Source organism: Ruegeria sp. Alg231-54 (assembly GCF_900143525.1).
Classification (GTDB): Bacteria; Pseudomonadota; Alphaproteobacteria; order Rhodobacterales; family Rhodobacteraceae; genus Ruegeria.
On the sequence record NZ_FREZ01000002.1, the window covers coordinates 115077 to 343948 of the forward strand.

Here is a 228872-nt window from a genome sequence, read left to right on the forward strand (position 1 = left end):
TATGACAGCGAACCCATGCCGGTCAGAATGGCGCTGACGCCAGCGGTTTCGTCGGCCGTCAAGGCGGCGCGTGCTTCGCCACCTTCGGCCCATTGCGCGGCCATCCATTCCAGATCGCTGACCAGCAGATCAGTCGCAGCGCTCAGGTATTGTGCACGGCGGTCGCAATTGCTGTTGGTGCAGTCGTCACCCTGAACGTAATCGGTATACGGACGGTCGCCTGCGCCCGCGCCATGGCCGTTCAGATCCTGGCCCCACAGCAGGAATTCGATTGCGTGGTAGCCTGTGGCAACGTTTGCCTCGATCCCGTCGGCTTCGTGCAGGGTTTCGCCCAGCAATTCCGGGGTGATTTCGCTGGCGTCGATGGTTTTGCCCGACAGCTCAAAGCTGGGGTTGGCGATGACATTCAGCGCGGCGAACTCGTTCTCGTCAGTCGGACCGCCATAGGCTGCGTCCACATAGTCGATCAGCCCTTCGTCCAGCGGCCATGCGTTTACCTTGCCTTCCCATTCGTCAACGATCGCGTTGCCGAAACGGTAAACCTCGGTCTGCTGGTAAGGAACACGTGCGGCCACCCAAGCGGCGCGTGCTTCGGTGAGTGTGGCGTCAGACGGATCATCGATCAGCGCGTTTACGGCGGCCTGCAGCGACTTTGCCGCGATCAGGCTGTCTTCATATTTGGCTTCGGCGATGTTTGCGTAGGTGGTCAGAACGTCGATCTTCGCGGGGGCGTCCGCAAACGCTGCAGTTGCGATCCCAAGGGTCAATACGCTGGTGGCGGCAAAAAATTTGGTCATGGAGGTGACACTTTCCTGTCAAAAAAACTCACTAGCGCCGCCTCAGCGACGCGCATGCGCCAAAAACTGAGTTAATTAGTAAGTTAAGTCAACCTGAGTCTTATTGTCAGAAATAAATGTCGCACCCTTTCCCCATAATTAGCGGGGTAGATGGACCGAAGCCGCGATTGCACGGGGTTTTAATCACATTAGAATGAACTATGTGATTCCTCGTTGGATGGTGCTTTGTTTATGAAATGTGCAGCCATTGCTTTGATGCTGACACCGGCGATTGTTCTATCTCAGGTGCAAGGCCCTGCCCATGAACATGGTACGGGATATGTGGATATCACCTTTTCTGATCAGGCATTTACTTTGTCCCTCAACGTGCCTTCTGCAGACATCATCGGTTTTGAAGGCCGGGCCGAAACCGATGACGATCGCGCGCAGGTGGCGGTTGCGGTCTCAGACCTGTCCAAACCTCTGGGCGTGTTCGTGCTGCCGGAAGAGGCCGGATGCGTTACCGCGTCGGCCAATGTCACCCTTACGGGTGAGGGGTTGGGGCAGGACAATACCAACGAGTCTGCTGATCAAGATCAACATAGCGACTTTCTGGCCGACTACCTGATTCAGTGCCAGGATATTACAGCGCTGGCTAACATTCGGTTTGCGTATTTCGAACGGTTCGAAAATGCCCAGAAGCTGGTCTTGCGGGTGACCCGATCCGGTGAGACCCGGACGTATGAGGTAACTAGGAGCCAGCCGGATCTGGCAATGTGAAACTCTATAACGCGGGCCATAAGCGTCGACCCATGCCCGTTTCGCGATGTCGACCAACGGCTTGTAGATGGACCAGATCAGCAAAAATCCATCGCTGCAGGGGCGCCTGAAATACTCAGCGCAACCGTTCAGCCGCAACCCCGGAATAGGGCGGTATCTGCGTGAAGCCAAAACTCTCGAGCCAAAAGGTTGCAGTCGCGGCATCCACAGTGCCGTCGTTGTACGAAAAACAGTTTGGAATAGTCCCGTCGCCAATCTGCGACCTCGGTGGCGATATCTGCGCCAGCCGATCCAGAGATGATCATTTCCGCTATCCCACTTTGTTTCCACCCTCCGAGGCATGGAATAGATGGCGGATTGAAGGCGCTGAATGCCTATTATTTTGTTGCTCATTTGCAAATTGAGCATAAGCGTGCAGGAATCAGTGTTTTCTTGCATAGGTTTTGCAAAAATACCTTTTTAAAACAACATTTTAATGAGCAGCAAGTTTGATGAAACACTATACCGCTCGCCGGGCCATGAAAGTCGAGCGAATTCTGCACTACCTTCGGATGTATCGCAAAATCGCGACGAGCATCCTGATGAGCCTCAGGTCCCAGCCGGCAGAAGCTCCCAACGCTGGACGTACAAGAGATGAATGGGATCAGGAACTGAGACGGCTCGGAGCTAGCCTGGGCCTGACCGAGGGCTTCAAAACCGCTTTATTGCCCATGGTCGCCCCTTAAATCAGGGCAGGTAGCCTTTTTGTCGCTCAACCCTAGCAGGGTTCTAGAAAGGGCAGAGATGCGTGTGGTGTCAGATGAGCGCGGAAACTCGTATGAAGTTGAGCGCGAAACAACGAAATCGCCGCTCACAGATCAGTTCCTGAAGCTCTGCGCTTTGATTGGTGTTGCACCACATGAAGTAATCACCGGTGTCGTCGCTCCGTTTCGGAGCGGCGCATGGGGTGATCTCAGCACCGGTCAGAAGCGACGTTCTCTGGATGCCGGGTTGGAATTTTGGCGAGAACCATTGGCCCGCAAAAAGGTGCACTTGGTGCTGACGTGTTCGACAGAAGCAACGAAGGTGGCCGCAGCTCTTTTAAAGGCTTCGCCGGATTGTGAAACGCTCGCAGGTTGGGGAAACATCAAACTTCGTCGGTTTCGGTCGCCGGATGGCTGGATTGTTGTCGGGCTCCCACATCTTTCACGATTTAGGCTAGTTGGAAGACCTGTGTCAGAGGCCGCGATTTTGCGGTTACTGGTCAACCTGTGATTTCTGATCCTTAACGGACAGTTGAAAAGCTAAATTCTGTAAAGTGGCGTTTCAGTTAGCTGCTTTTTGATCGGGGTTGTAACGAAACTGTTTGACTTGCTTTCCGCAAGCCATCTTCATACTTAAAAGCTCACTGGCCTTGGGTTCGTTGGGAAGCAGTACTAACAACGAACAAGAATCACCCGGCGTAGCCGGGCTCTACTCAGTACGAAGCACGGGAAGGCCCTGTGTTCACAGAGTGGAGACCGCAATAGCAAATTCAGCCGATTCAGAATTCAAAAAATCACTCCTCAAACCAACCCGGAATAACCTGACGCGTCAGCAACAGTTACAGAAACTGCTGTCCCGTAAGTCTGGTGCCACGATTGTGCAGATTCAGAATACCTTTGGCTGGATCTACAGACACTTCCAGAGCTACCAAACTCGTACCGTCGGAATCGCGAACTGAGACTGCGGCCGGAAATTGACCATTGTTGCGCTCACGTTCGGGTCTCAGCTCAAAGCGCCAAAATCCAAGCGGCTGAAAACACGCCACAAAATGCGGACAATTATTCAGCATATGATTTAAGGGAAAATCATGGCTGGGGTGGTAGGATTCGAACCTACGGTACACTGTACCAAAAACAGTTGCCTTACCACTTGGCTACACCCCAACGATGAGGCGCTGTCTACGATTGTTGATCGGTGGGTTCAAGACCTTTCAGGCAAAAAAATGAGTGCGGATTGAAAAAAATCTGAAGGCGCTAATCGAAGATCTGAGGGTGGCTTGTTTTCTTGGGAAAGGTGTTCAATCCTGCTGTATCTGGTCGTTTGCCAGGGCTGCTGAGTGTACGCGGAATGGGTCGCCCATAGAGCCTGAACTTGCGGTGCGGTTTTTGAAATCTAATGTTTCGCGATGGGCTGGATGCGCGCATTGGTGGCAGGGCGTTCGGGTTGGAAACTCTGAAAGGGAAGAGAATGAAGTTTCTACGTACGCCAGGTACCCGGTTTGACGGGCTCTCAGATTATCCGTTTGCACCGAATTACGCGCAGGTGGATGACACCGAAGGCGGCCAGTTGCGGATGCATTATGTGGATGAAGGGCCAGCCGTGACCGATCCGGTACTGATGATGCATGGCGAGCCAAGCTGGTCCTACCTTTACCGTCATATGATTGTGGGATTCGTCGCGCAGGGACATCGCGCGGTTGCACCAGACCTGATTGGGTTCGGGCGATCCGACAAGCCAACCGAACGAAGCGACTACACTTATGAGCGGCACGTGGCTTGGATGGGTGAGTGGCTGCGCAAGGTAAACCTGCGCAACATCACTCTGGTTTGCCAGGACTGGGGCGGGCTGATCGGGCTGCGGTTATGGGCAGAGATGCCCGACAGGTTCGCGCGTATCGTCATTGCCAATACAGCACTGCCGACCGGCGATCAGCCAATGGGCGCTGCGTTTGAGAACTGGCGCAGGTTCAGCCAGGAGGTCCCGGTTTTTCCGGCTGGGGGAATCCTGAAAGGCGGAACTGTATCGCCCCTGTCCGAAGACGTTATCGCGGCCTATGATGCGCCTTTTCCAGATGAAAGTTACAAGGCCGGGGCGCGGCAGTTTCCCATGCTAGTGCCAGCGACGCCTGATGATCCGTCCTCGGGTCCGAACCGGCAGGCTTGGGAGGTGATCCGAGGGCTTCAGACACCTGTCCTCACTGCTTTCGGGGCCGATGATCTGGTCATGGCGGGGATTGATGTGGTGTTCCAGAAACTGTGCCCGGGGGCCGCAGGGCAGCCTCATGTTATCTTGCCGAATGCGGGGCATTTCTTGCAAGAAGACGTTGGTCCGGAACTGGTCAAGCTGACCTGCGATTTCATCGCGCGCACACCCCGATCCGACTAGGTTATTCTCGGATTTCGGCTGGGTCGACGCCCCAAAGGTTCGTTTTCTGTGCCCAGCCGCGATACCCGCCCGCAGAAATCTGACACCAATCCAACGAACAGCTGCCAAGGCGCGCCACGACGCCGGTTTCAAATTGGGCGCTGACCGGGGCCTTTGGGTCCGGACTGGTGTACACGGGCAGTAGTTCGGCATCGACTAACACCGTTCGAACACCGGACAACAGAGCATAGTGCACCCATCCCCCGGCGCCGTCGCGGTCCTGAACCCTGCGCCAGTTTCCGTATTCTGCCGTTATCTGCAGTGGCATGCCGCGCCGTTTGAAAACCCAATCGATTCGGTGAGTTAGTGATGGGCCTCGGCGCACATTGCCCTCGGCGGCTTTCATCGAGACAAACCGTGGAAGGGGCAGGTTGGTAACTTGGCCACGCTTGTCCTGCGCGCTGGCGGGCAGGGTGCCAAGCACGGTTAGGAAAACAGCGAATGCCGCCGAAACAAGGCGTTTTACGGGTAGAAAACCACTCACTTACTGTCTGCTCTTGTGCCTGTTGATCTTGCTTCGAAAAAAGGTCGACTCAATGCCTATGGGGTTCTTGTGCCCCGCCTTATCCTGCGCCACGATGACATGGCGCGCGAAGGTTTGCAAAGCAGTGGGAGTGCAGAGGTGTCAAGAGAACGTCTGAGTGTTGTCGTTACGCGACGGTTGCCCGAGGCGGTTGAAACCCGGTTAAGCGAATTGTTCGATGTGCAGTTGCGCGACGATGACAGCCCGATGACCCGCGAAGAGCTGGTGAAGGCCGTGAAAACCGCCGATGTTCTGGTGCCAACCGTGACCGATACGATCGACGGTGGCCTTTTGGGGCAAGCGGGTGAAAACCTGCGCTTGATCGCGAATTACGGGGCAGGGGTCGACAATATCGATGTCTCGACCGCGCGTCAGAGGGGCATTCTGGTGTCGAACACCCCGGGGGTTCTGACCGACGATACCGCTGATATGACCATGGCGCTGATTCTCGCTGTGACCCGCCGAATTCCCGAGGGTCTGTCTGTTATGCAAAAGGGCGATTGGACCGGGTGGGCGCCAAATGCCTTGTTGGGCGGGCGTATCGGCGGGCGACGTTTGGGCATTTTGGGCATGGGACGTATCGGCCAGGCCGTGGCGCGCCGTGCCAGCGCTTTTGGGATGCAGGTGCACTACCATAACCGCCGCAGACTTCGCCCCGAAACCGAGCAAGAGATGGAGGCGACCTATTGGGAAAGCCTCGATCAGATGGTGGCGCGAATGGATGTGATTTCGGTCCATTGCCCGTCGACACCGTCTACCTTCCATTTGATGAATGCACGACGGCTGAAATTGATGAAGCCGACAGCCGTTATCGTGAATACCTCAAGGGGTGAGGTGATCGACGAAAACGCTCTGACACGCCGGATACGCTCAGGCGAAATCGCCGGCGCGGGCCTGGATGTCTATGAGCATGGGACGGATGTGAACCCAAGATTGCGACAGTTACCAAACGTTGTTCTGCTGCCCCACATGGGGTCGGCCACGTTAGAGGGCCGGATCGAAATGGGCGAGAAAGTTATTATAAATATCAAGACTTTCGAAGACGGTCACCGCCCGCCGGATCAGGTGGTCCCCGCAATGCTTTGATCAGGTGTTTCCCGCGTTTTGATGCGGGCGGTGCCAATTTACACACGCATATTTTCAGGAGGATACGATGAAACGAAGTCTGATTTCGGGAGTGTTGCTGTCGGCGGTGGTGCTGGTAGGACCATTGACTGCTCAGGAGACGGCAGATGCCGTTGCGCCCGAAGGCGCGTCCGAGGGGCAGGTGCAAGGCCTGACCGAAGAGGTGATCGCTGCGCTTGAGGCCAAGATGGCAGGGCAGCCGGTCACATCTGAAAACTGGATGGTCACTGCTGCGAATCCATTGGCGGTTGAAGCAGGCGCAAAGGTTTTGCGCGCTGGCGGGTCGGCGGCTGATGCAATGGTCGCCGTTCAGGTTGTGCTGGGGCTGGTCGAACCGCAATCGTCGGGCCTTGGTGGCGGTGCATTTTTGGTTTGGTATGACGCTGCATCGGGCAAGCTGACCACACTGGACGGGCGTGAAACGGCCCCGCTTGAGGCGAACCACAGGCTGTTCCATGACGAAAACGGCGAACCGCTGAAGTTCTTTGATGCGGTTGTCGGCGGATTGTCGGTGGGCACACCCGGGACACCGGCCTTGCTGGAAGAGGCGCACCGGCGCTGGGGCCGCAGTCCCTGGCCAAGCCTGTTTGCCGATGGCATCGCGTTGGCGAACGACGGCTTCCTGGTATCTCCGCGCCTTGCTGGCCTGGTCGAAAAGGATGCCGAACGCCTGTCGCGCTTTCCTGCAACCGCGGAATATTTCTTGCCCGACGGTAAGCCACTTGAGCAGGGGCAACGCTTGACCAACCCGGCCTATGCCGAAACTCTGCGTATTTTGGCCGACGAAGGCTCGGCTGGCTTTTATGGTGGTGAAGTTGCCGCTGGCATCGTCAGCACCGTACGCAACGCCGAAGGCAACCCGGGCGTTCTGTCGGGAATTGATCTGGCGCTGTATCAGGTGATCGAGCGTGAACCAGTGTGCGCAACCTATCGCGCCTATGAGGTCTGCGGCATGGGCCCGCCATCGTCAGGCGCGCTGACCGTTGGTCAGATTCTGGGCATGCTGGACGGCTATGATCTGGCTGCAATGGGCCCCGAAGACACCAATGCATGGCGCCTGATCGGTGATGCCTCTCGTCTGGCTTTCGCAGATCGCGGTCGCTATATGGCCGATCATGATTTTGTTCCCATGCCCACACAGGGCTTGGTTGATCCATCTTATCTGTCCGACCGTGGCGCTCTGTTAGGCGGAGAAGCCGCCCTGACAGAGGTCGCACCGGGTAACCCCGAGTTTGATCATGCGTCGAATTGGGCCGACGATGTCTCGATCGAGTTACCCTCAACCTCGCATATCTCGATCGTTGATCAGTACGGAAACGTCCTGTCGATGACGACGACGATTGAGAACGGGTTCGGTTCACGACTGATGACAAACGGGTTTCTGCTAAACAACGAATTGACGGACTTCTCGTTTAAAACGCACAGTGACGGTGTTCCAATTGCCAACCGGTTGGAGCCTGGCAAACGCCCACGTTCGTCGATGAGCCCTACAATTGTGATGCAGGACGGCGCGCCTGTTCTGGCCATCGGATCGCCGGGCGGTAGCCGTATCATCGGCTATGTTGCCAAGTCGATCATCGCCTGGGCGGATTGGGACATGGATGTGCAGCAAGCTCTTTCACTGCCGCATCTCGTCAATCGTTTTGGCACTTATGACGTCGAAGTGGGAACCGCCGCCGAAGGGTTTTCGGATCCGCTGATCGAGCTGGGTTTTGAAGTGAACCCGCGCGACCTGACATCGGGCCTGCATGCGATTGAGATCGGGGATGTGCTGGTCGGCGGTGCCGACCCACGTCGTGAGGGAATTGCGCTGGGCGAATAGCCCGGCGTTTCAAAGGGGAAGACCATGGTGCAGGCAGTTGCTTTGCCGCGAAATGAAGTGGGGATCGAGGCAGCTGTCGGCATCCTGAAACAAAAGTTTGGTGACCGGTTGCAAACCGGTCAGGCAATCCGCGAAAAACATGGTCACACGACCACCTGGATCGAAAACCAATCCCCGGATGCTGTGGTTTTTCCGCATTCCACGGAAGAGGTCTCCGAGATCGTCAAAACCTGCGCCACGCACAAGGTACCGGTGATTGCATTTGGTACGGGTACATCGTTGGAGGGTCACGTGAACGCCCCTGCTGGTGGTATCTCGGTTGACCTGACCCAGATGAATAAGGTGCTGGCTGTGAACCCGGGTGATCTGGATTGCGTCGTACAGCCGGGTGTGACGCGCGAAGACCTGAATACCCATTTGCGGGATCAGGGCCTGTTCTTTCCGATCGACCCCGGCGCGAATGCCTCGTTGGGTGGAATGGCGGCGACGCGGGCGTCCGGGACCAACGCGGTTCGCTATGGCACGATGAAGGACAATGTCCTTAGTCTTGAGGTGGTCATGCCGGATGGGCAGATCATCCGAACCGGGCACCGGGCCAAGAAATCCTCGGCGGGTTACGACCTGACCCGACTGCTGATCGGGGCCGAAGGGACGCTGGGAATCATCACCGAACTTACCCTGCGCCTGCAGGGCATCCCCGAGGCGATCACCTCGGCCCGTTGTTCATTTCCGTCTGTGGATGCGGCCTGTCAGGCTGTCATGATGACGATCCAATATGGTGTTCCGGTGGCGCGGATTGAGCTGCTGGATGAAATGTCGGTCCAGGCCGCTAATGCCTATTCCGGGCTGAGCCTGCCGGAAACGCCATTGCTCTTGCTCGAGTTCCACGGATCGGAAAACGGTGCGGTCGAACAGTCCGAAACCTTCAACCAGATCGCGGAAGAGTTCGGTGGCACCGATTTTGCGGCGACCTCAACGACTGAAGAACGCAATAAACTCTGGCAAGCCCGGCATGATATGTACTGGGCTTCCTTGCAACTGCGTCCGGGCGCGCGGGGAATTTCCACGGATGTCTGCGTCCCGATCTCGCGTTTGGCAGAGTGCGTCACAGCGACTCAGGACAAAGCGCGTGAGCTAGGACTTATGGCCCCCGTGGTTGGGCATGTCGGGGATGGCAACTTTCATTCCTTGCTGCTGATCGACATGGAAAACGCGGACGAAGTCAGCAAAGCTGACCAATTCGTCGGTTGGCTGAATGATCTGGCTATTTCGATGGAAGGCACGTGCACGGGCGAACATGGGATCGGACAGGGCAAACAGCCCTACCTGGTCAAAGAGCTTGGACCAGCGGTCACGTATATGACTGCCATCAAGAAGGCACTGGACCCCGATAACATCATGAACCCCGGAAAGATCCTGTCGAACACGTAGAAACGGCGCATCCTTGGGAATTCCGCCTCAAAGCCACAAGGGTGCCCAATTCTGCGGCTATCAATTGCGAAAACAAGCAGTAATTGAATTTGAGGTCATAATGGGAGCATTGAGGTTTCTTGGCTTTGCACTGATCGTTGCAATCGTCATGGCCGGTCTTGATTATTATCAGCAAGATAAGAAGACCGAAGACAAATTGACGGCCAGTGGATACGTAGAAGTGTTTAAACAGCGGTTCGCCAGATTTAGCGAACAAAAGAACGCACAAGAGTTAGAGCGCGAGCGACAGAAGCGTTGGCGCGCCGGCGGCAAATCTTATCTGCCTGAAACAAACAAAGAATGGGTGCGTCGGGCTATTGTCGATCGTGATTTCACACTAGATGCACGTGAAGGCGTGTTGCAGGACAATATCAGAGAAGCAGCTCGACCGTTGGCGAAAAAAGTGGCCGTACAAAAAACCGAGCAACTGGCATCCAAGATGGACCGCAGCAGTTGGGTCTATGAAAACGGTGAACATACGATCTGGGTGCAGATGCTGCTCAAGAAAGACGCCAAGTCCAACACGCTAGCAGGCAACATCGCCCAGTCCATTGACGCTATAGACTTCGGCAGAAGCGACTATGTGCCGTTCGGAGTCATAGGGGGCGTCGCATACTTCCAGTTCGTGCAGAACGATTACAATGTCCCGACAGTAAGCGATCGGGCGTTCTGGTCGATTATAACGGCCAGCAAAACAGATCTGAGAACACCGGCTAACTTTGAGATTTACAAGGCGACACTTGGTTTAGGTCAGGAAATTCAGCTGAAAGCTTATTCCGATGCACCACCTGAGAAAATCCATTCGTTCTTTAGCGATCTGGACTATGATCGCTTCAACGCTTTGCTGAGCAAGCCTGTGCCGGGGATTGGCAATGCCTCAAAAGTAAACCCCGAGACCGAAGTTGAGTTGGCTGTGAAAATGGCAGAGGTTCGGTCGGAATTCATGAAGCTTCGGGGCGAATTGGCGCAACTGAGGCTCGAAAATGTCGACGGGATGGCTCTGATCGCAAACACCATGGCGGCACAGTATGGGCTGGCGGGGGACACGTTCGACCTGACAGCAAATAAGATCGAATCTGCGGATGATTTGGTTCAGGTCGCATATCGCAAGGGGCTTAGCGATCTGCTGGAGGGGCAAATTGAAGAAGCCAATCCGGGTGGCAACGTTTTCGGTCGGCTATTTGCGAATTTTCAAGGCGGCGAAGAAACTCCCAAATCAGAAGCCGCCAGCCCTGCTGGTTTTTGGGCGGGCCTGAGATCGTATTTCCAAAGTACAGGCTCCGCAGAGGCATCTGATGTTCGTATCAACAAAGGGTCCGCTGGAGTGGTCAGTAAATGCGCCACAAAAGACGCCTTCAAAAAATGTTCGTTGACAGGCGGCTAACGCATACCGGTCAGATGTGAAAAACGACCTCCAATAGATTGGGGGTCGTTTTTTTTATATCACTGGTCGGATGAATGTCGCGCCGGGGCATTCAAATGCGCCATATGGTGTCAACTGAATTCAAGGGGAGACGCCCGGTAATGAAAACCCAAGTCAAAGCACTGGTTGTTGGCGGCGGTGCCGTCGGCACTTCGATTGCATATCACCTGGCCAAGGCAGGCTGGGACGATGTGATGCTAGTCGAACGGGATGAGCTGACCTCAGGGTCCACATGGCACGCAGCGGGGCTGTTGCCGCTGTTCAACATGTCCTATGCGACGACACACATCCACAAGTACTCGGTCGACTTCTACAAGCAGCTTGAGGAAGAAACTGGTTTGAACGCAGGCTTTGCCGTTGTTGGCAATCTGCGCATGGCACAGACACAAGAGCGCATGGATGAATACATGCTCTATGCGTCCACGGCCGAAACCTGTGATGTCGCATATGAATGGCTGACCCCGGACCAGATCAAGGAACGCTGGCCGCTGATCGAAACTTCGGACCTGAAGGGTGCGATCTATCACACCGAAGACGGCTACATTAACCCCGCCGATGTAACGCAGGCGATGGCCAAGGGCGCCCGTCAGCGCGGTGTCGACATCGTGCGCAAAATGCAGGCCGATGCCTTCCATTGGAACGGCACTCACTGGGAAGTCACCTGCACCAAAATGGTCGAGAAGGGCGGTAACCTCATCCCGTCGGATGAGCAGGTGGTTATCACCGCCGAGCATGTCGTGACCGCATCGGGCAACCACGCGCAGCGCACGGCCAAGATGCTGGGCATCAAGATGCCCGCGATCCCGGTCGAGCATACCTTTATCGTCATGGACAAAGACCCTGAGCTGGTCAAATGGCGTGAAGCGGGCAACCCCGAACACCCAGTTGTCCGTGATGCCGACAACGAATCTTATGCACGCGAGGAACGCGGCGGATGGATTCTTGGCATCTATGAACATGGCGCGCCGGCGCAGTTCGAACATGGTGTACCGGACAGCTTCCGTGCTGATCTGTTCCCGCTCGATCTCGACCGGATTGCAGACCAGTATATGGCAATGGCCGAGCGCGTGCCGTCCTGTGCCGAATCCGGCTTGAAAGACGATTTCAACGGCCCGATCTGCTACACGCCCGACGGCAACCCGCTGGTTGGTCCGGCTCCGGGTCTGCGCAACATGTGGCTGGCCGAGGGGTTCTCGTTCGGTATCACCGCCGCAGGCGGCACCGGCTATTATCTGGCGCAGATGATGGTCGACGGCGAAGCCGAGATCGACATGGCTTCGCTGGACCCCAAACGTTACTCGTCGAACTGGATGACCACCGAGTTTGCGGCACGCAAGAATGAAGAGTGCTATGAGCACGTCTATATCCTGCACCACCCCGATGAAGAACGTGCTGCCTGCCGCCCGCTGCGGACTGTTCCGGCCTATGACCGTCAGAAAGCGCGTGGCGCACAGTTTGGCTGGGTTAACGGCTGGGAGCGCCCGAACTACTTTGGTCCGCTGGATGCACCCGAAAACTTCGACCATGATGCCCGCTCGTTCCGCCGCGGTGGCTGGTGGCAGCATGCCGTTGACGAAGCAAAGGCGATCCGCGAAGGCGTTGGCCTGATCGACGCATCGGCCTTCACAAAGCATGTCGTCAAAGGCCCCGGTGCGACCCAGTTCCTGGATTGGTTCACCTGCAACAAGCTGCCCAAGGTCGGTCGTATCAACCTGACCTACGCGCTGACCTCGCACGGTACCACCCGCACCGAATACACCATCGTCCGTAACGGCGAGAACAACTACTACATCGTCTCTGCCGGTGCCTGGACCGAGTACGACGCCGATTACCTGCGCAAGGCGGCCGAGGACAAGATGGAGGAGTTCGGTTACATCGAGATCCAGGACGTGACCACTCAGTGGGGCGTTTTTGCCATCGCCGGACCCAAATCGCGGGACGTTCTGAAAGAGGTCATCAAAGACGCCGATCCGGAAACCGCACTGTCCAACAAGCGCTTCCCATGGCTGTCGGCCCGTCAGATCGAACTGGGTATGTGCCCGGTCAACGCGATCCGCGTGGCCTATACCGGTGAGCTAGGTTGGGAACTTCACCACCCGATTGAGATGCAGAACTACCTGTTCGACCTGCTGGAAAAAGCTGGTGAGAAACACGGTATGAAGCTGGTCGGTGCCCGCGCCCAGAATTGGCTGCGTCAGGAGAAATCCTATCGCGCCTTCGGCACCGAGCTGGGCCGCGACGCGACCCCGCTGGAAGCCGACCTGCCGCGCTTTGTCGACCTGTCCAAAGACTTCTATGGCAAGGCCAAGCTGGAAGAGACTGGCGTGCGCGTGAAATGCTGCACCCTGCTGATCGACGGACCGGAGGATGCCGATCCTTGGGGCCGTGAAGTGCTGTATACGCCGGAAGGTGAACGCGTCGGTCGTCTGACCTCGGGCGGTTATTCGGTCGCCTTCGAGAAATCCATCGGCATGGGCTATGTGAAACCCGATCTGGCGGTCGAAGGCACCAAGCTGAAGGTCAAGCTTCAGGACAAATTGTGGGATGCGGTCGTCACCTGCGACAGCCCCTACGATCCGAAAAACGAAACCATCCGCAAGGACGGCTGATCAAGCAAAGGCCCCGGAGATTTCCGGGGCCTTTTTTTTAAGCAGATAGCTCGTCAAAGCATTCCAACGCCTTAGCGGCATACATCATCGATGGTCCTCCGCCCATTTGAATGGCCATGGCCAGAACGTCTGACACTTCTTGGCGGCTTGCTCCGGCTTTGATCAGAGCTTCGGTGTGAAGCGTTATGCAAGGCTCGCATCGGGCCGCGATGGACATCCCCAACGCGACCAGCTCTTTGGTTTTGTAATCCAGCGAACCGCCTTCTTTGACGGTTTTTCCCAGCGCACCGAAGGCACGGGCGGTATCAGGGATTGCAGCGTTGAGGTTGCGCAGATTGTTGCGCGTATCCGACAGCTTGTCTTGCCAGTTCATTTGTGGGCTTCCTATAAACATATCACCTTGTGAATATGTTTATTGAAGCTGCCTGACTTTGATCTTGATCAGACTGCAGGTCTTTCAGCGACAAATGCCAGGTTGTTTGCCGGCATTTCAACAGCACCGATTAAACTCAGTTGAACTCGACGCAGCAGGCCCAGAATGTCGGCGTCATCCTTGTATCCGATGTCCGGGTCTTGTTGGCTCAACGCAGCATGAAAGTTCTGGTCTCCGGCACTGGTCAACTGGCCGGAGCGCATGAATGGCCCGTAGAGGATTAGCCGACCGCCCGGGTTCAGAGCCAGCGCGGCCTCGGTCACCAAGGCTTCCACCTCCGACCAACTGATCAGATGCAGCAAGTTGATCAAGAGGATCAGGTCATTTGCCCCGTGAACGGTATGCCAACCGGGTTGGACCGCATCGAGTTCTATCGCAGGGGCTATGTTTTCTAAGCCTTCGGCATATGCGTCGATTGAAGCGCGTCGTTCAGGTTCAACCTCACTGGGTTGCCAATCCAGACCGGGCAGTCGATTTGCAAAAGCCACGACGTGCTGCCCTGTACCACTGGCCAGTTCCAGCGCGCGACCAGACACAGGGGCGAACTGAGCCAGCAAATCACACAGCGCGTCGGCATTCCTGCTGGCCGCTGGAGCGACCAATTTTTGCCCATCGGATACCGTCGCCACGCTGGCATTTGCGGGAAGTTTGCGTTTCGTCATCCACGTAACCTTTCTGGCCTCAGGGCGGAAACGCTCGCCGCCTCCAAATCTGAACGAGCACCAGTCGTCAAATCTGCCACCAGCTGTGAGGCCGCCGGTGCCGTTTGAAAGCCATAACCGCCTTGCGCTGCCGACCAGATAAACGTGGGTTCGGCAGGGTCGGGGCCTAAGACCAGCGCACCATCCGGCGCAAAGCTGCGAAGCCCAGCCCAGTTCGCCTCGACCCTTGTGACCGGCTCGGTCACCATTGCTTCGTACCGCGCCAGACCCTCGGCCAACACCATGTCGTCCGCATAGGCATCATGGGGAAAGGTCGGATCAGCCTCGCAAGGGGAAACGATCAGCTTTCCGGCATCCGGTTTCGCATACCAGCCTTCGCCAGCGCCCAACATCAAAGGCCAACCGGTCACGTCATGACCGGCAGGGGCGGGAATACGGGCCACTGATCGTCGGCGCGGTTCTATGCCGATCGGTGTAACGCCGGCCATCATGGCGATCTCATCCACCCACGCGCCTGCGGCATTCACAAGGGCTCGGGCCTCGAAACTTTCTGCCGCTTCGACAAACCAGTGCCCAGCTTTGGTGATGCTTTTGACCTTTTGGCGGGTCAGAATCAAGCCACCGTTGGCCCGGATTACACGTGCGAAATCTTGCATCATCCGGTCGGTATCAATGTCAAAAGCAACGCTGCTGGCGGCGGCAAATCCAACGGTCTGAGGGTTCAGTATCGGAACCCGCGAAATGGCCTTCTCAACCGAGATTTCTGACAGGTGAAGGTCAGCCTGATCCTGAAAAAACTCATCTCGTTGATCATGCCCGGCGATCAGCATCAACCCGCGTGGCGACAGATAGCCGTTCGATCTCAGATAAGCTTCGCTCGCTGCATTCAGGGTCTTCACGGAAGGCGGTCCATAGCCCTTTTCAAACAACGCCGCGGACCGGCCAGAGGTGTGATATCCCAGCGCGTCTTCGCCTTCGAGCACGACGACATGTCCATGTTCAGACAGGCGTGCGCCCGCGCTTAATCCGGCGATGCCGCCACCGATGACCAGGAAATCGATCATGTCAGAAACTCTGCCCGGGGATCACGCCAAAACGGGTGAATTTGAGATCTACTTTTATTCATGCGCAGAGCTTCGCACGCGTAACACTATTGGAAAAGAGGCGTAATTTCCGCAATGTAAACTTGAACCAAAGAAGGTGTCCTGTTTTTAGTGCAGCCATCATCGGAATCGGAGAGAAACGTGACATCGGCAGAATTACATCCAATGGCCACGGGGCATATCCCCTCATACGTCACGCAGGCAGATGGCAGTGACTTTTTGCTGACCTTCATGTTTGTTTTTACCGTTTTGGTGATCGTCCTGATCGGGGTTGGCTATTTCACACTGCACTCCATCCCGGAAAAAATCGCGCATGAATCTAACCACCCCCAGTTTCAGCTTGTGGGGATATTGGCGCTGTTGGCTCTGTTTACCCACAATGGTCTGTTCTGGGTGGCGGCCATTCTGGTAGCGGGGTTCCAGTTCCCGGATGTCGCCGCCCCCTTGCGCGCCATTGCCGACGCGATCCGATCCTTGGGCAATCAAGACAACGATGTTCCTGCCCCCGCGGCCCCATCGCAACCTACCGAGCAGCAGGAGCAGTAAGAGATGCTTGAGACACTGATGTGCGCGCTGGTCACCGTGTTGCCGGATTACCTGTTCCGTCGTTACGTACAGTGCAAACGCATAGGCCATGAAATCACACTGTTCACCATGTGGTATGAACTGCGCTGGGGCCTGACCACCTGTGCCATTCTTGCGCTGACGGTGATCACCACGCTGTTCTATTTCCACCCTGCCAGTAAAACGGCGGCGTCCTATTTCCGAACGGTGACAATTCTGCCTCAACTCGGCGGTCGCGTGTCCGAAATTTACGTCACCAACAATCAGCAGGTCACTGCCGGCCAGCCGATTTTCCGGATCGAGGATTTCACCCAAACCGCACAGGTTGAGGCCGCGCATGCGCAGATCGCGCAGGTTCAGGCATCGCTGAAAGTGGCGGAAACCGATCTGGCCGAGGCCGACGCAGGCATCGCAGGCGCGCGCGCTGCATTGGATCAATCGCTTGAGGATTTGGAGCGTAACACCACCCTGCGGGACGAAGGCTCCAGCGCCGTGCGATTGGCCGAAATCGACCGGTTGGAAAACCTTGTTGCCGAGCGTGAGGCGCAGCTGACCGCGTCCCAATCCCGCCGGGCCGCAGTTGTGCAACAGATCGAGGAACTGATCCCCGCCCAACTGGCTAGCGCCAACGCCCAGTTGGACGCCGCGCTGACCGAGCTGGACAAAACAGTTGTAAGCGCAGGTGTGACCGGTCGGGTTGAACAATTTGGTCTTCAGGTGGGCGACTATGTCGGCCCCTTGCTGCGGCCTGCGGGCATTCTGGTTCCGTCAAGTTCAGGCCATAACCGGTTCCAGGCCGCCTTCAACCAGATGGCCGCTCAGGTCATCAAGCCGGGCATGATCGGAGAGCTGGGCTGCATGACCAAACCCTTCACCGTCATCCCGATGGTTGTGGTTGAGGTGCAGGATGTTATCCCGTCAGGTCAGATACGCCCTTCGGATGAGCTGCGCGATGTTCAGGCCAACAAGGTGCCCGGCTCGATTCTGGTCTATTTGGAGCCTTTGTACCATGGTATGGCGGACGACATCCCTCCAGGCAGCAATTGCCTGGCGAATGTCTACACCGACAACCACGAACGGCTGGAACATGAAGACCTGGGTTTCTGGCACGCCGCCGCCTTGCATGTGATTGACACCATCGGTGTTGTCCACGCGGCGGGCTTGCGCCTGCGTCTGATCCTGATGCCGGTAAATACGCTGGTGCTGACGGGGCATTGATCTCAACAGGTTCATCTCATCACGTTTGACGAGATGAACCTGTGATCCAAAGGGCTGGCCTGATCGTGGTAGGCGATAGAAAAGTCGTTGCCTGCCGTTCCTGTCTGACGAGGTACGTGAATGGTATGGTTGTGCAACAAAACCGCCATCCGCTCTTGTTCAAAGCGGCGGTGTATAATCTTCTCGCATTGGCATAAGCGTTGTTTTGACAACGCAGCCGATCTCCCCAGACCGGTCGTTTGATCGTGCCGATCCAAATTGATTTCAAACCGAGGCCTCGCTGCGACAAAGCTCAACAAACGGTACGCGGACAAAACTTCCGCTCCTAGTTTTGAATGCAATGGCCGCTCACGCAAACCGAAAGCAGAACGTACTTGTTCGCCGATTGAGCGGGATCCAGACATTCGTAGTGCAGACAACACCGGGACGAAAAAATCGCTGATCGCATCAGCGCATTCGGTAGTGATTCAGTCATAGGTAGCAGTCTAATCACTTCAACTTTTGGAACACTACGTGCAAGCTTGGACTCTCCATAGGCCCATACAGGAGCGTCGCCCTCTGGTACCCATGCGTCCCATGCGACGTTCATCTTAGCATTTCTCGCGTCTGTTCTGCCACTGTAGGTGCGCCGACGTCTGGCCGCATAGATAGGCCACACCATTGCGTTTGACGATTTTGCTCATGAGCTGGCCGGTTTCAATACGAGTGATGGTCTTGTCTTGTATCTTCTCTTTGTCGAAATTTGCTGTGATGCTGGCTGGTCTGGTTACCCGAAGCCAAAAAAGGTCTTTCGAGTTTTAATAGAGACACAGATGGCTCATCGCTAGGGTTTCAGGAGTTTCGTTTGGGCACCAAAGATGGAGGCAAGCAAGTTTCTGAAACGTATAAGAACTGCGAACGCTTCAAGTTGGGTTGTCGATCAAATCACTTTGATATCCAAAGAGTGCGGGCAATCCACCCGTGTGTAACAATACGATTTTTTCGCCTGGCTTGATCTTCCCACTTTCGACCAGGTTCAGCAAACCAGCGAACGTTTTTGCAGAATAAACAGGGTCGAGGAAAATCCCTTCCGTCCGGGCCATCTTTTCCAATGCAGCGCGCGTTATTGCATTCACTTTGCCATAACCCGGCGGCAAGGCCTCATCAAAAACATCGATCTTGTCCTGTAGAAGTCCTGCGTTGATATCCAGCAAGTCCGCAAGTTTCCGCAAAACGACCTTCATTCGGGCCTGCTGCTTTTCACGATCTCTGCGCACACAAATCCCATACACCGAGGCAGTGCTTTCTTCCAACGCCAGACCGGTCAGCAGTCCGCCATGTGTGGCACCGCTACCCGAGGGGACGACGACCGCGTCGAAATCCGGCATCTGCTGATACAATTCCTGTCCGGCCACGACATAGCCCAAGGCACCCAAGGGCGGATGGCCCAGCCCCAGATGAATAACGTACGGTTTGTGACCTTTGGCTTTCAATTCAACTGCGCGCGCATGCAGCGCTGCGTCCGCTCCGGTTTCGTCTTCTCCTTCAGGGTAACTCATATGCTCGGCACCCAGGATTTGTGCCAGCAACACGTTCCCGGACGAATAGTACTCCGCCCCCATGTCAGGGACACGCTCTTCCAACTGAAGCACGGATTGCATGCCCAGTTTGGCTGCCGCAGCGGCCGCAGACCGAACGAAATTGGATTGGACAGCGCCGGTGATCAGAATGGTATCAGCACCTTGTTGACGCGCATCTCCGAAATAGAATTCAAGCTGCCGTGTTTTGTTGCCACCAAAACTAAGCCCAGTCAGATCATCACGTTTCAGCCAGAGATCGATACCCAGTTCTGCCGACAAGTTGTCCAGACGCTCCAAAGGAGTTGGGCCGGACATGAGTTGGGCGCGTGGAAATCTGTGCAGATTATCGTTTCGTGTCATTGTGTAACCTTCAAGACCAAGCCAATAAATGCGCGCGATAGAACAAAACACAGCAGGCAATCAGGGATACCACGCGGATCACTGTTATGACCACCGACTGTGGTAAGTAAGGGCCTGCCGCACGACCAAGTAGGCTGCCGATCAGAGTTATGGCAACGAACCCCAGTATTTGCGGTTCATATGAGATTGCCTGCGCGTTGGACAAGCTGTGCAACAAAAATGCGATGCCATATGCCACCAGCGCTATCGGTTGAACCAACTTTGCCACCTCTTTGGCGGAACGACCCTTTGCTATCAAACCGAACACCATTAGCGGGCCCGGTGTCGCCGCCCAAACAGTCGCAAGCCCAGACAGTCCTGTAACGACTGAAAACCCAGTGTTGCCAATGGATCCCCGCAAGGGGAGCAAGGTTGTAATCAACCCGATCAGCAATAGACAGGCCGTCAGGGCAAGAACAAATGCTTCGCTCAAAAAGGGATACACAACAAGGCCGGCGGCAACTCCGACACAGCATCCAATGACCGCGGTTCGGATTAGTTGACGGTTGTTTTTTAGAACATGCCGGTCTGTCGCTACCACTGATACAAATGTGTTTAGCAAAAGCAAAACGGGAACCGCTGTTGACGTGCCAAGCAAAATCATCATGGGCGGTCCCGCGATGATGCTGAACCCGATACCAACACCGACTTGCAGCATTGCGCCAAGGCAGATGGCAATCATCAGGATGGACAAGTCAACGGACACCCAAAACTCCTATGGACCAAAGCAATGTCGCAAGGCCTCAGATATCCTGAGTTCTTGGCCAGGGTCCATTCTATTTCTCTTTCATTGACTGTTTTGGCACGGTCAGCGCTGCCACGGCATCAGTCCCGAGTATTGCGCCCGGGCCGTCACAGCGTGCGCCATTTGCGCCAGTGTGGTCAGGTCAAAAACAGGAAGCCGCAGTTCTTCCTGAAGCCGCGATGCGTAAGGCGGCAGGTCCGTGCATTCCAAAACCAACGACCGAATGCCCGGAGCTTCAAGAACCAGAGTACGGGCCGCATCCATGACCTCGGTCTCGATCAGGTCCGTGTCCATCCGGGTCCGTGTGTTCCGCAAGATCACTTCGGCGAATTCTGTGGTATCTTCCAATCCCTTCACGGCCACAGGAACACCTGATGCACCGACACCTTCGAAATGCCGGGGCGTCAATGCGGATCCATCCGCGGTTAGCACGCCCACTGGCGCGTTGGCACCGGTCATTTGAAAGGCCAGCGGCACTTGGATCAGGCTGGAGGCAAAGACAGGCACTGAAACCGCAGCTGACAATTCTTTTTGAAACAAGGCTAGAAAGCCGCAACTGCCTGTGATGGCTCGCACGCCTTCAGCCTCAAGCCGCTTGGCGCCTTCGATGAACGGTGCCAGTAACTCGGGCGAAGGGTTGTTTAGCAAGGTCGGGACAGTCACACCGTCGATCATCTCATACAGAACAGGAAATGGTAGACTGGAAGGGTTCTTGATATGGCCCGGTGGTTTTGGAAAATAGCTTTCAAGGCACAAGACACCTATTGACGCCCCGCAGATGTTCTGACCACCGTTGTAGATTGGCATAGTCATCGGATCCTTCTGATTTGAAACTTTAAAACCGGGCCAGAGAAAACGGGGCCAGATCGATGTTTGGGCTGCGACCAGACACAATATCGGCGACAAGTTCACCGGTCTTTGGGGCCATCATCAGCCCATAGTGAGAATGCCCGAACGCGGTATAGAGCCCTTCCCGCCCGTTAACTGGTCCGATCGCCGGCAAACTGTCCGGAAAGGACGGGCGTCGACCCATCCAAAATTGTGCCTCGCCTGTATCGAGGCCTGGCAGCATGGCCTTGGCTTGTTCGGTCAGGATTTTTTTCTTGCGAGGATCAGCGGGCGCGTCGACGCTACCAAATTCAGCCGTGCCAGCGACTCTCAAACCGTCCTGCATTGAACTTGCGACCACCTTTGCGTCTACATCCATGACCGAATTGTTCAATTGGGCCGAGGGCTTAGGGAATTCGACGTGGTAACCCCGCTCGGCCACAAGCGGCACAGGCATCCCCAGTGGTTTCAGCAGGTCGGCGGACCACACACCGGCCGCGAGGATGATGCTGGCGGCACGCAACGTGCCCTGCGAGGTTGTAATCTGCCAACCACCATCTTCAGCCGGTGTCAGTTTGGTGACTTCGGTTTGAACTATTTCGGCGCCTTGCGAGCGCGCTTTTTCTGCCAGAATTGCCCCCACACGTCCTGGTGAGGTTACGCGTGCCTGACCTTTGATCACGATCGCGGCTTTGAATTCCTCTGACAGTGCAGGTTCCAGGCCGCGCAACTCGGCACCATCGACAAACTCCAGATCGCCTCCTTTTTCCTGGCGGATCAGATATCCAAGCCCATTCAGATCAGCCTGCTTCCGGTGGCGAAAAGCGTGAATATAGTAGCTGTCAGTGATCAGGTTTTCGTGCCCGGTGCCTTGAAGATGACGCCGATACAGGTCGATAGAAGGGCGGCACAAAAGCTCCATCGCGTCCGAGATTTCGCGCACTGACTTTTCACCGGAGTTTCCCAAAAACCGCAGCCCCCAGGGGATCATTTTGGCCCAATAGCCAGGCTTGACCGAAAGCGCGCTTTTTGGGTCCAGCAGCATCCGGGGCAGTGATTTCCATATACCCGGCATCGCTTGAGGAATGATTGACCACGGTGAGACGACACCTGCATTGCCAAACGATGTTTCCTGACCTGGTTCACCACGGTCAATCAATCGAACCGGAATGCCGCGTTCCTGTAACGACAAAGCGCAACAAATGCCGACGATCCCTGCGCCGATGATAGTCACTTGTTCTGTCATCGATTCAGGCCGGTGAGTGACTGCGATTGCGGGCGATTAGTTGGGTGACAATGACCGGCGAGGCCACAGCCATCGCGATCAGATCTGCCGTCAGACTAGGCGCAACAAAGATAATCCCCGCGATGGCCAACAGAATGCGCGATGCGATATTCAGCGGACTCAACCAATACCCAACCACAGCCGCCGACAGCGCAATAACCCCGGCGATGCAACTGGTCGCGGTATAGGTGAATTCCCATAGGTTGAACCCGGTTGACGACACGAACAGCAGGACCGGCGCATAGACAAAGGCCATGGGCGCGATCACTTTGCCCAATCCAAGGGTGAAAGCAGAAAGGCCAGTTCGGAACGGGTTTGAGTTCGCAATGGCTGCCGCGGCATAGGCTGAAGTACAGACCGGTGGTGTAATCTCGGACACCACACCATAGTAGAGCACGAAAAGGTGGCTGGCGATGGGTGGAACACCCAGCTGCGCCAGCGCAGGCTGCGCCACTGACACCAGCATGATATACAGCGCGGTGGTCGGAATGCCCGCGCCCATCAGGATACAGACGACGGCGATGAACACCAGTGAGATGAACAATTGTAAGTCTTCCATCGCAAAGAACTGGAAGCTGCCGAACGAGATCATGTTGTACAGATCCGATGCCAGGTTGCCTGCGCCCTGTGTAACCATGAAACCGATGCGGAACCCGATGCCAGTGGTGTTGATCACGCCTACCACGATACCGACCGCAGCAGCGGCGGCGCCCACGGCCAGCGAGTATTTAACACCCAATTCTACCGCCTGCAGCATCTCGGGCACTTCGATGCGTTTTTGAGGGTTCAATGTTGCGACGACCGTCAATCCGCACAGGATTGTTGTCATGGTCAGGTCAAAGCCGCCGTCTGAGAACTTCCACAGTACAAAGCTGAGGAACGCTGCCGCGTAGATCAGCGTCGGAGGTTGCCTCAAGCGCGACATGCCCGCGATTACCGCAAGTGATATGCCGCAGAAGGCCGACATGAAGGGCGTGTAACCCGTGAACAGAACCACTAGCAGGCCGATCAGGGGCACTATGTTGGCCCAGCCTTCGGCCCAGACGGCTTTGAGCTGCGGCAGTTGCTCTTTGGTCAGACCTTTGAGATTTAGCTTGCGTGCCATCAGGTGCACGACAGCAAAGACGCCAACATAGTGCAGGAGTGCTGGGAAAATCGCAGCAATAACGATGGTGGTGTAGGGAACCTCAAGAAACTCTGCCATGATAAAGGCAGCGGCACCCATGATCGGCGGAGTGATCTGACCACCCGCCGAGGAAGCAGCCTCGACCCCACCCGCAAAATGGCCGGGGTATCCAAGGCGCTTCATGTTGGGAATTGTCAGCGCGCCGGTTGATACGGTGTTGGCCACCGAAGAGCCCGAGATCGTGCCGAAGAAGGCCGAGGATACCACCGACACTTTTGCCGGACCGCCGGTATAGCGGCCCGCCAAAATGGTGGCGTTATCGATGAAAAGTTGCCCCAACCCGGTGCGTTGCGCGATCACGCCAAACAGCACAAAGTGGAAAACGATTGTCGAGACGACCCAAAGCGTGACGCCATAGATGCCCTCCTGCGGGAAATACATCGACGATACGAAGGTTTTAAAGTTCACGCCGGGGTGTTGTAGCAAACCGGGGAAATAGGGGCCTAACAGCGCATACGAGATAAACACACAGATAATCAGTGGCAGCACCCAGCCTAAAGTGCGGCGCGCGATATCGAGCACCAGCAGGATTATTATGACGCCCAGTACTACGTCATAGCTATTTGGGTTACCCATGCGGAACGTCTGTTCCTCAATTCCCAGAAACGGAATGCCACGCCAGGCAACACCAACATACAAAGCTGCAATGATCCCAAGGGCCATGAAGACCAGATCGTAAAGAGGGATGTTGCCGATGCGGAACCGGCTGACCCTGAGCGCATAAAGGCTTTTGGCCCCGATAATCGGGATTGTCGCGTAGACCAGAATGAACAGCAGAGCCAGATAGATGCCCATGTGCCAGTGATCGGCCGGCAGGCCAAAACCGGCCGTAAAGAACTCATAAAATGCAAAGATCAGGGCCACAACGCGCAGGACCTTGCCGGTTGTCGGCGTAACCTGCCGGACAGCGGCACCCTCGTCGAACTGTTCTTCGATAGCCGCTAGTTCTTCGGCTGTGAGTTCGTGGTCATCAAGATTCTGAGTCGTGGACATGATGGCCCCCTGATTTCGCGCATTTCGGGTGTGCGGTGCCCCGAATAAGGGCACCGGACGATGAGTTGAGATGAGAACAGGTTACTGAAGAAGTCCGGCTTCTTTGTAGAACTTCTCAGCACCCGGATGCAGCGGAACGCCCAGTGCTTCGACACCATCCAGAGCGGTATCAGGGGTGATCTGCTTGCCCTTAGCATGACCGTTATCCAGCAGCTTGCGGGTGTTGTCGTTCCACATCGCCTTGGTCAGCTCATAGACCAGGTCGTCAGACAGGTCCGACGACACAACCAGCATCGCGCTGACCGCAGGGGTCTTGGTCTCGCCGTCGATGCCTTCATACACGCCACCTGGAATGGCTGAGGGGATATAGGCCGGAATGATCTCGTTGATCTTGCCCAGATCTTCGTCCGAGAAGGAATGTAGGTTCATACCTTTGGTCGAAGACAGCTGCACCATCGCAGCAACCGGCCAGCCTGCGGCATAGAAATAGGCGTCAAGCTGACCATCGGCCAGACGTTCGGCGCTCTGACTATTGTTCAGCTCGGCCTCATCCATGTTGTCACGGTTGACGCCCCAAGCATCCAGCATCTGCAAAACGGCAACCTGCGTGCCGGAACCAGCCTGCGCAATACCAACGCGCTTGCCTTCCAGATCACTCAGATCGTTAATCGTCGTGCCGGCCGGAAGCACCAGGTGCAGGTCTTCGGGGAACAGATTGGCGACGATGCGCAGTTTGGGATGAGGTTTGCCTTCGAACTTACCTTCACCCAGATACATCGAACGGGTGACGTCGGCTGCAGCCAGCCCGGCCTCAAGTTCTCCGTTCTGCACGGCGGCATTGTTGAAGACCGAAGCGGTGGTGGATTGCGCGATCGCGATCAGGCCCGGAACACCGCACTGGCCGCCTTCTTCACACGGGCGGGATCCCGGAGGGGCGGAGATTCCGTTTGCGATGGTGCCACCGATGGGGAAGTAAGTGCCGCCAGCGCCACCAGTGCCAATACGGAAGAACGTGGGGTCCTGCGCCAGCGCGGGGGCTGCCAGCGCGCCCGCCAATGCAAGACCAGTCAAGCATTTCACAAATTTCATTATCATCTCCCTTGTTGGAATTTCGGTTTTGGTTTTCCCAAACTTCGATCCCGCAAGCGTAGAGACAAACTGCATAAATACAAATTTGTTATATTTCACTAAACTAAAGTTTTGCTTATGTTTAAGATTATGAACCTGACTCAGCTAACCGTATTTCGTGAGGTGATGGAGACCGGCTCCATCTCTCAAACCGCCAAGAAACTAAATCGCACGCAGCCCGCGATTAGCCTTGCGTTGAAAAACCTTGAAAAGACACTGGGTCTAACGCTGTTCGAACGTAAGGGAAGACGATTGGTGCCAGTCCCCGAGGCGCACTACCTCTTAGCCGAAACTACGGGTATTTTGGACCGCTTGGCGACAATCTCCAGCACAATGGAAGGACTCATCAAAGGGCATGCCGGAAGCTTGAATATTGCAACTATGCCGGGTCCATCTGCCTTTTTGTTCCCACGTTTCATAAGCCAATCAGTTGGTGAAAACCCCGATATTCGCATCACGCTTTCGACACGCAGTTCACCGCAGATTATGGAGCTTGCGGGGACGCAAAATATCGACTTCGGCTTTGCAGACTTTGAGCATTCAGCCGGCAAAGAACCCCAGTATTCCGCTGAACTTATCCGGGCTGATTGCTTCTGTGCTATTGACTGTGAACATCCTCTTGCGTCGCGCAAGATCCTGACACTGTCGGATCTTGACGGAACGCCAATGGGCGGCCTGCATCCTTCACACCCGTTCCAACGGAAAGTCCGGCAGGAGTTTGAGGACGTTGCCGCGGAGTACAATCAGACTGTTACCTGCCAGTATTTTCTACCTCTTATCCCCTTTGTCAGTTCGGGGCAGTGTTGCAGCATCGTTGACCCGCTGACTGTTGCGACCGAAAAAGAGCTTAATCTATCCAATGGAAAGCTTGTGTTTTTACCTTTCGAAAAACCGTTAAGGTATGAATACGCTCTCCTCGAACCCGATCACAGACCACCATCCCAATTGGCTATACAGATCAAAGCAGGTTGGAAAGCCGAAGTCTTGAGGAAGTTGGAGGCGGTGACGGCAAACCCTCGCGCCACATCGATTGAAGACGCGCGAGGCGAACAGAGTTGATCATCATTGAACTTACGTTCTGAAAACGAATGTTGGTCAATGACTGCTGTGAGACCGAAAACCGACTGTCATGCATGCCGCAGCATTCGCTACTAATGGGATGTACCGGCTGCTTCACTTGGCAGGTTTGGCTTTTCCTATTTTTGCAAACAGGAGAAGCAGTAATAAAATGTAGGCTCCCAAAAGACATCGACGTGCTGTCGTTGATATTGATATTGGCAAGGAAGCTTTGCATCTGGTCGGCCTTGATCACTCTCGAAGGCACATTTTGCGCAAGCAGATCAAGCGCCTGGCTTTAAAGTCCATTTTTTGATAAGTTACCGCGATGAGCGGGCACTTTGTCAGCCGCTTACTGTGTAGGCTTGGGTGCGAGCCTCGGATCATCCCCGCGATTTACGTCAAGCCGTTCAACGAGGGACAAGAGAACGACTACAACGATGCTGACGCAATTGCACAGGCGGCAAAGCGACCGAACCTGCGCGCGGTCACTGAGAAGAGGCAGGACCAAATGGATTTGCAGGCGTTGCACCGGGTTCGGTCCAGACTGGTGGCACGCCGTACCGCGACGAAACCTCGTCACGCATACGCTCAATTTCAATGGGGTTTTTTGGCGATTGGCTTTGGGTCGATGAGCGGATCAAAGCATTCTCATAGTAGATTGAGAAAGTTAACCGATCAGAAGAAAACAGCGCCAACATCATGACCATTCCGGGGATCGGCCCACTCAACTCAACCGCCATCGTTGCAGCCATTGGTAAGGGCGAGGTGTTCGACCGAGGCCGGGATTTTGCTGCTTGGGTCGGCCTTGTGCGACGCCAGGTTAGCAACGGAGGGCGGACTTTCCTTGGCCGGATCAGCAAGCGTGGAAACAGCTACCTGCGGATGCTATTAGTGCAAGCCGCCAATGTCATTTGCATGCGCTCACGTCGCTGGGACGCCTTGGGACTTGGCACATGGCTGTGGGGCGCTGTGGGCCGCATAATGCATGACAAGACCGCCGTTGCATTGGCCAACAAACTGGCCCGCATCACCTGGAGCGTTCTGCGCTACGGATAGAAGTATGCGGTCGAGAGAGACGAAGCTTTGGACGCAATCTGAAGCGTCCGAAGTCCCAAAGGAGTTCGCGAAGAAAAAAAGGATGGAACGGAGAAAATTAGCCACCAGACTCTGAGAGCCTAAATGGTCATCACCGATCTGGTTAGTAATGAAACCACGGCGCGTGCATAACCCACCAAGGCCACGTTCCGCGAGGCGACAAACAGGCCGGATACATAAAGCGGCTTTCCCAAGCCACGCCAAAATCTCAGTTACAAACAGCAGCCGGTACAATGGGCTCTATACGGTCATTCGATAGTGTAGAGATCGCTCTCCATTTTACGGTATCATGCAGTTGTTCGCGGCCCCATCCTGCCGATTTTGCTTTGTGCAACATGTTGGGGAAGGAATGCCGACCGTGTGGAGAAAGTGAGATATCGGGATCTGATAGGATGGACATCCATTGATCTCTCATCTGATAGGTCTTGGCGATGGAAGACTTTAGAGCCCAAAGCCTGAAGATCAATTAACCTGACCATAACCGTCGAGACCTGCCTGATCCAGAACGGCCCTGAAAGCCAAAGAAAATATTTCTATTCAGCCTTTTGGCTTCCAACCGGCTCGTTTCATAGCGTCACCAAGTTCTACACCGTATTTTGGATTTTCGAACAATCTTTGAAACAATAAATCAACGCGACTGTCGGGCCACTCACGCGAGAGTTTTTCCGAAAGGGATTTAGCTTTGCTTTCGTTCCCTAACATCTGATGTGCCGCCATCAAGTAAGCAACAGAAACAGGGCCGACAGGTCCGCCTTTTTCAGTCACCTGTTTAAAGGCAGAAACTGCGCCTTCGAAATCCTTCAGATGGAATTTTGCAGACCCCATGGCGTTCTGAAACACATAACCCCGGTCCAGAACGACTTCCGACAGGGTCTCTTCACTGATTTCTACAACTTGTTCGAACGAACCCGAATAGAGCAGGATCAACGACACGAATTCTAACACATGTACGTCGTTGGGTGCCAACCGCTGTGCTCTGTAAGAAAACTTCACAGCTTCTGGCCAGTTTCCTTTGGTAAACTCAACCCAGGCCTTTGCGGATTGGCTCCACCCCGATTCAGGTGCCAAGTCAATCGCTCTGCTGGCCTGCGTGTCAGCATAACGCAACATGTCACGGGACAGATCGGTATCTGAAGTTAACAAAGAAATAGTTGATGCAACCTGCGCGGCCCCTGCGTGACCTCCAAAATAGCTGTCGTCGCTTTCGATTGCTGCTTTGAATATTGTCAGGGCCGCGTTCAGTCTCGCGAGTTCCAGCGCCGGAAAGATCAGATCGCGACCCGAATTGGCCAAGTTTACAGCTTGAAGCCGCATGGGCGAAGCATCGAAAATGGCACCGCGCTCATCGCGGCTCAGGCCGTCGATTGGCAAACTGGCCGGAACCTTTTCCTTCGTTGACACCAAGACGAATACGGTCGCAAAGCAGACAAGTACGAAAATCCCCGCAATCACAATGAAAGGGCGAGGCCAAGTACGCGACTTGTTTTGGCGCTCACGTAACTCGGTCTTAGACCTCCCGAGCGGCTTGATCGATATCTGCGGTGCATACCCGCCCTTCGGCAAATCGAACACGGTGCCCTCGTCACGGCCATCTTCGGCGTAGTATTCGGCCAGTTTGCGACGCAAGCGACCAGCGTCCACCCGCACCACGTTTTCGCGCCGCGCCATTTCTGCCACCGTCCCACCATAGACATCCATGGCGATGGTCTTGGCGCGAATTTCATCGGCCCGGCCGTTGAGAGATTCTTCGACCACATAGACAAGAAAGTCCTGCAATCGCTGAGAGCCCGCGAAAGTCGAGGATCTGACAAGCCGCTGAAGTGCGGCCCGCACATCCTTAGTGTCAGGCGCAACGCCCTCATTCAGAGGAGGTGACTTGTCTCTGAATACTTCCATATTTTCAGCGAGTTACATCCATGAGTACACCGTATTATGCCCCGATATACCTATTGTTAAAAGTGAATTCGTCCAACACTCCGGTATATCTTCTGATCCATCGAGCGAGACATCGAAATTGAAAGGCCTCGAACTTGATACGCTGTTTCCCGACCACCAGGCCGCAATTGCGGACTTACGGCGCGTGGACCCTGTGTTCGATGAGATCTGCCAAGACTACCAGCTTCTTAGCGATGAGTGTCTCTCGATGAGTGCCGAGCCAGGAAGCCAGTCGTACCAGTTTGAATGCGACATCCGCGAAACCCTAGATGGTCTTCGGGATGAAATCGCCCAATGGCTGCGGCGCGCAGGAAAGAAATAATTCGAAAATGGGGAAGGGATACCGATGAGATCTATATGGAAACATGCCTCGGCCATGGTGCTGATGGCAGGTGCGAGCTTTGCTCAGGATGCGCCTATCATTCATGATGGCGAGTTCCAGTTTCTCCGCGCACAATTTGGCGAACAATGGGACGCTCAGGATACGGAGATCGAAGCGAAGCTTTCCGATATCCGTGGCGCCAATGGCGGCAAGCCACCTAATATTCTTTACATTCTGATCGACGATGTCAGTTTCGGTCAGATGGGCAACCGGACGATGAACTACGTCACCGGTTTCGACACGCCCAACATCAACGATTTTGCCACAGAAGGCATGTCCTTGATGAGAATGTATACCGAGCCGTCCTGCACGCCGACACGAACGGCGATGTTGACCGGTCGTCATCCGGTGCGCGCGGGTGTGGAGGAAGTAAAGGTTGCTTTGGTCGGTGAAGGCCTGGCTTCCGAAGAGGTAACGATTGCCGAAATCCTGAAGGAAGAAGGGTACAACACCGCCCATGTCGGGAAATGGCATCAGGGCGATATTGAACAATCCTACCCGCACAATCAGGGATTTGACTGGGCGGCCTTTCCCTTGCATCAGCAGGTTCAGCTTAGCTTGATGACACGGGATGCGATGGTTGCCAACAACATGCTTGGCTTCCATGCGTCGGGTCAGTCTAACCAATTCCAGTTGGACGAGCGGTTCAAACCTTACGGACTGGTAACGGGTGTCGAAGGTGAAGCGGGCGGCCTTGCTCGCGAAGTCGACATAGCGCCGGGCGAAGAATGGACACAGGCGAAATACGAAGAAATGAACCTGCGCTATCAGCGTCAGGCATTGGAGCAGTTGGAGCAGCTGGCTTCGCAGGACGACCCGTTTTTCATGCAATACTGGCCGCTTTATCCGTTGAACTTTGCCTATCCTGATGAAGCCGTTTCCCGCAATGGCGGCTTCCATGCCGACAAGTTGCAGATTTTGGACGGCTGGATCGGCGAAGTTCTGGCCAAGCTCGATGAAACCGGCAAGTCAGATAGTACCGTCGTCATGATCATGGCTGACAATGGCCTGATGTATCACTACGAGGGGACATCAGGTCTGAACCAGCTGATTTACCGCGGCGGCAAAACCCAGCACCTGGAAGGTGGCGTGCGTACAGATGCATTTATCCGGTGGCCCGGAGTAATCGAGCCGGGAAGCGCAGCTGGCGATATCGTGCATGTCTCGGATCTGTTCACTACCTTTGCCCGGATTGCAGGTGCGACCGACCGTATTCCACGCGACCGTGTGATTGACGGGATTGACCAGACCGCGCTGCTGCTTGAGGGCGAAGGCAACTCGCGCCGCGACTACGTCTATGTGTACGAGGGGCCTGTTTTGCGCTCAGTGGTCAAACAGGAGTTTAAGATGCACCTGCCTGCCCCCGGCCAGCCGGGCGCAGCGGCACCTGTTTTCAATGTCTACCGTGACCCACGCGAAGAACATCCCCTGGTTGGGTATTCTCTTTGGTCAGGAGCGTCGTTCCAGGACATGGTCAAGCGCCATCAGAAAACCATTGCCAAACACCCGCATTTGCCACTTGGAAAAGGTGTTCCTTATGAAGGTATCGAGAACCTTCGCCCGGAAAGCGAACTGACCAGAGAAGTCTTTTCAAGCTGGCAATAACAAATTTGGTACGGTGGTAGCAAAGCCACCGTCCCACCAATCGCACGAATTCTTTTCAGGTACACGATGGAACGCCATTTAATTATTCATTCAATCCTGACGCCCTCGTTGCTGATGGCGGGTATCGCTGCCGGAGCGGAGGAAAACGCGTCAAACCCACTGGCCGCGGTCAACAACACGGACATTCGCTATCAGTATTTTGATCTGGAAGGTGGAGCAGACCGTCAGGATGCTTTCATAGATGGCGCATATATGTTGCGCCCCGATCTGAAGCTGAAATATGAGCTCCACTACAATTCGACAAATGTAGTTGGCGCGCGGTTCAACGGGTTTGAAAAAACCAGCTTTAAACTGATCTATTTCCCGTCACAGAAACCCCTGAATGACACCTGGACAGTCAAATCCGCGCTTGGGTTGGAATGGATACTTGATTTTGGCGACCCCGATGAAGGTATCGGTACCGGGTCCGATCAGATCGCCCCGTTTGGTGGCTTTGCCTTTGCCAACACAAACACCGGGCTGACGCTGATCCCTTTGGTCCAGCATTTCGCGTCCTACAATGGGCCGACCGATGTCAGCCAAACCGCTATGCGCTTGATTGCGCTTCAGCCGTTCGGTGATGGGTATTGGGCCAAAGCAGATATTAAAGCGCCTTATGATTGGGGAAACGACGCCTGACCCGCGACCGTCGAGCTTCAGATTGGCAAAAATTTCAGTCCCGGTATTGCCCTCTATGCAGACGTGCTGATCGGGATCGGAGCAGATCGTCCTTATGACCAGGGAGCCGGAATCGGTCTCAGATTTAACTACTAAGATTCACGAACCCCAAGGACACAGCTGCGTCTCACCACATAATTATCGGCGCGATTGCGCTTGCGACGGGCCTTCTAACGCTGCCGGCACTTGCCCGTGCTCAATCACTGCCTGCGGCGGGCCAGGACGAAACCGGTTGGCGTCATGGTGCCGCGTTCTTTTTATTCACACCCTTACGAACCACAGTGACATCTACCGTGTCTGGTCAATCCACTGATCTGGATCACGGTGACGAGCTGGATTTCACGGCCGCCGGTCGGTACGAAGCATAGAATGGGGACTTTGGAGTAATCGTCTACGCGAACTACGTTGGCATCGATCAGGTTACCTCGCTGCATGGCCCATTGGGTGCCGATCTCAATGTCGATGTGCGCCAAAATGGTTTGGTGTTTTGGCTGCTTATCGCATTGTGGATTCTGTATACGGTGCCGATGATCAGCACTATACGATCGATCTTCAGGGTGGCGATAGATACAGCTCCATTCGTCAGGAAATCGATGCGACCACACAGGGTCCGGGAAGTCCGCCTGTTTTCGGTGGCGATCAGAAATGGATCGAACCCGTAATCGGCGCGCGCGGTATGTGGCGTCTGAATGAACAATGGACCGGGATTGCTTCTTTAGAGTTTGGCGGTTTCGGCTTCCGGTGGAAGTGACCTTCAGATCGGCGCGAATATCGGATTCGATCACCAACCCTGGGAGAAAACGGCACTCGCATTTGGAATCCGCTATTTCAGCGTCGATTACAGCGACACACTAAGTTCCGGTGAATTCGCATATGACGTCGACCAACATGGCCCATACTTTGGCATTAAATACTTCTTCTAGGTGTATGGGTGCTGCTCGTCAGCCCACCAAAGGTAGGTCGGCTGTTCGGTGATCACGACTGAAAAAAAGCATCATCCAGCCAGAACATTGGCCAAGCGTTCAACCAACGCTCGTTGTACAACTGCAAACCTCGGCGTGTTTGCTATCTCGTCCAACGTCGCGACCCAGAGCGGAACCTCGAATTCGGGGATCACGTCATGCGACCTGTGAAGTCGAGGATCCGCGTCGCCAAAAAATGAAGGCAAGATCGATTTGCCGACTCCCGAAGCGGCCATCTGCTGTAGCACCAAAAAGCTATCTGCACCGTTGGTCATTTCGTCGGCACTCACATTTTCTGCCAGCCATTTAGCAGGGAGTGAACTGCTTAACGCCCCATCAAGCCTCATCCACTTGCGATTGGGGGAACCATCGTCAAAGACTCCGAATGACAGCGTTCCTGCCTGTTGCCCAATTAACCCTTCACCCAGCTTTACCGATGGGCGCACAGCAATGTCCGCAGTCAGCCGGGATAGATCATGGTGGCTGTTTCCGCTCAACAAAGTCAGTTTCAAGCCTGGGTAAAGATGTGAGATCTCGTTTAGTATTGTTGGAAGAACAATCTGACAAAGACTATCTGTGGATGTAATGCGTACGTGGCCCACAGGGGATCGATTTGCACCGACAATGGCCCGCTCCACCGAAAGCACTGCGTCTTCAACACTTTCCATAGCAGATAAAATCACACTGGCCTCAGGGAGAACGGCATACCCCGATGGGCCTTTCTGAAAAACCATGCAGCCATTTTGCTCTTCGAATGCAGCAACTCTGCGAAGGACCGTGGCATGCGTGACACCCAATGCCGCGGCAGCGGCATTCAATGAACCGTGTTTACTAACGGCAAGTGCGTAGCGAATGTTATCCCAATTCTCGTTGTTCATATTTTAACAAGTGACGACGAATAACAAACAATTACAATAAATTTCGTTCAAGCTTACATTCGGCTTATTGAACAGGGAGACACATCATGATGAAGAAGTTCTCAATTCTCGCGGCAGGTCTATTGTCAGTTGCCGCAATTGGCGCTGCCATCGCCCATGAAAGCGAAAACCCGGCTGTGAAAGCTCGGACCTCAATCATGCAGCTCTATGCATTCAATCTTGGTACTCTTGGCGGCATGGCCAAAGGAGAGACAGAATACGATGCGGAGGCGGCAACACGGGCCGCGAATAACCTGGTCGTTCTGACGCAGATTGATCAATCCGCAATGTGGCCGGCTGGATCAGATAATGTATCCGACCCTTCCACACGTGCTCTGCCCGCAATCTGGGAAAACTTCCCGGACGTAGCTGCTAAGGGGCAGGCCATGGCTGACGCCGCTGTTGCGATGCAGGCTGCGGCAGGGCAAGATGTTGAAGCCTTGAAGGGGGCAATGGGTAATCTGGGTGGAGCTTGCTCGGCATGTCACAAAGCTTACAGAGCACCGAAAGACTGACTGGTAGATAGCTGTGCGGCGGCTTTTCCTCTTCGCTGCTGTCTCTGCATTTTCGGTCGGATTGGCTGGGTTGGTTCTGACCCGGCCAAAAAGCGTCGACCAGGCTATTCTGCATGGGGTCTCTTCTGATCTTACGAGAGGTGAGATCGTTTTCTACGCAGCTGGATGTGCCTCTTGCCACTCTGCTCCGGATGCCGTTGGAGAAGAAAAGCTTATTCTCGGTGGCGGTCGTCGGTTCGAGACGGACTTCGGCACCTTCATTGCCCCAAATGTATCCAGTGATACGGCAGCCGGTATTGGTTCATGGTCAACGTTGGAATTGGCCAATGCCCTGATCCATGGAACCGGACCCAAAGGGCAACACTATTACCCGGTGTTTCCCTATACGACCTACGCCAACATGACCGCAGAGGATGTGGTATCGCTCCATGCATTTCTCGGCACGCTTCCTGCGGTCGCCACTGAAAGCAAAGCGCATGAGGTTGGTTTCCCCTTTAGCGTTCGGCGGGGGTTGGGTGGGTGGAAGCTGTTGTTCATGGCGCCGGGTTGGGTGGTAGAAGGCGATTTGACCGACCAACAAATCCGAGGCCGATACCTGGTGGAAGCGCTTGGGCATTGTGCTGAATGTCATACGCCGCGAAATGGCTTAGGTGGTTTGAAACGCGATCTTTGGCTGACAGGTGCGCCAAATCCTAATGGAAAAGGGCGCATACCAGGCCTGACATCTGGCCAGCTTGATTGGTCTGAGGCCGACATTGCAGAGTATTTGAAATCTGGTTTCACACCGGATTATGACAGTGCAGGTGGCGAGATGGTTGAGGTAATCGAGAATACATCTCGGCTCACAGATGACGACCGTTTGGCAATTGCGGCCTATCTCAAAGTCGTTCCCGCAAAATCTACTGAGCTTCCATCAGAGTAACAGCTGTTTGGCGCGTGATGTCAAATTGTTGAATGATCGTCGTGCATGCCGCTGGATTATGTGGCCATTTCTGCGGTGTAGTCCACCTGCGCTCCGTCGCTCCACATTAATAGCCCGTTATAATCGCCTCGAGGCATTTGACGCCTGGGATGCCGCTACTCGTGCCGATTGAAATCTAAGCAGCAGCGTTCCTTGGAGTTGCGATGCCTTGGTCGAAGCCGGACACATAATCCGTCCACTGCCCGGCAGGGCATTGCGCAGCAATGTCCCGAGAGGGATCAGCCAGAGCCGTCCTTTCTTCAGTTGTTCCACTGGCACTTTCAGCCCCTCTCGTTGCCAATGACGTTCAATCCGTCCGTCGCTGACAGACCATCCAGCCTCTCTCAGCAGCGCAGCGATCCTGCGATAGACTTATCGGCCGTATTGACGGGTCATCGCGATCATGTCGGTCACCAGTCGCTCTTCGTCTGCGCGACCTTGTGGGACGCGTCGTTGCGTGGACCGATGTTGCCCCGGCACGCGGCAGGCGCGTCCCTCGGAAACGTTCGGCTGGTTGCGTACATGGTTAGTACAAGTACGACGGCGACGGGGCTCAGTAGGCCTTCGCGTTCAGGCCTGCAAATCATCCACTGGATGATTTACTTTTCGGCCTTCATCCATTGTGGCTTTCATAAGGATCAGTTTGCCCAACGTCAGATCAGAAGCTGCACGTCGCAATCGTTCGTTCTCTTTCTGAAGCCGCTTTAGTTCTTTCAACTGATCTACGCCGATCCGCCGTACTTCTTGCGCCAGCGATAGTAGGATTGTTCGACAACGCCGATCTGCCTGATCGCGTCAAGACGGGATATGTCTTGCCCCATCAAAACTTCTACTTGCTGTAACTTCGAGACAATATTTTCTGGCTTCGGTCTCCTGTTTGCATTTTTGATCCTCCGTTTCCCAAACGTAGCGGTGGACCAGTTCAATTAGGAGAGGCGCAATCCAGACCCCATGACGATCACTTCGATGCCATTCTTAAACTCTGAAAACCCGTGATCTTCGTCTTTGGTGAGTTGCTCTTCCAGCCAATCCAACCTGTGATCTGGCCGTGCAATAGGCCCATTATGATCAATGGCGTGCGAGGCATGAATGGCCGGTAGCCAAAGCAAAGTTGCGGATGGGCTTTTTACGGGTCGTCAGATGGGATCAAACCTGCCCGGTTCAGTTGCCAAGCGTTTTTCGCAACGCATAGCGATCGCTAGATCACTCAGGTCAAAATTTTCTGATTGAGTTCTTTCGTATTCGCGATGCGGTTAACTCAGCCAATGGTATGCCACACGGTCGTACCGGGGTGACCCCGTGTGGCATTGCTTTAGGCAATCAGGTTCTGATCAATCACTTCGAACGCAAATTCGTCGACTGTAAACATGGTGGCATCTAATGCTGACAGCTCAACTGCGTCAAAGGTCGTACGCCCAAGCGATCCTGAGAAATCGCCATCGTCAACATCCGCCACCATGGTGCCGACAAGAACACCGTCATCGTAGAAGGCAACCTCGACGTCACCGCTGCCGTGACTGTCGCCAAAGCTAAAGATGAATTCCACCGCTTCCAGGTCCGTGTCTTCCAGCGCAATTCTGAGGCTTTCGTCACCGTCAACCGATGCAGCATCGCGGCCAAACAACGAGTCGTCGAATGAGAGCACGCCAATCGCGCCATGTTTGATCGCAACCAGCTCGAAATTGGTTGGATCGATCGCATCCACTTTGATACCAACATCCGAAAACGTGAGGCTGTTGCGCACCGGGCCAAGCCTGTCGACATCCAGAACTTCACCATCGATGCTTTCAAAGGCCTTGGTTTTGAACCAGCGGCCCGCTTCGAACTCAACGGCCAAACTCTGGGTTTCTGGAATGAACAGGCTTGCCACCATGGGATCGTGATCCGACGCGCGCCCGCTGGTTGCGGCGAATTCCGAATTGACGTGGACGATGTCAACCAGTGCGCCCGAATGCAGATCCTCGGACACGAGAATATGGTCCAACGACTGGCTGTTGCCCTGAAACTCAAAGCTATAACGTTCGTCTTCCGGAATATCGTTTGTCAGATTGACGAGGTCGGTATTGGCCTCAAGGTCAGCTACGGGTGAGACAAATTCAAACTCGTTGAAGTCACCCAACACAACAGCATTGGCGCCATCACCCAGCCCGTTGACGAAATCCTGAACGGCCTGGCTCTGGGCCTGGCGCTCATCCAGACTGCCGTTCACATCAACGTCTTCTTGGCGAGCGGCAAAGTCCTGTTCGGTTCCCAGAATGGGCGCGGAACCACCTTTTGATGAAAAGTGGTTATTGACCACCGTGACGGTTTCACCGTTGAAGACAAAATCAGCGACCAATGGCAAACGTGCGCCCTCAAATGCCTCGCCTTCACCTTGCCCACTGATGGTCTGCACGGATCCTTCCACTAACGAGACACGATCAGGATTGTAGAGGAAGGCGGTTCGGATGTTGCCGCCGGGCTGACCCCCGGATGTTCCGTCCCCGATAAAGGTGTTGTCGATCACCTCATAAGCCGGACCACCTGCCGCCAGGATAGCCGCGGCCAGTTCCGCCAGGGTTTCGGACGCCGAGACTGTTCCGTCATCGTCCGAGCCCGAATTGTCCTGCACCTCTTGCAGACCAATGATGTCTGGGCTGTTGAGGTTATTGGTGATCTGCTCGGCAATGGCGGCAAACCGACCGTCGGCAACGTCCTGGTCGCCGTCGCCATCATTGGGGTCGAGGTTAAGAACATTGTATGTGGCAATTGTCAGCTCGTTGCTTGAACCGGCGAGTGTGGTCGTTTCCTGTTCCAACCCGGCTGACTGGATATTCGGTGTAAAATCCTCGGTCGGCAGGATTTCGTAGTTTCCGAAACTATAGCCCACCACACCCGTGACGTCGCCAAGGTGATTGCCGACATTCACTGTGGGAAAGTCGAAATCGAAAATCCCACTGTCTTCGTCGATCTGGATTTTCTCAGGATTGAAGTCGTCTGGTGAGATATTGAGCGTTCCGCGCTCTGAAAGACCGGTTGCGCCACTGCCCTGATCGGCAACCGCAAAGATTTCACCGAACCGGCTGGTTCCGCTGACGGCTTGCAAATCCGTGGCGGTCACGCGCATCCCTTCCAAGCTTTCGAAGAAGTCGATGCCATCCTGGGTTGGATCGAATGAGGCAAACGCATCATCGTCGATACTTTGATTGGGTACCGCCCGATCACCCGGATCATTGCCAATCAGAACCGCTTCGGGCAGCGCATTGCCCGATGACTGCACCTCAAGGTCAAAAACATTGGTCAGTTGGGTGGTTGGCAGGTTGCCACTGCCTGTGCCGCCGGGAAAGAACTCGGCAACGGTTCCGCCCACGGAAATGGCGTCACCCACAGTGACTGTCGGGCTTGATCCGGTGAACACGAAAATCGCGTCCGAGGTCGCATCATCCCCGTCGCCTTCAGAGTCCTGCAGATAGAACCCGTTGGAATCCACTGCAGTAACGATGCCGCTGGTTGAAACCATATCGCCTAGAACGCTCGATGGACCGGCAGGCAAGTTCGCGAAGAACTCGGCAACCGTTTGTCCATCTGCCAAAACAAATTCCGACACATGGCCTGCACCTTGGATTTCATAGATTGACACGATTTCAATGTCGCTTGCCGAGATGGATACCTCGACAACAGGGGCCAGAATACCGTCGAAGGCGGGATCGTCCGAGGTGACAGTGTGCTGAATGTCCACGACCTCGGCCCCTTCGGGCAGATCGTCGTCAACGGCGGTGACTGCGACTTGTTGAGGCTGGTCAAAATTGTTCGCGTCAAACACCAGTTCAGTTGGCACGACGTCAAGATCAGACCCTGCGGCTATGGTGATCGTGACCGGCTGTTCGGGCGCGACGGACAACGTGACTTCATATGTATCCGCCATGCCCCCTTCATCGGCAGCAAGATCCAGATCATTGACGATGACCGTTGGCGAGGGCGCGGCATCCGTGACGGTGAACCCGGCAGGTTCGACATCGTCAATCCTGGTATTGCTGGTTGTCCAGTTGGCAGGGTCATTGATGGCGGTCTGCAGATCGGCCTTTGTACCGGTAAGCGGGCCGGAATAAACACCGTTATCGGTTTCGGTGAGGGCAATTGCGCTGGTGCCGACGGTCAACCCTGAGGGCAGTGCAGACGTATTCGACGATGTTGCGTCAGGTTCATATCCGTCCCCATTGAAATGAACCGAGGCAACAAAACTGGGCGTGTCGTCATCACCTTGATACGCGTGGATCTGATCGCCGCTGGCCGAAAAGTTTGGCCCGGTAAATGCGGGGTTTATCACTGTACCCGCAGCGATGTTCGCGGGTGCCGTCCAGACGAATATTCCCTCGCTGCTGCGAAACCCGCCGGCTGCGAACCAACCGTTATCAGTGAATTTAATCTCGGTTCCGGCTTCGATGCCTGTCAAAGCAACAAATGTGAACTCGTCGGGATTGTCTGAATTGAACCCGGTAAACGCAATATCACCCGCAGCCAATGTAGTAACCATGTGAGCCTCGCTTTTTGATCTGGTGAATGGATGGCGTGTCGATATGCGACTCGCCTCAATACAACCTAAGGTAGCTTAACCTGACGATGTTAGTTAATTGGTTGTACGGAGCAGGCCTAATACGGCGGAGCTTTGCCGTTTGAAAGCACGGCATCGTTTAGAGTGTATGCTTGGCTGCCGGACCTTTCGCCATCTGAAGCCGGGCATTTCCGCATTTTCGTAGCGTTCGGCTGGTATCGTCATGTGGTTTTACCGACAAATCTGGTGGGATACTTCCGCTGCCGACAAAATCTGATCTGGGTATAATCGTAGCGGGACGAACTAAGCCCTCGTCTAGCAGATTTGTTCAAACTGATGCATCGGTTCAGAGCCGACCTCGGATGCTGCGCAATACTTGCCCCCAGCGGGCCGAAACTCCCGAAAGGGAGAGGGGAAATACTGATTTTTGCTCACACAGCAATTGCTGTTGGAGCATCCACCCGCATATGCGGCAGGCTCTTAGCAGCGTCAAAGCGTGTGTCGCCAGACCGGTCATTCAAAGCGGAGGGGAACCCCGCATCTTAGACAGCGTTTTTACTATAGCCGGGATCGATGGTCAGTAGCGGACAAAGATGTAACCCATATCGTAACATTTACGTTTGTGGCGTGTAAGCAATGAACCGTAGCTTCTCATATGTCTAGTTTCACAGAAATCTCTATTTGCTATTCTTAGATGCGTCGGTTGATCTAAAGACGATGAAAATCGAGATACCGGCATCGACGCATCTTCAGGAACACGGATATCCTGCGTTCAAAATCCTCAGCGCTGTTCGGGTAGGCAAGCAAATGGGCCTGTCCGCAGAATATCTGCTGAATGGCACAGAGTTGGACGAAGCTGCACTTGCGGACACCCGAACGAAAGCTTCGGTGGGTCAGGTGGCGACGGTTTATGCCCGGTTGGTTGAGCAAGGCCACGGTACCGAAACAGCCTTTGAGCCTGGAAGAGCTTTGACGCCTTTTCAATACGGCGCCTTTGGGGTCGCCATTGTTACGGCAACTTGTATGGCCGAGGAGTTTGATCCCGTCTTTCTCTATCCAGAGCTTGAGTCCACGGTGGTACAAATGCGGCTGGAATCTCATGGTGATATGACTCGCCATGTCTTTAGGGACAACGTGCAGGCAACGGGGTTGAATCGCTTTCTCGTCGAGATACAGACGGCTATGGCTGTATCGTTCATGAAAAAGATCAATGGATCAGCATTTCCCATAAAAGAAATTTGGTTCACCTACGACGCCTCGGACGAACAAGAGCGCTATGACGAGATCTTTGGCTGCACACTCCGATTTGGGCAGCCCTACAATGCATGCCTATCTGAAACGTGGATGCTGAAACAGTCGTTTGTCGAAGCGAATGCCTTGACCAATGTCGATATGAACGATTTGTGACGTCGACAGACGATATTTCAAAAGTCGATTGGGTGCTCGGGGATCGCGGTTACGACGCCGGCTGGTTTCGGGATGCCCTGAAAAACAGAGGGATACGCGCGTGCATCCCCGGTCGAAAACAACGTAAGACGCCGGTAATATACGACAAACGAAGATCCAAACGACGAAGCCGCATCGAGATCATGTTTGGCAGGCTCAAGGGTTGGAGGCGTGTAGCAACCCACTATGACCGATGCCCCAAGGTATTCCTCTCTGCCGTCGCACGCAGAAATGAAATTGAATTCACAGGATGGGCTTGGGGCGGTCATCCAAAAAGGCCCGCATGTACATGCGGGCCTTGTCGATTTTTCTAAAGCTTCGTCTCAGAAGATCACAGCTTACTGCGGGATTTCGCCTTCCAAACCTTTAACGTAGAAGTTCATACCCGCCAGTGTGCCGTCATCGGCGGTTTCGCCTTCAGCCAGCCAGTCGCTGCCGTCTTGCTTTTTGATCGGGCCTGTGAAGGGGTGGTATTCACCCGCTGCCATGGCCGCTTTCATCGCCAGTGCTTCCTCTTTGATGTCGGCCGGAACGGCGTCCGAGATCTCACCGATCTCAACCATGCCTTCCTTGATACCGTCCCAGGTGTTCACGGTTTCCCACGACCCATCCATGACCGCTTGAGTACGTGCGATGTAGTAGGGCGCCCAGTTGTCGATGATCGAGGATACGCGCGGCTTGGGGGCATATTCGCTCATGTCCGAGGCCTGACCGAAAGTGATCACGTTGCCTGCCTCTTGTGCGGCCGCCTGCGGCGCGGTCGAGTCGGTGTGCTGCAGGATCACGTCCGCACCTTGTTCGATCAGAACGGTTGCGGCATCTGCCTCTTTCGCCGGGTCGAACCAAGTGTAGGCCCAGATGATCTTGAACTCTACATCCGGGTTCACTTTTTTGGCGTGGATGTAGGCCGAGTTGATGCCGCGGATCACTTCAGGGATTGGGTAGGAGCCAATGTATCCGATGATGTTCGACTCGGTCATTTTACCCGCGATGTGTCCCTGAACGGCGCGGCCTTCGTAGAATCGGGCCGAATAGACGGACACGTTCGGTGCGGTCTTATAGCCGGTCGCGTGCTCGAACTTCACGTTCGGGAATTTCTTGGCCACGTTGATGGTCGGGTCCATGTACCCGAACGAAGTGGTAAAGATCAGATCTGCACCTTCCAGTGCCATCTGCGTCATCACACGTTCCGCGTCCGGGCCTTCGGGAACGGATTCAACAAACACGGTCTCGACCTTGTCGCCGAATTCTTTCTCAACCGCCAGACGGCCTTTGTCGTGTTCATAGGTCCAGCCGCCGTCGCCCACCGGACCGACATAGACAAAGCCTACTTTTGTTTTGTCCTGTGCGACCGCGCCGGTCGCCAGACCCAGCACCATCGCGGCACTGGCAAGAAGTGAAGTGAATTTCATGTGGTTACTCCCCAAGTTGGTTCAATTGGCCCCGTCTAGTGCGAGGCGTGGAAGGTCCGGCCCAGTGAGGCAGGTGCGCTGCTCTTGTCGGCCGAAAGGATCACAAGCACAAGGATCGTGATGATGTAGGGCGACATTGCCAGATACTCGACTGGGATGGCAACGCCTGCGGCCTGCAGATTAAGCTGCAACACCGTGATTCCGCCAAACAAATAAGCACCCAGCAATGCACGCCATGGTTTCCAGCTGGCAAAGACCACCAGCGCAAGAGCGATCCAGCCAACACCGGCGGTCATGCCCTCGGTCCACTGCGGAACGCGGATAAGGCTGATATAGGCTCCACCGAGGCCCGCACAGGCGCCACCAAACAGGATCGCCAGAATGCGGATCTTGATGACCTTGTAGCCCAGGGCGTGTGCGGCGTCGTGGTTTTCACCCACTGCGCGCAGGATCAGACCGACGCGTGTGTATTTCAGCGTGGCCCAGACGGCTGCAACCAGCGCGATGCCCAGATACAGGATCGGATCATGCTGGAACAGGATGGGGCCAATCACAGGAATATCGCTGAGCAACGGGATATGGATATCTCCCATGCTGGGCGGTTTGACACCTACATAGCTTTGACCCATCAGCGCGCTGAAGCCTAGGCCGAACAGGGTAAGTGCAAGACCACTGGCCACCTGGTTCGCCAGCGCAAACTGTGTCAGCAGGACGAACAGCAGGGACAGAACCGCGCCACCAATGGCTGCTGCAATGAACCCCAGCCAGGGTGATCCTGTTTCGACAGATATCGCAAATCCGCTGATTGCGCCGACGATCATCATGCCCTCTACGCCAAGGTTCAGAACACCTGCTTTTTCGACGACAAGCTCTCCGATCGCCGCCAGCAGCAGGGGGGTTGCGGCCACCATAAGCGAGGCGACCAGAAGTACGGGATTGATTTCACCTAGGTCCATGGGTCACGCCACCTCATTACGGGCCGCACGGATGCGGTAGTTGGTCAAAAGATCGAAAGCCAGCAGGAAGAACAGGAGCATGCCCTGAAAGACCTGAATGGCAGCCGCAGGCAGGCCCAACTGGGATTGCGCGATTTCGCCGCCAATATAGGTCAACGCCATCAAGCCACCTGCCAGCAGGATACCCACCGGATGCAGACGGCCCAGAAAGGCCACGATGATCGCGGTAAAGCCGTAGCCCACGTTAAAGTCGATGCTGACCTGACCTGATGGGCCTGCGACCTCGAACATCCCCGCCAACCCGGCCAGGGCACCGGACATGCCCAGACAGAACAGGATCAGACGTGCCGGGTTTACACCCGCGAACTTCGCCGCCCGAGGCGCTTCACCCGTCAGGCGAATGTGGAAGCCCAGCATGTGACGGTTCAGCAGGACATAGGCAAAGATCACAGCGATCAGCGCGGTCACCACACCCCAGTGCATACCCGATCCGGCGATCAACTCAGCGTTATGCGCGCTTTCATAGGATTGCAGGTTGCGCGATCCGGGAAAGCCGAACCCTTCGGGGTTTTTAAGCAGGCCAAGCGAAACCGAAGCCAGCATCTGCTCGGCCACGTAGACCAGCATCAGTGACACGAGGATTTCGTTGGTGCCAAAACGCACCTTTAGGAAGGCCGGGATTGCCGCCCAAAGCCAACCGCCAAATGCGCCGGCGATCACCATGATCGGGAAAACGTAGAACGCATCCAGCGGATAGAAGGCCAGACCTGCTCCGGCACCAAAGATAGCGCCCATGATGTATTGCCCCTCGGCCCCGATATTCCAGATACCTGCACGGAAACCTAAGGACAGGCCAATGGCGATCAGAACCAGCGGCGCGCCTTTAACCAGCAATTGTGGACGGTAGTAGAAAGCGAACTCGCCAAACAGCGGCTCCCAGAAAATGGTGCCAATGGCTTGGATCGGGTTCTTGCCCAGAATGGCGAACAGGATGCCGCCGAAAACCATGGTTGCCAGCACGGCCACCAAAGGGGTCGCGTAAGACCACGCTTTGGACGGCTGCGGCCGTTTCTCCAACACAATCATCTGCTCATTCCCCCAGTTTCTTCATCTTTTTGTAAATTTTCCCGCCGAAGGCGGTCCGACGGATTAAACATGGGCCACCTCCATGCCATGCGCGCCGCCCATCATCAGGCCGATTTCGTCGACCGTCAGACCCGTGGTCGTACGCGGAGCGCTGAGCCGCCCTTCATTGAGCGCTGCAAAGCTGTCCGATATCTCCATCAGCTCATCCAGATCTTGCGATATGCAGATGACTGCGGTGCCTTTGGCGGCCAAATCCAGAATGGCCTGACGGATCGAGGCCGCGGCGGCCGCATCCACGCCCCATGTCGGTTGGTTCACAACCAGAACGTCCGGGTTTTGCAGGACTTCGCGCCCAATGACGAATTTCTGTAGGTTGCCCCCTGACAGAGATCGTGCTGCGTTTTCTGGCCCCGGTGTGCGGACGTCAAAGGCACTGATGATCTTTTCGGCAAAACTCTTGGTTTCTGCCCATTTGAGGAACCCGTTGTTCTCAAGTCCTTCCCGGACCGATCCAGTCAGCAAAGCGTTTTCGGTCAGGCTCATGTCAGGGGCGGCCGCATGTCCCAACCGCTCTTCCGGAGCGGTCAGAACGCCCAGCTTGCGGCGCGCGGTCGGCCCCAGTTTTCCGATCGGCTGGCCGTTGAACTTAATCGCGTCGGGTGCTGTGGTGATCTCGCCCGACAGAACGCCCAACAATTCGTCCTGGCCGTTGCCCGCGACACCGCCGACGCCCAGAACTTCGCCCTTACGGACGGTCATGTGGACATTCTTCAATGCGGTACCGAACTCGGATGGTGATGGAACTGACAAACCGCTGACATCCAGGGCGACCTCACCGAACTCACGCCCCGAACGCTCAGGTGTTTGCAGGGTCGAACCCACCATCATCTCGGCCATATCCCGCGCGGAGGTCTCAGCGGGAACGCATTCGCCGACATTCTTACCCAAACGCAGGATTGTGGCGTGGTCGCACAGTGTGCGGATTTCTTCCAGCTTGTGCGAGATATACAGGATCGAAGTACCTTCGGACCGCAATTTGTTCAGCGTTTCAAACAGAATGTCGACTTCCTGAGGTGTCAGAACCGATGTCGGCTCATCCATGATCAGCAGCTTCGGATCCTGTAACAGGCAGCGGATGATTTCGACCCGCTGACGCTCACCCGCGGACAGATCGCCGACGGTGCGATAGGGATCCAGTGGCAGACCGTAAGTTTCCGAAACTTCGCGAATACGCGCCGCCAGATCGCCCATGGCTGGCGGGTTTTCCATCCCCAAGGCGATGTTTTCGGCCACGTTCAATGCGTCGAACAACGAGAAGTGCTGGAACACCATCGCGATCCCGTCCGCCCGTGCGGCACGGGGTTCGGGTGGCGCGAAGGCTTGTCCGCGCAGCAGCATGGTGCCGCTGTCGGGCTTTACCAAACCGTAGATCATTTTGACCAACGTGGATTTGCCGGCGCCGTTTTCGCCAAGCAGAGCGTGAACTTCGCCCTCACCGATGTCAAAGGACACCTGATCATTGGCCACGACGCCGGGATAGGCTTTAGTCAGCCCTTGTAAGCTTAGAAGTGGAGTGGTCACGCGCTCAGGTCCTTCTTTATTTCGTATTGCCGGGCAGGGCGCAGGATCTGCACCGCGACACCAACTGCGATCATCTGCGGGTGTTTACCCAAGGCTGGATCTCCGATTGGGCAGGTGATCCGGCCAATCCGCTCGGGCGCATGTCCCAAAGCGGCCAGCCGGGATCGGAACCGCGCCCATTTCGTAGCCGAGCCAATCAGGCCCGCAAAGCGGAAATCATGCAAAAGCAACCTGTTGCACAGCTCCAGGTCCAGATTGTGTGAATAAGTAAGCACAAGGTGCTCGGCATCACGCGGCGCATGGCGAACCAGCTCGGCCGGTTTGCTTGCCGGAACGACGGTTACGCCTGCGGGCACCGCTTCGGGAAAACGCTCAGGCCCGGTATCGACCCAGGTGATTGACAGATCAGGCAATGGGGATAGAACGTCAACCAGAGCCCGGCCAACGTGACCGGCACCCCATATCCACAGATTGCGCGCCGGTTCGTGAACGGGTTCGACCATCCAGCCGTCAATCAGCTGCGGTTCGGGCGCAACACCTTGACCGCGGGCCTGCGACAACAGTCGCTTGACCGAAAGCGGCATCTCACCGCCCGAAGCCGAGCGCGCAATGACTGCATCATCCAGCCGGTCGACGGCCGCAAGATCGTAGATTTCACTCAGCAGAGTTACTGCACCGCCACAACACTGGCCCATATCCGGGCCGAGGGCATGGTGCGTTTGGCGCATGGGCGCTGCTTGGGATCGAGCTGCTTCAGCCGCCTGATACTCCAACGTGCCACCGCCGATGGTGCCCGACTGCCCGTTCTCCCAAACAAGCATTGCAGCGCCAACTTCACGGGGGGATGACCCCTTGATCCCGGCGATAACCACCCGGGTCACCTTGCCGTGGGTTTTGACCGCCTCCCTCAAAGCCTCTCGATCAAATCCCATCAGGTCTCTCCCTTTACCCGCTGGACACCCTTCCAGACTTCTTCAGCCGTGGCGGGTGCATCCAGTGCCGGATAGCTGTCCCCGCAGGCCGCCACCGCATTCGACAGGGCAAGCCACGCGGAAATACCCAGCATGAACGGCGGCTCTCCGACCGCTTTTGAGCGATAGATCGTGTCCTCGCGGTTTTCACCGCTCCAGAGCGCGACATTGAAAACATCAGGCCGGTCCGAGCAAGCGGGGATCTTGTAGGTCGACGGCGCATGCGTGCGCAGATTGCCCTTGCCGTCCCAGACAAGTTCTTCAGTGGTCAGCCATCCCGCACCCTGTACGTATGCGCCTTCGACCTGCCCAATATCCAGCGCCGGGTTCAGCGACGCGCCTGCATCATGCAGGATATCCGTCCGCAAAATGCGGTTCTCGCCTGTCAGTGTATCGATCGCGACTTCGGTAATCGACGCGCCGTAGGCGAAATAAAAGAACGGACGCCCCCGGCCTTTGATCCGGTCCCACTCGATCTTGGGTGTCTTATAAAACCCGGTCGCAGACAGGCTGACCCGGCCCTGATAAACCAGCGCAGCTGCTTCTGAGAATGTGTAGCGCTCTTCGCCGACCGAGACGTGGCCATCAGAGAACGTCACAGTCGAGGGATCCGCCTGATGCCGATGCGCTAGATAGTCGGCCATCCGGTCGCGGATCGTGTCGCAGGCTGCTTTGACCGCCATGCCGTTAAGGTCACTGCCCGAGGACGCGGCGGTGGCAGATGTGTTAGGCACCTTGGCGGTGTCCGTCGCGGTGATTTTCACCATCTCCAACGGAATACCAAAGCGGGACGCGGCCACCTGCGCTACCTTTTGGAACAGACCTTGCCCCATCTCGGTACCGCCATGGTTCAGGTGGACCGAACCGTCCTGATACACATGCACCAGCGCCCCCGCCTGGTTCAGGTGGGTCAGCGTGAAAGAAATACCGAACTTGACCGGAGAAAAGCCGATGCCTTTCTTGATCACGCTGTTCTCGGCGTTCCACTTCTGGATGGCTGCCTTGCGTGCGGTGTAGTCGCTGGATTGTAGCAACTTTGCAGTCATGCCGTGCAGTTCGAAGTCGCTGACCTCCATCCCGTACGGCGTGGTGTTGCCACCTGCGGGCAAGGGACGCACCGGGGCGTTGCCCATCTCAACCGCGCCTCGGCTGGTCAGGTCCTCGTGCGGGTCAGGATGGCCCAGCGGTTTTTCAGCGACCACGGGATCCGCAACAACATGCGCCGGCTCATAGTAGTTCCGGCGACGCAATTCGATCGGGTCCATGCCCAATTCATACGCGGCGTGATCCATGACTCGCTCGATCCCGACCATGCCCTGAGGTCCGCCGAACCCGCGATAGGCCGTGGCGGATTGGGTGTTGGTCTTCAGCCGATGGCTTTCGATCCGGGCATTCGGCAGCAGATAGGCATTGTCCGAATGCAGCATCGCACGGTCCGCGACGGGCAGGGACAGGTCCTGTGCCCAACCACAAATCGCATGATGCAGGAATGAAACGCCTTGGATGTGGCCGTTCTCATCAAACCCGGCCTTATATGCAATCCGGAACGCGTGGCGCTTGCCGGTAATGATCATGTCATCATCGCGGTCATAACGCATCTTGCAGGCCTTGCCTGTCGCACGCGCTGCGATAGCGCAGGAAACAGCCAAAGCGTTGCCCTGACTTTCCTTGCCGCCAAAGCCGCCGCCCATACGGCGCGTTTCAACGCGAACGGCGTGCATCGGAACACCCAGAGCGTCCGCTACTTTGTGCTGAATCTCGGTCGGGTGCTGGGTCGAGCTATGCACCAACATATCCGCGCCCTCATTGGGCACGGCCAGTGCAGCCTGACCTTCCAGATAGAAATGCTCCTGACCGCCAAGCTCGAATCCACCTTCGATCACATGCGCCGAACCCGCAATGGCCGCATCCGCATCGCCCTTGGCGTAGATGCGCGGACCGTCCTCGAACCGACTGTCTGCGGCAAGCGCCTCTTCAACCGTCAGGATTGGGGTCTCTTCGGCATAATCGATCTGGCCCAAACGCGCCGCTTTCCGCGCGGCAAGGTGGCTGGTCGCAATGACGAGGAAAACGGGCTGCCCGATATAGTGCACCGTGCCATCAGACAGCAGAGGTTCATCATGGATCGACGGTGAGACGTCATTGGCAAATGGCAGATCGTCGGCTGTCATCACCATGACGACACCTTCAGCGGCCTTCACCGCCGACAGGTCCATCGTGCTGATCTTACCCTTGGCAATCGGGCTAATGCCAAAGGCCAGATGCAACGACCCTTTGGGCGTCGGAATGTCATCCACATACCGTGCGGTTCCCGCGACATGCAGTGGCGCCGCGTCATGGGGGAGGGGTTTGGTCACGCTCATGCGGACACCTCCAATACATTTGTCACTTCGCCTTGATCCTCAAGGAAATATCGTTCGAGCAGCGCTTTGGCGGTCTGTAGCCGATAGTTGGCCGATGCGCGCATGTCCGTCATCGGGGTGAAATCACTGTCGAAGGCCGGAATAGCGGACCGAACAGTCTCATGCGTCCATGGCTTGCCAACCAGCGCGGCTTCGACATTTGAAGCCCGTTTGGGAGTTCCGGCCATACCACCAAAGGCAATACGGGCATCAGCAACCATACCGTCCGAAACAGAGATGTTGAAACACCCACACACGGCCGAGATATCCTGATCGAACCGTTTGCTGAGTTTGTAGGCCTTCAAACGATCCGCCTGACGCGGAAAACTTACGGATTCGACAAACTCGCCAGGTGTCCGGTCTTGTTTGCCGTAGTCGATAAAGAAGTCCTCCAATGCGACCGAGCGACGTTCGTCGCCCTTGCGCAGATGTAGTGTCGCGCCCAGGGCGATCAGTGCAGGAGGATTGTCTCCGATGGGCGAGCCGTTTGCGATATTTCCGCCCACGGTGGCCGCGTGCCGCACCTGAACGCTGGCGTAGCGCCGGATCATTTCGGCGTAAGACGGGTGCAGGTCCGCCAGTGCTTCGCCCATCCGGTTCATATCGACCATCGCGCCGAACAGAACCTCGTCATCCGTGATGGTGATCTCTTTCAGATCATCACAGCGGTTCAGAAAAATCACTGGGTCGAGGTCACGCAGTTGCTTGGTCACCCAAAGCCCAACGTCCGTCGCGCCGGCGACCAGAGTGGCGTCCGGGTGTTCCGCGTAGATTTTGGCCAATTCATCCGAAGACTCCGGCAACATCTGCGATGTGACCCGCGTGGCGACTGGCTTGTCTTTCACCCAAACCGGCACGGGAACTTCTTCGGTAGCCTTGGCGGCGCGAATGATCGGCGCGTAGCCGGTGCAGCGGCACAGGTTGCCAGCAAGCTGAGTGTCGTGATCCGTCGCGCCATTTGCATGACTTGCCACCATCGACATGACGAAACCGGGGGTGCAGAAGCCACATTGCGAGCCGTGCAGATCCACCATCGCCTGCTGGGCTGGGTGCGCCTCGCCGTTGGGGCCACTGGCGCCTTCGACCGTGCGAACCGCCTTACCATGCAGTTGAGGCAGAAACAGGATGCAGGAATTCAGCGCCTTGTGGCCACCTTCATCCGTCACCATGACAGTGCATGCCCCGCAATCGCCTTCGTTGCAGCCTTCTTTGGTGCCGGTCAGGCCGCGATCCTCACGCAGCCAATCCAGCAGGGTCGCTGTCGGATTGACATCCGCCAGTTCCACTGTCTCTCCGTTCAGAAGAAACGTGATATTCATTCGAGAAACCCGTCGCCTTACCCGGTTGCGCCCTTGCGTGCCCCCCTTCGATGCGACGTAGAAAGAGTAGCGGGCGGATAGCTTGCCATCTGATGTTAGAAACAGCGCAGGTTGTCTGGCAAGAAAAACTACCTATGTGATACACCATTGAGCACTGACGCTGCGTGATTGTTATCTTCGTTTAGAGATCACCTGATTGAAACTAAAGCGTTTTTTGTCTTTGGCTGCTGTCGGGCTCCGAAGCACCTTCTGGAAAAGCCGAATAATCGAAGCCCATCTTTTTGGCAATCCAAAGCCAAGGTTCCTGCTTTTGCCGGGCGCGCGGCTGGGATAGCGTGGCAGTCATGAGCAGTACTCCTCGATTCATTCACCTCCGTGTTCACACCGAATATTCCCTGCTGGAAGGCGCCGTGCGGCTGAAAAAGCTGCCCGGTCTGTGTGATAAGATGGATATGCCCGCCGTCGCTGTGACGGATACTAACAGCATGTTCTCGGCTTTGGAGTTTTCGGTCACCGCCAGCGGGGCCGGAGTGCAGCCGATCATGGGTTGTCAGGTTGACCTGACCTATGTGCAGGCGCAACCGGGCGAAAAGCCCAAAACACCCGCGCCGGTGGTTTTGCTTGCCCAGTCCGAGGTCGGGTATGAGAACCTGATGAAGCTCAGCTCGTGCCTTTATGTGGACAAGGGCGGGCAGTTGCCGCAGGTGACTTTGGAAGAGCTTGCGGACCGATCTGACGGGTTGATCTGCTTGTCCGGTGGGCCGGATGGACCGATTGGGATGTTGTTGCAGCAAGGTCAACGCCCCGCAGCTGAGGCCTTGGTAGACCGGTTGTCAGCGATGTTCCCCGATCGCCTCTATATCGAACTCCAGCGTCATCCGGGTGAGGGCGGTCAACCCGAGGTCGAACGTCTGACCGAGCGTGGCCATGTGGAAATGGCATATGCCAAGAACCTTCCTCTGGTCGCCACCAATGACGTCTATTTCCCGACCACAGATATGTACGAAGCGCACGATGCGCTGATCTGTATCTCGGAGGGGGCCTATGTCGATCAGCAAGAAGGCCGCCGCCGCCTGACCGCGCAGCACTATTTCAAGTCGCAGCAGGAGATGGCGACGTTGTTCGCCGACTTGCCTGAGGCAATTGAGAACACCGTTGAGATTGCCAAGCGCTGCGCGTTCATGGCCTATCGCCGCGATCCGATCCTGCCGAAATTCGCTGATGACGAGGTTGCCGAACTGCGCCGTATTGCAAATGATGGTTTGCAGAAACGTCTGGCTGTTATCCCGCACGCAGTGACGCCCGAAGAATATCAAGAGCGTCTGGATTTCGAGCTCGACATCATCGAAGGCATGGGGTTCCCCGGCTACTTCCTGATTGTTGCCGATTTTATTCAGTGGTCCAAGGATCACGATATCCCGGTCGGGCCGGGTCGGGGCTCGGGCGCGGGATCTTTGGTGGCCTATGCGCTAACGATTACTGATCTTGATCCGCTGCGCTATTCGCTGCTTTTCGAACGGTTCCTGAACCCGGAACGGGTTTCGATGCCGGACTTCGATATCGACTTTTGCATGGACCGCCGGGAAGAGGTGATCCGCTACGTGCAGCAGAAATACGGCCGCGACAAGGTGGGGCAGATCATCACCTTTGGTGCGTTGCTGTCGAAAGCTGCCGTGCGCGACATTGGGCGCGTTCTGCAGATGCCATACGGGCAGGTGGATCGCCTGTCCAAGATGATCCCGGTGGAAGGCGTCAAACCCGTTTCCATCGAAAAGGCGCTGAAAGACGAACCCCGTCTGCGCGAAGAGGCGCGCAACGAAGAGGTTGTGGGCCGCCTGCTGACTTATGGCCAGCAGGTCGAGGGGTTATTGCGAAACGCGTCGACCCACGCGGCGGGAGTGGTTATCGGAGACCGCCCGCTGGATGCGCTGGTGCCGCTGTATCAGGACCCGCGATCCGACATGCCGGCCACTCAGTTCAACATGAAATGGGTGGAACAGGCCGGGCTGGTTAAGTTCGACTTTCTTGGTCTGAAGACGCTGACGGTGATCCAGAACGCGATGGATCTGATCTTCAAATCTGATCGCCCGTTGCATGTCGCTGCTGATGGTACGGAGCTTTACGAACCCGCTGAAGGGGCGGAAAACCAGATCAACGCCATCCCGCTGGATGATGAGGCAACGTACAAACTTTATTCGGCGGCCAAGACGGTGGCGGTGTTCCAGGTGGAATCCTCGGGCATGATGGATGCGCTCAAGCGCATGAAGCCCGACTGTATCGAAGATATCATTGCCCTCGTCGCGCTCTACCGACCTGGCCCCATGGAGAACATCCCCAAGTTCTGTGAGGTCAAGAACAAGCTGAGCGAACGGGACACGCTGCACCCATCCATCGATCATATCCTGGACGAGACTCAAGGTATCATCGTCTATCAGGAACAGGTGATGCAGATCGCCCAGGAAATGGCAGGCTACAGCCTTGGTGGTGCGGATTTGCTGCGCCGCGCGATGGGTAAGAAAATCCAGGAGGCAATGGACGCAGAGCGGCCCAAGTTCCTCAAGGGTGCTGCTGAGAACGATGTGGATGAGGCCAAGGCGACCGAGGTTTGGAACCTGCTGGATAAATTCGCCAACTACGGGTTCAACAAATCCCACGCTGCCGCCTATGCGGTTGTCAGCTATCAGACAGGTTGGCTGAAGGCGAACCACCCGGTCGAGTTCATGGCCGGTGTCATGAACTGCGATATCCACCTGACCGACAAGCTGGCCGTATACTTCGAAGAGGTCCGTAAGGGGCTGGAACTGCCTTATGTACCGCCTTGCGTGAACCGGTCGCTGTCGACATTCGACGTGGTGGACGGGCATCTGGTCTATGCGCTGGGCGCGCTAAAGAATGTGGGTGTCGAAGCGATGAACCTTGTGGTCGCTGGTCGCGAAGGCAAGCCGTTCGTGAACCTGTTCGACTTTGCCCGCAAGGTTGATCTGAAGAGGGTCGGCAAGCGCCCGCTTGAGATGATGGCGCGGGCAGGGGCCTTCGATCAGCTCGACAAGAACCGCCGTCGCGTTTTCGAAAGCCTCGATCCGCTGGTGCAGTATTCGGCCGCCATCCATGACCAGAAGAACTCGAACCAGGTGTCGCTTTTTGGCGAGGCGGGCGATGACCTGCCCGAACCGCGCCTGTCGCCTTCGCCAGACTGGCTGCCGGCGGAACGTCTGAGCGAAGAATTCAAAGCCATCGGTTTTTACCTGTCGGGCCATCCGTTGGACGACTATATGCCCGCGCTGAAGCGAAAGCAGGTTCTGACGCTGGATGAGGTGACCGAAAAAGCACGCTCTGGCCCCTTTATCGCCAAAATGGCTGGTGTTGTTGCCGGACGGCAAGAGCGTAAATCCGCGCGTGGAAACCGGTTCGCCTTTGCGCAATTGTCGGATCCGACGGGCGCTTACGAGGTCACTCTGTTTTCAGAAACGCTCGAAAAGTCACGCGAGTATCTGGAAACCGGAGCGCAGGTGGTGCTGACCGCCGAAGCGACGATGGAAGCCGACCAGCTCAAGCTGCTGGGGCGCTCGGTCGGCCCTGCGGATTCCGTGGTGGCAGAAGCCGGGGCGACGGGGCTGCGTATCTTTGTTGACGAAGCGCAAGCGGTGCCAACCGTAGCAAAAGTTCTTGAGGATGCCGCAACTGCCACCAAAGGCGCGGCGCGCGGGCCGATCCAATTGTTGTTGCTCGACCCAAGTCTGCCGGGTGATGTCGAAATGGATCTGGGCGTTGAGTTTCCGATCAACCCGCAGATCAAAGGCGCGATAAAATCGCTGGAAGGTATTCTGTCCGTCGAAGAGATCTGACCTCTCTTTGTTGCCAGACAGTTAGCACCCCGCTAGGCTGACCCAACAGAGATGTCTTTGGGTCATGCCGCAGGAGGGTGTTGATATGACAATTGCAGGTCTCAATTTCAGAAGAGTTTTGTTCGGGGCGGCGGCATCGCTGGCCTTGGTTGCAGCCTCGGTCGCGTCGGCGGACGACAAGAAGAAAAAGAAGACCCTTGAGGGCGCGCTGATCGGCGCAGGTGTTGGAGCGATTGTCGGTGACGGAAAAGGCGCAGCGATTGGTGGCGTGGCCGGAGCCATTATTGGACATAACTGGAAGTGATTGTGATGCGTTATTTTAAACTCAAAATGTCCGCTTGCGCCGCAATCCTGGCGGCTCCGTGTGTGGCTGCGGCCGATGAGGCGGCTGAGCAGATGGTACAGGATGCATTGCCCGTCATGCACTATACGTGCGCCTCGATTGCAGAAGAAGCGGATGGCGACGAAGCCTTTGTTGTGACTGTTGTTGGAAAGATGACTGCCTTATCTCTCCACAATCGCCAGATCAATATCGAAGATCATGCAGCCACGGATGAGGAGAAAGCCCAACTGCGTGAGGCGTTCATAGCCGCGCTGTCGGAAGGATGTGCAGCAGATAAGGATGCCCTATTGGGTGGCGTGGTCGACAACGCGGTCAAAACGTCGCTGGGGCTCTAAGTCATCAATAATGCGGCGGGCGTTCATCGCCCAAAACGATCCCGCCCGAGCCTTCCTGCGACCGTTCGCCTTCGCGGCGCATCAGCATTTCGACACGGCGTGTCAAACGATCAATCTCGTCCTGTTGGCGGGTGACGACCGAGTTGAGGTCTTCGACCGTACGGGCAAGATGGGCGATCTGCTCTTCCAGATGCTGCATGGGGGACTCCTGTGTCTTAGGCCGGTCATAGCGACCCGGACAGCGCATGGCCAGCGAAAGCGCGCCTTGCCCCGATGCAGGCCATGGGATAGACCGCGCGCGGAACAAGGCAACTCCCAAGGACGTCCAACATGGCCAAGCCCAAGAAACAGCCCCGCCCCAAGGCCGTAACGCCAAAAGGGTTCCGCGACTATTTCGGCCAGGAAGTCACGCAGCGCACCGAGATGCTGCGGGCTATTGCGGATGTCTATCATCGTTACGGGTTTGACGCCCTCGAAAGCAGCGCGGTTGAAACCGTCGAGGCGCTGGGCAAATTCCTGCCCGACGTAGATCGCCCGAACGAAGGTGTGTTCGCGTGGCAGGAAGTCGACGAGAATGACAAGGGCGACTGGATGGCCCTGCGCTATGACCTAACCGCGCCTTTGGCCCGGGTTTACGCGCAGCACCGCAACGATCTGCCGACGCCTTATCGTCGTTATGCGATGGGACCAGTCTGGCGGAACGAAAAGCCGGGGCCGGGGCGCTATCGCCAGTTTTATCAATGCGATGCGGATACGGTGGGCACGGCCTCGATGGCCGCTGACGCCGAGATTTGCGCGATGCTGTCGGACACGCTTGAGACCGTCGGCATTCCGCGCGGCGATTATCTTGTGCGGGTCAACAACCGCAAGGTTCTGAACGGCGTGCTTGAGGCGATGGGGCTTGGCGAAGACGTCGCTGCCCGCGACAACGTTCTGCGCACCATCGACAAGTTCGACAAAGTCGGCGAGCAGGGCGTGCGAGAGCTGCTGACCAAAGGCCGTCTGGACGCCTCTGGCGCGTTTATCGACGGTGTTGGTCTTAGCGAGGATCAGGCTGAGCCGGTGATCGCGTTTCTGACCTCCAAGGCCGCGGAAACCGCCGGAACATTGGCCAACTTGCGCGCCGCCGTAGGCGACAGCAAGATCGGCGCGGACGGGATCGCCGAGTTGGAACAGATCGGCACCTTGTTGGATGCGGGCGGATACGGCGCGGACCGGATCGAGATTGACCCTTCGGTCGTGCGCGGTCTGGGTTACTATACCGGGCCGGTTTATGAGGCCGAGCTGACCTTTGAGATTTTCGATGAGAAAGGCCGCAAGCGGCAATTCGGATCGGTTTCGGGTGGTGGTCGCTATGACGATCTGGTCAAACGCTTCACCGGGCAGGAAGTTCCGGCGACCGGCGTCTCCATCGGTGTCGACCGTCTGCTGGCTGCCCTGCGCGAAAAGGGCAGGATAGCCGCGCAGGCTACGGGTCCTGTAGTCGTGACCGTTATGGATCGCGACCGGATGGCCGATTATCAGGCGATGGTGACGGAGTTACGTAATGCGGGTATCCGGGCCGAGGTCTACTTGGGTAACCCGAAGAACTTCGGAAACCAACTGAAGTATGCGGACAAGCGGAACTCTCCGATTGCAGTGATCGAAGGTGGTGATGAAAAGGCCAATGGGATCGTGCAGATCAAGGATCTGATCCTTGGTGCGAAACTGGCAAAAGATGCATCTCTTGCTGAATGGCGTGAAAATCCATCGCAAATCACGGCCAAACGGAGCGAGTTGGTTGCGACAATCCATGCTCTACTCGAAAACCCCGGGCAAGTTCGAAATGAAGATGGATCAGTAGCTTTGCCGAACCAGTCCTTTGAAGGCAATTGATGATGCCGAACCGTTCTCAGATACAGGCCCGCGCAGCGATGATGCGTGTCCGGTTCGAGGCCGCAGGCGGTCAGGTCGTTGATACTCCGCTGCTGCAACCGGCCGAAACTCTGCTCGACCTCTACGGTGAGGACATCCGCGCGCGCGCCTATGTGACTTCGGATGCTTTGCGTGGCGAGCAGATGCTGCGCCCAGATTTCACCCTACCGGTCGTGCAGATGCACATGACCGACGGGGCCGAGCCAGCACGCTATACCTATTCAGGCGAAGTCTTTCGTCGGCAAGAGCAAGACCCGGATCGGTCCAACGAATACATTCAGGTCGGATATGAAGTTTTCGATCGCAATGATCCCGCCGGGGCCGATGCCGAGGTGTTTTCGCTGTTTGCCCTGCAATTGCGAGGGCTGCCCTTGCGCGCGGCGACCGGTGACATCGGCATCCTGACGGCGGCTGTCCAGGGGCTGCGCACTACGGATCGGCGCAAGGCCGCGCTGATGCGCCACCTGTGGCGTCCACGTCGGTTCCGCGTGCTGCTGGACCGGTTCGCCGGGCGAAAGCCCGAGCCGGAGCACCGCACAATACTTTTGGAGGCCGCAGACCCGATGGGGTTTGACTTTCCTATGATCGGAAAACGCCGCGCTGCCGAGATTGAGGCGCGCATCGACGCGTTGCGCGAAGATCTTGAGACGCCGCCGATTTCTGACAACGAACTTGCAGGCCTGGAATCTCTGCTGACCGTTCGGGAAACCATGCCCTTCGCTTTGGAGCAGTTGCGGGATGTGGCCGTCGACCTGCCTCAGATTACCCCGGCGCTGGACAGGCTCGAGGCAAGAATTGCTGCCCTGCAGGCGCGTGGTGTTGATGTGAGCCGGCTGGATTTCGAGGCTGCCTATGGGCGTACGTCGATGGAGTATTACGACGGATTTGTCTTTGGGTTTTATGCCGAAGGTCGCCCCGATTTGCCTCCGATTGCCACCGGCGGGCGTTACGATGCGCTGACGCGACAACTGGGCAATGGGGCCGAAATTCCAGCTGTTGGGGGCGTGTTGCGTCCCGACCTGATGCTCGAAGTCGAGGAGGCCGCGCAATGACCCTGAAACTAGGCGTGCCCTCGAAGGGCCGATTGATGGAGAAGACCTTCTCGTGGTTTGAAAAGCGTGGCATCACATTGTCACGCAGCGGATCAGACCGGGAATATGCCGGTAAGGTTGAAGGGATCGACGGGGTCTCGCTGATCCTGCTGTCCGCCGGGGAAATCCCCCGCGAACTGGCCGCGGGGCGCATTCATCTGGGCGTTACCGGAACCGATCTGGTACATGAGAAGCTGCCACGCTGGGAGCAACAGATTGAAGAGATTGCGCCGCTTGGTTTCGGCAAAGCAGATCTGATCATTGCGACCCCTGCCTGTTGGGTCGATGTCGAAACCCTGGACGATCTCGATGCTGCCGCGGCAGCGTTTCGCAAAACCCACGGGCACCGGTTGCGGATTGCGACCAAATACCACCGATTGGTGCGCGAGTTTCTGACGGACGCGGGGGTTGCAGATTACACGCTGGTGGACAGCCAGGGCGCAACCGAAGGCACTGTGATGAACGAAACCGCCGAGGCGATTGCAGATATCACCTCGACAGGTGAGACATTGCGCGCAAACCACCTAAAAATCCTGTCGGACGGCTTGATCCTGCAATCACAGGCCACGCTGTGGCGTAGTCGGGTTGCCAGCTATGGTGTGGGTGAAAAAGAGGTTCTTTCCGAATTGCTTGACCGGCTGAGCTGATTACAGCACGCCGATGTCCGCCAACGCGCGATTCAGATCGTCGGGCAGAGAATCATCCTCGGCCCGTCCTTTGGGAAGATCGGCAGGCGTATCTTCGGGTTTAAGGTATCGCCACCCTTGGAACGGGCGTTTCAGAGCGTTCTGTGTGCGGTGCACCTCAGGGTCCAGCACGATGGCGCAGCGGCGGATACCGTCCTCGCCGCGCACTTCGTCCAGCCGCAGGATCTTCTGGCGGCACTGTACGACACCCTTGATCACCCAATAGATTGATCCGCCGTTCAGAATCTCCGCCTCGCGCTTGGGCCACATGCGGGTGACGTGGCGCGGCAAGCCGTCTTCATAAAGGGGCTTGCGGCTGTCCTGCCATTCCATCAGCGTGTCGACGCTTTCCGATCCGACCGATAGTTTTATGAGGTTTACGAATTTATCCACAGCTTTCCCACAGAGTCGTCCCAAGACCGTCTATACATTGTAGCTCAAGAAAGTCTGTCATCAAGGTGTTGTGGTGAAGGTGTGATCTGGGATAATCTGGATACCTCTTTCAGAACAGGGAATCACCAATGAGCCGCTTTGCCGCCCCCATCGCCGAGCAGATCTGGGACATGAAATATCGTTTCAAACAGGCCGATGGCACTCCCATTGACCAAACGGTTGAGGACAGCTGGCGGCGTATCGCTCGCGATCTTGCGCAGGTCGAAAAAGACCCGGCGCATTGGGAGCGGAAGTTCTTCGAAGCGCTGGAAGATTTCAAATACCTGCCTGCTGGCCGTATCACCGCTGGCGCAGGCACTGCGCGACGTGTGACGCTGTTTAACTGCTTTGTCATGGGCACGGTGCCGGACAGCATGGGCGGTATCTTCGATATGCTGAAAGAGGCCGCGCTGACCATGCAGCAGGGTGGGGGGATCGGCTATGATTTCTCGACCATCCGCCCACGTGGCGCTGATGTACATGGTGTAGCAGCGGACGCATCGGGGCCTCTGAGCTTTATGGATGTATGGGATGCGATGTGCCGCACCATCATGTCCGCAGGTTCGCGCCGGGGTGCGATGATGGCGACCATGCGCTGTGACCACCCGGATATCGAACAATTCATCACGGCCAAGTCCGACCCTGCACGCCTGCGCATGTTCAACATGTCGGTGCTTGTCACCGATCCCTTTATGGAAGCTGTCAAAGCCGATGGCCCGTGGGAGCTGGTGTTCGACGGCAAGGTTTACCACACCGTTCAGGCGCGTGATCTGTGGAACAAGATCATGCAGGCCACCTATGACTATGCCGAACCGGGTGTGATTTTCATCGACCGGATCAACAAAGCCAACAACCTCAGCTATGCCGAAACCATCGCGGCGACAAACCCGTGTGGCGAGCAGCCTTTGCCGCCTTATGGCGCGTGCCTGCTGGGTTCGATCAACCTTGCCCGTCTTGTGGCAGAGCCGTTCGAAGATGCGGCCCATCTGAATGAGGCTGCCCTGCAAGAGCTGGTCGCGACAGCCGTCCGCATGATGGACAACGTTGTCGAAGCGTCGAAGTTCCCGCTGCCGGAACAGGCCGCCGAGGCGCAGGCCAAGCGCCGTATCGGGCTGGGCGTGACCGGACTGGCGGATGCTCTGCTGATGCTGGGTCTGCGCTATGGATCGGACGAGGGCGCGCGTCAGACCGAGCTCTGGTTGAAAGCGATTGCGCGCGCCGCGTATCTGGCGTCGGTCGACTTGGCGAAGGAAAAAGGGGCGTTCCCCTTGTTTGATGCCGAGAAATACCTAGAAAGCGGCACGATGCAGCAGATGGACGACGACGTTCGCGACGCCATTCGCGAGCACGGCATCCGCAACGCTTTGCTTACGTCGATTGCGCCGACGGGGACAATTTCTCTATATGCGGGGAATGTGTCGTCAGGGATCGAGCCGGTCTTTGCCTATGCCTATACGCGGAAGGTCCTGCAAAAGGATGGCTCGCGCACTGAAGAAGAGGTCGTGGACTACGCCGTGCAGATGTGGCGCGACAAATTTGGCGATAAAGAGCTGCCAGACTATTTCGTCAACGCACAGACGCTGTCCCCGTCCGATCACGTCAAGATGCAAGCCGCGGCGCAGAAATGGATCGACAGCTCGATCTCGAAGACGATCAACTGCCCCGAGGACATCAGCTTTGACGCATTCAAAGATGTCTACATGCAGGCCTGGGATCAAGGGTGCAAAGGGTGCACGACTTATCGTCCGAACGATGTGACTGGGTCCGTCCTGACCGTGTCAGAAAGCGAAGACAAAGCGCCGGGTGAAAGTGCAAGCGCACCGCATGAAATTGACGGTGGCGACGTGATCTATATGTCGGAGCCGCTGGATCGCCCACAATCTCTGGAAGGGTCGACCTATAAGTTGAAGTGGCCCGACAGCGAACATGCGATTTACCTGACGATCAATGACATTGTCATTGGTGGCCGTCGCCGTCCGTTCGAAGTGTTCATCAACTCGAAGAACATGGAGCATTACGCCTGGACGCTGGCGCTGACCCGCATGATCTCGGCCGTATTCCGCCGGGGTGGGGATGTGTCTTTTGTGGTGGAAGAACTAAAAGCGGTATTCGACCCGCGCGGTGGTGCTTGGGTTCAGGGCAAGTATATCCCGTCGATCTTGGCCGCAATTGGTGGCGTGATCGAACAGCACATGATCAATATCGGCTTTCTTGAGGGCGAGGGCATGGCGCTCAAATCCGACCCCCAGGCGCAGGTCGTCAACATGGACGCGCCACGCGGCAAAGCCTGCCCATCCTGCGGCCAGTACGACATGGTGATGATCGAGGGCTGCATGACCTGCCGCAGCTGCGGTCATTCAAAATGTGGCTGATGTCGTGAAATCCAGCGTCGGTTTCAAATTGGTCTGACCAAAGAAGTGCCAAGCCTGTGTTGAGCAGGTTTGGCATTTTTTTGAAAGCCCAACAGCACGCAGGCCAAGGACGAACGGGACGTAGCGTATTGAAGGTCGTAATTCATCAAGGTTTCCATAAAACGGGCACAACGACCCTGCAAAAGACGCTCTCGAAAAATCGGGAATACCTGAAAGATCGCGTGAATGTTCTATTGCCTGATGACTTACAAGAAGCCAGCCTGGCTGCACGGCGGTATGCGATCGCCCCCAAGGATCGCACCCTTCGCAATTTCGGAGCAATCGTTCGCGAGGCGCTGAAGCCTTTTGCGGACCATGGTGGCAAACCCCTGCTGATCAGCAATGAAGAATTCGCTGGTTTGATCCCCGGTCGCAAAGGGGTTTGGTCATATGAGCAAACGCACGTTCTTGCCAAAACTCTGTTGGATGAGGTCTTGCGCCTGACTGATGCCGGGGATCGCATTATCTTTCTATTTACGACCAGAAACGCGGCTGATTGGATCAGAAGTACGTATTGGCAAAACCTTCGCAGCCACAGAATCCGCGAGGATCTGACACAGTACGGCAAGGCGTTGCAACAGGGTGCAGATCTTGAGATGGTGGTGCGCCGCGTGAAAGAGGTGGTTTCACCGCGCGCCGAGGTGGAATCTGTCAACGTTTCTGGTCCGGACGATCACGATTTCCCGTTGATTAAGGCACTGTCCATTCTAAACGTGAGATCCGATAGGCTCATCACAAGTGACAATCGGAACGTCCAGCCAGCCGGAGGCGCAGACTACTTTCTGGATCTGAACCGGTCGAATTTGAGCGATGAAGAGGTAGCGGCCGCGAAACGAGCTTACTTGGACAAGCTGAAGCGGTCGAATGGCACCCGTTGATGAGTTGAAGCAAGGGCAGGCTCAGATTGGTACCACTGCCTAATTTAGTTGCTGTAATGCAACGATCGGACGTCTCAAATCGGAGGCCCAGATAGGATTGGATGAACCGGAATATCATGGTTTCCAAAATCCCGCTTGGAATTGGTGTTACATGAAGAGCGAATACCCTAGGCTTATTTTACAATTTAAAAACAAATATTTGAGTAGAGAATCGCTTTGAGATTTCTTGACACTAGTGCGTAGCTATTTGCCAGAAACAATCTAAGGTTGAATTATTTTCACTTTTAGTATCAGTTTGACTTGACACACCGGAAACATTTACGTGATTGCTGCACTTCGGTCTCTTTTCCGCCAGATTCTGTCCTGATAAGAAGGTGCAGTAAGCAGTGATTTGTTGAAAGGTACAGGCGGATACAATGACAGCCGGGGACAGCGGTCGCATATCCATTTCGTGGACGCAGACAGAGTTAAACGGACTTGAGGCGGCGCCTCAGTCTTTTTTGAAAGTAGGAGCCGCATGGTCGTGGCGTGGGCAGGCTCTTTCATTGGCCAGTCCGGCCGAGCAGGGCCTTGTGTTGTCGGGTCAGGCCGAAGCATACGCATCAAAAGTGCTAAGCAGCATAGCGCCGCCGCCGAATATGGCAGACGGAGCGCTGGGTCGTATCGTTTTGACCAATGGCGCACAAAAGTACACGGCGCTATTGTTTTCGGTTGCCGGAGACACACACCCGACGCTGGTTTTCGAAAACGGGTATCCTGCGCGCGATCAGGAATTCTGGGTCAGTGCGTATACCGAGTTTGAAAGCGAAAGCAATTCCAGCCTCCCGGACCAAACTGTTGTCGCTTTCCCGACGCGGTCGCCGATGGATAATGGTTGGGAAAACGCAGTTGCGGGCGTCCGAAGCGTAGCAGACTAAGGTTCCAATCAGGCTGCCTGCATTCGCACATAGCAAAAAGTCCATAGCCGTGTTGACTCCGCCAGTTCTGCGGATATAAGCGCGGCTTCATTGGTGTTGGTGGGCCCCGTAAGGGGATTCCTGTCATGGGGGAAACCTCAAGAGGACAACGCCCTTCATAGTGGCCTGTATGGGCCTCGACCTAAAGAAGGAGATCAGCCGTGACCAAACGCACGTCTGCCAAGTACAAAATTGACCGCCGGATGGGTGAAAACATCTGGGGTCGTCCAAAATCCCCGGTCAACCGTCGCGAATATGGCCCCGGCCAGCACGGCCAGCGCCGCAAGGGAAAACTGTCGGACTTCGGTCTGCAGCTGCGCGCCAAGCAGAAGCTGAAAGGCTACTATGGCGACCTGACCGAGAAGCAGTTCCGCCGCATCTACGCCGAAGCCGTACGTGTGAACGGCGACACCGGTGAAAACCTGATCGGTCTGCTGGAGCGTCGTCTGGACGCTGTTGTCTACCGCGCCAAGTTCGTTGCAACCGTTTTTGCTGCACGTCAGTTCGTGAACCACGGCCACGTCAAAGTAAATGGCAAGCGGGTCAACATCCCCAGCTACCGTGTCAAAGAAGGCGACGTGATCGAAGTACGCGACAAGTCCAAGCAACTGGCTGTAGTTCTGGAAGCCGCTGCTCTGGCCGAGCGTGACGTGCCTGACTACATCGACGCCGACCACTCGAAAATGACCGCGACCTTCGTTCGCGCACCAGGCCTGGGCGATGTGCCTTACCCGGTCGTCATGGAACCGAACCTGGTCGTCGAATTCTACGCGAAGAACTAATTTTCGCCGACATCCAGAATTTCAGGGCCGCGCAGTTTGCGCGGCCCTTTTTTTGTTTGGTCATGTGACGACGCGTATTGGGTTTGACGGCATGTCCAAAATTTGCGTCTCGGGTTTTCAAAAAGTATCAACCGAAGTGCCTCAGCAGAACGCCCGCATTGGGTGGGATGCTGGAATTCACGCTCGGCTTGCACAAGCTGCATTTCGAATTGAACGCGTAACAACCTACGAACAGCCTTGCAGCCAAATCACTGATCAAGCCCGCCGAAGGCGCTGAGTCAAATTGGCAGCGGCCTGCTTTCGGCGATGGCCTCCATCGCAAAGTACGAGGTCACACTGTCCAGTTCGACCTTGTCGATCAATCGCTGATACACCTTGTCATATGACGTCATATCTTGTGTGACGACTTTCAACTGATAGTCATAGTCGCCACCAATGCGGTGAAAATCCACCACCTCGGGGATGGTCAGGACATGGCTTCGAAAGGCTTGCAGCCATTCCGCCGAATGGTGCCGGGTGCGCAGCATAACAAAGACCACAAGGCTCAGCCCCAGTTTTTCGCGGGCAATCCGCGCGGTCGAACCGGTAATGACGCCATTTTCGTTCAACGCCTTCAGCCGCCGCCAACACGCATTTTGCGACAATCCGACTCGGTCTGCCAACTCACGCTGGGACAGTGTTGCGTCTGTTTGAAGTTCGCGAAGGATACGCTTGTCAATTTGATCTAGTTTTTCGGCCATATCGAAGCATATGACACGAAATTTAAGAAATCTACCAAAAGAAAGGTGAAGTTTCTGCATCCTCATTCAATCATATTTGGTAGTGCAATACGGAGAACTAATCATGACCTTGTCCAAATTTCGCGCAGACCTCCAATCCACCACTCGCAATTCAACCCTGCGCGATGGGCTGATCGGAGAGAATGTTCTGATCCCCGGTCTGAATGGGGACGTGCCGCTGGTTTATGCGGACTACGTCGCTTCGGGTCGTGCGCTGCAGCAGGTAGAGGATTTTGTCGCCCATGAGGTGCTGCCTTTTTATGCCAACAGCCATACCGAGGCCTCCTATTGCGGGTCTTACATGACCCGTCTGCGCCGCGAAGCGCGCGCGGAAATAGCCCGCATTGTTGGAGCAAGGGAAGACGACGCGGTGATCTTTACCGGGTCCGGCGCCACTGCGGGTCTTAACCGGCTGGTCAGCTTGATGGGAGTTGAAGGGGCTGACCGGCCGGTTGTCTTGATTGGGCCTTATGAGCATCATTCCAACATTCTGCCCTGGCGCGAAAGCAAAGCGCAGGTCATAGAAATCCCCGAGGCGACCGAAGGCGGCGTTGATCTTGCTGCACTTGAACAGGCGTTGGCGGATAATGCCGAGTCCGATCTGATTATCGGTTCCTTCTCGGCGGCATCCAACGTGACCGGAATCATCACCGATCCAGATCCGATCACCCGGCTGCTTAAGGCGCATGGGGCCGTGTCGATCTGGGACTATGCCGGTGGCGGACCCTATCTGCCGATGGACATGGGGCCAGAGGATGCACGCAAGGACGCTATCGTCGTCTCGCCTCATAAATTCCCGGGCGGCCCGGGCGCGTCAGGCGTGCTGATCGTCAACCAGAACGCAGTTCGCCGCACTTGCCCAAGTTGGCCTGGTGGCGGCACTGTCAGCTTTGTATCGCCTTGGCGGCATGACTACAGTGAGGATTTGGCCACGCGGGAAGAAGCCGGAACACCCAATGTGATCGGAGATATCCGCGCCGCGCTGTCCTTCATCGTTAAGGATGTCGTCGGCACGGATGAAATTGCTGAACGCGAAGCCCGGTACAATGAAATGGCATTGAAAGGGTGGGGCGACAATCCGAACCTGACTTTGCTAGGTACTGAAAACCCGCATCGTTTGCCGATCTATTCTTTCCTTGTGCGGGACAACTCCGGCCAGCCGGTGCATCAGCAGCTGTTTACCCGGATGCTCAGCGACATCTACGGCATTCAGGCGCGCGGTGGTTGCGCCTGTGCCGGGCCATATGCGCATCGCTTGCTGGAAATCGACCGCGCAACGTCCGCTGAATTGCATGCGGCCCTGTCTGCAGGGGAAGAGATGAAGAAACCCGGATGGGTCCGCCTGAATTTCTCGTACCTTATGAGCGAAGAGACGGTTCAGTTCATCATCGACAGCGTCAATGACCTGTCCCACAGGACAGAGGAATTCGCCCCTTATTACAACGCCGACCCGGCGACCGCCCGCTTCAAAGCGGCGTGACGGAATTGCCGCTTTTCTCAACGCGTTGAGACGGGTATGAGAGGCTCCAACAACGGAGCCTCTTATGAACAAGATCACCCCGCAGCCCGGCATTATGGACATCGCGCTCTATCAGGGCGGCCAGTCGCATGTGGCGGGGGTGGAACATGTGATCAAGCTCAGCTCCAACGAAAACCCGTTCGGTCCCAGCCCCAAGGCGATTGAGGCGGTTCGCGATAGTGCGGCGACGCTGCATCGGTATCCCAGTACCGATCACGCAAGCCTGCGCTCAGCGATTGGTGAACGGCACGGGTTGGACCCTGCGCGGCTTATCTGCGGCGTTGGCAGTGACGAAGTGCTGCAATTCATTGCCCAGGCCTATGCCGGACCGGGTGATGAGGTCATCTATACCGAGCACGGGTTTTCAATGTACCCGATCATCGCCCGCATGGCTGGTGCAACCCCAGTGATGGTGGCTGAGCGTAATCGCCATGTGGACGTAGACAACATTCTGGCCGCCGTGAACGACCAAACCCGGATCGTGTTCGTGACCAACCCGGGCAACCCAACCTCGACCATGATCCCCGAGGCTGAATTGTTGCGTCTGGCCGAGGCATTGCCCAACACCTGCCTGATGGTGATCGACGGGGCCTATGCCGAGTTTGTAGACAGGTTCGACGGTGGTTCATCGCTGGTGGATCAGTTTGACAACGTGATTATGACGCGGACCTTTTCCAAGGTGTACGGTCTGGGTGGAATGCGTGTCGGATGGGGCTATGCCGCGCAGTCGATTATCGACGTGCTGAACCGGGTGCGTCAGCCGTTCAACCTGTCTTTGACCGCTTTGGTTGCCGCAGAGGCTGCGGTAAATGACATAGAATTCCTGTCCTTCTGTCAGGCTGAAAATGCGCGCCTGCGGGTGTGGTTGTCGGATGAGCTGGCCAAGATCGGCGTGCCATCGGATGCGTCCTGCACCAACTTCATCCTCACCCGCTTTGCAGATCGGACCCAGGCCGAGGCTTGTGACGACTATCTCAAAACGCAGGGTTTGATCGTGCGCCGTGTGGCGGGCTACAACCTGCCAAATGCCCTGCGGATCACCGTAGGCGACGAAGAAGCCTGCCGCCGCGTTGTTGCGGCCATCACCGCGTTCAAAAGGGGCGTCGCATGAGCCAAGTTTACGACCGTGTGGCCTTGATCGGGCTTGGCCTGATCGCCTCGTCCACGTTCTGGGCGATCAAACGCGCCGGACTTGCTGGCGAAGTGACCGGCTATGCCCGGTCCGAGACCACCCGCGACACGGCCCGCCGCATTGGCTTGTGTGATCGCGTCTGCGATACTGCGCAAGAGGCGGTCGAGGGCGCGGATCTGGTCGTTCTCTGTGTTCCTGTCGGCGCGATGGGCGCTGTTGCAAGAGATATTGCACCTGTCCTGAAACCCGGCGCGACGGTGACAGATGTCGGCTCGGTCAAGCGTCACGTTATTCAGGCCGTTGGGCCGGAAATCCCGGATGATGTGCATTTCATCCCCGCGCACCCGCTGGCAGGGACGGAGCATTCCGGCCCGGAATCGGGTTTTGCAGAACTCTTTGACAACCGCTGGTGCCTTTTGGTTCCGGTTGAAGGCTCGGACCCGGATGCGATTGCCCGTTTGCGGGCACTTTGGGAAGGCATGGGGTCAAACGTTGATGAGATGGACGCGGATCACCATGATCTGGTTCTGGCCGTCACATCGCACGCGCCGCACCTGATCGCCTATACGATGGTGGGCGTTGCGGATGATCTGCGCCGGGTCACCGATACCGAGGTCATCAAGTATTCCGCCGCTGGATTCCGTGACTTCACCCGCATCGCGGCCTCGGACCCAACCATGTGGCGCGACGTGTTCCTGACCAATAAGGATGCGACGCTGGAGATCCTTGGCCGGTTCACCGAAGAACTGTTTGCACTGCAGCGCGCGATCAGAACAGGTGACGGCGAGCAGCTTTTCGACTATTTCACGCGTACACGCGCCATCCGCCGCGGCATCATTGATGCAGGCCAGGATACGGATGCGCCTGATTTCGGACGGGGGAAAACGAACCCATGACGCAGGGCTGGAGAACCATTCTGACCGGATTTGCAGCGCTTTGCGCAATGTCAACTCAGGCTGGTTCGCTGGAACGTTCGTTAATACCGATATCGCGACCTCAGGCTACACTTGCCGTCCTTAGCAGCGCAGTACCTCAGCTGCCTCCGGCGACCATTCGCCCAGAATTGCGGCCGGATTCACCGCAGGTTTTGGCAGCAGCGGCACGGCCTGCGGAGCTGCCTCTGCTTGGCCCGGACACTTCGCTGATGCCTTACTTGCGGCCCAAAGCCCTGGAGCAGGAGGCGCTGTTCAAGAAGCGCAAACTGCGTAAAGGATCGGTGTGCGGCGACATCGATATTCAGGGTAAGCCAGTCGGGACGGTACCGGGCAGGATCAAGGCTTGTGGGATCAAAGACGCTGTTCAGATTACCTCGGTCTCAGGCGTGACGCTTAGCCGTCCCTCCACGATGGATTGTGGAACGGCAATTGCGCTGAACAAGTGGGTTGAGAAAACGGTCAAGCCCACGTTCAAGCGACGCGGGCCGGTGGTTCAATTGCAGGTTGCCGCACACTACGCGTGCCGGACGCGTAACAACCGCAAGGGCGCCCGCATTTCCGAGCATGGAAAAGGCCGAGCGATTGATATCTCGGCCTTCAAGATGGCCGATGGAGAGGTTGTGACGGTCCTGAATGGCTGGCGCAAGAACCCGTCACAAAAACAACTGGTCAAGATCTGGCGCGATGCATGCGGGCCGTTTGGCACCGTATTGGGGCCAAACGCCGACCGGTATCACCGGGATCATTTCCATCTGGATACAGCCCGCCACCGTCGCGGGCCATACTGCCGTTAACGCAGGATCAGGCGGGGGGCAGGCCCCAGCGGCAAAGGCCCCAGCGCTACGAATCCGTCGCGGAAGTTTAGCTGCAGGTCCAGTGCATTTGGATTCCCGCCCAGCCCAGCCATGAAATTCAACGCGCGTGTCACCGGATCAACCGCCTGATCGGGCAGGGCACCTGCGGCGTTGGCCATGGCAATCATGTCGCGCCAGTTTTCAGCTTTGACCGCAATTTCGCCCGTTGGGATGCCCTGGTGATCGATATCAAGCTCGCCTGCCGCAAACAGACGCAAAGCGCCCCATTTCATCTCGGCGAGGTTCAGGTCAATCATTACCGGTTGCGGTCTGCCCTGTTCCAATGCCGTGCGATCCCACGGCTTGTTGAACGTTGCGGTCATGTCCAGCTCGAGCGTGTCAAACGCCTGCGGCAACGTGGTGGCCGACCGCATCAATTCTCGCAGGCCTTCACCCGGGGTGAACCCGTCAATACGGGCACCGATGGCATAGGTCACCGGAATAGAAGTCTGTTCCATGACCAGCGTCAGCGTATCACCTCCGGCCAGGGCTTCGGCATCGTCGGTGATCAGCCATGAACCGGCAGTCAACGCCATTTTTTCCAGTACCAGCGCGACACCGGGCTGTAGTTGCAGTTCGGCCTGCAGGTTGCTGGCTTTGATGGTTGCCGTCTGATCAAAATAGGACAGGCGCTGAGGGGTGTCAGCAAAGCGCAGCACCTGACGTCCCGGCCAGATTGCAGGGCTTTGGAACTCGATCCAATCGGCGCTCCATGCGGTGCCGTTGACTGGATCAGCCAGCGCCGGACTGTTCAGGCGCGTAACGTGGCGCAACGGATACCCCGCTGTTGAAACATCGGAAAAGTCGGCCTGCCAACCTTGTTCCTGCTGTTTGTCGAACCAGGCGGTGATTGCATTGCGCAATCCGAATCCGGCGACGAACCAATAGGCGCTCCAGATAACTGTTAAGAAAATGACTACTCGTATTAGACCGCGCATGGCAGTTGGCCCTTTTTCCCGCGTTGAATTTGATGTTTATAGGCCCAAACGGGCAAGGACCAGAGCTATGACGATGTGGGTTTTCGGATATGGATCGCTGCTGTGGAATCCGGGCTTTCCGGTGGCCCGAAGCGAACACGCCACACTGCATGGGTATGCGCGGTCCTTTTGTATGAGTTCGATCCACCACCGCGGAACCGAGGAACATCCGGGTCTGGTGCTGGCATTGGACGAACAGACCGACGCCAATTGCACGGGCTTGGCGCTTGCGGTCGAAACCGGCCATGAAGAGCGCACCCTTCACGAACTGCGTGAACGCGAGCTGATCTCATCGGCCTATGTCGAGAAAAACCTTGATGTGCATCTGAACACTGGCGAGGTTATCACTGCCGTGACCTATGTGATCGACGCAGAACATGTCCAATACTGTGGTGGCATGCCGTTGGAGGAGCAGGCGCAGATCATTGCACATGCGGTCGGCGGGCGCGGACCGAATACGGAATATCTGTATAATACTGCGGAACATCTGGCCGAGATTGACCTGCGCGATCCCGATCTTGAGTGGTTAGCGCAACGGGTGCGCAGCATCACAGCATAAACCCTTGGCGTCACCGGCGGATTTTGGCTAGATTCAGCCAGAGCAGGCAAAAACCGGGAAACACGCGCATGGCGCAGGCACATCAGGGCGCGAGACCCCATTTCTCGCATCCCATCCGTCAGATTGTGATGATGTTGGTCGCAATTGGCCTGGCAGGGTTGGGCGTCTTCATGGCGCTGCCTTATGTGCTGCCGGTGTTTCAGGCCAACCCGTACCTGAACGGCTTTATCATCCTGGTTTTCATAATCGGCGTTTTCGCCTGTTTCTTTCAGGTGACACAGTTGATTGGCTCGGTGCGCTGGATTGAGGCTTTTGTTGGCGGCGTTGTCCGCGAAGACGCGCGCACGCCGCAATTGCTGGCTCCTCTGGCCTCACTGCTACGCGAACGCGGTGCGCGATCGCAGATCAGCTCCAGTTCGACCCGGTCGATTCTGGATTCGGTCGCGGAACGCGTCGAGGAAGAGCGTGAGATCACGCGCTATATTACCAATGTTCTGATTTACTTGGGCCTGTTGGGCACGTTCTTTGGACTGGCGACCACCGTCCCAGCCATTGTCGACACGATCCGCAGTCTGAACCCGCAAGAGGGCGAAGAAGGGCTGGCCGTGTTCAACCGCCTGATGGTGGGGCTTGAGGCCCAGCTACAAGGAATGGGCGTGGCATTTGGGTCGTCCCTTTTGGGCCTTGCCGGGTCTCTGATCGTCGGTTTGCTGGAACTGTTCGCAGGTCACGGCCAGAACCGGTTCTACCGCGAGCTTGAGGAATGGTTGTCTTCAATTACCCGTGTTGGCTTTGCTGCCTCAGAAGAAGGCGGGGCCGAGATTGCGGTTCTGACCCCAGTTCTGGACGCGATGTCCGAACAGATGGATGCGCTGCAGGACCTGTTTTCGGGGCAAGAGGCTGATCGTGCGGCCGTGTCGGTCAAACTGGGCCAACTGATCGACGCGATTGGTGAGATGAACGTGCGACAGTCTGAATCCGAAGGGGTGACAGCCGCATTGGAACGTGTGGCTCTTGGGCAGGACGCCCTGCTGGATCACATGCGTGATCAGGGAACGGGGGATGGTATCGACGCCGAAAGCCGGATGCGTCTGCGGTCGATGGATGTTCAGCTATTGCGCATCCTCGAAGAAATCTCGGCCGGTCGTCAGGAAAGCATGAGCGAACTGCGCAAGGATATCGAATTGCTGGTCAAAGCCCTGACATTGCCCCGGGGCGCGGTGCGCACCACTCCGGAAGGACAGTAATCCATGGCTCTGTCCCGCCGCACAGGTCAACGTTTTCAGGGCTCGGTTTGGCCGGGTTTTGTTGACGCGATCACCGGGCTGCTGATGGTGCTGACCTTCGTTCTGACCATCTTTATGGTGGTGCAGTTCGTGTTGCGCGAAACTATTTCCGGGCAAGAGGACGAGTTGACCGCCCTGTCGGATGAAGTCGCAGCGCTGGCCGGGGCATTGGGATTGGAGGAGCGTGAGAATAACCTCTTGGAGGCCCGTCTTGGCGCGTTGAACACGACCCTGTCGCAGACCGAAGATACGCTGGCGCGGGCCGAAGTGGACCTGGCCTTGTCGCAGGCGCGAATCACGGATTTTGAGGCGCAGGTCGCCGCACTTCTGACGGATCAAGAGCGGGCACGCGGCGCAATTGCAACACTGGAATCCCAGCGCGCCAAGTTGCTGGAGGACCAAGATGCGCTGAACCTCGCGCTGGCGCAAAGCCGGTCCGAGATCGACGAACAGGTCGAAGCCGCCCGGCTGGCAGCCGCACAACGTGAGGCGCTGGAGGCATTGGTTGCGGATCTCGAACAAAGCGACGCGGCGCAATCCACCCAGATTAGTGAATTGGAAGAACAGATCAGCGAGGAAGAGACCGCCAAACTGGCCGAAGCTGCCGCTGCCGAGAACTTGCGCAACCGTCTGCAGGATGCAGATGCCGAGTTGACGGCAATGACACTGGCATTGGAAGCGCAGCGCAAAGAGGCTGAGGATACACTGACCCTGCTTGCCGCAGCACAAGCCGCCAGGGCCGAACTTGAGCGCCAGTTTGGTGCGCTGGATGCTGAGGAGTTGCAGGCGCAACTACAAGCCGCCTTGGCTGCACAGACCGAGGCACAGGCCGAGGCACAATCGCAACGCTCACTGGCTGAAGAGCGTGCAAACCTATTGGCTTTGGCCCGTGAAGCGATCTCAGATGAGAAAACGATTTCCGCAAAAGCGCAGCGAGAGACGGCGTTGTTGAACCAACAGATGGCGGCGCTGCGCCAACAACTTGGCGGGTTGCAGTCGTTGTTGGACGATTATGAAGAACGAAACGCAGCCTCGGACATTCGAATTCAGACCCTGGGTCAGGACCTGAACGCTGCTTTGGCCCGCGCGGCCTCGGAAGAACGCCGCCGGCGTCTGCTGGAAGAGGCTGAGCGTGTCCGGCTGGAAGCCGAGGCCGAAGCTCTGTCTGGACAAAATCAAGAATTGGCGGCGCAGGCCGAAGACCTACAGCGCTATCGGTCAGAGTTTTTTGGAAGACTGCGCGACGTGCTTGGGGATGAGGAGGGCGTTCGGATCGAAGGCGACCGTTTTGTTTTCTCGTCCGAGGTCCTGTTTGACACGGGTTCGGCCGTCTTGTCACCGGCCGGGCAGCAGGACATCGCCAAAGTGGCCAATATCCTGCGCAGCGTGGCGGCTGAAATTCCTGAAGGCCTGAACTGGGTGATCCGCGTCGATGGTCACACTGATAACGTGCCACTTGCCGGGTCCGGGCGCTATCGCGACAATTGGGAGCTTAGTCAGGGCCGCGCCTTGTCCGTGGTGCGCTACATGGTCGATGCGCTGGGCATCCCGCCGAGCCGGTTGGCCGCAAACGGTTTTGGTGAGTTCCAGCCCGTAAACCCGGCAGACACCCCGGAGGCCCGGGCACAAAACCGCCGGATCGAGCTGAAGCTCACCGAAAGGTAACCGAGACACTCGTTAAGAACCCGGGTCAGCGACGACCAAACCGAAAGCTGTTATCTGGCTTACCCGCAAAGCAGCGCGGGATGACCGGGTAACTTTCAGTCAGGAAATAGGCGTACGTTCCAGATGGATATTCAGGCGAAACCGTAAAGGCTCCGTTACATTCATCCAGATTTCCGGCGCCTGCTACATTGGCGTAGTCCTCATTGAACGTGCCATCATGTTTTCCGTCGGGCGCGTTTCCTCCGGGGCGGTTGCCGCTTTTCAATCTGTACGACGACTTCATTTGCGTCACTTTCCCATCCAAAACGCCGGTCATTGCGTAAATCGGGAAGCCGTCAGCGGCATATCCGATCAGCGGTGAATGTCGGTTGGGTGTATAGTTCAGCAGCTCAATAAAGCCCGTGGGGATGCCGTGATAATGGTATTTTCCATTGGGTTGCACATGGGCATAGTTTTCGTCGAACCCCAAAGTGACCGCGCCCCCAAGCGCATTGTAGGACCAGCCTGAGCGGGGATTGCCCTGCCAGAACTCAGCGGCCAACGGGTCGAACACGACGCCGTTCAGAGACACTCCAAAGTTCCATCCCATTTCAAGCGGGGTGGTGGATCGATTGGATTTCGGGTTCGTCGGTACTTTCAAGTTGACGCGTTGCTGGGAAATGCTGTGCGGGTTACCTTGGTTCGGAAAGCTCCCTACAAGATGATCGGGGATTCCGTTGGCCGAGACGCGTATACTTTTGCGGGTCTCAGAAATTTCAGAGTGGCTGTGCCCCGGATCAACCGTTGCGGCCTGCAGGAGCAGTGGCTGCGTTTCTGTCTCGTCGTGATATCGAAAACTATGCTGAGCGGTTGCTATGGCGGCAACGGCGGAAAGGGCGAATGCTACGCTCCAAACGGCGACGGTTTTGGTCATCAAAATCCCCTTTGCAATTCATCAGTGATAGTGAAACGCGCAGGTTTGGATGTTCCGTCGAAAAAGTTTGTGTCCGAAACGAAATCGCCCGGCTGCTGAACAACCGGGCGGTTAGATTCGTTACGCGAATGCGGCGTCTTAATCCGCCGTCAAAAGCGGAGGTTTGTCGCCCGGAATTCTTGGCTGATCGGGGCCAAGGATATCCAGGTTCAAATCGCCTTTCTTGACAGACACGCGGACCACACCACCCTTGGCCAGCTTGCCGAACAGCAACTCCTCGGCCAGTGGTTTCTTGATGTGTTCCTGAATGACACGACCCAGAGGACGGGCACCCATCTTGTCGTCATACCCTTTTTCCGCCAGCCACGCGGCGGCCTTGGGAGTCAGATCGATGGTCACATTGCGATCCAGCAATTGCGCTTCAAGCTGCAGAACGAACTTCTCGACCACCTGCAGGATGACCTCTTTCGGTAGTGGCGCGAATGAGATCACAGCGTCCAGGCGGTTGCGGAATTCGGGCGTGAACATACGTTCGATTGCGGCCGTATCCTCGCCCTCGCGGCGATCACGTGCAAAGCCGATGGCAGCCTTGGCCTGTTCCTGCGCACCCGCGTTAGAGGTCATGATCAGCACCACGTTGCGGAAGTTCACCGTACGTCCGTTGTGATCGGTCAACTCACCGTGGTCCATCACCTGCAACAGGATGTTGAACACGTCCGGATGGGCCTTTTCGATCTCATCCAGCAGCAGCACGCAATGCGGATGCTGGTCGACGCCGTCGGTCAGCAGACCGCCCTGATCAAAGCCCACATAGCCCGGAGGCGCGCCGATCAGACGGCTGACGGCGTGCTTCTCCATGTACTCAGACATGTCAAAGCGCAGCAGTTCCACACCCAGCGTATCCGCCAGCTGTTTCGCAACTTCGGTTTTGCCCACACCGGTCGGGCCAGCGAACAGATAGTTGCCGATGGGCTTTTCAGGTTCACGCAGACCGGCACGCGCCAGTTTGATCGCGCTCGACAGCGCCTCGATTGCGAGATCCTGGCCGAATACAACACGCTTCAACGAGGCCTCGAGGTCTTTCAGCACCTCGGCATCATCTTTGGTGACGTTCTTGGGCGGGATGCGGGCGATCTTGGCGACGACCGCCTCGATTTCCTTGACCCCGATGGTCTTGCGCCGTTTGCTCTCAGCCACCAGATGCTGCGCGGCCCCGGCCTCATCGATTACATCGATGGCCTTGTCGGGCAGTTTACGGTCGTTGATATAGCGGGCCGACAACTCCACCGCGGTCTTGATGGCATCGGCGGTATATTTGATCTCGTGATGCTCTTCGAAATAAGGCTTCAGACCGCGCAGGATTTTCACGCTGTCTTCGACCGAAGGCTCGCTCACGTCGATTTTCTGGAACCGGCGGCTCAGCGCGCGGTCTTTTTCAAAATGCTGACGGAATTCCTTGTAGGTGGTCGAGCCCATGGTGCGCAATTTGCCGCCCTGCAGGGCAGGTTTCAGCAGGTTCGACGCATCCATCGCACCACCCGAGGTGGCACCGGCACCGATCACGGTGTGAATTTCATCAATGAACAACACCGCGTCGGGGTGGTCCTCCAACTCGGTCACAACCGCCTTCAGGCGTTCCTCGAAATCTCCGCGATAGCGGGTACCTGCCAGCAGAGCACCCATGTCGAGAGAATAAATTGTGGTCTCAGACAGCACATCTGGCGCTTCGCCGCCAACAATCTTGCGTGCCAGGCCCTCGGCGATGGCGGTCTTGCCCACGCCCGGATCACCCACCAGCAGCGGGTTGTTTTTGCGGCGGCGGCACAGGACCTGAATACAACGCTCAACCTCATCAGCTCGGCCGATCAGCGGGTCGACATCGCCTGCGCGCGATTTAGCGTTCAGGTCAATGCAGTACTTCCCAAGCGCGCTTTCCTTCTGTTCGCCTTCGGTGACGCCAGGTTGAGCCTCTTCCTCGACCTGATCCGCACCCGAAACCGAGCGGTTTTCGCCGTAGGCAGGGTCTTTGGCCACGCCGTGCGCAATGAAGTTTACCGCGTCGTAGCGCGTCATGTCCTGCTCTTGCAGGAAATAGGCTGCATTGCTTTCACGTTCGGCAAAGATGGCGACCAGAACGTTTGCGCCGGTCACTTCGGTCCGGCCCGAGCTTTGGACGTGGATCGCCGCGCGTTGTATGACGCGCTGGAAAGCGGCCGTTGGCACGGCCTCGGAACCGTCGATATCCGTGACCAGATTGGATAGATCTTCGTCAATGAATTCGACCAGAGTGCTGCGCAGTTCTTCCAGATCGACGCTGCAGGCTTTCATGACGCGGATGGCGTCAGGTTCTTCCAGTAACGCCAGAAGCAGATGCTCTAGCGTGGCAAATTCGTGACGCCGTTCATTCGCAGCCGCCAAGGCCGCGTGGATGGCTTGTTCTAATGTGCTCGAGAATGAAGGCACGCGGGTGCTCCTCTGTCTTGGGTCGAAAGGGGCAGGCTTCGGCCGGAACCCCATCCCAACCATGTCCTCATACTATTAGAGTTTGGTTGATCGTGGCCCGGCTTCAAGGGTTTTCTTGCTCTTGACAGTCACATTTCACGTGACCGTGGCCGTGAGGAAGGCAATTTGGGTACTAGAAGCTGTCTTTTCTAGTCCGAATTTCAGCAAAAACTTCTGCGGGGTCCGAATTTTGCATACCCAAATGCGCCTGAATCGCCGGGTCAGCGGCCCGCAAGAACGGGTTTGTGGCCTTTTCCAGCGCCATCGTCGAAGGAACCGTGGGTTCTCCGGCAGCGCGCGCGCGGTCGATATCATCAGCGCGTTTTTGCAGCGCGGCATTGGTTGGATCGACGGTTAACGCAAATTTTGCGTTTGATTGCGTGTATTCGTGGCCAGAGCATACGATTGTCTCATCGGGAAGGGCGGCCAACTTGCTGAGAGAGGCCCACATCTGTGGCGCCGTGCCTTCGAACAAGCGCCCGCACCCCAAAGCCATGAGGCTGTCTGCAGTGAAAACAACTGCGCTGTCCGGCATGTAATAGGCGACATGGCCAACAGTATGGCCGGACACATCCAGCACCCGAATCTGCTCGCTTCTGAATTCAAATGTGTCACCGTCGCTGACCTGCTGATCCAGCGGGGGCAGGCGATGCGCATCGGCGGCCGCGCCAACAACTTTGGCCGGATGTCTTTCCAAAATGGCAGACAGGCCATCCACATGGTCCCAATGGTGATGAGTTAAAAGAACATGGGATAATGTCCAGCCGCGCTTGTCCAACTCGGCCAGAATGGGTCCGGCTTCGGGCGCGTCGACCAGTGCGGTATTGCCGCTTGCGGCGTCATGCGCCAGAAATGCGTAATTGTCGCTGAGACATGGGATGGTAACGACCTCAAGAGGCATGGCCTTTTGCCCTTTCGTTGCTAGACTGCGCCCAGCTAAGCCGATTGACCGGGTGTCTGCAATGCATCTTGATGTGCAGGATTTGAGGAACTTCTACTATCGCAGCACTCTGGGTCGTGCCGCGCAGGCGGCGATCCGTGGGCGACTGATCGAGCAATGGCCCGAGGCCAAGGGGCAAACGGTTGCAGGATTCGGCTTCTCGGTTCCATTGCTGCGTCCTTATCTTGCGGACGCCCGCCGCGTGATCGGTTTGATGCCAGGCCCGCAAGGCGTCATGCCCTGGCCCGCCGGAATGCCCAATGTGTCGGTTCTGACCGAAGAAACCCTGTGGCCGATTGAAACAGGTCATGTCGACAAGCTGATTGTGATGCACGGGCTTGAAACCTCGCAGCGGCCTAGCCAATTGCTGAGCGAGTGCTGGCGGGTGCTGGGGCCGGGGGGGCGCGCATTCTTTGTTGTGCCGAACCGGGCAGGGCTGTGGTCGCGGACGGATAAGACACCATTCGGTTTTGGGCGGCCGTACACGGCTTCGCAGTTAGAGAGCCAACTTAAGGCGCATCATTTTAACCCGGAAAGCCATTGTTCCGCTCTTTACCTGCCGCCATCGTTCAGACGTTTCTGGCTAAAGTCGGCGAGCCTGATTGAAAAGACCGGGCAACGGCTACCGACAATCATGGCGGGCGGCGTGCTGATGGTCGAAGTCACGAAACACATCCGACCGCCCAGTGGAAGTGTCACAAAAGATGCAGAACGTCGTCCGATCAAAGCGCTTGATGGCTTGCTGAAGCCAGCGTGAACCGTCCAGCCAATTTCCCACTTCAATTTGCGAAAATTGAGGGAAATAGGACACAGGAATCGCAAAAACCTACACTTTCGTAACATTTTTCGTCCGTTTAAGCCGGATAAAAGGGTCGCACCCGGCTTAACTATTTGAAATTAAACATTTTGTGGATAAGCCTGTTGCCGTGATAATATATTGCTAGCTGGGTTCGGCTCTGCTAGACCCCCGGTGATTTTGATCCCCGACCGTCTGGCCGGGGTTTCTTCACGCCCCCGGGGTAGCTGCCGCAACGCGAATTCGGGGCCCAAAATATCGGAAGGGTGGACGTGTCCGAACCAGCTTCGATTTCCACAGGCATCGCCAAGCGCTATGCCACCGCGATCTTTGAGATCGCCAAAGAGAATAATGACCTCGCAGGTCTGGAAACCGGAATCAACGATCTGGCAGCAGCATTGGGCGAAAGCGCCGAACTGCGCGACCTGATCGCATCGCCTCTGGTGTCTCGCGCCGAACAAGAAGGCGCCATTATCGCAATCGCTGACAAAATGGGCCTGCACGCCATCATGCGTAACACGCTGGCTCTGATGGCACAAAAGCGCCGCCTGTTTGTCGTTCCGGAGTTGGTGCAGGTTCTGCGCGACATGCTGGCGGACGAACGTGGCGAAGTGACCGCCGATGTCGCGTCGGCCAAGGCGCTGACCAAGACACAACTGGAAAAACTGTCCAAGACGCTGTCCGAGCGTGTGGGCAAGACCGTGACAATAAATGCGACCGTTGATGAAAGCCTCATTGGCGGTCTTGTCGTTAAAGTGGGCTCGAAGATGATCGATAGCTCGATCCGTTCGAAGCTCAACTCCCTACAGAATGCAATGAAAGAGGTCGGATAAATGGGAATCCAAGCTGCAGAGATTTCTGCAATCCTGAAGGACCAGATCAAGAATTTTGGTCAGGAAGCCGAAGTGGCCGAAATCGGTCGCGTGCTGAGCGTCGGTGACGGGATTGCCCGCGTATACGGTCTGGACAATGTGCAAGCGGGTGAGATGGTCGAATTCCCCGGCGGCATCATGGGCATGGCGCTGAACCTGGAAAGCGACAACGTTGGTGTTGTTATCTTCGGTTCCGACCGTGACATCAAAGAAGGTGACATCGTCAAGCGCACCAACTCGATCGTGGACGTTCCGATTGGTAACGGTCTGCTGGGTCGTGTTGTTGACGGTCTGGGCAACCCGCTGGACGGCAAAGGCCCCATCGAATCCACCGAGCGTGGCGTTGCTGACGTCAAAGCACCGGGCATCATCCCGCGTAAATCGGTTCACGAGCCGATGGCAACCGGCCTGAAATCGGTTGACGCGATGATCCCGATTGGCCGTGGCCAGCGTGAGCTGATCATTGGTGACCGTCAGACCGGTAAAACTGCCGTTGCTCTGGACGCGATCCTGAACCAGAAAACTTACAACGATGCAGCAGGCGACGACGAGTCGAAGAAGCTGTACTGCGTTTACGTCGCGATCGGCCAAAAGCGTTCGACCGTTGCGCAGCTGGTTAAGAAACTGGAAGAGTCTGGCGCGATTGACTACTCGATCGTTGTGGCCGCAACCGCGTCCGACCCGGCGCCGATGCAGTTCCTGGCACCCTATGCCGCAACCGCAATGGCCGAATTCTTCCGCGACAATGGCCGCCACGCACTGATCATCTATGATGACCTGTCGAAACAGGCTGTGTCTTATCGTCAGATGTCGCTGCTGTTGCGTCGTCCGCCCGGACGTGAAGCCTATCCTGGCGACGTTTTCTATCTCCACTCCCGCCTGTTGGAGCGTTCGGCAAAGCTGAACGAAGACTTCGGTGCTGGCTCGCTGACCGCTCTTCCGGTTATCGAAACGCAAGGTGGTGACGTTTCGGCGTTTATTCCGACCAACGTGATCTCGATCACCGACGGCCAGATCTTCCTGGAAACCGAATTGTTCTATCAGGGCATCCGTCCTGCTGTGAACACCGGTCTGTCGGTTTCGCGTGTGGGCTCTTCGGCTCAGACCAACTCGATGAAGTCGGTTGCCGGTCCGGTTAAGCTGGAACTGGCTCAATACCGCGAAATGGCTGCGTTTGCGCAGTTTGGTTCCGACCTTGACGCCGCGACCCAGCAGCTGCTGAACCGTGGTGCGCGTCTGACCGAGCTGATGAAGCAGCCGCAGTACTCGCCGCTGACCAACGCTGAAATCGTCTGCGTCATCTTCGCCGGCACCAACGGTTACCTCGACAAGATCGACGTTTCCGATGTTGGCCGTTACGAAGCTGGCCTGCTGGCGCACCTGCGCGGCAAGCACGCCGACCTGCTTCAGTGGATCACCGACGAAGATCCCAAGATCAAGGGCGACGCTTCCGACAAGATCAAGGCTGCGCTGGACGAATACGCCGCAACCTTCGCTTAAGGGAGAGGCGGGCACATGCCAAATCTTAAGGATCTTAAAAACAGGATCGAGTCGGTCAAATCGACCCGCAAGATCACCAAGGCCATGCAGATGGTCGCGGCTGCAAAACTGCGCCGCGCCCAGGAATCTGCCGAAGCCTCGCGTCCCTATGCTGAGCGGTTCAATGCCGTGATGGCGGGGCTGGCGGCATCGGTCGGGGGCAGCGACAGCGCCCCCAAGCTGCTCCGTGGTACGGGCAGTGATGATGTCCATCTGCTGGTTGTCATGACAGCTGAACGCGGCCTGTGTGGCGGCTTCAACTCGAGCATCGCCAAACTGGCCCGTGTCAAAGCGGAAGAGCTGCGCCTGAAAGGCAAGACGGTCAAGGTTTTGACCGTCGGCAAGAAAGGCCGCGACGCACTCAAGCGTGATCTTGGCGATCTGTTCGTTGGTCATATCGACCTGAGCGAGGTCAAGCGTCTGGGTTACACCAACGCGCAAGACATAGCGAAGGACGTCCTGTCCCGCTTCGACGGGGGTGAGTTCGACGTTGCAACGATCTTCTACTCGAAGTTCGTGAATGTTGTGACCCAGATCCCGACAGCACAGCAGGTCATCCCTGCCTCGTTTGAAGACACAGAGGGTGACGACAGCGATGCCGTCTTCGATTACGAGCCCAGCGAAGAGGCCATTCTGGCCGATCTGCTGCCCAAGGGGGTTGCGACCGCGATCTTCTCGGCTCTGCTCGAAAACGGAGCCTCGGAACAGGGTGCACGGATGTCTGCTATGGACAACGCGACACGCAACGCGGGTGAGATGATCGACAAGTTGACGATCCAGTACAACCGCTCGCGTCAGGCCGTGATCACCAACGAGCTGATTGAAATTATTTCCGGCGCCGAAGCGCTGTAGAGACAAACCGGAGACGAAACATGGCGAATGCAAAAGGCAAAGTCACACAGATCATCGGGGCCGTCGTCGACGTGCACTTCGAAGATCAGCTGCCTGAAATTCTGAACGCGCTGGAAACCACCAACAACGGCAAGCGCCTCGTGTTGGAAGTTGCTCAGCACCTGGGTGAAAACACTGTCCGCACCATCGCAATGGACGCGACCGAAGGTCTGGTCCGTGGCGAGGCTGTGACCGACATGGGCGCACCGATTTCGGTTCCCGTTGGTAACGCCACTCTGGGCCGCATCCTGAACGTTGTTGGCGACCCCATCGACGAAAAGGGCCCGGTTGAGGCAACCGAATCCCGCGCAATTCACCAGCCTGCGCCGACCTTCGCAGAACAGTCGACCGAGTCGGAAGTTCTGGTTACAGGCATCAAGGTTGTTGACCTGCTGGCCCCTTACGCCAAAGGCGGTAAGATTGGCCTGTTCGGCGGCGCCGGCGTTGGTAAAACCGTTCTGATCATGGAACTGATCAACAACATCGCAAAAGTACACTCGGGCTTCTCAGTGTTTGCGGGTGTTGGTGAACGGACCCGTGAAGGGAACGACCTGTACCACGAGATGATCGAATCGAACGTCATCAAGCCTGACAACCTGTCGGAATCGCAGGTTGCCCTGGTGTACGGTCAGATGAACGAACCTCCGGGAGCACGTGCACGTGTTGCTCTGACCGGCCTGACCCTGGCCGAGCAGTTCCGCGACCAGTCCGGCACCGACGTTCTGTTCTTCGTCGACAACATCTTCCGCTTCACGCAGGCGGGTTCGGAGGTTTCGGCTCTGCTGGGTCGTATTCCTTCGGCGGTGGGCTACCAGCCGACGCTGGCCACCGACATGGGCGCTCTGCAGGAACGCATCACCTCGACCAAGTCGGGCTCGATCACATCCGTGCAAGCGATCTATGTGCCTGCGGATGACCTTACCGACCCTGCGCCAGCGACCTCGTTCGCTCACTTGGATGCGACCACCGTTCTTAACCGTGCGATCTCGGAAAAGGGTATCTACCCGGCCGTTGACCCGCTCGACTCGACCTCGCGTCTGCTCGACCCGGCCATCGTTGGTGAAGAGCACTACAAGGTTGCGACCGACGTTCAGCAGATCCTTCAGCGCTACAAGTCGCTGCAGGACATCATCGCCATCCTTGGCATGGACGAACTGTCGGAAGAGGACAAACTGACCGTGGCCCGTGCCCGTAAGATCGAACGCTTCATGTCGCAGCCGTTCGACGTGGCACAGGTCTTCACCGGTTCGCCGGGCGTTCAGGTTCCTCTGGATGTCACCATCGCGTCGTTCAAGGCCGTTGTGGCCGGCGAATACGATCACCTGCCCGAGGCAGCCTTCCTGATGGTTGGCGGCATCGACGACGTGATCGCCAAAGCGGAGAAGATGGCCGCAGAAGCCGCCTAAGGAGCACACCTGATGGCAAACACGATGCAATTCGACCTCGTCAGCCCCGAACGGAGCCTTGCTTCGCTCAGCGCGACCGCGGTCCAGCTTCCCGGCGCGGACGGGGACATGACGGCGATGCCCGACCATGCCCCCACCATTACCACGCTGCGCCCGGGCATCCTGAAGGTCGAGGCACCCGAAGGGTCCAGTGAATATCTGGTCACCGGCGGGTTTGCTCAGATCAATGGCGATGGCTTGTCGGTTCTGGCTGAAAAGGCCATTCCGGTCGCTGAAGTGACACGGTCGCATCTGGACGATCTGGTCGCCGAGGCGCGTGCTTCGCACGAAGCAGCCAAGGCAGGCGATGATCAGACAATTGTCGATGACGCTGCCAAACTGCTGGCCGACATGGAAGCCCTTGGAACGCATATGAGCCTGTAAAGCTCATCGCATTCCGACAGTTAGAAACGGCCCCGTAAACACGGGGCCGTTTTTTTATCGTGATTTTATCAATGCGACGGGTTAAGGTCCGGAATTACATAGATAAAGACAAATCAATGAAGACGTTTCGAACCCATCCAATTGGTATTGACCAAGGCGAGGCAGTTATTTTTTCCGAATTCGCCGATGGTGGCGAAATGTGGACGGGCGAAGGACCGCGCCAGCGGCGGTCGAGCGTTATGTTCAACCAACCCTTCCGATCAAATCCGGTGGTTCAGATCGGTGTCTCTTTGTGGGATGTGGATACATCTTCCGCTCTGCGCGCCGAAGTCACGGCTGAAGACATCACGCCAGAGGGCTTTAGCGCCGTTTTCCGCACATGGTCGGATACACGGATCGCCCGGATAAGGGTCACATGGACCGCCATCGGAGAGGTGCCCCATGACGACGATTGGAATATCTCTTAACGCAACAGGCCCACTATCAGGGGGGCAATGTGAGGTCTCAGGATAGGTAAGGCAGGTTAGTCGTCCGACGCTTCGATCATGTCCACACGAGTTGCGTGGCGGCCGCCTTCAAACTCGGTGCCGAGGAAAGCATCCACGATATCAAGGGCCTGACCTTCGCCCACGACGCGCGCGCCAATCGACAGCATGTTGGCGTTGTTGTGCGCGCGGATCATGCGGGCCGAAAAGGCGTCAGAACATACGCCACAGCGAATGCCCGGAACCTTGTTGGCCGCCATCATGATCCCCTGACCAGTACCACATAGGACGATCCCAAGGTTGCACTCACCGGCAGCAACAGCCTGAGCCGCAGCTTTTCCGTGGACGGGATAGTGTGTGCTTTCAGGCGTTTTGGGGCCGATATCGACGACCTCCCAGCCTTGCGCTGCGATGTGGTCGGCGACCGCCTGGCGCAGCTCGATGGCCGCGTGGTCGCTGGAAAGAACAATGCGTTTTGAGGCTGTCACGGGTACGTCCTGTCTTTCTGTGTTGACAAAAAAGGGCGGCTGTTACGCCGCCCAACTCGGTCAGTCCATGTGATACATCGACTCGTAGATCGGTGTCAGTGTCTTGTCCTCGAACAACGAAGACACGCTTGTCCCGTTCCAGATGTTCAGGATCGCCTGCGTAAAGATCGGCGCGGTTGGCACAATGCGAATGTTCTTGGCGTTGGTGATCTCTTTGGTGGGCTGGATCGTGTCGGTCAGCACCAGAGATTTCATTACCGAATTCGTCACGCGTTCGACCGCCGGGCCGCTCATGACACCGTGGGTGATGTACGAATGTACCTCTTTCGCGCCGTTATCCAGCAGGACCTGAGCGGCCTTGCACAGCGTACCGGCAGTGTCGCACATGTCGTCGACGATCAGGCAGATCTTGTCTTTGACGTCGCCAATCACTGTCATCTCAGCCACTTCGCCAGCCTTTTCGCGGCGCTTGTCCACGATCGACAGGGGGGCGTTGATGCGCTTGGCCAATTCCCGCGCGCGGGCAACGCCGCCCACGTCAGGCGATACGACCATAAGCTCGTCCAGATTGTCCTGGAATTGGTGTTTCACATCCAGCGCAAAAATCGGCGATGCATAAAGGTTGTCGACAGGCATGTCGAAGAACCCCTGAATCTGTGCTGCGTGCAGGTCCATGGTCAGGATCCGCTCGATCCCGGCACCGGTCAGCATGTTGGCCACCAGCTTGGCGCTGATTGGCGTCCGCGCCTTGGTGCGGCGGTCCTGACGGGCATAGCCAAAGTAGGGGATCACGGCGGTGATACGCTGTGCGGAAGACCGACGCAGCGCGTCAGCGATGATCAGCAGCTCCATCAGGTTGTCATTCGCTGGGTTCGATGTCGGTTGGACAATGAACATATCCTCGCCGCGTACGTTTTCGAACACTTCGACGAAAATCTCGCCGTCATTGAAGCGCTCGACCCGCGCATCGACCAGATTCTGATCGACGCCGCGATACAGGCTCATGCGTCGCGAGATGGATTCGGCAAGAGGAAGGTTGGCGTTCCCAGCGATAAGCTTGGGTTCGTTGAGTGTCGGCATCGGCTGAGGTCCCCGGGCAGCAATAGCAATGTGACAGATTCGTGATGTTGACACCGCTTAGCACGGGTCTAACGTCCAGCAAAGATAACGCAGCGGAGAAAGTGCAGATGACCCAGATTGACTACTATTTTGCGACACTCTCGCCCTATACCTATCTGGCGGGTATGCGGTTGGAAGAGATCGCGGCGAAACATGGCGCGACGATCAACTACAAACCGCTGGATATTGTCGCCCTGTTTGGGCGTACGGGGGGCACTCCACCCAAGGACCGCCATATTTCTCGGATCGAATATCGGGCGCAGGAACTACAGCGACAGTCCAAGCAACTTGGTATGGAATTCAATCTACAACCCGCGCATTGGCCGACCAATGCGGCGCCGTCATCCTATGCGATCATCGCTGCAATCAAGGAAGGGTCAGGCGATGTTGGCAAACTTGCGCATTCCTTCGTGCGGGCCTGTTGGGCCGAGGAGAAAGACATCGCGCAGGATGATGTGATCCGCGATTGCCTGACACAGGCCGGTTTTGATCCGGGGCTGGCGGATAGCGGCCTTTTGGTGGGCGCGGAAACTTATGCCGCCAATCTGGAAGAGGCCGTGGATCGCGGTGTATTTGGTGCGCCGTTTTACATCACCGAAGACGATCAGCGGTTCTGGGGGCAGGACCGGCTTGATGATCTGGATCGCCATTTGTCGGAACTGAAGGGGTGAGGGACACCCCCCTGACAGACAAGATCTTTGTCAGAACGTTGGGGCAGGGCGCGCGCGAGGTGCTCGCCCTGCACTGCACAATCGCGCATTCCGGGGCGTGGTCGGGGCTGGCGACGGCTCTAGAGGGCGAGGCGACATTTACGGCCCCAGACATGCCGTCCCATGGCCGCAGTACAGATTGGGACGGGCACGGGGATCTCTTTGACCAAGTGACCCAACTGTCGGCCGCGCACCTGACCGGACCGATGGACGTGATCGGGCATTCCTTTGGCGGGATGCTAGCCCTTCGGCTGGCTGTCGAGTTTCCGGACCTGGTTCGCAGTGCGGTCCTGATCGAGCCTGTGTTCTTTGCGGTTGCGATTCAGGACACGCCCGATTTGGTGCGGCAACATGATGAAGAGGCGAAACCTGTCTCTAATGCGCTCGCGGCCGGAAATTTTGAGCAGGCCGCCCGTTTGTTCAACCGGATGTGGGGCGCACAGGACGGCCCACGATGGCCCGAATTGCCAGAGCGGACACGCGCGGGAATGATCCGTGGTATTCACGTTGTGCCCGCCGTTGATGACGCTTTGTTCCTTGATCAGAAGGGGATGCTGAACCCTGGCGTTCTGGACCACGCATCTATGCCGGTTCTGATCCTGAGCGGATCTGAGACGCACCCCGTCATGCCCGCGATCGGAGAAGGTCTTGCCCGGCGGCTTCCCAATGCCAGAACGGGCGTTGTTTCGGGTGCTGACCACATGGTCCCAATCACTCACCCGGATCAGACGGCTGCCGTCATTCGAAAGTTTTGGAGTGATCTTTCCTGAGCCATGTTGTGGACAGGATGACGCCCCTAATCCCCGAAATCACAACAAGCCGATGAACCGGTCGATATCATCTGAGTTGATCGACCAGTCGCAGACCAGTCGACAGGCCAGGATCTCGTCGTCATCCGCACCGTCCAGCTCTGCGCCCCACAGATGATAAACCGCACCCGCTTGGTGCAACTGCTTGTGACGCGCGCGCGAAAACTGCGCAAAGATCATATTGGCTTGCGGCTCATGTAGAAAGGTTGCGCCTTTGCCGCGTAGACCATCGGCCAGATGCGTGCAGTTAGCGTTGGCTTGTCGCGCCATCTGCAGCCACAGATCATCGTTCAGATATGCGGCCATCTGGGCGGACAAGTAACGATGCTTGGAGAACAGATGCGCACCACGCTTGCGCCGCAGTTCGAATTCCCAGGCCTTGGATTCGTCAAAGAAAACCACCGCTTCGACACCCATCAACCCGTTCTTGGTGCCGCCAAAGCTGACCGCATCGACGCCCGCTTTCCACGTCATCTCAGCAGGCGAGCAATTGAGCGCGACCAACGCGTTGGTGAACCGGGCACCATCCAGATGAACTGGCAGGTCGTATTCCTTGGCGATACTGCACAGCGCCTGCAATTCGACCAGTGAGTAAACCGAGCCACGCTCTGTCACCTGAGTGATCGACACGGGCCCACGCTGGGGGCCGTGCACGCCACGTGTTTCTTCGGCCAAAATCGTGCGACGCAGCGCTGCGGGCTCCATCTTGTCGCCGCCCGGCACCAGTGTCAGCTTTGCGCCGCTATAGAACTCGGGCGCGTTGCATTCATCCTCGTGGATATGCGCGACGGGTGAACAGAAAATGGTTTCCCATGGGTTTGAGAGTGTCGCCAGAGCCAGCGAATTCGCGGCTGTCCCGGTGGCCACCAGATAAACTGCGGCCCCCGGTGCTTCGAAGATTCCGCGAATACGATCGCGCACTTCGTTCATCAGGGTGTCCGCGCCATAGGCCATTTGATAGCCCTGATTGGCTTCGTTCAATGCGGCCATGACCTGTGGGTGAACCGGACCGGAATTGTCAGAGGCGAAATACATCAGCTGGGTTCCTCAATGATATAGTCTTCCCACTCTTCCAAGGGGGTTTCGAATTCGGACACCGTGCGCCCCTGAACTGACATGCCGGCGGCGTGCACGCTGTCCGGGGTACCTGATATCAAGGGATGCCAGTCGTAAAGCGGTTTCCCCTCCCACAGCAGTCGATAGGCGCAGGTTTGGGGCAGCCAATAGGCGTGATCGTCGATGTTGTTGGGTTTCATCACGATGCATTCCGGCACGAATTGGTGGCGGATGTCGTATTGCGTGCAGCGGCAGGTCTCATCGTCCAGCAGACGGCAGGCGACGCAGGTCAGGGCGACCTCGCCGGTGTCCTCATCCTCAAGCTTGTTCAGGCAGCATTTGCCGCAGCCGTCGCACAAGGCTTCCCATTCGCGCTGGTTCATCTTGGTTAGCGGTTTGCGTTCCCAGAACCGTGGGCCAAGGCCTTTGCGGTCGATCGAATCGGTGGTCATAGCGCGGCCAGCAGGATGCGCGCCTTGTCACAATCGGCATCCATCTGCGCGATCAGGGCATCCAGCCCGTCAAACGTCATCTCGGGGCGCAGGTATTCAACCAGGCCGACGGACAGGGTCGAACCGTACAGATCGCCTGAGAAATTGAACAGGAAGGTCTCGATATTCGGAACCTCTCCGTTGAACATAGGCCGTACGCCGACAGAGGATGCGCCGTGATAGCTGCCCTGATGAGGTCCGTCGAGCACATCGACCAGCACCGCATAGACGCCAAACTTTGGTGGGTGCAACCCTTCGATGGACATATTCGCGGTAGGGAACCCAAGCTCGCGCCCGCGTTGTTCACCGCCGATCACTTCGCCCTCGACGCGGTGCCAATGGCCCAGCATTGCCGCGGCGTCGCGGGGGCGGCCATCGGTCAGCGCGGTGCGGATACCAGTCGAGGATACCACATCGTCAGACCGTTCCATCAGCGGTGCAATGGTGACGCCAAACCCCATTTCTTGCCCGAACCGGGCCATATCTTCGGCGGTGCCACTGCGCCCTTTGCCAAAACAGAAATCCGCGCCGACCACGACGTGCGATAGACCAAGCCCCTCGCAGATGACATTGCGGGCAAAGCCTTCGGGCGTCAGACCGGCAAGCGCTGCATTGAACGGCAATTCGTACAGCTTTTGCACACCCAGTTTCTCCAACCGGTGCGCACGTGCGTTTCCCCGCATCAGACGAAAAGGTGGGGCATCGGGTGCAAAGTACTCGCGAGGGTGAGGCTCGAACGTCAGAACACCAAGCGGAGCATCCGGGGCCACGCTTTGTGCAAGTTCAATCACCGACTGATGGCCCACATGCACGCCATCAAAGTTCCCGATTGCCACACTGGCACCGCGGTCTTCTGGCTCGACAAACTGGAAATCACGGATGATCTGCATGCAGCTTGCCTAGCGGGACTGGAGACCGGGTTCAAGCACCTGATTGGTACAAATGCCTAGCAGTGCAGGCAGGGATATCAATCTGCGCCAATACGATTGCTGTTCGAAGGCTGCGCAACAAAAAAGGCGCCGTATCCGGCGCCCTTCGACTGTGTTGGGGTCCTGTTGCCTTAGTCGAACTTGCGCGATGGGGCTAAAACCATGGCTTCTCCGATCAGCACCTTTTTGCCGTCGACGGCACAGTGACAATCCAGCTTCACGCGACGCTTGGCAAAGTCGATGTCGATCACTTTGACCTCGGCATAGACCATATCACCGGGGCGCACCGGAGCCAGGAATTTGAGAGATTGACCCATATAGACCGTGCCGTGGCCCGGCAACTGCTCGCCTATCACCGCCGAGATCAAACCCGCCGTCAACATGCCGTGGGCGATACGACCTTCAAAGATCGTGTCGCGGGCATAGTCGTCGTCCAGGTGAACGGGGTTTCGGTCCGTTGAAACCTGCGCGAACATCTCGATATCTTCGTCCGTCACCACTTTGCGCAGGTGGCGGGTCATGCCCATCTCGATGTCTTCAATACAGATCGTGCCGCGCGGAAGATTATCCAACATGTCGCCCTCACTCGAGTTCAATGAGCAACAAAAAAACGTACGTTGCCCCCGTTTGGCAACTTTATTACTTCGCAACTGCAGAAAATCAAGTCTTTTCTGACTATCTCAATCGACCGATTGTGTAGGTCGGATTGATATTTTCCTTTGCAATATAGTCGCTTAGGGTTTCATTGTGCGGATGATGCTCAGTTTTTGTTTCCGCAGCGGCCAAACCACCCGAGATGAACAGAGAATCAATCCCTTCGCCCATACCGCCCAGAATGTCCGTATGCGGGCCGTCGCCGATCACCAGAATGTCGCCATCCGGGATGTCTTGACCCAGTTCCTGCAGCCTGCGCCGCGCCAGATCATAGATCGGCGGGTGGGGTTTTCCGAAATACAGGCTCTCGCCTCCCATTTCGGTATACAGCTTCGCCAACGCGCCCGCGCACCATTCGCGTATCTCGCCCCGGTCAACAACGATGTCGGGGTTGGCGCAGAGCAGCTTCATGCCTTTCTGCTTGGCATAGAGGAAATCGGCGCGATTGACCGCCGGATCCGCCATTGGGTCGAACGGCCCGCAGCAGACGATCCCTTTGGCCTCATCCAGCGGGACACGTTCGATGTGGATCGGATGGTGTAGTATTTTCAGCGGCTCAAAGAAACCCGCGTCGCGTTCCCATTCCCCCATGAAATAGACTTTTTCACCAACCGCCCCACGGAACATGGCGGAACGTGCCGAATCCCCACTGGTGGCGATGGTGTCATAGGCATCTGCGGGGACATCGAATTGCCCAAGCTGCTCAGCCACGCCAGCACGCGGTTTGGGTGAGTTGGTGACCAGCACAACGATCCCGCCTTGCGCCCGGTAGTTTTGCAAAGCTGCGACCGCCTCGGGATAGGCAGTGATGCCGTTGTGAACGCATCCCCACAGGTCTACGAACAGTGCCTTGTAGCGGCCTGAAATCTCGGAAAGCGTGTGGATGATCTGGGTCATGGGAGCCTCGGGACCTGAAATTCTGAGTTGTGACAGCTATGGCAAAGCTTTCACCTCTTGGCCATCCCGCAATACCAATTGCGGGTCGAACACGGTGTGTCTGATCGTGTCATTCGACGATTTCTTCGACATCGGGTGCTTGTTGGACGTTTTCGGTGCCCAATATGATCTGTGCGCCGATCCTGTTCTGGAAACGCACTACGACCAGATAACCCGGCCCCAGCTCTTTCTGAAGTACGTCGACCAAAGGCGTCTCACGCAGGGTTTCGGGCAGCAAACCGGCGATCGAAGATACTTTATAAGCGGCTTCAATCGGAAGGTCCACGATCAGCCAAATATCGGCGTGTTTGCGTTTGGCATTCACGTCCACGCGGATGATCTCGACCGACACCGGATCGGCCCAGTCCCGGATCGTTTGCGCCAACTGTGCTTCGGTCCGGGTTTCGAGGTAACGGTTGTAGGTCGACTTTCCCAGTTGAAGGACAACGAAGGCCAGGAATGCCAGTGTCACCACCACGCTTGCGGTGAAGTTCAGCTTGCGCCGACCCTTGCTAAAAACCACCGCGCGCGCCGCGTATACGATGTAAACCGCGCAAGCGGACAGAATGATCGCACCAAGGTTGGTGGCAAAAAGAAGACCGGCCTCATAGGCCTCGGCGGGCTCGTCGAAATACAGCAACACACCCGAAGCAGACAGAGGTGGCACCAAGGACACGCCGATGGCTGCACCGGGAAGCAGGCTGGCCTCGGACCGGTTGATTTGAACGTAAGCTGCGGCCACTCCGGCGGCGAGGGCAACGATCAGATCCTCGGTGCCCGGATCCGTTCTGGCGAGAACCTGATCGGGGATCAGAATGCCGCGCGGGACGTCTGCGACATAGACAAGAAGCCACGCCAGCAAGACGCTGATTACCGCGGCACCGCAGACAATCAAAGCCAGTTTGAACGCGCGACCCAGCCATCCCATCACCATCGCCGCCGCAACCCCAAGGATCGGGGTCATCAATGGCGCAACAAGCATTGCGGCAATGACGACCGCACTGGAATCTCGCAGCATGCCCATCGTGGCGATCACCACGGATAAGGTCAGAAGCATGGCAAACCGTCGCCAATAGGCAGATTTGTCCTTGCCTTCAAATCTCAGGATGTCGCGTGTGGTGCTGAACTTGCGGGAACTCATGAACGTCGTCTGACCCAATTCGCTGTCTGGCTATTGATGGCAGACTACCAACGGATGCCATTCGCGCAAAACATTAGTAGCAAAGAAAAAAGGCGCCCGGGTGGGGCGCCTTTCGGTTGGGATGTTTGTCAGCGTCAAACCTTGAGGTTCGGGATGATCTGTTTTTTGCGGCTCATGATGCCGGGCAGGACTACGGCATCGCCGTCCACGCTTGCGCCAAAGCTCTTTTCCGCGACGCCTTTGACCAGATCGTTGGGTACCAGCAGAGTGGCCTCTTCGTTCAGAATATCGACCACGAACAGCAGAACCTGATCAACGCCGTCTTCCTTGGCTACGTCAGCCATTGAACCCGCCAGGCTGGCCTTGCGGTCCAGCACAACGCCCGGTGCGGTGGTTTCCAGAACCGAAACGCGGAACTTGGTGCCGTCGACCTCATATTCTTTGCTGTCCATGCGGATCAGTTCGGCGTCCGAAAAAGACGACACATCCGATTTGGCTGCAAACATTTCCGCGGCATAGGTCGCGACATCCAGACCCAGCTCGGCAGCCAGCTTCTCGGCCACTGCGCGGTCATGTGCGGTGGTGGTGGGAGAGCGGAATTCCAGCGTATCCGACAGGATGCAGGTCAGTGCGGCGGCTTTGATGGCGTCGGGCATCTTGGCGGCGTCGTCATCGATCAGGTCCATCATGATGGTCGCCGTGCAGGCCAGCGGGCGCACGGTGATGTCGATCGGGCCTTTGGTTTCCAGACCACCAACTAGCTTGTGGTGGTCGATGATTGCGCGGATGTCGGCGCTGTTTACGCTGGCTGGCAGCTCGGCGGGGTTGTTGGTGTCCACGATGACTACCGGTGCGCCCTCGGCCACGTCCTCGATGATGCGCGGCTTGGGCAGGTCCCAGCGCTGCAGCAGGAATGCCGCTTCGGTGTTGGGTTCGCCCAGCAGAACGGGTTCAGCCTGTTCGCCTTTGATTTCGTTCAGGTACCATGACCACAGGATAGGTGAACCTGTGGAGTCGGTGTCGGGGGATTTATGTCCAAATACGAGCGTTGTCATGTCAGCGTCCTGAGGGTGATCATTTTGCGCGCCTTATAGGGCGGTCCGCCGAGGTTGTCACCCGACAGTGTTTACGCTGCGACGGTTGGTCTGAAATCGAGGCGGGGTCAGAACGGGGCGCGGGTCAGGGTGTACCCAGTCTGTTGCAATTGGTTCAGCAGCCCGTAGTCGCCCCCAAGATGCCCGGCACCGACCGCGATCACGACAGTTTGGTCCTGAATGTTTAGAATTTTCTGCATCCAGTTGCTGTTGCGCTCGACAAGAAGCTTTTGCTCGAAATCATTCCATTCCTCGTCGAATACATCGGGCGACAGGCCTGAGTCTTCCAAGCCCTGCAGGCGGGCGAGCTGGATGATTTCGACATGCTTCTCTTCCAGGTAGGCGTTGGCCATCGTCGCCAGTTGATCCTCGCTGCCGCCCATGGCACCGGCCATCCGCACAAGGGACTGGACCTGCTTTTCGATGGGGTGGCTGTCGAACATACTCATAAGATCGGCAACCTGTTCAAGCGAGCGTTTGGGGATGCCCAACTCGTCAGCCAGTTGATCCAGACGGGCGTCCATCCCGTGGTTTGCACTGGGGTCCTGCATCATACACGGGGGGACGCCCAGCATCATGCTCAGAAACCAGGGCCGCATTTTGGCCGCCATCCAGCCGGGGATACCGCGCTCGGATAGCCCGTCAGACAGGGCAGACCAGTCTTCCTCGGACATCAGGTCAATCAGGCTGGGTCCCGAGGTGATCATCACCGGGCTCATGTCCTTGGCCAGGTCTTGTTCGAACGCGTCCATTTCTTCCTGCGTTACCTCGAAATAAAACGCGTCTGCATCGCTGAGGGCCGGCGTTAGCCGTTCGACCACTGCGTCCATGCGTGGGTCATTGGCATGCAACGTACCAACAAGGTGCAGGATCGTGTCGCCCTTGGACGCGATCCAGTGATTACCTTCGGGAAACGGGATATCGGCCACTGCCTGTTGCAGTTCGGACTTTACCGCAGGGCTCAGTCCCGGCCTCAGATCATTCCCTTCGCATGCAGCCTGTACGGCGGCGGGCAGGAATAGGAAAAGCAGCGGTGCAAACAAGCGCATAAGGATCATCTCGGAATCTTCAGTGTGACGGCGACATTGCCTTTGCGCAGCAATGTATTCAAGCCAGATGCAGGTGATGGCTGGCGTTCGCGGCAAATTTGCATAGCATGGCGGAATGGACCGCGAGCAGGATCTATACCCGCCGATCAAGGCGCTGTTCGAGCGTCAGGGCTATACCGTCAAAGGCGAAGTCGGCGCTGCCGATATCGTCGCTGTTCGAGATGGCGATGAGCCGGTGATTGTTGAGCTGAAGCTGCGGTTCTCATTGGCGCTATTTCATCAGGCAATCACGCGGTTAAGGTTGACTGACCAAGTCTATATCGGTGTGTGCAAACCAAAAGGGCGAACCGCGCGGCGTGCGTTAAAGGACAATTCGGCGCTGTGCCGCAGGCTTGGTCTCGGTCTGATCACTGTACGTGCTGACGGCGCGGTCGAGGTGCAATGTGACCCTGGCCCGTATGCACCGCGAAAAAACAAAGCAAAAGCTGCTCGTCTATTGCGTGAATTTGACCGCCTTGAAGGTGATCCCAACGCAGGTGGGGCCACCCGGCACGGGATCGTGACGGCCTATCGTCAGGACGCACTGAAATGTGCAGCCCATCTGGCTGAATGCGGAGCGACAAAGGGGTCGGAAGTTGCCCAATCCACCGGCGTCGCCCAGGCCACGCGCCTGATGCGGGATAACCACTACGGGTGGTTCGACAAGGTCGAGAAAGGGGTCTATGCGCTGTCGGCTACGGGGGCCGAAGGGTTGAAACACTGGGCGTATAGCTGGGAAGATGCGAACTAGTCAGGCCGTGCGGCAATTTCGGCAATCATGGCGCGGCCTATATCTGAAAGGACGGCGTTGCGTTCAGGAAATGGCGCATCGCTTTCGGTCAGATAAATGGCGGCCAGATATGTGCGGGGCTCGGGTGTCTGCAAAAAGGCAACGATCGCACGGCTGCCGTGGCCTCCGGCACCGGTCTTGTCCCCGATCGTCCACCCGTCAGGCACGTGCGCGCGGATAAGACCGTCGGCCACTTGATCGTCTATCATCCATTGCCTGAGTTGAGCGGAGGATGCGGGTGAGAGCGCCCGGCCAAATAACAACCGGTCCAGCGTCGCCAGTATTGCCCGAGGCGTTGTTGTGTCGCGCGGATCGCCCGGAGTGGCTTCATTCAGGGCCGTTTCCCATCGATCAAGGCGGGTGATGTCGTCGCCGTTTGTCCGAAGAAACTCGGTCAGTCCGGCAGGCCCATCCAAGCGGCGCAACAGCAGATTGGCCGCAGCATTGTCGCTGATCGTCATCGTTGCTTCGCATAACGCTCCGACAGTCATACCGGTCTCAACATGTTTGCTGGTGACAGGGGAGTAATCTACCAGGTCCGTCGTCTGGTACTTGACGTGATCTGACAGGCTTTCCGTACCTGCATCCACCTCTGCCAGCACGGCGCCGCACAAGAGCGGTTTGAACGTGCTGGACATCGGAAACAGCTCATCGGCGCGGTATGAAACCTCCCATTCGTTGCTGGGATCATAAAGGAGCAGCCCGATCCGGGCATCAAGGCGGCGCTCCCAGCTCTGGACCGTTTCGGTAAGGGGCTGCGCCTGTGCTGATGTGGCTAAATCAACAGTAATAGTAATTAAAAACAACAAGGTAGTTGTGATTTTCCTGAACCCACGCATCGAATCTGCCTTGGTCAAATGTGGTCGCCATCGCCTTAGTTGGCTAGGGCGCTGTGTAAACCGGGCGTTCTGGGGTTCTCCGTGCGAAAAATATTCAGGCAACTTGTTGACTCGGTCATTTCGACCCCCTAGCTATGCGTCGTTATCACTCTCTACTACCGAGTGCTAACGCCTCGCTGAAAGGCGGGGGGAGGATAGATAAACTTTGAGCCCAAGGAGCTGCAAAGATGGCATTGAAACCGCTTCATGACCGTGTGCTGGTTCGTCGTACCGAAAGCGATGAGAAAACCGCAGGCGGGTTGATCATTCCCGAAAGCGCAAAAGAAAAGCCCAGCGAAGGCGAGGTCGTTTCGACCGGTGAAGGCGCGCGCAAGGACAGCGGCGAACTGATCGCAATGGCTGTTAAATCTGGCGACAAGATCCTGTTCGGCAAGTGGTCGGGCACCGAGGTCAACGTCAACGGCGAAGAGCTGTTGATGATGAAAGAAAGCGACATCATGGGGATCATTGAGTAAGCGCCAGCGCTTCTCTGATCTTCATTTCCAACATTTTTCTCAAGGAGAAACAACATGGCTGCTAAGGACGTCAAGTTCGACACCGATGCCCGCAACCGCATGCTGTCAGGTGTGAACATCCTGGCCGATGCTGTCAAAGTGACCCTGGGCCCCAAAGGCCGCAACGTGGTTCTGGACAAATCCTTCGGCGCACCGCGCATCACCAAAGACGGTGTATCGGTTGCCAAGGAAATCGAACTGGAAGACAAGTTCGAAAACATGGGCGCGCAGATGGTGAAAGAAGTCGCCAGCCGCACCAATGACGAAGCCGGCGACGGCACCACCACTGCAACTGTTCTAGCTCAGTCGATCGTCAAAGAAGGTCTGAAGCAGGTTGCTGCTGGCCTGAACCCGATGGACCTGAAGCGCGGCATCGACCTGGCAACTGCCAAGGTCGTTGAAGGCATCAAAGAGATGGCGCGTGAAGTCAAAGACTCGGCAGAAGTCGCTCAGGTTGGCACCATCTCGGCCAACGGCGAAGCCGAAATCGGTCAGCAAATCGCAGACGCGATGCAGAAGGTTGGCAACGAAGGCGTTATCACCGTCGAAGAAAACAAAGGTCTGGAAACCGAGACCGATGTTGTCGAAGGTATGCAGTTCGACCGTGGCTACCTGTCGCCTTACTTCGTCACCAATGCTGACAAGATGATTGCAGACCTCGACGACTGCATGATCCTGCTGCACGAAAAGAAACTGTCCTCGCTGCAGCCGATGGTTCCGCTGCTCGAGCAGGTGATCCAGTCGCAAAAGCCGCTGCTGATCATTGCTGAAGACGTTGAAGGCGAAGCGCTGGCAACTTTGGTTGTCAACAAACTGCGCGGCGGCCTTAAAATTGCTGCTGTCAAAGCACCGGGCTTCGGCGATCGCCGCAAGGCCATGCTGCAGGACATCGCAATCCTGACCGGTGGTCAGGTTATCAGCGAAGATCTGGGCATGAAGCTCGAGTCCGTCACCATGGACATGCTGGGCACCGCCAAGAAAATCGAAATCACCAAAGACGAAACCACCATCGTCGACGGTGCTGGCGAGAAAGCCGAGATCGAAGCACGTGTTGCTCAGATCCGCACTCAGATCGAAGAAACCTCGTCGGACTACGACCGTGAGAAGCTGCAAGAGCGCGTTGCCAAACTGGCAGGCGGTGTTGCTGTTATCCGCGTAGGTGGCATGACCGAAGTCGAAGTGAAAGAGCGTAAGGATCGTGTTGACGATGCTCTGAACGCAACGCGCGCAGCCGTTCAGGAAGGCGTTGTTGTGGGCGGTGGCGTTTCGCTGGTTCAGGCCGGTAAAGCACTGGACACTCTGAAAGGCGCAAACGCTGATCAGGACGCAGGCATCAATATCGTGCGTAAAGCCATCGAAGCGCCGCTGCGCCAGATTGCTGAGAACGCGGGCGTCGACGGCGCAGTTGTTGCAGGCAAAGTTCGCGAATCTTCGGAAGCGGCCTTTGGTTTCAACGCTCAGACCGAAGAGTATGGCGACATGTTCTCGTTCGGCGTTATCGATCCAGCCAAAGTTGTCCGCACTGCGCTGGAAGATGCAGCATCGGTTGCTGGCCTGCTGGTCACCACCGAAGCAATGGTTGCTGACAAGCCTGCCAAAGACGGCGCGCCTGCTGGCGGCGGCATGCCCGACATGGGCGGCATGGGCGGCATGATGTAAGACGTCGAATTCGCCTCGGCGAATTCTGACGGTCCCGACAGGCGCCTGGCAGTAAGGCCAAGCTGCCGAGAGGGAAGCCTTTGTATCTAGGGACGGGGTCGCCTTCGGGCGGCCCCGTTTCGTTTTGCGGACCATCCCGCAGGAATGTGAGTGTGCAAAACGCGCCGAAACCGGCTATGCGGTTGATATGAAACTGTTCCTACTCACGTGCCTGACGATGTGCGCCTTTGCGTCCAACTCGATACTTAATCGGCTAGCGATTGATAGTGGCGCCAGCGATCCCGCTTCCTTTGCCGTGGTGCGGGTTTTAGCCGGTGCAGTGGTGCTGGCCGGGTTGGTTCTTCTGAGGGCTGGCCATTTGCCCCTGTTTGACCGGCGCAGGATTGCCGGGGCGGGGTCGTTGTCCCTGTACATGATCGGATTCTCGGTCGCCTATCTGACGCTGGACGCGGGTCTTGGCGCGCTGATCCTGTTCGGGGTGGTGCAGGTGACGATGTTCACTGTGACATCAGTGAAAGGCACTCTGCACACTGGTCGGCAGATCGCGGGCGCCGCAATCGCGTTGCTGGGGTTGGGCTACGTGCTGTGGCCGTCCGGATCGATACAGGTCAACCCGATCGGGGCTGCTCTGATGATCGCCGCCGGGATCGGCTGGGCGATCTATTCGTTGGTTGGCAAGTCCGAACCGGATGCCTTATCCGGCACTGCGGCCAATTTTGTCGTGGCATTGCCCGTGACAACGCTGGCTTTGTTGGCGACAGGAGGGGCTTGGCACATGACCGCTAACGGATACTTGCTGGCCGCGTTGGCCGGCGCGGTCACTTCGGGGATGGGGTATGCGCTGTGGTATCAGGTTCTGCGGGAATTGACACCCACAACGGCGGCCGTCGTGCAACTCAGCGTTCCGATCTTAGCCATTATTGGCGGTGTCCTCCTGCTGGGTGAGGACGCCAGTCTGCGCCTGATCCTGGGGGCGGGTCTGGTATTGGGCGGAATTGCACTGGCCGTTCTGCGCAGGACGCCGCAGTAGGGGTTTATTCGCTGGACGTTAGGCCTTATCTGGCGGCTATGCGTTACTTGCTTGCCCTCTTTCTGTTCTTTGTGCCTGCCATTGTGCAGGCAAAATGCGTGGTCCTGCTGCATGGGCTGGCACGGACCGAAGCGTCTTTTACCGTGATGGAACAGCTGTTCAAGACGCATGGTTATACCGTCGTTCGTCCAGGATATCCGTCCACGGACCTGCCTATTCCCGAACTTGCCTCAAAGACGCTGCCAGATGCATTTGCCGAATGCGGCGACGACAAGGTCAATGTGGTTGCGCATTCGATGGGCGGCATCCTGTTGCGCTATTGGTTGCAGGATAACCATCCGGAGAATCTGGGCCGCGTCGTCATGCTCGGGCCGCCCAATCAGGGCAGTCAATTGGTTGACGAACTTAGCGCGTATGAGGTGTTTGGGATGCTGAATGGCCCGGCTGGCCTGGCGCTGGGCACGGGCCCCGAAGGTATCCCAAGGCAACTACCGCCTGCGGATTTTGAGCTGGGTGTCATCGCCGGCGAGAATTCGCTGAACCCGCTGTTTTCGTCGATGATCGATGGGTTGGATGACGGCAAGGTCTCGGTTGAAACCACCAAGGTCGACGGGATGGCGGACCATATCGTTCTGCCAGTGACCCACACTTTCATGATGAACAACCCCCGCGTGATGGCGCAGGCGCTGCATTTCATCGAGTTTGGACAGTTTGACCCACAGATCACATGGCTGGACGGGGTGATGGAAATCATCGACGAAATCTGCATCGGGCAGGATTGCTCGGAACCCGCGTCGGAGCCTTCTCAATGACTGCACTTTCTCTGACTTTATCCGGCGCAGAGGTCTTTTTGCCGGACCAAGGGATGACTCGTGCAGACCTGTCCATTTCCGAGGGGATCGTGCAAGAGGACCGCGCTGGCCGAACAATCGATCTGTCGGGATATCTTGTGATGCCCGGTATCATCGACCTGCACGGTGATGGGTTCGAGCGCCACATCGCACCGCGACGAGGGGCGATGAAGCAGATGGACGAGGGCATCCTGTCGGTCGAGGCCGAACTGGCCGCCAACGGGATTACGACGGCGGTTCTGGCCCAGTTCCTGAGTTGGGAAGGCGGCGTGCGCGGCCCCGAATTCGCTGGCCAAGTGTTCGATGCCATCGCGTCGGTCAAAGATCGCGTCGTGACTGATCTGCTACCTCAGCTACGGTTCGAAACCCACATGCTGGAGGAATACCCCAGCCTGCTTGAACGCATCACCGATTGGCAGGTGCCCTATGTCGTGTTCAACGACCACTTGCCGCATGACCGGCTGGCCGAGGGGCGCAAGCCGCCACGTTTGACGGGTCAGGCGCTTAAGGCAGGGCGCAATCCGGACGCACATTTTGAGATGCTGCTGTCCATGCATGCCCGCCGGGATGACGTGCCCGCTGCCTTGGACACACTCTGCGAGTCTCTGGCCGAGCAGGGTGTCCGTATGGGCAGTCATGACGACGCAACCGCCCAAACCCGCGCCGATTGGCGGGCGCGGGGCGCGCAGATCGCGGAATTCCCAGAAACGCTAGAGGCAGCCGAGGCTGCACGGGCTGCTGGGGATCACGTTATTCTCGGATCACCCAACGTGGTGCGTGGCGGATCGCACAAGGGCAACGTCAGCGCGTTGGATCTGATCACGATGGGGCTGTGTGATGCGCTCGCCTCGGATTACCATTACCCCAGTCCCAGGCGCGCGGCTTTGATGCTGGCCAAATCCGGTCTGTTGGATCTGGCCGGAGCCTGGGCGTTGGTCTCTTCCGGTCCGGCACGGGTTCTTGGGTTGCAGGACCGGGGCACGCTCGCCCCGGGTCAACGCGCAGACCTAGTGATCCTTGATGCTCGGTCCCACCGCGTCGCCGCCACGCTGGCTGGTGGGCGGGTTAGTTTCATGTCCGGCGATATCGCAGCACGGTTCGTGGGCTGAGTCACCGCGTGATGCGGTTGAAATGCGCCATCTTGCGGCCCGGTTTGACCTCAGCCTTGCCATAGAGATGAAGCGCCACGTCGCGTTCCCGTGCCAATTCCGGCACACGGTCCATATCATCACCGATCAGGTTCTCCATGACCACGTCCGAATGGCGTTGACCATCACCCAGGGGCCATCCCGCCACAGCGCGGATATGCTGTTCGAACTGATCCACCGCGCAGCCGTTCTGTGTCCAGTGACCCGAGTTGTGCACCCGAGGCGCAACCTCATTCACGATCAACCCTTCTGACGTGACGAACAGTTCGACACCCATGACACCGACGTAATCCAGCGCGTTCAAGATATTGGCGGCCAGAAGAACAGCATCGGTTCGTTGCGCCGGGGCAAGGCGGGCGGGTACCGTGGTGGTGTGCAAGATGCCATCGCGGTGCACGTTTTCACCGGGGTCGAAACAGGACACTTGACCGTCGATGCTGCGGGCGGCGATGACCGATACCTCGTGGCTGAAATTGACGAACCCTTCGAGGATTGCGGGCGCGCCTGCCATATCGGCCAGTGCGGCCTCGGCATCCTCGGGGCCGCGCAGGCGCGCCTGCCCCTTGCCGTCATAGCCAAAGCGACGGGTTTTCAGGATGGCTGGCGTGCCAATCTGGTCAATCGCTGCCTTTAGGCTGTCCAGATCGGTGATGTCGGCGAACGGCGCTGTTTTCAAACCCAATCCGGCAAGGAAAGTCTTTTCGGTCAGTCGATCTTGACTGACACGCAGCGCCTCGCGCCCCGGATGGATAGGGCAATGTGCTTCCAACAGGTCCAGCGCTTCGGTCGGGATATTTTCGAATTCATAGGTGATGACATCGACGGACTCGGCAAAGGCCTTCAGTGCCGCAGCGTCATCATAAGCTGCAGTCGTCACATGATCCGCCACCTGACCGGCGGGTGGGTTGGCTCCCGGCTCAAAGATGTGGGTTACAAAGCCCAACCGGGCCGCCGCGACGGACAACATCCGGCCTAATTGGCCACCGCCCAGAATTCCAATCCGCGCCCCCGGAGCAAGCATGTCCGTCATCAATCAGTCTCCAACCTTTTTCCAATCGCCTGCAGGGCCGAGCGCAGCGCATCATGTGCGTTGCCCGCATGCAAGGCCTGCGTCATTTGCAGGCTGAGTGTTCCATCCGTTGCCAGCGCGTCCCGCTCTTCGGCCAAACGCCCGGCTTGCCCGGTTTGCATCGTGTGCAGAAACCCGGATAGCAGCTGTGTCGTATAAAACTCTGAGGCATCCGCGTCGCCCGTTTGCTCGGCCAGCCACTCGGCACCCGTTGCCAACACGTCCAGAATGCCCGGGACCATGGCGCAGACGGCAAAATGTGCATTCAGCGCGGCCTCGTTGGATACCTTGACGACCGGGTTTTCGGGTTCGAACAATTCGGCCAGCAAGGCGTCGTTTCCGAACGCTGCAAGCGGGCATCCACCTTGTTGAAGAAAACCCAATGGGATCGTTTGCACAAAGTCAGTTGCGGGGACGCATAACGCAGCAAGCTGATCCACCGATACAGCCGCCATCACTGACACGATCTGCTGATCCGAGCGAAAGTTTAGCTGTTCCAAAACTTCCGGGGCGATTTGGGGGCGCAGGCAAAGAAAAACGATATCTGATGCGTCAAGAACCGCTTGTGGGTTCGCGACCGCGACATCCAGTTCAGCTTTCAGTTCGGACGAGACTGTGGCGTTGCGCTCTGTCACAGCGATCTCGTGCCCTTTGGCCGCAAGAAAGCGCGCAATGGGGGCTGCAATATGTCCGGTTCCGATGAAGCCGATACGGCTCATCCCTGCGGTTCCTCGGGGATTGAGGCCGAAAGGGCCGCGCGCCAAGCATCCAGACGATCAGCCAGCGCGGAGTCTTGCAGGGCAAGGATACCGGCCGCCATCAACCCGGCATTGGCCCCACCGGCCGAGCCAATAGCCATCGTCGCCACCGGAAAACCTTTGGGCATCTGCACAATGGAATACAGCGAATCGACGCCGGACAGGGCACGGGTCTGAACAGGCACACCGATCACCGGCACGCGCGTCTTTGAGGCCATCATCCCAGGCAGATGCGCAGCACCGCCCGCACCGGCGATAATCACATCCAAGCCGCGCTGAACGGCGGTTTTGCCATAGTCCCAAAGGCGATCAGGGGTGCGGTGGGCCGAAACGATGCGTTTTTCATACGCAATGCCCAGTTCATCCAGAATGTCTGCGGCTTCTTTCATCGTGGGCCAGTCCGACTGGCTGCCCATGATGATCCCCACTTTCACATCGCTCATCCACTTGTCGCCCTTGCCTGCCGAAAGAGCGCGCACTATAGCCAAATCGGCCTATCTGGCAATGCGGAACAGGGCCTTCAGGCGATGATATCCGGGGTCAGACGATCCTCGATCAGGCGAATGATGTCCTTAAGGCGCAGTTTCTGCTTTTTCAGCCGCTTGATCGTTAACTGATCCGACGTCCCCGTCGCTTGCAGCGCCTCGATCGCTTCGTCCAGATCGCGGTGCTGGCGGCGAAATACCTCCAGCTCGACCCGAAGAACTTCATCTGTTTTCATTGAAATGTCAGTGGGCGCGTTCATGAACGACTCGGTTGTTGTTGTGGTGCTTTCCACACAAGATAGTGTGTCAGGGTTTATCCGGCCAGACCTTGTGGACATCCCTGCATATTCCCATATTCTATCATACGCGGTTGCCAAAACGGGACCGCACCACACGTCGCTTTGGCAATAAAGGACGAAAATACGTGTCGAAACTTACTCTTGGCTCATACCCGCATCTTTTGGGGTTCGAGCAATTGGAACGCCTTCTGGAGCGGTCTGCAAAGGCCGGCAACGAAGGATACCCGCCCTATAACATCGAACAGACCTCGGATTTTTCCTATCGTATCACCTTGGCAGTTGCCGGTTTTGCGGAAGAGGACCTGTCGATTACCATCGAGGATCGCCAACTGGTGATCCGGGGCCGTCAACGCGACGATAGCGAGGGGCGCATCTTTCTGCATCGCGGCATCGCGGCGCGTCAGTTCCAGCGCATGTTTGTGCTGGCGGACGGTGTAGAGGTGGGCGAGGCGATCATGGAAAACGGTCTGCTGCATGTGGATCTGACCCGCGCCGTGCCTGAAACCGTGGTTCAGACAATCAATATACGGAAGGGGTAAGAGCAATGAATACACCGATTGAAATCAACACCGAAGGCGACCGGATCGTCTATGTAAAAGCCGTCGATGTGGCTGACCTGCCGCGTGAAGTGCGCGAACAGGCTGGTGATCTGGATCAGCTCTACGCTGTGCATGACTCGGATGGTCAGCAACTGGCCCTGGTCGCAGATCGCAAGCTGGCCTTTATTCTGGCGCGCGAACATGACTTTTCCCCGGTGGCCGTGCACTAAATCGGCCCCCGCAGCGTGTGATTTTCCCGTGACATCCGCCGCCCCACGGGTGAGATATGCGAACCAATACGGGTTCGCAGGCGGAGGCACCAAACATGAGTTGGTTTGATTTTGACTGGGTGGACGCATTCAGCGACCGCGCATTTGGCGGTAATGGATGCGCCGTGGTGCATGGTGGGGCCGTCCTGCCTGAAGATGTCTGCACGGCATACGTGCGCGAAACGTCCTTGGTCGAATGTACCTTTACCGGGCCGTCTGACGTGGCCGACTTCCAAGTGCGCTATTTTCTGGCCAGCCGTGAAATCCCTTTTGCGGGGCATCCAACCATTGCCACTGTCGCGGCGATGCGGTCGCGTGGGCTGTTTCAGGGGGATGCGCTGACACTGGACACCGGGGCAGGGATCGTTTCCATCCAACTCAATGGTGATGAGATTGAGATGACGCAGGTTGCCCCGCAATTTGGTGCGATGGTTCCTGCCGATCTGGTTGCCGCCGCCATCAGCCTGCCGGAAAGCGCGATCATCTCCCCACCTCAGATGGTATCCACAGGGTTGCCTTTTTGTGTCACCGTTTTGCGTGATCATGAAGCCTTGCGCGCCGCGAAGTTGGTTGAAGAACCTTTGCGAAAAGTGATCGAAGCAGGCGGGTATTCGGGGTCGGACATGGCCGAGCCCTTCCTTGTGACGCTGGAAGGTGCGACCGAGGCGGGCGACACATTCTCACGTCTGTTGATGCTGCCGCCCAGCCCGCCCGAGGATCCCTTCACGGGATCCGCAACCGGGGCGATGGCAGCTTATCTGTGGAAGTATGGTTTGATGCCCAAAGATACGTTTACGGCAGAACAGGGCCACGACTTGGGCCGCCCCGGCCAAGCGACCGTTACACGCGTTGGACCCGCCGATGCGATGACCGGTATCAAGGTGGCGGGTCGCGGCTATATTCTAATGCGCGGTCAGGTCAATTTTCCCGGGCAACTGTCATGACCGAACCCGCGATCGCCATCCTGCCTTACGGGCATCGATTAGGGCCGAAACTGGCTTCGGTTCCATTGTCCGATCTGATCTGGCCCGAAGGGTGCCCCGAGCGCTTGATGGGCAAAACAGTTGGCGATCTTGAGCGTACCGACCATCTGATTATGTATCCCAATTCTACCGTGCATTTGCGCCTGCGCCGGGGCACCCGCGCCCGGATTTCGCTGATGATGGGCGAACCGTCGGCCATTCACGCCAAGCACGACAAGATGCTCCGCTACACATGGCGGCGGTTCTTTCGGGTGATGACGTTTCATGATGTGCTGTTGCGAAACCTTCCCAATGCGGTGTTTCTGCCCTACGGCGTGACGATGGTGCCGGATTGGCGTGACCTCAACGTAGAGAAAACGAAGTCCTGCTCGCTCATTGCCTCAGCCAAACGCGATCTGGAGGGGCACCAACTGCGCCATTCGGTGATTGACTGGGTGCGGAAAACGGGTGCTGACGTTGATATCATGGGGCGGGGATACATGCCATTTGACCGCAAATCCGACGGCTTGGCCCCGTATCGCTATTCCGTTGTGATCGAGAATGTTCGCGAGAAGAACTATTTCTCGGAAAAGCTGACAGATGCGATCTTATGCTCAACGGTCCCGATCTATTGGGGGTGTCCGAATATAGGGGACTTCATGGACACAGCCGGTATGATCCTCTGCGAATCCGAGGCCGACATTCAGCGCGCGATCAACAGCCTGTCCGCTGACGACTATGCCGAACGCCTGCCGCATCTGAAAGCTGCGCAAAGCAAGGCGGCAGAGTTCGGTGACTTTGAAGGCCGTGCGGTGCGGACCCTGCGCGAACAGATAAACGCGGCCTAGTGGTCCGATGGCCGCGGGGCCAGCCACCCCACTGGTAAAATCGGGTTCGCCAAGGCGTTAATCCCGTGCCGAATGCAAAGTCGCTGCAGATATGATCCGGTGACCGGCAGCCCGGCGGTTTTGCCTGCCATGAACTTTTTCTGATGTCCGTAGATGTGGACTGAATGCACCTTATCCCGTTCGATCTCGGTGGTGGAAATGCGCGGATCGTGGAGTTTCCATAGCTGTTCCTTGTCCAAAGGATAGAACACATCCGGCTGCATCGCGTGGCTGTCTTCGCCGGTCTGGCGCAGAAAAAACTCCAGCGCCTTGGGGCCAGAGCTGCCCCAGGGCAGTGTTTCAATGCCCCAGGTTTCACCGTTTCGGATGCGCCTGCGATTGTGTCGAAACAGCCGCCCGCCACGCCAGGGCTGGGTCGGGTTGGCCGAGGTCACGAAGTCAATCCATAACGCCAGTGTCTCTGAGTCTGGTGGCAGACGCAGAACACCATTGGGAAAGGTGCCTGATTGCGACGACCCGAAAACGTAAGACGCAGAAAAGTCGAATGGCCTGACGCAATATGCATCCAGATCGACCCAGATAAATGGGATTTTCTGCATCAATCGCAGACGGAAAATGTCGGAAAACACTGCGACCCCCAACCGGTCTTCCGGTCGGAAATCAAACGGCGCGGGCCAAAGGATATCAGATGCGGGCCGTATCTCGGTGCCGCTAGGCACGCCTTCGATGTCATGCAGGGTATACAGGATAAACCGGTGGCCGTTATCCAGATAGGATTGAATGCATAACGCCTCGAGCCAGCTCAGATCTGAACCGAACCAGAAACTGGCAATTGCAGGCAGGTCGCGGGTCATGGGCACTTTGCATTTTGGTTAGGATCTGCATTTGCACCAAGGCAGCGTGCGCTTGTCAATCCAACAAAAAAAAGCGGCCACTGCTGGCCGCTTTGCTTGTTCGTTGTAGCAATTAGGATGCTGCAATCAGGCCCATGCTTTCCAGTTTCAGCAGAACCTGATGGGCGCAGTTGTCGACCTCGACATTTTCGGTTTCGACGCTCAGTTCGGGGTCCGCGGGAACGTCATAAGGATCCGAGATTCCCGTGAACTCTTTGATCTTGCCTTCGCGGGCCAGTTTATACAGTCCCTTGCGGTCGCGGCGTTCGCATTCCTCAATTGTGGTGGCCACGTGAACCTCGCAGAAGGCACCGAATTGTTCGATCTCTTCCCGGACCGCACGGCGGGTCGTGGCATAGGGCGCGATCGGGGCGCAGATTGCGATGCCGCCGTTTTTGGTGATCTCGCTGGCTACATAGCCAATGCGGCGGATGTTCAGGTCGCGGTGTTCCTTCGAAAAGCCCAGCTCAGACGACAGGTTTTTCCGAACGATGTCACCATCCAGCAAGGTAACGGGGCGGTCGCCCATCTCCATCAGCTTGACCATCAGCGCGTTGGCTATCGTCGATTTTCCCGAGCCTGAGAAGCCGGTAAAGAACACAGTGAATCCCTGCTGCGAACGCGGCGGGAAGCGGCTGCGCAGTTCCTGTACAACTTCAGGGAACGAGAACCATTCCGGAATCTCAAGACCTTCACGCAAACGGCGGCGTAACTCGGTGCCCGAGATATTCAGGATCGTAACGTTGTCCCTGTCGAGGATTTCGTCGTTCGGCTCGTATTGCGCGCGTTCCTGCACGTAGACCATGTGTTTGAAATCGACCATCTCTACGCCGATCTCATCCTGGTATTTGCGGAACAAATCCTGCGCATCGTAGGGGCCGTAAAAATCTTCGCCCTGGCTGTTCTTGCCTGGGCCTGCATGGTCACGACCGACGATAAAGTGCGTGCAGCCGTGGTTTGCACGGATTAGCCCGTGCCAGACGGCCTCGCGCGGGCCTGCCATGCGCATTGCAAGATTCAGCAGTGACATTGATGTGGTCGAGGCCGGGTATTTGTCCAGTACTGCCTCATAGCAGCGCACGCGGGTGAAATGATCCACGTCGCCCGGTTTGGTCATGCCCACAACCGGATGGATCAGCAGGTTGGCCTGCGCCTCTTTCGCGGCGCGGAATGTCAGTTCCTGGTGCGCGCGGTGCAGCGGGTTGCGGGTCTGGAACGCCACAATACGCCGCCAGCCGACCTTGCGGAAATAGGCGCGCAACTCGTTCGGAGTGTCGCGGCGCGCGCGAAAGTCATAGTGGACCGGCTGTTGAATGCCGACCACAGGACCGCCTAGATATACTTTGCCCGCCACGTTGTGCAGGTAGTTCACCGCCGGGTGGGCGTCGTCGTCTGCACCAAAGACTTTTTCGGCCTCGCGCGCTTTGTCAGGCGTCCAGCGGTCCGTGACTGTCATAGTGCCTAGAATGACGCCTTCCTGATCGCGTAGAGCGATGTCCTGGCCCAATTCGATTTTGTCGGCAAACGCCTCGTCTACGTCCAGAGTAATGGGCATCGGCCAAAGGGTACCATCGGCCAGACGCATGTTCTCGACGACGTTGACGTAGTCCGCCTCGCCTAGGTAACCTTTGAGAGGGTTGAACCCGCCGTTCATCAGCAGTTCCAGATCGCAGATCTGGCGCGGGCTCAGATCCCAGCTGGTCAGATCTGCGGCTTCCACCTTCAGTTTCTGTGCTGAATCGTAGGACACGAACAATTCGGGGATCGGGGCCAGGTTACTTAACATCGTCATAGGAATACTCTTATCGAAGTGCTGTTTTGCCAGTGATTAAGGGGCGTTTGCCCCGGCTTTTGGATGAAGTCCATATACCTTGGTGAAACAAAGGACGATATGCGTGGTTTTTCCACGCAATGGAAGGATATTCCGGTTTGCGTGGCAAACTGCGAAGCTAGTTCCCGAGGCGGGTAACAATTCCGCAGAATTGAGAGCGAGTGTTCTTATGCAGCAACACTGGCGTTCAGATCTGCGGCTTTGGGGACGGGCAGGGCAGGAATCGGGCGCGTCACGCCACGCAGGTCGAATGGGCGAACCTGCCGCATATCGCCGTCAAATCCTGCCGCCAGCAATAACTCTTCCGAGACCAGAAGTTCGCAGCCCAAGTTCTTGGTTTCGGTCTCTAACCGGCTGGCCACATTTACGGTGTCGCCGATGATTGTACGGGCGGCGTGGCCCGCGGCACCGATTTCACCCAGAACAAGGTCCCCCAGATGTAGGCCCATTCCGATGCGGATCCGGGGGCTGCCTTCTGTTTCCAGCTGCTGGTTGAAACGCTGCAAGGCAAGGCTGATTTCAATGGCCGCTTTCATCCCGGCCTGAGCAGAGCTTTGGGCGTCGTTGGTTTCGAACACGGCCAACAGGCCGTCGCCCATGTATTTGTCGACCACTCCGCCCTCGGCCGTGATCGCGGGGACGATGGAGTCGAAAAAGCGGTTCAGCAGGAAAACAATGTCATAGGGCAGTTGGCCAGCAGTGCGTGAGGTAAAGCCGCGCATGTCCAGAAACAGGACCGCCAATTGCCGTTCCTGACCCTGGCTTGCATGTGCCCGGTGTCGCGCGCCATCCGGGCGGAACATGCGAAACGCTGTGATCGGAGCCATCGGTCGAATTTGGCATGCCAGCCGGGCACCCGCCGGGGCGCTGACCGCAGCTAGGCTTCGGGCTTCGACCTCACCAGGTTCGGGCAGTTGATCCCCGCCCTCCTCGACAATCACGCGGCAGGTGGTGCAGCGCCCTTTGCCACCGCATAGCGCCGTGTGTGGAATGCCGTTGGCTTGGGAAATTTCAAGCAAGGTCATTCCTTTTTCGGCAACGACCTCAGGGCCTTGAGCGTACTTGACGCGCACGGAATGTCGGCGGCGCCACAGCTTGCGGATCGCAAATACCGCCAGGGATGCGCCGAGGGCCACCCAGAACGCCATGAGCGCATTGTCTTTTACGCTGAACAGGTGCTGGAAATCTTCGGGAGAGGGCCAGTTGTAATGCTCGATATATTGTTCGCGCAAAAAGGGGTCTGCAAAATCAGCCCAGATCCGGCGCCCCTCCGTCAACACTCCGGCAAGGGCAAATGTCGGAACAAACACAGCCAGGCCAATCAGATATGGCACCAGTTTTGGCCACCAGCGGGTCAGCCGCAGCCACATGTGCAGTCCGATACAGCCATGTACCCAAACCACCAGCAACAACAGGCTTTGCATCCAGACCGCGTAGCTGGGCCACATCAGAACGATGATATAGCCCATTTCATCGTTCACATCGTAAACCGTGTTCGCATAGCGCGTTTGCACGATATGCGAGATCAGCTGCAATGGGATCAACAACCCCAGAACCATCTGCAACCCCGTGCTGAACGGCATGCGCAAAGTCCGGCGCTGGCTGATCGAGTACAGGGCTAACCCAGCGTGTATTAGCAGAGCAGCATAGAGAATTGCGCTTCCGATCCCGTGGCGCGTGATCACATGCCGGGCATCCTGCATGTCATGCAGGTAGTCCGTGTGAAACAGACCAAGGCCGATATTGATGAAATGAAAGAACGCAAAGGCGAACAAAACTAGGCCGCTGCCGATCCTCAGCCGGGTTGCCCACCCGCCTTGCCACAGAACAGTTTTCAATCAGATCACCTGCGTTGGTCTCGCCTGAGGCAGAGTCTGATACGCCACAGCTTAGCGGTCAAGCAGAGGTTGTGCGTAATGCGGTGTCCAATCTGTCGGCGGTTCATCCATACCGATAACGGAAGGCGACGGGTCGAACAGGACAATGTGGCTGAGTTCGGGGCGCGAGCGCGAGCTGTATAGCAACCCGTCCGCGCCAGTGCTGCGCGCGTGGTCCGAGAGCCGCCATGTGGGTGAGGTGCCCTGTTTGGCGTGAATATCCTGCCATATGACAGATGCGTCAGACTGCCCCCTTAGGTCGACCAGCTTTGCGCCTGTCACGTTTGCCTGCACCAAAACCCGTGGCGGATCGCCCGCCGAAACATATCGTCGAATAGCAACCCCGGCGCCTTCTGCGCTGAGCGAGGCGTAAAGCGCCGTCTGCCCCGAGTTATGAAAACGCCCCTCCGGTGCCCGGGCAGGGGCCAAAGGGGCGTCCAATTGCGTCAGAAAAAGAATTCTCCAGACCGGGCCGGAGAATTCCAGCATCAGATCAATCCTGTTCGGCCAGGAAACGCTCGGCATCCAGTGCGGCCATGCATCCCATGCCGGCGCTGGTCACAGCCTGCCGGTAGATATGGTCCGTCAGATCCCCGGCGGCAAAAACACCCGGCACCGAGGTCTCGGTCGAACCTGGCTTGGTCACGACATAGCCGCCCATATGGCTTTCCAGTGAGTCCTTGACCAGTTCATTGGCAGGTGCATGTCCGATCGCGACAAAAACGCCTTTGCAGGGGATCTCGGTAATCTCGCCGGTCTTCACGTTTTTGACCCGCACACCTTCGACACCCAGCGGGGCATCGGTGCCGGTCACTTCTTCCAACTCGTGGAACCACAGGGGTTCGATTTTTTTATGCTTCAGCAGCCGGTCCTGCAGGATCTTTTCCGCGCGCAGCTCATCACGACGGTGGATCAAAGTGACCTTGCTGGCAAAATTGGTCAGAAACAGCGCCTCTTCGACGGCGGTGTTGCCGCCACCGATGACCACGATTTCCTGCCCGCGATAAAAGAAGCCGTCGCAGGTTGCGCAAGCCGAAACGCCAAAGCCCTTAAATTTCTCTTCCGACGGCAGGCCCAGCCATTTGGCGCGCGCGCCGGTGGCCAGAATGACGGCATCTGCTGTGTAAACAGTGCCGCTGTCGCCGGTTGCGGTGAACGGGCGTTTGCTGAGGTCCAGATCGTTGATGATGTCACCGATGATTTCACAGCCCATCGCCTTGGCATGGTCTTGCATGCGCACCATCAGGTCGGGGCCTTGAACCTCGGCGTCTCCGGGCCAGTTTTCGACCTCGGTTGTTGTGGTCAGTTGGCCACCCGGCTCGATGCCCTGAACCAGAATCGGCTCCAGCATCGCGCGGCTTGCATAAACGCCGGCCGTGTAACCGGCCGGTCCCGATCCGATGATCAGAACCCTGGTGTGTCGTGTTTCGGCCATAGTACCCCCAACTCGATCTGCCTGATTGGGGCGCGTGGCCCCTGACGGATGGATATAGCGAGCGTCGCGCAGGGCTTAAACCCCCAACCTTTTGACAGGCAGCCATGCATTTGCGGCAAGGTGCCCAAAAAAAGAACATTGAAAATATAGAATATTGCGCAGGTGCGAAAGATAATTGCGCATTGGTCGGGTGCTGATATAACAACCGAAAAATTAGGAGCATTTCATGGTCGCGATACGGCTGGATGAGATTGACCGCAAGATTTTGGCAGAATTGCAGGCAGACGGTCGCATGACCAATGTCGAGTTGGCAAAACGCGTAGGTATTTCAGCGCCGCCTTGCCTGCGGCGCGTGCGTACGCTTGAGGATTCCGGGCTTATTCGCGGCTACCATGCGGATGTGAACTCACGCGAGTTGGGGTTCGAGGTTCAGGTCTTTGCCATGGTGGGGCTGGAAAGCCAGGCCGAATCCGAACTTAACGCATTTGAGGAACGCTGCCGCGAATGGCCGCTGGTCCGGGAATGCCACATGTTGAACGGCGAGGTGGACTTTATACTGAAATGCGTCGCCCCTGATCTGAGCAGTTTTCAACAGTTTCTGACAGGCGAACTGTTGACCACGCCCAATGTAGCCAGCGTCAAAACATCGCTGGTTATTCGCGGCGCCAAAGACGAACCCGGCGTTCCCTTCGACGTTCTGGAAGAACGAATGAACCGGACGGCGTGAACATCATTCGCTTTTGATGCGGTTTCGACGGCGGCAGAAAAGCAGCGACCGTCAATGATAGAACCCAACTAATTATCATCTGCATAATGCCCCCACACTGCAGTTAATTTTTTTGTTGTCACGCAGAAAGCGCATTTATCTCACCGTCTCCTGCGCGTGGTAGAATCAGTGGACCAAAATCGCTCAGCAATTCGATATGCGCAAACAAGTTCAAGTAGATCGATCTGAGCGATTGGCTGACCTGGCGTGCGGCATTGACACCCGGATGGTATGATTCGAATTGCAGGCCATCGACCTTGATGACCGAATGACGTTTCAGGCAGATGTGAAACAGCTCAATCGGGGTCGGTGGCAATGTTTCGATCACGCTTATACCGTCCTGGAATTCATGGACAGGGGTCAGAATCTCGCCCCCGTCGTGCAAATGGCGCAGATGCGCAGGTGTGCCCAGCAGACGAGCTGCGGGTCCCGCAATCACGCCGGACAACGGTTTTTGCATCCCAAATGTATCAGCCGTGATCCGAGTTAGCGGGCGTGTTCGGCCACGCGAGTCCTCGCGTCCGGGAATCAGGGTCACCGATCCTTTCCAAAGCACTTTTTGCAAGGCACCGTCCTGTGTCAGAATCGAGTCGCCCGGCAGCAAATCTTCGATTGCCAATGGGCCATGTTCGGTTTCCACCAGGGATCCGCGTGTAAAGGCACAAAAGGCGTCTTCGAACATGGGCAATGCCGGGGCGATGTGGCGCGTTTGCGAAACATCTCCGTTCGGCATCAAGGTGCTGACCTCATAGCGCCGCAACTGCGCCTTTGGTCTTGCGTTTGTCCTCGGAATTTCGCGCAGCATGGCCGAAGTTTCGACCGCATTTCTGGCTGCGCGCGCGAAAGAATGTGGAATGGTCATTTTTATTCCGTCCCCTCTAAAACACCGCTCAGACGGGCAGAGCCCTCCGTACAGGGCAACCTGAATGGCATTGTTTTTGTCTTCAGGGAGACGGCGATCGCAGGTCGCACGCCTTGCAGACGTTGCAAGGCAAGGAATTTACGCTTTTCTTTGGTCATCACGCTGACCCCCCAGACAAACTCACTAAAACGCAAGCGGGAATTGCCAGCGCACACACACCCCTGAACCTGGCCGCTGGAAATTTCAGCGGTAGGTCACACACCGGCCCGGAGCACCCCTCCGATGTGTGTCTTGACCCTTGGAACCGGCAGCTTGGTTCCTTGGGCGTTTTGATTAGAGTCGTGTTGCCAAGCGGCGTGCGACCCTGACCGAGTTGCTGGAAATCCGTTTCCACGGCATCTCCGGCGCTTGCTCTCTTGTGGCCGCAACAACGGCACTGAGAAAGCGAGATTTAACCTTCATCTTTGTTCCTGCTTATGGTGTGGTCCATTGCCCGTTTCCCTTTGAAAGCCAATGTGGCCTGCCAATACGGCACCGATAAGGCTGATCCGGGATGAATCCAGGAAAAGTGAAGGTCGGCAGTTCCTCTTCTTTCGGACTGTCACACACTGCTGGAGAATTGACTGGTAAACACCTGAGCGCGGACAATAAAAGTGAAAATATCTCGACTCAGGTAGACACAAACAATATGGCAAAAAAGCGGCGAAATCGCCACATTTCGGGCGCGGTCTATAATTTAATGGCAGAAATCAGGCGGCCATAGTCGGCTTCTTTAGCGTGGGTGGACCGGCGGTACGAATAGAATCTGTCCGGGTCCGAATAGGTGCAGTGCCGCGTCCACTCGGCGCGCCCGATGCCTGCCTGCCGCAGCCTGTGCAGGCCAAATGCGGGCAGATCGAACTGCAGCCGATCCCCATTGCCGTTCGCAAAGAACCTGAGGTTTTCGGGCGATCCCGCTGCGAATTCATCCAGGAAATCTGGGCCGACCTCATAGGCGCTTTGAGAAATAGTAGGGCCAACGACAGCGACGGTGTTTTCCCGCTTTGCGCCCAATGCCTCCATCGCGTCCAGGGTTGCCTCCAATACACCGTCCAACGCTCCGCGCCACCCTGCATGCGCAGCCCCGATCACATTCGCGTCAGAATCGGCAAACAGGACCGGTTGGCAATCCGCTGTCAGAATCGTCAGTGCCAGTCCCGGGGTTGCGGTGACAACCGCATCCGCTTTGGGTTTGTCGCCGTTTATCGGAGCGTCCACGGTCAGAACGGTTGGGGAATGCACTTGATGCACGCCAACCAAAGCGTCCGGGTTGACTTCCATCGCGGCGGCCACGCGCTGACGGTTCACTGCCACTGCTTCGGTTTGGTCAGACGAGCCATAGCCGCAGTTCAAACCCGCGAATATTCCGGAAGACGCACCGCCCCGACGGCTGAAGAACCCGTGGCGGACAGGCGATAAGATGTCCGAGGTCAGAATTTCCAATGTCATGGTTCCAGTCCCGGTGGAGGTGCAGCGTAAGAAGGATAGAGACCCAGTACTTTGAACAGATTTCCCATTTCCTCGGGATGCGTCAACCGGCGATGTGCTGCAATGAGCGTCTCAAGCTCAGACCCGCCGAGTGGCGCAGCCAGCGCCTGTGCGCGGGCCGTGATGCCCAACCGTTCCAGAAACATGCCCTGAGGTGTCAGCTTTGTATGGGCGCAACCCGCGGCCCGTGCGGCTATAGCAAGGGGCTCGAAATCTACATGCGCGGTCAGATCCGCCCGACCCGGAGCTTGCAGGGGATCAACACGTTCATGTGATTGCAAAGCTTGAAACGTGTCGCCCAACGAATGCCAGTCACCGTAATCCACGATCAGACCCGCCCCGCCATAAGTGGCGATCCGCCCAGCGATCACGGTCAGGATCGGAATCGCGGCCGCGCAAAGTTCAACCAGATCGCCATCTTGGGTGTCTATCATGCGATCCGTTAGCGCGACCTGAGCTGTGTTCGGCCCCAGCCCATACGTCAGCGATTCGCCCTGCACACCGATCAGACGTTCGCACCAGCTATCGCCGTCACGTATGAATTGGCGGACTGGCAGGGCATCAAAAAACTCGTTCGCCACCAAAAACAGGGGGGCTTGGGGCAGGGCGGTGAGCGTATCGATCCAACGCGGGTTGTGACCGCTCAGCGATTGCGCCTGCCTGTCCCGCAGGGCAGGAGAGGCTTCGAACAAAACAATTTCTGCGGCCTCGTGAAACCCGGATACGCTGCTGGTTGCGCGCAGGATATCCGCCATCAGGGTGCCACGACCCGGTCCAAGCTCTGTTAGAATGAATCTGTCCGGCTTGTCCTGATCCATCCAGCTTTGCGCCAGTGCAAGCCCGATCAACTCTCCGAACATCTGGCTGACTTCCGGGGCGGTAATGAAATCTCCCTGCGCGCCCAGCGGATCACGGGTGGTGTAATACCCGAACTTAGGGTTCAGCAGGCATTCAGTCATGAAATCGGCCACGCTCATCGGGCCATTCAGCGCAATTTGCGCCATTAGGTGATCCTTTAGGTTCATTGAGTGCGTCGCGCGCGCAGCGCAAACCACAGGCCAAGCGCGATCATTGGCAGCGACAGCATTTGCCCCATCGTCAAGCCGTAGCCGCTCACGTGCCACGCCAGCCCCAGCGGATTCCCGGGCGAGACAAACTGTGCGTCGGGTTGACGAAAGAACTCAACAATGAAACGCGAGGCACCATAACCTGCCAAAAATACACCCATCACCAGACCGGGCTTGTGAAACGCCCGACGTCGATAGGCCATCCACAGCAAAAGTGCGCCCAGCAACAAACCTTCCAGTGCGGCTTCATAAAGTTGTGAAGGGTGTCTGGCACACATCCCGGCTACAACACCCGGGCAGTCCTGTGCGGCACCACCTGGAAAGATCACCGCCCATGGAACGTCGCTGGGTCGCCCCCAAAGCTCGGCATTAGTGAAGTTCGCCAACCGCCCTAACAACAGCCCGGGCGGCACAGCATGTGCGATCAGATCAGCCAAAGACAATACCGGCACCTGGTAACGCCGAGCATAGAGATAGGACGCAACGACAACCCCCAGCAGACCACCATGGAAGGCCATGCCGCCCTGCCAGATCATCAAAATCTCTAGTGGATGCGATAAGTAATAGGCCGGTTGATAAAACAGAACGAACCCCAGTCGCCCGCCGAGAATCACCCCAAGGATGATCCAGGTGATCAGATCCTCAAGTTGCTGCGGTTTCATCGGTGGTGTTTGATCAGGCCAAAGGGCCGGACGCTTCAGCGCCGCAGTACCCAATCGCCATGCGATCAGAATACCGGCAATATAGGCCAGCGCGTACCATCTAAGTGCGAACTCCATCCCGAACAGCGAGATCGAGAAAACTTCGGGCGAAAGGTCGGGGAAATTCAGAACAGCCTGCATGTGCGTCTCATTGCCCGGGGTTAGCGGGGCAAGTCAACCTTGAGCCCGGGCCATTCTTTACCCATATAGAGACCAACCGCGATACCGGAGTAAAGCCATGCAAACCCGTAACAAGATTCTTGATGACGTTTCCCAACTGATGACCAATGCCATGGGCGTAGCCCAAGGCGCGAAGGACGAGGCCGAAAACGCGATGAAGTCGATGATCGACCGCTGGCTGGCCGACCGCGATTTCGTCACGCGCGAAGAGTTTGATGCTGTGCGCGCCATGGCCCAGAAAGCGCGCGAAGAGAACGCAGCTCTTGAGGCGCGTATTGCGGCGCTTGAAGCCAAACTGGACAAATAAGTTCCGCACACTCGAGATTCTGAAAAAAGAAAGCCGCCGCGCAATCCACGCTGGGATTGTGCGGTGTTGTGTATACTGACGCCTTACCAAATTTAATCAAGACAAAGCTGGCGGTAGCACCAATATTTTGATCGCCGTTGCTGACTGTCCACAACTTATTGCTGTTATCCCCAACAAATAGGGTTGCCAGAACCCTGCCCGCGGCGCACCATATCTAGTACAGGCAGACTGGGGAAGCCCGGCTTGTAGAGCAAGCAACTAGCGCTGGGGCGCTGCCAGCCCCTAAAAGGCTAGAGATTAGTGAGGTGGCATTATGGCCCTTTCCGAACAGTTTCTCGAAGAAGACCTTCATCCAATCGACATTGTTGAACATCTTGCCGAACACCACGACTGGGATTTCGACCGGATCGGGGATGATCAGATTGCCATGGCTGTCGAAGGACAGTGGCGTACCTATTCGATCACCTTGGCCTGGTCCAACTATGACGAAACGCTCCGCATGGTGTGTTCTTTCGAAATGGAGCCGCCTTCCGAGCGTGAAAACGTGCTTTATGAGCTGCTCAACAAGATGAACGATCAGTGCTGGGCAGGGGCGTTCACCTACTGGGCCAATCAAAAGCTGATGGTCTACAGGTATGGTTTGGTTCTAGCGGGTGGCCAGATGGCCAGCCCGGAACAGATCGACACGATGATCACCGCTGCGGTTCTGAGCGCCGAGCGCTATTACCCCGCGATCCAACTGGTCACCTGGGGCAACCGCGATCCCGAGGATGCAATGCAGGTCGCCATTGCAGAGGCCTACGGCCGCGCGTAAAGCTTTGCCCCAAACCGGATAAGGAGAGGGGCAATCATGGACATGTCACGCGTCGCCGAGCAGGGGCTGGTTCTTCTGGGGTGCGGCAAGATGGGTTCGGCCATGCTCGCCGGTTGGCTGGAGCATGGCCTTCCTGCGTCAGCTGTCTGGGTGATTGATCCGTACCCCTCAGAATGGCTGAAGGCGCAGGGCGTCAATATCAACACTCCATTACCCGAGGCCCCGGCGGTCGTGCTGGTTGCCGTCAAGCCGCAAATGATGGGCGATGCGCTGCCATCGATCAAGGCGCTGGGCGGTGGCGGTAGCCTTTTCGTCTCGGTCGCTGCGGGTACGTCTATTGCAACCTTCGAGAATGTACTGGGCGAAGGCACTCCGATCGTGCGCGCCATGCCGAACACTCCGGCAGCAATCCGGCAGGGAATCACGGCGCTGATTGGCAATTTGGTTGCATCGGATGCTGATGTTTCTCTTGCCGAAAACCTGCTGTCCGCCATCGGCGACACAGTTCGCCTTGAGGAAGAATCGCAGATGGATGCGGTGACAGGTCTTAGTGGCTCTGGTCCGGCTTATGTCTTTCATCTGATCGAAACGCTGGCCGCTGCCGGGCAGGCTCAGGGTCTGCCGCACGATCTGGCGATGAAGCTGGCCAAATCCACGGTGGCCGGGGCAGGAGCTTTGGCAATGGCGGCCGACGAGGACCCTTCGCAACTGCGCGTCAACGTAACGTCGCCCAATGGTACGACGCAGGCCGCGCTTGAAGTGCTGATGCATGAGGAAGAAGGTTTCCCGGACCTGCTGCACCGCGCCGTCAAGGCCGCAACTGACCGATCCAAGGAGCTGTCCCGTGAGTGAGATTTCATTCGACGATTTTCTGAAGGTCGACATCCGCGTCGGCAAGGTCATCCGGGCAGAACCCTATCCTGAGGCCCGTAAGCCCGCGATCAAGATGTGGATCGACTTTGGTGACGATATTGGCGAGCGCCGAACCTCAGCCCAGATAACGGCGCATTACGATACGGAGACGCTGGTGGGCAAACAGGTGATGGCCGTTGTCAATTTCCCGCCGCGCCAGATCGGCAAGTTCATGTCCGAGGTTCTGGTGCTGGGCCTGCCCGATGACAAGGGCGAGATCGTTCTGATCGGTCCGGATGGCGAGGTTCCAACCGGCGGACGGATGCACTGATGAAACTTTTGATCGCACGCCCCATGACCGCCGCTGTCGAGGCGCGCGCCCGCGCCGAGTTCGACGTCGAAATCCGCAGCAGCACGCTGCCAATGTCGCCCGACGAAATGCGGCGCGCATTGGCTGAGTTCGATGTGGTGGTTCCGACGCTGGGGGATCAGTTTTCGGCCACAATCTTCTCCGAAGTGCCGCAGCCGCGCTGTAAACTGCTGGCCAATTTCGGTGTGGGGTACAACCATATCGACGTCGCTGCCGCACAGACCGCAGGGATTCAGGTCACTAACACCCCCGGTGCGGTTACCGATGCCACTGCTGACATCGCGATGACCTTGCTGTTGTCGACCGCGCGCCGCGCGGGCGAGGGAGAACGGCTGGTCCGCTCGGGCAACTGGCAAGGCTGGCATCCGACGCAAATGCTGGGGCATCATGTGACCGGAAAACGCGTTGGGATCGTCGGGATGGGCCGTATTGGTCAGGCGATCGCGTGGCGTTGCCATTTTGGTTTCGGGATGGACGTGGCGTACCAGTCGCGCAGCCCGAAAGAGGTGGAATTTCCCGCAGAAAACATACCCGACCTGAAAGAACTGGCCGCTGCGGTCGATTTCCTGGTGCTCGCCGTGCCCGGCGGTGCGCAAACGCGCCACCTGATCAATGCGCCGGTGCTGGAGGCGATGAAACCTTCGGGCATCTTGATCAACATCGCGCGCGGAGAAGTTGTGGACGAATCCTCTCTGATCGCTGCCCTGCAATCCGGTCAGATCGCAGGCGCGGGCCTTGATGTGTATGAGTTCGAACCCGCCGTTCCGCAGGCTCTGCGCGATATGGAGAATGTGACGATACTGCCCCATCTTGGCACAGCGACCGAAGAGGTGCGCACCGATATGGGGCATATAGCGCTGGACAACGTTACAGCTTTCGTCGCGGGGCGATCTTTGCCGAACCCGGTCTAGCGCCCGACGGCCTCGCGCCAGTGTTTGCGGCAGAGCGAAACATAGGTTTCATTGCCGCCGATCTGTACCTGCGCGCCTTCGGTGATGGCGTTGCCGTTTTCGTCCTGACGGATGACCATCGTGGCCTTGCGCCCACACTCGCAAATGGTCCGCACTTCGCGCATCTCGTCCGCTAACGCCAGCAAGGCAGCGGAGCCGGGAAACAGGTGGCCCTGAAAATCCACACGCAAGCCATAGGCAAGGACAGGCACCCGCAGGTCATCCACTGCGCGGGCCAATTGCCAGACTTGCTCTTCGGTCAGAAATTGCGCCTCATCAATAAAGACGCAGGTGACGTTCCCTTTTTTCAGGCGCTGTTCAATCATCGCAAAAACGTCGGTTTCGGCGGCGAACGTGTCCGCATCGGCCGATATGCCGATCCGCGACGCAATCCTGCCAACACCGGCCCGGCCATCTAGGGCCGCGGTCATCAAATAGGTGTCCATCCCCCTCTCACGGTAATTGTGCGAGGCTTGCAGCAACACGGTCGATTTTCCCGCGTTCATCGTCGAATAATTAAAGTATAGTTTTGCCATGGGTTGGGTCTAAAACGCCTGTCCAATTCGGGCAAGCCATCAATAGCCTTCAAAAAGCGACGTCGCCATTATCGTTGCAGAGGTCGAGCGTAAGCCCATTGGGGATGGATCCCCCCGCCCCAACAACGGCGACGCCGTCGGCCAACATGCGGCCTAACCGTAGCGGGACAAGAATACCGACCCGCAATCACTCATTACCGGCATTAAATGCCGCCACTCACTCACAAAACCCCCGCATATCTGAGGGATAGCCAACATATGACATTTCAATTATGAATCGAGTATGGGAATTTTCTTTTCCCTTTCCCCCGCAATGGCAGATTTAGTGGGGCGTGCAGGCAGTAAAGGTAAAAACATGGCAGATATCGGGGCCTACCTGAAAAAACACACAGAAGCGCTGGTTAAAGACGTGGGAATCGAATCCGCGTGTGAGATTACAGGCAAATCCAAAGCCACGTTGGGCCGTTATTATTCTGACAATGTCGAACATACTGATCGGTTCATGCCGGTCGATGCGGTGGCGCGGCTTGAGGCAGTGGCAAACTTCCCCCACGTCACCTCGGCGCTTGCCGATCTGAAAAATATCACCCTGTCCTATGATGGGCGCAATGACGACAGCCCCCGCACTGGTGGAGTGAATTCCGACGTCATCGCGCTGAGCCAGCGGTTTGCGATGCTGATGACCGAATATCAATCGGCGATCGAGGACGGCATCATCACGGTGAACGAAGCCAAGCGCCTGTTGAGGGAAACGAGCCAGCTGCAACAGGTCCTGCTAGACATGAAGCTGCACCTGGAAGAGGAAAGCGTGAGCTGAGGTTTCGGTGTGCACCGCCCAGGGATCAGGACGATGTTCCTGTGAACAACCCGCAACCTTTTCAGCAGTCTTTAGGGTGAATTGGATTTGTATAGGTGTGTTTCGTTTCATTTGTTCTGCAAGCGACTAGTGCACCATTCCAATTGCGTCACCATATGGTTCGGTAATGGCAAAATGCCTGATGCTTGATGTTGATGGTGTTCTCGTCGACGGTCGTCCCGGCGATGGTCTGCGATGGGACACTGATTTATCGAAGGATCTGGGACTTGATCCTAATCTGCTTGCGGAAGAGTTTTTCAAAACTGAATGGACTGCTATTGTCGAGGGACGGGCTGAACTCCTGCCCATTCTAGAGGCTGTTCTGAAGCGCGTTGCACCGACCATCAAAGCCACTGATTTGATAGACTATTGGTTTCGAGGGGATTCCGGCATAGTCGAAACCACTGTTGCGGATGTGCGCGAGGCGAAACGCAAAGGCGTACCTGTTTATCTTGCAACCAACCAAGATCACATGAGAGCAATCTATCTCATGCAGACAATGGCGCTCGGCGACGAAGTTGACGGCATCGTGTACTCAGCAAAAGCCGGGTACAGAAAGCCAAAGCCTGAGTTCTTCGCTTTCGCAGCGCAGGAGGTCGGGCGTCAACCGTGTGAACTTTTGCTGGTCGATGATACCCTGCCGAATATTGAGGCAGCCCGATCCGCAGGATGGAAGGCTGTTCATTGGGATGGAACCGAACGCCTTTCCACGATTCTAAACCGCAGTGTATATTAAGCGGGAATTATACCTTTTGCGTCCCAATCAAGCGTTCCTAATGTCGTCTTGCGCGCTGTGGAACGATGTATCCTGGGTTGTGATCGGTGTGTCGCGACGCCAAGACGTCAACTGTGCCGCTTTACAATCACCGATCCCACCGAATAGCCCGCGCCGAAGGAACAGATCAGACCGACATCTCCGTCTGACAGGTCATCCGAATACTTGGAAAACGCGATGATGGACCCGGCCGAGGAGGTGTTGGCATAATCCTGCAGGATGTTGGGCTGTTCGCTTGCTTCGGGCTCGCGTCCCAGAACCTTTTTGCCGATGAAATCATTCATCGTCTTGTTGGCCTGGTGCAGCCACAGGCGCTTCAGGTCATCGCTGTTCACGCCTTCCGCGTCCATGTGATCTGAGATGTGTTTGCTGACCATCGGCAGCACTTCTTTGAAGACTTTGCGTCCGTTCTGCATGAACTGCATGTCACGACGGTCGACCACCCCGTCAGGGCGTGAACGGCGCAGGAAGCCGTTGTTGTTGCGGATATTGTTCGAGAATTCGGTCGCGCAGCGTGTCGACAAAATTTCGAAATGCGGACCCTTTGCGTCTTCGACCCGCTCGATCAAAGTGGCGGTGGCCACGTCGCCAAAGATGAAATGACAATCGCGGTCGCGCCATTCCAGATGCCCTGAACAAATCTCGGGGTTCACCACCAATGCGGCGCGGACCGAGCCAGAGCGGACCATGTCCGCGGCGGCCTGGATCCCGAAAGTGGCCGAAGAACAGGCGACATTCATATCAAATCCGAACCCGTTGATGCCCAGGGCCTGCTGAATCTCGATGGCGACGGCAGGATAGGCGCGTTCGTGGTTCGAGGCGGCGCAAATCACCAGATTAACGTCCTCGGCGCTGCGTCCGGCTTGTTTCAGCGCTTTTTTGCAGGCGTCCACGGCCATCTCGGTCATAATGCCCGGTTCGTCATCTCCACGTTGACGCAACAAGGGATGCATCACGTCAGGGTCCAGAACACCGTCTTTGTCCATCACGTAGCGTTTCTCGATGCCGGAGGCCTTGAAGATGAATTCTTCCGATGAATGCTGCATCGGCTCAATCTCACCTGCCGCGATTGCGTCTGCGTTTTGGGCGTTCATCTTGTCGGCATACTTATTGAAAGCCGTGACAAGCTCGGCGTTGGTGATGACGTTTTCGGGGGTGAAAACACCTGAGCCAGTGATCGCGGGCGTGTACATGATAAGACCTGAATGTTTCGGATTCGCCCAAAATGCAGTCATATATGGGTTAGATCAAGAGACGTTGACCCAAGGGAATGTCAAAGTTTGCGCTGAAACCCACTTCACATCTTGAATAGTTCATATTTCGAAGTATATGCGAGGCCAAAGTTACAAACGGATTCACCAATGACCCATGACGACAGTGCGCTGATCCGCTGCCTCAGCCCCGAAGTGCAGGCGATGATGGGTGTCTATGCACTCTACTGGAAACTGGAAGAAAGCCTTGACGCACTTGAGGTCGGGCTAAGCCATCAGGAATGCCATATGATGGTCAAGCTTGAGCGACCCAAACGCATGGGCGTTTTGGCTGCAGACATGCTGACGGTGCCGTCCACCATCACGTCAACCGCTGACGCGCTAGAAGAGGCAGGGTACCTGACCCGACAGCGCGATCCGGAAGACCGTCGGGCGTGGTTGTTGGTTCTGACCGACAAGGGGCTTGAGATGCGACAGGTTCTGATGTCCGAGGCGGGGGATCTGTTCCGCCGAGCCTCAGGGCTGGATGCTGACGAAACTGCCGAATTTGCACGACTGGCCCGGAAGATCCGGGAAAATATAATGAAAACAGGAATTCCTGAGGGATTGAAGAAATGAAACTCTTCACTGTACTGAGCGTCGCTCTGACCGTGTTCGCCACTTCCGTTTTGGCGCAGGAGAGCGCCAAACCCGTAAAACTAATGATGGTTCAAGAGACATCGCCCGGTTTTTCGCGCCAGTTTTTTGGTCGCGTCGCTGCGCGGCAGACGGTCGATCTGGCCTTTCAGGTTTCCGGACAAATAGTCGAAATGCCGGTGACCGAAGGGTTCGTGATACCCAAGGGTGAGCTGATTGCACAACTGGATCAGGAACCATTCCAGCGCCGCTATGACCGCGCTGTGCTGCAAATGGATCAGGCGGATCGTACCGTCGCCCGCCTTTCCCGTCTGCGCGGAACCACAGCCAGCCAGGTGGCGGTGGATGACGCGGAAACCGAAGCGCAACTGGCGGATATTGCCGTCCGCGATGCAGAATACGATCTGGAACATGCAACGCTGACCGCGCCGTTTGACGCGCTGGTCTCGCGCCGAACGGTCGAGGCTTTCACGACCGTAAACGCAGGGGCGCCCATCGTGCGTATCCACGACATGTCAGAATTGCGGATCGAAGTGGATGTTCCGGAAATCCTGTTCCAACGATCGGGTCAGGAGGATGACATCACGATTACGGCGAAGTTTCCAACCAGCGATGAAGTCTTCCCTCTGCAGATCCGGGAATTTGACGCCGAAACCTCGAGCGTGGGTCAGACTTTCCGTATCCAATTTGGCCTTACCCCACCTGAAGGGTTGCAGATATTGCCGGGTTCGTCGGTGACCGTGAATGTGAAGGTCCAGGACGCTCGGACAGGTATCGTTGTGCCCGCAACGGCCATCATTTCGGACGCTGAGGGCGGTCTGGGCGTCATGGTGTTTTCGCCGGTTGGGGCCGATGAAGGCGCCGTCCAGCTTGTGCCGGTTACCATCGAACCTACGCAGACCGGCGAAGTCCGTGTTCTGACAGGGTTGAACGATGGTGATGAGATCGTCGTCGCTGGTGGCAGCACCTTGACAGATGGCCAAGCCGTTCGCCGCTTTGTCGGCTTTGCAAACTGAAGGGCGGATCAATGAACATTGCGCGCGCATCCATTGATCGCCCGATCTATACGTGGCTGATAATACTGATCGCCCTGTTTGGTGGCGTCTGGGGGTTCCTGTCATTGGGACGTCTTGAAGATCCGGCTTTCACCATCAAAAACGCGGTCATTGTGACCCAATATCCCGGTGCAACGGCTGAACAGGTGGCGCTGGAGGTATCCGAGCCACTGGAATCCGCTATCCAGCAAATGGGTGAGGTTGATACGATCACATCCGTTAACCAGCCTGGTCTTTCGCTGATCGAGGTTGAGATCCAATCGACATATGACGGAACCGAATTACCTGAAATCTGGACCAAGCTGCGCGCTAAGGTGCGTGACACGGCCCGCAGCCTGCCGTCCGGAGTGCAGGCGCCGCTGGTCAACGACAGGTTCGGCGACGTGTTCGGCCTGTTCTATGCGGTAACGGCTGATGGGTTTTCAGACGCTGAAAAACACGAACTGTCTACCTACTTGCGGCGCGAATTGCTGACCGTCGAAGGCGTCGCAGACGTAGAAGTAATGGGCCTGCCGCAAGAGGCGATCTTTGTAGAGCCCGATCTGGCCATCTCGGTGAACCAGAATGTGCCACTGCAGTCCCTCAACGAGGCCATTGCCAATGCGGATTCGGTGAACGCTTCGGGCTCGGTCCGCTCAGAGAATGACCGCACGACCATCCTGACTGCCGAAGGGTCGGACAGTGTCTCAGCGATTGCGGGATTGTCGGTAGGCTCGCAAGGGCAGGTGATCAACCTGTTTGATATGTCCGACGTATATCGTGGCCGCCAGACCGACCCCGAGGTGATGATCCGGTTCAACGGGACCGAAGCTTTCACATTGGGCATTGCGGGTCTGTCCACCGAAAACATTGTCGAGGTCGGCAAACGCGCTGATGCAAAATTCGCCGAGCTGGACTCGCAAATCCCGTTTGGCGTCGAAATCCTGCCGATCTACCAACAGCACGTGGTGGTCGAGCAGGCCTCGAATGACTTTCTGGTAAATCTGGCCATGTCCGTGACCATTGTGGTTATCGTACTCGCGGTGTTTATGGGATGGCGCGCGGCGGTTGTTGTCGGCTCAACCCTGTTGTTGACCGTGGTGGGAACGCTGCTGTTCATGTCGATGTTCTCGATCGAGATGGAGCGGATTTCGCTGGGAGCACTGATCATCGCGATGGGAATGCTGGTGGATAACGCCATCGTTGTGGCTGAGGGCATGCAGATCGCAATGCTGCGCGGGAAAAACTCGCGCGATGCCGCGGATGAGGCCGCGTCCAAGACGCAAATCCCGTTGTTGGGCGCGACCGTCATCGGGATCATGGCCTTTGCAGGGATCGGTCTTAGCCCGGATGCGACGGGCGAGTTCCTGTTCTCTCTGTTTGCGGTGATCGGTATTTCACTGCTGCTGAGCTGGGTGCTGGCACTGACGGTGACACCAATGCTGGGCCACTATTTCTTCAAGCAGGGTGAGGCAGGCGCTGTGGATGCCTATGGCGGGATCATGTTCCGTGTCTACGGCAGCATCCTGCGCTGGGCGCTCCGGTTTCGCTGGCTGGTTGTTGCCGGTTTGATTAGCGTCACTGTTGCCTGTTTCGCCGGGTTTGGACTGGTCAAACAGCAGTTCTTCCCGGATTCGAACACGCCGCTGTTCTTCGTGCACTACAAACTGCCGCAAGGTACGCCCATCGCGCGAACGGCCGAGGATATGGCCGTATTCGAAGAATGGCTGGACAAACGCGACGATGTCGTTGCCGTCACCACATTTGTTGGGCAGGGGGCAACCCGGTTTCTGCTGACCTATTCGGCAGAGAAACCGAACCCCAGCTATGGCCACATGATCATCCGTACCGAAACTCTGGATGACATTCCCGCATTGCAGGCTGATCTAGAGGCGTTTGGCTCGGCTCAATTCCCGGAAGGCGAGTTCCGCACCAAGCGTCTGATCTTTGGCCCCGGCGGCGGTGATCCGATCCAGGCCCGGTTCTCGGGCAGTGATCCGGCCGTTCTGCGGCAGCTTGCGGACGAGGCGATTCAGCGGATGCGCGGTGCGTCCGAGAACGCTTTGCATGTCTATCAGGACTGGCGTGAGAAAGAACTGGCGGTTCAGCCTATCTATGCGACAGAACGAGCGCAGACTGCCGGTGTCACCCGTGAAGATATCGCCGGAACGCTGCAATTTTCGACCGATGGTATCAGGGCGGGTGTATTCCGGGAACGCGACCGTTTGATCCCGATCATCATCCGCCGCCCTGCGGACGGAGATTACTCGATCGTCGATCAGGTCGTGTACTCGGACCAGTCCGAAAAGTTTGTGCCAATCGAACAGATGGTCGACGGGTTCGAGTACAAATCGCTCAACACGCTGGTTCATCGTCGTGACCGGGTGCTGACCATTACCGTCGGCGCCGAAATTCCGGCGGGTTTGACGGCGGCTCAGGTCCACTCGGAAGTGCGCGCTGCCATCGAAGAGATGGAACTGCCCGCAGGGTATCGCATGGAGTGGGGCGGCGAGTTCGAAAACGCCGGTGACGCCAACGAAAGCCTGGGCCGTCAGTTGCCGGTCAGCCTGCTGATCATGGTGCTGATTTCGGTGCTGATTTTTAACGCCATTCGTCAGCCGATTATCATCTGGTTGCTGGTGCCGATGTCCGTGAATGGCGTAGTCATTGGACTGCTGGGCACGGGTCTGCCGTTCACATTCACGGCGCTGCTGGGTCTGCTCAGCCTGTCGGGAATGCTGATCAAGAACGGAATTGTTCTGGTCGAGGAAATCGATCTGGTCCGCGAAACCGGCAAAGGCTTGCGCGAGTCGATTATCGAGGCCTCGGTCTCACGTCTGCGCCCAGTGATGCTGGCCGCGATCACCACTATTCTGGGCATGGCGCCATTGCTGACGGATGCGTTCTTCAAGTCCATGGCGGTAACGATTATGGGCGGCCTGGCCTTCGCGACAATCCTGACGATGGTCGCAGCGCCCGTCTTCTACATGATCTTCTTCGCGCGGGATGAAAAGCGTGAGATGAAAGAAGCCGCTGCGTAAGATGTCCCGGGCGGCGATTTCAGTCGCCCGGGTCCCTTGCTGGGTTGTAGTGATAGAAAATCAGGACAGCTTGTTCCCATCGGGATCACGCAGATAAGTGACATAAAAATCAGGTGTGAAAAAGTTCGTCGAATCGGTGCCGCAGCCCGCACGTTTTTAGATCATCGGGACAAAGGGCACATCACACGCTGCAAGCGTCATAATTGCGGCGAAAACCATAAACCTGCGCATTTGTTTTTTTCCTTCTGCTCTATCATAGAAAAGATGCGCGCCCGGCGACATAAGGTCAACGGGCGCGCGAAATGTTCGGTCTTGTAAGCAGGTTAAGGCCGATCAGCCCTGCAGCGATCTAACCTCGACATCACCCTCGGCCTGCGCCTTGATCGCCAGCGCGGCGGCGTGGCTTGCAGCAGCCGTCGTGTAGTACGGGATCTTGTCATACAGTGCGATGGATCGGATGGCTTTGCTGTCCTCAACCGCTTGAGCACCTTCGGTGGTGTTCATCAACAGCTGAACCTGGCCGTCTTTCAACATATCGACCACGTCCGGGCGGCCCTCATAGACCTTGTTGACGATCTCACAGGCAACGCCCTGCTCGGCCAGCCAGCTTTGTGTGCCGCGGGTCGCGACAAGCGAGAAGCCTTGTTCCGTCAGAACTTGAGCGGCTTCAAGCATAGCGGCACCTTTATCGGCGTCCTTGATCGAGATAAATGCGCGACCCGAGGACGGTAGAACCATGCCTGCGCCCATCTGCGCCTTGAGGAAAGCACGCGGGAAGTCGCGGTCCCAGCCCATGACCTCGCCAGTGGAACGCATTTCCGGGCCCAGAATGGTGTCAACGCCGGGGAAGCGGGCAAAAGGCAAAACAGCCTCTTTCACCGAGAACCACGGCATGTCCGGATCGGCCAGCGTCATCTGGTCGGCAATCTTGGTGTCCTGACCTTCCTTATAAGCGGGGCGCATGGGGAAGTTCGACAGTTTCTCACCGGCCATGACGCGCGCTGCAATCGAAGCAATTGCGCTGTCGGTCGCCTTGGCCACAAACGGTACTGTCCGCGAGGCGCGCGGGTTCACTTCGATCAGGTAGATCTCATCGTCTTTGATCGCGAACTGCACATTCATCAGGCCGACAACGTTCAGCGCTTTGGCCAGCTTGAACGTCTGGCCCTTGATCTGATCGATAATCTCTGCCGATAGCGAGTAGGGCGGCAGCGAACAGGCCGAGTCGCCGGAATGGACGCCCGCCTCTTCGATATGCTGCATGATGCCAGCCACATGCACGTCAGTGCCGTCGCACAGCGCGTCCACGTCCAGCTCAACTGCACCAGCCAAGTAGCTGTCCAGCAGTACTGGGCTGTCGCCCGAGACGACCACGGCCTCGTTGATGTAGCGCCTCAGTTGATCCATATCGCGCACTATTTCCATCGCGCGACCACCCAGAACGTAAGAGGGGCGGATCACCAGCGGGAAACCGATCTCTTCAGCAATATCCAGCGCCTGCGCGTCGGTTGATGCGATGCCGTTTCTGGGCTGTTTCAGGCCCAGATCATTAACCAGCGCCTGAAAGCGTTCACGGTCTTCGGCCAGATCGATGGCATCCGGAGTGGTGCCCAGGATCGGAATGCCTTCGGCTTCCAGCGCGTTGGCCAGTTTCAGGGGGGTCTGACCGCCGTACTGAACAATCACGCCGTGCAGGGTGCCGTTTTCCTGTTCCTTCGTCAGGATTTCCATGACGTGTTCGAAAGTCAGAGGTTCAAAATACAGACGATCCGAGGTGTCGTAGTCGGTCGACACGGTCTCGGGGTTGCAGTTGATCATGATGGTTTCATAACCAGCGTCGGTCAGCGCGAAACAGGCGTGGCAGCAGCAATAGTCAAACTCGATGCCTTGACCAATCCGGTTCGGGCCACCGCCAAGGATGACGACTTTCTTGCGGTCAGACGGACGCGCCTCGCATTCTACGTCACCCATCATGGGGGCTTCGTAGGTCGAGTACATATAGGGCGTCTGCGCCTCGAACTCGGCGGCGCAGGTGTCGATGCGTTTGAACACGGCTGTAACGCCCAGATTGCGGCGCGCCCGGCGGACGTTGTCTTCGTCACGACCAGTCAGATTTCCCAAACGCGCGTCAGTAAAGCCCAGCATCTTGAGCTTACGGATGCCTTCCTCGGTCACGGGCAGGCCGTCTTTGCGCACTTGGCGTTCGGCTTCGATGATCTCGCGGATACGGGCAAGGAACCAAGGGTCGAACTTGGTGACGCCAAAGATCTCATCATCGGTCAGCCCGTGGCGCATTGCTTGAGCAATGGTGCGCAGACGGTCGGGCGTCTGCTGGCTAATCGCCTTGATAACGGCGGCCTTGTCGTCGGCTTCGTCCCAGACGCCTACGTTCAGGCCGGGGATTTCAATCTCATCAAACCCGGTCAGGTCTGATTCCATTGAAGCCAGCGCCTTTTGCATCGATTCGTGGATCGTGCGGCCGATGGACATCGCCTCACCCACCGATTTCATCGCGGTGGTCAGGTAGGGCTCGGAGCCGGGGAACTTCTCGAACGCGAATTTTGGGATCTTGGTGACAACATAGTCGATGGTCGGCTCAAAGCTGGCCGGGGTGACCTTGGTGATGTCGTTGTCCAACTCGTCCAGCGTGTAGCCCACAGCCAGCTTGGCGGCGATCTTGGCAATCGGGAAACCGGTTGCCTTTGACGCCAACGCCGAAGACCGCGATACGCGCGGGTTCATCTCGATCACGACCATCCGTCCGTCGACCGGGTTGATCGCCCATTGCACGTTCGAGCCGCCGGTCTCGACCCCAATCTCGCGCAGCACGGCAATCGAGTGATTGCGCATGACCTGGTATTCTTTGTCGGTCAGCGTCAGGGCCGGGGCAACGGTGATCGAGTCACCCGTGTGCACGCCCATTGGGTCGATGTTTTCGATGGAACAGACGATGATGGCGTTGTCGGCGGTGTCGCGCACCACCTCCATCTCGTATTCTTTCCATCCCAAAAGGCTTTCGTCGATTAGGATCTGGCCCACTGGCGAGGCATCCATGCCGGTGCGACAAATATGGATATAGTCTTCGCGGTTATACGCCACGCCGCCGCCTGTGCCGCCCAGCGTAAAGGCGGGGCGGATGATGGCGGGTAAGCCCACATTTTCAAGGGTTTCGAGGGCCAGCGCCACACCGGCGTCCAGATCTTTCTTGCCGCTTTCGTTCTTGGGGGCAGTCACGATCTCGGCCTTGGGGTTTTCGATGCCCAGCCGGTCCATCGCCTCGCGGAACAAGGCGCGGTCTTCGGCCATTTCAATGGCGTCGCGCTTGGCACCGATCATCTCGACGCCAAACTTGTCCAGCACGCCCATCTCTTCCAGCGCGAGCGAGGTGTTCAGGCCGGTCTGCCCGCCCATGGTGGGCAGCAGCGCGTCGGGGCGTTCTTTTTCAATGATCTTGGCGACAACTTCTGGCGTGATCGGTTCGATATATGTCGCGTCGGCCAGCCCGGGGTCGGTCATGATCGTGGCGGGGTTTGAGTTCACCAGAATGACCCGGTATCCTTCTTCCCGTAGTGCCTTGCAGGCCTGAGCGCCGGAATAGTCGAACTCGCAAGCCTGACCAATAACAATGGGGCCCGCCCCGATGATCATGATCGACTGAATGTCGGTTCTTCTCGGCATGGCCACGTTCCTTCGATTGTCCGCGATTCAGGGCACCCCCAAGCGCCCAAATTGTCCTGCGTTATAGGGACCGCGCGAAAAGGTGCAAGGGGGATCGGAAACAGGGGCGAAATTGCCGCTTTCCCCCCTTTCCCTTGGCGGCGTATTCTCTATACCGCGCAGCACGGCAAATGAGGATGCAATTGCGTATTCGTTTTGATCAGGGGCCAGCCGGGTCAGGAACCAGTTTTGACCGGCCAGCCGAGATGATCCGCGCGGACAATGCGGAGGACGTGCCCCAAGCGTTGGAGGCGCTGGACGAGGCGCGCGCGCAAGGGGCTTGGTTGGCCGGCTATGCCAGCTATGAGCTTGGGTACGTGCTGGAACCGCGTCTGTATGACCGCATGCCAGATGGCCGCCGGCTGCCTTTACTATGCTTCGGCGTTTATGATCGCCCCATTCAGCGGGAATTGCCCGCTGCATCCGGCGGGGTGACCCATTTTGAACCGCGTTGGGACGAGGGACGGTACACGCAGGCGTTTCGACACGTGCATGACGCCATTGGGGCAGGGGATATCTATCAGGCCAACCTGACATTCCCGATTGATATGACTGTAGAGGGCGACAGCGCCGCGCTTTATGCTGCGCTCACGGCCGGACAGCCCGTTGGTCACGGCGCGCTGATCCAGCAGGATGGTTTGCCCGACCTGCTCAGCCGGTCTCCCGAGCTGTTCTTTCGCACGAACGCGGACCGCGGGATCGAAACCCGCCCGATGAAGGGGACCCAACCCCGCAGCGAGGATATGGCTGAAGACGCCCGGCGTCGGGCGTTCCTGGCGGTCGACGAAAAGAACCGGGCTGAAAACCTGATGATCGTGGATCTGTTGCGCAACGATATCAGCCGCGTCGCGATGCCCGGATCCGTCAAGGTGCCCGAGCTGTTCAAGGTCGAAACCTATGCGACTGTGCATCAGATGATCTCGCTGGTGCAGGCGCAGCTGCACATGGGCGCCGAGCTGTCCGATATCCTGACGGCTCTGTTTCCCTGCGGTTCCATCACCGGTGCTCCCAAAATTCGAGCCATGGAGATTTTGTCCGATCTCGAACCCTGGCCTCGCGATGTTTATTGCGGTGCGATCGGCTGGGCCGCGCCGGACGGGCGTTCAGAATTCAACGTGGCGATCCGGACGCTGATGGTCGAGGATGGCTCGGCCACCCTCAACGTCGGCGGTGGAGTGATCTGGGACAGCACGGCCCCATCGGAATATGAGGAAGCGCTATGGAAAGCTCGCTTTGCCCACCAGCTGACCCTGACTTCCGCCTGATCGAAACACTGGCCTTTCGACCCGGGCAAGGGTTCGTTCGCCGAGATCGGCATCTGGCCCGTATGGCTCGGTCAGCTGTGGCCATGGGCATTCCTTTCGATGCGGGCGCCGCTATCCAGGCACTGGACAATGTCGTAGGGCAATCACCTCAGCGTTGCCGGCTTACGCTGGCAGTTGATGGAACATACGATGTGACAACCGGAGTACTGGCCGGTAACCCACCATTATGGCGGGTCGCGGTCACCAAAATGCGGCTTTCCGCGTCGGATGTTTGGTTGCAGCACAAGACGACCCAACGCTCTGTTTACGACACGGCTCGCGCATCGCTGCCGGACGGAATAGACGAATTTCTGTTCCTGAACGAGCGTGACGAGCTGTGCGAAGGGACCATCACCAACCTGTTCCTGCACATGCCGGACGGCCGACGTCTGACGCCAAAGCTGACCTGCGGATTGCTTCCGGGAATTCTGCGAGAAGAACTACTTGATAATAAACAGGTTACCGAAAGCGTCTTGTCCTTGACCGATCTGCAAAACGCGGAAAAAGTTTTCGTAGGGAATTCCTTACGTGGCCTGATCCGGTCGGAATTGGCGGTATTGTGAGCAAACAGAGCGATTGGGCGCGCGACGGAACGCATCACCTGCGGCTACGGCTGGAGTTCGGCCTGTTCTTTGTCGCTGTGCCAGTTCTGATCGCGGTCTTTTTCCCTCCGAATTGGATGTTTCCGTCGCTGTTCACCTTCACGGCCATCGGTATCATCCTGCTCCATTACACGCCCGGTTTTACCTGGTCCGAACTTCGGTACAACTGGCGCAATTGGACGTGGCGCGAAATCGCTCTTTTTGCTGTTGCCATGACGGCGTTTTGCTCGGCGGTCGTTATGGCGATGCGACCGGACGTTGCATTTCGCATGCTTCTCTACCGGCCCGAATTCCTGGCAGTGATCTGGCTGGCGTACCCGATTGCTTCGGCTCTGCCGCAAGAGCTTCTGTTCCGATCACTGTTTTTCCGCCGCTACCAGGCGATCCTTCCAAACGGGAAGGCGGCTTACCTACTGAACGCGTCCCTGTTTTCGCTGGCCCACCTGATGTACTGGAGCTGGATCGTCGCCATCATGACCTTCGGCGGAGGGCTGTTGTTCACTTGGGCCTACCGCCAACGCGGGTCGTTTTTTTACGCGGTCCTGCTGCACGCTATTGCGGGGAATGCTATCTTTGCGGCGGGTCTGGGCATCTATTTCTATTCCGGCAACGTGCAAAGGCCGTTTTGACGGCGCGACCTGCCTTGACTTTCCAAGCCTGACAGGGTGTACCGGCGCGACGAATTCTACGCCCGAAGGGATAAATCCATGCACGCCTACCGCAGCCACACCTGCGCCGCACTGACCGCCGCCAATGTCGGTGAAACCGTCCGCCTGTCCGGTTGGGTGCATCGGGTACGAGATCACGGCGGCGTGCTGTTCATCGATCTGCGCGATCATTTCGGTGTGACACAGGTTCTGTGTGATGGTGACAGTGCAGCTTTTGCCGAGCTTGAGAAAGTACGTTCGGAATGGTGTATCCGCATCGACGGCACCGTCAAAGCACGTGACCCGGAGCTGGTGAATTCGAAACTGCCGACCGGTGAGATTGAAGTTTACGTGCGGGAGCTTGAGGTTCTGGGCGCGGCTGACGAACTGCCGCTGATGGTGTTCGGAGATCAGGAATACCCCGAAGAAACGCGTCTGCGCTACCGTTACCTGGACTTGCGCCGCGAGGCGATGCAGAACAACATGACCCTGCGCTCGGACGTTGTCGCCTCGATGCGCAAGCGCATGTGGGATCAGGGCTTCCGCGAGTACCAGACGCCGATCATCACCGCATCGTCGCCTGAAGGCGCGCGTGACTTCCTTGTGCCGTCGCGTTTGCACCCGGGCAAGTTCTACGCGCTGCCACAGGCCCCACAGCAGTTCAAACAGCTGATCATGGTGTCGGGCTTCGACAAGTATTTTCAGATCGCGCCATGCTTCCGTGACGAAGACCCGCGTGCCGACCGCTCGCCCACTGATTTCTACCAGCTTGACCTTGAGATGTCGTTTGTCGAACAGCAGGACGTGTTCGACACGATCCAGCCGGTTCTAACCGGCGTGTTCGAAGAGTTCGGCGGAGGGCGTAAGGTCGATCAGGAATGGCCGCAGATTTCCTACAAGGATGCTGCATTGTGGTACGGTTCCGACAAGCCGGACCTGCGCAACCCTATTAAAATGCAAGTGGTCTCTGACCACTTCCGCGGGTCTGGCTTCGCGATTTTCGCGAAGCTGTTGGAGCAGGAAGGCACCGAAATCCGCGCCATCCCCGCGCCGACCGGTGGTAGCCGTAAGTTCTGCGACCGCATGAACGCCTTTGCTCAGAAAGAGGGTCTGCCCGGCATGGGTTACATCTTCTGGCGCGATCAGGGCGAAGGGATGGAGGCCGCAGGTCCGCTGGCTAAAAACATCGGCCCCGAACGCACCGAGGCCATCCGTCAGCAACTGGGTCTGGGTGTCGGCGATGCGGCATTCTTCCTGGGTGGCAAGCCCAAAGCCTTTGAAAAGGTCGCTGGTAAAGCGCGTGATGTTATCGGTGAGGAACTGAACCTGACCGAGAAAGACCGCTTCGCCTTTGCCTGGATCGTGGATTTTCCGATCTACGAGCAGGACGAAGAATCCGGTGCCATCGACTTTGAACACAACCCGTTCTCGATGCCGCAGGGCGGAATGGAGGCTCTGGAAGGCAATCCTCTGGACGTGCGCGGCTATCAGTACGACCTCGCCTGTAATGGATATGAGCTGGTGTCGGGTGCGATCCGAAACCACAAGCCCGAGATCATGCTGAAGGCCTTTGAGCTGGCAGGCTATGGCGAGGATGAAGTCAAAAGTCGCTTTGGTGCGTTGTTCAACGCCTTCCATTTTGGTGCCCCGCCGCACGGTGGCTGCGCCGCTGGTATCGACCGTATCGTGATGCTGCTGGCCGATGAAGCCAACATCCGCGAGGTCATGATGTTCCCCATGAACCAGCGTGCCGAGGACCTGATGATGGACGCACCATCCGATCCGACTTCGGATCAGATGATGGAGCTGGGCCTGCGGATCATCCCTCAAGACTGAGAATGACAAAACCCGCTGCTTACCCTGCAGCGGGTTTTCTCATGGTTTGCGCTTGTACAAAGGTCATGGCTATGGACCGGTATTCATAGCTTGGTCACAGGTCTGCATAGCCCGTTTGTTGGCGACCTATTCCCATGGGTCCTTAAATGACTTCCGGCTGGAGCGAATATCACGGGCGGTAGCGCGGGTTTGCCAGTAGACCCAAAGGCACAGGATCGTTGCGGTTATGAAGTAAGCGGTCATCATCTCAAATCGCCTCACGTTGTTCCAAACGGGTCTGCACAATCCCGGCGACCTGAGCGGCCACGGCCGTTACTGGGGTCCCGTCTGCCCGGGATTCGGCAAGCCGCTGCGCCGCTTCTGCCAGAACTGTATCGTCGGCATCGCGGGCGACCCCGCGCAGAAACTGTGCCGCGTAATCCAGCGTGCGCTGATCATTCGGACCGGCCAGAATGTCGGCGATATGGGCCATGTCATCCTGATAGGCCAACGGATCGGCGTTAATGATCTCATCCCGGACGGCATGCAGGCTGCTGGGGCGGCGATCTTCGGGCAAACGTTCCAAAACGGATGTCTGGAAATAGGCCAGCGATTTGAGGGGTTTTTCCAGAAACCCATCAGCACCGGCCCGCATTGCGGTGCGTTTCATGTGGTCATCCCCGGACATGCCAAGAATGGCCCCAATACGGGGCGCAGCCTCAGACAGATCGGCGATCAGATCCGCGCCGGACCCGTCCGGCAGACCCATGTCCACAATGATGACAGACGGGCGGTAGATCTGCAGGTGACGCCGTGCCGATTGCAGGCAATCCGCCCGCCTGATGCGCGCGCCGCTGTGCAGGCACATCAAGCGGATGGCGTCGCAGGCATAGCGGCTGTCTTCCACAACCAGAATAGTTTGTCCCAGCAGGGGCCGCGTGGCCGTCGGCTGCGCGGGAGAGGCGAAGGGGCTCGAATCGTCCATGGCGGAACTCCTAATCAGCAGATACCTCACGCTAGGAACTTCTGGCTAACAGGGCGTTAACGGCAATTTGGCGCACTTGTTCTTTGTTTAATCTGCCCCCATAACCGCTGCAACGCAGAATAGAGGAGAGTTCCATGATTGGTCGACTGAACCACGTAGCCATTGCCGTACCCGATCTTGAGGCCGCCTCTGAGCAGTACCGCAACGCGCTGGGCGCGAAAGTCGGCGCGCCACAGGATGAGCCGGATCACGGCGTCACAGTTGTGTTCATCGAATTGCCTAATACCAAGATAGAACTGCTCTATCCGATGGGCGATGACAGCCCGATCAACGGGTTTCTGGAAAAGAACCCCGCTGGCGGCATCCACCATGTCTGCTATGAGGTCGAGGATATCATCGCTGCCCGCGATCACCTGAAGGAAACCGGCGCACGCGTGCTGGGTTCGGGTGAGCCCAAGATCGGTGCGCATGGTAAACCGGTGCTGTTCCTGCACCCCAAAGATTTTAACGGCTGCCTAGTCGAGCTGGAACAGGTGTAACCTAACCCCGGAGGGGATGAGATGTCGATTACTGGTGCGGCCGTTCTGTTCGCCGTGATCTGGTTCATGACCTTGCTGGTGGTGCTGCCAATCCGCATCAAGACGCAGGGCGATCTGGGTGATATCGTTCCGGGCACCCACGCGGGCGCACCGGAAGAGCATCACCTGAAGAAAAAGATGTGGATCACCACCGGTATCACGGTGGTGCTCTGGGCCATTATAGCAGGCGTCATCCTGTCCGGCGTGATTTCCGTGCGCGATTTCGACTGGCTGAACCAGCTGGAGCCGCGAGGCTGATCTTTAAGCCATAGGCCCTGATAGCTTGTGGTAGACATGGGTGAACGTTGCGACGCCAAGGATTGGGATCACAAGGTTCACCAGGGGCACGGATAGCGGGATCGCCATCAAAATGCCTGCCATCCAGATGGTCGTTGCGTGTTTGGCGCGCAGCTTACGTGCACCTTCCCGACCCAACCTGCGCATGGCAGCCAACGTAAAGTATTCCCGTCCCAACAAGAAACCGTTCATGCCCCAGAAGATGAAGGGGGCGAGCGGAGTAAAGATCGCATAGAGGATCAGCGCCAGCAGATTGGCAACGATCAGAACTCCCATGAAGCTCAGCCCGTCGCGCAGGCTTTCGCTGAACGGAATGCCGGGAACAGTTGGTAAAGATGGGTAATGCTTGTCTTCGACCGCTTGCGCGACGTCTTCCAGGAACATCGACGTAATCGCCGAGGCAACCGGAACCATCAGAAATACGGGCAGGATCAGGACGACAAAGATGCCGGAATAGTTCAGCACGTCGTTCAGCCACGGCACGGCACCGATAAAGGGCAGAGAGATCTCGTTCCCCGACAGCCGGTTGATCAGCCAGATTGCCAAAGCACAAGCGGCGATCAGCAAAACGATCGTCAGACCAACGCCGCGCAATAGGACAGCCCGGAACTTTGGGTCGCCGATCTGTCCCAGCGCTGCAAAAAAGGCGTTGAGAATGGTCATTCCGAAACCCACTGCGTCAACCCATCCACGTCAGGGCGGGGTCTTTCGGGCGGTGCTTTGCCCTCGGTCGCGATATGAACTAGACCCGCGACGCGTTCATTTTCTTGCAGCCCGAACGCCTTTTGGCAAAAGTCGCGGTCGTGGGTCTGCCAACCGGACAGCCAGTTTGCGCCCCAACCCGCAGCAAGCGCCGCGTTCAGCAAAGCCAAGCACACTGCGCCAGCGGAATAGGTCTGTTCGATTGCAGGGATTTTCGCGGAGGGTTGTTGAACCTCGATCACGGCGACCGCCAGATGGCCCATGTCGAACTGACTGCGGGCCTTGGCTATGTCCTCAGCGGATTTACCCAGCGCCGAGCCACATTCTTCGGTCAATTGCGCAAGACGCGGCATAGCGCCTTTATCGAGCACGATGAAACGCCAGGGTTCCAGCTTGCCATGATCCGGACTGCGCGCCGCGGCCGTTAGCAGGGGTAACAACTGGTCCCGCGTGGGCGCGGGTTCAATCAGCGTTTTTGCGGGGCGCGACCGGCGCGATTGCAGAAACTCCAGAGCGGCCGGATTCTTCAAGGACATATGTTAACTTCCTTTACATAGGCGGTTGTGTATGTGGTTGAACATCTGGCGGGTTTCAAGGGCAAGCGGCTGGATGCAGGAGATCAATTTCACTCCCTGAGCGTTCGTGCAAGGGTGTTCAAGAAGAAGAGAGGGAAGATGGCCAAACCAAAGCTGCGAAATGTACCGGATCTGAGCGCGCGCGCCCTACCCGATGAAGGGATCGAGGTCCGGGTCACGCCGAAAGCTGCGAAGGATGGGATTTTAACCGATCAGGGAAGCATTCGCATCACCGTCACCGCGCCGCCCGAAAACGGCAATGCAAACGAGGCGGCGCGTAACATATTGGCCGTGGCCATGGGGGTGGCACCGTCCACTCTGATCCTCAGGCGGGGGCAGACGTCGCGCGACAAGGTATTTGTCTATTCACCCTGATCCGGTGTTTCCCGGATTTGGTACACGCCTTCCGGCAAGTCCAAAGCCGCCGCCAGATCGCGCACCTGTTCTGGGGACAACGTGATCCTCTGAATCTGATCCGTGCGCGGGTCCAATTGTTCAAGCGTCACACATTCGGCGAAGCTGTTGATGACGACATCCTCTTGCAAAGGCTTTGGGCCCTCGTCCACCAGAGTAATGACTGTCGAGTCGAATTCATGCTCAATCGAAAACATGAAAGCAGAGTGCAGGTCAGCCGAATGCAATGCAACCCGTACCTTACCAATCGGGCTGTGGTGATTGGCGCGGCTCCGCGCTATGGTCGTGAAAACGGGCCAACCGTTTCAAAGGATTATGAATGTATCGTCTGATCTGTTTGTTTCTTCCTCTTTTTCTGGCGGCCTGTAGTGCTGGCGAGATGCGATTGCAGCCCGCGACCCAATGGGCGGGGACCTTGGGTGAGTATCAGGTAGAGGCGGCCGCGGTTCGGGATGTCAGCCGCTCCATCGGCAAGGAAGCCCGGGCAGAGTGTCTGAAGCGGGCCAAAGTCAAAAATTGCGAATTCACTGTTCTTGTTGATCTCAATCCACAAGCGGAAGCGAATGCGTTTCAGACCTTGGATGACAGGGGACAGCCGGTGATCATAATGACCCGATCCATGATTCAGTCGGCGCAAAATCCAGATGAGCTGGCTTTTGTACTCGGGCACGAGACTGCTCATCATCTGCTGCGTCACATTCCGCGCCAGGCCGAAAACGCACAGGAAAGCGCAGTCATTTTCAACAATCTGGGCAAGCTCTTTGGAGAAGAGGGCGAAGACCTGGAGCGTACACAGAAAATTGGTGCGGAAGTGGGTGTGCAATTGAACGTTAAGGCCTTCGAGCTTGAGGCTGACCAGTTGGGTACAATCATTACTCACAATGCCGGATATAACCCGTTGATCGGCGCAAAGTACTTTGACCGCATCCCGGATCCGCAGGACAGTTTTCTGGCGTCACATCCGCCGAATGCGCAGCGTGTGCAGATGGTTCAGAACACCGCCCGAAAACTTGGGCTGACGCAATGACCCAAATAGCAAGGCTGGGCGTAATCCTGACGGATCGTGGATCGAAATACGCGGTGTCGGGGGCTGCGGTGCAAACGCGTGAAGACGTGGATGCCGTGTTGCAAGACCTCAAGTCCGACAAAGCCTATGCCAAGGCGACGCATAATACTTGGGCGGCGATCTTGCCGACAGGGGCTCTCAAGGCCGACGACGGAGAAAGTGGCGCCGGAATGGTCATCCTGCGCATGCTCGAAAGGGCTGGACTGGAGGGCCACGTCATCATTGTCACTCGCTGGTACGGGGGCAAAAAACTAGGCGGTGACCGCTTTCGCAGGGTGCAGGACGCCACCCGCGCCTATCTGGACCATATCGGCACCGGGTCTTGACCTGAGTCAAATGCCTGGTCGGGCCGCTGCGCTATCCTGTCAGAACTCTGCGACAGGGAGACAGCGCTATGCTTGGCAAAAATACTCTGAAACGACATGCGGAACTGGTCGACCAGATGGCAACCCACGTCGGGGTCGATCTGGAAGATGCGGCCATAGGCGGTGACGTCTCGATTGACCAGATCTCTGATGCGGTCCTGCGTTGCAGAGATTGTTCGAACCCAGATCATTGCGCGCAATTTCTGGCACAATCTGCCCAAGATCAGAAAACGCCGGAATACTGCAGGAACACGGCCCTGTTTGATCGCCTCACTTCGCTGTCGGAAAGCAAACGCGGCAGCTAAGAAAATCATGTTCCGTCATCGCCGCGATTGACGGCGCTTCGTGCAAACAAAAGGCAGATCTGCCAATGACCCGTGATATTCTGGGCGACGTGGAAAAACACTTTTGGCTAACCCGGTCGGTGGCCAGATGTATGGATGTTTCGTTGACCGAAGCGATGGCCGAGGGGCGGTTGACCACCAATGGTTATGCGGAAATCGTGACGCGCTGTCGTGCCTCTGGGTGCAGCGATCAATGCGAAAGGTGGCTGTCGAAACAACAGTTCAAAGCCGATTCGGCCCCTGAATACTGCGCGAATGCGGAAACGCTGAACGCTTTGAAGACTTAGTCAGAGCTTGGAATGCGAACCGTCGCACAGCGGCGGATTGGCAGTTTGTTTGCACCCGCAAAAGAACACCTTCTTGCTGGTTTCGGCAGTAAACTTCACCGGCTCAAACTGGGTTCCCTTATGTGAACCATCGCAGAAGGGTTGACGCTCTGACTTGCCGCAGGCACACCAGAAATAGGTTTTCCCTTCGGTCACGTCGACCGGGTAGGGGGCTTTTTGGGCAGGTTTCGGCTGATCTGACATGTGGCTGCTCCGCTTTTGGCTAATGTCGCGAAACAACTATATGGTCTTTGGACGGGGCGTGTAGAGCGCTTTTTTTCTTTATACAGCAGCATGGTTTTGCCGCTCTCACAAATCCGTGATTGATTTTGTTGCAATAATTTCAACGAGGTCGTATTTTGAGACTGGCCCCAGAAAAAAGGGCAATATGAGAAAATTTTTAGAGGAATGACGGACATGAAACTTAAATTTGCTGCCGTTAGCGCAATTGCCCTGGTTCTGGCTGCATGCTCGCAGCAAGAAGAGCCGACGCCGGTTTACATCACGCCTGAATACGACAAGTTCGGCACACCGAGCTGCCCGGCTGGAACCGAGCTGGCCACGACCGAAGCGGGACAGACCATCTGTAACCCGGTCGCTCAGTAAGAATTCTGCGGGCGGTCTTGTTTTGGCCGCCCGCTTACTCAACGCAGCCGACCGCCCTTGTTGGGTGGTTTTTTTGTGCCCGCTTTATGCCGACGCGGGCTCGGATCAGAATGCGTCGATAATGGGCAGTCAACGCCTCACCAGCCGTCAGTATCCGTGTCCAAATGACTTGCGGTGATAGTGTTGACGCTTTGACTCGTACCGTGGCGCATAAAGGTAGCGATAGGATTTCTTTTTTAGCTTTTGTTGAACGTAGGGCGCGTTCTTAGGAACCGGTTTTGGGTGGTAGACTTTGTGTGTGTAGACTTTCGGAGAATAATAGTGCCGGTGAATGCGGATATTATTGCGGCTATGAACATGCTGCGACTTTGACCCAACAACGACTTGGCCGCTCGTTTCAACGGTGATGCTGCCTGCGGTCGCCGGGATGGCAAAAAGTTGGGACGCAAGTATCGCGGCCATGCAATTGAAAGAGATCGCACGAAAGTATGACATGAAAACCCTCCTTCTAGCGAGTTGAGGTTTTCATTCATGGTCCGGGAAAATCCCGTCTCAAGCCAATAAACTTAAATCACGCTCTGCCTATCTAGGGTGAACGGCACATTTGGCTTAGGTGCGTGTACCCCATAAATCGTATTCGCCGGCCTCATCAATCTCGACCGACACGATGTCACCAGGTTTCAGGTCATCAAAACCCTCATCGATGAACAGATTCCCGTCGATCTCGGGCGCGTCTGCCCTGGTGCGGCACGTGGCGGCTTCGTCATCAATCTCGTCCACGATCACGTCGATGGTCTGGCCAACCTTGGCGGCCAGCTTAGCCTCGGAGATGGCCTGCGCTTTTTCCATGAAGCGGTCCCAACGCTCTTGTTTGACCTCGGCTGGTATGTGATCCGGGAGGTCGTTTGATCGCGCGCCATCGACGTTTTCGTATTGGAAGCAGCCAACACGATCCAGTTGCGCCTCGTCCATCCAATCCAGAAGGGTCTGGAACTCGGCCTCGGTCTCGCCCGGATAACCGACGATAAAGGTCGACCGCAGCGTGATGTCCGGGCAGGTTGCGCGCCATGCGGCGATCTCCTCCAAAGTCTTGGCTGCCGCTGCCGGGCGCGCCATACGTTTCAGAACGTCCGGATGGGCATGCTGGAACGGAATATCCAGATAGGGCAGGATGTTGGATCCGGCGTCTGCCATAAGGGGGATCAACTCGCGAACATGCGGGTAGGGGTAGACATAGTGGAGCCGAACCCAGGCATCCAACTGCCCCAGCTCACGCGCCAGATCGGTGATGTGGCTGCGCACCTCGCGGTCCTTCCACGGGTTCACATCGTATTTCCGATCCAACCCATAGGCGGATGTATCCTGCGAGATCACCAGCAATTCTCGTACACCATTGTCGACCAGCTTTTCAGCTTCGCGCAGTACCGCGTGGGCTGGGCGGCTGGCCAGTTTGCCGCGCATGTCGGGGATGATGCAGAACTTGCATTTGTGGTTACAGCCCTCGGATATCTTGAGATAGCTGTAATGGCGTGGTGTCAGTTGCACACTTGCGGCGGGCAGCAGGTCCACAAACGGGTCAGGATCAGGCGGCACTGCCGAATGCACTGCATCCAGCACCTGCTCGTATTGGTGAGGGCCGGTAACGGCCATTATGCGCGGGTGATGTTCGCGGATGTAATCCGGTTCCGCACCCAGACAGCCGGTCACGATGACTTTGCCATTCTCCACCAGTGCCTCACCAATTGCGTCTAGCGACTCGGCCTTGGCACTGTCGAGAAACCCGCAGGTATTCACGATCACGGCATCCGCCCCTGAATAGTCGGGCGAGATACCGTATCCTTCGGCACGCAGGCGCGTCAGTATACGCTCACTGTCGACTAGGGCCTTGGGGCAGCCCAAAGAGACCATACCGATGGTCGGCTGGTTCGAACGTGGCGTCGCGGGCATCCGGGCGGCAGGCGCCAGGTCGGGGCGGAGGTTTGGCGGGTTCGTTGTCATTGCGCGGCATATAGTGGGGAACGCTTCCCCTTGCAAATGCGGCGCAGGCTTTGGATGATCTTTTTAACGCATGAAAAAGGCGGAGAGCAGAATATGAAGTGGCTGTTGCGCATAGTTTTCCTGTTGGTGGCGGTTTTTGGCTTGGTCATCGGGGCCTTGCTGCTGATGCCCGGCGACAAGCTGGCCACCATATTGGCCGAACAGGTCCGCACCCAAACCGGGCGTGACCTGAAGCTTACGGGCGATGTGAACCTGTCTTTCTGGCCCGTGCTGGGGCTGGAAACCGGTCCGGTGACTTTTGGAAATGCACAATGGGCCGGTCCTGAACCAATGCTGAGCGCCGAAAGCCTGGCCGTGGGGGTTGATGCTGCAGCGCTGATCTCCGGGGACCTGCGCATCAAACGGGTGATCGCCGATAATCCGGTTCTGCGGTTGGAACTTTCGGATGGGCGTGGGAATTGGGAACTTTCTGCACCCGCAAACACAGCCTCGGCAGGCGCCACAAGCGGCGCGGGACCGCAAGGGCAGCAGGGCGAGGTGACGCTGGATCATCTGAAGCTGACGAACGCGCGCTTGGTCTACATCGAAAATGGCGCGACTAAGTTCGATTTTGGCAATGTCGATCTGGCGGCCAGTTGGCCGAACGTTTCGACGCCTCTGCAGGTTCAGGCTCAGATGGCGGTGCCCGGGGGGGCGGTCGATGTCGACCTTAAGATTCAAGATCTGCCAGCCTACGCGTCCGGCGCGGTAACGCCGCTGGATTTGACCATGACCGCGCCCGGCGGAGAGTTCGGTTTTGCAGGCCGGGTCAATCTGGCTGGTGAAATGGATGGCAGAATGCTGGCCAAAACGACGAACACGGAACGTATGCTGGCTGCTTTTGGTCAGGCCGGTGTTGGGGTGCCATTGGGTCTGGGGCGCGAGGCCGACGTGGCCGGGCAAATGACCTATACCAGCGATGGTCGGATTTCGCTGCGCAACTTGGTGGCGTTGCTGGATAATAATCGCCTGACTGGTGAGGCAGATATCGTTATCTCGGACCCGCCGCAGATTACCGCACGGCTGGAAGGCGGTGACCTAGATCTTACTCAATTCAATGATACGCCTGGTGGCGCTGGCGGAGGGTCGGCGCCGTCGCCTGACCAAGGGTGGTCGACCACCCCGATTGATGCGTCAGCGCTGGCCTTGGCGAATGGCAAAGTCCGCCTCAAAGCCAATTCCATTGCCGTACCGGGTCTGACGCTGGGACCCAGCGATCTGACGCTTAACCTTGATCGATCCAGAGCGGTTCTTCAGATGAACCCTGCCACATTGTTTTCAGGGCATCTGAACGGGCAGGTGGTTGCCAATAACCGGAACGGTTTGTCGGTCGGCGGTAACCTGACCGCGGATGGCATGGACGTACAGCAAGCTCTGTCCACCCTTGGCGGGATCGAGCGGTTGTCCGGCACCGGATCAGGGTCGTTTGAGTTTCTGGGAGTTGGACAGACCGAGGATCAGATTATGCGCTCACTCAGCGGCAAGGGGCATGTGGATGTGGGCAAGGGCGTGATCTCGGGGTTTGATCTGGACCGCCTGATGGGTCGCAGCGGGGGCGAGGGCGGCACAACCGTGTTCAACAGCCTGTCCGCCAGCTTCACCATGGATCAAGGGGTATTGTGGAACTACGACCTGTTTATGTCCCTGGATAACTTCCGGGCCGACGGTTCCGGTCGGGTCGGAATCGGCAACCGCGATATCGACTATCTTTTCACGCCTGTTGCGCTGCGCGCGAATTCGGGTAACGGCATCGCGGTGCCAGTGAAAATCGTCGGGCCATGGAGCAACCCGTCGATTAAGCCGGATCTGACCAAAGTCATCGAAGCTGTCGCCGAAGGAAAGGCCAAAGAGCTTGAAGATGAGGCCAAGCAGAAAGTCTTGGACAAGGTCGGGGACGAGCTGAATACGACGATTTCGGACAGCGATCAGATCGAAGACGCGATCAAGAACAAACTGGAAGACGAAGTGAACAAGGGGCTGCTGAAGCTGTTTGGCGGCAACTAATCAGCGCCAATACGCAAGGGTTTCGGGGCGGAAAGTGCCCCGAAACGCAGTAGCGCTTAGATGGTCTGATCGTAGTCGCCAACACCGGGTTCCGTGCGAATAACCGCGTCGATATCGCCAAAGATTGCGCGCATCTCATCCTCGCTTTCGCTGCTTTCGCAGACCACGACAAGGTTCGGAGTGTTCGAGGATGCGCGCACCAAACCCCAGCTGCCATTGTCCAGAATGACACGAGCCCCGTTGACGGTGACAACCTCTTTGATCGCGCGACCGGCAAAACTGTCTCCGGCATCTGCCTTGGCAACCAGCTTGTCGACCAGCCGCTGAAGGATGTCATACTTCTCAGTATCGGCAGCATAAGGCGACATGGTCGGGGTAGACCAGGTTTTTGGCAGCGCCTTGCGCAGGTCCGACATGCTTTGCTCAGGATTGCGATCCATCAGCTTGCAGATCTCAACGGCGACGCGCATCCCGCAGTCGTAGCCGCGCCCGATAGGTTCAGCCAGAAAGTAGTGACCAGACTTCTCAAAGCCGGCCAGTGCGTTGATCTCTTTGACCCGACGCTTCATGTGGCTGTGGCCGGTTTTCCAATAATCCGCTTTAACACCAAGGGCCTGCAGTTCGGGGTCGCTGGCAAACAGACCAGTGGATTTCACATCTGCCACAAAGGTCGAGTTCGGATAAAGTTTCGCCAGATCGCGCGCCATGATCACACCGACCTTGTCGGCGAAGATCTCTTCCCCCTCATCATCCACAACACCGCAGCGGTCGCCGTCGCCGTCAAAGCCCAGAGCCAGATCAGCACCGCTGGCTTTCACAGAGGCGGACATGTCGTGCAACATCTCCATAGCCTCGGGGTTGGGGTTATAGTGGGGGAAAGTGTAATCCAATTGGGTGTGGCTGGGCACCATTTCGACGCCAATGCGCTCGAAAATCTCAGGCGCAAAGGCCGAAGCCGTTCCGTTTCCGGTTGCGCATACGACTTTCAGGGGACGGGACATTTTGAAATCGCCAACCAGATCGTCGATGTAGGCTTCTTTTACACCATCAACGAATTCGTATGTTCCGCCTTCATGCGGGGTGCCTTCACCGTTCAGGACGATGTCGCGGAGCTCTGACATCTCGTCGGGGCCGTGTGTCAAAGGACGATCAAAGCCCATCTTGACGCCGGTCCAGCCGTTAGGGTTGTGGCTGGCTGTGACCATGGCCACGGCCGGGACATCCAGATGGAATTGCGCGAAATAGGCCATCGGGCTGAGCGCGGGGCCAATGTCCTTGACCTGAATGCCAGCCTGCATCAGACCCAAGATCAGCGCGTTTTTGATCGCCAGCGAGTAGTCGCGGTAGTCGTTGCCCACCGCGATCACCGGTTCGATCCCGCGTTTGCGCATCTGTGTGCCCAGACCCAAGCCAAGCGCGGTCATGCCGGGCAGGTTGATCTCTTCGGGATATTTCCAGCGCGCGTCATATTCGCGAAAGCCGGTCGGCTTGATCATCGGATCGCGCAGAAAACTCCAGGTGTTCGGGGTCACCTCTGGGATGGGTTTGGTCATGCTATTGCTCTTGCTTAAATCTGTATAGGATTGGCTTTGGCCAATGCATCAAAGCGCATCAATGTGTCAATCAATTGAGGCATTTGATCCAGATAGATCATGTTGGGCCCATCTGACGGAGACTTGTCTGGGTCTTCGTGTGTTTCAATAAACACAGCACCCACGCCGATGGCGGCAGCTGCGCGCGCCATCACCGGAGCAAATTCACGCTGACCGCCGGTCGAACCTCCAAGCCCTGCAGGCTGCTGAACCGAGTGGGTTGCGTCCATCACAACCGGATAGCCTGTCGCCGCCATCTGCGGGAGCGAGCGCATATCTGTCACCAAGGTGTTGTACCCAAACGAGGTGCCACGTTCTGTCAGCAGAATTTTTGAGTTACCAACACTCTCGATCTTGGCGACAATGTTCGCCATATCCCATGGTGCCAGAAATTGCCCTTTTTTGACATTGATCGCTGCGCCTGTTTGGGCTGCGGCCAACACCAAGTCGGTTTGACGGCACAATAACGCGGGAATCTGCAAAACATCACAAACACTGGCCGCGTCTGAGCATTGCTCCGGCGTATGTACGTCAGTCAGGACAGGTACCCCAATTTGTTTTTTTACATCATCCAGAATGTCCAGTCCTTTAGCAATTCCGGGTCCACGGACACCTGAAATTGAGGTGCGGTTCGCCTTGTCATACGAGGCCTTAAAGACGTACTGCGCACCGGCGGCATCACAGGCTTCTTTCATTTTGCCTGCGATCATCTGCGCATGATCCGCGCTTTCAAGCTGACAGGGGCCGGCAATGATCGTCAGAGGCAGATCATTGCCGACCGTGAGGTCGGAGATTTTTACATGTTTCATGTGTCTTACGAGGATACCTGTTCACGAAGGACCGACGCGGTAAGCGAGATCAACAGGTAGATACCAGCAAACAACAGAAAAGCCAAAATCGTATTTTCGAACTTGCGCGGATAGGTGGGTTCCTGACTTGGCACCGGCCTCACAGACACTGTCAAATAGCGCACTTTACGGTTTGCTTCGGTCCGCGTGGTTTCCATTTGCTGCATGGCTGTCTGCAGCATCATGTCCCTGGCAACAAGATCGGCTTGTGCCATCTGAATTCGTAAGCTGAGCCGGGCAAGCGAGTTTTCGCCTGCAGACACATCCAGCATTTCCGAGTTGAGTTCTTCCAACACAGTCTCAAGCCGCGCAATGTCCGCGCGGGCACCATCCACCTTGGCCTGGTTCGGACGACGGTTGTCCAGCAATGCGGCCAGCTGCAGCTCTTTTTCCTGAATCTGTGTTTCCAAGGCGTCGATGCGGCCACGCAAGCTGGCGATGACGTTTTGCGGATCCAGCAGCGCGCCTTGAATCTGAAGTTCGATCAGATCTTCCTGCGCCCTCCTTCGCTCCTTCTGTGCCATTTCAAAACCATCCAGCGCGTCGCGCATCTGGTCCTCGCGCTTGAGTTCTGTAAGCCCGTTTATGGTTTCTTCGGCGTAAGACAGAAGACGGTCAGAGATGGCCACCGAAATCTGTGGATCAGGTGCCGCAACTTCCATCCGGATAATGCCATCGCTCGGGTCGTATCCGATCGTGATCATGCGTCGGAATAGCTTGTAGGCCTCTTCCAGTGTGGCGTCCGGCGAAAGCCGTTGAATAGGGTCGATCCAGTTTTGCTTGAAAATCTCTGCATAGCCCATGTCGCGCTCAAGCCTTAGCAGCGCGTCCTTGGACTCCAAAAATTCCTGTGTGGCGACCGAATCCTGTGCGGTGGCGAATTGTGTGCCCGCCAAAAGCCCACCGAAAGCTGCGCCGCCCCCGTCTGCCTGCAGGATTGAGAAGGCCGAGTCACTGGCATACATGGGCGTTGCCACACGGTAGAAATAGAAACCGACAATAAAGGTCGGCAGAAAGACGAAAACCGCCAGGCGGGCAAACAATGCAAGAAGCTTGCGACGGCGACGGCGGGCGATATCTTTCTGTATCTCGCCAATTTCAAACTCGCGCCTCTGCGCGGGGGTCATCTCGGGCCCGGGTAGGGTCCTTCCACCTTCGCTGACCGTTTGCGGCAAATGAATCGTGACCTTGTCCTTGGTCTGATCCTCGTTCTGCGTCGATTCATCTGTCAATCCCAGTAAATTGGCGCGATGAAACGGATCGATGCCATTTTGGCGCAGCAAACGCACAGCATCATAGTCCGAAGTCGCCTCCAGGCCGTTCTTTTGCGCCAGTCTGCGTGCTATCCGCAATTGGCGTCCGGTCAGCCCCTCGCGTTTGATGGCGTCAATCTCGGTATTGGACTCTGAGTCATTGGCCGCAGCGGGTGGCCGCGTCGCGTTGCGAATGCGCGAAATGGCGTCAGCGCGGTCTTCTTCCGTTCCCGCATTGCGGCGTTTGCGGCGCCAGTTGTAGATGCTAGCCTTGGGTTTGGTAGTCATATAGCTGCTTTGCCTCTTCCAAGGTGTCGAACATATAAAGCTGGCCATCCATCAAAACGGCAGCCTCTTGCGCAAATTTCTCCAGTACGGAGGGGCTGTGCGACACGATCACCATTGTAGTCGTGCGTAGTTTTTCCCGAAGGATGTCGCCGGCCTTCCTGTTGAATTCCACATCCGTCGACGCCGGCATCCCTTCGTCAATCAGGTACATGTCGAAATCTAGGGCCAACATCAACGCAAACGTAAAGCGCCCCTTCATACCGCTGGAGTAAGTGGCCAGAGGTTGGTTGAAATACTCCCCCAATCCGCATAGCCATTTGCAGTAGGCTTCGACGTAATCGGGGTCCATCCCGTAGATGTTGGCGACGTAGCGCGCGTTTTCCAGGGCGGACAGTTTGTTTGCGACACCTCCGGTGAAACCCATAGGAAAAGACACTCGGCAGGACTTTCGAATTACGCCTTCATCGGGCTTTTCCAGGCCGGCCATCATATTGATCAAGGTGGTCTTGCCGGTTCCGTTAGGTGCAAGAATGCCAATCGAACGGCCCAACTGAACCCGAAACGAGACACTGTCCAGGATCACCTTGCGGCGTGTCCCGGTCCAGAAGGACTTACTGACATTTTCAAACTCAAGCATTGAGGGCCTGCTGCTTGCACCATTTTAAAAGTACCGGATGTGCCGGTAATCGGGTTGTTATCCTACGTTTTATGTGGGCCATATTATGTCGAGTTTTAGTGGCAATGATCAATGCACCGGCACGTGTGCTGTTGGTAATGTGACTTTTCCATCGGTTGGACCCACGCATTGCGTTGACTATCTTTAAGGGTGACCGTCAACCAATTTGATGCAGGAAACCTTGCTATCTGATGAATTCGCTACAGAAAGAAATCTCGGCCTGCCGGATTTGCGCGGAAAGATTTGCCGCGACAGAGACCGCGCATCAGCCGCGCCCAGTGGTCTGGTTTCAGCCCGGGACGCCAGTTTTGATTGCCGGCCAGGCCCCTGGCGCACGGGTGCATGAGTCGGGCCGACCGTTCACCGATCCGTCCGGAGATCGTTTGAGGGACTGGCTTGGGGTGGATGAAGCTGTGTTCTATGACCGGTCACAGGTTTCGATCGTGCCGATGGCTTTTTGTTTTCCGGGGTATGATACGCGCAAGGCGGATTTGCCGCCGCCCCCCGTCTGCGGGAAAACCTGGCACAACAAAGTCATGCAAACGCTGGGGGAAATACCCCTGACTATTTTGGTGGGTGGGCACGCTCATAAATACCACCTGCATGCGCGCAGTTCGGTGACGGAAACGGTTCGCAACTGGCGGGACCATGCGCCGCGCGTCTTTGCCTTGCCTCATCCCTCGTGGCGGAATACGGCATGGATGAAGAAAAACCCGTGGTTCCAGACCGACCTTCTGCCGGTTCTGCGTGCACGGGTGCAAGAGGTTCTGAATGACTGAAACCACGGCTCTGGACACTGCCTACGCCGCAATGACTGCCGCCCCACAAGATGATGCAGCGCGATTGAGGTTCTTCGAACGGCTTGCCGACAGCGAGCTATTTCTGATGCTGACAGAAGAGGCGAAGGGCGAAAACATCTCACCCGAGTTGTTCGACGTCGCCGATGGGCGCTTTGTGCTGGCCTTTGACCGAGAGGACCGGTTGGCGCGGTTTGCCGAACGTCCTGTCCCTTATGTGGCGCTTTCGGGCCGGGTGTTGTCCTCCATGCTCGCGGGGCAGGGGATTGGGCTGGGCCTCAACCTCGAAGTTGCGCCGTCCTCTATGCTGATCCCGTCCGAGGCGCTGGGCTGGCTGGCGGAAACTCTGCAGCATGGACCAGAGGAGGTTCAGCAACGGTTGGCAGAGTTCTTGCCCCCTGCGGGCCTGCCCGACGATCTGTTGACCGCGCTAGACGCAAAACTTGCCACCGCAGTTGGGCTGGCGGAAGCTGCATATTTGGTGGGAACGAAGTCCGAAGGCGGCGGTTCCGGTCACCTGCTTGGGTTCATTGGTGCGGTCGAAGGAGCCGAGCCGGCACTGGCCAAAGCCGCGTCCGAGGCGTTGACGTTTTCCGGGATTGAGGCGGGGGCAATGGATGTCGGGTTCTTCGGTGCGCACGATCAGGCAGCTGCCTCATTGGCGCGGGTTGGTTTGCGGTTCGATCTGCCGCAGCCAGAGGCGCGTGTTGTCGCGCAGACGATACCCGGCAGCAACCCGGATAAACCACCTATTTTGAAGTAGAAAAAAACCCCGCGCACGAATGATCTGCAGGGCTTTTTGTGATTATTCCGCAGCTGCTTCCAGTTTGTCCTGGGTGCGGGTTTCGAAATCGCTGGCCTCGTGGCGTTCGTGCAGCTGGGTATGTGGCTCACCGAACGGGCGGTTGACCATGCGGCCCCGCTGAACGGCCGGGCGCTCGTCGATGGCCTTGGCCCACCGCATGACGTTCTTGTAGGATTCCACGTCCAGGAATTCCGCGGCGCTGTAAAGTCGGCCCAGAACCAGCTGGCCATACCAGGGCCAGATCGCAATGTCCGCGATGGTGTAATCCTCGCCTGCGATATACGTCTTGTCGGCCAGTTCGCGATCCAGAACGTCCAGCTGGCGCTTGGTCTCCATCGTAAAGCGGTCAATTGGGTATTCGAACTTTTCAGGCGCATAGGCGTAGAAATGGCCAAATCCTCCGCCCAGATAGGGTGCACTGCCCATCTGCCAGAAGACCCAGTTCATGACTTCCGTACGTTCCGGTCCGGACGCGGGCAAAAACGCGCCAAACTTTTCGGCCAGATGAAACAGGATCGACGCGCTTTCGAACACGCGTGTCGGCTTGTCGCCCGAGCGATCCCAAAGAGCGGGGATTTTAGAATTTGGGTTGGCCCCGACAAAGCCCGAGCTGAACTGATCGCCTTCGCCGATATTGACCAGCCATGCGTTGTATTCGGCACCTTCGTGACCCAGCGCCAGCAGTTCCTCTAGCATCACGGTCACTTTCACACCGTTCGGCGTGGCCAGTGAATAGAGCTGCAGGGGGTGCCGTCCAATCGGCAGATCCTTGTCGTGGGTGGCGCCAGCGATTGGGCGATTGATGTTGGCAAATTGGCCGCCATTCTGGCTGTCCCATGTCCAGACCTTTGGGGGCGTATAGGTCGGTTGCTCGCTCATTTCTTGCCTTTCTTCGCAAAGTGCAGGTGAATTGTCCGTCCATCACAACAGCTAATGTTGCAAAGCACCAAGTCCAACCCCCCAGAGCGCAGCGTTTTTGTAACAAACCTCACCCGACATCTCACGAATTCTCATTCAACGTCACAGCGACGCGAGGGGGACTTCGCAAGCGGTCTGAATCACCTATTGTATGTTCAGACCCGCAAGTTCGGGCAAATCAACAACCCCGAGGACAAAAGGACTTACCACCATGAAACGTTTTGCCCTGACTGTAGCTGCGGCTCTGACCCTTGCCGCTCCCGCTTTTGCTGGTGACCAGTATATTGACGGCACCGGGTTCGCCGTGTCCGGCTACGATGTCGTCGCATACCGTGGTCTAGATCAGGTTGCAGTTGGTCAATCTCAGCCCGCGCCTGTACGCGGCCGTACAGACATCACCGCGGAATACAATGGTGCCACCTGGGCATTTTCGTCTGAAGAGAACCGCGACAAATTTCAGGAGAACCCAGCCTTCTACGCACCGCAATATGACGGACATTGCGCATACGGTGTTTCGAAGGGCGGCAAAGTCCCTGCGAACCCGAACCTGTGGCGCATCGTCGATGACAAGCTTTATCTGAACATCACCGATGTCGTTGTCGGTTTCTGGGAAGAAGACGTGCCTGGCAATATCAACCTCGCCGAAGGCAACTGGCCGGGGATCGAACCCGATGGCGCTTCCTCCAGCGTGATCCCGAAATTCACCTCGGAAGGCCCGATTTCAAACTAAGTGGCAACTCACCAAGCCAAAGCCCGGCGCAATTAAGCCGGGCTTTTTCGTCAATGCGCAAACGAGAATTCGTCCCGCATATGCTGATCGGCATCGAACCGAATGCGAACGCTTTTGGCCCCAGGGAACGTACGCGCAGTAATCCCTTCGGGCACAACAACCTCGCCACCGCCAGAGTCGTTGGACTGGAAATTCAGTACCTCGGTTTCCGTCTGGCGTGAGCTCGCCAAAACCGACGTCGGCAATGCCACGCGGTTTGCACCTTCATAGACCGGCGTTGAGACAAAGAACGTCAAATGGCGGCCAAAGAACCCGACCGCATCGGGCACATGGTCCGACTTGCACATCAGCTCGGAATCCGGCGGTTCAACTTCGTCCGACCGGTCCGGCAACGCGTTGTTCAGCAGGGCGCGGCATGCGTTGATGTCGGCGGTTTCCAGTGTAAGAATACGACGGCGCAGTTTCGGACGTCGGGGTTTTCCCAATCCAACACTCTTGCCCGCCAGCCCTTCTTTGCGCAAAAAATCATATGCATCCTTGGCGCGGGTAAATCCGGAACTATCGCCCTCGGCCCGGTCTGGATGACCATGGAACGCAATGTCCCGCCAGGCGCTTCTGATGTCGTCCGAACCGGCGTTTTGATCCAACCCCAGAGCATGCAGTGCTTCTGTGCGGGCTTTGATTTTCTCAACAGTTTCCATAACCCAATTTACTCATTACAAAACAAAAAAACGTCACTGGTTCAGTTTGAGTAGGACGATGAATTTGTCAAATTTCACGCAAAATTGAAGTACTAACGGGAACAATTGCAGCGTGTCGCGGCAATTGTTCTTAGTTTCTTTCCTGGCAGTGGGATGCTGTCTTTTGTGCCGCCCCGGTTAGGCCACGTTTTGCAGATCAGCCTTCGGTATGATGCCAAGGGCAAAGCACACGTCACGCGTCAATTCCGGCCGGTTCAGTGTGTAGAAATGCAGCTTGTCCACGCCCCCGTCAATCAGGTCCGAGCACAGCTCGGTACACAATGCTGTAGCCAACAAATCCTCACGATCGTCCCGCACGGCCTTTTCAAACGCCTGCTCGACCCATTGGGGAATGCGCGCGCCGCATCGTTTGGCGAAATTGCGTGCACCTTTCCAGTTCTCGATCGGCAGGATGCCGGGCACGATGGGCTTGTCGATGCCTGCTTTTTCGCAGGCGTCCCGAAACCGAAAAAACGTCTCGGCCTCAAAAAAGAACTGGGTCAGGGCCTCATCTGCGCCTGCATCCAGTTTGGCTTTGAGCCAATCAATATCGGTGCGGGCGTTTTGTGCCTCGGGGTGAATGTCGGGGTAGGCGCCGACCCGAATGTTGAACATCTCGGTCTCAGCCAGGGCCGAGATCAGTTCAACCGAATTTGCAAAACCTTCGGGGTGTGGCTCAAAACGATCCCGACCGCTTGGCGGATCACCACGCAGGGCTACGATATCCTGTACGCCTGCTCGCGCGAAAGTATCCGCGATTTCCAGTGTTTCCTGCCGCGAGGCATCAACACATGTCAAATGCGCGGCAACTGGCAAGCCTGACGATTTGTGTAGGGTCGCCACCGCATCGCGTGTTAATTCTCGCGTTGTGCCACCCGCACCATAGGTGACCGAGACAAAGCGTGGCTCTAAAGGTGCTAATGTCTGGACCGTGTCCCAAAGACGAAACGAGGCTTCGAGCGTCTTGGGCGGAAAAAACTCGAATGAAATTTCTGGCTTGGTCATCTTGGCCTCATTTGATTGGTACAAGGACCTTGTGCCAGTTTGGGCAATGTGAGACAAACTCATATTATTCAAGAACAACATGAGTATCACTGTAATGCACATTGAATTCCGCCACCTGCGCACGATCAAGGCGATCCACGAATGTGGTGGGCTTGCCCGTGCGGCGGATCAACTGAACATCACCCAATCCGCGCTGAGCCATCAGATCAAAGGGTTAGAGGATCAGGCGGGGGTTGAACTTTTCCTGCGCCGGTCCAAGCCGATGAAACTGTCGGCTGCCGGTCTACGCCTATTGCGGTTGGCCGACCAGATATTGCCGCAAGTCCAGGCCACGCAACAGGAATTCTCGTCGCTTCGGGATGGGCGCACTGGGCGGATGCATATCGCGATCGAATGTCACGCGTGTTTCGAATGGCTGTTCCCGGTGCTTGAATCTTTCCGGAAATCCTGGGGTGATGTGGACGTCGATATCCGCCCGGGTTTGGCATTTGACGCCCTGCCTGCGCTGCAAAAAGAAGAAGTCGATTTGGTCGTTTCGTCCGATCCAGAGGACCTGCCAGGCATCGAATTCATCGAATTGTTTGACTATGACGCTGTTTTTGTTGCTGCCTCATCCCACCCGCTGGCGCAAAAAGAGTTCATCGAGGCCGAGGATTTCCGTGGTCAAACCCTGATTACCTATCCGGTCGAGCGCACCCGGCTGGATGTGTTCAGCCAATTGCTGATACCCGCGCGGGTCGAGCCGGCCGCGATCCGGCAGGTCGAATTGACAGCAGTGATCCTTTTGCTCGTCGCGTCGAACCGCGGTATTTCGGTGCTGCCTGACTGGGTTGTGCGCGAAGTGAAGTACAGTTCCGACTACGTCACCCGCCCGCTGACCAAAGACGGCATCACCCGCAGATTGTATGCGGCAGTGCGTACCGAGGACCTCGAAAAACCCTTCGTGCAAGAGTTGATTCAGCTGGCTGAAACCGAGGCGCGCAAGCTGCAAGAGCAATAGGCAAAAAACTCGGGTCTGGTATGCGCATCATTCCTCTTGGCAAGGGCGCTTTGCATCAGTATACGCGCGGTTTGACCGGACAGGAGCCTTTGGACAATGGTTGGCAGTGCAAACCTCAACATCATGATCAAAGCCGCGCGTAAGGCGGGGCGTTCTTTGGTCAAGGATTTCCGTGAAGTCGAGAACCTTCAGGTTTCGATGAAAGGCGCAGGCGACTTTGTGTCCAAAGCTGACATTGCCGCCGAGGCGCTCCTGAAAGAGGAACTGCTGGGCGCGCGCCCGACCTATGGCTGGCTGGCCGAAGAGGGTGGCGTGATCGAGGGCGAAGACCCGACCCGCCGCTGGATCGTCGACCCGCTGGACGGCACCACGAACTTCTTGCACGGCCTGCCGCACTGGGCGATCTCAATCGCGCTGGAACATAAGGGCAAGATCGTTGCCGGTGTTATCTATGACGCTGCCAAGGATGAGATGTTCTTTGCCGAAAAAGGCGAGGGCGCTTGGATGAACGACATGCGTATCCGCGTCTCGGGCCGTCATCGGATGATCGAGTCGATTTTCTCGACGGGCCTGCCTTTTGGTGGCCGTTCGGACCTGCCTGCAACGCTGCAGGATCTGGCGCGCCTAATGCCTGCTTGTGCTGGTGTGCGCCGTTGGGGTGCCGCCGCGCTGGACATGGCTTATGTCGCAGCGGGACGTTACGAAGGCTTTTGGGAACGTCGGCTGAATGCATGGGATTTGGCCGCTGGGATCATCATCGTTCAAGAAGCGGGCGGATTTGTTCAGGCGCTAAACCCTGAAGGCAACGTTTTGGAAGACGGTGAAGTGATCTGTTCGAACGAGCCGATTTTCGACCAGTTTTCCAAGGTGATACGGGGCTGACCGGCCACATAGCAATTCCGCAAGCGCGCCCCGATTGAGGCGCGCTTTTTTGTTTTTAGAGGGTCGCGCGTTGCGCCAGACCTGCTTCGTCCGCCAACCGCGCGGCGACGGATGCAACAGCGAGGTCCTGCAGACCCACGCCAGTTCCGTCGAACAGGGTGATCTCGTCAGCACTGCTTCGCCCGGGGTGATCGCCGTTGATGACCGCACCAATTGGGGTGATTTGTGTTTCTGTCAAAGTGCCGCTTCCCATGGCGTGCTGTGCCTCGCCAATCGTCGCGGATTGAGTGACCTCGTCGGTGAAAACGGTGGCCGAGACGACCAGCGCCGGGTCGACCTCCATCTTGCCTTTCGTGTCTGTGCCCATACAGGCCAGATGCGTGCCGGGTTTGATCCAGTCTTTCATCAATAGCGGCTCGAACGCCGAGGTGATGGTGATGATGACATCCGATTGGGCACCCAGCTCTTGTTGACTGACGGCTTCGAATTCCAGTCCGATTTCCTCGGCGACAGCCGCCAAACGGGGCAGCATGTCGGGGTGCGGATTCCAGGCGACAACTTTTTCAAAGTCCCGCTGTTCAGCGGCGGCGCGTAGCTGGAAGGCCGACTGATGTCCGGCGCCAACCATGCCCAGCACTTTGGCGTCTTTTCGGGCAAGATGTGCGATGGAAACCGCTGATGAAGCTGCTGTTCGCACGGCCGTTAGGTAGTTGCCACCCACCAATGCCGAAAGCCGCCCCGTGTCGGGATCGAACAGAAACACCGTGGATTGGTGATTGGTCAATCCTTGTTCGGCATTGCCCGGCCAATAGCCGCCAGACTTAACGCCCAAAACCTGTCCATCCCGATCAAAACCGGATTTGAACCCATACAGTGCATCGGCATACCCCAGTGCCTCGCGAATGACAGGAAAGTTCCGTGCCCCGCCGTTGGCCATCGCACCAAACACGGATTGGACCGCGTCAAAGGCCTGTTGGCGGCCCACCAGCTGTTCGCACAGGTCTTCGCCCACAATCAGCAGGCCATCTTGCGTGGTCATAGCATCCCTCATCAATAAGCCTTTCCGCGGGCCGACACGGGCCACAGCGCCTCAACCTTGCCGTCGCGCACGCCGACATACCAATCGTGGACGTTGCAGGTGGGATCACAATGTCCGGGCACAAGCCGAAGCTTGTCGTTCACCTTCAAAACGCCGTCGGGGTCGCCGATGACACCGTGCTCGTCCGAGCACTTGAGGTATTCCACATCGTCGCGCCCAAAGATGAAGGGCAGGCCGCTATCGACCGATTGCGCCTTGAGGCCGGCGTCGCAGATGGCCTTGTCAGTCTTGGCATGGCTCATAACGCTGGTCAGAATGAACAGCGCGTTTTCCCATTCGCCCTGATCGATCCGCTTGCCGTTCTCGTCCAGAATGCGCCCATAATCCGCATCCATGAAGGCGTAAGATCCGCACTGCAATTCGTTGTAAACGCCCGAGTTGCTCTCGAAGTAGTACGATCCTGTGCCACCACCCGAAACCAGCTCGCAGTCGATGCCTTCGGCTTTCAAACCGTCAACCGCGTCTTTGACCATGGCGATGGCTGTATCGAGCTTCTCTTTGCGCGCCTCATAGGTGTCGAGGTGCTGCATTGCGCCCTGATAGGCCTGAATGCCGGTAAATTTCAGGTTGGGCGCTGCGTTGACTGCCTTTGCAATATCGACAACGGCTTGGGTCGTGGTCACGCCGCACCGGCCCGCACCGCAGTCAATTTCGACAAAGACTTCAAGTTCCGTGCCGTGATCGACAGCGGCTTTGGACAGGTCGGCAACATTGTCGATGTCGTCCACGCACACAATAGTGCGCGCGCCCAATTTGGGCAGTTGCGCCAATCGGTCGATCTTGGCCGGGTCGCGGACCTGGTTCGACACGAGGACATCCTTGATGCCGCCCCGCGCGAATACCTCAGCCTCAGATACCTTTTGACAGCAGACGCCAACCGCACCGCCGAGTTGTTCTTGTAGCTTGGCGACGTCGACAGATTTGTGCATCTTGCCGTGCACGCGGTGGCGCATACCGTGAGCCTTGGCATAATCGCCCATTTTCTTGATGTTCCGCTCCAGCGCATCGAGATCCAGGATCAGGCAAGGGGTCTGGATTTCGCTTTCATCCATGCCGATGGCAGCTGGGATGTCGAACCCGACTTCCAGTTCTTTGATGTTCACAGGTTTGTTCATGTCGTTCCTCCTTACCCTTTCAGCCAGGGCAGTTTGTCCAGATCCACGTTGCCGCCGGTGATAATCACACCGACGCGCTTGCCGCGGAATACGTCCGGGTTCTTGAGTATGGTTGCCAGAGGCACGGCCGATGACGGCTCCATCACGACGCGCAGGTATTTCCACGTCAGCTTCATCGCTTCGATGATCTCGTCGTCAGAGGCGGTGAAAATGTCGGTCACATTTCGGGACACGAAGTGCCACGTGTTCTCTTTCAGCGGTACGAGTAGCCCGTCGGCGATGGTTTTTGGCGCATCATCGGCGATGATGTGGCCTGCTTTGAAGGATCGGTATGCGTCGTCCGCCTGTTCTGGCTCGGCGGCATAGATTGCGGTGTCAGGTGCCAGGTTCGAAACCGTCAGGCACGTGCCCGAGACCATGCCCCCGCCTCCGATCGGGGCGATGACTGCATCCACTCCGTCTGTCTGTTCCAACATTTCGGCCGAGCAAGTGGCCTGACCCGCAATGACGCGCGGGTCGTTATAGGGGTGCACGAACTCTCCGCCCGTTCTGGCCTGCACTTCGGCAAAGGTCGCCTCGCGGGACGAGGTTGACGGCTCGCACTCCGTGATTGTCCCGCCATAGCGGCGCACGGCGTCCTTCTTGGCTTGCGGCGCAGTGCGCGGCATCACCACGTTGCAGGGAATACCCCGCCGTCCGGCGGCATAAGACAGGGACAAAGCGTGGTTGCCACTGGAGTGTGTGCAAACGCCCTTGGTCGCCATATCATCACTCAGGCCGAAAACCGCGTTGCTCGCACCGCGTACTTTGAACGCGCCGGCTTCTTGGAAGTTCTCGCATTTAAAGAACAGCTGCGCTCCGGTCAGGTCGTTCAAATAGTCCGACACCATGATCGGCGTGCGTCGGATGAAGGGTTTGATCCGTTCATGCGCAGCGCGCATATCGTCGATCGTCAGATCCGCTGCGGGGATGTGATCCAGCATTGCCACCCTCCTCAGGCTGCGGCCTGGGCGCGGTCAGATGGGCCGGTGCGATAATAATCCTGCGCCGCCGCGACCCCGCTGCCCAAAGTGATCGGATAGTTCAGATCGGCCATCGCCATCTCGATTGTGCTGAGGCCGGACAGAACCATCACATCCGTCAGACTGCCCAGATGGCCGATGCGGAACGCCTTACCATTCAGTTGACCCAGTCCAATACCAAAGGACACGCCATAAGCGTTGAACGCGTGGTCAGTAAGTGTGTTGCTATCATACCCGTCTGGCACGTAGATCGCGCTGACAGTGTCAGAATACAGATCGGGCGATTGCGCGACCAGTTTCAGCCCCCATGCGTCAACGGCGCGGCGCACACCTTCGGCCAGTCGGAAATGCCGGGCATAAACGTTCTCAAGCCCTTCTTCGAACAGCATCTTGAGGCTTTCGCGCATGCCGTAGATCAGTTGCAGCGGCGGAGTATAGGGAAACCCGCCCGATGCGTTGGCCGCCATCATATCGTCGAAGTCAAAGAAGGTACGCGGCAGCTTGGCGCTTTTCATCGCGTCCTGTGCCTTTGGGCTAACGCACAGGATCGCCATACCAGTTGCCAGCATGAACCCTTTTTGCGACCCCGACACGGCGATGTCGACGCCCCAAGCGTCAAAGTCGAACGACATCGAGGCCAGAGAGCTGACGCAGTCGACGAACAACATCGCAGGATGATTTTCCGAATCCATCGCTTGGCGAACCGCGGCGATGTCCGAACGCACTCCGGTGGCTGTTTCGTTGTGGGTCACCAGAACAGCGCGGATTTCATGCGCGGTATCATCGGCCAACGCGGCCTGAAACTGATCAGCGGGTGCGCCGGTGCCCCAAGGGCATTCGACGATCTGTACGTCCAGCCCATGACGCTCGCACAGGTCGATCCAGCGATGGCTGAACACGCCATAACGCGCAACCAGAACCTTGTCGCCGGAGCTGAGTGTGTTGGTAACGGCTGCTTCCCACCCGCCGGTGCCGCTGGACGGGAAGGTCACGATCTGGCCGGTCGTGGTGCCGAACACTTTTTTTGTGTCCTCAAGGACAGGTGCAAAAGTTTCGACAAAGTCCGGCGCGCGGTGATCCTGCGTCTGAACCTGCATGGCAAGACGCAACCGGTCTGGGATGTTGGTTGGGCCGGGTATGAAAACCGGGTTTTGGTTGGACATCTGTTATTCCTCCGCTTTGGATGTAAGTGTCCGGGAAAAGCTCACGACGTGCAATTTTCTTGAAAAACATTTTCATTTTTGCGATTAAATATTTAACACGCTGTATTTATGAAGTTTTTCGTTTTTCATTTTTGAATCTCAAAAATGGATGGTTCAGAAATATTCTGGCGTAGAGCAAGGGAGTAGGGTGATGGACAATCAGAAAAGACCGCGCGGCAGACCCAAATCCCTGTTCAAGGAAAGTTCGGCCGGGACCATGCAATCGCTGGATCGGGCGCTGGGCGTTTTGACAACGGTGGCCCGGTTGGAACGTGCGGCACTCAGCGATCTGGCGCGAGAGATCGATGTGCCGACGGCTACGACGCACCGCATTCTGGTGACCTTGCAGAAACACGGGTTTGTTGCATTCGACGACGAACGTCAGGAATGGATGATCGGGATCGAGGCGTACCGGACCGGCGCTTCGTTCCTGCGCCGCAACAGCGTGCTTGAAATCGGGCGCCCAATCCTGAGGCGCCTTATGCAGGACAGCGGTGAGACCGCCAACCTGGCGGTGCCGGATGGGTCCGAGGTGGTCTTTGTCGGGCAGGTCGAAACTCCGAACCCCATTCGCGCCTTTTTCCCGCCCGGGGCACGAACGCCGATGTATGCCTCTGGCACCGGCAAGGCGATCCTTGCCGCGATGACCGAAACGGGGTTGGCCAAAACGCTGGGGGCGATTGATCCGGTGGAATTCACCGCGAACACGCAGATACCGGGCGACGGACTACAACAGGATCTTGCCAAGACCCGTGCACGCGGCTGGTCGCATGACCGGGAAGAAAGATATCAGGGCATGTCCTGTATCGGCTCGGCGATTTTCAATGATCGGGGGGAGCCATGCGCAGGGATCTCGGTATCGGGTCCGACCGCTCGGTTTGGCGCGGATCGAGCGCATACGCTGGGTGAATTGGTTCTGGCCGCAGCGCGGGAAATCACCCATCTTAGCGGCGGCCAGATACCGAAAACCTGAATCCCTGCTACCTGCGCGGTACGCGGGGAATACGGGACTGAGTTAACTTGTACTTGTGTTCAGGATGCGGCGGATGGCCGTGGGTGCGGCCCCAAAAATCAGTACCGCCGCGCCGCAGCCAAATTGGGATGCACAAGATCAGGCCCACAAAAAACCCACCCGTATGCGCCCAATAGGCCACCCCGCCTTCATTCGGGTTGCTGGCCAGACTGCCAAAGAATTGCATAGCCAACCAGACCCCCAGCATGACAAAGGCAGGAATTGTGAATATGCGGAAATAGACGATGAGGATCAGCAGGATATCCACGCGGGCCTTGGGGAACAGCAGCAGGTAACCACCCATGACCCCCGCAATCGCTCCGGATGCGCCAATGGTCGGCACGACCGAGCCCAGGGCTGTGAAGACATGGATCAGACCCGCTCCGATCCCGGCGGCAACGTAGAATAGCAGAAAAGGCAGGTGGCCCATTTCATCTTCGAGGTTGTCGCCGAAAATCCACAGGAACAGCATGTTTCCAGCAAGATGCATCCAACCGCCGTGCAGGAACATCGAGGTCACGAGTGTCTCAAACGCAAAACCGTCCGTGATCCGCGCCGGGATAATCGCATAGTCGTTATACAGCTGATTGATCAGCCGGGCATCGTTCATGATGCCCACATAGCTGAGGAATATCAGGATATTGGCCGCCATCAGCAGATAGACGACATAGGGTGTACGCCCCGAAGGGTTATGGTCGCGGATTGGAAACATGAGGCGACGCTGGGCTTTTCCCGGCCCAGCGTCAAGGCATGCTTACGCCGCACCCCCAAGCAATGCGGCATTGCCGCCCGCGGCTGTTGTATCAACGCACAGGTGGCGCTCGGCCAGAACTCGTGCGCGGTCCGGAAGGCCGGGGATCAGCGGCAGGATCGGACCGTCTCTGCGGGCGAGGTGACGTTCGATCTCACGCGCTGTATCGTCATCGCCCCACCAAAGAACGCCCGATATCCCGGTCATGTTCTCCAGCCGATGCAAGTCTAGCGAACCCGTCGCCTGAATGGCCGTACCACCCAGCGCCTGAACGGCGCCAACCTGTGCGCGTACGGCCTCGGCTCCGGGACCCATACACAGCAATGGCGCGCGTGGGAATTCGCTCAACCGGTTGGATTCACCTGTCGGACCGGGCAGGGATTGGGTCTGCACCGACGCGGGCGTACCCTGAACATCCGGCAACTCGCTCATCGGGCGTTCCCACTGTTTGTCGGACTGCTGCCGGTCCGGGGCGCAGAACCGGGTCATATAGTTCGGCCCACCCGCCTTGGGGCCTGTGCCCGAAAGCCCCTCACCGCCGAATGGCTGAGATCCTACGATTGCGCCGATTTGGTTACGGTTAACGTAGATATTGCCCGCATGCACCGCCTCGGTGATGTGTTGCACCCGGTCGTCAATGCGCGTGTGCAAACCAAATGTCAGCCCGTACCCGGTTGCGTTAATGTCGGCGATCACCTGATCAATCTCAGATGCCTTGAAGCGCACGACATGCAGGACAGGGCCAAAGATCTCACGCTTCAGTGCGGAAATGCCGGGTATCTCAATAAGTGTTGGGGCGATGAAAGTCCCTTCTGCCGGTATAGGCGTGTCCTTTAAAACGCGGCCTTCGGCGCGGGCATTGGCAACGTGATCTGCGATGTCCTGGCGCGCCGCCTCATCAATAACCGGTCCGCAATCGGTTGAGATCAACCAAGGATCTCCGATCTGCAGAACCTGCATCGCACCGGTTAGCATTGTCAGCAAATCGTCGGCGATATCTTCCTGGACATAGAGGCACCGCAAGGCAGAACACCGCTGCCCGGCAGATTGAAACGCACTTTCGATGATGGACTGAACGGCCTGTTCAGGCAGGGCGGTGCTGTCCACGATCATCGCGTTCAACCCTCCGGTTTCGGCGATAAGGGGTGTGCCGGGGCGCAGGTTATCGGCCATGGTTGCGCGTATTTTCAAAGCAGTCGCCGTCGATCCGGTAAACGCCACGCCGGATACGCGCGGGTCAGAAGTCAACGCCGTACCAACAGACGGGCCGCCGGGCAATAATTGCAGCACGTGGCGGGGAACTCCTGCTTCGTGCAGCAACTGAACGGCCCGGTGCGCGATCAGCGGGGTTTGTGGTGCGGGCTTGGCCAGGACCGCATTGCCTGTGGCCAAGGCCGCTGAAATCTGGCCTGTGAAGATAGCGAGCGGGAAGTTCCAAGGGCTGATGCAGGTGAAAACGCCTGCCGGTTCCGCATCGGGAATGTTCGCAGCGTAGTAGCGCAGGAAATCGACCGCCTCACGCAGTTCGGCAACGGCATCGGGCAGGGACTTACCTGCCTCGCGCGCGAGCAAGGCGAAAAGCTCGCCAAATTGAGCCTCATATAGATCGGCAGCAGTATTCAAGATACGCGACCGTTCTTCTGGTGGTGCCTGCCACGGTGCCGCGGAATTCAGGGCAAGCTCGACATCCTCGGCGCTGGCAGGGGCGATTGCTCCGGGGCGATCCTGTGGTTGGGCCGGATTGGTGACCGGTTGGTCCTGTTCCGGGCTTGCATCGCCGGACAACAGCGGCTGCGCATACCAGTGGTGCGCCCGGAATGCATCCCGCGCGGCGTCGATCTTGTCCAATGTCGGGGTGTGGTGAAGGTCGAAACCCTTCGAATTCACGCGTTCGGGTTGGAACAGGTTCGGTCCGGTTGGCAGCGGTCGTGCCTGATCCACAATGGTCAGGAACGGATCAGCGGCGACCTCTTCCGGCGGAACGTTCTCGTCCACGATTTGGTTAACGAATGACGAGTTTGCACCGTTCTCCAGCAGACGCCGCACCAGATAGGCCAGCAGGTCCCGATGCGCCCCGACCGGCGCATAGATCCGGCACCGTGTGTTGTTTTGGTCTTTGACAAGCTGGTGCAGGGTTTCGCCCATTCCATGCAGGCGCTGGAACTCGAATGGCTGGTCATCGGCCATGTGAAGGATCGCACTGACCGTATGGGCGTTGTGGGTGGCAAATTGCGGGTAAATTCGATCGGTCATACCCAGCAGTTTGCGCGCATTCGAGATGTAAGAAATGTCCGTGGCCGCCTTGCGCGTGAACACGGGAAAGCCATCGATGCCTTCAACCTGAGCTAGTTTGACCTCGGTATCCCAGTAGGCCCCTTTGACCAAACGAACCATCAGCTTTCGATCGTGGCGCCCGGCCATGTCATACAGTGTGTCCAGCACGATCCCGGCGCGCGGGCCATAAGCCTGAACGACGATACCCAGGCCGCCCCAACCATCCAGGGCCGGTTCGGCCATCACTGCCTCAATCACCTGCAGAGACAGGGAGAGGCGATCTGCTTCTTCAGCGTCTACATTTAAGCCCATACCAGCTGCCTTGGCCAAAAGGGCCAAGGCCCGCAACCGGGGCACCAGTTCTTCCATGACTTCTGCTTCTTGCGCCAACTCATAGCGTGGATGGAGCGCCGACAGCTTGACGGAAATCCCCGGATTGGCCCGGATATCGTCGTGAATGCAGGCTTCGGCGATTGCAGCAATCGCCCGTGAGTAGGACAGGTGATAGCGGGCGGCATCGGCTTCGGTTCGCGCGGCTTCGCCCAGCATGTCGTAGGAATAGGTGTAGCCCTTAGCCTCCATGCCGCTGGCGCGGTCCAAGGCGGATTGGATGGTCTCGCCTAAGACAAACTGGCGACCCATTTCCTTCATCGCACGCCCGACGGCCGTTCGGATTACGGGTTCGCCCAGCCGTTTGATCGCACCACGCAAGACACCGACCGGAGAGGTCTTGTCTTCATCCAGCACCTTGCCTGTCAGCATCAGGGCCCATGTGGACGCATTGACCAGAGACGATGAGGATTGACCCAGATGCTTGCCCCAATCCGACGGGGCGATCTTGTCCTCGATCAGCGCGTCGATCGTGTCAGCGTCCGGAACGCGCAGCAGCGCCTCGGCCAGGCACATCAGCGCGATGCCTTCGTCGGTGGACAGGCCATATTCGGCAAGGAACACTTCCATCATACCGGGTGAGGTGCTGGACCTGATATCACGCACCAATTGCGCTGCAGCCGCGCAGATCGCGGCGCGGTCGGCTTCGCTCAGATCAGCATTTGCGATCAACGCGTCAAGAATTTCCGACGGATCGGCATAGGTTTTGGCATCAATGCGGGCGCGCAGGCTGTGTGACATGTGTCCTCCGGTCTTTTGAGTAATATAGTGTCGATTTTTCGGGACGATTGCCTTAGTTTTGTCTTTGGTCAGGCGATCAGCCTGTTTTATGAGGTTTGGACGATGCAAAAAGACTTTCCGGGGCTGGATCGGTTTGACACATCAATTCTGGCGATTCTGGCCGAGGACGGCCGGATCCCCATCGCCGATCTCGCGCGGCGTATCGGGCTTTCGAAATCCCCAACTCAAGCACGTGTGAAGAGACTTGAGGCTGATGGCATCATTACCGGATATCGTGCCTTGCTGGACCCCATTCGCCTTGGTTTGGACCACGTAGCCTTTGTCGAAGTCCGATTGACTGACACGCGCGAGAGAGCTTTAGCCGATTTCAACGCGGCCGTTCGTAAAGTGCCTGAGATCGAACAAGCCCATATGATTGCGTCGAATTTTGACTACCTTCTGAAAATTCGCACCGGGTCTATGTCGGAATACCGCGCGGTTCTGGCCGAAAAGATCTCATCATTACCGCATGTCGCCAGCACCTCAACCTTTGTCGCGATGGAGGCTGTGAAAGAGACCGGGATGTCTGGGGCCTTGGATGCGATGGGTTGACGAACAGGTTGCACGCGTCACCATTGGCGCATGAAACGCTTTGCTTACGCCTCAATTTTCTATGCTGCGACCGTTTTTGCGGCCAATGCGCAAGACTGCCCTGTCGCGCCAGACCATTCCGCAGATGTATCGGCGGTTCTGGAACAGATACAGAGCGCTGAAACCGAACAGTCCGCTCGTGCACTGTCCGGTCAGTTATGGGAGTTCTGGACCGATGCCCCGGACGAAAGCGCGCAGGCCGTTTTGGACCGTGGCATGACACGTCGAAATGCGTGGGACTTGCTGGGCGCGATTGAAGATTTTGACAAGCTGGTCGCGTACTGCCCGTCCTACGCCGAAGGGTACAACCAACGCGCATTCGCCCACTACCTGCGTCAGGATTTTCAATCCGCGCTGCCCGACTTGGACAAGGCAATCGAGTTGTCACCCAACCATGTTGCCGCGATCAGTGGCCGCGCGTTGACTTTGTTGGGGCTTCAACGCGTTGATGAAGCGCGTGAGGCGTTGTCCCAGGCATTGGAATTGAACCCTTGGCTATCGGAACGTCATCTTATGGCTCCGGGAGGACCGCTGGCCGTGCCGGGTGAGGATATCTGAAAAAAACGCCCCCGAGCCGCAAGGCCGGGGGCGTTTTGACTATTAAGATTTTAGCCGACCAGACCGTTATCGGTACGCTTGATTGCTATCACCGACGACCGTGGCGTGCCGCCGTTCGGCCAATTGCTGCCGGGGTGCTGAATGCCAACGAACATGGTGCGCAGATCGCTGGACCAGGCCAGACCGGTGACCTCACAACCGTTCGGGCCGGTCATGAAGCGCGCGATCTCCCCGGTGATCGGATCCCCAACCAGCATCTGGTTGTTGCCGTTGCCTGCGAAGTCTCCTTCATTGTCGTCATTGCCGTCCGTCTGGATCCAGATCAACCCGGTCGAGTCTATCACCATGCCATCGGGCGAGTTGAACAGGTTCCCTTCATTCACGTTTGCCGAACCGGCGCGATCGTCCGAGTGAACCGTCGGATTGCCCGCCATGACGTACAGGTCCCAATCGAACCCTTCGGCGGCGTGGTCGTCATTTGCGGGGCGCCAGCGCACGATCTGACCGTACTTGTTGGCCTTGCGCGGGTTGGGGGCGTTGACCGAGGTGTCATCTCCACCGGCGTTAGCCTTCACGCCACGGTTCTTGTTGTTGGTCAGACAGCAATACGCTTCTACCGCAACAGGGCTGGATGCGACCCATTCAGGGCGGTCCATGGTCGTGCCGCCGGCCTTGGACGCGGCCATACGGGTAAAGACTGCGATATCGGCTTCGTCCATCCCGGTGGTTTCCGGTGTCAGAGCCAGCCATTCGCCCTTCATGTCGTCGTTGAACTTGGCGACGTAGAGCGTGCCGTCGTTCAGAAGGCTCTCGGTCTCGCCGCCTGGCTGGTACGTACCGTTTGAGACGAACTTGTAAAGGTACTCGCCCCGCTCATCGTCGCCCATGTAGACAACAACACGACCATCTGCGGCCAGAGTGACCTCGGCATTCTCGTGCTTGAAACGGCCCAGACCGGTATGCTTGACCGGCGTGCTGTCGGGCTTGGTCGGGTCGATTTCGACGATCCAGCCCGCGCGGTGCGGCTCGTTCGGGTTTTTCGACGTATCGAAACGAGGATCGAACAGTTCATAGCCGTTCCAGCTTTCGGCCTTGACGCCATAGCGTTTGAAGCCATCTGCAACCTTTTGGTCGTAGGTGGCGTTTTCGTCGCTGGACCCGAAGTAGCCGTTAAAGTTCTCTTCGCAGGTCAGGTAGGTACCCCACGGAGTTTTACCCGCACCACAGTTGTTCATCGTACCTAGCGACGTAGTTCCGGTCGGATCAGCTTCAGTTTTCAGCAGGTCGTGACCGGCGGCCGGGCCAACGATCTTCATCGGCGTATTGTGGTGGATACGACGGTTGAAAGGGCTGTCCTTGACGACCGACCAGCCATCGGGGCCTTCGGTGATTTCCATCACGGTGACACCCTGAATGTTCTGCAACTTCAGAACATCGTCGGCGTTGGCCGGAACACCTTCCTGCGCGGCGGGCAGGTTGATTTTGCGGTTCGGGTATTCGTGGTTGATCGCGATCAACTCGTGGCCCTGGAACGAGAATGTCTCCATCCCGTCGGTGTTTTCACCGAAGATGCGGTCCGATTTTTCAACTGGGCCACCATCGGTGATGTCATAGCCGTCGGCATCGGAAAACAGCGGGTCGCCCCAGCGGGTCATAACCTTCCACTCATAGCCTTCCGGCACGTGAACGGTGCCGTCGGTCTGAACGGCAATCGGCGTGAAGGCAAAGCGCGAGACTGTGACAGCGTGTGCGGCAGTTGAACCCATCAGGCCCGCACCCATCGCGGCGGCACCTGAGCCAAAAGCCACTACACCAGCCAGAAAGCCACGGCGTGAGATGGCGCTTTCGACGACGCGATCAAAATCGTTTTCCTCGGGGCGGGGGAAATGCAGCTCGTCCCAATCGTCGGCGGACAGGGTGGTGGTATCAACGTCTTTCATGAATGGCTCCTGGCTGTCTTAGAGTAGTCGATGAAAGGCATGTAGGGCGACTTTGTGACATGTTCTTAACAACATTATTAATGACTTCACTTGGCCCCGAAGAAAATGCCAATCGGCTGGCGAAAGCACACAAAAGCCTTCTGCCAGCCGCGCTTGTTATGTTGGTAAAATGTAATTGTGACGATCAGGTTGCGTGATCCCAGCGAAATGCCGTTTTAAGCCAGTCGCTGCCCTGCTTCGTTAAAGCGATAGGCTTTCTCGGATGCATATCCGAATCGCAATTCTTGACCTTCTGCGATGGCATGTTGGCCAAACAAACGGGCTGTGACGTCGTGGTCCTGAACTTTGGCTATCACATTGGTGTCCCCGCCCAACTTTTCCACATGGCTGACACGCGCGGCAAGCGGGCCGTCATCTGACAGGAACAGGTCCTCGGGGCGAATTCCGATCGTGTTCTGACCGCTTTCTTGAATTAACGCTTCAGGCAGAAAGTTCATAGAAGGTGAGCCCAGGAACCCGGCGACGAACTGATTTGCGGGGTTGTTGTACAGTTCCATCGGGCTACCGATCTGCTCAACCCGACCATCGCGCAGAACAACGATCTTGTCGGCCAGCGTCATCGCTTCGGTCTGATCATGGGTCACATAGATCATTGATGCATCCAGAGCCCGATGCAGGTTGGCGATCTCGATCCGAGTGTTCATCCGCAGGGCGGCGTCCAGATTGGACAGCGGCTCATCAAACAGGAACAGTTTAGGTTCACGCACAATGGCGCGCCCGATGGCAACACGCTGGCGCTGGCCGCCTGACAGCTCGGAAGGGTAGCGGTCCAGATAGGGTTCAAGGTTCAGCATCCGGCTGGCTTTGGCCACGCGGCCTTCGATTTCCGATTTGGGCTGCTTTTCCTGTTTCAGTGCAAGGGTCATATTGCCCCGAACGCTGAGGTGGGGATAGAGCGCATAGCTTTGGAACACCATCGCGATCCCGCGCTTGGATGGCGGCACCAAATTGACCTGCTGCCCGCCAATGTTGATCTCACCGGACGATGCATCCTCTAGCCCCGCAATCACCCGCAGCAGGGTGGACTTGCCGCAGCCCGACGGGCCGACAAAGACGACGAATTCGCCTTCTTCAACCTCCAGCGTGATGTCTTTCAGGACATGCACGTTGCCAAAGGACTTGTTCACATTGTTCAGCGTCAGGGCGGTCATGATGCGGGCTCCTCAAGGGAAACGGGCTGGCCGGTTCGGATACTTTGATCCGCAGCCAGACAAATGGCGAGCGATTGGACGGCGTCATTCATATGACGGGTCAGGTCGATATCTTCGGCGATGGCGCGCAGCACATAAGCCTGCTCAGCATCACAAAGGTCTTGATGGCCGGGTTCGTCCGGCATCTCGATCTTGTGGTCGCCTTGCGGTGTATGGACCAGCAAGCCGCCGACTTTGGTATGGCCGTCGATGTCGGCAGACGCACCCTTGTTTCCGTCGGTGATCGAGACCGACCCGTTGGGCGACACGATATCTTTCACGAAGAACGCTGTTTCCGACATCATCGGGCCCCATCCAGCCTCGTACCAGCCGACCGAGCCGTCGTCGAAGACCACCTGAAACTGGCCGTAATTGTACATGTCCGGTGCGATTTCATCCGACAGGCGCAGGCCCATACCATGCACTCGGAGGGGCTGCGCGTCAGTGATCTGGCACATCACGTCGACATAGTGCACGCCGCAATCGACAATGGGCGAAGTCGTCTGCATCAGTGCCTTATGCGTTTCCCATTCCGCGCCTGACGACTGCTGGTTCAGGTTCAACCGGAACACGTAGGGCCCGCCAAGATTGCGCGCCTCGTCAATCAGCCGCATCCAAGAGGGGTGATGGCGCAGGATATATCCAACCACCAACTTACGATTCAGCCGCGTTGCTTTTTCGACCACACGCCGGGCGTCGGCGACATTAGTGGCCAGCGGTTTTTCAACAAACACATGTGCGCCAGCCTCCATCGCCGCGCAGGCGAAATCCGTGTGGCTATCAGAGTAGGTGGCGACCACGACCAGATCGGGTTTCGTTTCAGCCAGCGCCGTGTCGAATTCGGTAAACACCGGATAGCCAGCAAGGTCTGGATGATCCACACGACCAGACCGGTTCACCAAGCCAACGATCTGCGCGTCAGGGTGCTGGTGATGGGCTAACGCGTGGCTCAAACCCATATTGCCGAGGCCTGCAATCAGAACGCGGGTCATTTGACTGCTCCGGATGTGATGCCGCGGATCAGCTGGCGCGAGAAGATGACATACAGGACAAGCACCGGCAGGATTGCCATCGACAGGGCCGACAGGACCGCGTTCCAGTCCGTCACGAACTGGCCGATGAACACTTGGCTGCCCAGCGTCAGGGTCTTGGTTTCTTCGGCTGGGGCGAGGATCAACGGGAACCAAAGGTCGTTCCAGATCGGGATCATGTTGAACACGGCCACGGTCGCCATCGCGGGCCTGACTAGAGGCAGAACAAGGCGAAAGAATATCGTGTATTCGGACAAACCGTCGATGCGCCCGGCATTCTTCAGGTCATCGCTGACTTGACGCATGAATTCGGACAGGATGAATACGGCCAATGGCAACCCTTGGGCAGTATACACCAGGATAAGCGCCCAGAGCGAGTTTACCAGCCCGGTCGCCACCATCATCTCAAGGATCGCCACGGTGCCGATACGGATGGGGATCATGATCCCCAGCGCCAGATACAGCCCCATGATCAGGTTGCCCTTGAACTGGTATTCCGACAACGCATAGGCGGCCATCGCGCCGAACAACAGGATAAAGGACAGCGACGCCACTGTGACGATCATCGAGTTCTGGAAATACAGGAAGAAGTCCCCCTGCTTCATCACCGTCTCATAGCCAATCATCGAGAAGCTGTCAGCATTGGGCAGAGCCAATGGTTCGCGAAAGATCGCGCGGCGGGATTTGAAGCTGTTGATCAGGATAACAAAGACCGGAAACAGCGCGATCAGCGTGTACAGGATCAGCGCGCCGTGCATCGCGACCATGTTGAGGGGGTTATGACGTGCTTTGTTCATCGCGTGGCCCTCACAATTGATACCGGCGCATCCGGGTCTGGATGCCGAACAGGTAGATGCAGACTCCCACAAGGATGATGGCGAACATCGCCCCGGCGATAGCCGAACCCATATGCGGGTCACCCAGTTGCAGCTGGAAGCCAAAGAATGTGCGGTACATGAAGGTACCAAGAATATCGGTCGAGAAATCCGGCCCCGCCAGCGCGCCTTGTGACGCGTAGATCAGATCGAAAGCGTTGAAATTCCCCACGAAGGTCAAGATCGAGATGATCCCGATCGAGGGCAGGATCAGCGGCAGTTTGATCTTCCAGAAGGCCGCAGTTCCGGTGATCCCGTCGATCTCTCCAGCCTCAAGGATTTCTTCCGGAATGGTCAACAAGGCGGCGTAGATCAACATCATCGGGATGCCGACAAACTGCCAGACCGAAATCAGCGCCAGTGTGGTCAAGGCGTATTCCTCTTTCCCCAGCCATGGGGCGAACAGCGACTTGAGCCCGACGGCATCCAGCATCGACGGCGCAATGCCCCAGATCGGCGAGAGGATCAGTTTCCACGCGAACCCGACAATCACAAAGCTCAGGATCGTGGGAATGAAGATCGCCGACCGATACAAGGCCGCAAACCTCAGGCGCGGGTGGCTGAGCAGGGCGGCCAAGGCGATCCCGATCGGGTTTTGAACCAGCATGTGGATCAGGAAGAACCAGAAGTTATTGCCCAAGGCGTTCCAGAACTGTTCGGACCAGATCGGATCAAAGAACAGGGTTTGAAAGTTCTGCAATCCAACGAAAACGCGGCTTTGGTCAATCTCGGTATAAAGCGCCAGACGCAGCGTGTTGAACAGCGGGAAGATCATCACCGCCGTGTAAACAAGAACGGCCGGTGCAAGAAACACAAGGATATGCCAGCGGAAGCGGGGGCGGTTCATGGGATTGCTTTCAAAGGAGTGTCGGGGATACCCGGGCGATCACTACCGCCCGGGTATGTGTCAGATCAGGGCTTACTGGTGCGGAGCGTACCAGGAGGACAGACCTTTTTGCAGGTCGGCGCCCAGTTCTTCGGGGCTGTTGGCGCCCTTGATGGCAGCAACGGATGCGCCCCAGGTCTCGTTCTCAAGGTTCGGCGTGCCGCGCGACAGGATCTGATATGTCGAACGGATGGTCGATTCACATTCATCGCGCCATCCGACGAACTCCTTGGCCAACGGATCTGCCAGCTCGACCGGAGTGTTAGACAGCGGGAAGAAGCCCGGCACAGCGTTGCCAAAGATTTCGGCAAACTCGGGGCTTGCGACCCACGCGAGGAAGGTCTCAGCGGCCTCGGGGTGCTCGGAGGCAGCGTTCATGCCGATGCCGATATCAGTGTGGTCAGAGATATAGCAGGTGTCGCCCGCGTTTTGGACCGGCGGCTTGAACGCGCCCATTTCGAAATCGGCCTGTGTGTTGAAGCCAGCGATTTCCCACGACCCGGCAGGGTAAATCGCAGCCCGGCCCAGGGTGAAGATGTTCTGGCTGTCGGGATAGGTTTGAGCCTCATATCCGTCGCCCAGATACTGTCCCCAGCGTGCCAAAGTAGCGTAGGGGGCGGTCCAGGCTTCATCCGTCAATTTCTGTTCACCTGCGATCAGGGCCTGACGACCTTCTTCGCCCTTCCAATAGTTTGGGCCGATGTTGTTGTAGCCCATTGTGGCGGCTTCCCACTGATCGTTGGTGCCCATCGCCATCGGAATGTAGGTGCCGTCTTCCTTGATCTTGTCGAGTGCAGCAAAGAACTCGTCTTCGGTGGTAGGCACGTCGATGCCCAGCTCAGCAAACGCATCCTTGTTGTAAATGAAGCCGTGGATCACCGACGCCATCGGAACACAGAAGCTGGCCGAGCCGTCATCCGTCTGCCATGCCGATTTTGCCACGTCCGAAAAGTTGCTCATCGCGTCGACCGAAGACAGATCGGTCAGGTGCCCGGCCTCATACAGTGCCAGCGACGCATCAAACGGACGGCACGTGATAAGATCACCGGCCGAACCCGCATCCAGTTTCGAGTTCAACACAGCGTTGTATTCTGCCGGAGCTGATGGGGTGAACTGCAGTTTGATCCCAGGGTGTTTGGCTTCGAACGCCGGGATGATCTGTTCCTGCCACAAGGTCAGGTCGTCATTGCGCCAGCTTTCGATGATCAGCGTGACGTCCTCGGCATAGGCGCTAGAAGCCATCAGGGTCGTGCCCAGTAAGGCCAGTTTCAGGCTATTGCGTTTCATTCGTGTTCTCCCAGTTGGTTAGCAGTTATTTATCTTGTTCCAGTGCGGATTTCAGAACCCCGCCGCTTGCGTCCAGAACGGCCGAGGCATCTTTGGGGGATATGCCACGTGCAGCGATTAGCACCGCCGGCTTCACGTCTCCGTTCGCGGCGTCCAGCGCGTGCTTTGCTGATTCTGCATCAACGTCGGCGATCCGCGCGACGATTCCGGTGGCCCGCGCCCTAAGCTTGTCATTGTCAGCGCGCAAATTGACCATCATACCGCCGTGAACGTGGCCAAGTTGCAGCGCCATGAGAGACGACAGCATGTTCAGAGCGATTTTCTGAGCTGTTCCAGCACCCATACGCGTCGAGCCCGAGATTAATTCCGGCGGCGTTGCCAAAAGAATCGGAATATCCGCGCTTTCCAGCAAAGGGCTGCCTGCGTTATTGGCAATTCCGATAACGGTTGCGCCAAATGACTGTGCGATATTGCTGGCGGTCAGGGTATATGGCGTCGATCCGCTTGCGGACACTGCGATGATCGTATCCGTCGGTTGCAATGTCGAAAGCGCGTCCGCTAGTCCGTCGGCTTCGTCTTCTGCGCCTCCGGGCATTTCGACACCGGTAGGCAGGCCGCCTGCCATATGTATACGGAGTTGGTTCGCAGGGATTGAGAAGGTGCCGCCCAGCTCTTGCGCGTCGGCAGCGGCCATCAACCCGGACGAGCCTGCGGCCACATAGTGCAGCACGCCGCCGGCGCGGATGGTCTGTGCCATGGCGTTACCGCCCCGCGCGATCGCGTCCAATGCGCCACGCGCTGAGGTCGCGGCTGCAATCTGCCCCTCAGCCAGGGCCCGAGCAGAGGCGACAGGGTCTTGTGGGTCCAGCTTGTTGGCGTCTGGATGCAGTTGTTCGGTCGGCGGCAGCGTCAAAAGAATCCCCCTTTGCGGTTCCCAATACAATACCTATTCAATACCACTTGTCCATAATTTTATTTTTCCAGTGGAAATCAACGTATTCTGTATCAAAACAGAGAAAAGCTGCGGAAATCGGCCTATTTTGGCCTTCCTAAATTCAAATAGGTATTATAATGGTATTGTCATGACTGAGTCTCTGAGCAAGGCTGTACTGGCCATAGATGGTGGCGGAACCCGATGTCGGGTTGCATGTGAAGTCGCTGGTATTGTCCATTCTGTTGAAACCGGGGCTGCCAATGTCTCGACAGATTTTGATGCGTCCGTCCTGCAGATGAAATCGGGGATCACCCAGATTGCGCAAACGCTTGCTGTAGATGTTCAGGACCTGACTCAGATGCCCGCCTTTGTCGGCTTGGCTGGCGTCACAGATGACCATATTGCGGGTCGCGTGCAGAGCGCGCTGGGCCTAACGCGGGCGCGCGTTTCCGATGATCGACCAGCCGCGCTGCGAGGGGCGCTCGCGTCTCAGGACGGCTTGATCGCCCATTGTGGCACGGGGTCCTTTGTTGCTTTGCAGAAGGATCGGGTGATGCGGTTTGCCGGGGGGTGGGGGCCAGTATTGGGGGATGAGGCATCTGCGCAATGGGTTGGTCGTTTTGCATTGGCAGAAGCATTGAATTCCGTGGATGGAATTCAGGTTACTAGCGATCTTACGCAGAAATTTCTGGATGATTTTGGCGGTAGTGCAGGGATCGTCGAATTTGCCGGGCGGGCGACGCCGACAGAGTTCGGCGCGTTGGCCCCGATGGTTACCACTGCAGCAGTTTCCGGAGACGACGTCGCCAGAAAAATTATGCAGGCCGGTGCTACTTACATCGCCGATATGGCGGCACGTCTCGGATGGCAGCCAGAAGTCGCGATCTGCCTGACCGGCGGTATCTCTCCGCACTATGCGCACTATCTGCCTGCTGCCATGCAGTCAGAGATACGCCCTCCATCGGGCGAGCCGTTGGCCGGGGCACTGGCTTTGGCGAAGGAGGTCCCGCATGAGCATTGCTGAATTCCTACGCTCTGATCTTTGGCTGACCTCGGAAAATGGTCCCCGCTACGTGCAGTTGCGGCGCAGGTTGCAAGAGGGGATCGATACGGGCGTCCTTGCGCCGAACTCATCGCTGCCATCCGAACGGGAACTGGTGGAAATTACTGAGTTGTCCCGCGTAACCGTGCGCAAGGCGATTCAGGAGCTGGTGCAGGAAGGTGTGATCGAGCAGCGCCAAGGGTCAGGGTCCTTCATTCGGGAACGTGTTCAAAGGGTTGAACAATCGCTGAAACACCTGACCTCGTTCACCGAAGATATGTCGAGCCGAGGAATGGAGACAACTTCAAAGTGGTTGGAGCGCGGAGTATTTGCGCCAACCCCGGAAGAGGTCACTGCGCTGAATCTGTCAGAGGGTGAGCAGATATCCCGCATTTACCGCCTGCGCGAGGCGGACGGGCGTCCGCTGGCGTTGGAACGTGCTGCGCTGCCACTGGATATCCTGCCGAACCCAATCGAAGTCACGACGTCTCTGTACGAAGTGCTTGATGGTCTGGGGCGCCGCCCGGTGCGCGCGGTGCAAAAGATATCGGCTCTGAATCTAGCCGCGCGAGAAGCAGAACTGCTGGAGGTGCCCGAAGGTGCGGCGGGGCTGAACATTGAGCGTATCTCATTTTTGAAAAACGGGCGGGTCGCAGAGATGACGCGGTCGCTCTATCGCGGCGACGCTTATGACTTTGTCGCTGAATTGCGCCTATAACCGGAAGGACCGGGATCAAATGTCCGAAAAGAACTCGAAAATGCGTCAGGAAATTCTGGAGATCCCTGATGCCGTCGACAGATTGCTCAGCACGGGGGCAGACAATATCCGAGCAGCTGCGCAAAGCGTAAGGGATACGGATCCACGTTTTTTGATCTCGGTCGCCCGGGGATCATCCGACCATGCCTGCAGCTATTTGAAATATGCCAGTGAACTGCTTCTTGGATTACCGGTTGCCTCAGTAGGGCCATCCGTCAGTTCGATTTACGGGGTGGATCTCAGGGCAAAAGGATCTGTCTGCCTGTCCGTCTCGCAATCCGGCCAAAGCCCGGATATCGTTGGCCTCACAGGGTCTTTGCGAAACTCAGGCGCACTGACGATTGCGGTGACCAACAACTCGGAATCGCGCCTGGCCGACGTGGCGGATGCAGTTCTGCCATTGCACGCGGGGCCGGAACTGAGCGTCGCAGCAACCAAGACGTTTGTGACCTCGTTGGTGTCAGGTCTATGGTTGCTGGCCGAGGTCAAAGAGGATGCTGAATTGATCGGGGCGATCCAATCCTTGCCCGAATACCTGGCGCGAGCGGCCCAATGCGATTGGTCGGCTGCAGCCGAAACTATCACCGGGCGGTCTTTGTTTACGCTTGGTCGGGGGCCTTCTTATGCGATCTCTGACGAAGCTGCATTGAAGATCAAAGAGACATGCCAAATTCACGCCGAAAGCTATTCAGCGGCCGAAGTGCTGCATGGCCCGGTGTCGATTGTCGAAGAAGGGTTTCCGGTGATTTCGTTCGCGGCCAATGATGCAGCCGAACAGGCGACTGCCGATGCGGCTGATGCCTTGGCCGAAAAAGGTGCTGCGGTTTTTGCGACGACCACCAAAGTATCGCGTGCGCAGGCTCTGCCAGTGGTTCGAACGGATCATTGGATCACCGACCCAATAACGGCGATTACGTCTTTCTACAGCATGGTAGAGGCCGTCGCCAGTGCGCGGGGGATCGACCCGGACGCACCGCGGCACCTTAAAAAAGTGACCGAAACGGTATGACAGAACGCAAGGTGATCTTTCGAAACGGGCCGATTTTCGACGGCAGCCGGTTGTTAAACGGCCACGCGATTGTTTTTCGCGAGGGGCGTGTAGGTGAAGTTTTCCCCGACGCTGAGGTGACCGAAGAAAAGGACGTTGTAGATCTGAACGGCGATATCCTCAGCCCCGGTTTTGTGGATCTGCAGGTCAATGGCGGCGATGGCGTTATGTTCAACGATGATCCGTCGGTCGAAACGATCCGCAGAATTGCCGGCGCCCATCGCCGATTGGGTGTGATTTCGCTGCTGCCCACTCTGATCACCGACGAACCCGCCAAAACCCGCGCAGCAATAGATGCGACGATCGAGGCAGTGCGAGCACAAGTGCCGGGCATTGCAGGGCTGCATTTAGAAGGGCCGCATTTGTCGGTCGCGCGGAAAGGAGCGCACGACGGTAATTTGATACGGCCGATGGAACCATCGGATCTGGACACGCTGATAGAAGCGGCTAATGCACTTCCCTGCCTGAAGGTAACTGTCGCCCCCGAGGGTGTGTCCGAGAAGCAAGTCCGCGCCATGAGCGACGCTGGTATCCTTGTCTCGCTCGGGCACAGCGATGCGGATTTTGCGACTTGCCAGCGGTATGCTGCCGCCGGTGCGCGTTGCGTAACCCATCTGTTCAACGCGATGAGCCAGCTGGGCAATCGTGAACCCGGCCTCGTCGGCGCGGCGCTGGCCAGCGGAACGCTGTCTGCAGGGCTGATTGCCGACGGTGTCCATGTGCACCCCGCCGCGATGCGCGCTGCCTGGGCTTCGAAAACTGCGCCGGGTCAAATCTTTCTGGTCAGCGATGCGATGGCTGTGGCGGGTACTGATCAAACCGAATTCACCCTTGAAGGCCGCAAAATCACGCGAACCGACGGCAGGTTGACACTGGCGGACGGAACGCTGGCCGGCGCAGATTTGGACCTGACGACCGCCGTAGGCGTGCTGGTCAATCAAGTTGGCGTACCGTTGCAGGACGCACTGGCGGCTGCCACTTCTTATCCGGCTCAGCTGATCGGGCTGGCCCCGCCAACCGTCTTTGAATACGGTTCGGTGATCCGGATATCTGCCGATTTCAGCCGTTGCGAATGGCTGCCCGCGCAATCTTGAGTTTGTCCCTACCTGCCAGAAAGACTGCCTGCAGGATGCAGGTTATCGCCTGTCAATTTTTGTCGACGAATTTGAAATCTGGCTTCGAACGGCGCTTGACGACATCTGACGCATCGCTTAAACCGACCAGCGCTGAGCGGGCGTCGTATACTGGCTATTACCTCAGCCTTCCAAGCTGATGAAGCGGGTTCGATTCCCGCCGCCCGCTCCAAATCAGCCCTAAAATTCTGCGTCAAATAGCCCTTTTATGTTGGGTCATATATTGTGGTTCTTGACCCGGCTTGCCGTGGCCGCCAAGAAGCGAACACTTAAGTGCGAAAAAGACGTAAGGGCCAATTATGGCAAACTCTGCCTCAGCCACGCCTAAGGGCAAACCTGCACCCGGTGCCACGGAAGAGCGTGCTGGATCGCGGAAGATAGGCGTTCTGTCGTCTCTTTGGCCATTTATGAAGCCCTATCGGGCCCTGATGACAGGTGCGGTATTGGCACTGGTGTTGACAGCCAGCATGACGCTAACCCTGCCACTTGCGGTACGCCGAGTAGTCGACAATTTCCGAATTGAAGATGGCGAACTGCTGGATTGGTACTTTCTGGCGGCACTGGGCATTGCCGCGATTTTGGCGGTGGGAACTGGCATCCGGTATGCGCTGGTCACCCGGTTGGGTGAGCGCGTTGTGGCCGATATCCGCAAGGCCGTGTTTAACCGCGTCATAGGAATGAGCCCCGAGTTCTACGAAAGAGTCATGACCGGGGAGGTTCTCAGCCGTATCACCACGGACACGACCCTGATTCAGTCTGTGCTGGGATCGTCCGTATCCATTGCCTTGCGCAATATGCTTTTGTTCGCGGGTGGTTTGGTTCTGATGCTGCTGACCTCGGCCAAGCTAACGGGTTTGGTGCTTTTGCTGATCCCGGTGGTGGTGGTGCCGATACTTGTTCTGGGGCGTCGTTTGCGGGTCCTCAGCCGCGAAAATCAGGACTGGATTGCAGCCTCGTCGGGCAACGCAGGCGAGGCACTGAGCGCGGTTCAAACCGTTCAGGCCTTTACGCATGAAAAAGCCAGCCGAAAGCAGTTCGGCGATATGACTGAAACCTCTTATGCGGTTTCTCTTCGACGTATCCAAACGCGCGCCGTGATGACGGTAATCGTTATCTTCCTTGTATTTTCGGGCATCGTCGGCGTGTTGTGGATGGGGGCAAACGACGTTCGCAACGGCGTGATGACCGAAGGTGTTCTGATCCAGTTCGTGATCTATTCAATCATCATGGCCGGCTCTGTCGCCGCCCTCTCTGAGATTTGGAGCGAGCTGCAACGTGCCGCCGGCGCGACAGAGCGTCTGGTGGAATTGCTGAATGCGCAGGATACCGTGATTGATCCGGACAAGGCAGCGTCGCTGCCTACACCTGTTCGGGGCGAGATCCGTTTTGAGGATGTGATCTTCCACTATCCGGCCCGTCCGGATGTTGTGGCACTGGACCATCTGACCCTGTCGATCCAACCGGGTGAAACCGTGGCTTTCGTTGGTCCATCGGGTGCAGGCAAAACCACAGTGATTCAAATGATCCAGCGGTTCTACGATCCGGATGCAGGTCATGTCAGCCTGGACGGCGTTGACCTGCGCGACCTCGACCGATCCGATTTCCGGCAGCACATGGCATTGGTGCCCCAGGACCCGATCATCTTTGCAGCCTCGGCCCGCGAGAATATCCGGTTCGGGCGCCTGGACGCCTCGGATGCCGAGGTTGAGGCCGCCGCGCGCGCAGCTGCGGCACATGAGTTCATCTCGAAACTGCCCGAAGGCTATGACAGTTTTGTCGGGGAACGCGGTGTGATGCTGTCGGGTGGTCAGAAACAACGCATCGCCATTGCTCGCGCCATCCTGCGTGATGCACCGGTTCTGCTACTTGACGAGGCGACCTCGGCCCTTGATGCCGAAAGCGAACGCGCGGTTCAGGGCGCGGTTGACCAGATGCGCGCCGGACGCACCACACTGATCGTGGCCCACAGGTTGGCAACTGTCAAAAAGGCGGATCGGATCGTTGTGATGGAAGCCGGTCAGATCGTGGCCCAAGGCACGCACGAGGACCTGGTCGTTCAGGATGGCTTGTATGCTCGCCTGGCGCGCCTGCAATTCACCGACGGAGTTGCCGCAGAATAGCCTGACGTCAGGGAAGTCAGTTTTACGCCGCTGCGTAATTCTACAAATTTGGGCGTGGCCCCTCTAACCCGTCGCTTGCACCTGCGGGGTTTTGCTTCCATCTTGTTTTGGAAAAAACCGCGCAAGACGCGGGAGAAAAACAGGGAGGAGTCACATGGCCTTTGTGGGTTTGGAAGACAAGGCGAGAATGGAGCAGGAAATGTCGTGGGAGGATCGGGATGTTCCGGTCACTTTCCACCAGTTGCTTTCGCGCACAGCAGGCAAATACCCAAACAGTGATGCGGTCAGCTTTCAGCTTATGTCTGGCCCGACAGACAAGGCCGAGACGCTGACGTGGTCGCAACTGTTGGGCAAAGTCAATCAGGCAGCGAACCTGTTTCGGTCTTTGGGCGTCGGTGAGAAAGACGTGGTGGCCTATGTGCTGCCCAACTGTATCGAAACGCTGGTCACCCTGATGGGGGGCGCGGTCGCAGGGATCGTGAACCCGATCAACCCGTTACTTGAGCCCGAGCAGATCGCAGCAATTCTGCGCGAAACCGGTGCCAAAGTGGTCGTGACGTTGAAGTCCTTCCCCAAAACGGATGTGGCGCAAAAGGTCGAAGAGGCGGTGCGCCACGCGCCCAACGTCAAAACCATTCTCGAGATTGACCTCAACCGCTATCTGACGCCGCCAAAATCCTGGCTGGTGCCGTTCCTGCGCCCAAAGATGGGCGACAAGGAAAAACTGGCCCATGCGGATTACAAGAACTTCAATAAAGAACTGGCCAAGCAGCCTACGACGCTGACTTTCGAAGACGGCAATGAAGATCGCGTTGCCTGCTATTTCCACACCGGCGGCACGACCGGTATGCCGAAGGTGGCGCAGCACAAATACTCGGGCCTTATCTACAACGGCTGGCTTGGGAGCACGCTGCTCTTTTCCGAAGAAGACGTGATCATGTGCCCGCTGCCCATGTTCCACGTTTTTGCTGTGCATGTGATCATGATGGCTGCCGTCTCATCCGGCGCGCATGTGGTTTTCCCGACGCCTGCGGGATATCGCGGCGACGGTGTTTTCGACAATTTCTGGAAACTGATCGAACGCTGGAAGGTGACGTTCATCATCACCGTACCCACAGCGATTGCTGCCAAGATGCAGCGACCCGTAGATGCGGACATCTCAAGCGTGAAGACGGCATTCTCAGGTTCAGCGCCTTTGCCCGTCGAACTGTTCCGCAGGTTCGAAGAAGCGACCGGTGTGACCATCGTAGAAGGCTATGGGCTAACCGAGGCCACCTGTCTGGTGTCCTGCAACCCGGTGGACGGGGAAAAGAAGATTGGCTCGATCGGTATTCCGTTCCCCTATACGGATGTGAAAATCTTGCAGGATGGTCCGGACGGACCAAAGGAATGCGCCGCAGATGAAATTGGTGAGATTTGCATTTCGAACCCCGGTGTCTTTGCGGGCAATACCTATACCGAGGCGGACAAGAACGTAGGTCTTTATCACTTCGACAAATACCTGCGCACAGGTGATCTGGGACGCTTTGACGAGGACGGCTACCTGTGGATCACAGGTCGTGCCAAGGACCTGATCATTCGCGGCGGTCACAACATTGACCCGGCCGAGATCGAAGAAGCTCTGCTGGGGCACGATGCTGTCGCGTTTGCCGGTGCCATCGGGCAGCCTGACGCCTATTCGGGCGAGGTGCCTTGCGCCTTTGTCGAATTGGTTGATGGGGCCTCGGTGACCGAGAAAGAGCTGATGGAGTATTGCAATGTGCATGTCCATGAACGCGCGGCACAACCCAAGCACATGACCATTCTGGACGAGCTGCCCAAAACTGCGGTCGGTAAGGTCTTTAAGCCCGAACTTCGCAAACAGGCGATCACGCGTATCTATAACGGCGCGTTGGAAGAGGCTGGTCTTGAGGCACGGGTCATTTCGGTCATCGACGATAAGAAACGCGGACTCGTTGCGCAGCTTGACGCGAAGGGTTCCGCAGAGGACGATGTCAGCAAAGTGCTGGGATCGTTCACCCGGCCGTGGGAGTGGGCTGCCTGACCGGGAGGAAACATGGATTATGAACGTCTGATTGATGAAGAGACTTGGGCGTTCATAAAACGAACGGCTGAAAGCTATCCCGATGATGCGGTCGAACAGTCGATCCAGGATCAACGCCGGGTGTACGACACGATGTGTCGCGACTTTCGCCAACCCCGCCCGCAGGGGGTCGAGACTGAGGACAGGCAGGCATTTGGCGTGCCTGTCCGGGTCTACAACGCGGGTCAGCCGACGCGAACTGTCACTTATTTTCATGGTGGCGGATTTGTTGTTGGAGGTCTGGACAGCCACGATGATGTTTGCGCCGAGATCTGCGCGCAGACCGGATATCGGGTTGTGGCCGTGGACTACCGTCTGTGTCCCGAACATGTCCACCCGGCGCAGTTTCAAGACAGCTGGAATGCGACAAACTGGGTGGCGCAGGAATTCGGCGACCCGATTGTCCTTGCGGGTGACAGTGCCGGTGGCAACCTGGCGGCCGCAGTCGCCCAATACGGACGAGGTAAGTTGGACCATGTGCTGGGTCAGGTCCTGATCTACCCCGGTTTGGGTGGTGACAGCACGAAAGGGTCGTATATAGAGCACGCCCACGCGCCGCTTTTGACGCTGGATGAGATTCAGTTCTACGAAAAAGTGCGTTGTGGTGGTGATATCCCGCAAGATGATCCGACCTTCGCGCCGCTTCACGACACAGATTTCGCGGGTCTTCCGCCGACCGTGGTGGTGACTGCAGATTGTGATCCGCTGCGGGATGATGGTGGCGCTTATTGCGACAAGATTTCCGCCGCCGGAGGGCATGCGCATTGGATCAACGAGCCGGGCCTCGTTCACGGTTATCTGCGCGCGCGTACCAGTGTTAAGCGCGCGGCAGACAGTTTTGAGAGGATTTCGGTCGCGATCGAGGCGTTGGGTCAGCAGATCTGGCCCTACGACTGATCTCTCACTGCAGGAACGGTTTCGCCTTCATCGTTTCGGCAATGGGCGCACCCATCCGGTTCAGGATCGTGGGCGCTAGTTGCAGTTGGTCGATCACCGTGTCGACCTCGGGGCCTTCCGCGTCGCCAAAGTAGTACAGTGCCGTTTCCTGTTGCAGCGGGCTGCGCCCGCCGTGGTGCCCCCGCTCATCCTGTCCGTGATCAGCGGTCACAATCACGTCGTACCCCAGTTGCCGCCAACGCGGGATGAAAGGGGCCAGCATCTCATCCGCGACGAAACAGGCGTGGTCCATCTCTTCGCAATCATGGTAGAAACGGTGCCCCATACTGTCCAATGTGCAGGCATGCAGCAGGCCGTAGTCCAGCCCATGACGCAGGCACAGATTGGTCAGAGTGGCATAGAGATCCACGTCGGACGGCGTCATCTGATTGGCTTTGCCATAGCCGGTCATGGTGTGAAAGCGACCGTGGTTGATTGTCTTGCTCTCAGGCTCATCATATTCGATGTCGCGGACGTAATCGAACGGGTGGCGGTTGAAGAACTGCGACCAATAGCTATGGGTGACCGCCCCAGTTACGCCACCAGCTTCACGGACCTGGCTGAAGACGTCCTTATGGCCTAGGCGAAAGACATTACCGTTGCCGGTACAGCCATGCTCCTGTGGTGTGACACCGGTGTGGATCGAGGCATAGCAGCTGGCGGACGTGGACGGCAAAACAGCGCGCAGTTTCCACACGCGCGCCTCACCGCTGTCGACCCAGCCTTCAAGGTTACCGAACAACCGTCGGAAATTGCGCCACGGAACACCGTCCAGGATGATGAGGAGTAGTTTGCGGTCCATGTCATTGGCCTTTTGACTAAATATTTCGGGCGACCCTAGGGGATTCGCGATCAGGGGTCTGCCTGTTCGCGCCCCCAATAGCAAAATCCCGACACCTGTCATCGAACAAGGCGCCGGGATTTCAATTTTTCACTTAACTGTCACGGAAAGGGCAGGGGTCAGTTCCCGGCGCTTTCCATTTTGCGGTGGGCAACGACCTCTTCCAGCCAACCCAGATGCATCTCGGGGACGGAACTGAGCAGCAGGTCGGTATAGTCGTCGAACGGCGGGCTCAGCACCTCGCTTTTCGACCCATAGCGAACCACCCGACCCTGATACATCACCGCGATACTATCGCTGATCGCGCGCACCGTCGCCAGATCGTGGGTGATGAACAGGTATGCCACATCCTCGATCTTTTGCAGGTCCAACAGCAGTTTCAGGATGCCGTCCGCCACCAGTGGATCAAGCGCCGAGGTGACCTCGTCACAGATGATCATCTTGGGCTTGGCCGCCAGCGACCGCGCGATACAGACACGCTGTTTCTGACCACCTGACAGTTCCGCCGGATAGCGATCCATGTACTTTTCGCCCAGTTCGATCTCATCCAACAGTTCGACGATCCGCTTGCGTTTTTCGGCACCGCGCATGTTGAAGTAGAACTCCAGCGGGCGTCCGATGATCGTACCAACAGTCTGGCGTGGGTTCATTGCCACGTCGGCCATCTGGTAGATCATCTGCAACTCGCGCAGGTCTTCACGGCTGCGGCCTTTCAGATCGCCACTAAGCTTGCGGCCAGCAAAGGTGATCTCACCATCGCGCGGCGGCAGCAAGCCTGTGATCACCCGTGCCAGTGTCGACTTGCCCGAGCCGGATTCGCCGACAACCGCCAGTGTCTGCCCCGGGTGAAGATCGACATTGACGTTGTGTAGCACGTCGAAATTCAAACCCTTGTAGCGCGCGGTGATACCTTCGACGCTCAAAACCGCATCCGGTGTAGGCTTCTTCTCTTCGTGCTCGATCGAGCGGACCGAAACCAGCGCCTTGGTATACTCTTCCTGCGGGTTGTTGATGATCTGGTCGGTATTGCCATACTCGACCGTATTGCCCATCCGCAGAACCATGATGTCATCACTGACCTGAGCGACAACGGCGAGGTCATGCGTGATATAGAGCGCAGCAACTCCGGTATCACGAATGGCCTCTTTGATCGCCATCAGAACATCGATCTGGGTGGTCACATCCAGTGCTGTGGTCGGTTCATCAAACACCACCAGATCAGGCTCGGGGCACAGCGCCAGCGCCGTCATGCAACGCTGTAGCTGACCGCCCGAGACCTGGTGAGGATAACGATCACCGATATTGTCCGGATCGGGCAGCCCTAGCTTGGCGAACAGTTCCCGCGCACGGCCTTCGGCCTCTTTACGTGAAAACTTCTTATGTTCGACCGCAGCTTCGACCACCTGATCCATGATCTTCTTGGCCGGGTTAAACGACGCGGCCGCGGATTGCGAGACATAGGCAACTTCGCCCCCACGCAGATTGCGGATATCGCTATGCGGGGTCTTCAGAATGTCGCGCCCGTTGACCCAGACTTCACCACCGGTCAGTTCGACTCCACCGCGGCCATAAGCCATGGACGCCAGACCGATGGTCGATTTACCGGCACCCGATTCACCGATCAGCCCCAACACCTTGCCGCGTTCGAGGTCAAAGTTGACCCCGTGCACGATTTCGATGTCATGGGGTTTTTCACCCGGCGGATAGACGGTTGCGCCGATCTTGAGGTTGCGGACCTTGAGAAGGGTATCACTCATCCCCGGCCTCCTTTCAGCGATGTGGTACGGTTCAGAACCCAGTCAGCAACAAGGTTGACCGAGATGGCGAGCGTCGCGATGGCCACAGCGGGGTACAGGGCCGCGCCGATGCCATAGACGATGCCGTCCTTGTTTTCCTTCACGATGCCGCCCCAGTCCGCCAGCGGCGGCTGGACGCCCAGGCCCAGGAACGACAGAGTCGAGATGAACAGGACCATGAAGATGAACCGCAGCCCGAATTCAGCCACCAGAGGCGACAGAGCGTTTGGCAGGATTTCCCGGAAGATGATCCAGCGCCGACCTTCACCGCGCAGCTTTGCGGCTTCGACATAGTCCATCACGTTGATGTCCACGGCGACCGATCGAGACAGTCGGTAAGGACGTGTGGCGTCCAACAGCCCCATCACAAGGATCAGGATCGGAACGGTAACCGGAACAATCGCCAGGATAACCAGTGCCAGGATCAGCGTTGGGATCGACATGATCAGGTCAACCGTTCGGCTAAGTGCCTGGTCAGCCCAACCACCCAGAACCGCAGCCAAAAGGCCCAGCGAGGTGCCAGTGATAAAGCTGAGGATCGTAGCCATCGCAGCGATAAAGATGGTCGTGCGACCACCATAGATCATACGTGTCAGCAGATCGCGCCCGATATTGTCCGTGCCCAGCAGATGCTCGGCGCTTGACGGTTCCCACACATCACCGACCACTTCGGCCATTCCGTAAGGGGCGATCAGTGGGGCTGCGATCGCTATGAAAAAGTACAGTCCGGTGAAAAACAGACCGACGGCGGCCGAAATAGGAATGTTCTTCATCATTTCGGATGCCTCAGTCTTGGGTTGGCAAGGATAGACACAATATCGGCAACCATGTTGAGCCCGATATAGACCGCGGCAAAGACGACGCCGCAGGCCAGAACGACTGGCACGTCACGCTTGGTCACCGAATCCACCAGATATTGCCCCATGCCGGGATATACGAACACCACTTCGACAACGACGACGCCCACAACCAGATAGGCCAGGTTCAACATCACAACGTTGACAATAGGGGAAATCGCGTTGGGAAACGCGTGGCGCGCAATGACCTGGAAATTCGAGAGGCCCTTCAGTTCAGCCGTTTCGATATAGGCCGACTGCATCAGGTTCAGGATCGCAGCGCGGGTCATTCGCATCATCTGCGCCAGCACTACCAGTGTCAGAACGAAGGCAGGCAAGGCGATGGCGTTGAGCTTTTGCCCGAAAGACATTGTGTCGTTGATCATTGCGAGTGAGGAAAACCAGCCCAGTTTTACTGAGACGAAGTAGATCACCACGTAACCGATCAGGAATTCCGGGATCGAAACCGTGGTCAGGGTGATTGCAGAAATCAGTTTGTCAGGCCAGCGGTTGCGGTACCGAACGGCCAGAAGGCCTAGAAAGATAGCAAGCGGCACGGAAACGACGGCTGCAGCACATGCCAGGAACAGGGTGTTCCCTAAGCGCTTTCCGATGCTTTCTGCGATGTCGAGTTTGTTGGTCAAAGACTGACCCAGATCGCCCTGCAGGATGCCGCCCAGCCATTCGAAATATCGGGTTAGAGCGGGACGGTTGAGGCCCATTTCCTCGCGCAGGTTTGCCAGCGCCTCGGGGGTTGCGGATTGGCCAAGGACCGCTTGCGCAGCGTCCCCAGGCAGGGCTTCGGTGAGGCCGAAAATCAGAGCCGATGCACCGAAGAGAAGCAGGAGTCCCAGCGCAAGGCGCTGGGAAACCAGTTTGATGATAGGATGCATTATCCGTGGGCCCTATCAGGCGAACCACATCTTGCGTGACATGTTGCCATTCATCATCTCTTGGGTCGGGTCGCTTTCCCAACCTTCGAGCTGATTGGTGACGCCTTCGACAAAATCGTTGAACATCGGGCAGATCAGACCGCCTTGGTCGCGGACCATCATGCCCATTTTGCTGTAGATGTCCTTGCGTTTGTCGTTGTCCAGTTCGGCCCGTGCTGCAAACAGCATTTCGTCGAATTCCGGAACCTTGAAGCGGGTGTCGTTCCAGTCGGCTGTCGACAGATACGCCGTCGCGTACATCTGATCCTGCACCGGACGGCCACCCCAATAGGATGCGCAGAAGGGCTGAACGTTCCAGACCTCGGACCAGTAGCCATCGTTGGGCTCGCGCTTGATTTCCAGCGGGATACCGGCCTGAGCCGCGCTTTGCTGGAACAGGGCCGCTGCGTCAACGGCACCCGGGAAGGCGCCATCTGCAACACGCAGGATGATCGGCGAACCGTCATGGCCCGACTTCGCATAGTGTTCTGCTGCCTTTTCAAGGCTGAAGTCGCGTTGCGGGATAGAGCCGTCAAACAGCGGGTATGCCGCATTGATCGGCATGTCGTTGCCAATTGTGCCGTAGCCGCGCAGAACCTTGTCGACCAAGTCCTGGCGGTTGATTGCGTGTTTCAGCGCCAGCCGCAGTTCATTGTTGTCGAACGGCGCGGTGTCGCAATGCATGATGAACACATAATGTCCACGACCGGCGGTCGAGTGCACCGTCAAGTTCGGGGCGCGGCCCAGCAGATCGGCAACCTTTGGTTCAACGCGGTTGATCGCGTGAACCTGACCGGACTGCAGAGCAGCCGTACGGGCAGTCGCATCGTTGATGACAATTACTTCGACGCTGTCGAAATTGCCGAAATCGGGGTTCCAGTGGTTGGCAAATTTCTTGAACACGTGGCGTACGCCCGGTTCGTCGACTTCCAACTGGTATGGTCCTGTGCCAATGCCCGCACCTGGGTTTTCCATTCCGCCATCAGGCTGAATGATCAGGTGATAGTCGGCCATCAGATAGGGCAAGTCGGCATTTGGCTCGGTCAGTGTGACCTGGAAATTGTCGCCATCGGCCTTCATTGACTCGATGCCCTTCATGATACCCAGGGCGCCGGACTTGGAGTCTTCGTTCGAGTGGCGTTCCATGGTTTTCAGCACGTCTTCGCTGGTCATGGTCTTGCCGTTGTGGAACTCGACACCCTGACGCAGTTTGAATGTCCAAACTTTGGCGTCCGCGCTGCCTTCGACGGCTTCAGCCAGGCGCGGCTCGATCGACCCGTCGGGCGCAACTTCCACAAGCTGGTCACCGAATTGTTTGCCGTTCTGGAACGGCACCGAGCTGGCATAGGTCGCCGGATCCAGCGAGTTGGTGGATTCGCCGCCCTGCAAGCCAAATTTTAGATCGCCGCCCTTCTTCGGTCCTGCCGCGCGCGCAGCGTCAGCGAACATGGTGCTGGCCATCGCTGCCGATACACCCAGAGCCGCCGCTTTCCCCATGAATTCGCGACGGGTCAGTTTGCCCGCAGTGACCTGACCGGCCATGTGAGTGAGTTGTTCGTTCATTTAGTGGTCTCCCAGTTGATTGGATTTCAGCCCTTCTCGGGCATTTTTATTGACGCATGAGTCAAGTTAGGCGCAATTCGGTCTACCGAGCAAGGACAAATGTCTGCCCCTTGGCCGCCAAAATATCACATCTGGTTGCGTGGAACGGCGTCCTCCGTTTGTCTCGAAAATACCAAAGTTTCGTTTTCAAAGGCACTTATGTGCGCCTTGAGAAAAAAGTTCTCGCGATCCGACCACATTTCGCAGGATGTTTCGGTGCGCAGGTCTATCCCGTCCCGACTGATCTCTTGTGTCCAGCGGCACTGCCCGTGCGCGGATAGCGGGTCGTCGGGATGGATGGTCCAACGTTCATCGGCTGTGCCACCATATGTTAGCCCGTGGTGATTGTCCTTTACGCGACCAAAATCGTCTTCGATGATCATCCGGGTTTCACTTGAATTCAAGTCAGTTTCCACCCGGCGAGAATTGCTGCTTTTTCGCAGCGACGTCACGTCAATCGGGGTTTCAGAATCGGGTGGTTGAAACACATGTTCATCATCACCTGCAGTCGGCCGTTTCGGGATCGTAATCGCACCACCTGTCAGGTGCAGTTCGACGGGTTCGGGTGAGGGCCAGATCAGCGGCCAATACGCGCTGGACACAGCCACCCGCACGCGATGCCCCTTGGGAACGCGATAGGCGATGTGATCCAGGTCCAATGAGATTTCGTAGGGCGCTCCGGGCGTCAACGGAGTTGGTTGCGCGTGGCTGTCTCGGTGCGACAGGTTCAGAACGCCATAGGTGATCCGGGTTGAGGCCCCGTCCGGATGGATATGATTTAGCCGCACCGCAATCTGTGCTTGCGGTCGGTTGGCACTGACATTTAGGCAAATGCGCGGAGCGCCGACAATATCAAGATCTTCCGACAAAGGCGGGCCGTCGAAACAGGCGGACAACGCATCATCGGCGCGCTGATCGCCTGGCATGTCGGGTCCCAGCCAAATTGCGCAATACTCACCACTATCCATGCCGCAGGTTTGGGGTGACTGGACCTGCATATCCAGCGGCTCATCTTGCCCGAGCCCACCGTTCGACAGGCTCAGTATCAGGTTGGACAAATGCGAGGTCGCGCCGGATTGCTCGCTGATCCAGCGCCCGGGTCTGTTGTTGTACCACCGCTTTGGACGGACACCGTCCATCAGATACGCCCGATAGTCGGGGTCGGATTCAACGCCGCTATCCAGACCTTTCAACCAATGATCCCACCAGCGCAGCGCCTCTTGCAGAAAACCGATTCGAGGTTCGGGCACTGCGAAGTGCGGGTATTTGTGCACCCATGGCCCCACGATCCCCTTGACCGGAGCGCTAAGCTGTTCGACCAGCAATGGCACTGTATTCTTATAGGCATCGCCCCAGCCGCCAATGGCCAGCGTCGCCGCGCGGATCGCGCTGAAATCCTCGCAGACAGAGCCATGCTGCCAATAGGCGTCGCGCGTCTGGTGGCGCAGCCAGACCGAGGGTAGGAACGGTTGTTTTTCCAAACGCTTAAGCCATAACTCACGCCAGTTGGGGCGCAGCGCTGGGTCGGGTGCGCGGGATGAGTACGACCACATGGTCGCGCCCCAACCCAGGTTTTCATTCAGCAAGCATCCGCCCTTAAAGTGGATGTCGTCTGCGTAACGATCTGCGGTTGAACACAGGGTGATAATTGCTTTCAGCGGCGCGGGTTGAAGGGCGGCAACCTGAAGCGCGTTGAACCCGCCCCAGCTGATTCCCATCATCCCAACGGTGCCTGAACACCACGGTTGATCCGCCAGCCATTGGATTGTGGAAACGGCATCATCCAGCTCTTGCTGGGTATACTCGTCTTCCATCAACCCTTCGCTGTCTCCATTGCCGCGCATGTCCACACGAATGCAGGCATAGCCGCGTTTGGCAAACCAGGGATGGGTCAGGGCATCCCGCGTCGCCGTGCCGTCGCGCTTGCGATAGGGCAGGAATTCCAAAATGGCCGGAACGGGGCTGCTGTCTGCATCCACCGGGCGCCAGACACGCGCTGAAAGACGACATCCATCCGGCATCACTATGCCGACATCCGGTAGATCTTCGATATCGCATAGCGAATTGGGCGAGCGAGTCATTTCGGAAGTCTTTCGGTCTTTGTCTTTTTGCAATGTACTAAAATCGTCAAATCACTGTTTGATTGCGACAACAAGGTCCATCACGTTCGTTCCGGTTGGGCCTGTCACCAGCAATGCGTCTGCGCGGTCCAGGTAACTACCGCTGTCCGCCTGCTGCAGTGCGCGCTCGGCCCCGTCGCCCCAGGTCGCGCCGTCGACTACCGCTCCGGCTGCATTGGTCGGACCATCGGTGCCATCAGTACCACCGACAACAACAGTCAAGCCTGGTGTTCCAGCTATTTCCCGGGCAAGCGCCAGAGCCAACGCCTGATTGCGCCCGCCACGGCCCGGCTTGTCCGGCAAAATCACAGTTGGTTCGCCGCCGAATACCATGACGCCGGTCGGCATATCCTTTAGGCGTTTCCCCAGATTGGATGCGATTTGCAAGAAATCGTCATGCAGGCATTCTTCGTCAGCCAGCACTTGCAAACCGTCTCGGCGCGCCATTTCTGCGGCTGCCGAGCGTGCATGGGCGTTCGAAGCAACGATCGTGGTCGAGGCGTCAAATTTGTAAGTGACTGGCAATGCGCCAATTCCCGATCCGATGACGCTCAGGTCGTCCCCGGGCACATCCGAGATTGCCAGAACGGTCGCTTTGGCCCCGTTGAAATGGGACAACAGCCCGCCGCCCTTGATCCGCGACAGCTTTCGACGCTCGGCATTCATTGCGGTGATATCCAAACCTTCGGCCAGCAGCCTTGAGTTCAGTTGCGCCAGATCTGCCAATGAGTTGCCCGGCAGCAAATCCTCTGCCAAGGATGATGCCCCGCCCGAAACAAGCAATAGCACATGGGAATCTGGTGCCATCGTCTCGATCGCTTCGCGCATGGCGCGGCCTCCGTCCAGGGTGCGTGCGTCCGGAACCGGATGAGAGGCTTCGATCAACTGAACATGTTCTGGCAGGTCGCGACCATGGTCGTCCTTGGTGACAACCAGCGTTGGACGCAGACCGAACTGCTCCAATGCCGCGCTGGCCATCGCTGCGGCTGCCTTGCCGACAGCCAGAATCTGGTCGGGCGTTTGGACATCATTCAGAACAGCTTTAGTGGCCCTTTTCCCGTCAACAGCGTCAACGCCGGCCTGCCAAATGCGAATTGCCTGTTGCCTTTGGTCCATCAGCTTTCCATCCAAATTGTGACCGGTCCGTCATTGACCAGATCTACCGCCATGTCGGCCCCGAACTGCCCGGTTTCGACGGGCACGCCATAGTCCTGCAACCGCCGCGCAAACTCTTCATAGAGGCGCTGCCCCACATCAGGGGGGGCGGCCTCGGAAAAGCCCGGCCGGTTCCCGCGCGAGGTATCGGCGGCCAGCGTGAACTGGCTGATCACCAACGCCGAGCCACCCGCATCAACGACAGAGCGGTTCATCTTGCCGATGTCATCTTTGAAAATACGCAGTTTTGAGACCTTGGCCGCCAGTTGTTCGACCTTTTTTTCGTCGTCACCCTTCATCGCACAGACCAGGATCATCAGCCCCGGGCCGGACTTCCCAACCGTTTGTCCGTCAACCGAGACTTTTGCCCGGGATATTCTCTGTAGAAGTGCACGCAAATCTGTTCTCCGTTTGGTGGCGTGGTTATCCGACCCAACGAGCGATCTCGTCCAGATCGGCCCGGTCGGTTCGAAACCCGTTCGCAGGGTGGTCTGCATCCGAGTATCCGAATGAGATTGCGCACAAGATCAACCGATCATCGGGAATGTCGAAATACCTGTGCAGAAACTTGCCATAGCTGGCCACGGCGGCCTGAGGAATTGTGGCCACTCCCAAGGCTTGCGCGGCGAGGGTGAAAGCCATGACAAAACCTCCGCAGTCCATTGCTCCGTAAGGGCCAAGGTCGGCAGGGCTTGAGATGATCGCACAATGCGGCGCACCGAAGAGGGCAAAGTTTTCCATCATTTGCTTGGCCGAACCGGCGCGGTCCCCGCGCTGCACGCCCACGGCTTCATATAATGCCCAGCCACATTCGCGACGTCGCTCCTGATAGATACCGGTATACGCCGTCGGGAACGGCAGGTCGGGTTCCGGTGCGCCGGTTGTGACTTCGTTTTGCAGCGCTTTTCGAAAAGCGTCAGTCTCGGCTCCACTGGTGATCACGATGTTCCAGGGCTGCGCATTACACCAGCTGGGCGCACGGGACGCGCTGGTCAGAATCTGTTCGATCTGGTCTTTGAGAACGGGTTCAGGTCGGAACGCCCGGCAAGAATGTCGCTCAGCCAGCAATCGATCCAAATCGGATAGCGTCACTCTGCTCCCCCTTCGTGTATCCGAGGCGCAGGATGGCGGTAGGATCGGCGATATTCAAGCGGTTAAAAGGGGACAGGCGCTACTGCTGACCAGTTGCCATGAGGTATCCGACACCCGCTGCAACCAGCAGACCCAACACAACAGCGATCGTGATCTTGATAGCGGACCAAGGGCGTTCGCCCTGAACACGCCCCGTTCTGCCGTTCACAACGAAACGATAGGTCTGGCCCCGGTATTTGTATGCGGCCAGCCAGACAGGTAGTAAAATATGTTTGAAGGTTACATTTTGCACATCCGTGTCGATTGCGTGAATGCGCTGCCGGTCACCGCCGATATCGAACCGAACATCCCGTTCGATCACCCGGGCCATATGCCCGCGCGCTTCGGTATACCCGTCCTTCAGTTCGACTGTATAAGCCTCGGCCCGGAATCCGGCCAGATACTCGGGCTGGTAAGGTTCAAGCGCCGGCAGGTCCCAGGGTTCCAACGCGTCAGTATAGCGTTTCGGCAATGACTGGGACGCCAGCACAAGAACATCGTCAAAGAACCGGGCAACCCGACCGGATTTTGGGGACCACCGCACCTTCGCCACCTGCTGTTGCACGCGCTTGCCGTCACGCATGACGGTCTGGGTCTCGTAATACACCGTGCCCCGCTCGCCGCGATAAGCTGACTTGGTATCCGCGTCGAAGGTCCAGTAGGGGACGTAAATCCCCTGCATCTTGCGACCTTTGCGGGCATAATCCTTCAACCCGTTGGGCGCGAACCACAACTTGCCAAGCCAGCTCGACATCGCCTTATGAGCCGACCGTTCATCCAGAGCAAAGGGCAACACGCCTTTTGGCTTGATATGCCGGTTAACTCCCGTCTCCGTGACTACCGGAGTGGCACAGAACGGGCATTCGGCCGCATGGGTGTTCGGGTCAAACTCGACCTGAGCTGCGCAGTTGGGGCAGGACAGAACCTGCGTTTCCTCGATCTCTACATCCGGCAGCTTGTTCGCCAGCGCCGCGTTAAAATCCAGTTCTTTCAGGCTGGCACCGCCCCACGGTCCGGCACCTATGGATTCCGAATGCCCGCAATGATCGCAGGTCAGGGTCCCATCGCCCGGATTGAACCGATAGTCCGAGCCGCATTTTTCGCAGGGAAAGCGGTGTTCGTCTGTCATGGGTGAACCTTGCTCAATCCATTCACACTTGTCGCGGGGTTATGCGCCCGGCGGTGGTGGCGGCAAAACTGTAAACAGCTGCGCCAGTTCCTGCACGTCACCGGCCTTTTTCCAGCCGTCCTGACCGGCGGTCCAGACATGGGTGTTGCGGGTGATCTCACCGTCGGTCGCCATGCGGCCCATCTTGGCCTTGGAAAACGGCCCGCTGGTCTGCCCGTCCAGCGCGATGTGCCAGACATGCTCGACCGGCGGAGGAGGGGGCGGTGTCGCATGCGCGGTGGGTTGCGGGGCAGCGGGGGCGGAACTGCCCCACGGACCGCTTGGTTGACCCGCCGCCATGTTCGACATCTGCTGTGCCATCGCCATGCCCATTCCCATGCCAAGACCGGCACCCATTCCGCCGCCCTGACCGGGGTTGGTCGCTGCTGCGGTCATTGCTTCGGCGGCCGAATACTGGGTGAACTTGCCCAGATCGCCCGCCAGCCCCATCGAGGTCCGCTTGTCCAGGGCCGCTTCAACTGCGGGCGGTAGCGAGATGTTTTCGATGTAGAACTCCGGCATTTCCAGGCCATAACCTTCCAGCACGGGCGAGACCTCGGCCGCGATTAGTTTGCCCAGATCGGCGGTGTTGGCGGCCATGTCCAGAACCGGAATGCCGGACCCGGCAATCACGCGGCTGAATTCCTGCACGATGATGTTGCGGATTTGAAAGCTGATCTCGTCCATTGTGAACTCGCCGTCAGTGCCGACGATCTCAATCAGAAACTTCGCCGGGTCCTTGACCCGGATCGTGTAGGTGCCAAAGGCCCGAATGCGCGTCGGGCCGAATTCCGGGTCGCGCAGCATGATCGGGTTCTTGGTGCCCCATTTCAGATCGTTGAACCGTGTCGTGTTGACGAAATAGATCTCGGATTTGAAGGGCGATTGAAACCCGTGATCCCAATGCTGCAGCGTCGTCAGGATCGGCATGTTGTTGGTTTCAAGCATATAAAGGCCGGGCGTAAAAACATCTGCCAGTTGCCCTTCGTGCACGAACACCGCTGCCTGTCCTTCGCGCACCGTCAGTTTGGCGCCGTACTTGATGGCATGTCCTTCACGCTCGAACCGCCAGACCATGGTGTCACGGGTGTCGTCGACCCAGTGAATGACGTCGATAAACTCTCCGGTCAGAAAATCGAAAATACCCATTGGGGTCTCCTTTTCTTGGGCTCAGAGCTGCTGGCCCATCAATTCGCGTGCAATAATCCGTACCACGGGGCGGGCTTCCTCGGCTGTCACACCGGGTTCAAGGCGCGGGTCATAAAGCATTGTCAGAAGTTTCTCGTCATGGCTGGTCAACAGCGCAAACTCGTCATTGTCGTTGAATATCGACGGTCGTGCCGCCGGGCTGTCATTGGATAATCCAAGCCCCTGCGCAATTTCTTCGTGGATGCAGCTGCGCCGGGTGAGGTCCGGCAGTTCAGCCCGGATGAGCGTGACAGCCCGCACAAATTTATACGGTGAGGTATTGGTCGGAGACGCAAAAACAAGACAGTCAATATTGGCGCGCGGGTTTGCAACCAAGTCCAGTGAAGGCGTGCTGATGCCAGGGATTAGCTGTTTCAGGCGTTTGACCACATAGGCGCTGTCATCTTTGCCTGCAAAGAAGACATGGAAATTGGCCTTGCGATTGACGACCGAGATTGGATGATCCGTCAATTTGCTCAGCCGTTCCGCAAACGCTTCGACGTCGGCGGAGTCTTTTGCGCGTATCTCGGGTGCCACGGACGGGGCGAATTCGGTCTGAATCCGCACAGGCCCTGCCCACCGGCTAAGCTGCCCGTCCGTTCGCCGAATACGCGTGGTTACAGCGTGATCGGGGTATTCGCTGTAAAAGGCTATGGCCTCGAAATTGCGGGCCAGATCATCGGCATCATAGGGTGTGTCGGGGCCACCTCCGTCCACGCGCAACATATCGCGGGTCAGCAGGTCACGTTCGACCCGCTGATAGAACCGGGCCAGATCCTGACTTGCCGCAGACGGGGGAACATAAGCATTAGGTGCCGGTGCAGGTGCCACCGGGCGCGGTTGCGGCACGACGGACGACGTCAATGCCTCATCGCAATTGGCCATCGCCATCAGCGCCACCATACCCAACAGGGGTTTCAGATATCCCGGCACTCGCACGTCCAGCCTGCCTTTAGCTCGAAACCGCAGTTCCAGCGTTGTCGCCGACGCCGTCTTTGCGCGCCTTGGCAGAGGCAAGGGTGTCGCGCAGCTCGGCCTCCATTTTCTGCAGCTCCTGTTCGGCTGCGGCACGTTTGGCCTTGCCTTCGTCAGCAATTGCAAGACTTTCGTTGATCGTACCGATCAGGTCGGCATTGGCTTGCTTGACCGCTTCGATATCAAACACACCGCGCTCCATTTCCTCGCGGATCATCTTGTTCGACTCACGCAGGTTCGCCGCGTTCGAGGTCAGCAGCTCATTCGTCAGGTCATTCGCATCACGCACGGCCGCGGCCGCCTCGGCGCTACGCTGGATGGTGACGGCCTGCGCCAGTTGCGTTTCCCACAAAGGCACGGTGTTGACGAGGGTCGAGTTGATCTTGGTCACCAGCGACTTGTCATTTTCCTGCACCAACCGGATCGAGGGCAGCGATTGCATCGTCACCTGTCGCGTCAGCTTCAGGTCGTGAACACGCCGTTCCAGATCATCCCGCGCTGCGCGCAGGTCACGCAGCTCTTGCGCTTTCATGACTTGTTGGTCTTCGGGCGCGGCCTGAACTTCGGCTTCTTTTTCGGGGATGTTCTGGCTGTCCAGCTCGGTCAGTTTTTCTTCACCTGCTGCGATAAACAGCGCAAGCTCGTCATAAAAACCCAGCGTCTTTTCATACAACAGGTCCAGTGACTTGATGTCTTTCAGCAGCGTATGTTCGTGGCCCAGCAAATCGTCAGTGATCCTGTCGATCTGCCCCTGAACATCTTCAAACTTGGCGGTAAACTGGGCAAAGGGTGCAGCCTTGCCCAACAGCTTTTCCCACCAGCTGCGTTCGCGCCGGACGTCCAGCTCACTGACTGAAAACCCGCGGATCGTCGTGACGATATCGCGCAGACTGTCCCCGGCAGGTCCGACATCTTTGTTGCGGACATCCGCCAGCATGGCCTGGCTGATTTCCTGCAATTCCGCCTGGGCAGACGACCCGAACGCGACGATGGAATTGGTGTTATCCATGTCGATTTCATTCATCCGCTTGCGGATTTCGGCGCTGACAGGTTCGTCGGCCTCCTCAAGCAAGACGATTTCGGCGGTCGGGTCGGGCAGGGTGACAGCGGTCACTTCCTGCACCAGCGTTTCAGCCTCGACCGCCTTATTCTTGATGTCATCGGACATGGGGGTAATCCTCTCTCAAATTGTGGCCGGTCAGTCCAACCGGACGCCTTCGCGTTGCAGCCTTTCGCGCAACACATCAATTTCAACCGTCAGATCACTGCGGTCGTCCAAAAGCAACTTGCGGGTACGCGCCGCGAAATTTTGTTCAAGATCATCCAGGAGGGACGAATAATCCTCCAGCGCCTGCGCATCGCGGGTGCGAGCATAGACGTCAGCGAACTTGACCGTCGCGTCACGCGCGCCCTTCAAGTAAACGGTCAGGTATTTTCGCGCACCGGCCAGATCGCGAGGGTCTTCCTCGACCGTGCGGAACAGGTCGCGGGCGGTATCCTGAAAACGTTCAACCCGGGCTTCGATCCTTCGGTCGCCAGCGCGTTTGATGGCGTCGGTCATCTCGGACAGATGTGTTTCAGCACCTTCCACGACGCGGGCAACGCGGTCTTGCTGGAAAGTGTCGATGCCTTCCATGCCTTTGTCAGTCATCGGATCAATCCCGAAAGAGACAGAGTGTAGGACGCTGGCCATCAAGCCGAACAGAATCGGGGCGATCAGGCTGGCCTCAGACGCTGCAGCTGCATCGAGATATTCCGTGCGATAAGCGGCCAATCCGACGCCAAGTCCGGTCAGGAGGCTGGAGAATATCTTTCTGGGAAACGCCGGGCGACGGGCTGTGCGGCGAGCGTTGTAGGCGGATTCGGCCCGCAGCCCTTCGCGCAGCAGAAATGCTGCAGCTGTCAAAAGACCCGCTGCGATCAGGCCGATCGTCAATCCGACTGCCCCATCGTTCAGCGACAGAAAAACCAAGGGAACAGCCGGAAGAAACAACAGGTTAGCGCGGGCTCCGGCCGGTTCGACCCGAGCGACGTCAAACTGTCCGCGCGGAGGTTGATTCGGAGACGAGGAGTCGTCCTGTGGGCTGAATTTCCCGCCATACCGTTTGGCCATGTGCTTACAAGCCTCCCAATACGCCGGTGCAGACGCCGAACATCAGCATCAACAACACGACATAGGCCAGTTTTTGCACTCCGGTCCCGGACATGGTGCCCCCCAAAAATGTCCCTTGGGGAAATCTAGGCCATGAGAGGCCGTGGCGCTAGGGGGAAGGTTGCCTAACCTGCGTCACTTGCGAGGTTTCTTGCCGATTGGGGGGCGATTTCGCTGTGGACGCGCGGGTCGTTTGGCCGGTGCTTCGGGCTCGGCTTCAAGGCCCAGCTGATCGCGCATGACCCGCCGGCGGATTTCTTCGACCTCGCCGGGTTTCAGGCTTCCCAGCTGGAAGGGGCCGTAGGACACACGCAGCAGCCTGTTCACCGCAAAACCGATATCTTCTATCGCACGACGAATTTCGCGGTTCTTGCCTTCGCGAAGACCGATAGTCAGCCAGGCATTCGCGCCTTGTTGACGGTCCAGCGTGACGTCCATCGGCAAAAAGCGTTCCCCGTCGATAACAAGCCCCTTACGAAGCGGTGCAAAATCCTCGTCCTTGGGGCGGCCATTCACCCGCACGCGGTATTTGCGTAGCCATCCGGTCGAGGGCAGTTCCAGCTTGCGCTTGATGCCGCCATCATTGGTCAACAGCAGCAACCCTTCCGAGTTCAGGTCCAACCGCCCGACACTCATGACCCGGGGCATATCCTCGGGCAGTTTGTCAAAAATGGTCGCGCGTCCTTTTTCGTCACGTGTCGTTGTCACCAGACCGGAAGGCTTGTGATACAGCCACAGGCGCGAAGGTTCGGGTTCCGACACCGGTTTGCCATCGACGTTGATCTTGTCTTTGGCTGTGACGTTCAGTGCGGGGCTGTCGATGGTCTTGCCGTTTACACTCACACGACCTGCTTCGATCATGCGTTCAGCTTCGCGGCGCGAGGCAACGCCTGCGCGGGCAAGGACTTTGGCGATCCGGTCGCCGGGAGGAGGGGTTTTGGTCATCTGCAGCCCATAGCGCATCCCGGCCGCTTGCGAAAGACAGGTTTCTGATGCAGTCAGAGGCATGGTGTTCAGATCGCACATGGATAAGGCGTTGGTTGAAGCGCGCGCTGCGGCGGATCGCGGAGAGGTGCCTGTGGGCGCTGTCATTGCCGGCCCCGATGGATCGATCGTGGCCTCTGCGGGCAACCGAACACGAGAGCTGAACGATCCCACCGCCCATGCCGAAATACTGGCCCTGCGTGCTGCATGCGCCGCAGCCGGATCCGAACGTCTGCCCGATCACGACCTTTATGTGACGTTAGAGCCTTGCGCGATGTGCGCGGCTGCATTGGCCGCGGCGCGTATCCGGCGCATCTATTACGGGGCCGCCGATCCGAAATCAGGCGGCGTTGCCCATGGCGCGCGAGTTTTCACCCATACACAAGCACACCACGTGCCAGAGGTTTACGACGGCATCCGAGGGCAGGAGGCCGCCGAGCTTTTGAAGGAGTTTTTCGCGGCACGGCGTTGACCCTAGAGGGAAATGGCCTTCATCACCTCGGGTTCGATGACGTCGACCCCCGGCAACCCGTCGACCAGCGCCTGAGCCGATTGTTCGAGGATCGGGAAGGTCTTGTAATGGCAGGGAATCACGGTCTTGAAGTTAAAGTAACGCTTTGCCGCGTAAGCCGCGCCCTTCATATCCATTGTGAAATGGCCGCCTGCCGACAGGATCCCGATATCGGGTTTGTAGTAATCCCCCATCCAATCCATATCGGCCATGATGTCGGTATCGCCCGAGACATACAGCATGTGCCCTTCCGAGGCGATCATGAACCCGACCTCGCTGCCGCCGGTACGCAGCCCGTCAGGTGTAGAAAAGGTCGAGCTGTGCGAGGCTGGCACCATCGACACTTTGACGCTGTTCAGGTTCACGGTACCGCCCTTGTTGTACCCGATGGTTTCCAGCCCCTCGGACTCGCTCCAATACCCCATCAGGTCGTATTGTCCGACCACGGGGACGTTCAGGTGCTTGGCCAGCGATACGACATCGGCGACGTGATCGAAATGTGTATGCGTAAGAAGGATATGAGTCGCACCGTTTAGAGCGTCATCATGCTGTTCCTCCGACAAGACCGGGTTACCCGTCAGCCAGGGGTCGACCAGCAGAACCTGTCCGCCGGTTTCGATGCGGAAACTGCCGTGTCCCAGCCAAATGATAATCATGAATTCATCCTCCCAAAACAAACTGTTGGCATTAACTTAGCATCGGCTATGTAAAAGTTCATGGACTGGTTTCAGGAAATTGATGGCTATTGCGAGCGCTTGTCGCCCGCCTATTGGGCCGAACCGATAAACGCGGTGACAAACGCGGCGTTTCTGATTGCAGCATTTGTCATGTGGCTGCGTGTGCGCGGGCAGGGGATGCCGTTGGCGATGGTGCTGGTCGTCATTCTCGCCGCTATCGGGGTCGGCAGTTACCTGTTCCATACCCACGCGCAGGTCTGGGCCGCCATGGCGGATGTTCTGCCGATTTTGCTGTACATCCTGGTCTACATCTTCGCGATCAACCGGGACGTCTGGCACATGCGTCCGCTTGCGGCCGGGATCGTGACGGCGCTGTTCATTCCCTATGCCGCGGCGACGGTGCCCCTGTTTCAGTTGGTTCCGGGTTTGGGTGGGTCAGCAGCCTATGCCCCGGTGCCGCTGCTGATCTTGATCTATGCGTTTCTTTTGCGCCACCGGGTGCCGGACACCGCCCGTGGTCTGGCCATCGGGGCGATGATCCTGATCGCCTCGATCACCTTTCGTGCGCTGGATGAAGCCGTTTGCGGTCAGATCGCGTTTGGCACCCATTTCATGTGGCACATCCTGAACGCCATCATGCTGGGTTGGATGATCGAGGTGTATCGTAGGCACCTGACCCGCGCGGCTCAGGCCTGAAAGGCTGCGGCCAGTTCTGCGGGCAGGTCAAATTCAGACAGCACGCGTGCGCGGCCTTGATCCGACATCTTGCGCGCGGTTTTCTCGACGATGCTTTGGATTTTCTCGGCCGAGTGCTTTTCGGCGAACGGTGCGAAATACCATTTGAGGAAAACAAAGCAGATGACATCCTCCAGCGCCTGCACCTCGCCGTCACGCTTGATGCCCTGTTTGCGCAGCATCCGACCAGCAGATTCGATATCCTCGGCAGGGTAGCCGTTCTGTTCCATAAGCCCCATCACGACCTCGGCGTGGTGGACGCCCTGCGCCTTGCGCCAAGCCAGATATCCGGCACGACCTTCGGGGTATTCACTGCGCGCGAGCTTCCACCGCTCCACATGCTGACCTCGTGCGGCTATCTGCAACGGGTCAGAGGCGTCTGGGAACAACCTGTCCAACTCAGCGCTCATGCGCTGACCATAAAGCAGTTCAGCGGGCTGGCCGTCTTCGAGGTTGGGGTCGTGTGAGTTGGCCGCATCAATTGCGTCCAGAACAGCTTGCTTGCGCGCGTTCATCTTCCGCTCCGTTGGCTTGCCGGGTCTGCAGGGCAGGCCGGCGGGTTACTTGTGAACCACCGTAGCGATACGCCGCGCGGAACGCAGCAGGCAATTGCCGGGCCGGGGCATTTGGACCCGACCCGGTTTTTGCGGGCTAAATTACTTGCCCGGTTTGTTCTGATCCTGAGTAACAGGTTCCGACACCTGATCGGGGAAAATCAGGCTGCGGGTCAGGGTGTCCATGCTTGGGCCAAAGGCGCCCGCCTGAGCTTGCGCAGCAAGAACCGTAGTGGCCAGTACAAAGGCAGTCATGAACGTTTTCATCGTTTTTCTCCATATAAGGCTGTGCCGTGCCATATGAAATGAACAGTTCAGTTCAGTATTGCAAGATGTGAGGTGAACTAATCGGTTCATTTTTTTTACTTAGGGGTATTCAGAAATGAGTGATCGGACAGGATTTATGGACCTTTGCCATGCGCTCAAGGGTGGATCAGCGCCTTGGCGGTCTTGCGACCCGGCGACCAGACAGGTAAATGCCCCCTAACGCATATGAGGATATCCGATGTCGATTGACCAAAGCAACGCCGCCAAGGTGGCCAAACTGGCCCGGATCAAGGTCGAGGATGACGCGCTGCCTGCGCTGGCATCCGAATTCAACACCATCCTTGGCTTCATCGAACAACTCAACGAGGTTGATGTCGAAGGTGTCGAACCGATGGTTTCGGTCGAGCCGATGCGCCTAAAACGCCGCGAGGATGTGGTCACTGACGGCAACCAGCAAGACAAGGTACTGGCCAATGCCCCCGATGCGCGCGAAGGGTTTTTTGCTGTTCCCAAAGTTGTGGAGTAAGACATGAGCGATCTGAACAAATTGGGCCTGGCCGAAGCGCGCGACGCTCTGCGCGCTGGCGACGTAACCTCTGTCGAGCTGACCGAATCCTGCCTGAAGGCAATCGATGACGCCGACGCGCTGAACGCTTTTGTCCATAAAACGCCCGAAATCGCGCTGGAGCGCGCCAAGGCGGCGGATGAGCGGATCAAAGCAGGCGACGCGCCGTCGATGTGCGGCCTGCCGATCGGCATCAAGGATCTGTTCTGCACCAAAGGCGTACCCTCGCAGGCGGCTTCCAAAATCCTCGAAGGGTTCAAGCCCGAATACGAATCTACTGTGTCTCAGCAATTGGCAGATTCTGGCGCGGTGATGCTGGGCAAGCTGAACATGGACGAATTCGCCATGGGCTCGTCTAACGAAACTTCCGTGTACGGCAATGCGGTCAGCCCATGGCGCCGCGGCAATGACGATGCGCAGCTGACACCAGGTGGCTCATCCGGTGGGTCGGCCTCGGCCGTCGCGGCAGATCTTTGTCTGGCCGCCACCGGCACCGATACCGGCGGCTCGATCCGCCAGCCTGCTGCATTTGTTGGCATCACCGGCATCAAGCCGACCTATGGTCGTTGCTCGCGCTGGGGCATCGTGGCCTTTGCGTCTTCATTGGATCAGGCCGGGCCGATGACCAAGAACGTGCGTGACGCTGCGATTATGCTCGAGACCATGTGTGGTCATGACCCCAAGGATTCGACCAGCACCGAACTGGCCGTGCCGAATTTTGAGGCGATGCTGACCGGCGACATCAAAGGTAAGAAAATCGGTATCCCCAAGGAATACCGCATGGACGGTATGCCTGCAGAGATCGAAAGGCTCTGGGCCGAAGGCGCTGAGATGTTGAAAGCGGCAGGCGCCGAGATCGTCGACATTTCGCTGCCGCACACCAAGTATGCGCTGCCCGCATACTACGTGATTGCACCGGCCGAAGCGTCCTCGAACCTCGCGCGTTATGACGGTGTCCGCTATGGCCGCCGCGCCCAGCTGGCGCAGGGCGACGGCATCACTGAGATGTACGAAAAGACTCGCGCCGAAGGCTTTGGTCACGAAGTGCAGCGCCGGGTCATGATCGGCACTTATGTGCTGTCGGCAGGGTTCTATGACGCATATTACAACCGCGCCCGTAAGGTGCGGACCCTGATCAAGAAAGACTTCGAAGATGTCTTCGCCGCAGGGATCGACGCAATCCTGACGCCTGCTACCCCGTCGGCGTCCTTTGGTCTGGGCGAGATGACCGAGGCGGACCCGGTGCAGATGTACCTCAACGACGTCTTTACCGTGACAGTGAACCTTGCCGGTTTGCCCGGTATCTCGGTTCCCGCAGGTTTGGACCAACAGGGTTTGCCGCTGGGTCTGCAACTGATCGGCCGCCCGTGGGAAGAAGGCGATTTGCTGAACACAGCTTATGCGTTGGAAAGTGCCGCCGGATTTGTGGCCAAGCCGGGCAAATGGTGGTAATCCTCGGATCAGGCAAGACCAGCTAAAACGGAGCAGCTGAATGCGCTTTACGCTTCTGATCCCCGCAATCGGACTTGTGGCCGCCTGCAACACGGTGGCCCCGGTCCAGGGTACTGGATTTAACACGCCTCAATATCAGGCACAGCGCGAGGCCGCGCTGGCCGGGCCGGGCTACACCGGCAACCCATTGACCGGCCCTGCTGAAGTTTCAGAACAACAACTGGGCGCACCCGGCAGCACCCCAACCGGGGATAACGCGGATATCGCGTCGGCAACGGCGGCTGCATTGGCCAACACGTCGGGGCAAAGCACGTTGACGCAAGTCCCGCTGTCTGCCGCCAGTAACAATGCGATCTCCGACGAACAGGATTTCGCGGCTGTATCAGGACGTCGCACGATCGAAAACGACGCGGCCCTGATTCAACAGAACCGCCAGACCTACGAAGTTGTCACCCCGACTGCTGTTCCGCAGCGCGGATCGGACGGCCAGCCCAATATCGTACAATACGCTCTAAGCACCTCGAATCCAGTTGGTACACAGCTTTACAGCCGCGCTGGTTTCAATCTTGAGGCCAAGGCGCAGCGGAATTGCGCCAAGTTCCCGTCGCCTGACCAAGCTCAGATCGAGTTTCTGGCCAATGGTGGCCCTCAGCGTGATCGCAACGGGCTGGACCCGGATGGCGACGGATACGCTTGTGGCTGGGATCCCAGTGCCTTCCGCAGCGCCGTCAACAACTGACGCATTGGCGCCGATCTGGCACCCATCGCCCAATTTCGGGCCGCGTAGGGACGGGTTGAAGCCGTCCCTGATCGTTTTGCACTATACGGCTATGAACAACGCGCAAGAAGCGCTGGACAGGTTATGCGACCCCGACCACGAAGTGTCGGCGCATTACCTGATTGGTGGTGACGGAACGCTCTGGCAGTTGGTGCGGGAAGAGGACCGCGCCTGGCACGCAGGGGCGGGCGAGTGGCACGGTCAGAGCGACATTAACTCCCGTTCGATTGGTATCGAATTGGATAACACCGGCAAACACCCGTTCTCAGAACCGCAAATGCAACGGTTAGAGAAGATGTTGCATAAGATTATGCACCGTTGGACCATCCAGCCAAACGGCGTTATCGGCCATTCCGACATGGCACCCGGGCGAAAATTCGATCCGGGCCCACGATTTGACTGGCTGCGCCTCGAGCGCAACGCGCTGGCCGCACCGCGCGAACAAGGCGATGGTCGACAAGATGCCCCACAGGACCGATTTCGTACCCTGGCTCAAGCGGCCGGATTCAGTGCTGAAGTAGACGACGAAACCCTGCTGAGTGCCGTTCGTTTGCGATATCGCCCCTGGGGCAAAGGGCCATTGCGGCCAGCCGACTTCGCGCCCTTGACCCCACAATCCTGATCCGCTCTTCATCTGGCAAAAATACCCCGGGGTTGAATTGGCCGCAGGCCAAGAAGGGGCTGGCCCCTTCGCGCGCTCTCCACTCTTGACGCGGCTTGACACAAGGCATACCCACCGCTTGCGCGGAGGGCCGGATGGCCGCTGGGGTCGCAAGGCCCGAGAGGAAAGTCCGGACTCCACAAGACAACGGTGCCGGGTAACGCCCGGGCGGGGTAACCCGACGGAAAGCGCCACAGAAATCAGACCGCCCCGGATTTCGGTCAGGGGTAAGGGTGAAACGGTGGGGTAAGAGCCCACCGCGCCGCTGGCAACAGTGGCGGCACGGCAAGCCCCACCGGGAGCAATGCCAAATAGGGTCCCCGCGCGGGCCGGTCGGCGTCAGTCGATACCGCCGCTAGGCACGTCCTGGCCAAGAGGGACCGGGTTGGCAGCTTGAGCCGCGCAGCAATGCGCGGCCTAGAGGAATGGTCATCGAAGGGGGCAACCCCGGAACAAGATCCGGCTTACAGGCCCTCCGCGCATAACTCTGTTCACTTACCGGGCGGCGTATAAGCCCCGGTCAGTTTGGCGGCCTTCTTGGTAATGGCGGCAAAATCCTTCGCCTTCCAGGCGCGTACTGTTTCGACGTTTGATACTGCACCCGAGGCCGCAACGGCCATTCCAATTGCTACTGCGTCAGTGCCATCCGGAACTTCACTTACGACCACCACGTCATTTTCGCCGGTCGTCATGTAAAAAGCCAAAAGCTTGCCGCCGACTTTTTTCAACAACGCCCGGACGGCCGCCGTGCGGTCTGCAGGCTTCTTCAGCATTCCTTTGACGCCATCCTGCGAGTAGGTCGCATAAGTGATGAAAATAGGCATAAGTCTTCTCCTTGTTTCAATGGTTTGGAACGCTGAAATTGGCCGGTTCCGCGGCCTGAAAACGGGACTTAAAAAATGCTCATAAGGGCGTCCAGAACGATCCAGAAACCCACTGCGATCAGCCCAAGACCGGTCAGGGTGGGCAACCATCGTGCACCCGGCAGCAGCTTTTCCAAAGCCACGTAAATGGCGATTCCGGCAATCCAGTACAGGTTCATGATCCCGCCGACGAACAGCAGCGCCATCAAGGCCCAGCAACAGCCCAGACAGTACAGCCCATGCAAAGCACCAATTCGGAACGCACCAAACGCACCGGGTTTGTGATGATCGGCGATGAATCGGGCAGGGCTTTGACAATGCCGCAGACAGGCGGACTTGAGGTCCGACAACTGATACGCGCCCGCCGCAATCAGGACGCAGCCAGCAAATGTTTTGGACCGGATTGTCATCATTGGACCATCGGACAGCCCGATGCTTTCCAGCCCCCATTGCAATCCCGTCGCGGCAAGGCTGAATAAAGCCCAGGCGATCAGGTAGCCTGCGAGAAAGCAAAAGCTGAACTTCGCGGCCTTGTCACGTTCGGGTCCCGCACGCTTTATCGCCGAATACAGCAAGACCGCAGGTGCGGCGCTGGGGGTCATCATCGCGATCATCATGACCCACCACATCAGAAAGATCAGGATTACGTATTGCAGGCCCCAACTGGGCGCTTCACCCATTTGCATGGGCTCTCCGATCGGACCCGCCATCGTGGTCATTTCGGTGGCCGTCATGTTCATGCCGATCCCGGCGATGGTGTACCAGGCTGCAACCAGAACGATCAGCGACACACCGGCCAGCACGATGACCCGCTCACGCCGCATAAGCCGCTCAACCGCCCCGGTGCGGGGCGGTGTGGGATGGGATGTCATGATGACCCCCGGATCAGGCGCCCAGGACACCGTGGCCCGAAATGTTCAGGTGGGCCAGATGAGCGTGTGTCGCGTCAAAGGTCAGGCTAATTTCGCCGCCATGTGTCTTGGCCGAGCCCGAGGCAGCTTCGGCGTGTCGGTATTCAAACCCGTTTGGCAGCTGAATTGACGCCCGGTGCGCCGCACCCGAAACGATATGCGGAATCGGGCTGACTTCGACATCGAAGACGCCGTTCACCTTTGCAAACCCGGTGCGCTCGTCGCGGTCCCAGTTCAGTTCGATGGGCACGAAAAGCGTTTCATGTTTGGTCGGGGCCATCGCGCTGTAAACATACCAGAAGGTTGCCATTTCATCAGTATCTTCACCGGTCATGATGGCTTGCAGGGCCGCGCGCTGATCGGCGCTGGCGCTGGCATCTATGATCAGTTGCATCTGACCGTTGCCCTCATGGATCGGGCCGGGCCAATAGTACACCCCAGCCGCCCTCACGCCCGCCAGATCTGTGTCCCCATAGTGACCGCTTTCGATGTCGAATACGACGACGGCCTCGCAATTGCCATGTGTCGGAAGTACGCTGAACTGGCAAGGACAACCGAAGTTGCAGTTACAATTGGCCAGCTCTTCGCCCTTAATAGTCCATTCAGTCATGATGCCCCCTAAACAAATTCAATCGTGCAAACCCTGCTTGCACGGTTGCTTACCTGTTCATGGTGCCTCGAAGATCGAGCCGGAAATTGGCTTCTTTGGATTGTTGATGGCGCGGTACTATCACAAATTCGAATTTCTGACAAATTAGACATGCACTTGTGCGGGAATACGCCTGTTACATGTTCACTTGCTGAAACGAAGCCACCATTGGTCAGCTTTGCGCTAGCGTTAGGGCATCTGCCTGATCTGTGGATTTTTGAGTCGCAGATTCCTGCTATTTTGCAAAAATACATTTTGAATATTGGGAGGATTGTTATGAGTTTCATGAAGGCACTGGCTTCGGTCGCAGTTGGATTTGCCGCCGCAAAAGGCATGGAAAAATACAAGCAGATGGGTGGAATGGCCGGTCTGCAGGACATGATGCAGGGCGCCAGGGGGGGGGCTTTGGCATGGATCAACTGGGCAAGATGGCAGAACAGTTCGGGATGCCGGGGGGTGCCGGTGGGCTGCAAGAGATAATTGGAAAGCTTGGCATGGCCAATCCGGCCGGGGCCGCAGGTCTTGGTGGGCTGATGAATGCCATGCAGGGGGCAGCAAAGTCAGGCAGCCAGCAGACCGCCGACATGATGGATACGGTATTCAAAGGCACACCCGGGGGCGCGGCGATGGAGGAGCAGGCCAAGCTGATGCTGCGCGCGATGATCCAGGCAGCAAAGGCGGACGGAGAGCTAGATGAGCAAGAGAAGGAAACCATTCTGGGCGAATTGGGTGATGACATCAGCGATGAAGAACGCGCCTTTGTCCAGGATCAGTTGAATGGCCCGATTGATGTGATCGGCCTGGCTGCTGATTCCGGTGCGCCATTGAAAGCGCAGGTCTATGCCACGTCTCTGGCGGCGATTCGTCTGGATAACCAGCGCGAGGCCTCTTACCTTGTTCAACTGGCCACTGCGCTGGGTTTATCTGATGCCGAACGCGACCAGATTCACACGTATATGGGCGCGCCGACACTTTCGACCTAGGCCTGATCCCTGATCAGCCGATCATGTGCCCAATTGCCCTTGACACGAGCCGTGCAAGGCGTAAAAGCGCACGCTCATAGGAATTCAACCGAAAGGCCCCTGCCTTTTCGGACGCAGGAGATAACCATGGCGAAGCCGACGACAATCAAGATCCGTCTGAACTCGACCGCGGGCACGGGCCACTTCTACGTGACCAAAAAGAACGCTCGCACCATGACCGAGAAAATGACCGTTCGTAAATACGATCCGGTTGTTCGGAAACATGTCGAGTACAAGGAAGGCAAGATTAAGTAATCTGCCGTCCAACTTGGACAGAGTTGAAAAGGGTTTCGCTGTTGCGGAACCCTTTTTCTTTGTGCTTGCGGCTGGGTGAAATGCCCGGGATCGGGAATTGGCCGTTGCAGTGACGCATCAGCGTAACGGCCATTCGGTTGGGCGCTGGGTTGCTTTTTGGAAGCCCTTGGCCATACGCTTCAGCAAATCGTTCCAAAATGTTGGTCGCCATGAAAAAAATCTTGTTATCCACAATTGCCGTATTCGCCCTTGCGGCTTGTGAAGACCCCTATAACCGCTCGGGTGTTGGCTTCACGGGCATCGATGGTGAGCCGCGGACCCTATCGGATGTTCCGGGTGCGGTCTCGTTCCTTCCCGACGCCACGAATATTCCGGCGGAATTGGCTTTATTGCCATCCATCCCGGTCGTAACGGATCAGACCGAGGCGGAAAAAGTAGCCCGAGTCGCGATCGACAATGGCGGACGCAGCGACACAAACTCAGTCGTTCTGACCGGTTCGGATATGAACCTGTTCTTAAGCACCGTCAGCGTGAACGGCACTTTGTTCGGAGTGCTTAGGACCGAAAACAACAGCACCCGTGTGGACAACAACGTCGGCGCAGCCTTTGGCCAAAATGCCGAACAGTTTACCGGGTGCCTGCCTGCGGGTGACGTGTTCCGCAAGGGGTCGTCGTCGCGCAGTTCGGGTTTTGCGGTTGCTCTGAACTGCAACTGATCGAACCAAAAAGATACAACTATAGAAAGCCTCCACCGTGTTGGTGGGGGCTTTTTTTGTTCTTAACGCGCAGCCTGTTTGCCATCTCGGACGGGATGCCATGCAGCGAGGCAAGCAAAAAAGGCGGGCCAATCTGGCCCGCCTTTGAAACCGAGTTCCGTCTGTCTTATTCGCGGTTGCCGAACAACTGCAGCAGGAACATGAACATGTTGATAAAGTCCAGATACAGGCTCAGCGCGCCCATGATTGCGGCTTTACCCAACCACTCCTGGTCGCCCGAATGGGCCATCTGCAGGTAGGTGGTTTTGATCTTCTGGGTGTCATAGGCGGTCAGACCAGCAAAAATCAGAACGCCGATCACCGAGATCGCGTACATCATCGCGGGTGACTGCAGGAAGATGTTTACAACCATCGCCACGATCAGGCCAATAAGACCCATGATCAGGAATGTACCCATTCCAGACAAGTCTTTCTTGGTGACGTAGCCGTACAAGGACAGTCCTGCGAAAGCGATCGACGTGATCAGGAACACCTGAATGATCGACATGCCGGTAAAGGCAATGAAAATCCAGCTGATCGACAGGCCCATCACCGCTGCGAATGCATAGAACACCAGCTGTGCAGCTGCGGCGGACAAGCGGTTGATACCGGCGCTAAAGCCAAAGATGAACGCCAGCGGTGCAAACATGATTACCCAGCGCAGAGGCGAGGTATAGATCGCGGCACCCAGCGACGTCAGATAGGTGCCCGAGCTGATTTGCCCGGCTGCGGCCGATGGGTCGGTTGTGGTTGCAAGCCCGGAAATGGCCCAGGCCGCCATGAATGTAATCAGCATGCCCACAGACATCGTGCCGTAGACTTTGTTCATATGGGCGCGTAGGCCCTCGTCAATCTGGGCAGCGCGCGCACCGGTCGCAGTCCGGATCGTGTCAAATTGTGCCATTAAGGGTCTCCCTTTGCATATTTCTTGTCGGACCAATGAAATTGGCACCGTTCCCCGCAAATATCGGCAAGTGCGGGCTGTGTTTCAAGGGTTTAACGCCCGAAACTGGCTAAAACACGCAACAAAAATGGCAGCCCGACGGTTCGCGCTGCCATTCACCGAGAAAAGGTGCAGTGTCGAATCACTTTTGCCAGAAATCCGGCGCATCCCAAATGGATCGTGACGCCTCGACTTCGGCCTGTTTGCGTGTGATGCCGATGTCTTCCAGAGCGCGATCATCAAGTCTGGCAAGCGTTTGGCGCTGGCGCAGAAGAGACAGCGAGTCCAGAAGTGAGGACAACAAAGAGCGACGCTGCGGTTTGCAGTGCTGTTTGATTGCAATTTGGGTCATATTTATTGTCCTTTCTCTGTTTTCTGATGGTTTATCGTCTTTCCATCAACTTCCTTGATTTATATGGCGCAACATGTCACATTTTGAAAATGAATATTTATGAAGAGATACATAAGGATTTGTGAACATGCGAAATCTGGATATCACCACGCTTCGTTCCTTCGTTGCCGTTGCTGACCAGGGTGGCGTCACACGGGCCGCCGGATTTCTGCATCTGACGCAATCCGCCGTGTCAATGCAGTTGAAGCGGTTGGAAGAGCTGCTGGGTCTTGAATTGTTGGACCGTAGTGGGCGCACAATTGCGTTGACGGCATCTGGCGAACAATTGCTAGCCTATGCCCGGCGCATGATTGCACTGAATGACGAAGTAATCTCAAAGCTCACGGATCAGGCCTATGAAGGCGAGGTTGTTCTGGGCGTTCCACATGACATCGTTTACCCGGCTATCCCGCGGGTCTTGCAGCGTTTCAATGCTGACTTCCCGCGGGTTCGGGTGCAGCTTATTTCGTCATATTCCCTTCAGCTGAAAGAAATGTTCAAACGCGGCGAGTGCGATTTGATCCTGACAACCGAAGCATCAGCCAGTGATGGATCTGAGACCGTCGCTGAGTTGCCCTTGCGGTGGATTGGGGCGCCGGGCGGGTCAGCATGGCGCAAGAATCCGATTCCATTGGCCGTTGGGCGGCGGTGCGCGTTTCGACCCCAGATGATCTCGGCCCTCGATGCGGAAGGTATCCCGTGGGAATTGTCAGTCGAAACAGAAAACGACCGCACGATCGAGGCGACTGTCAGCGCGGATCTGGCTGTTCACGCCATGCTGGACGGGACCGAACCCGCACATCTTGAACAGATCGATACCGGAGGGGCATTGCCGGAACTGCCGGCCCATATGATCAACCTGTATGGGGGCGAGACCGGGCGCGGCGCCGTCGTCGAAGCGCTGGCCGCGCTGGTGCGTCAGAATTTTCGTATGCTGGGCAGTGCCCCGCTCAAAGCCGTCGTGGGGTAAGCGCCCGTCAGGGAGTAATAACCACTTTGCCGGTGGCCACGCGATCGCGCAGCAACTGCATGCCTTTGTCGGCCTCGGCCAACGGAAGAACGTGGCTGATATGCGGCTTGATCCGCCCCTCGGCGAGCCAGCCGAACAACGTGTCAAAGCTGTCCTGTACAATCTGCGGTCGGAATCTCAGATAGCCGCCGATGTAAAACCCAATCACTGTCAGGTTTTTCACCAACAGATGGTTGGCCGGAATTTGGGGAACGTCGCCGCCCGCAAACCCGATGGGTAACAGACGACCTTCGGGGTTGGTTGCCCGGAACGCGGCTTTGAAGACATCCCCTCCGACAGCGTCATAGACGACATCCGCGCCGCCCAGATCCTTGACGCGTGCGCGTAGGTCTTCCGAGGCGTCGATCAGGTGATCCGCACCAGCCGCGCGGGCCACATCCAGTTTTTCCTGCCCGCGCGCATGGGCAATTACCGTCGCGCCCATCAGCTTGCCGATTTCGACGGCGGTAAGTCCAACCCCACCTGCGGCACCGGTTACCAAAAGGGTCTCGCCCGGCCGCAGATGCGCCCGGTGATCCAGGGCGATGTGGCTTGTGCCGTAAGCGATCTGAATGGCCGCTGCATTTTCAAAGCTAATTGCGTCGGGCAGGGGTATCGCACGGCTCGCATCAAAAACGCCATATTCCGCCAGCCCACCCTGACCGGAATATACGGCCACGCGGTCCCCGACATTCAGGCGCGTAACACCGTTACCCAGCTTGTCGACAACGCCCGCAACTTCCATACCCAGCGTGAATGGAGCCTCGGGCGTGTCCTGATACGTACCCTTCTGCATTAGCAGGTCGGCAAAATTCAGTCCGCAGGCCTTGATCGCGATGCGCACTTGCCCTGTGCCGGGTTCGGGAAGGTCAATTTCAGCCAATTGGGCCGCGCTTCCCTGGGATTGAATCGTGAATGCCTGCATGATCGCGCTCCGTAATTTTGAGGCATAGATTCTTTTCAGCCAGGGTTTGTCAATCATTTCTCCGGGCGCATCGGTTGCATTCGGCTTTCCGACAGCGGGTGCAGTACGCATCGAAGCGTCAAAAACACACAACCTTAAATCTTTGTGACGGGAAACGGATTCAACCTTCTTGAAAAATTACCCAAATGCGGCAATATTGCGCTATGGTGCTGTTTTGGGGGTATGTTCCAAATTAGGGAGTGGTTAAGTGCGACTCGCTAGTGTTGCGATAACAAGCAACGCGCGCCCCTAGTAGTTGTGTGTAAAAGAGGAGAATACCAATGACCCATCACGTCGATGTCCATGTGGGCAAGCGCGTCCGGCATCGCCGCTGGCTGATTGGCATGACCCAGCAGCAGTTGGCGCAGCAAGTTGGTATTAAGTTTCAACAAATTCAAAAGTATGAAACTGGGGCCAACCGGATCAGCGCGTCTCGACTGTGGGACATTGCCGAGGCATTGGACGTTCCCGTCAGCTTTTTCTTTGAAGGTCTGGAAGAGGCCGAAAAAGAAACATCAGGCAAAAAGTCGGTTCCTGCCGATCTGATGGGGGACAAGGAAGCGCTGGACCTCGTGCGGTCCTATTACGCGATTCCCGAAAACCAACGTCGCCGCCTTTTTGAGCTGGCGCGGGTTCTTAGCGACGTCGCATAAATTAGCGGGTTGACTTCAAACCGTGCGCGCCTCACGGGTTACGCATGCAAGAGACCTCTCTAAGCGATCTGGAAGTTGCCGAAGAAATGGCCGACGCGGCGCGTGCGGCCATTCTTCCGTATTTCCGGCAAACTAATCTGGACACCACGAACAAACTGGATGATGGGTTTGACCCCGTCACTATAGCCGACCGAAACGCTGAAAAGGCGATGCGCGCGATTCTGGCACGCCATCGGCCCGAAGATGGCATTTTTGGCGAAGAGTTCGGTCGCGAAGAAGGCTCCAGCGGCCGGACTTGGGTTCTGGACCCCATCGACGGTACCCGCGGTTTTATCAGCGGTACTCCGACTTGGGGGGTTCTGATTGCTCTCAGCACAACTGACGGCCCGATTATGGGGGTGATCGACCAACCCTATATCGGCGAACGGTTTGTGGGTTCGGCGGATATCGCGCAGGTCACCGGCCCATCTGGAACGACACCGTTGAAGACACGCTCGACATCCGCTTTGGATCAGGCGGTTGTTTTTACGACTTTCCCAGAGGTTGGCACACCTGAGGACCGCGCAGGGTTCGAAGCGGTGGCCCGGCAAGCAAAGTTGACCCGTTATGGCATGGATTGTTATGCCTATGCGCTGGTGGCGGCGGGGCAGGTTGATCTGGTGATCGAATCCAGCCTGAACGCCTATGACATTCAGGCCCCCATTGCAGTGATCGAGGCTGCTGGTGGGGTTGTGACTGACTGGCGGGGCGGTCCGGCCCATAATGGCGGGCGGGCTCTGGCGGCGGCGAATCCCGAACTGCACGCGGTCGCACTGGAAATCCTGCGCAACTATTGAAACTGGTTGCCGCAATTTGGCCGGTCGGGTAGGTTCTACGCGGCTGGTTCTTATGCCCGTTTTCCGCCAGCCTTTGCACTTCTTGCATGAGACGGGCTGTTGCAGGAGGGCGAATTGACCGAAATCCTTATCAAAAATGCAGATACCATTCTGACGATGGATGACGCGCGGCATGAGTTGTCGGGCGCAGACATTCTGATCGTGGGGGGGCAGATCGCGCAGATCGCCCACAACTTGCAAACCGACGGTGAGATCCACGATGCTGCGGGTTGTGTTGTGACGCCCGGGCTGGTGAATACCCATCACCATCTGTACCAAACCCTGACGCGGGCTGTGCCGGGCGGGCAGGATGCACTGCTGTTCGGATGGTTGCAGACACTCTATCCGATCTGGTCCCGTTTCGGCCCTGAAGAGATGTTTGTGTCGGCTCAGATTGGCCTGGCTGAATTGGCTCTGTCGGGCTGTACGCTCAGCTCTGACCACCTTTACCTTTACCCCAACGGCGCGCGCCTGGACGATACGATCGCTGCCGCCGCCGAAATTGGTCTGCGATTCCATCCGACCCGCGGCGCAATGAGCATCGGGGAAAGCGACGGCGGCTTGCCGCCAGATGCATTGGTCGAGGTGGAATCCGATATCCTCGACGACATGATCCGCGTGGTTGACGCGTTTCATGATCCATCCGATGGGGCGATGTGCCGGGTAGGGTTGGCACCTTGCTCCCCGTTTTCCGTCAGCAGAGACCTGATGCGCGACACGGCAATCCTTGCGCGCGACAAGGGTGTGATGCTGCACACTCATTTGGCGGAAAATGATGAGGATATAGCGTATTCGCAGGCGCAGTTCGGGTGCCGCCCTGGTCAATATGCCGAAGATCTGGGTTGGACCGGATCAGACGTCTGGCACGCGCATTGCGTGAAACTGGACGGGGCCGAGATTGATCTGTTCGCCAGAACCCAAACGGGTGTGGCGCATTGCCCGTGCTCAAACTGCCGCTTGGGGTCCGGTATCGCACCGGTTCGAACCATGCGTGATCACGGGGTTCCGGTGGGTCTGGGCGCCGACGGTTCGGCCAGCAACGATAACGGCAGTCTGATCCTCGAGGCCCGACAGGCCATGCTGCTGCAGCGCGTTGCCAATGGCGCGGATGCGATGTCGTCACGCGAAGCGTTGGAAATCGCGACACGCGGCGGGGCAGACGTGCTGAACCGCCCTGATTGTGGTCGGCTAGAGCCCGGCAAGCGCGCTGACATCGCCATATGGGACACGCGTGGTATCGAAAGTGCAGGCAGCTGGGACCCGGCCGCATTGCTGTTGGCCGGACCGATGAAGGTGAAACACCTGTTTGTTGAAGGCCGCCAGATCGTGCGCGACGGGCATGTCACGACGTTGGACCTGCCGCGCGTGATCGAACGGCAGACCCAATTGGCCCGCACTTTGCAGGCTTAGGAAGACACGCGGCGACCGGCGATCCAAACCTCAGCAATCGCCCGGTCGTCGCCCATCATGATCGTAGGAAAGATCGCCTCCCACAGATCATCGGCGCAGGCTTCACGCTGGGCAATTGCGGGGGTTGAGGCGAGGTCAAGAACGACCAGATCAGCCTCCATCCCCGGTGCGACATTGCCAATGCAATCATCCATCCGCAGCGTACGGGCCGAGCCAACCGTGCCCAGCCACAGCAGTTGTGCCGCGTGCAGCGGCGAGCCGCGCAGCTGCCCGATTTCATAGGCCGAGGCCATCGTGTGCAGCATTGAAAAGCTCGACCCGCCACCAGTATCTGTTGCCAGACCAACCCGGTGCCCTTCGCCCATCAGCCCGTCCATGTCGAACAAGCCGGATCCGATAAACGTGTTCGAGGTCGGGCAATGGATCAGCGAGGCGTCAACCTCGCGCAGCCGGTCACGTTCGCGCGATTCCAGATGGATGACATGGCCGTAAACGCCATGTGAGCCCAGCAGTCCGAACTTTTCATAGGTATCCAAATAGTCCCGCGCATCAGGGAAAAGCTCACGAACCCATGAGATTTCGTCTGTCTGCTCGCTCAGGTGTGTTTGCATCAGGCAATGCGGGTGTTCGGCCCACAGTGCGCCCATCGCCTCAAGCTGTTCGGGCGTGGATGTGGGCGAGAACCGTGGTGTGATGGCGTAGGATATCCGGTCGACACCGTGCCATTTCTCAAGCAGCGCCTGCGATTGATCATATGCCGTCTGCGGGGTATCCCGCAGCCCTTCGGGCGCGTTGCGATCCATGCAGGTTTTGCCTGCCACCACACGCTGCCGGCGTTGCTGGGCGGCTGTGAAGAATGCGTCGACGCTTTCGGGGTGGATGGTGCAGAAACTGCACATTGTCGTGGTACCGTGCGACGCCGTCAGATCCAAATAACGGTTGGCGATCTCGGCTGCATAGTCGGGATTCCCGAACTTCATTTCCTCGGGGAAAGTATATGTGTTCAGCCAGTCGATCAGGCGCTTGCCCCAGCTGGCGATCATCGCGGTCTGTGGGTAATGGACATGCGCATCCACAAAGCCAGCCATGATCACGTGTTGACCGTGGTTTACAACTTCGGCATCGCGGTTCGCGGATATCAAGCTGTCGGCCTCGCCGACTGCAGATATGCGGCCGTCTTCGATCAGGGCCGCTTCGCTGATTGTCACAGCCTCTGTCGGCTCACTTTCAAATGGTGATCCGTTGAAGCTCAGGACACGCCCTTTCAGCAGCGTTTTTTGCGCCATTTCCGTTCATCTCCGCCTGTATGGGACTGCGAAACAGCATAGTGGGGCGAAACTTGTCGGTAAATCGGCTCATTGTCATTGTTTTCCGGTAGCTGCTTCTTCTAATTAGGGGTCAATGCGCGAACCAACCGGGGGCAGACATGACGACAGGCTATGATGAACCCGTAATCGATTCCGCAAGCGACGATGACGCCTATGCGCTGGATCGCCGGATGGTTGCCGCGATCCTGTATGCGGTTGATGTGGAAGATCGCGACAAGCTGATCGAGCTGATGGAGCCGCTGCACCCTGCGGACATTGCTGACCTCCTTGAACAGATTAATCCCTATGACCGTGGGCGTTTGATCCGTCTTTACGACAAGGAATTTGACGGCGATATCTTATCCGAACTGGATGAGTCCGTCCGCGAAGACGTTATCAGTGTCCTGCGCCCCGATGTTCTGGCCGACGCCGTGCGGGAAATGGAGAGCGATGACGTCGTCGACCTGCTGGAAGACCTTGAAGAGCCCCAGCAAGAAGCCATTCTGGGCGCATTGGAAGATTCCGAGCGGATTGCCGCGGAGCAGGCGCTGTCCTATCCGGAAAACTCAGCCGGTCGCCTCATGCAGCGCGAGGTGGTTATGTCGCCCGAGCATTGGACAGTGGGGCAGACCATCGATTTCATGCGCGCCAATGATGACTTGCCGGAACAGTTCTATCACGTTGTTCTGGTTGATCCGCGGCTCAAACCGGTGGCACAGGTCACGCTGGGCAAGCTGATGGCAACCCGACGCGAGGTGCCGTTGCACGACATCGCCGAAGAGGAATTTCACACCATCCCCGTCGATCAGGACGAAGAAGATGTGGCCTACGCCTTTAACCAGTACCACCTGATTTCCGCCCCGGTGGTCGATGCCGATGGGCGTTTGGTCGGCGTGATTACCATTGATGACGCCATGGTTGTTCTGGACGAAGAATACGAAGAGGACATGTTACGCCTTGCCGGTGTCAGCGACGAAAGCTCGCTGTCCGACAGTGTCGCTGCAACCAGTAGGCGGCGCTTGCCGTGGCTGGCCGTCAACCTGTGTACCGCAATATGTGCGTCACTGGTCATCTCGCAGTTCGAAGCGGCGATCAATCAGTTGGTGGCACTGGCAATCCTGATGCCGATCGTTGCCTCGATGGGCGGTAATGCCGGGACGCAGTCGCTGACGGTTGCGGTGCGGGCGCTTGCAACGCGCGACCTGACCGGATCGAACGTGGCGCGCGTTATCCGGCGAGAATTGCTTGTGGGTGTGCTCAATGGTCTGTGCTTTGCGACCATTTTGGGGACTGTCGGCATGATGTGGTTCGATTCACCCTTGCTGGGTGTCGTGATCGGCTCGGCCTTGGTCGTGAATATGGCGATAGCAGGCTTTGCAGGTACGGTAGTACCGGTTGTGCTGGATCGTCTGGGCATTGACCCGGCACTGGCATCGGGAACCTTTGTAACGACCACAACAGACGTCATGGGGTTCTTCATCTTTCTTGGGCTTGCCAGCGTGGTGCTTCTGTGACCGATCTGACTGAAATCAAGGCTGCCGCGCGCAAGGCGGCTTTTACGCGCCGCAAGGTCGCGTTTGATGCGCGTTTGCCGGGGGCGGCCGGGCGATTGTCCGAAGTGCTCGCGGGACATCGCGGCGTCCCGATGTCGGGGTACATGCCGATCCGCACCGAAATTGATCCTTTGCCCGCCATGGCCGAGGCTGCAGCTTATGGCCCGGTCGGTGTGCCGGTCATTCAGGCCGCCGGGCAGGCGTTGCGATTTTCGCGCTGGACGCCCGAGGGCGTGCTAAAGGACGGCCCCTTCGGCGCCAAGGTTCCCGAGATTGACGAATATTTTGACCCCGAAATTCTTGTGGTGCCGCTAGTTGCTTTTGACGCGCAAGGTGGAAGGCTGGGATATGGCGGCGGCTTTTATGACCGCACGCTGGAGGGATTGCGCGCCAAGCGCCCAACGCTGGCCATCGGCTTCGCCTTTGACGCACAAGAGGCCGAGGGGCTGCCGTTGGAACCCACGGATCAGCCGTTGGATATGGTCATCACTGAAAGCCGGGTACTGACGTTTCTGGCCTGACCGCCTCAGGTCGGGCTGTTTTCGCGAAAGTACTCCCACGCGTCCACTTCTGTGCCATCGGGCAGGATGCAGATGCCGATCTGGCCGCCGTCGCCATCGCGGATCTCGTAACGATTGCCGCTTTCAACGCAAAAAGTTGCCGCCGGGTTCGCTAACTGGGTGGATGAGCCGTTTGAAGCAGGCTGGTCGCAGGCCGAAAGCGTGGTCAGGCTGGCGGCGGTCAAAAGGGCAAGGCGCATCGGAATTCTCCTGCACAAAGTGTTTTGGCGGTTTATTCTGGCAGCATAACCACTTGTGCTTGAGAGATACCACACTTAGGACAGTTCGAATGAGGATACTTTTTCTGGGTGACGTGATGGGCCGCGCTGGACGCGCGGCCATTCAGCAACATTTGCCGCGTCTGCGCGACGAATGGCGGTTGGATTTTGTCGTGGTCAATGGCGAGAACGCATCAAACGGGATGGGTCTGACCGGGGATCACGCCAAGCTGCTGCTGGATGCCGGGGCCGATTGCCTGACACTGGGCGATCACGCGTTCGACCAGAAGGACATGTTGCAATTCATCGAAAGCGAACCCCGTATCGTGCGCCCGGTAAACTTTGCCAAAGGAGCGCCAGGCCGGGGGCACCGGTTGTACACTGCGCCCGGTGGGCGCAAGGTTCTGGTGATTCAGGTGTTGGGGCAGGTCTTCATGAAACGCCCCTTCGACGATCCGTTTTCGGCGATTGAACCGGTCCTGAAATCGCACCCGCGTGGCGGACAGGCGCAGGCTGTGATCGTTGATATGCATTGCGAGGCCACATCCGAAAAGATGGCCATGGGCCACTATTGCGACAAACGCGCCAGCCTTGTTGTGGGCACGCATACGCATGTGCCGACTGCTGACGCGCAAATCCTGCCGGGTGGCACGGCCTATCTGACGGATGCGGGCATGTGCGGCGATTATGACTCGGTCATCGGCATGGATAAGCTGGAACCGATGCGTCGGTTTATCACCGGTATGCCCAAAGCCCGGTTCACTCCGTCCAATGGTGAGGCCACGCTGAGCGGTGTGTTCGTTGAAACCGACGACCGGGATGGTCAGGCGAAATCTGTTCAAATGGTGCGCGTTGGCGGGCGGCTACAGCAAGCTGGCCCACAGTAAGGGCACGTCAGGCTTGCTCTGTCGCGCGCAATGCGTGAAACTGCCTGACGGGCGCGTAAGCCAGGCCAGGGTTCGGACAGAATACCAAGAATGCAATTCCTTCAACTGACAGAAATGGGAAGCGCGATACTGGCGCTGTTGGTCGTTGCAGGCATGTTCATCATGTTTCTGCGCGAATCCTACCCGACTGAAGTGGTCGCAATCGGTGGTGTGGCCGTGATGCTGGTGACGGGCATTCTGCCCTATCAAAGCGCACTTGCCGTTCTGTCAAATCCGGCCCCTTGGACGATTGCCGCGATGTTCATCATCATGGGAGCATTGGTGCGTACCGGAGCACTGGACGCATTCACATCGACCGCGCAAAAACAGGCACAGGTAAGTCCCAAAGTCGCAATCGCGACGCTGATGGCCTTTGTTGTCTTTGCTTCGGCGGTGGTTTCAAACACGCCCGTAGTGGTCGTCATGATCCCCGTATTCGTTCAGATCGCGCGGACGCTGAACGTGTCGGCCTCGAAACTGCTGATCCCGCTTAGTTATGCGGCCATTCTGGGTGGTACGCTGACCCTGATCGGGACCTCGACCAACCTGTTGGTTGATGGTGTCGCGCGGTCCCAGGGGATGGCCCCGTTTACGATCTTCGAGGTCACGCCGCTGGGCATCGCGCTGGTCATTTACGGAATGTTCTACCTGCGGTTTGTCGCGCCGCGCCTGCTGCCGGAACGGGACAGCATGGCATCCATGCTCAGCGACCGGTCGAAGATGAAGTTTTTTACCGAAGCCGTCATCCCGCCCGACAGCAACCTGATCGGGCGTGAAGTGACGGGCGTGCAGTTGTTCAAGCGTCCGGGCGTGCGCCTGATCGACGTCGTGCGCGGAGACGAGTCACTTCGGCGCAACCTCACGGGCGTCGCTTTGAAAGTTGGCGACCGTGTCGTTCTTCGGACCGAGATGACGGAACTGTTGAGCTTGCAAACCAATAGGGAGCTCAAGCGTGTCGATCAGGTCTCGGCGGTCGAGACGAAAACGGTCGAGGTGCTGATCACTCCGGGTTGCCGCATGGTCGGGCGGACGCTGGGCGCGATGCGTTTACGCCGCCGTTATGGCGTCTATGTGCTGGCGGTGCATCGGAGAAACCAGAATATCGGGCGGCAATTGGATGATCTGGTCGTGCGGGTCGGTGACACGCTGCTGCTGGAGGGCTCACCAGCAGATATCCGGAAACTGGCTGCTGATATGGATATGGTCGATGTGACCCAACCTTCGGCCCGCGCATTCCGCCGCAGCCACGCGCCGATTGCCATCGGGGCGCTGGCCGGGATCGTTGTGCTGGCGGCGCTGGGTGTTGCACCGATCCTGCTACTGTCGATCCTTGCTGTTGCGATAGTTTTGATTACGCGCTGCATCGACGCGGATGAGGCGTTTTCCTTTGTCGAAGGAAGATTGCTGGCCCTAATCTTCTCTATGCTGGCCATAGGTGCAGCCCTGGATAAATCCGGCGCAGTTTCCTTGATTGTAGAAGCCGTGGCGCCAGGTCTTGGTGCCTTGCCACCATTCCTGATCATCTGGGCGGTATACTTGCTGACCTCTGTGCTGACAGAGC

At 57.3% G+C, this 228872-nt stretch carries 219 protein-coding genes, 2 tRNA genes, 1 other RNA gene and 4 pseudogenes (2 of these 226 cut by a window edge); 116 read left to right on the forward strand and 110 right to left on the reverse strand.

Going from position 1 to position 228872, the window contains the following annotated elements:
* Positions 1-797, reverse strand: the 5' portion of a protein-coding gene (locus tag DHN12_RS05090; protein ID WP_108859209.1) for an imelysin family protein. It extends 472 nt beyond the left edge of the window; only the first 797 of its 1269 coding nucleotides appear in the window; it begins with the start codon at positions 795-797; its stop codon lies beyond the left edge, outside the window.
* Between the two features lie 231 nt (positions 798-1028).
* Between DHN12_RS05090 and DHN12_RS05095 the strand changes: the two genes are divergently transcribed.
* The 3 genes from DHN12_RS05095 (at position 1029) to DHN12_RS05100 (ending at position 2281) form a co-directional block, all read left to right on the forward strand.
* A complete protein-coding gene (locus DHN12_RS05095; RefSeq protein WP_108859210.1) occupies positions 1029-1556 on the forward strand; it encodes a DUF2796 domain-containing protein in 528 nt (175 codons plus the stop codon).
* Positions 1557-1823: 267 nt separating this feature from the next.
* Entirely contained in the window at positions 1824-2048 is a 225-nt protein-coding gene (locus DHN12_RS24380) for a hypothetical protein (RefSeq protein ID WP_159089973.1), read from the forward strand.
* Positions 2048-2281, forward strand: coding sequence for a hypothetical protein (locus DHN12_RS05100; RefSeq protein WP_108859211.1), 234 nt, complete (start codon positions 2048-2050; stop codon positions 2279-2281). Before DHN12_RS24380 ends, DHN12_RS05100 begins: the two co-directional genes overlap by 1 nt.
* Before the next feature lie 1107 nt (positions 2282-3388).
* Here the strand turns inward: DHN12_RS05100 and DHN12_RS05110 are convergent.
* Positions 3389-3463, reverse strand: a tRNA-Gln gene (locus tag DHN12_RS05110).
* A gap of 304 nt (positions 3464-3767) precedes the next feature.
* Here DHN12_RS05110 and DHN12_RS05115 point away from each other — a divergent pair.
* Positions 3768-4685 carry a haloalkane dehalogenase gene (locus tag DHN12_RS05115; protein WP_108859486.1) on the forward strand — a complete coding sequence of 306 codons (918 nt, stop codon included), beginning with the start codon at positions 3768-3770 and terminating at the stop codon, positions 4683-4685.
* Position 4686: 1 nt separating this feature from the next.
* Here the strand turns inward: DHN12_RS05115 and DHN12_RS05120 are convergent, their stop codons facing one another.
* Positions 4687-5148 carry an SH3 domain-containing protein gene (locus DHN12_RS05120; protein ID WP_234416571.1) on the reverse strand — a complete coding sequence of 154 codons (462 nt, stop codon included), beginning with the start codon at positions 5146-5148 and terminating at the stop codon, positions 4687-4689.
* A gap of 198 nt (positions 5149-5346) precedes the next feature.
* Here DHN12_RS05120 and DHN12_RS05125 point away from each other — a divergent pair, with 198 nt between their 5' ends.
* From DHN12_RS05125 to DHN12_RS05145, 5 genes are all read left to right on the forward strand, one after another.
* A complete protein-coding gene (locus DHN12_RS05125) occupies positions 5347-6333 on the forward strand; it encodes a D-glycerate dehydrogenase (RefSeq protein ID WP_108859488.1) in 987 nt (328 codons plus the stop codon).
* Between the two features lie 67 nt (positions 6334-6400).
* A complete protein-coding gene (gene ggt, locus DHN12_RS05130; RefSeq protein ID WP_108859213.1) occupies positions 6401-8194 on the forward strand; it encodes a gamma-glutamyltransferase in 1794 nt (597 codons plus the stop codon).
* Positions 8195-8218: 24 nt separating this feature from the next.
* Complete coding sequence (locus DHN12_RS05135; RefSeq protein WP_108859214.1) at positions 8219-9625, forward strand: FAD-binding oxidoreductase; 1407 nt, start codon at positions 8219-8221, stop codon at positions 9623-9625.
* Between the two features lie 64 nt (positions 9626-9689).
* On the forward strand, positions 9690-11048 hold the full coding sequence (locus DHN12_RS05140; protein WP_159089974.1) for a hypothetical protein: 1359 nt from the start codon (positions 9690-9692) through the stop codon (positions 11046-11048).
* Between the two features lie 140 nt (positions 11049-11188).
* A complete protein-coding gene (locus DHN12_RS05145) occupies positions 11189-13696 on the forward strand; it encodes an FAD-dependent oxidoreductase (RefSeq protein ID WP_108859216.1) in 2508 nt (835 codons plus the stop codon).
* Between the two features lie 37 nt (positions 13697-13733).
* On the opposite strand, the gene DHN12_RS05150 is transcribed toward DHN12_RS05145, so the two are convergent.
* The 3 genes from DHN12_RS05150 to DHN12_RS05160 all read right to left on the reverse strand — a co-directional run bounded on the left by DHN12_RS05150 (position 13734) and on the right by DHN12_RS05160 (position 15855).
* Entirely contained in the window at positions 13734-14069 is a 336-nt protein-coding gene (locus tag DHN12_RS05150; RefSeq protein ID WP_108859217.1) for a carboxymuconolactone decarboxylase family protein, read from the reverse strand.
* A gap of 68 nt (positions 14070-14137) precedes the next feature.
* Positions 14138-14791, reverse strand: a complete 654-nt coding sequence (locus DHN12_RS05155; RefSeq protein ID WP_108859218.1) for a DUF938 domain-containing protein — start codon at positions 14789-14791, stop codon at positions 14138-14140.
* Entirely contained in the window at positions 14788-15855 is a 1068-nt protein-coding gene (locus DHN12_RS05160; protein WP_108859219.1) for an FAD-binding oxidoreductase, read from the reverse strand. The genes DHN12_RS05155 and DHN12_RS05160 overlap by 4 nt, the downstream gene beginning before the upstream one ends.
* Before the next feature lie 180 nt (positions 15856-16035).
* On the opposite strand from DHN12_RS05160, the gene DHN12_RS05165 reads away from it, so the two are divergent.
* Complete coding sequence (locus DHN12_RS05165; RefSeq protein ID WP_234416559.1) at positions 16036-16440, forward strand: hypothetical protein; 405 nt, start codon at positions 16036-16038, stop codon at positions 16438-16440.
* Positions 16441-16443: 3 nt separating this feature from the next.
* A complete protein-coding gene (locus tag DHN12_RS05170) occupies positions 16444-17676 on the forward strand; it encodes an HlyD family secretion protein (protein WP_108859221.1) in 1233 nt (410 codons plus the stop codon).
* Positions 17677-18163: 487 nt separating this feature from the next.
* On the opposite strand, the pseudogene DHN12_RS24740 reads toward DHN12_RS05170, so the two are convergent.
* The 7 genes and pseudogenes from DHN12_RS24740 to DHN12_RS05205 form a co-directional block, all read right to left on the reverse strand.
* Positions 18164-18359: pseudogene (locus DHN12_RS24740) on the reverse strand (RidA family protein); the annotation flags it as partial.
* Positions 18360-18578: 219 nt separating this feature from the next.
* Positions 18579-19595 carry a D-cysteine desulfhydrase family protein gene (locus tag DHN12_RS05180; protein WP_108859222.1) on the reverse strand — a complete coding sequence of 339 codons (1017 nt, stop codon included), beginning with the start codon at positions 19593-19595 and terminating at the stop codon, positions 18579-18581.
* Between the two features lie 10 nt (positions 19596-19605).
* Complete coding sequence (locus tag DHN12_RS05185) at positions 19606-20340, reverse strand: TSUP family transporter (RefSeq protein ID WP_108859223.1); 735 nt, start codon at positions 20338-20340, stop codon at positions 19606-19608.
* Positions 20341-20442: 102 nt separating this feature from the next.
* Entirely contained in the window at positions 20443-21192 is a 750-nt protein-coding gene (locus DHN12_RS05190; RefSeq protein ID WP_234416560.1) for an aspartate/glutamate racemase family protein, read from the reverse strand.
* A 22-nt stretch (positions 21193-21214) separates the two neighbouring features.
* Positions 21215-22453, reverse strand: a complete 1239-nt coding sequence (locus DHN12_RS05195; protein ID WP_108859225.1) for an FAD-binding oxidoreductase — start codon at positions 22451-22453, stop codon at positions 21215-21217.
* A 4-nt stretch (positions 22454-22457) separates the two neighbouring features.
* Positions 22458-24671 (reverse strand): TRAP transporter fused permease subunit, encoded by a 2214-nt coding sequence (locus DHN12_RS05200; RefSeq protein ID WP_108859226.1) that lies wholly within the window; start codon positions 24669-24671, stop codon positions 22458-22460.
* A gap of 81 nt (positions 24672-24752) precedes the next feature.
* Positions 24753-25760 (reverse strand): TAXI family TRAP transporter solute-binding subunit, encoded by a 1008-nt coding sequence (locus tag DHN12_RS05205; RefSeq protein ID WP_108859489.1) that lies wholly within the window; start codon positions 25758-25760, stop codon positions 24753-24755.
* A gap of 129 nt (positions 25761-25889) precedes the next feature.
* Between DHN12_RS05205 and DHN12_RS05210 the strand changes: the two genes are divergently transcribed.
* Entirely contained in the window at positions 25890-26858 is a 969-nt protein-coding gene (locus DHN12_RS05210) for a LysR family transcriptional regulator (RefSeq protein ID WP_108859490.1), read from the forward strand.
* Between the two features lie 208 nt (positions 26859-27066).
* Positions 27067-27914: pseudogene (locus DHN12_RS05215) on the forward strand (IS110 family transposase).
* A gap of 576 nt (positions 27915-28490) precedes the next feature.
* Here DHN12_RS05215 and DHN12_RS05220 read toward each other — a convergent pair.
* Positions 28491-29849, reverse strand: a complete 1359-nt coding sequence (locus DHN12_RS05220; RefSeq protein ID WP_108859227.1) for an adenylate cyclase — start codon at positions 29847-29849, stop codon at positions 28491-28493.
* Between DHN12_RS05220 and DHN12_RS24385 the strand changes: the two genes are divergently transcribed.
* The 4 genes from DHN12_RS24385 to DHN12_RS05240 all read left to right on the forward strand — a co-directional run bounded on the left by DHN12_RS24385 (position 29830) and on the right by DHN12_RS05240 (position 33343).
* A complete protein-coding gene (locus DHN12_RS24385; protein WP_159089975.1) occupies positions 29830-30210 on the forward strand; it encodes a hypothetical protein in 381 nt (126 codons plus the stop codon). The genes DHN12_RS05220 and DHN12_RS24385 overlap by 20 nt on opposite strands.
* Positions 30211-30234: 24 nt before the next feature.
* A complete protein-coding gene (locus DHN12_RS05230; protein ID WP_108859229.1) occupies positions 30235-31875 on the forward strand; it encodes a sulfatase-like hydrolase/transferase in 1641 nt (546 codons plus the stop codon).
* A 66-nt stretch (positions 31876-31941) separates the two neighbouring features.
* On the forward strand, positions 31942-32553 hold the full coding sequence (locus DHN12_RS05235; protein ID WP_108859230.1) for a hypothetical protein: 612 nt from the start codon (positions 31942-31944) through the stop codon (positions 32551-32553).
* Positions 32554-33097: 544 nt separating this feature from the next.
* Entirely contained in the window at positions 33098-33343 is a 246-nt protein-coding gene (locus DHN12_RS05240; RefSeq protein ID WP_159089976.1) for a hypothetical protein, read from the forward strand.
* A gap of 243 nt (positions 33344-33586) precedes the next feature.
* On the opposite strand, the gene DHN12_RS05245 is transcribed toward DHN12_RS05240, so the two are convergent.
* On the reverse strand, positions 33587-34432 hold the full coding sequence (locus tag DHN12_RS05245) for a LysR family transcriptional regulator (protein WP_108859232.1): 846 nt from the start codon (positions 34430-34432) through the stop codon (positions 33587-33589).
* 86 nt (positions 34433-34518) lie between these two features.
* Between DHN12_RS05245 and DHN12_RS05250 the strand changes: the two genes are divergently transcribed.
* Positions 34519-34986 (forward strand): cytochrome c, encoded by a 468-nt coding sequence (locus DHN12_RS05250; RefSeq protein ID WP_108859233.1) that lies wholly within the window; start codon positions 34519-34521, stop codon positions 34984-34986.
* A gap of 13 nt (positions 34987-34999) precedes the next feature.
* The gene (locus DHN12_RS05255) at positions 35000-35908 is read left to right on the forward strand and encodes a cytochrome c (protein WP_108859234.1); all 909 of its coding nucleotides are present in this window, start codon (positions 35000-35002) and stop codon (positions 35906-35908) included.
* Between the two features lie 197 nt (positions 35909-36105).
* Here DHN12_RS05255 and DHN12_RS05260 read toward each other — a convergent pair.
* Positions 36106-36837, reverse strand: a pseudogene (locus tag DHN12_RS05260) (transposase); the annotation flags it as partial.
* A gap of 422 nt (positions 36838-37259) precedes the next feature.
* The gene (locus DHN12_RS05265; protein ID WP_108859235.1) at positions 37260-40460 is read right to left on the reverse strand and encodes an endonuclease/exonuclease/phosphatase family protein; all 3201 of its coding nucleotides are present in this window, start codon (positions 40458-40460) and stop codon (positions 37260-37262) included.
* Between the two features lie 825 nt (positions 40461-41285).
* On the opposite strand from DHN12_RS05265, the gene DHN12_RS05270 reads away from it, so the two are divergent.
* A complete protein-coding gene (locus tag DHN12_RS05270; protein WP_159089977.1) occupies positions 41286-41885 on the forward strand; it encodes an AraC family transcriptional regulator ligand-binding domain-containing protein in 600 nt (199 codons plus the stop codon).
* Between the two features lie 14 nt (positions 41886-41899).
* A pseudogene (locus tag DHN12_RS05275) lies at positions 41900-42238 on the forward strand (transposase); the annotation flags it as partial.
* 24 nt (positions 42239-42262) lie between these two features.
* On the opposite strand, the gene DHN12_RS05280 reads toward DHN12_RS05275, so the two are convergent.
* The 7 genes from DHN12_RS05280 to xdhA form a co-directional block, all read right to left on the reverse strand.
* Positions 42263-43336, reverse strand: coding sequence for a BMP family ABC transporter substrate-binding protein (locus DHN12_RS05280; protein ID WP_108859237.1), 1074 nt, complete (start codon positions 43334-43336; stop codon positions 42263-42265).
* Between the two features lie 35 nt (positions 43337-43371).
* On the reverse strand, positions 43372-44292 hold the full coding sequence (locus tag DHN12_RS05285; protein ID WP_108859238.1) for an ABC transporter permease: 921 nt from the start codon (positions 44290-44292) through the stop codon (positions 43372-43374).
* Between the two features lie 3 nt (positions 44293-44295).
* Positions 44296-45378, reverse strand: a complete 1083-nt coding sequence (locus DHN12_RS05290) for an ABC transporter permease (RefSeq protein WP_058276029.1) — start codon at positions 45376-45378, stop codon at positions 44296-44298.
* A 63-nt stretch (positions 45379-45441) separates the two neighbouring features.
* A complete protein-coding gene (locus DHN12_RS05295) occupies positions 45442-46959 on the reverse strand; it encodes an ABC transporter ATP-binding protein (protein WP_058275481.1) in 1518 nt (505 codons plus the stop codon).
* Positions 46956-47891: a xanthine dehydrogenase accessory protein XdhC gene (gene xdhC / locus DHN12_RS05300; protein WP_108859239.1), complete on the reverse strand. Its 936-nt coding sequence runs from the start codon at positions 47889-47891 to the stop codon at positions 46956-46958. The genes DHN12_RS05295 and xdhC overlap by 4 nt, the downstream gene beginning before the upstream one ends.
* Positions 47891-50293 carry a xanthine dehydrogenase molybdopterin binding subunit gene (gene xdhB / locus DHN12_RS05305; RefSeq protein ID WP_108859240.1) on the reverse strand — a complete coding sequence of 801 codons (2403 nt, stop codon included), beginning with the start codon at positions 50291-50293 and terminating at the stop codon, positions 47891-47893. Before xdhB ends, xdhC begins: the two co-directional genes overlap by 1 nt.
* Positions 50290-51651: a xanthine dehydrogenase small subunit gene (gene xdhA, locus DHN12_RS05310; RefSeq protein ID WP_108859241.1), complete on the reverse strand. Its 1362-nt coding sequence runs from the start codon at positions 51649-51651 to the stop codon at positions 50290-50292. Before xdhA ends, xdhB begins: the two co-directional genes overlap by 4 nt.
* A 344-nt stretch (positions 51652-51995) precedes the next feature.
* On the opposite strand from xdhA, the gene dnaE reads away from it, so the two are divergent.
* The 3 genes from dnaE (at position 51996) to DHN12_RS05325 (ending at position 56174) form a co-directional block, all read left to right on the forward strand.
* A complete protein-coding gene (gene dnaE / locus DHN12_RS05315; RefSeq protein WP_108859242.1) occupies positions 51996-55496 on the forward strand; it encodes a DNA polymerase III subunit alpha in 3501 nt (1166 codons plus the stop codon).
* A gap of 85 nt (positions 55497-55581) precedes the next feature.
* Positions 55582-55800 (forward strand): YMGG-like glycine zipper-containing protein, encoded by a 219-nt coding sequence (locus DHN12_RS05320; protein WP_058275719.1) that lies wholly within the window; start codon positions 55582-55584, stop codon positions 55798-55800.
* A 26-nt stretch (positions 55801-55826) separates the two neighbouring features.
* Entirely contained in the window at positions 55827-56174 is a 348-nt protein-coding gene (locus DHN12_RS05325; RefSeq protein ID WP_233493298.1) for a hypothetical protein, read from the forward strand.
* Positions 56175-56178: 4 nt separating this feature from the next.
* Here the strand turns inward: DHN12_RS05325 and DHN12_RS05330 are convergent, their stop codons facing one another.
* On the reverse strand, positions 56179-56373 hold the full coding sequence (locus tag DHN12_RS05330) for a SlyX family protein (RefSeq protein WP_108859244.1): 195 nt from the start codon (positions 56371-56373) through the stop codon (positions 56179-56181).
* Positions 56374-56504: 131 nt separating this feature from the next.
* Here DHN12_RS05330 and hisS point away from each other — a divergent pair, with 131 nt between their 5' ends.
* Genes hisS through hisG form a run of 3 tightly spaced genes read left to right on the forward strand, consistent with a single transcriptional unit; the run spans position 56505 to position 59826 of the window.
* On the forward strand, positions 56505-58049 hold the full coding sequence (gene hisS / locus DHN12_RS05335) for a histidine--tRNA ligase (protein ID WP_108859245.1): 1545 nt from the start codon (positions 56505-56507) through the stop codon (positions 58047-58049).
* Between the two features lie 2 nt (positions 58050-58051).
* Positions 58052-59140, forward strand: coding sequence for an ATP phosphoribosyltransferase regulatory subunit (locus tag DHN12_RS05340; protein ID WP_108859491.1), 1089 nt, complete (start codon positions 58052-58054; stop codon positions 59138-59140).
* Complete coding sequence (gene hisG, locus DHN12_RS05345) at positions 59137-59826, forward strand: ATP phosphoribosyltransferase (protein WP_108859246.1); 690 nt, start codon at positions 59137-59139, stop codon at positions 59824-59826. Before DHN12_RS05340 ends, hisG begins: the two co-directional genes overlap by 4 nt.
* Here hisG and DHN12_RS05350 read toward each other — a convergent pair whose 3' ends face one another.
* Entirely contained in the window at positions 59827-60258 is a 432-nt protein-coding gene (locus DHN12_RS05350) for a DUF1489 family protein (RefSeq protein WP_108859247.1), read from the reverse strand.
* Between the two features lie 128 nt (positions 60259-60386).
* On the opposite strand from DHN12_RS05350, the gene DHN12_RS05355 reads away from it, so the two are divergent.
* The 4 genes from DHN12_RS05355 (at position 60387) to rpsD (ending at position 65324) form a co-directional block, all read left to right on the forward strand.
* Positions 60387-62669 carry an adenosylcobalamin-dependent ribonucleoside-diphosphate reductase gene (locus DHN12_RS05355; protein ID WP_108859248.1) on the forward strand — a complete coding sequence of 761 codons (2283 nt, stop codon included), beginning with the start codon at positions 60387-60389 and terminating at the stop codon, positions 62667-62669.
* Positions 62670-62797: 128 nt separating this feature from the next.
* The gene (locus DHN12_RS05360; protein ID WP_108859249.1) at positions 62798-63586 is read left to right on the forward strand and encodes a hypothetical protein; all 789 of its coding nucleotides are present in this window, start codon (positions 62798-62800) and stop codon (positions 63584-63586) included.
* A gap of 416 nt (positions 63587-64002) precedes the next feature.
* Positions 64003-64503 carry a hypothetical protein gene (locus tag DHN12_RS05365; protein ID WP_108859250.1) on the forward strand — a complete coding sequence of 167 codons (501 nt, stop codon included), beginning with the start codon at positions 64003-64005 and terminating at the stop codon, positions 64501-64503.
* 200 nt (positions 64504-64703) lie between these two features.
* The gene (gene rpsD, locus DHN12_RS05370) at positions 64704-65324 is read left to right on the forward strand and encodes a 30S ribosomal protein S4 (RefSeq protein ID WP_058275494.1); all 621 of its coding nucleotides are present in this window, start codon (positions 64704-64706) and stop codon (positions 65322-65324) included.
* 278 nt (positions 65325-65602) lie between these two features.
* On the opposite strand, the gene DHN12_RS05380 is transcribed toward rpsD, so the two are convergent.
* On the reverse strand, positions 65603-66064 hold the full coding sequence (locus DHN12_RS05380) for an Lrp/AsnC family transcriptional regulator (RefSeq protein WP_108859492.1): 462 nt from the start codon (positions 66062-66064) through the stop codon (positions 65603-65605).
* A gap of 103 nt (positions 66065-66167) precedes the next feature.
* Here DHN12_RS05380 and DHN12_RS05385 point away from each other — a divergent pair, with 103 nt between their 5' ends.
* The 4 genes from DHN12_RS05385 to DHN12_RS05400 all read left to right on the forward strand — a co-directional run bounded on the left by DHN12_RS05385 (position 66168) and on the right by DHN12_RS05400 (position 70483).
* On the forward strand, positions 66168-67583 hold the full coding sequence (locus DHN12_RS05385; protein ID WP_108859252.1) for an aminotransferase class V-fold PLP-dependent enzyme: 1416 nt from the start codon (positions 66168-66170) through the stop codon (positions 67581-67583).
* A gap of 64 nt (positions 67584-67647) precedes the next feature.
* Complete coding sequence (hisC, locus tag DHN12_RS05390; protein ID WP_108859253.1) at positions 67648-68733, forward strand: histidinol-phosphate transaminase; 1086 nt, start codon at positions 67648-67650, stop codon at positions 68731-68733.
* Entirely contained in the window at positions 68730-69650 is a 921-nt protein-coding gene (locus DHN12_RS05395; RefSeq protein WP_108859254.1) for a prephenate/arogenate dehydrogenase family protein, read from the forward strand. Before hisC ends, DHN12_RS05395 begins: the two co-directional genes overlap by 4 nt.
* A gap of 47 nt (positions 69651-69697) precedes the next feature.
* Positions 69698-70483 carry an extensin family protein gene (locus DHN12_RS05400; protein WP_234416561.1) on the forward strand — a complete coding sequence of 262 codons (786 nt, stop codon included), beginning with the start codon at positions 69698-69700 and terminating at the stop codon, positions 70481-70483.
* On the opposite strand, the gene DHN12_RS05405 is transcribed toward DHN12_RS05400, so the two are convergent.
* A complete protein-coding gene (locus DHN12_RS05405; RefSeq protein ID WP_108859256.1) occupies positions 70480-71481 on the reverse strand; it encodes a DUF2125 domain-containing protein in 1002 nt (333 codons plus the stop codon). The genes DHN12_RS05400 and DHN12_RS05405 overlap by 4 nt on opposite strands.
* Before the next feature lie 67 nt (positions 71482-71548).
* Here DHN12_RS05405 and DHN12_RS05410 point away from each other — a divergent pair, with 67 nt between their 5' ends.
* The 3 genes from DHN12_RS05410 (at position 71549) to DHN12_RS05420 (ending at position 75030) form a co-directional block, all read left to right on the forward strand.
* Positions 71549-72079 carry a gamma-glutamylcyclotransferase gene (locus DHN12_RS05410; protein ID WP_108859257.1) on the forward strand — a complete coding sequence of 177 codons (531 nt, stop codon included), beginning with the start codon at positions 71549-71551 and terminating at the stop codon, positions 72077-72079.
* A gap of 68 nt (positions 72080-72147) precedes the next feature.
* Positions 72148-73326 (forward strand): biopolymer transporter ExbB, encoded by a 1179-nt coding sequence (locus tag DHN12_RS05415; protein WP_108859258.1) that lies wholly within the window; start codon positions 72148-72150, stop codon positions 73324-73326.
* Between the two features lie 3 nt (positions 73327-73329).
* Positions 73330-75030 carry a peptidoglycan -binding protein gene (locus DHN12_RS05420; RefSeq protein ID WP_108859259.1) on the forward strand — a complete coding sequence of 567 codons (1701 nt, stop codon included), beginning with the start codon at positions 73330-73332 and terminating at the stop codon, positions 75028-75030.
* Between the two features lie 25 nt (positions 75031-75055).
* Here the strand turns inward: DHN12_RS05420 and DHN12_RS05425 are convergent, their stop codons facing one another.
* From DHN12_RS05425 to gloB, 3 genes are all read right to left on the reverse strand, one after another.
* The gene (locus tag DHN12_RS05425) at positions 75056-75943 is read right to left on the reverse strand and encodes a YHYH protein (RefSeq protein WP_108859260.1); all 888 of its coding nucleotides are present in this window, start codon (positions 75941-75943) and stop codon (positions 75056-75058) included.
* A gap of 138 nt (positions 75944-76081) precedes the next feature.
* Entirely contained in the window at positions 76082-78406 is a 2325-nt protein-coding gene (clpA, locus tag DHN12_RS05430; RefSeq protein ID WP_058275504.1) for an ATP-dependent Clp protease ATP-binding subunit ClpA, read from the reverse strand.
* Positions 78407-78578: 172 nt separating this feature from the next.
* Entirely contained in the window at positions 78579-79346 is a 768-nt protein-coding gene (gene gloB, locus DHN12_RS05435) for a hydroxyacylglutathione hydrolase (RefSeq protein ID WP_108859261.1), read from the reverse strand.
* Positions 79347-79407: 61 nt separating this feature from the next.
* Between gloB and DHN12_RS05440 the strand changes: the two genes are divergently transcribed.
* From DHN12_RS05440 to DHN12_RS05470, 7 genes are all read left to right on the forward strand, one after another.
* Complete coding sequence (locus DHN12_RS05440) at positions 79408-80142, forward strand: class I SAM-dependent methyltransferase (RefSeq protein WP_108859493.1); 735 nt, start codon at positions 79408-79410, stop codon at positions 80140-80142.
* Between the two features lie 311 nt (positions 80143-80453).
* Entirely contained in the window at positions 80454-81014 is a 561-nt protein-coding gene (locus DHN12_RS05445) for a F0F1 ATP synthase subunit delta (RefSeq protein ID WP_108859262.1), read from the forward strand.
* Complete coding sequence (gene atpA, locus DHN12_RS05450) at positions 81015-82553, forward strand: F0F1 ATP synthase subunit alpha (protein ID WP_058275507.1); 1539 nt, start codon at positions 81015-81017, stop codon at positions 82551-82553.
* Positions 82554-82568: 15 nt separating this feature from the next.
* Positions 82569-83444 (forward strand): F0F1 ATP synthase subunit gamma, encoded by an 876-nt coding sequence (locus tag DHN12_RS05455; protein ID WP_108859263.1) that lies wholly within the window; start codon positions 82569-82571, stop codon positions 83442-83444.
* A 20-nt stretch (positions 83445-83464) separates the two neighbouring features.
* The gene (gene atpD, locus DHN12_RS05460; protein WP_108859264.1) at positions 83465-84889 is read left to right on the forward strand and encodes a F0F1 ATP synthase subunit beta; all 1425 of its coding nucleotides are present in this window, start codon (positions 83465-83467) and stop codon (positions 84887-84889) included.
* A gap of 12 nt (positions 84890-84901) precedes the next feature.
* On the forward strand, positions 84902-85312 hold the full coding sequence (locus DHN12_RS05465; protein ID WP_058276005.1) for a F0F1 ATP synthase subunit epsilon: 411 nt from the start codon (positions 84902-84904) through the stop codon (positions 85310-85312).
* Positions 85313-85428: 116 nt separating this feature from the next.
* Positions 85429-85779, forward strand: coding sequence for an H-type lectin domain-containing protein (locus DHN12_RS05470; protein WP_108859265.1), 351 nt, complete (start codon positions 85429-85431; stop codon positions 85777-85779).
* A 56-nt stretch (positions 85780-85835) separates the two neighbouring features.
* On the opposite strand, the gene rpiB is transcribed toward DHN12_RS05470, so the two are convergent.
* Positions 85836-86285, reverse strand: coding sequence for a ribose 5-phosphate isomerase B (gene rpiB, locus DHN12_RS05475; protein ID WP_108859266.1), 450 nt, complete (start codon positions 86283-86285; stop codon positions 85836-85838).
* A gap of 60 nt (positions 86286-86345) precedes the next feature.
* Positions 86346-87365, reverse strand: a complete 1020-nt coding sequence (locus DHN12_RS05480) for a ribose-phosphate pyrophosphokinase (RefSeq protein WP_058275513.1) — start codon at positions 87363-87365, stop codon at positions 86346-86348.
* Positions 87366-87472: 107 nt separating this feature from the next.
* Here DHN12_RS05480 and DHN12_RS05485 point away from each other — a divergent pair, with 107 nt between their 5' ends.
* Positions 87473-88075: a 2-hydroxychromene-2-carboxylate isomerase gene (locus tag DHN12_RS05485; RefSeq protein WP_108859267.1), complete on the forward strand. Its 603-nt coding sequence runs from the start codon at positions 87473-87475 to the stop codon at positions 88073-88075.
* Positions 88072-88884, forward strand: a complete 813-nt coding sequence (locus DHN12_RS05490) for an alpha/beta fold hydrolase (protein WP_108859268.1) — start codon at positions 88072-88074, stop codon at positions 88882-88884. Before DHN12_RS05485 ends, DHN12_RS05490 begins: the two co-directional genes overlap by 4 nt.
* Positions 88885-88923: 39 nt before the next feature.
* Here DHN12_RS05490 and DHN12_RS05495 read toward each other — a convergent pair whose 3' ends face one another.
* The 8 genes from DHN12_RS05495 to DHN12_RS05530 form a co-directional block, all read right to left on the reverse strand.
* Positions 88924-89958, reverse strand: coding sequence for a low specificity L-threonine aldolase (locus DHN12_RS05495; protein ID WP_108859269.1), 1035 nt, complete (start codon positions 89956-89958; stop codon positions 88924-88926).
* Complete coding sequence (locus tag DHN12_RS05500; RefSeq protein WP_108859270.1) at positions 89958-90431, reverse strand: YcgN family cysteine cluster protein; 474 nt, start codon at positions 90429-90431, stop codon at positions 89958-89960. Before DHN12_RS05500 ends, DHN12_RS05495 begins: the two co-directional genes overlap by 1 nt.
* Positions 90428-91360 carry a bifunctional riboflavin kinase/FAD synthetase gene (locus DHN12_RS05505; protein WP_108859271.1) on the reverse strand — a complete coding sequence of 311 codons (933 nt, stop codon included), beginning with the start codon at positions 91358-91360 and terminating at the stop codon, positions 90428-90430. The genes DHN12_RS05500 and DHN12_RS05505 overlap by 4 nt, the downstream gene beginning before the upstream one ends.
* Before the next feature lie 170 nt (positions 91361-91530).
* On the reverse strand, positions 91531-91974 hold the full coding sequence (locus DHN12_RS05510) for a MaoC family dehydratase (RefSeq protein ID WP_058275518.1): 444 nt from the start codon (positions 91972-91974) through the stop codon (positions 91531-91533).
* 100 nt (positions 91975-92074) lie between these two features.
* A complete protein-coding gene (locus DHN12_RS05515; protein ID WP_108859272.1) occupies positions 92075-92950 on the reverse strand; it encodes an HAD family hydrolase in 876 nt (291 codons plus the stop codon).
* 109 nt (positions 92951-93059) lie between these two features.
* Positions 93060-94130 (reverse strand): DUF389 domain-containing protein, encoded by a 1071-nt coding sequence (locus DHN12_RS05520; RefSeq protein WP_108859273.1) that lies wholly within the window; start codon positions 94128-94130, stop codon positions 93060-93062.
* A 134-nt stretch (positions 94131-94264) separates the two neighbouring features.
* The gene (locus DHN12_RS05525; RefSeq protein WP_108859274.1) at positions 94265-95185 is read right to left on the reverse strand and encodes a manganese-dependent inorganic pyrophosphatase; all 921 of its coding nucleotides are present in this window, start codon (positions 95183-95185) and stop codon (positions 94265-94267) included.
* Between the two features lie 107 nt (positions 95186-95292).
* Complete coding sequence (locus DHN12_RS05530; RefSeq protein WP_108859494.1) at positions 95293-96273, reverse strand: TraB/GumN family protein; 981 nt, start codon at positions 96271-96273, stop codon at positions 95293-95295.
* 115 nt (positions 96274-96388) lie between these two features.
* On the opposite strand from DHN12_RS05530, the gene DHN12_RS05535 reads away from it, so the two are divergent.
* On the forward strand, positions 96389-97063 hold the full coding sequence (locus DHN12_RS05535) for a DUF2161 domain-containing phosphodiesterase (protein ID WP_108859275.1): 675 nt from the start codon (positions 96389-96391) through the stop codon (positions 97061-97063).
* On the opposite strand, the gene bla is transcribed toward DHN12_RS05535, so the two are convergent.
* Positions 97060-97941, reverse strand: coding sequence for a class A beta-lactamase (gene bla / locus DHN12_RS05540; RefSeq protein WP_108859276.1), 882 nt, complete (start codon positions 97939-97941; stop codon positions 97060-97062). The genes DHN12_RS05535 and bla overlap by 4 nt on opposite strands.
* A gap of 227 nt (positions 97942-98168) precedes the next feature.
* Between bla and DHN12_RS05545 the strand changes: the two genes are divergently transcribed.
* The 5 genes from DHN12_RS05545 (at position 98169) to DHN12_RS05565 (ending at position 103144) form a co-directional block, all read left to right on the forward strand.
* The gene (locus DHN12_RS05545) at positions 98169-98456 is read left to right on the forward strand and encodes a co-chaperone GroES (RefSeq protein ID WP_108859277.1); all 288 of its coding nucleotides are present in this window, start codon (positions 98169-98171) and stop codon (positions 98454-98456) included.
* Between the two features lie 54 nt (positions 98457-98510).
* Positions 98511-100154, forward strand: a complete 1644-nt coding sequence (gene groL / locus DHN12_RS05550) for a chaperonin GroEL (protein ID WP_058275524.1) — start codon at positions 98511-98513, stop codon at positions 100152-100154.
* Between the two features lie 187 nt (positions 100155-100341).
* Positions 100342-101184, forward strand: coding sequence for a DMT family transporter (locus DHN12_RS05555; RefSeq protein WP_108859278.1), 843 nt, complete (start codon positions 100342-100344; stop codon positions 101182-101184).
* Between the two features lie 38 nt (positions 101185-101222).
* Positions 101223-101996, forward strand: coding sequence for an alpha/beta fold hydrolase (locus tag DHN12_RS05560; RefSeq protein WP_108859279.1), 774 nt, complete (start codon positions 101223-101225; stop codon positions 101994-101996).
* Positions 101993-103144: an alpha-D-ribose 1-methylphosphonate 5-triphosphate diphosphatase gene (locus DHN12_RS05565; RefSeq protein WP_108859280.1), complete on the forward strand. Its 1152-nt coding sequence runs from the start codon at positions 101993-101995 to the stop codon at positions 103142-103144. Before DHN12_RS05560 ends, DHN12_RS05565 begins: the two co-directional genes overlap by 4 nt.
* 1 nt (position 103145) lies before the next feature.
* Here the strand turns inward: DHN12_RS05565 and DHN12_RS05570 are convergent, their stop codons facing one another.
* The 4 genes from DHN12_RS05570 to DHN12_RS05585 all read right to left on the reverse strand — a co-directional run bounded on the left by DHN12_RS05570 (position 103146) and on the right by DHN12_RS05585 (position 105755).
* Positions 103146-104213: a 5-(carboxyamino)imidazole ribonucleotide synthase gene (locus DHN12_RS05570; RefSeq protein WP_108859281.1), complete on the reverse strand. Its 1068-nt coding sequence runs from the start codon at positions 104211-104213 to the stop codon at positions 103146-103148.
* Positions 104213-104971, reverse strand: a complete 759-nt coding sequence (locus DHN12_RS05575; protein WP_108859282.1) for an NAD(P)-binding domain-containing protein — start codon at positions 104969-104971, stop codon at positions 104213-104215. The genes DHN12_RS05570 and DHN12_RS05575 overlap by 1 nt, the downstream gene beginning before the upstream one ends.
* A complete protein-coding gene (gene purE / locus DHN12_RS05580) occupies positions 104968-105453 on the reverse strand; it encodes a 5-(carboxyamino)imidazole ribonucleotide mutase (RefSeq protein WP_108859283.1) in 486 nt (161 codons plus the stop codon). Before purE ends, DHN12_RS05575 begins: the two co-directional genes overlap by 4 nt.
* A gap of 77 nt (positions 105454-105530) precedes the next feature.
* Positions 105531-105755, reverse strand: a complete 225-nt coding sequence (locus tag DHN12_RS05585) for a YdcH family protein (protein ID WP_058275529.1) — start codon at positions 105753-105755, stop codon at positions 105531-105533.
* Positions 105756-105919: 164 nt separating this feature from the next.
* Here DHN12_RS05585 and DHN12_RS05590 point away from each other — a divergent pair, with 164 nt between their 5' ends.
* From DHN12_RS05590 to DHN12_RS05605, 4 genes are all read left to right on the forward strand, one after another.
* The gene (locus DHN12_RS05590; RefSeq protein ID WP_058275530.1) at positions 105920-106333 is read left to right on the forward strand and encodes an Hsp20 family protein; all 414 of its coding nucleotides are present in this window, start codon (positions 105920-105922) and stop codon (positions 106331-106333) included.
* 5 nt (positions 106334-106338) lie between these two features.
* Entirely contained in the window at positions 106339-106563 is a 225-nt protein-coding gene (locus DHN12_RS05595; RefSeq protein WP_058275531.1) for a DUF1150 family protein, read from the forward strand.
* A gap of 95 nt (positions 106564-106658) precedes the next feature.
* A complete protein-coding gene (locus DHN12_RS05600) occupies positions 106659-107546 on the forward strand; it encodes a PhzF family phenazine biosynthesis protein (RefSeq protein ID WP_108859495.1) in 888 nt (295 codons plus the stop codon).
* Positions 107543-108412, forward strand: coding sequence for a glycosyltransferase family 10 (locus DHN12_RS05605; RefSeq protein ID WP_108859284.1), 870 nt, complete (start codon positions 107543-107545; stop codon positions 108410-108412). Before DHN12_RS05600 ends, DHN12_RS05605 begins: the two co-directional genes overlap by 4 nt.
* Here DHN12_RS05605 and DHN12_RS05610 read toward each other — a convergent pair.
* The 5 genes from DHN12_RS05610 to trxB form a co-directional block, all read right to left on the reverse strand.
* Positions 108409-109266, reverse strand: a complete 858-nt coding sequence (locus DHN12_RS05610; protein ID WP_108859285.1) for a hypothetical protein — start codon at positions 109264-109266, stop codon at positions 108409-108411. The genes DHN12_RS05605 and DHN12_RS05610 overlap by 4 nt on opposite strands.
* Before the next feature lie 112 nt (positions 109267-109378).
* Positions 109379-111097: a bifunctional sulfate adenylyltransferase/adenylylsulfate kinase gene (locus tag DHN12_RS05615; RefSeq protein ID WP_108859286.1), complete on the reverse strand. Its 1719-nt coding sequence runs from the start codon at positions 111095-111097 to the stop codon at positions 109379-109381.
* A 206-nt stretch (positions 111098-111303) separates the two neighbouring features.
* Positions 111304-112974 carry an adenylate/guanylate cyclase domain-containing protein gene (locus tag DHN12_RS05620; protein WP_108859287.1) on the reverse strand — a complete coding sequence of 557 codons (1671 nt, stop codon included), beginning with the start codon at positions 112972-112974 and terminating at the stop codon, positions 111304-111306.
* A 51-nt stretch (positions 112975-113025) separates the two neighbouring features.
* A complete protein-coding gene (locus DHN12_RS05625; RefSeq protein WP_108859288.1) occupies positions 113026-113502 on the reverse strand; it encodes an RES family NAD+ phosphorylase in 477 nt (158 codons plus the stop codon).
* 4 nt (positions 113503-113506) lie between these two features.
* Entirely contained in the window at positions 113507-114448 is a 942-nt protein-coding gene (gene trxB, locus DHN12_RS05630) for a thioredoxin-disulfide reductase (protein ID WP_108859289.1), read from the reverse strand.
* Positions 114449-114674: 226 nt separating this feature from the next.
* On the opposite strand from trxB, the gene DHN12_RS05635 reads away from it, so the two are divergent.
* The gene (locus tag DHN12_RS05635) at positions 114675-115175 is read left to right on the forward strand and encodes an Lrp/AsnC family transcriptional regulator (RefSeq protein WP_108859290.1); all 501 of its coding nucleotides are present in this window, start codon (positions 114675-114677) and stop codon (positions 115173-115175) included.
* A 118-nt stretch (positions 115176-115293) separates the two neighbouring features.
* Here DHN12_RS05635 and DHN12_RS05640 read toward each other — a convergent pair whose 3' ends face one another.
* The 4 genes from DHN12_RS05640 to lgt form a co-directional block, all read right to left on the reverse strand.
* Positions 115294-116076, reverse strand: coding sequence for a Hint domain-containing protein (locus DHN12_RS05640; protein ID WP_108859291.1), 783 nt, complete (start codon positions 116074-116076; stop codon positions 115294-115296).
* Between the two features lie 729 nt (positions 116077-116805).
* Entirely contained in the window at positions 116806-117564 is a 759-nt protein-coding gene (gene pgeF / locus DHN12_RS05645; RefSeq protein WP_108859292.1) for a peptidoglycan editing factor PgeF, read from the reverse strand.
* Positions 117561-118628, reverse strand: a complete 1068-nt coding sequence (locus tag DHN12_RS05650) for a class I SAM-dependent methyltransferase (RefSeq protein WP_108859293.1) — start codon at positions 118626-118628, stop codon at positions 117561-117563. The genes pgeF and DHN12_RS05650 overlap by 4 nt, the downstream gene beginning before the upstream one ends.
* Positions 118625-119512, reverse strand: a complete 888-nt coding sequence (gene lgt / locus DHN12_RS05655) for a prolipoprotein diacylglyceryl transferase (RefSeq protein WP_108859294.1) — start codon at positions 119510-119512, stop codon at positions 118625-118627. Before lgt ends, DHN12_RS05650 begins: the two co-directional genes overlap by 4 nt.
* Positions 119513-119609: 97 nt before the next feature.
* Between lgt and DHN12_RS05660 the strand changes: the two genes are divergently transcribed.
* The 5 genes from DHN12_RS05660 to DHN12_RS05680 all read left to right on the forward strand — a co-directional run bounded on the left by DHN12_RS05660 (position 119610) and on the right by DHN12_RS05680 (position 122805).
* Positions 119610-119858, forward strand: a complete 249-nt coding sequence (locus DHN12_RS05660; protein ID WP_108859295.1) for an accessory factor UbiK family protein — start codon at positions 119610-119612, stop codon at positions 119856-119858.
* A 313-nt stretch (positions 119859-120171) separates the two neighbouring features.
* Positions 120172-120672 carry a YbjN domain-containing protein gene (locus DHN12_RS05665; RefSeq protein WP_058275545.1) on the forward strand — a complete coding sequence of 167 codons (501 nt, stop codon included), beginning with the start codon at positions 120172-120174 and terminating at the stop codon, positions 120670-120672.
* A gap of 36 nt (positions 120673-120708) precedes the next feature.
* Positions 120709-121524, forward strand: a complete 816-nt coding sequence (gene proC / locus DHN12_RS05670; RefSeq protein ID WP_108859296.1) for a pyrroline-5-carboxylate reductase — start codon at positions 120709-120711, stop codon at positions 121522-121524.
* Positions 121517-121855 (forward strand): tRNA-binding protein, encoded by a 339-nt coding sequence (locus tag DHN12_RS05675; RefSeq protein ID WP_108859297.1) that lies wholly within the window; start codon positions 121517-121519, stop codon positions 121853-121855. The genes proC and DHN12_RS05675 overlap by 8 nt, the downstream gene beginning before the upstream one ends.
* Positions 121855-122805: a D-glycerate dehydrogenase gene (locus tag DHN12_RS05680; RefSeq protein WP_108859298.1), complete on the forward strand. Its 951-nt coding sequence runs from the start codon at positions 121855-121857 to the stop codon at positions 122803-122805. Before DHN12_RS05675 ends, DHN12_RS05680 begins: the two co-directional genes overlap by 1 nt.
* Here the strand turns inward: DHN12_RS05680 and DHN12_RS05685 are convergent.
* Positions 122802-123380, reverse strand: coding sequence for a thymidine kinase (locus DHN12_RS05685; RefSeq protein ID WP_108859299.1), 579 nt, complete (start codon positions 123378-123380; stop codon positions 122802-122804). The genes DHN12_RS05680 and DHN12_RS05685 overlap by 4 nt on opposite strands.
* Before the next feature lie 355 nt (positions 123381-123735).
* Here DHN12_RS05685 and DHN12_RS05690 point away from each other — a divergent pair, with 355 nt between their 5' ends.
* Both DHN12_RS05690 and DHN12_RS05695 read left to right on the forward strand, forming a co-directional pair.
* Positions 123736-124197 (forward strand): hypothetical protein, encoded by a 462-nt coding sequence (locus DHN12_RS05690; protein WP_058275729.1) that lies wholly within the window; start codon positions 123736-123738, stop codon positions 124195-124197.
* A 181-nt stretch (positions 124198-124378) separates the two neighbouring features.
* On the forward strand, positions 124379-124972 hold the full coding sequence (locus DHN12_RS05695) for an HAD-IA family hydrolase (protein ID WP_199913473.1): 594 nt from the start codon (positions 124379-124381) through the stop codon (positions 124970-124972).
* Positions 124973-125079: 107 nt separating this feature from the next.
* On the opposite strand, the gene DHN12_RS05700 is transcribed toward DHN12_RS05695, so the two are convergent.
* Positions 125080-126204 (reverse strand): beta-ketoacyl-ACP synthase III, encoded by a 1125-nt coding sequence (locus tag DHN12_RS05700; RefSeq protein WP_108859301.1) that lies wholly within the window; start codon positions 126202-126204, stop codon positions 125080-125082.
* 168 nt (positions 126205-126372) lie between these two features.
* On the opposite strand from DHN12_RS05700, the gene DHN12_RS05705 reads away from it, so the two are divergent.
* The 3 genes from DHN12_RS05705 to DHN12_RS05715 are packed head-to-tail and all read left to right on the forward strand — an operon-like array spanning position 126373 to position 130933.
* Positions 126373-126840 (forward strand): MarR family winged helix-turn-helix transcriptional regulator, encoded by a 468-nt coding sequence (locus DHN12_RS05705; protein ID WP_058275550.1) that lies wholly within the window; start codon positions 126373-126375, stop codon positions 126838-126840.
* Entirely contained in the window at positions 126837-127874 is a 1038-nt protein-coding gene (locus DHN12_RS05710) for an efflux RND transporter periplasmic adaptor subunit (protein ID WP_108859302.1), read from the forward strand. Before DHN12_RS05705 ends, DHN12_RS05710 begins: the two co-directional genes overlap by 4 nt.
* A gap of 11 nt (positions 127875-127885) precedes the next feature.
* Positions 127886-130933 (forward strand): efflux RND transporter permease subunit, encoded by a 3048-nt coding sequence (locus tag DHN12_RS05715; RefSeq protein WP_108859303.1) that lies wholly within the window; start codon positions 127886-127888, stop codon positions 130931-130933.
* Between the two features lie 333 nt (positions 130934-131266).
* On the opposite strand, the gene carB is transcribed toward DHN12_RS05715, so the two are convergent.
* Complete coding sequence (gene carB / locus DHN12_RS05720) at positions 131267-134611, reverse strand: carbamoyl-phosphate synthase large subunit (RefSeq protein ID WP_108859304.1); 3345 nt, start codon at positions 134609-134611, stop codon at positions 131267-131269.
* A gap of 176 nt (positions 134612-134787) precedes the next feature.
* Here carB and DHN12_RS05725 point away from each other — a divergent pair, with 176 nt between their 5' ends.
* From DHN12_RS05725 to aspS, 4 genes are all read left to right on the forward strand, one after another.
* Positions 134788-135915, forward strand: a complete 1128-nt coding sequence (locus tag DHN12_RS05725) for an aminodeoxychorismate synthase component I (protein ID WP_108859305.1) — start codon at positions 134788-134790, stop codon at positions 135913-135915.
* Positions 135870-136517 carry an aminotransferase class IV family protein gene (locus tag DHN12_RS05730; RefSeq protein WP_108859306.1) on the forward strand — a complete coding sequence of 216 codons (648 nt, stop codon included), beginning with the start codon at positions 135870-135872 and terminating at the stop codon, positions 136515-136517. The genes DHN12_RS05725 and DHN12_RS05730 overlap by 46 nt, the downstream gene beginning before the upstream one ends.
* Complete coding sequence (locus DHN12_RS05735) at positions 136514-137185, forward strand: CPBP family intramembrane glutamic endopeptidase (RefSeq protein WP_234416562.1); 672 nt, start codon at positions 136514-136516, stop codon at positions 137183-137185. The genes DHN12_RS05730 and DHN12_RS05735 overlap by 4 nt, the downstream gene beginning before the upstream one ends.
* A gap of 78 nt (positions 137186-137263) precedes the next feature.
* Positions 137264-139039 carry an aspartate--tRNA ligase gene (aspS, locus tag DHN12_RS05740; protein ID WP_108859307.1) on the forward strand — a complete coding sequence of 592 codons (1776 nt, stop codon included), beginning with the start codon at positions 137264-137266 and terminating at the stop codon, positions 139037-139039.
* A gap of 247 nt (positions 139040-139286) precedes the next feature.
* Here aspS and DHN12_RS05745 read toward each other — a convergent pair whose 3' ends face one another.
* The gene (locus DHN12_RS05745) at positions 139287-140003 is read right to left on the reverse strand and encodes a response regulator (RefSeq protein ID WP_108859308.1); all 717 of its coding nucleotides are present in this window, start codon (positions 140001-140003) and stop codon (positions 139287-139289) included.
* Positions 140004-140137: 134 nt separating this feature from the next.
* On the opposite strand from DHN12_RS05745, the gene mce reads away from it, so the two are divergent.
* Both mce and DHN12_RS05755 read left to right on the forward strand, forming a co-directional pair.
* The gene (gene mce, locus DHN12_RS05750; protein ID WP_058275955.1) at positions 140138-140542 is read left to right on the forward strand and encodes a methylmalonyl-CoA epimerase; all 405 of its coding nucleotides are present in this window, start codon (positions 140138-140140) and stop codon (positions 140540-140542) included.
* A 21-nt stretch (positions 140543-140563) separates the two neighbouring features.
* The gene (locus tag DHN12_RS05755; protein WP_108859309.1) at positions 140564-140839 is read left to right on the forward strand and encodes a DUF1467 family protein; all 276 of its coding nucleotides are present in this window, start codon (positions 140564-140566) and stop codon (positions 140837-140839) included.
* Positions 140840-140842: 3 nt separating this feature from the next.
* On the opposite strand, the gene DHN12_RS05760 is transcribed toward DHN12_RS05755, so the two are convergent.
* Together DHN12_RS05760 and DHN12_RS05765 are read right to left on the reverse strand one after the other, a co-directional pair.
* Positions 140843-141541: an EI24 domain-containing protein gene (locus tag DHN12_RS05760; protein ID WP_108859310.1), complete on the reverse strand. Its 699-nt coding sequence runs from the start codon at positions 141539-141541 to the stop codon at positions 140843-140845.
* Positions 141538-142116 carry a nitroreductase family protein gene (locus tag DHN12_RS05765; protein ID WP_108859311.1) on the reverse strand — a complete coding sequence of 193 codons (579 nt, stop codon included), beginning with the start codon at positions 142114-142116 and terminating at the stop codon, positions 141538-141540. The genes DHN12_RS05760 and DHN12_RS05765 overlap by 4 nt, the downstream gene beginning before the upstream one ends.
* A 138-nt stretch (positions 142117-142254) precedes the next feature.
* Here DHN12_RS05765 and DHN12_RS05770 point away from each other — a divergent pair, with 138 nt between their 5' ends.
* Positions 142255-142530, forward strand: coding sequence for a DUF167 domain-containing protein (locus tag DHN12_RS05770; RefSeq protein WP_108859498.1), 276 nt, complete (start codon positions 142255-142257; stop codon positions 142528-142530).
* Here DHN12_RS05770 and DHN12_RS05775 read toward each other — a convergent pair.
* Positions 142518-142766: a hypothetical protein gene (locus DHN12_RS05775; protein ID WP_108859312.1), complete on the reverse strand. Its 249-nt coding sequence runs from the start codon at positions 142764-142766 to the stop codon at positions 142518-142520. The two genes, DHN12_RS05770 and DHN12_RS05775, sit on opposite strands and share 13 nt — an antisense overlap.
* Positions 142767-142888: 122 nt before the next feature.
* Between DHN12_RS05775 and DHN12_RS05780 the strand changes: the two genes are divergently transcribed.
* The 4 genes from DHN12_RS05780 (at position 142889) to DHN12_RS05795 (ending at position 144631) form a co-directional block, all read left to right on the forward strand.
* The gene (locus DHN12_RS05780; protein WP_108859313.1) at positions 142889-143596 is read left to right on the forward strand and encodes a M48 family metallopeptidase; all 708 of its coding nucleotides are present in this window, start codon (positions 142889-142891) and stop codon (positions 143594-143596) included.
* Positions 143593-143961: a YigZ family protein gene (locus DHN12_RS05785; RefSeq protein WP_108859314.1), complete on the forward strand. Its 369-nt coding sequence runs from the start codon at positions 143593-143595 to the stop codon at positions 143959-143961. Before DHN12_RS05780 ends, DHN12_RS05785 begins: the two co-directional genes overlap by 4 nt.
* A 68-nt stretch (positions 143962-144029) precedes the next feature.
* The gene (locus DHN12_RS05790) at positions 144030-144305 is read left to right on the forward strand and encodes a DUF6455 family protein (RefSeq protein WP_108859315.1); all 276 of its coding nucleotides are present in this window, start codon (positions 144030-144032) and stop codon (positions 144303-144305) included.
* A 65-nt stretch (positions 144306-144370) separates the two neighbouring features.
* On the forward strand, positions 144371-144631 hold the full coding sequence (locus tag DHN12_RS05795; protein WP_108859316.1) for a DUF6455 family protein: 261 nt from the start codon (positions 144371-144373) through the stop codon (positions 144629-144631).
* Here DHN12_RS05795 and DHN12_RS05800 read toward each other — a convergent pair whose 3' ends face one another.
* Positions 144632-144874 carry a CDGSH iron-sulfur domain-containing protein gene (locus DHN12_RS05800; RefSeq protein WP_108859317.1) on the reverse strand — a complete coding sequence of 81 codons (243 nt, stop codon included), beginning with the start codon at positions 144872-144874 and terminating at the stop codon, positions 144632-144634. It abuts the gene before it with no gap.
* 213 nt (positions 144875-145087) lie between these two features.
* Here DHN12_RS05800 and DHN12_RS05805 point away from each other — a divergent pair, with 213 nt between their 5' ends.
* Positions 145088-145276, forward strand: coding sequence for a hypothetical protein (locus DHN12_RS05805; RefSeq protein ID WP_058275732.1), 189 nt, complete (start codon positions 145088-145090; stop codon positions 145274-145276).
* 609 nt (positions 145277-145885) lie between these two features.
* Here DHN12_RS05805 and rimO read toward each other — a convergent pair.
* Positions 145886-147274 carry a 30S ribosomal protein S12 methylthiotransferase RimO gene (gene rimO / locus DHN12_RS05815; protein WP_108859319.1) on the reverse strand — a complete coding sequence of 463 codons (1389 nt, stop codon included), beginning with the start codon at positions 147272-147274 and terminating at the stop codon, positions 145886-145888.
* A 93-nt stretch (positions 147275-147367) separates the two neighbouring features.
* On the opposite strand from rimO, the gene DHN12_RS05820 reads away from it, so the two are divergent.
* Complete coding sequence (locus DHN12_RS05820; RefSeq protein ID WP_108859499.1) at positions 147368-149317, forward strand: AsmA family protein; 1950 nt, start codon at positions 147368-147370, stop codon at positions 149315-149317.
* 56 nt (positions 149318-149373) lie between these two features.
* Here DHN12_RS05820 and DHN12_RS05825 read toward each other — a convergent pair whose 3' ends face one another.
* From DHN12_RS05825 to DHN12_RS05840, 4 genes are read right to left on the reverse strand one after another with little or no spacing between them, the layout of a single operon-like run.
* Positions 149374-150870, reverse strand: coding sequence for a phosphomannomutase/phosphoglucomutase (locus DHN12_RS05825; protein ID WP_108859320.1), 1497 nt, complete (start codon positions 150868-150870; stop codon positions 149374-149376).
* Positions 150871-150884: 14 nt separating this feature from the next.
* A complete protein-coding gene (kdsA, locus tag DHN12_RS05830) occupies positions 150885-151718 on the reverse strand; it encodes a 3-deoxy-8-phosphooctulonate synthase (RefSeq protein WP_108859321.1) in 834 nt (277 codons plus the stop codon).
* A gap of 5 nt (positions 151719-151723) precedes the next feature.
* Positions 151724-153298: a capsule biosynthesis protein gene (locus DHN12_RS05835; RefSeq protein WP_108859322.1), complete on the reverse strand. Its 1575-nt coding sequence runs from the start codon at positions 153296-153298 to the stop codon at positions 151724-151726.
* Positions 153276-153935, reverse strand: coding sequence for an ABC transporter ATP-binding protein (locus DHN12_RS05840; RefSeq protein WP_108859323.1), 660 nt, complete (start codon positions 153933-153935; stop codon positions 153276-153278). Before DHN12_RS05840 ends, DHN12_RS05835 begins: the two co-directional genes overlap by 23 nt.
* 230 nt (positions 153936-154165) lie before the next feature.
* On the opposite strand from DHN12_RS05840, the gene DHN12_RS05845 reads away from it, so the two are divergent.
* Complete coding sequence (locus DHN12_RS05845; protein WP_108859324.1) at positions 154166-154753, forward strand: uracil-DNA glycosylase family protein; 588 nt, start codon at positions 154166-154168, stop codon at positions 154751-154753.
* Entirely contained in the window at positions 154746-155534 is a 789-nt protein-coding gene (locus DHN12_RS05850) for an SseB family protein (protein WP_108859325.1), read from the forward strand. Before DHN12_RS05845 ends, DHN12_RS05850 begins: the two co-directional genes overlap by 8 nt.
* A gap of 42 nt (positions 155535-155576) precedes the next feature.
* Here DHN12_RS05850 and yghU read toward each other — a convergent pair whose 3' ends face one another.
* Complete coding sequence (gene yghU / locus DHN12_RS05855) at positions 155577-156455, reverse strand: glutathione-dependent disulfide-bond oxidoreductase (RefSeq protein WP_108859326.1); 879 nt, start codon at positions 156453-156455, stop codon at positions 155577-155579.
* A gap of 250 nt (positions 156456-156705) precedes the next feature.
* On the opposite strand from yghU, the gene DHN12_RS05860 reads away from it, so the two are divergent.
* Positions 156706-157224 (forward strand): YHS domain-containing (seleno)protein, encoded by a 519-nt coding sequence (locus DHN12_RS05860; protein WP_108859327.1) that lies wholly within the window; start codon positions 156706-156708, stop codon positions 157222-157224.
* A gap of 50 nt (positions 157225-157274) precedes the next feature.
* Here DHN12_RS05860 and DHN12_RS05865 read toward each other — a convergent pair whose 3' ends face one another.
* Positions 157275-157925, reverse strand: coding sequence for a J domain-containing protein (locus DHN12_RS05865; RefSeq protein WP_108859328.1), 651 nt, complete (start codon positions 157923-157925; stop codon positions 157275-157277).
* Between the two features lie 177 nt (positions 157926-158102).
* On the reverse strand, positions 158103-158969 hold the full coding sequence (metF, locus tag DHN12_RS05870; protein WP_108859329.1) for a methylenetetrahydrofolate reductase [NAD(P)H]: 867 nt from the start codon (positions 158967-158969) through the stop codon (positions 158103-158105).
* Between the two features lie 94 nt (positions 158970-159063).
* Here metF and DHN12_RS05875 point away from each other — a divergent pair, with 94 nt between their 5' ends.
* Together DHN12_RS05875 and DHN12_RS05880 are read left to right on the forward strand one after the other, a co-directional pair.
* Entirely contained in the window at positions 159064-159969 is a 906-nt protein-coding gene (locus DHN12_RS05875) for a LysR family transcriptional regulator (RefSeq protein WP_108859330.1), read from the forward strand.
* A gap of 96 nt (positions 159970-160065) precedes the next feature.
* Entirely contained in the window at positions 160066-160851 is a 786-nt protein-coding gene (locus tag DHN12_RS05880; RefSeq protein WP_108859331.1) for an inositol monophosphatase family protein, read from the forward strand.
* A 55-nt stretch (positions 160852-160906) separates the two neighbouring features.
* Here DHN12_RS05880 and bhcD read toward each other — a convergent pair whose 3' ends face one another.
* The 4 genes from bhcD to bhcA are packed head-to-tail and all read right to left on the reverse strand — an operon-like array spanning position 160907 to position 165250.
* Complete coding sequence (gene bhcD / locus DHN12_RS05885; RefSeq protein WP_108859500.1) at positions 160907-161890, reverse strand: iminosuccinate reductase BhcD; 984 nt, start codon at positions 161888-161890, stop codon at positions 160907-160909.
* An 11-nt stretch (positions 161891-161901) separates the two neighbouring features.
* The gene (gene bhcC, locus DHN12_RS05890) at positions 161902-163065 is read right to left on the reverse strand and encodes a 3-hydroxy-D-aspartate aldolase BhcC (RefSeq protein ID WP_108859332.1); all 1164 of its coding nucleotides are present in this window, start codon (positions 163063-163065) and stop codon (positions 161902-161904) included.
* 11 nt (positions 163066-163076) lie between these two features.
* Positions 163077-164048, reverse strand: a complete 972-nt coding sequence (gene bhcB / locus DHN12_RS05895; RefSeq protein ID WP_108859333.1) for a beta-hydroxyaspartate dehydratase BhcB — start codon at positions 164046-164048, stop codon at positions 163077-163079.
* 11 nt (positions 164049-164059) lie between these two features.
* A complete protein-coding gene (gene bhcA / locus DHN12_RS05900) occupies positions 164060-165250 on the reverse strand; it encodes an L-aspartate--glyoxylate aminotransferase BhcA (RefSeq protein ID WP_108859334.1) in 1191 nt (396 codons plus the stop codon).
* 190 nt (positions 165251-165440) lie between these two features.
* Here bhcA and DHN12_RS05905 point away from each other — a divergent pair, with 190 nt between their 5' ends.
* Positions 165441-166262, forward strand: a complete 822-nt coding sequence (locus DHN12_RS05905) for an IclR family transcriptional regulator (protein ID WP_108859335.1) — start codon at positions 165441-165443, stop codon at positions 166260-166262.
* Between the two features lie 7 nt (positions 166263-166269).
* Here the strand turns inward: DHN12_RS05905 and DHN12_RS05910 are convergent, their stop codons facing one another.
* Positions 166270-167013, reverse strand: a complete 744-nt coding sequence (locus DHN12_RS05910) for a rhomboid family intramembrane serine protease (protein WP_108859336.1) — start codon at positions 167011-167013, stop codon at positions 166270-166272.
* 42 nt (positions 167014-167055) lie between these two features.
* A complete protein-coding gene (putA, locus tag DHN12_RS05915) occupies positions 167056-170457 on the reverse strand; it encodes a bifunctional proline dehydrogenase/L-glutamate gamma-semialdehyde dehydrogenase PutA (RefSeq protein WP_108859337.1) in 3402 nt (1133 codons plus the stop codon).
* 102 nt (positions 170458-170559) lie between these two features.
* Between putA and DHN12_RS05920 the strand changes: the two genes are divergently transcribed.
* Together DHN12_RS05920 and DHN12_RS05925 are read left to right on the forward strand one after the other, a co-directional pair.
* Positions 170560-171048 (forward strand): Lrp/AsnC family transcriptional regulator, encoded by a 489-nt coding sequence (locus DHN12_RS05920; protein ID WP_058275736.1) that lies wholly within the window; start codon positions 170560-170562, stop codon positions 171046-171048.
* A gap of 30 nt (positions 171049-171078) precedes the next feature.
* Positions 171079-171645 carry a tetratricopeptide repeat protein gene (locus DHN12_RS05925; protein ID WP_108859338.1) on the forward strand — a complete coding sequence of 189 codons (567 nt, stop codon included), beginning with the start codon at positions 171079-171081 and terminating at the stop codon, positions 171643-171645.
* Positions 171646-171695: 50 nt separating this feature from the next.
* Here the strand turns inward: DHN12_RS05925 and DHN12_RS05930 are convergent, their stop codons facing one another.
* The 7 genes from DHN12_RS05930 to DHN12_RS05960 all read right to left on the reverse strand — a co-directional run bounded on the left by DHN12_RS05930 (position 171696) and on the right by DHN12_RS05960 (position 179827).
* Positions 171696-173585: a PhoX family phosphatase gene (locus DHN12_RS05930; RefSeq protein WP_108859339.1), complete on the reverse strand. Its 1890-nt coding sequence runs from the start codon at positions 173583-173585 to the stop codon at positions 171696-171698.
* 215 nt (positions 173586-173800) lie between these two features.
* Complete coding sequence (locus DHN12_RS05935) at positions 173801-174796, reverse strand: ABC transporter ATP-binding protein (protein WP_108859340.1); 996 nt, start codon at positions 174794-174796, stop codon at positions 173801-173803.
* The gene (locus tag DHN12_RS05940) at positions 174793-175827 is read right to left on the reverse strand and encodes a Gfo/Idh/MocA family protein (RefSeq protein WP_108859341.1); all 1035 of its coding nucleotides are present in this window, start codon (positions 175825-175827) and stop codon (positions 174793-174795) included. The genes DHN12_RS05935 and DHN12_RS05940 overlap by 4 nt, the downstream gene beginning before the upstream one ends.
* Entirely contained in the window at positions 175824-176663 is an 840-nt protein-coding gene (locus DHN12_RS05945) for a carbohydrate ABC transporter permease (RefSeq protein WP_058275926.1), read from the reverse strand. Before DHN12_RS05945 ends, DHN12_RS05940 begins: the two co-directional genes overlap by 4 nt.
* A 10-nt stretch (positions 176664-176673) precedes the next feature.
* Complete coding sequence (locus tag DHN12_RS05950) at positions 176674-177588, reverse strand: carbohydrate ABC transporter permease (RefSeq protein ID WP_058275594.1); 915 nt, start codon at positions 177586-177588, stop codon at positions 176674-176676.
* 72 nt (positions 177589-177660) lie between these two features.
* Positions 177661-178914 carry an ABC transporter substrate-binding protein gene (locus tag DHN12_RS05955; RefSeq protein ID WP_058275925.1) on the reverse strand — a complete coding sequence of 418 codons (1254 nt, stop codon included), beginning with the start codon at positions 178912-178914 and terminating at the stop codon, positions 177661-177663.
* Positions 178915-178939: 25 nt separating this feature from the next.
* Complete coding sequence (locus DHN12_RS05960) at positions 178940-179827, reverse strand: N-acetylmuramic acid 6-phosphate etherase (protein ID WP_108859501.1); 888 nt, start codon at positions 179825-179827, stop codon at positions 178940-178942.
* Between the two features lie 169 nt (positions 179828-179996).
* Here DHN12_RS05960 and DHN12_RS05965 point away from each other — a divergent pair, with 169 nt between their 5' ends.
* The 8 genes from DHN12_RS05965 (at position 179997) to DHN12_RS06000 (ending at position 188928) form a co-directional block, all read left to right on the forward strand.
* Positions 179997-180872, forward strand: a complete 876-nt coding sequence (locus DHN12_RS05965; RefSeq protein WP_108859342.1) for a BadF/BadG/BcrA/BcrD ATPase family protein — start codon at positions 179997-179999, stop codon at positions 180870-180872.
* Positions 180859-181608: a GntR family transcriptional regulator gene (locus DHN12_RS05970; RefSeq protein ID WP_108859343.1), complete on the forward strand. Its 750-nt coding sequence runs from the start codon at positions 180859-180861 to the stop codon at positions 181606-181608. Before DHN12_RS05965 ends, DHN12_RS05970 begins: the two co-directional genes overlap by 14 nt.
* A gap of 19 nt (positions 181609-181627) precedes the next feature.
* On the forward strand, positions 181628-182656 hold the full coding sequence (locus DHN12_RS05975) for an SIS domain-containing protein (RefSeq protein ID WP_108859344.1): 1029 nt from the start codon (positions 181628-181630) through the stop codon (positions 182654-182656).
* The gene (gene nagA, locus DHN12_RS05980; RefSeq protein ID WP_108859345.1) at positions 182653-183789 is read left to right on the forward strand and encodes an N-acetylglucosamine-6-phosphate deacetylase; all 1137 of its coding nucleotides are present in this window, start codon (positions 182653-182655) and stop codon (positions 183787-183789) included. The genes DHN12_RS05975 and nagA overlap by 4 nt, the downstream gene beginning before the upstream one ends.
* 136 nt (positions 183790-183925) lie before the next feature.
* Positions 183926-184000, forward strand: a tRNA-Gly gene (locus DHN12_RS05985).
* A gap of 127 nt (positions 184001-184127) precedes the next feature.
* The gene (locus DHN12_RS05990; protein ID WP_108859346.1) at positions 184128-185948 is read left to right on the forward strand and encodes an ABC transporter transmembrane domain-containing protein; all 1821 of its coding nucleotides are present in this window, start codon (positions 184128-184130) and stop codon (positions 185946-185948) included.
* 154 nt (positions 185949-186102) lie between these two features.
* Entirely contained in the window at positions 186103-187992 is a 1890-nt protein-coding gene (locus tag DHN12_RS05995; RefSeq protein ID WP_108859347.1) for an acyl-CoA synthetase, read from the forward strand.
* A 12-nt stretch (positions 187993-188004) separates the two neighbouring features.
* Positions 188005-188928: an alpha/beta hydrolase gene (locus tag DHN12_RS06000; RefSeq protein WP_108859348.1), complete on the forward strand. Its 924-nt coding sequence runs from the start codon at positions 188005-188007 to the stop codon at positions 188926-188928.
* Between the two features lie 4 nt (positions 188929-188932).
* On the opposite strand, the gene DHN12_RS06005 is transcribed toward DHN12_RS06000, so the two are convergent.
* The 15 genes from DHN12_RS06005 to DHN12_RS06075 all read right to left on the reverse strand — a co-directional run bounded on the left by DHN12_RS06005 (position 188933) and on the right by DHN12_RS06075 (position 205889).
* Complete coding sequence (locus DHN12_RS06005; protein WP_108859502.1) at positions 188933-189769, reverse strand: alkaline phosphatase family protein; 837 nt, start codon at positions 189767-189769, stop codon at positions 188933-188935.
* A 158-nt stretch (positions 189770-189927) separates the two neighbouring features.
* Positions 189928-191565: an ABC transporter ATP-binding protein gene (locus tag DHN12_RS06010; protein ID WP_108859349.1), complete on the reverse strand. Its 1638-nt coding sequence runs from the start codon at positions 191563-191565 to the stop codon at positions 189928-189930.
* Positions 191562-192377 (reverse strand): ABC transporter permease, encoded by an 816-nt coding sequence (locus tag DHN12_RS06015; RefSeq protein ID WP_108859503.1) that lies wholly within the window; start codon positions 192375-192377, stop codon positions 191562-191564. The genes DHN12_RS06010 and DHN12_RS06015 overlap by 4 nt, the downstream gene beginning before the upstream one ends.
* Positions 192377-193333, reverse strand: coding sequence for an ABC transporter permease (locus tag DHN12_RS06020; RefSeq protein ID WP_058276793.1), 957 nt, complete (start codon positions 193331-193333; stop codon positions 192377-192379). Before DHN12_RS06020 ends, DHN12_RS06015 begins: the two co-directional genes overlap by 1 nt.
* Before the next feature lie 15 nt (positions 193334-193348).
* Positions 193349-194935 (reverse strand): ABC transporter substrate-binding protein, encoded by a 1587-nt coding sequence (locus DHN12_RS06025; protein ID WP_108859350.1) that lies wholly within the window; start codon positions 194933-194935, stop codon positions 193349-193351.
* Between the two features lie 125 nt (positions 194936-195060).
* The gene (locus DHN12_RS06030) at positions 195061-197055 is read right to left on the reverse strand and encodes a CocE/NonD family hydrolase (RefSeq protein ID WP_108859351.1); all 1995 of its coding nucleotides are present in this window, start codon (positions 197053-197055) and stop codon (positions 195061-195063) included.
* Between the two features lie 51 nt (positions 197056-197106).
* Positions 197107-198210, reverse strand: a complete 1104-nt coding sequence (locus tag DHN12_RS06035; protein ID WP_108859352.1) for a glycerate kinase — start codon at positions 198208-198210, stop codon at positions 197107-197109.
* Positions 198210-198647: a D-aminoacyl-tRNA deacylase gene (gene dtd / locus DHN12_RS06040; protein WP_108859353.1), complete on the reverse strand. Its 438-nt coding sequence runs from the start codon at positions 198645-198647 to the stop codon at positions 198210-198212. The genes DHN12_RS06035 and dtd overlap by 1 nt, the downstream gene beginning before the upstream one ends.
* A gap of 25 nt (positions 198648-198672) precedes the next feature.
* On the reverse strand, positions 198673-199341 hold the full coding sequence (locus DHN12_RS06045; protein ID WP_108859354.1) for a nitroreductase: 669 nt from the start codon (positions 199339-199341) through the stop codon (positions 198673-198675).
* A 79-nt stretch (positions 199342-199420) separates the two neighbouring features.
* Positions 199421-200509 carry a TFIIB-type zinc finger domain-containing protein gene (locus tag DHN12_RS06050; RefSeq protein WP_108859355.1) on the reverse strand — a complete coding sequence of 363 codons (1089 nt, stop codon included), beginning with the start codon at positions 200507-200509 and terminating at the stop codon, positions 199421-199423.
* Between the two features lie 39 nt (positions 200510-200548).
* A complete protein-coding gene (locus DHN12_RS06055) occupies positions 200549-201697 on the reverse strand; it encodes an SPFH domain-containing protein (RefSeq protein WP_108859356.1) in 1149 nt (382 codons plus the stop codon).
* Positions 201698-201718: 21 nt separating this feature from the next.
* Positions 201719-202639: a DUF2927 domain-containing protein gene (locus DHN12_RS06060; RefSeq protein ID WP_199913476.1), complete on the reverse strand. Its 921-nt coding sequence runs from the start codon at positions 202637-202639 to the stop codon at positions 201719-201721.
* Positions 202640-202688: 49 nt separating this feature from the next.
* Entirely contained in the window at positions 202689-203879 is a 1191-nt protein-coding gene (locus tag DHN12_RS06065; protein ID WP_108859357.1) for a toxic anion resistance protein, read from the reverse strand.
* Between the two features lie 30 nt (positions 203880-203909).
* Complete coding sequence (locus DHN12_RS06070) at positions 203910-204824, reverse strand: 5-bromo-4-chloroindolyl phosphate hydrolysis family protein (protein WP_108859358.1); 915 nt, start codon at positions 204822-204824, stop codon at positions 203910-203912.
* Positions 204825-204998: 174 nt separating this feature from the next.
* A complete protein-coding gene (locus DHN12_RS06075) occupies positions 204999-205889 on the reverse strand; it encodes a pseudouridine synthase (protein ID WP_234416563.1) in 891 nt (296 codons plus the stop codon).
* Here DHN12_RS06075 and DHN12_RS06080 point away from each other — a divergent pair.
* Positions 205870-206319, forward strand: coding sequence for a nucleoside deaminase (locus DHN12_RS06080; RefSeq protein WP_108859360.1), 450 nt, complete (start codon positions 205870-205872; stop codon positions 206317-206319). The genes DHN12_RS06075 and DHN12_RS06080 overlap by 20 nt on opposite strands.
* Before the next feature lie 2 nt (positions 206320-206321).
* On the opposite strand, the gene DHN12_RS06085 is transcribed toward DHN12_RS06080, so the two are convergent.
* Positions 206322-207014, reverse strand: coding sequence for a metal-dependent hydrolase (locus tag DHN12_RS06085; protein ID WP_108859361.1), 693 nt, complete (start codon positions 207012-207014; stop codon positions 206322-206324).
* A gap of 60 nt (positions 207015-207074) precedes the next feature.
* On the opposite strand from DHN12_RS06085, the gene DHN12_RS06090 reads away from it, so the two are divergent.
* A complete protein-coding gene (locus DHN12_RS06090; RefSeq protein WP_108859362.1) occupies positions 207075-207731 on the forward strand; it encodes a ceramidase domain-containing protein in 657 nt (218 codons plus the stop codon).
* On the opposite strand, the gene DHN12_RS06095 is transcribed toward DHN12_RS06090, so the two are convergent.
* Positions 207722-208285, reverse strand: coding sequence for a DUF4202 domain-containing protein (locus DHN12_RS06095; RefSeq protein ID WP_108859363.1), 564 nt, complete (start codon positions 208283-208285; stop codon positions 207722-207724). The genes DHN12_RS06090 and DHN12_RS06095 overlap by 10 nt on opposite strands.
* Before the next feature lie 141 nt (positions 208286-208426).
* A complete protein-coding gene (locus DHN12_RS24600; protein ID WP_186437502.1) occupies positions 208427-208591 on the reverse strand; it encodes a hypothetical protein in 165 nt (54 codons plus the stop codon).
* Positions 208592-208829: 238 nt separating this feature from the next.
* On the opposite strand from DHN12_RS24600, the gene gatC reads away from it, so the two are divergent.
* The 5 genes from gatC to rnpB all read left to right on the forward strand — a co-directional run bounded on the left by gatC (position 208830) and on the right by rnpB (position 212530).
* Positions 208830-209117 (forward strand): Asp-tRNA(Asn)/Glu-tRNA(Gln) amidotransferase subunit GatC, encoded by a 288-nt coding sequence (gene gatC, locus DHN12_RS06100; protein ID WP_058275619.1) that lies wholly within the window; start codon positions 208830-208832, stop codon positions 209115-209117.
* Between the two features lie 3 nt (positions 209118-209120).
* Positions 209121-210608, forward strand: a complete 1488-nt coding sequence (gene gatA / locus DHN12_RS06105; RefSeq protein ID WP_108859364.1) for an Asp-tRNA(Asn)/Glu-tRNA(Gln) amidotransferase subunit GatA — start codon at positions 209121-209123, stop codon at positions 210606-210608.
* Between the two features lie 40 nt (positions 210609-210648).
* Entirely contained in the window at positions 210649-211347 is a 699-nt protein-coding gene (locus tag DHN12_RS06110) for a hypothetical protein (RefSeq protein WP_108859365.1), read from the forward strand.
* Positions 211286-212008, forward strand: a complete 723-nt coding sequence (locus tag DHN12_RS06115) for an N-acetylmuramoyl-L-alanine amidase (RefSeq protein ID WP_108859366.1) — start codon at positions 211286-211288, stop codon at positions 212006-212008. The genes DHN12_RS06110 and DHN12_RS06115 overlap by 62 nt, the downstream gene beginning before the upstream one ends.
* Positions 212009-212130: 122 nt before the next feature.
* Positions 212131-212530: RNase P RNA component class A (rnpB, locus tag DHN12_RS06120), an RNA gene on the forward strand.
* Positions 212531-212538: 8 nt separating this feature from the next.
* On the opposite strand, the gene DHN12_RS06125 is transcribed toward rnpB, so the two are convergent.
* The 3 genes from DHN12_RS06125 to DHN12_RS06135 all read right to left on the reverse strand — a co-directional run bounded on the left by DHN12_RS06125 (position 212539) and on the right by DHN12_RS06135 (position 214431).
* The gene (locus DHN12_RS06125) at positions 212539-212871 is read right to left on the reverse strand and encodes a GYD domain-containing protein (protein ID WP_058275623.1); all 333 of its coding nucleotides are present in this window, start codon (positions 212869-212871) and stop codon (positions 212539-212541) included.
* Between the two features lie 68 nt (positions 212872-212939).
* Positions 212940-213782, reverse strand: a complete 843-nt coding sequence (locus tag DHN12_RS06130) for a DUF2182 domain-containing protein (protein ID WP_108859505.1) — start codon at positions 213780-213782, stop codon at positions 212940-212942.
* A gap of 13 nt (positions 213783-213795) precedes the next feature.
* On the reverse strand, positions 213796-214431 hold the full coding sequence (locus tag DHN12_RS06135; RefSeq protein ID WP_108859367.1) for a DUF1326 domain-containing protein: 636 nt from the start codon (positions 214429-214431) through the stop codon (positions 213796-213798).
* Between the two features lie 24 nt (positions 214432-214455).
* Here DHN12_RS06135 and DHN12_RS24390 point away from each other — a divergent pair, with 24 nt between their 5' ends.
* The 4 genes from DHN12_RS24390 to DHN12_RS06155 all read left to right on the forward strand — a co-directional run bounded on the left by DHN12_RS24390 (position 214456) and on the right by DHN12_RS06155 (position 216463).
* Positions 214456-214950 carry a hypothetical protein gene (locus DHN12_RS24390; protein WP_159089978.1) on the forward strand — a complete coding sequence of 165 codons (495 nt, stop codon included), beginning with the start codon at positions 214456-214458 and terminating at the stop codon, positions 214948-214950.
* The gene (locus DHN12_RS06140; RefSeq protein ID WP_108859368.1) at positions 214881-215453 is read left to right on the forward strand and encodes a DUF533 domain-containing protein; all 573 of its coding nucleotides are present in this window, start codon (positions 214881-214883) and stop codon (positions 215451-215453) included. The genes DHN12_RS24390 and DHN12_RS06140 overlap by 70 nt, the downstream gene beginning before the upstream one ends.
* Before the next feature lie 126 nt (positions 215454-215579).
* The gene (gene rpmG, locus DHN12_RS06145; protein ID WP_007799108.1) at positions 215580-215747 is read left to right on the forward strand and encodes a 50S ribosomal protein L33; all 168 of its coding nucleotides are present in this window, start codon (positions 215580-215582) and stop codon (positions 215745-215747) included.
* A 209-nt stretch (positions 215748-215956) separates the two neighbouring features.
* A complete protein-coding gene (locus tag DHN12_RS06155; protein ID WP_159089979.1) occupies positions 215957-216463 on the forward strand; it encodes a hypothetical protein in 507 nt (168 codons plus the stop codon).
* A gap of 166 nt (positions 216464-216629) precedes the next feature.
* Here the strand turns inward: DHN12_RS06155 and DHN12_RS06160 are convergent, their stop codons facing one another.
* Positions 216630-217406 (reverse strand): Bax inhibitor-1/YccA family protein, encoded by a 777-nt coding sequence (locus DHN12_RS06160; RefSeq protein WP_058275627.1) that lies wholly within the window; start codon positions 217404-217406, stop codon positions 216630-216632.
* A gap of 181 nt (positions 217407-217587) precedes the next feature.
* Complete coding sequence (locus DHN12_RS06165) at positions 217588-217797, reverse strand: DUF1127 domain-containing protein (RefSeq protein ID WP_108859371.1); 210 nt, start codon at positions 217795-217797, stop codon at positions 217588-217590.
* A gap of 127 nt (positions 217798-217924) precedes the next feature.
* On the opposite strand from DHN12_RS06165, the gene DHN12_RS06170 reads away from it, so the two are divergent.
* On the forward strand, positions 217925-218806 hold the full coding sequence (locus tag DHN12_RS06170) for a LysR family transcriptional regulator (protein WP_108859372.1): 882 nt from the start codon (positions 217925-217927) through the stop codon (positions 218804-218806).
* A gap of 7 nt (positions 218807-218813) precedes the next feature.
* Here the strand turns inward: DHN12_RS06170 and DHN12_RS06175 are convergent, their stop codons facing one another.
* Entirely contained in the window at positions 218814-219770 is a 957-nt protein-coding gene (locus DHN12_RS06175) for an NADPH:quinone oxidoreductase family protein (RefSeq protein ID WP_108859506.1), read from the reverse strand.
* Positions 219771-220090: 320 nt separating this feature from the next.
* Here DHN12_RS06175 and DHN12_RS06180 point away from each other — a divergent pair, with 320 nt between their 5' ends.
* The 3 genes from DHN12_RS06180 to DHN12_RS06190 all read left to right on the forward strand — a co-directional run bounded on the left by DHN12_RS06180 (position 220091) and on the right by DHN12_RS06190 (position 222747).
* Positions 220091-220462: a helix-turn-helix domain-containing protein gene (locus DHN12_RS06180; RefSeq protein ID WP_058275630.1), complete on the forward strand. Its 372-nt coding sequence runs from the start codon at positions 220091-220093 to the stop codon at positions 220460-220462.
* A gap of 44 nt (positions 220463-220506) precedes the next feature.
* The gene (hisN, locus tag DHN12_RS06185) at positions 220507-221298 is read left to right on the forward strand and encodes a histidinol-phosphatase (protein WP_108859373.1); all 792 of its coding nucleotides are present in this window, start codon (positions 220507-220509) and stop codon (positions 221296-221298) included.
* 114 nt (positions 221299-221412) lie between these two features.
* Positions 221413-222747: an 8-oxoguanine deaminase gene (locus DHN12_RS06190; RefSeq protein ID WP_108859507.1), complete on the forward strand. Its 1335-nt coding sequence runs from the start codon at positions 221413-221415 to the stop codon at positions 222745-222747.
* Here DHN12_RS06190 and guaD read toward each other — a convergent pair.
* Positions 222744-224033: a guanine deaminase gene (gene guaD / locus DHN12_RS06195; RefSeq protein ID WP_108859374.1), complete on the reverse strand. Its 1290-nt coding sequence runs from the start codon at positions 224031-224033 to the stop codon at positions 222744-222746. The two genes, DHN12_RS06190 and guaD, sit on opposite strands and share 4 nt — an antisense overlap.
* Before the next feature lie 140 nt (positions 224034-224173).
* On the opposite strand from guaD, the gene mgtE reads away from it, so the two are divergent.
* Both mgtE and DHN12_RS06205 read left to right on the forward strand, forming a co-directional pair.
* Positions 224174-225568: a magnesium transporter gene (gene mgtE / locus DHN12_RS06200; protein ID WP_108859375.1), complete on the forward strand. Its 1395-nt coding sequence runs from the start codon at positions 224174-224176 to the stop codon at positions 225566-225568.
* Positions 225565-226128 carry a 5-formyltetrahydrofolate cyclo-ligase gene (locus tag DHN12_RS06205; RefSeq protein ID WP_108859376.1) on the forward strand — a complete coding sequence of 188 codons (564 nt, stop codon included), beginning with the start codon at positions 225565-225567 and terminating at the stop codon, positions 226126-226128. Before mgtE ends, DHN12_RS06205 begins: the two co-directional genes overlap by 4 nt.
* A 5-nt stretch (positions 226129-226133) precedes the next feature.
* Here the strand turns inward: DHN12_RS06205 and DHN12_RS06210 are convergent, their stop codons facing one another.
* Entirely contained in the window at positions 226134-226367 is a 234-nt protein-coding gene (locus tag DHN12_RS06210; protein WP_108859377.1) for a DUF333 domain-containing protein, read from the reverse strand.
* Positions 226368-226456: 89 nt separating this feature from the next.
* Here DHN12_RS06210 and DHN12_RS06215 point away from each other — a divergent pair, with 89 nt between their 5' ends.
* Positions 226457-227272, forward strand: coding sequence for a TIGR00282 family metallophosphoesterase (locus tag DHN12_RS06215; protein ID WP_108859378.1), 816 nt, complete (start codon positions 226457-226459; stop codon positions 227270-227272).
* Between the two features lie 90 nt (positions 227273-227362).
* A protein-coding gene (locus tag DHN12_RS06220) for an SLC13 family permease (protein WP_108859379.1) crosses the window boundary here: on the forward strand, positions 227363-228872 show its 5' portion. The gene runs 269 nt beyond the window's last position; the window shows 1510 of its 1779 coding nt (coding positions 1-1510); its start codon is at positions 227363-227365; the stop codon falls past the right edge of the window.

Coding starts and splice junctions, on each gene's coding strand:
- ggt (WP_108859213.1), top strand. CDS start 6,401: ATGAAACGAAGTCTGATTTCGGGAGTGTTGCTGTCGGCGGTGGTGCTG.
- DHN12_RS05995 (WP_108859347.1), top strand. CDS start 186,103: ATGGCCTTTGTGGGTTTGGAAGACAAGGCGAGAATGGAGCAGGAAATG.
- gatC (WP_058275619.1), top strand. CDS start 208,830: ATGTCGATTGACCAAAGCAACGCCGCCAAGGTGGCCAAACTGGCCCGG.
- DHN12_RS05325 (WP_233493298.1), top strand. CDS start 55,827: ATGTCCGCTTGCGCCGCAATCCTGGCGGCTCCGTGTGTGGCTGCGGCC.
- DHN12_RS05555 (WP_108859278.1), top strand. CDS start 100,342: ATGAAACTGTTCCTACTCACGTGCCTGACGATGTGCGCCTTTGCGTCC.
- DHN12_RS05990 (WP_108859346.1), top strand. CDS start 184,128: ATGGCAAACTCTGCCTCAGCCACGCCTAAGGGCAAACCTGCACCCGGT.
- DHN12_RS06210 (WP_108859377.1), bottom strand. CDS start 226,367: ATGCGCCTTGCCCTTTTGACCGCCGCCAGCCTGACCACGCTTTCGGCC.
- DHN12_RS05560 (WP_108859279.1), top strand. CDS start 101,223: ATGCGTTACTTGCTTGCCCTCTTTCTGTTCTTTGTGCCTGCCATTGTG.
- DHN12_RS05785 (WP_108859314.1), top strand. CDS start 143,593: ATGACCCAAATAGCAAGGCTGGGCGTAATCCTGACGGATCGTGGATCG.
- DHN12_RS05725 (WP_108859305.1), top strand. CDS start 134,788: ATGCAATTGCGTATTCGTTTTGATCAGGGGCCAGCCGGGTCAGGAACC.
- yghU (WP_108859326.1), bottom strand. CDS start 156,455: ATGAGCGAGCAACCGACCTATACGCCCCCAAAGGTCTGGACATGGGAC.
- DHN12_RS05910 (WP_108859336.1), bottom strand. CDS start 167,013: ATGTTTCCAATCCGCGACCATAACCCTTCGGGGCGTACACCCTATGTC.
- xdhC (WP_108859239.1), bottom strand. CDS start 47,891: ATGGGATTTGATCGAGAGGCTTTGAGGGAGGCGGTCAAAACCCACGGC.
- DHN12_RS05520 (WP_108859273.1), bottom strand. CDS start 94,130: ATGAGTTCCCGCAAGTTCAGCACCACACGCGACATCCTGAGATTTGAA.
- DHN12_RS05405 (WP_108859256.1), bottom strand. CDS start 71,481: ATGCGCGGTCTAATACGAGTAGTCATTTTCTTAACAGTTATCTGGAGC.
- DHN12_RS06070 (WP_108859358.1), bottom strand. CDS start 204,824: ATGGCCAAACGGTATGGCGGGAAATTCAGCCCACAGGACGACTCCTCG.
- bhcA (WP_108859334.1), bottom strand. CDS start 165,250: ATGTCCAACCAAAACCCGGTTTTCATACCCGGCCCAACCAACATCCCA.
- DHN12_RS05230 (WP_108859229.1), top strand. CDS start 30,235: ATGAGATCTATATGGAAACATGCCTCGGCCATGGTGCTGATGGCAGGT.
- aspS (WP_108859307.1), top strand. CDS start 137,264: ATGCACGCCTACCGCAGCCACACCTGCGCCGCACTGACCGCCGCCAAT.
- DHN12_RS06135 (WP_108859367.1), bottom strand. CDS start 214,431: ATGACTGAATGGACTATTAAGGGCGAAGAGCTGGCCAATTGTAACTGC.
- DHN12_RS05115 (WP_108859486.1), top strand. CDS start 3,768: ATGAAGTTTCTACGTACGCCAGGTACCCGGTTTGACGGGCTCTCAGAT.
- pgeF (WP_108859292.1), bottom strand. CDS start 117,564: ATGACATTGGAAATTCTGACCTCGGACATCTTATCGCCTGTCCGCCAC.
- DHN12_RS05480 (WP_058275513.1), bottom strand. CDS start 87,365: ATGCCGACACTCAACGAACCCAAGCTTATCGCTGGGAACGCCAACCTT.
- DHN12_RS06125 (WP_058275623.1), bottom strand. CDS start 212,871: ATGCCTATTTTCATCACTTATGCGACCTACTCGCAGGATGGCGTCAAA.
- bhcC (WP_108859332.1), bottom strand. CDS start 163,065: ATGAACAAACCTGTGAACATCAAAGAACTGGAAGTCGGGTTCGACATC.
- DHN12_RS05840 (WP_108859323.1), bottom strand. CDS start 153,935: ATGCTTGAGTTTGAAAATGTCAGTAAGTCCTTCTGGACCGGGACACGC.
- DHN12_RS05245 (WP_108859232.1), bottom strand. CDS start 34,432: ATGAACAACGAGAATTGGGATAACATTCGCTACGCACTTGCCGTTAGT.
- DHN12_RS05615 (WP_108859286.1), bottom strand. CDS start 111,097: ATGACGATGTTAAGTAACCTGGCCCCGATCCCCGAATTGTTCGTGTCC.
- DHN12_RS05650 (WP_108859293.1), bottom strand. CDS start 118,628: ATGAACCTAAAGGATCACCTAATGGCGCAAATTGCGCTGAATGGCCCG.
- DHN12_RS05330 (WP_108859244.1), bottom strand. CDS start 56,373: ATGCAGCATCTGGAAGAGCAGATCGCCCATCTTGCCCGTACGGTCGAA.
- DHN12_RS06175 (WP_108859506.1), bottom strand. CDS start 219,770: ATGCAGGCATTCACGATTCAATCCCAGGGAAGCGCGGCCCAATTGGCT.
- dnaE (WP_108859242.1), top strand. CDS start 51,996: ATGAGCAGTACTCCTCGATTCATTCACCTCCGTGTTCACACCGAATAT.
- DHN12_RS05465 (WP_058276005.1), top strand. CDS start 84,902: ATGGCAAACACGATGCAATTCGACCTCGTCAGCCCCGAACGGAGCCTT.
- DHN12_RS05320 (WP_058275719.1), top strand. CDS start 55,582: ATGACAATTGCAGGTCTCAATTTCAGAAGAGTTTTGTTCGGGGCGGCG.
- DHN12_RS06090 (WP_108859362.1), top strand. CDS start 207,075: ATGGACTGGTTTCAGGAAATTGATGGCTATTGCGAGCGCTTGTCGCCC.
- DHN12_RS06085 (WP_108859361.1), bottom strand. CDS start 207,014: ATGATTATCATTTGGCTGGGACACGGCAGTTTCCGCATCGAAACCGGC.
- DHN12_RS05920 (WP_058275736.1), top strand. CDS start 170,560: ATGCAAAAAGACTTTCCGGGGCTGGATCGGTTTGACACATCAATTCTG.
- mgtE (WP_108859375.1), top strand. CDS start 224,174: ATGACGACAGGCTATGATGAACCCGTAATCGATTCCGCAAGCGACGAT.
- DHN12_RS05570 (WP_108859281.1), bottom strand. CDS start 104,213: ATGACGGACATGCTTGCTCCGGGGGCGCGGATTGGAATTCTGGGCGGT.
- metF (WP_108859329.1), bottom strand. CDS start 158,969: ATGACCAAGCCAGAAATTTCATTCGAGTTTTTTCCGCCCAAGACGCTC.
- DHN12_RS05800 (WP_108859317.1), bottom strand. CDS start 144,874: ATGTCAGATCAGCCGAAACCTGCCCAAAAAGCCCCCTACCCGGTCGAC.
- DHN12_RS05235 (WP_108859230.1), top strand. CDS start 31,942: ATGGAACGCCATTTAATTATTCATTCAATCCTGACGCCCTCGTTGCTG.
- DHN12_RS05455 (WP_108859263.1), top strand. CDS start 82,569: ATGCCAAATCTTAAGGATCTTAAAAACAGGATCGAGTCGGTCAAATCG.
- hisG (WP_108859246.1), top strand. CDS start 59,137: ATGACCCTGAAACTAGGCGTGCCCTCGAAGGGCCGATTGATGGAGAAG.
- DHN12_RS05565 (WP_108859280.1), top strand. CDS start 101,993: ATGACTGCACTTTCTCTGACTTTATCCGGCGCAGAGGTCTTTTTGCCG.
- DHN12_RS06165 (WP_108859371.1), bottom strand. CDS start 217,797: ATGACCCAAATTGCAATCAAACAGCACTGCAAACCGCAGCGTCGCTCT.
- DHN12_RS05705 (WP_058275550.1), top strand. CDS start 126,373: ATGACCCATGACGACAGTGCGCTGATCCGCTGCCTCAGCCCCGAAGTG.
- DHN12_RS05135 (WP_108859214.1), top strand. CDS start 8,219: ATGGTGCAGGCAGTTGCTTTGCCGCGAAATGAAGTGGGGATCGAGGCA.
- DHN12_RS05575 (WP_108859282.1), bottom strand. CDS start 104,971: ATGAGCCGTATCGGCTTCATCGGAACCGGACATATTGCAGCCCCCATT.
- DHN12_RS05425 (WP_108859260.1), bottom strand. CDS start 75,943: ATGACCAAAACCGTCGCCGTTTGGAGCGTAGCATTCGCCCTTTCCGCC.
- DHN12_RS05585 (WP_058275529.1), bottom strand. CDS start 105,755: ATGAACGCGCCCACTGACATTTCAATGAAAACAGATGAAGTTCTTCGG.
- DHN12_RS05510 (WP_058275518.1), bottom strand. CDS start 91,974: ATGTTGGATAATCTTCCGCGCGGCACGATCTGTATTGAAGACATCGAG.
- DHN12_RS05690 (WP_058275729.1), top strand. CDS start 123,736: ATGGCAGATATCGGGGCCTACCTGAAAAAACACACAGAAGCGCTGGTT.
- DHN12_RS05710 (WP_108859302.1), top strand. CDS start 126,837: ATGAAACTCTTCACTGTACTGAGCGTCGCTCTGACCGTGTTCGCCACT.
- DHN12_RS06025 (WP_108859350.1), bottom strand. CDS start 194,935: ATGAACGAACAACTCACTCACATGGCCGGTCAGGTCACTGCGGGCAAA.
- DHN12_RS05605 (WP_108859284.1), top strand. CDS start 107,543: ATGACCGAACCCGCGATCGCCATCCTGCCTTACGGGCATCGATTAGGG.
- DHN12_RS05845 (WP_108859324.1), top strand. CDS start 154,166: ATGAATTCGCTACAGAAAGAAATCTCGGCCTGCCGGATTTGCGCGGAA.
- guaD (WP_108859374.1), bottom strand. CDS start 224,033: ATGGCGCAAAAAACGCTGCTGAAAGGGCGTGTCCTGAGCTTCAACGGA.
- hisN (WP_108859373.1), top strand. CDS start 220,507: ATGCAAGAGACCTCTCTAAGCGATCTGGAAGTTGCCGAAGAAATGGCC.
- DHN12_RS05485 (WP_108859267.1), top strand. CDS start 87,473: ATGACCCAGATTGACTACTATTTTGCGACACTCTCGCCCTATACCTAT.
- rimO (WP_108859319.1), bottom strand. CDS start 147,274: ATGACAACGAACCCGCCAAACCTCCGCCCCGACCTGGCGCCTGCCGCC.
- groL (WP_058275524.1), top strand. CDS start 98,511: ATGGCTGCTAAGGACGTCAAGTTCGACACCGATGCCCGCAACCGCATG.
- DHN12_RS05400 (WP_234416561.1), top strand. CDS start 69,698: ATGTCAACTCAGGCTGGTTCGCTGGAACGTTCGTTAATACCGATATCG.
- DHN12_RS05515 (WP_108859272.1), bottom strand. CDS start 92,950: ATGACCCAGATCATCCACACGCTTTCCGAGATTTCAGGCCGCTACAAG.
- DHN12_RS05935 (WP_108859340.1), bottom strand. CDS start 174,796: ATGACCGCCCTGACGCTGAACAATGTGAACAAGTCCTTTGGCAACGTG.
- atpD (WP_108859264.1), top strand. CDS start 83,465: ATGGCGAATGCAAAAGGCAAAGTCACACAGATCATCGGGGCCGTCGTC.
- DHN12_RS05440 (WP_108859493.1), top strand. CDS start 79,408: ATGCATCTTGATGTGCAGGATTTGAGGAACTTCTACTATCGCAGCACT.
- DHN12_RS06065 (WP_108859357.1), bottom strand. CDS start 203,879: ATGTCCGATGACATCAAGAATAAGGCGGTCGAGGCTGAAACGCTGGTG.
- DHN12_RS06155 (WP_159089979.1), top strand. CDS start 215,957: ATGAAAAAAATCTTGTTATCCACAATTGCCGTATTCGCCCTTGCGGCT.
- atpA (WP_058275507.1), top strand. CDS start 81,015: ATGGGAATCCAAGCTGCAGAGATTTCTGCAATCCTGAAGGACCAGATC.
- carB (WP_108859304.1), bottom strand. CDS start 134,611: ATGCCGAGAAGAACCGACATTCAGTCGATCATGATCATCGGGGCGGGC.
- DHN12_RS05760 (WP_108859310.1), bottom strand. CDS start 141,541: ATGACCATTCTCAACGCCTTTTTTGCAGCGCTGGGACAGATCGGCGAC.
- DHN12_RS05505 (WP_108859271.1), bottom strand. CDS start 91,360: ATGCAGATCATCCGTGATTTCCAGTTTGTCGAGCCAGAAGACCGCGGT.
- DHN12_RS06215 (WP_108859378.1), top strand. CDS start 226,457: ATGAGGATACTTTTTCTGGGTGACGTGATGGGCCGCGCTGGACGCGCG.
- DHN12_RS05265 (WP_108859235.1), bottom strand. CDS start 40,460: ATGGTTACTACATTGGCTGCGGGTGATATTGCGTTTACCGGGTTCAAT.
- DHN12_RS05270 (WP_159089977.1), top strand. CDS start 41,286: ATGGGCCTGTCCGCAGAATATCTGCTGAATGGCACAGAGTTGGACGAA.
- DHN12_RS05860 (WP_108859327.1), top strand. CDS start 156,706: ATGAAACGTTTTGCCCTGACTGTAGCTGCGGCTCTGACCCTTGCCGCT.
- DHN12_RS06000 (WP_108859348.1), top strand. CDS start 188,005: ATGGATTATGAACGTCTGATTGATGAAGAGACTTGGGCGTTCATAAAA.
- DHN12_RS05155 (WP_108859218.1), bottom strand. CDS start 14,791: ATGACGAAACGCAAACTTCCCGCAAATGCCAGCGTGGCGACGGTATCC.
- DHN12_RS05280 (WP_108859237.1), bottom strand. CDS start 43,336: ATGAAATTCACTTCACTTCTTGCCAGTGCCGCGATGGTGCTGGGTCTG.
- bhcB (WP_108859333.1), bottom strand. CDS start 164,048: ATGCTGGATCACATCCCCGCAGCGGATCTGACGATCGACGATATGCGC.
- lgt (WP_108859294.1), bottom strand. CDS start 119,512: ATGCAGGCTGTTCTGAATTTCCCCGACCTTTCGCCCGAAGTTTTCTCG.
- hisC (WP_108859253.1), top strand. CDS start 67,648: ATGAACAAGATCACCCCGCAGCCCGGCATTATGGACATCGCGCTCTAT.
- DHN12_RS05790 (WP_108859315.1), top strand. CDS start 144,030: ATGCTTGGCAAAAATACTCTGAAACGACATGCGGAACTGGTCGACCAG.
- DHN12_RS05145 (WP_108859216.1), top strand. CDS start 11,189: ATGAAAACCCAAGTCAAAGCACTGGTTGTTGGCGGCGGTGCCGTCGGC.
- DHN12_RS05955 (WP_058275925.1), bottom strand. CDS start 178,914: ATGAAACGCAATAGCCTGAAACTGGCCTTACTGGGCACGACCCTGATG.
- DHN12_RS06020 (WP_058276793.1), bottom strand. CDS start 193,333: ATGCATCCTATCATCAAACTGGTTTCCCAGCGCCTTGCGCTGGGACTC.
- DHN12_RS05250 (WP_108859233.1), top strand. CDS start 34,519: ATGATGAAGAAGTTCTCAATTCTCGCGGCAGGTCTATTGTCAGTTGCC.
- nagA (WP_108859345.1), top strand. CDS start 182,653: ATGACAGAACGCAAGGTGATCTTTCGAAACGGGCCGATTTTCGACGGC.
- DHN12_RS05385 (WP_108859252.1), top strand. CDS start 66,168: ATGACCTTGTCCAAATTTCGCGCAGACCTCCAATCCACCACTCGCAAT.
- DHN12_RS05665 (WP_058275545.1), top strand. CDS start 120,172: ATGGCCCTTTCCGAACAGTTTCTCGAAGAAGACCTTCATCCAATCGAC.
- DHN12_RS05420 (WP_108859259.1), top strand. CDS start 73,330: ATGGCTCTGTCCCGCCGCACAGGTCAACGTTTTCAGGGCTCGGTTTGG.
- DHN12_RS05535 (WP_108859275.1), top strand. CDS start 96,389: ATGGACCGCGAGCAGGATCTATACCCGCCGATCAAGGCGCTGTTCGAG.
- DHN12_RS05825 (WP_108859320.1), bottom strand. CDS start 150,870: ATGACCAAACCCATCCCAGAGGTGACCCCGAACACCTGGAGTTTTCTG.
- DHN12_RS05680 (WP_108859298.1), top strand. CDS start 121,855: ATGAAACTTTTGATCGCACGCCCCATGACCGCCGCTGTCGAGGCGCGC.
- DHN12_RS05865 (WP_108859328.1), bottom strand. CDS start 157,925: ATGGAAACTGTTGAGAAAATCAAAGCCCGCACAGAAGCACTGCATGCT.
- DHN12_RS05835 (WP_108859322.1), bottom strand. CDS start 153,298: ATGACTACCAAACCCAAGGCTAGCATCTACAACTGGCGCCGCAAACGC.
- gatA (WP_108859364.1), top strand. CDS start 209,121: ATGAGCGATCTGAACAAATTGGGCCTGGCCGAAGCGCGCGACGCTCTG.
- DHN12_RS06130 (WP_108859505.1), bottom strand. CDS start 213,782: ATGACATCCCATCCCACACCGCCCCGCACCGGGGCGGTTGAGCGGCTT.
- DHN12_RS05545 (WP_108859277.1), top strand. CDS start 98,169: ATGGCATTGAAACCGCTTCATGACCGTGTGCTGGTTCGTCGTACCGAA.
- DHN12_RS06005 (WP_108859502.1), bottom strand. CDS start 189,769: ATGGACCGCAAACTACTCCTCATCATCCTGGACGGTGTTCCGTGGCGC.
- gloB (WP_108859261.1), bottom strand. CDS start 79,346: ATGCCTCTTGAGGTCGTTACCATCCCATGTCTCAGCGACAATTACGCA.
- DHN12_RS05500 (WP_108859270.1), bottom strand. CDS start 90,431: ATGACCACCGATTCGATCGACCGCAAAGGCCTTGGCCCACGGTTCTGG.
- DHN12_RS05950 (WP_058275594.1), bottom strand. CDS start 177,588: ATGAACCGCCCCCGCTTCCGCTGGCATATCCTTGTGTTTCTTGCACCG.
- DHN12_RS06170 (WP_108859372.1), top strand. CDS start 217,925: ATGCGAAATCTGGATATCACCACGCTTCGTTCCTTCGTTGCCGTTGCT.
- rpmG (WP_007799108.1), top strand. CDS start 215,580: ATGGCGAAGCCGACGACAATCAAGATCCGTCTGAACTCGACCGCGGGC.
- DHN12_RS05415 (WP_108859258.1), top strand. CDS start 72,148: ATGGCGCAGGCACATCAGGGCGCGAGACCCCATTTCTCGCATCCCATC.
- bla (WP_108859276.1), bottom strand. CDS start 97,941: ATGCGTGGGTTCAGGAAAATCACAACTACCTTGTTGTTTTTAATTACT.
- DHN12_RS05970 (WP_108859343.1), top strand. CDS start 180,859: ATGAGCATTGCTGAATTCCTACGCTCTGATCTTTGGCTGACCTCGGAA.
- bhcD (WP_108859500.1), bottom strand. CDS start 161,890: ATGACCACGCAAGATGGCCTGCTGATTGTGGGCGAAGACCTGTGCGAA.
- DHN12_RS05495 (WP_108859269.1), bottom strand. CDS start 89,958: ATGTATTTCGCCTCTGACAATTCCGGTCCGGTTCACCCACAGGTCATG.
- DHN12_RS05600 (WP_108859495.1), top strand. CDS start 106,659: ATGAGTTGGTTTGATTTTGACTGGGTGGACGCATTCAGCGACCGCGCA.
- DHN12_RS05660 (WP_108859295.1), top strand. CDS start 119,610: ATGCAAACCCGTAACAAGATTCTTGATGACGTTTCCCAACTGATGACC.
- xdhB (WP_108859240.1), bottom strand. CDS start 50,293: ATGAGCGTGACCAAACCCCTCCCCCATGACGCGGCGCCACTGCATGTC.
- DHN12_RS06160 (WP_058275627.1), bottom strand. CDS start 217,406: ATGGCACAATTTGACACGATCCGGACTGCGACCGGTGCGCGCGCTGCC.
- putA (WP_108859337.1), bottom strand. CDS start 170,457: ATGTCACACAGCCTGCGCGCCCGCATTGATGCCAAAACCTATGCCGAT.
- DHN12_RS05150 (WP_108859217.1), bottom strand. CDS start 14,069: ATGAACTGGCAAGACAAGCTGTCGGATACGCGCAACAATCTGCGCAAC.
- DHN12_RS05850 (WP_108859325.1), top strand. CDS start 154,746: ATGACTGAAACCACGGCTCTGGACACTGCCTACGCCGCAATGACTGCC.
- DHN12_RS05775 (WP_108859312.1), bottom strand. CDS start 142,766: ATGTTTTCGATTGAGCATGAATTCGACTCGACAGTCATTACTCTGGTG.
- DHN12_RS05190 (WP_234416560.1), bottom strand. CDS start 21,192: ATGACTATGCCAATCTACAACGGTGGTCAGAACATCTGCGGGGCGTCA.
- DHN12_RS05635 (WP_108859290.1), top strand. CDS start 114,675: ATGGTCGCGATACGGCTGGATGAGATTGACCGCAAGATTTTGGCAGAA.
- DHN12_RS06030 (WP_108859351.1), bottom strand. CDS start 197,055: ATGACTCGCTCGCCCAATTCGCTATGCGATATCGAAGATCTACCGGAT.
- DHN12_RS05925 (WP_108859338.1), top strand. CDS start 171,079: ATGAAACGCTTTGCTTACGCCTCAATTTTCTATGCTGCGACCGTTTTT.
- DHN12_RS06015 (WP_108859503.1), bottom strand. CDS start 192,377: ATGAAGAACATTCCTATTTCGGCCGCCGTCGGTCTGTTTTTCACCGGA.
- DHN12_RS05200 (WP_108859226.1), bottom strand. CDS start 24,671: ATGTCCACGACTCAGAATCTTGATGACCACGAACTCACAGCCGAAGAA.
- DHN12_RS05095 (WP_108859210.1), top strand. CDS start 1,029: ATGAAATGTGCAGCCATTGCTTTGATGCTGACACCGGCGATTGTTCTA.
- DHN12_RS05765 (WP_108859311.1), bottom strand. CDS start 142,116: ATGTCCTTGAAGAATCCGGCCGCTCTGGAGTTTCTGCAATCGCGCCGG.
- DHN12_RS05875 (WP_108859330.1), top strand. CDS start 159,064: ATGCACATTGAATTCCGCCACCTGCGCACGATCAAGGCGATCCACGAA.
- xdhA (WP_108859241.1), bottom strand. CDS start 51,651: ATGAATATCACGTTTCTTCTGAACGGAGAGACAGTGGAACTGGCGGAT.
- DHN12_RS05195 (WP_108859225.1), bottom strand. CDS start 22,453: ATGACAGAACAAGTGACTATCATCGGCGCAGGGATCGTCGGCATTTGT.
- DHN12_RS05410 (WP_108859257.1), top strand. CDS start 71,549: ATGACGATGTGGGTTTTCGGATATGGATCGCTGCTGTGGAATCCGGGC.
- DHN12_RS05805 (WP_058275732.1), top strand. CDS start 145,088: ATGAAACTTAAATTTGCTGCCGTTAGCGCAATTGCCCTGGTTCTGGCT.
- hisS (WP_108859245.1), top strand. CDS start 56,505: ATGGCCAAGCCCAAGAAACAGCCCCGCCCCAAGGCCGTAACGCCAAAA.
- DHN12_RS05220 (WP_108859227.1), bottom strand. CDS start 29,849: ATGGAAGTATTCAGAGACAAGTCACCTCCTCTGAATGAGGGCGTTGCG.
- DHN12_RS05380 (WP_108859492.1), bottom strand. CDS start 66,064: ATGGCCGAAAAACTAGATCAAATTGACAAGCGTATCCTTCGCGAACTT.
- DHN12_RS05160 (WP_108859219.1), bottom strand. CDS start 15,855: ATGATCGATTTCCTGGTCATCGGTGGCGGCATCGCCGGATTAAGCGCG.
- DHN12_RS06050 (WP_108859355.1), bottom strand. CDS start 200,509: ATGACAGACGAACACCGCTTTCCCTGCGAAAAATGCGGCTCGGACTAT.
- DHN12_RS05700 (WP_108859301.1), bottom strand. CDS start 126,204: ATGTACACGCCCGCGATCACTGGCTCAGGTGTTTTCACCCCCGAAAAC.
- DHN12_RS05355 (WP_108859248.1), top strand. CDS start 60,387: ATGAGCCGCTTTGCCGCCCCCATCGCCGAGCAGATCTGGGACATGAAA.
- DHN12_RS05780 (WP_108859313.1), top strand. CDS start 142,889: ATGTATCGTCTGATCTGTTTGTTTCTTCCTCTTTTTCTGGCGGCCTGT.
- DHN12_RS05715 (WP_108859303.1), top strand. CDS start 127,886: ATGAACATTGCGCGCGCATCCATTGATCGCCCGATCTATACGTGGCTG.
- kdsA (WP_108859321.1), bottom strand. CDS start 151,718: ATGAAACATGTAAAAATCTCCGACCTCACGGTCGGCAATGATCTGCCT.
- DHN12_RS05965 (WP_108859342.1), top strand. CDS start 179,997: ATGACTGAGTCTCTGAGCAAGGCTGTACTGGCCATAGATGGTGGCGGA.
- DHN12_RS05210 (WP_108859490.1), top strand. CDS start 25,890: ATGAACCTGACTCAGCTAACCGTATTTCGTGAGGTGATGGAGACCGGC.
- DHN12_RS05730 (WP_108859306.1), top strand. CDS start 135,870: ATGGAAAGCTCGCTTTGCCCACCAGCTGACCCTGACTTCCGCCTGATC.
- DHN12_RS05755 (WP_108859309.1), top strand. CDS start 140,564: ATGTCGATTACTGGTGCGGCCGTTCTGTTCGCCGTGATCTGGTTCATG.
- DHN12_RS06055 (WP_108859356.1), bottom strand. CDS start 201,697: ATGGGTATTTTCGATTTTCTGACCGGAGAGTTTATCGACGTCATTCAC.
- DHN12_RS05905 (WP_108859335.1), top strand. CDS start 165,441: ATGGACAATCAGAAAAGACCGCGCGGCAGACCCAAATCCCTGTTCAAG.
- DHN12_RS05770 (WP_108859498.1), top strand. CDS start 142,255: ATGGCCAAACCAAAGCTGCGAAATGTACCGGATCTGAGCGCGCGCGCC.
- DHN12_RS05595 (WP_058275531.1), top strand. CDS start 106,339: ATGAATACACCGATTGAAATCAACACCGAAGGCGACCGGATCGTCTAT.
- DHN12_RS24600 (WP_186437502.1), bottom strand. CDS start 208,591: ATGAAAACGTTCATGACTGCCTTTGTACTGGCCACTACGGTTCTTGCT.
- DHN12_RS05530 (WP_108859494.1), bottom strand. CDS start 96,273: ATGCGCTTGTTTGCACCGCTGCTTTTCCTATTCCTGCCCGCCGCCGTA.
- DHN12_RS05395 (WP_108859254.1), top strand. CDS start 68,730: ATGAGCCAAGTTTACGACCGTGTGGCCTTGATCGGGCTTGGCCTGATC.
- DHN12_RS06095 (WP_108859363.1), bottom strand. CDS start 208,285: ATGAACGCGCGCAAGCAAGCTGTTCTGGACGCAATTGATGCGGCCAAC.
- mce (WP_058275955.1), top strand. CDS start 140,138: ATGATTGGTCGACTGAACCACGTAGCCATTGCCGTACCCGATCTTGAG.
- DHN12_RS05745 (WP_108859308.1), bottom strand. CDS start 140,003: ATGGACGATTCGAGCCCCTTCGCCTCTCCCGCGCAGCCGACGGCCACG.
- DHN12_RS05975 (WP_108859344.1), top strand. CDS start 181,628: ATGTCCGAAAAGAACTCGAAAATGCGTCAGGAAATTCTGGAGATCCCT.
- DHN12_RS05285 (WP_108859238.1), bottom strand. CDS start 44,292: ATGGACCTAGGTGAAATCAATCCCGTACTTCTGGTCGCCTCGCTTATG.
- DHN12_RS05340 (WP_108859491.1), top strand. CDS start 58,052: ATGCCGAACCGTTCTCAGATACAGGCCCGCGCAGCGATGATGCGTGTC.
- proC (WP_108859296.1), top strand. CDS start 120,709: ATGGACATGTCACGCGTCGCCGAGCAGGGGCTGGTTCTTCTGGGGTGC.
- DHN12_RS05640 (WP_108859291.1), bottom strand. CDS start 116,076: ATGACCATTCCACATTCTTTCGCGCGCGCAGCCAGAAATGCGGTCGAA.
- DHN12_RS05880 (WP_108859331.1), top strand. CDS start 160,066: ATGGTTGGCAGTGCAAACCTCAACATCATGATCAAAGCCGCGCGTAAG.
- DHN12_RS05820 (WP_108859499.1), top strand. CDS start 147,368: ATGAAGTGGCTGTTGCGCATAGTTTTCCTGTTGGTGGCGGTTTTTGGC.
- DHN12_RS06140 (WP_108859368.1), top strand. CDS start 214,881: ATGGATCAACTGGGCAAGATGGCAGAACAGTTCGGGATGCCGGGGGGT.
- DHN12_RS06115 (WP_108859366.1), top strand. CDS start 211,286: ATGGCGACGGATACGCTTGTGGCTGGGATCCCAGTGCCTTCCGCAGCG.
- DHN12_RS05930 (WP_108859339.1), bottom strand. CDS start 173,585: ATGAAAGACGTTGATACCACCACCCTGTCCGCCGACGATTGGGACGAG.
- DHN12_RS06035 (WP_108859352.1), bottom strand. CDS start 198,210: ATGGACCAAAGGCAACAGGCAATTCGCATTTGGCAGGCCGGCGTTGAC.
- DHN12_RS05180 (WP_108859222.1), bottom strand. CDS start 19,595: ATGACACGAAACGATAATCTGCACAGATTTCCACGCGCCCAACTCATG.
- DHN12_RS05795 (WP_108859316.1), top strand. CDS start 144,371: ATGACCCGTGATATTCTGGGCGACGTGGAAAAACACTTTTGGCTAACC.
- trxB (WP_108859289.1), bottom strand. CDS start 114,448: ATGGCCGAAACACGACACACCAGGGTTCTGATCATCGGATCGGGACCG.
- DHN12_RS05205 (WP_108859489.1), bottom strand. CDS start 25,760: ATGAAATTTGTGAAATGCTTGACTGGTCTTGCATTGGCGGGCGCGCTG.
- DHN12_RS05610 (WP_108859285.1), bottom strand. CDS start 109,266: ATGACCCGCGACCTGCCTGCAATTGCCAGTTTCTGGTTCGGTTCAGAT.
- DHN12_RS06060 (WP_199913476.1), bottom strand. CDS start 202,639: ATGGTGGCGCTGATGGCGATGGCCAATTGCGATGAGGCATTGACGTCG.
- DHN12_RS05100 (WP_108859211.1), top strand. CDS start 2,048: ATGAAACACTATACCGCTCGCCGGGCCATGAAAGTCGAGCGAATTCTG.
- purE (WP_108859283.1), bottom strand. CDS start 105,453: ATGAGCGATGTGAAAGTGGGGATCATCATGGGCAGCCAGTCGGACTGG.
- DHN12_RS05685 (WP_108859299.1), bottom strand. CDS start 123,380: ATGGCAAAACTATACTTTAATTATTCGACGATGAACGCGGGAAAATCG.
- DHN12_RS06075 (WP_234416563.1), bottom strand. CDS start 205,889: ATGTGCGATCTGAACACCATGCCTCTGACTGCATCAGAAACCTGTCTT.
- DHN12_RS06110 (WP_108859365.1), top strand. CDS start 210,649: ATGCGCTTTACGCTTCTGATCCCCGCAATCGGACTTGTGGCCGCCTGC.
- DHN12_RS05290 (WP_058276029.1), bottom strand. CDS start 45,378: ATGATTGTGTTGGAGAAACGGCCGCAGCCGTCCAAAGCGTGGTCTTAC.
- DHN12_RS05365 (WP_108859250.1), top strand. CDS start 64,003: ATGACAGCCGGGGACAGCGGTCGCATATCCATTTCGTGGACGCAGACA.
- DHN12_RS05940 (WP_108859341.1), bottom strand. CDS start 175,827: ATGACCCGCGTTCTGATTGCAGGCCTCGGCAATATGGGTTTGAGCCAC.
- DHN12_RS05625 (WP_108859288.1), bottom strand. CDS start 113,502: ATGCTGGAATTCTCCGGCCCGGTCTGGAGAATTCTTTTTCTGACGCAA.
- DHN12_RS05470 (WP_108859265.1), top strand. CDS start 85,429: ATGAAGACGTTTCGAACCCATCCAATTGGTATTGACCAAGGCGAGGCA.
- DHN12_RS05525 (WP_108859274.1), bottom strand. CDS start 95,185: ATGACAACGCTCGTATTTGGACATAAATCCCCCGACACCGACTCCACA.
- DHN12_RS06080 (WP_108859360.1), top strand. CDS start 205,870: ATGGTGTTCAGATCGCACATGGATAAGGCGTTGGTTGAAGCGCGCGCT.
- DHN12_RS06010 (WP_108859349.1), bottom strand. CDS start 191,565: ATGAGTGATACCCTTCTCAAGGTCCGCAACCTCAAGATCGGCGCAACC.
- DHN12_RS05170 (WP_108859221.1), top strand. CDS start 16,444: ATGCTTGAGACACTGATGTGCGCGCTGGTCACCGTGTTGCCGGATTAC.
- DHN12_RS06180 (WP_058275630.1), top strand. CDS start 220,091: ATGACCCATCACGTCGATGTCCATGTGGGCAAGCGCGTCCGGCATCGC.
- DHN12_RS05695 (WP_199913473.1), top strand. CDS start 124,379: ATGCTTGATGTTGATGGTGTTCTCGTCGACGGTCGTCCCGGCGATGGT.
- DHN12_RS05945 (WP_058275926.1), bottom strand. CDS start 176,663: ATGAACAAAGCACGTCATAACCCCCTCAACATGGTCGCGATGCACGGC.